The 230,686-nt window shown below is 43.3% G+C and carries 187 protein-coding genes, 1 tRNA gene, 1 pseudogene and 1 riboswitch (2 of these 190 cut by a window edge); of the genes and pseudogenes, 79 read left to right on the forward strand and 110 right to left on the reverse strand.

Translation table 11 applies throughout. From position 1 onward, the window contains the following. On the forward strand, positions 1-305 hold the 3' portion of the coding sequence (locus FKX85_RS10860; protein ID WP_141614754.1) for a DUF5687 family protein. Its footprint begins 1,165 nt before the window's first position; only the last 305 of its 1,470 coding nucleotides appear in the window; its start codon lies off the left edge, out of view; the stop codon is at positions 303-305. Between the two features lie 5 nt (positions 306-310). Next, positions 311-1,030: an ABC transporter ATP-binding protein gene (locus tag FKX85_RS10865; protein ID WP_141614755.1), complete on the forward strand. Its 720-nt coding sequence runs from the start codon at positions 311-313 to the stop codon at positions 1,028-1,030. A 182-nt stretch (positions 1,031-1,212) separates the two neighbouring features. Here the strand turns inward: FKX85_RS10865 and FKX85_RS10870 are convergent, their stop codons facing one another. Next, on the reverse strand, positions 1,213-3,267 hold the full coding sequence (locus FKX85_RS10870) for a S9 family peptidase (RefSeq protein WP_141614756.1): 2,055 nt from the start codon (positions 3,265-3,267) through the stop codon (positions 1,213-1,215). A 697-nt stretch (positions 3,268-3,964) separates the two neighbouring features. Between FKX85_RS10870 and mscL the strand changes: the two genes are divergently transcribed. Next, complete coding sequence (mscL, locus tag FKX85_RS10875; RefSeq protein ID WP_141614757.1) at positions 3,965-4,381, forward strand: large-conductance mechanosensitive channel protein MscL; 417 nt, start codon at positions 3,965-3,967, stop codon at positions 4,379-4,381. Between the two features lie 161 nt (positions 4,382-4,542). Here the strand turns inward: mscL and FKX85_RS10880 are convergent, their stop codons facing one another. From FKX85_RS10880 to FKX85_RS10890, 3 genes are all read right to left on the reverse strand, one after another. Next, entirely contained in the window at positions 4,543-6,621 is a 2,079-nt protein-coding gene (locus tag FKX85_RS10880; protein WP_141614758.1) for a ComEA family DNA-binding protein, read from the reverse strand. After that, positions 6,618-7,445 carry a PorV/PorQ family protein gene (locus FKX85_RS10885; RefSeq protein ID WP_141614759.1) on the reverse strand — a complete coding sequence of 276 codons (828 nt, stop codon included), beginning with the start codon at positions 7,443-7,445 and terminating at the stop codon, positions 6,618-6,620. The genes FKX85_RS10880 and FKX85_RS10885 overlap by 4 nt, the downstream gene beginning before the upstream one ends. Before the next feature lie 78 nt (positions 7,446-7,523). Beyond that, entirely contained in the window at positions 7,524-9,008 is a 1,485-nt protein-coding gene (locus FKX85_RS10890; RefSeq protein ID WP_141614760.1) for a BamA/TamA family outer membrane protein, read from the reverse strand. A gap of 53 nt (positions 9,009-9,061) precedes the next feature. On the opposite strand from FKX85_RS10890, the gene yidD reads away from it, so the two are divergent. Continuing rightward, on the forward strand, positions 9,062-9,283 hold the full coding sequence (gene yidD, locus FKX85_RS10895; RefSeq protein WP_141614761.1) for a membrane protein insertion efficiency factor YidD: 222 nt from the start codon (positions 9,062-9,064) through the stop codon (positions 9,281-9,283). On the opposite strand, the gene FKX85_RS10900 is transcribed toward yidD, so the two are convergent. The 5 genes from FKX85_RS10900 to FKX85_RS10920 form a co-directional block, all read right to left on the reverse strand. Then, complete coding sequence (locus FKX85_RS10900) at positions 9,280-10,383, reverse strand: prolipoprotein diacylglyceryl transferase (RefSeq protein ID WP_141614762.1); 1,104 nt, start codon at positions 10,381-10,383, stop codon at positions 9,280-9,282. The two genes, yidD and FKX85_RS10900, sit on opposite strands and share 4 nt — an antisense overlap. A 32-nt stretch (positions 10,384-10,415) precedes the next feature. After that, on the reverse strand, positions 10,416-12,269 hold the full coding sequence (gene nadE / locus FKX85_RS10905) for an NAD(+) synthase (protein ID WP_141614763.1): 1,854 nt from the start codon (positions 12,267-12,269) through the stop codon (positions 10,416-10,418). A gap of 89 nt (positions 12,270-12,358) precedes the next feature. Then, positions 12,359-13,102 carry a ribonuclease III gene (rnc, locus tag FKX85_RS10910; RefSeq protein ID WP_141614764.1) on the reverse strand — a complete coding sequence of 248 codons (744 nt, stop codon included), beginning with the start codon at positions 13,100-13,102 and terminating at the stop codon, positions 12,359-12,361. A gap of 7 nt (positions 13,103-13,109) precedes the next feature. After that, the gene (gene fabF, locus FKX85_RS10915) at positions 13,110-14,363 is read right to left on the reverse strand and encodes a beta-ketoacyl-ACP synthase II (protein WP_141614765.1); all 1,254 of its coding nucleotides are present in this window, start codon (positions 14,361-14,363) and stop codon (positions 13,110-13,112) included. Between the two features lie 22 nt (positions 14,364-14,385). Continuing rightward, positions 14,386-14,622 (reverse strand): acyl carrier protein, encoded by a 237-nt coding sequence (locus tag FKX85_RS10920; protein ID WP_010855324.1) that lies wholly within the window; start codon positions 14,620-14,622, stop codon positions 14,386-14,388. A gap of 151 nt (positions 14,623-14,773) precedes the next feature. On the opposite strand from FKX85_RS10920, the gene FKX85_RS10925 reads away from it, so the two are divergent. The 4 genes from FKX85_RS10925 to FKX85_RS10940 all read left to right on the forward strand — a co-directional run bounded on the left by FKX85_RS10925 (position 14,774) and on the right by FKX85_RS10940 (position 18,857). Next, the gene (locus FKX85_RS10925) at positions 14,774-15,202 is read left to right on the forward strand and encodes an IPExxxVDY family protein (protein ID WP_141614766.1); all 429 of its coding nucleotides are present in this window, start codon (positions 14,774-14,776) and stop codon (positions 15,200-15,202) included. 19 nt (positions 15,203-15,221) lie between these two features. Continuing rightward, positions 15,222-16,658 (forward strand): pyruvate kinase, encoded by a 1,437-nt coding sequence (gene pyk / locus FKX85_RS10930; RefSeq protein ID WP_141614767.1) that lies wholly within the window; start codon positions 15,222-15,224, stop codon positions 16,656-16,658. 248 nt (positions 16,659-16,906) lie between these two features. Further along, complete coding sequence (locus FKX85_RS10935) at positions 16,907-18,451, forward strand: hypothetical protein (protein WP_141614768.1); 1,545 nt, start codon at positions 16,907-16,909, stop codon at positions 18,449-18,451. After that, positions 18,393-18,857: a hypothetical protein gene (locus FKX85_RS10940; protein ID WP_141614769.1), complete on the forward strand. Its 465-nt coding sequence runs from the start codon at positions 18,393-18,395 to the stop codon at positions 18,855-18,857. The genes FKX85_RS10935 and FKX85_RS10940 overlap by 59 nt, the downstream gene beginning before the upstream one ends. A gap of 314 nt (positions 18,858-19,171) precedes the next feature. Here FKX85_RS10940 and FKX85_RS10945 read toward each other — a convergent pair whose 3' ends face one another. The 5 genes from FKX85_RS10945 to FKX85_RS10965 form a co-directional block, all read right to left on the reverse strand. Continuing rightward, a complete protein-coding gene (locus tag FKX85_RS10945; RefSeq protein ID WP_141614770.1) occupies positions 19,172-20,740 on the reverse strand; it encodes an NFACT RNA binding domain-containing protein in 1,569 nt (522 codons plus the stop codon). Between the two features lie 2 nt (positions 20,741-20,742). Then, complete coding sequence (locus FKX85_RS10950) at positions 20,743-21,504, reverse strand: MBL fold metallo-hydrolase (protein ID WP_141614771.1); 762 nt, start codon at positions 21,502-21,504, stop codon at positions 20,743-20,745. 111 nt (positions 21,505-21,615) lie between these two features. Then, on the reverse strand, positions 21,616-21,894 hold the full coding sequence (locus FKX85_RS10955; RefSeq protein WP_141614772.1) for a hypothetical protein: 279 nt from the start codon (positions 21,892-21,894) through the stop codon (positions 21,616-21,618). A 20-nt stretch (positions 21,895-21,914) separates the two neighbouring features. Beyond that, the gene (locus FKX85_RS10960; RefSeq protein ID WP_141614773.1) at positions 21,915-22,298 is read right to left on the reverse strand and encodes a response regulator; all 384 of its coding nucleotides are present in this window, start codon (positions 22,296-22,298) and stop codon (positions 21,915-21,917) included. 2 nt (positions 22,299-22,300) lie between these two features. Next, the gene (locus tag FKX85_RS10965; protein ID WP_141614774.1) at positions 22,301-23,047 is read right to left on the reverse strand and encodes an Hpt domain-containing response regulator; all 747 of its coding nucleotides are present in this window, start codon (positions 23,045-23,047) and stop codon (positions 22,301-22,303) included. 51 nt (positions 23,048-23,098) lie between these two features. On the opposite strand from FKX85_RS10965, the gene miaA reads away from it, so the two are divergent. After that, positions 23,099-24,016 carry a tRNA (adenosine(37)-N6)-dimethylallyltransferase MiaA gene (miaA, locus tag FKX85_RS10970; RefSeq protein ID WP_141614775.1) on the forward strand — a complete coding sequence of 306 codons (918 nt, stop codon included), beginning with the start codon at positions 23,099-23,101 and terminating at the stop codon, positions 24,014-24,016. On the opposite strand, the gene FKX85_RS10975 is transcribed toward miaA, so the two are convergent. Both FKX85_RS10975 and pfkA (FKX85_RS10980) read right to left on the reverse strand, forming a co-directional pair. Next, positions 24,001-24,333 (reverse strand): hypothetical protein, encoded by a 333-nt coding sequence (locus FKX85_RS10975; RefSeq protein ID WP_141614776.1) that lies wholly within the window; start codon positions 24,331-24,333, stop codon positions 24,001-24,003. The two genes, miaA and FKX85_RS10975, sit on opposite strands and share 16 nt — an antisense overlap. A 2-nt stretch (positions 24,334-24,335) precedes the next feature. Next, positions 24,336-25,310 carry a 6-phosphofructokinase gene (gene pfkA, locus FKX85_RS10980; RefSeq protein WP_141614777.1) on the reverse strand — a complete coding sequence of 325 codons (975 nt, stop codon included), beginning with the start codon at positions 25,308-25,310 and terminating at the stop codon, positions 24,336-24,338. 332 nt (positions 25,311-25,642) lie between these two features. Here pfkA (FKX85_RS10980) and FKX85_RS10985 point away from each other — a divergent pair, with 332 nt between their 5' ends. The 6 genes from FKX85_RS10985 to FKX85_RS11010 all read left to right on the forward strand — a co-directional run bounded on the left by FKX85_RS10985 (position 25,643) and on the right by FKX85_RS11010 (position 35,543). After that, positions 25,643-28,732 (forward strand): T9SS type B sorting domain-containing protein, encoded by a 3,090-nt coding sequence (locus tag FKX85_RS10985; RefSeq protein WP_141614778.1) that lies wholly within the window; start codon positions 25,643-25,645, stop codon positions 28,730-28,732. A 32-nt stretch (positions 28,733-28,764) separates the two neighbouring features. Continuing rightward, positions 28,765-29,709 (forward strand): PorP/SprF family type IX secretion system membrane protein, encoded by a 945-nt coding sequence (locus FKX85_RS10990; protein WP_141614779.1) that lies wholly within the window; start codon positions 28,765-28,767, stop codon positions 29,707-29,709. A 215-nt stretch (positions 29,710-29,924) separates the two neighbouring features. Then, positions 29,925-30,965 (forward strand): NAD-dependent epimerase, encoded by a 1,041-nt coding sequence (locus FKX85_RS10995; protein ID WP_141614780.1) that lies wholly within the window; start codon positions 29,925-29,927, stop codon positions 30,963-30,965. Between the two features lie 103 nt (positions 30,966-31,068). Further along, positions 31,069-32,115, forward strand: coding sequence for a dTDP-glucose 4,6-dehydratase (gene rfbB / locus FKX85_RS11000; RefSeq protein WP_141614781.1), 1,047 nt, complete (start codon positions 31,069-31,071; stop codon positions 32,113-32,115). A gap of 179 nt (positions 32,116-32,294) precedes the next feature. Continuing rightward, a complete protein-coding gene (locus FKX85_RS11005) occupies positions 32,295-33,098 on the forward strand; it encodes a polysaccharide biosynthesis/export family protein (protein ID WP_141614782.1) in 804 nt (267 codons plus the stop codon). Between the two features lie 3 nt (positions 33,099-33,101). After that, entirely contained in the window at positions 33,102-35,543 is a 2,442-nt protein-coding gene (locus tag FKX85_RS11010) for a GumC family protein (protein ID WP_141614783.1), read from the forward strand. Between the two features lie 5 nt (positions 35,544-35,548). Here FKX85_RS11010 and pabB read toward each other — a convergent pair whose 3' ends face one another. Then, positions 35,549-36,790 carry an aminodeoxychorismate synthase component I gene (gene pabB, locus FKX85_RS11015; protein ID WP_141614784.1) on the reverse strand — a complete coding sequence of 414 codons (1,242 nt, stop codon included), beginning with the start codon at positions 36,788-36,790 and terminating at the stop codon, positions 35,549-35,551. Between the two features lie 80 nt (positions 36,791-36,870). Then, positions 36,871-37,593 (reverse strand): YceI family protein, encoded by a 723-nt coding sequence (locus tag FKX85_RS11020; protein WP_141614785.1) that lies wholly within the window; start codon positions 37,591-37,593, stop codon positions 36,871-36,873. A 147-nt stretch (positions 37,594-37,740) separates the two neighbouring features. Here FKX85_RS11020 and FKX85_RS11025 point away from each other — a divergent pair, with 147 nt between their 5' ends. After that, entirely contained in the window at positions 37,741-38,253 is a 513-nt protein-coding gene (locus tag FKX85_RS11025) for a gamma carbonic anhydrase family protein (protein WP_141614786.1), read from the forward strand. Between the two features lie 112 nt (positions 38,254-38,365). On the opposite strand, the gene FKX85_RS11030 is transcribed toward FKX85_RS11025, so the two are convergent. From FKX85_RS11030 to FKX85_RS11040, 3 genes are all read right to left on the reverse strand, one after another. Beyond that, the gene (locus tag FKX85_RS11030; RefSeq protein ID WP_141614787.1) at positions 38,366-39,406 is read right to left on the reverse strand and encodes a cytochrome d ubiquinol oxidase subunit II; all 1,041 of its coding nucleotides are present in this window, start codon (positions 39,404-39,406) and stop codon (positions 38,366-38,368) included. 3 nt (positions 39,407-39,409) lie between these two features. Beyond that, positions 39,410-40,735 (reverse strand): cytochrome ubiquinol oxidase subunit I, encoded by a 1,326-nt coding sequence (locus tag FKX85_RS11035; protein WP_141614788.1) that lies wholly within the window; start codon positions 40,733-40,735, stop codon positions 39,410-39,412. 133 nt (positions 40,736-40,868) lie between these two features. After that, positions 40,869-41,948 (reverse strand): AMP-binding protein, encoded by a 1,080-nt coding sequence (locus tag FKX85_RS11040; RefSeq protein ID WP_141614789.1) that lies wholly within the window; start codon positions 41,946-41,948, stop codon positions 40,869-40,871. 212 nt (positions 41,949-42,160) lie between these two features. Between FKX85_RS11040 and FKX85_RS11045 the strand changes: the two genes are divergently transcribed. From FKX85_RS11045 to FKX85_RS11065, 5 genes are all read left to right on the forward strand, one after another. Continuing rightward, the gene (locus tag FKX85_RS11045; RefSeq protein ID WP_141614790.1) at positions 42,161-42,994 is read left to right on the forward strand and encodes a 1,4-dihydroxy-2-naphthoyl-CoA synthase; all 834 of its coding nucleotides are present in this window, start codon (positions 42,161-42,163) and stop codon (positions 42,992-42,994) included. 71 nt (positions 42,995-43,065) lie between these two features. Continuing rightward, positions 43,066-44,358, forward strand: a complete 1,293-nt coding sequence (locus tag FKX85_RS11050) for a serine hydrolase domain-containing protein (RefSeq protein ID WP_141614791.1) — start codon at positions 43,066-43,068, stop codon at positions 44,356-44,358. A gap of 86 nt (positions 44,359-44,444) precedes the next feature. Then, positions 44,445-45,059: a Uma2 family endonuclease gene (locus FKX85_RS11055; protein WP_141614792.1), complete on the forward strand. Its 615-nt coding sequence runs from the start codon at positions 44,445-44,447 to the stop codon at positions 45,057-45,059. A gap of 7 nt (positions 45,060-45,066) precedes the next feature. Next, positions 45,067-45,693: a Uma2 family endonuclease gene (locus FKX85_RS11060; RefSeq protein WP_141614793.1), complete on the forward strand. Its 627-nt coding sequence runs from the start codon at positions 45,067-45,069 to the stop codon at positions 45,691-45,693. Between the two features lie 7 nt (positions 45,694-45,700). Further along, the gene (locus tag FKX85_RS11065; protein WP_141614794.1) at positions 45,701-46,327 is read left to right on the forward strand and encodes a Uma2 family endonuclease; all 627 of its coding nucleotides are present in this window, start codon (positions 45,701-45,703) and stop codon (positions 46,325-46,327) included. Between the two features lies 1 nt (position 46,328). Here the strand turns inward: FKX85_RS11065 and menD are convergent, their stop codons facing one another. The 3 genes from menD to FKX85_RS11080 are packed head-to-tail and all read right to left on the reverse strand — an operon-like array spanning position 46,329 to position 49,653. Continuing rightward, positions 46,329-48,017 carry a 2-succinyl-5-enolpyruvyl-6-hydroxy-3-cyclohexene-1-carboxylic-acid synthase gene (gene menD / locus FKX85_RS11070; RefSeq protein WP_141614795.1) on the reverse strand — a complete coding sequence of 563 codons (1,689 nt, stop codon included), beginning with the start codon at positions 48,015-48,017 and terminating at the stop codon, positions 46,329-46,331. Positions 48,018-48,025: 8 nt separating this feature from the next. Further along, positions 48,026-49,231, reverse strand: a complete 1,206-nt coding sequence (locus tag FKX85_RS11075; RefSeq protein ID WP_229239828.1) for a chorismate-binding protein — start codon at positions 49,229-49,231, stop codon at positions 48,026-48,028. Further along, the gene (locus FKX85_RS11080; RefSeq protein ID WP_141614796.1) at positions 49,228-49,653 is read right to left on the reverse strand and encodes a hotdog fold thioesterase; all 426 of its coding nucleotides are present in this window, start codon (positions 49,651-49,653) and stop codon (positions 49,228-49,230) included. The genes FKX85_RS11075 and FKX85_RS11080 overlap by 4 nt, the downstream gene beginning before the upstream one ends. A 158-nt stretch (positions 49,654-49,811) precedes the next feature. Between FKX85_RS11080 and FKX85_RS11085 the strand changes: the two genes are divergently transcribed. Next, complete coding sequence (locus tag FKX85_RS11085; RefSeq protein ID WP_141614797.1) at positions 49,812-50,444, forward strand: histidine phosphatase family protein; 633 nt, start codon at positions 49,812-49,814, stop codon at positions 50,442-50,444. Here FKX85_RS11085 and FKX85_RS11090 read toward each other — a convergent pair. The 3 genes from FKX85_RS11090 to FKX85_RS11100 all read right to left on the reverse strand — a co-directional run bounded on the left by FKX85_RS11090 (position 50,425) and on the right by FKX85_RS11100 (position 52,911). Next, positions 50,425-50,847, reverse strand: a complete 423-nt coding sequence (locus FKX85_RS11090; protein ID WP_141614798.1) for a hypothetical protein — start codon at positions 50,845-50,847, stop codon at positions 50,425-50,427. The two genes, FKX85_RS11085 and FKX85_RS11090, sit on opposite strands and share 20 nt — an antisense overlap. Positions 50,848-51,030: 183 nt before the next feature. Next, the gene (locus FKX85_RS11095) at positions 51,031-51,807 is read right to left on the reverse strand and encodes a zinc ribbon domain-containing protein (RefSeq protein ID WP_141614799.1); all 777 of its coding nucleotides are present in this window, start codon (positions 51,805-51,807) and stop codon (positions 51,031-51,033) included. Between the two features lie 3 nt (positions 51,808-51,810). Continuing rightward, positions 51,811-52,911 carry a Nif3-like dinuclear metal center hexameric protein gene (locus FKX85_RS11100; RefSeq protein ID WP_141614800.1) on the reverse strand — a complete coding sequence of 367 codons (1,101 nt, stop codon included), beginning with the start codon at positions 52,909-52,911 and terminating at the stop codon, positions 51,811-51,813. 44 nt (positions 52,912-52,955) lie between these two features. Here FKX85_RS11100 and lpxK point away from each other — a divergent pair, with 44 nt between their 5' ends. The 4 genes from lpxK to FKX85_RS11120 all read left to right on the forward strand — a co-directional run bounded on the left by lpxK (position 52,956) and on the right by FKX85_RS11120 (position 58,123). Next, positions 52,956-54,023, forward strand: coding sequence for a tetraacyldisaccharide 4'-kinase (gene lpxK, locus FKX85_RS11105; protein WP_141614801.1), 1,068 nt, complete (start codon positions 52,956-52,958; stop codon positions 54,021-54,023). Next, positions 54,013-55,926, forward strand: coding sequence for a putative porin (locus FKX85_RS11110; protein WP_229239585.1), 1,914 nt, complete (start codon positions 54,013-54,015; stop codon positions 55,924-55,926). Before lpxK ends, FKX85_RS11110 begins: the two co-directional genes overlap by 11 nt. Before the next feature lie 142 nt (positions 55,927-56,068). Next, positions 56,069-56,680, forward strand: a complete 612-nt coding sequence (miaE, locus tag FKX85_RS11115; RefSeq protein ID WP_210416841.1) for a tRNA-(ms[2]io[6]A)-hydroxylase — start codon at positions 56,069-56,071, stop codon at positions 56,678-56,680. A gap of 198 nt (positions 56,681-56,878) precedes the next feature. Beyond that, positions 56,879-58,123 (forward strand): ABC transporter permease, encoded by a 1,245-nt coding sequence (locus FKX85_RS11120; RefSeq protein WP_141614802.1) that lies wholly within the window; start codon positions 56,879-56,881, stop codon positions 58,121-58,123. Positions 58,124-58,126: 3 nt separating this feature from the next. Here the strand turns inward: FKX85_RS11120 and FKX85_RS11125 are convergent, their stop codons facing one another. Beyond that, positions 58,127-58,480 carry a DUF805 domain-containing protein gene (locus FKX85_RS11125; protein ID WP_141614803.1) on the reverse strand — a complete coding sequence of 118 codons (354 nt, stop codon included), beginning with the start codon at positions 58,478-58,480 and terminating at the stop codon, positions 58,127-58,129. Between the two features lie 176 nt (positions 58,481-58,656). Next, positions 58,657-59,976 carry a tRNA (N(6)-L-threonylcarbamoyladenosine(37)-C(2))-methylthiotransferase MtaB gene (gene mtaB / locus FKX85_RS11130; protein WP_141614804.1) on the reverse strand — a complete coding sequence of 440 codons (1,320 nt, stop codon included), beginning with the start codon at positions 59,974-59,976 and terminating at the stop codon, positions 58,657-58,659. Between the two features lie 237 nt (positions 59,977-60,213). Here mtaB and FKX85_RS11135 point away from each other — a divergent pair, with 237 nt between their 5' ends. Beyond that, on the forward strand, positions 60,214-62,376 hold the full coding sequence (locus FKX85_RS11135) for a glutamine synthetase III family protein (RefSeq protein ID WP_229239587.1): 2,163 nt from the start codon (positions 60,214-60,216) through the stop codon (positions 62,374-62,376). Between the two features lie 51 nt (positions 62,377-62,427). Here the strand turns inward: FKX85_RS11135 and FKX85_RS11140 are convergent, their stop codons facing one another. Further along, positions 62,428-63,189, reverse strand: coding sequence for a creatininase family protein (locus tag FKX85_RS11140; RefSeq protein ID WP_141616770.1), 762 nt, complete (start codon positions 63,187-63,189; stop codon positions 62,428-62,430). A gap of 333 nt (positions 63,190-63,522) precedes the next feature. Between FKX85_RS11140 and FKX85_RS11145 the strand changes: the two genes are divergently transcribed. Together FKX85_RS11145 and rfbA are read left to right on the forward strand one after the other, a co-directional pair. Then, the gene (locus tag FKX85_RS11145) at positions 63,523-64,962 is read left to right on the forward strand and encodes an alpha-L-fucosidase (protein ID WP_141614805.1); all 1,440 of its coding nucleotides are present in this window, start codon (positions 63,523-63,525) and stop codon (positions 64,960-64,962) included. Positions 64,963-65,140: 178 nt separating this feature from the next. Further along, positions 65,141-65,998, forward strand: a complete 858-nt coding sequence (gene rfbA, locus FKX85_RS11150) for a glucose-1-phosphate thymidylyltransferase RfbA (protein WP_141614806.1) — start codon at positions 65,141-65,143, stop codon at positions 65,996-65,998. Positions 65,999-66,031: 33 nt separating this feature from the next. Here rfbA and FKX85_RS11155 read toward each other — a convergent pair whose 3' ends face one another. Next, positions 66,032-66,760 carry a DUF6089 family protein gene (locus FKX85_RS11155; protein ID WP_141614807.1) on the reverse strand — a complete coding sequence of 243 codons (729 nt, stop codon included), beginning with the start codon at positions 66,758-66,760 and terminating at the stop codon, positions 66,032-66,034. A gap of 793 nt (positions 66,761-67,553) precedes the next feature. On the opposite strand from FKX85_RS11155, the gene gloA2 reads away from it, so the two are divergent. Continuing rightward, complete coding sequence (gene gloA2 / locus FKX85_RS11160; RefSeq protein WP_141614808.1) at positions 67,554-67,943, forward strand: SMU1112c/YaeR family gloxylase I-like metalloprotein; 390 nt, start codon at positions 67,554-67,556, stop codon at positions 67,941-67,943. On the opposite strand, the gene corA is transcribed toward gloA2, so the two are convergent. The 4 genes from corA to FKX85_RS11180 form a co-directional block, all read right to left on the reverse strand. Next, positions 67,940-68,962 (reverse strand): magnesium/cobalt transporter CorA, encoded by a 1,023-nt coding sequence (gene corA, locus FKX85_RS11165; protein ID WP_141614809.1) that lies wholly within the window; start codon positions 68,960-68,962, stop codon positions 67,940-67,942. The two genes, gloA2 and corA, sit on opposite strands and share 4 nt — an antisense overlap. Continuing rightward, positions 68,946-69,341 carry a response regulator gene (locus FKX85_RS11170; protein ID WP_141614810.1) on the reverse strand — a complete coding sequence of 132 codons (396 nt, stop codon included), beginning with the start codon at positions 69,339-69,341 and terminating at the stop codon, positions 68,946-68,948. The genes corA and FKX85_RS11170 overlap by 17 nt, the downstream gene beginning before the upstream one ends. Before the next feature lie 200 nt (positions 69,342-69,541). Continuing rightward, entirely contained in the window at positions 69,542-71,173 is a 1,632-nt protein-coding gene (gene groL, locus FKX85_RS11175) for a chaperonin GroEL (RefSeq protein WP_141614811.1), read from the reverse strand. 50 nt (positions 71,174-71,223) lie between these two features. Further along, positions 71,224-71,502, reverse strand: coding sequence for a co-chaperone GroES (locus tag FKX85_RS11180; protein WP_141614812.1), 279 nt, complete (start codon positions 71,500-71,502; stop codon positions 71,224-71,226). 218 nt (positions 71,503-71,720) lie between these two features. On the opposite strand from FKX85_RS11180, the gene FKX85_RS11185 reads away from it, so the two are divergent. After that, positions 71,721-72,428 carry a hypothetical protein gene (locus FKX85_RS11185; RefSeq protein ID WP_141614813.1) on the forward strand — a complete coding sequence of 236 codons (708 nt, stop codon included), beginning with the start codon at positions 71,721-71,723 and terminating at the stop codon, positions 72,426-72,428. 168 nt (positions 72,429-72,596) lie between these two features. Here FKX85_RS11185 and FKX85_RS11190 read toward each other — a convergent pair whose 3' ends face one another. The 9 genes from FKX85_RS11190 to miaB form a co-directional block, all read right to left on the reverse strand. Then, complete coding sequence (locus FKX85_RS11190; protein ID WP_141614814.1) at positions 72,597-73,169, reverse strand: hypothetical protein; 573 nt, start codon at positions 73,167-73,169, stop codon at positions 72,597-72,599. Between the two features lie 122 nt (positions 73,170-73,291). Beyond that, positions 73,292-73,657: a hypothetical protein gene (locus FKX85_RS11195; RefSeq protein WP_141614815.1), complete on the reverse strand. Its 366-nt coding sequence runs from the start codon at positions 73,655-73,657 to the stop codon at positions 73,292-73,294. A 6-nt stretch (positions 73,658-73,663) separates the two neighbouring features. Beyond that, positions 73,664-74,449 carry a hypothetical protein gene (locus tag FKX85_RS11200; RefSeq protein WP_141614816.1) on the reverse strand — a complete coding sequence of 262 codons (786 nt, stop codon included), beginning with the start codon at positions 74,447-74,449 and terminating at the stop codon, positions 73,664-73,666. Between the two features lie 317 nt (positions 74,450-74,766). Beyond that, positions 74,767-75,738, reverse strand: coding sequence for a sterol desaturase family protein (locus tag FKX85_RS11205; RefSeq protein WP_141614817.1), 972 nt, complete (start codon positions 75,736-75,738; stop codon positions 74,767-74,769). Between the two features lie 173 nt (positions 75,739-75,911). Beyond that, entirely contained in the window at positions 75,912-76,286 is a 375-nt protein-coding gene (secG, locus tag FKX85_RS11210; protein ID WP_141614818.1) for a preprotein translocase subunit SecG, read from the reverse strand. A gap of 13 nt (positions 76,287-76,299) precedes the next feature. Beyond that, positions 76,300-77,139 carry a hypothetical protein gene (locus FKX85_RS11215; protein WP_141614819.1) on the reverse strand — a complete coding sequence of 280 codons (840 nt, stop codon included), beginning with the start codon at positions 77,137-77,139 and terminating at the stop codon, positions 76,300-76,302. Positions 77,140-77,179: 40 nt separating this feature from the next. Continuing rightward, positions 77,180-77,716: an LptE family protein gene (locus tag FKX85_RS11220; protein ID WP_141614820.1), complete on the reverse strand. Its 537-nt coding sequence runs from the start codon at positions 77,714-77,716 to the stop codon at positions 77,180-77,182. Then, positions 77,709-79,010 carry a sigma-54 interaction domain-containing protein gene (locus FKX85_RS11225; RefSeq protein WP_141614821.1) on the reverse strand — a complete coding sequence of 434 codons (1,302 nt, stop codon included), beginning with the start codon at positions 79,008-79,010 and terminating at the stop codon, positions 77,709-77,711. Before FKX85_RS11225 ends, FKX85_RS11220 begins: the two co-directional genes overlap by 8 nt. Before the next feature lie 22 nt (positions 79,011-79,032). After that, positions 79,033-80,493 (reverse strand): tRNA (N6-isopentenyl adenosine(37)-C2)-methylthiotransferase MiaB, encoded by a 1,461-nt coding sequence (gene miaB / locus FKX85_RS11230; RefSeq protein ID WP_141614822.1) that lies wholly within the window; start codon positions 80,491-80,493, stop codon positions 79,033-79,035. 291 nt (positions 80,494-80,784) lie between these two features. Here miaB and FKX85_RS11235 point away from each other — a divergent pair, with 291 nt between their 5' ends. Together FKX85_RS11235 and tamL are read left to right on the forward strand one after the other, a co-directional pair. Continuing rightward, on the forward strand, positions 80,785-85,836 hold the full coding sequence (locus tag FKX85_RS11235; protein ID WP_141614823.1) for a translocation/assembly module TamB domain-containing protein: 5,052 nt from the start codon (positions 80,785-80,787) through the stop codon (positions 85,834-85,836). After that, the gene (tamL, locus tag FKX85_RS11240) at positions 85,836-88,139 is read left to right on the forward strand and encodes a translocation and assembly module lipoprotein TamL (protein ID WP_168196247.1); all 2,304 of its coding nucleotides are present in this window, start codon (positions 85,836-85,838) and stop codon (positions 88,137-88,139) included. Before FKX85_RS11235 ends, tamL begins: the two co-directional genes overlap by 1 nt. Before the next feature lie 140 nt (positions 88,140-88,279). Here tamL and pfkA (FKX85_RS11245) read toward each other — a convergent pair whose 3' ends face one another. The 5 genes from pfkA (FKX85_RS11245) to FKX85_RS11265 form a co-directional block, all read right to left on the reverse strand. After that, positions 88,280-89,266: a 6-phosphofructokinase gene (gene pfkA / locus FKX85_RS11245; protein ID WP_141614824.1), complete on the reverse strand. Its 987-nt coding sequence runs from the start codon at positions 89,264-89,266 to the stop codon at positions 88,280-88,282. After that, positions 89,256-89,642, reverse strand: a complete 387-nt coding sequence (locus FKX85_RS11250) for a methylglyoxal synthase (RefSeq protein WP_141614825.1) — start codon at positions 89,640-89,642, stop codon at positions 89,256-89,258. Before FKX85_RS11250 ends, pfkA (FKX85_RS11245) begins: the two co-directional genes overlap by 11 nt. A gap of 164 nt (positions 89,643-89,806) precedes the next feature. Beyond that, a complete protein-coding gene (gene priA, locus FKX85_RS11255) occupies positions 89,807-92,329 on the reverse strand; it encodes a replication restart helicase PriA (RefSeq protein ID WP_141614826.1) in 2,523 nt (840 codons plus the stop codon). A gap of 5 nt (positions 92,330-92,334) precedes the next feature. After that, positions 92,335-94,371 (reverse strand): thioredoxin domain-containing protein, encoded by a 2,037-nt coding sequence (locus FKX85_RS11260; protein ID WP_141614827.1) that lies wholly within the window; start codon positions 94,369-94,371, stop codon positions 92,335-92,337. A 15-nt stretch (positions 94,372-94,386) separates the two neighbouring features. After that, positions 94,387-95,367 carry a GSCFA domain-containing protein gene (locus FKX85_RS11265; RefSeq protein WP_141614828.1) on the reverse strand — a complete coding sequence of 327 codons (981 nt, stop codon included), beginning with the start codon at positions 95,365-95,367 and terminating at the stop codon, positions 94,387-94,389. Between the two features lie 194 nt (positions 95,368-95,561). Between FKX85_RS11265 and FKX85_RS11270 the strand changes: the two genes are divergently transcribed. Then, on the forward strand, positions 95,562-95,810 hold the full coding sequence (locus tag FKX85_RS11270) for a hypothetical protein (RefSeq protein WP_141614829.1): 249 nt from the start codon (positions 95,562-95,564) through the stop codon (positions 95,808-95,810). Between the two features lie 234 nt (positions 95,811-96,044). On the opposite strand, the gene rplI is transcribed toward FKX85_RS11270, so the two are convergent. The 4 genes from rplI to FKX85_RS11290 form a co-directional block, all read right to left on the reverse strand. Then, entirely contained in the window at positions 96,045-96,488 is a 444-nt protein-coding gene (gene rplI / locus FKX85_RS11275; RefSeq protein WP_141614830.1) for a 50S ribosomal protein L9, read from the reverse strand. A 45-nt stretch (positions 96,489-96,533) separates the two neighbouring features. Continuing rightward, complete coding sequence (rpsR, locus tag FKX85_RS11280) at positions 96,534-96,785, reverse strand: 30S ribosomal protein S18 (protein ID WP_015266191.1); 252 nt, start codon at positions 96,783-96,785, stop codon at positions 96,534-96,536. Beyond that, the gene (rpsF, locus tag FKX85_RS11285; protein WP_141614831.1) at positions 96,782-97,153 is read right to left on the reverse strand and encodes a 30S ribosomal protein S6; all 372 of its coding nucleotides are present in this window, start codon (positions 97,151-97,153) and stop codon (positions 96,782-96,784) included. The genes rpsR and rpsF overlap by 4 nt, the downstream gene beginning before the upstream one ends. A 340-nt stretch (positions 97,154-97,493) precedes the next feature. Further along, on the reverse strand, positions 97,494-98,414 hold the full coding sequence (locus FKX85_RS11290; RefSeq protein ID WP_141614832.1) for a coiled-coil domain-containing protein: 921 nt from the start codon (positions 98,412-98,414) through the stop codon (positions 97,494-97,496). A 42-nt stretch (positions 98,415-98,456) separates the two neighbouring features. Here FKX85_RS11290 and FKX85_RS11295 point away from each other — a divergent pair, with 42 nt between their 5' ends. Beyond that, on the forward strand, positions 98,457-99,056 hold the full coding sequence (locus FKX85_RS11295) for a methyltransferase (protein ID WP_141614833.1): 600 nt from the start codon (positions 98,457-98,459) through the stop codon (positions 99,054-99,056). Here the strand turns inward: FKX85_RS11295 and FKX85_RS11300 are convergent. Next, positions 99,050-99,826 (reverse strand): O-methyltransferase, encoded by a 777-nt coding sequence (locus FKX85_RS11300; RefSeq protein WP_141614834.1) that lies wholly within the window; start codon positions 99,824-99,826, stop codon positions 99,050-99,052. The two genes, FKX85_RS11295 and FKX85_RS11300, sit on opposite strands and share 7 nt — an antisense overlap. Further along, complete coding sequence (gene apaG / locus FKX85_RS11305) at positions 99,826-100,212, reverse strand: Co2+/Mg2+ efflux protein ApaG (protein WP_141614835.1); 387 nt, start codon at positions 100,210-100,212, stop codon at positions 99,826-99,828. The genes FKX85_RS11300 and apaG overlap by 1 nt, the downstream gene beginning before the upstream one ends. A gap of 71 nt (positions 100,213-100,283) precedes the next feature. Between apaG and ung the strand changes: the two genes are divergently transcribed. Further along, positions 100,284-100,946 (forward strand): uracil-DNA glycosylase, encoded by a 663-nt coding sequence (gene ung, locus FKX85_RS11310; protein WP_141614836.1) that lies wholly within the window; start codon positions 100,284-100,286, stop codon positions 100,944-100,946. Positions 100,947-101,069: 123 nt separating this feature from the next. Here ung and lepB read toward each other — a convergent pair whose 3' ends face one another. From lepB to FKX85_RS21450, 8 genes are all read right to left on the reverse strand, one after another. Further along, the gene (lepB, locus tag FKX85_RS11315) at positions 101,070-102,140 is read right to left on the reverse strand and encodes a signal peptidase I (protein ID WP_141614837.1); all 1,071 of its coding nucleotides are present in this window, start codon (positions 102,138-102,140) and stop codon (positions 101,070-101,072) included. A gap of 18 nt (positions 102,141-102,158) precedes the next feature. After that, positions 102,159-102,881, reverse strand: coding sequence for a 4-hydroxy-tetrahydrodipicolinate reductase (gene dapB, locus FKX85_RS11320; protein WP_141614838.1), 723 nt, complete (start codon positions 102,879-102,881; stop codon positions 102,159-102,161). A gap of 5 nt (positions 102,882-102,886) precedes the next feature. Next, positions 102,887-103,396 carry a DUF5683 domain-containing protein gene (locus tag FKX85_RS11325; protein ID WP_394345016.1) on the reverse strand — a complete coding sequence of 170 codons (510 nt, stop codon included), beginning with the start codon at positions 103,394-103,396 and terminating at the stop codon, positions 102,887-102,889. Between the two features lie 124 nt (positions 103,397-103,520). Next, positions 103,521-104,450 carry a ParB/RepB/Spo0J family partition protein gene (locus FKX85_RS11330; protein ID WP_141614839.1) on the reverse strand — a complete coding sequence of 310 codons (930 nt, stop codon included), beginning with the start codon at positions 104,448-104,450 and terminating at the stop codon, positions 103,521-103,523. 15 nt (positions 104,451-104,465) lie between these two features. After that, positions 104,466-105,245, reverse strand: coding sequence for a ParA family protein (locus tag FKX85_RS11335; RefSeq protein WP_141614840.1), 780 nt, complete (start codon positions 105,243-105,245; stop codon positions 104,466-104,468). Between the two features lie 384 nt (positions 105,246-105,629). After that, positions 105,630-107,426 carry a membrane protein insertase YidC gene (yidC, locus tag FKX85_RS11340; protein ID WP_141614841.1) on the reverse strand — a complete coding sequence of 599 codons (1,797 nt, stop codon included), beginning with the start codon at positions 107,424-107,426 and terminating at the stop codon, positions 105,630-105,632. 58 nt (positions 107,427-107,484) lie between these two features. Beyond that, positions 107,485-109,107 carry a CTP synthase gene (locus tag FKX85_RS11345; protein ID WP_141614842.1) on the reverse strand — a complete coding sequence of 541 codons (1,623 nt, stop codon included), beginning with the start codon at positions 109,105-109,107 and terminating at the stop codon, positions 107,485-107,487. Between the two features lie 242 nt (positions 109,108-109,349). Continuing rightward, the gene (locus FKX85_RS21450) at positions 109,350-109,493 is read right to left on the reverse strand and encodes a hypothetical protein (protein WP_168196248.1); all 144 of its coding nucleotides are present in this window, start codon (positions 109,491-109,493) and stop codon (positions 109,350-109,352) included. Between the two features lie 191 nt (positions 109,494-109,684). Between FKX85_RS21450 and FKX85_RS11350 the strand changes: the two genes are divergently transcribed. Genes FKX85_RS11350 through FKX85_RS11360 form a run of 3 tightly spaced genes read left to right on the forward strand, consistent with a single transcriptional unit; the run spans position 109,685 to position 112,298 of the window. Further along, positions 109,685-110,152: a hypothetical protein gene (locus FKX85_RS11350; protein WP_141614843.1), complete on the forward strand. Its 468-nt coding sequence runs from the start codon at positions 109,685-109,687 to the stop codon at positions 110,150-110,152. After that, positions 110,149-111,579 (forward strand): CCA tRNA nucleotidyltransferase, encoded by a 1,431-nt coding sequence (locus FKX85_RS11355; RefSeq protein WP_141614844.1) that lies wholly within the window; start codon positions 110,149-110,151, stop codon positions 111,577-111,579. The genes FKX85_RS11350 and FKX85_RS11355 overlap by 4 nt, the downstream gene beginning before the upstream one ends. 11 nt (positions 111,580-111,590) lie before the next feature. After that, positions 111,591-112,298 carry a tetratricopeptide repeat protein gene (locus FKX85_RS11360; protein WP_141614845.1) on the forward strand — a complete coding sequence of 236 codons (708 nt, stop codon included), beginning with the start codon at positions 111,591-111,593 and terminating at the stop codon, positions 112,296-112,298. 488 nt (positions 112,299-112,786) lie between these two features. Here the strand turns inward: FKX85_RS11360 and FKX85_RS11365 are convergent, their stop codons facing one another. Continuing rightward, on the reverse strand, positions 112,787-114,244 hold the full coding sequence (locus FKX85_RS11365) for a S41 family peptidase (RefSeq protein WP_141614846.1): 1,458 nt from the start codon (positions 114,242-114,244) through the stop codon (positions 112,787-112,789). A 490-nt stretch (positions 114,245-114,734) separates the two neighbouring features. Here FKX85_RS11365 and FKX85_RS11370 point away from each other — a divergent pair, with 490 nt between their 5' ends. Continuing rightward, positions 114,735-115,865: a glycosyltransferase family 4 protein gene (locus FKX85_RS11370; RefSeq protein WP_141614847.1), complete on the forward strand. Its 1,131-nt coding sequence runs from the start codon at positions 114,735-114,737 to the stop codon at positions 115,863-115,865. Between the two features lie 252 nt (positions 115,866-116,117). Here the strand turns inward: FKX85_RS11370 and dinB are convergent, their stop codons facing one another. Continuing rightward, positions 116,118-117,314 carry a DNA polymerase IV gene (gene dinB, locus FKX85_RS11375; RefSeq protein WP_141614848.1) on the reverse strand — a complete coding sequence of 399 codons (1,197 nt, stop codon included), beginning with the start codon at positions 117,312-117,314 and terminating at the stop codon, positions 116,118-116,120. 138 nt (positions 117,315-117,452) lie between these two features. Between dinB and FKX85_RS11380 the strand changes: the two genes are divergently transcribed. The 3 genes from FKX85_RS11380 (at position 117,453) to FKX85_RS11390 (ending at position 118,566) form a co-directional block, all read left to right on the forward strand. Further along, a complete protein-coding gene (locus FKX85_RS11380) occupies positions 117,453-117,914 on the forward strand; it encodes a GNAT family N-acetyltransferase (RefSeq protein WP_141614849.1) in 462 nt (153 codons plus the stop codon). Further along, positions 117,914-118,366 carry a GNAT family N-acetyltransferase gene (locus tag FKX85_RS11385; RefSeq protein ID WP_141614850.1) on the forward strand — a complete coding sequence of 151 codons (453 nt, stop codon included), beginning with the start codon at positions 117,914-117,916 and terminating at the stop codon, positions 118,364-118,366. The genes FKX85_RS11380 and FKX85_RS11385 overlap by 1 nt, the downstream gene beginning before the upstream one ends. 117 nt (positions 118,367-118,483) lie before the next feature. Further along, positions 118,484-118,566: transfer RNA gene (locus FKX85_RS11390), tRNA-Leu, on the forward strand. A gap of 310 nt (positions 118,567-118,876) precedes the next feature. On the opposite strand, the gene FKX85_RS11395 is transcribed toward FKX85_RS11390, so the two are convergent. The 6 genes from FKX85_RS11395 to FKX85_RS11420 all read right to left on the reverse strand — a co-directional run bounded on the left by FKX85_RS11395 (position 118,877) and on the right by FKX85_RS11420 (position 124,431). Then, a complete protein-coding gene (locus FKX85_RS11395; protein ID WP_141614851.1) occupies positions 118,877-119,968 on the reverse strand; it encodes a hypothetical protein in 1,092 nt (363 codons plus the stop codon). Positions 119,969-120,183: 215 nt separating this feature from the next. Beyond that, positions 120,184-120,918 carry a M949_RS01915 family surface polysaccharide biosynthesis protein gene (locus FKX85_RS11400; protein WP_141614852.1) on the reverse strand — a complete coding sequence of 245 codons (735 nt, stop codon included), beginning with the start codon at positions 120,916-120,918 and terminating at the stop codon, positions 120,184-120,186. A gap of 448 nt (positions 120,919-121,366) precedes the next feature. Beyond that, entirely contained in the window at positions 121,367-122,080 is a 714-nt protein-coding gene (locus FKX85_RS11405; RefSeq protein WP_141614853.1) for a hypothetical protein, read from the reverse strand. A 94-nt stretch (positions 122,081-122,174) separates the two neighbouring features. Then, positions 122,175-122,873 carry a DUF3592 domain-containing protein gene (locus FKX85_RS11410; protein ID WP_141614854.1) on the reverse strand — a complete coding sequence of 233 codons (699 nt, stop codon included), beginning with the start codon at positions 122,871-122,873 and terminating at the stop codon, positions 122,175-122,177. Positions 122,874-122,949: 76 nt separating this feature from the next. Continuing rightward, positions 122,950-124,083 carry a hypothetical protein gene (locus tag FKX85_RS11415; RefSeq protein ID WP_141614855.1) on the reverse strand — a complete coding sequence of 378 codons (1,134 nt, stop codon included), beginning with the start codon at positions 124,081-124,083 and terminating at the stop codon, positions 122,950-122,952. 21 nt (positions 124,084-124,104) lie between these two features. Then, positions 124,105-124,431, reverse strand: coding sequence for a DUF4870 domain-containing protein (locus FKX85_RS11420; protein WP_141614856.1), 327 nt, complete (start codon positions 124,429-124,431; stop codon positions 124,105-124,107). 184 nt (positions 124,432-124,615) lie between these two features. Here FKX85_RS11420 and FKX85_RS11425 point away from each other — a divergent pair, with 184 nt between their 5' ends. From FKX85_RS11425 to FKX85_RS11490, 14 genes are all read left to right on the forward strand, one after another. Further along, the gene (locus tag FKX85_RS11425; protein ID WP_168196249.1) at positions 124,616-126,499 is read left to right on the forward strand and encodes a transcriptional regulator; all 1,884 of its coding nucleotides are present in this window, start codon (positions 124,616-124,618) and stop codon (positions 126,497-126,499) included. Positions 126,500-126,613: 114 nt separating this feature from the next. Continuing rightward, positions 126,614-127,234, forward strand: a complete 621-nt coding sequence (locus FKX85_RS11430) for a zinc-ribbon domain-containing protein (protein WP_141614858.1) — start codon at positions 126,614-126,616, stop codon at positions 127,232-127,234. Between the two features lie 353 nt (positions 127,235-127,587). After that, a complete protein-coding gene (locus FKX85_RS11435; protein WP_210416842.1) occupies positions 127,588-129,990 on the forward strand; it encodes a glycoside hydrolase family 3 N-terminal domain-containing protein in 2,403 nt (800 codons plus the stop codon). A gap of 8 nt (positions 129,991-129,998) precedes the next feature. After that, positions 129,999-130,622 (forward strand): RNA polymerase sigma factor, encoded by a 624-nt coding sequence (locus FKX85_RS11440; RefSeq protein WP_141614859.1) that lies wholly within the window; start codon positions 129,999-130,001, stop codon positions 130,620-130,622. A gap of 390 nt (positions 130,623-131,012) precedes the next feature. Further along, positions 131,013-132,059 (forward strand): FecR family protein, encoded by a 1,047-nt coding sequence (locus FKX85_RS11445; RefSeq protein ID WP_141614860.1) that lies wholly within the window; start codon positions 131,013-131,015, stop codon positions 132,057-132,059. 157 nt (positions 132,060-132,216) lie between these two features. Next, positions 132,217-135,555 carry a TonB-dependent receptor gene (locus FKX85_RS11450; RefSeq protein ID WP_210416843.1) on the forward strand — a complete coding sequence of 1,113 codons (3,339 nt, stop codon included), beginning with the start codon at positions 132,217-132,219 and terminating at the stop codon, positions 135,553-135,555. 13 nt (positions 135,556-135,568) lie between these two features. Then, a complete protein-coding gene (locus FKX85_RS11455; protein WP_141614861.1) occupies positions 135,569-137,143 on the forward strand; it encodes a RagB/SusD family nutrient uptake outer membrane protein in 1,575 nt (524 codons plus the stop codon). 66 nt (positions 137,144-137,209) lie between these two features. Next, entirely contained in the window at positions 137,210-139,504 is a 2,295-nt protein-coding gene (locus FKX85_RS11460) for a family 20 glycosylhydrolase (protein WP_141614862.1), read from the forward strand. Between the two features lie 2 nt (positions 139,505-139,506). Then, positions 139,507-141,747: a GH92 family glycosyl hydrolase gene (locus FKX85_RS11465; protein WP_168196251.1), complete on the forward strand. Its 2,241-nt coding sequence runs from the start codon at positions 139,507-139,509 to the stop codon at positions 141,745-141,747. 786 nt (positions 141,748-142,533) lie between these two features. Then, positions 142,534-142,827 carry an IS66 family insertion sequence element accessory protein TnpA gene (tnpA, locus tag FKX85_RS11470; RefSeq protein ID WP_141614863.1) on the forward strand — a complete coding sequence of 98 codons (294 nt, stop codon included), beginning with the start codon at positions 142,534-142,536 and terminating at the stop codon, positions 142,825-142,827. An 8-nt stretch (positions 142,828-142,835) separates the two neighbouring features. Then, entirely contained in the window at positions 142,836-143,174 is a 339-nt protein-coding gene (gene tnpB, locus FKX85_RS11475; RefSeq protein ID WP_168196252.1) for an IS66 family insertion sequence element accessory protein TnpB, read from the forward strand. Between the two features lie 76 nt (positions 143,175-143,250). Next, positions 143,251-144,750, forward strand: coding sequence for an IS66 family transposase (gene tnpC / locus FKX85_RS11480; protein ID WP_141614865.1), 1,500 nt, complete (start codon positions 143,251-143,253; stop codon positions 144,748-144,750). 357 nt (positions 144,751-145,107) lie between these two features. Further along, positions 145,108-148,230 (forward strand): SusC/RagA family TonB-linked outer membrane protein, encoded by a 3,123-nt coding sequence (locus tag FKX85_RS11485; RefSeq protein ID WP_141614866.1) that lies wholly within the window; start codon positions 145,108-145,110, stop codon positions 148,228-148,230. A gap of 46 nt (positions 148,231-148,276) precedes the next feature. Then, a complete protein-coding gene (locus FKX85_RS11490) occupies positions 148,277-149,866 on the forward strand; it encodes a RagB/SusD family nutrient uptake outer membrane protein (protein WP_229239589.1) in 1,590 nt (529 codons plus the stop codon). Between the two features lie 103 nt (positions 149,867-149,969). Here FKX85_RS11490 and FKX85_RS11495 read toward each other — a convergent pair whose 3' ends face one another. The 9 genes from FKX85_RS11495 to FKX85_RS11535 form a co-directional block, all read right to left on the reverse strand. Further along, positions 149,970-150,491 (reverse strand): hypothetical protein, encoded by a 522-nt coding sequence (locus FKX85_RS11495; RefSeq protein ID WP_141614868.1) that lies wholly within the window; start codon positions 150,489-150,491, stop codon positions 149,970-149,972. A 679-nt stretch (positions 150,492-151,170) separates the two neighbouring features. Then, the gene (locus FKX85_RS11500) at positions 151,171-151,569 is read right to left on the reverse strand and encodes a PIN domain-containing protein (RefSeq protein WP_141614869.1); all 399 of its coding nucleotides are present in this window, start codon (positions 151,567-151,569) and stop codon (positions 151,171-151,173) included. Further along, positions 151,566-151,772, reverse strand: coding sequence for a DUF2191 domain-containing protein (locus FKX85_RS11505; RefSeq protein ID WP_141614870.1), 207 nt, complete (start codon positions 151,770-151,772; stop codon positions 151,566-151,568). Before FKX85_RS11505 ends, FKX85_RS11500 begins: the two co-directional genes overlap by 4 nt. Before the next feature lie 129 nt (positions 151,773-151,901). Further along, entirely contained in the window at positions 151,902-152,501 is a 600-nt protein-coding gene (locus tag FKX85_RS11510) for a ribonuclease HII (protein WP_141616776.1), read from the reverse strand. After that, entirely contained in the window at positions 152,476-155,148 is a 2,673-nt protein-coding gene (locus FKX85_RS11515) for an MGH1-like glycoside hydrolase domain-containing protein (RefSeq protein WP_141614871.1), read from the reverse strand. The genes FKX85_RS11510 and FKX85_RS11515 overlap by 26 nt, the downstream gene beginning before the upstream one ends. 154 nt (positions 155,149-155,302) lie before the next feature. Beyond that, positions 155,303-156,436 carry a glycosyltransferase family protein gene (locus tag FKX85_RS11520; protein WP_141614872.1) on the reverse strand — a complete coding sequence of 378 codons (1,134 nt, stop codon included), beginning with the start codon at positions 156,434-156,436 and terminating at the stop codon, positions 155,303-155,305. Between the two features lie 2 nt (positions 156,437-156,438). Further along, positions 156,439-157,296, reverse strand: a complete 858-nt coding sequence (locus FKX85_RS11525; RefSeq protein ID WP_141614873.1) for a UDP-2,3-diacylglucosamine diphosphatase — start codon at positions 157,294-157,296, stop codon at positions 156,439-156,441. Positions 157,297-157,544: 248 nt separating this feature from the next. Then, complete coding sequence (locus FKX85_RS11530) at positions 157,545-158,888, reverse strand: sensor histidine kinase (RefSeq protein ID WP_141614874.1); 1,344 nt, start codon at positions 158,886-158,888, stop codon at positions 157,545-157,547. Next, positions 158,878-160,260 (reverse strand): sigma-54-dependent transcriptional regulator, encoded by a 1,383-nt coding sequence (locus tag FKX85_RS11535; protein WP_141614875.1) that lies wholly within the window; start codon positions 160,258-160,260, stop codon positions 158,878-158,880. Before FKX85_RS11535 ends, FKX85_RS11530 begins: the two co-directional genes overlap by 11 nt. A 228-nt stretch (positions 160,261-160,488) precedes the next feature. On the opposite strand from FKX85_RS11535, the gene FKX85_RS11540 reads away from it, so the two are divergent. Further along, positions 160,489-160,917 (forward strand): FKBP-type peptidyl-prolyl cis-trans isomerase, encoded by a 429-nt coding sequence (locus tag FKX85_RS11540; RefSeq protein ID WP_141614876.1) that lies wholly within the window; start codon positions 160,489-160,491, stop codon positions 160,915-160,917. A gap of 788 nt (positions 160,918-161,705) precedes the next feature. On the opposite strand, the gene FKX85_RS21660 is transcribed toward FKX85_RS11540, so the two are convergent. From FKX85_RS21660 to rsfS, 5 genes and pseudogenes are all read right to left on the reverse strand, one after another. Further along, positions 161,706-161,891, reverse strand: a complete 186-nt coding sequence (locus tag FKX85_RS21660) for a hypothetical protein (protein WP_229239591.1) — start codon at positions 161,889-161,891, stop codon at positions 161,706-161,708. A gap of 448 nt (positions 161,892-162,339) precedes the next feature. Further along, entirely contained in the window at positions 162,340-163,167 is an 828-nt protein-coding gene (locus tag FKX85_RS11550) for a hypothetical protein (protein WP_141614877.1), read from the reverse strand. Beyond that, a pseudogene (locus tag FKX85_RS11555) lies at positions 163,164-163,929 on the reverse strand (UDP-2,3-diacylglucosamine diphosphatase). The gene FKX85_RS11550 and the pseudogene FKX85_RS11555 overlap by 4 nt, the downstream one beginning before the upstream one ends. A 245-nt stretch (positions 163,930-164,174) precedes the next feature. Next, positions 164,175-166,235 (reverse strand): ATP-dependent zinc metalloprotease FtsH, encoded by a 2,061-nt coding sequence (ftsH, locus tag FKX85_RS11560; protein ID WP_141614878.1) that lies wholly within the window; start codon positions 166,233-166,235, stop codon positions 164,175-164,177. Between the two features lie 63 nt (positions 166,236-166,298). Then, positions 166,299-166,646 (reverse strand): ribosome silencing factor, encoded by a 348-nt coding sequence (rsfS, locus tag FKX85_RS11565; protein WP_141614879.1) that lies wholly within the window; start codon positions 166,644-166,646, stop codon positions 166,299-166,301. Between the two features lie 88 nt (positions 166,647-166,734). Between rsfS and FKX85_RS11570 the strand changes: the two genes are divergently transcribed. From FKX85_RS11570 to FKX85_RS11580, 3 genes are all read left to right on the forward strand, one after another. Further along, the gene (locus FKX85_RS11570; RefSeq protein ID WP_141614880.1) at positions 166,735-167,493 is read left to right on the forward strand and encodes a biotin--[acetyl-CoA-carboxylase] ligase; all 759 of its coding nucleotides are present in this window, start codon (positions 166,735-166,737) and stop codon (positions 167,491-167,493) included. A gap of 76 nt (positions 167,494-167,569) precedes the next feature. Then, complete coding sequence (ahcY, locus tag FKX85_RS11575; protein WP_141614881.1) at positions 167,570-168,886, forward strand: adenosylhomocysteinase; 1,317 nt, start codon at positions 167,570-167,572, stop codon at positions 168,884-168,886. A gap of 520 nt (positions 168,887-169,406) precedes the next feature. After that, complete coding sequence (locus FKX85_RS11580) at positions 169,407-170,285, forward strand: SDR family oxidoreductase (protein ID WP_141614882.1); 879 nt, start codon at positions 169,407-169,409, stop codon at positions 170,283-170,285. A 20-nt stretch (positions 170,286-170,305) separates the two neighbouring features. On the opposite strand, the gene FKX85_RS11585 is transcribed toward FKX85_RS11580, so the two are convergent. Beyond that, on the reverse strand, positions 170,306-170,836 hold the full coding sequence (locus tag FKX85_RS11585; protein WP_141614883.1) for a hypothetical protein: 531 nt from the start codon (positions 170,834-170,836) through the stop codon (positions 170,306-170,308). A gap of 89 nt (positions 170,837-170,925) precedes the next feature. Then, on the reverse strand, positions 170,926-171,114 hold the full coding sequence (locus FKX85_RS11590; RefSeq protein ID WP_141614884.1) for a CPXCG motif-containing cysteine-rich protein: 189 nt from the start codon (positions 171,112-171,114) through the stop codon (positions 170,926-170,928). Positions 171,115-171,288: 174 nt separating this feature from the next. Here FKX85_RS11590 and FKX85_RS11595 point away from each other — a divergent pair, with 174 nt between their 5' ends. The 6 genes from FKX85_RS11595 (at position 171,289) to FKX85_RS11620 (ending at position 181,458) form a co-directional block, all read left to right on the forward strand. Beyond that, on the forward strand, positions 171,289-171,675 hold the full coding sequence (locus tag FKX85_RS11595) for an HYC_CC_PP family protein (RefSeq protein ID WP_141614885.1): 387 nt from the start codon (positions 171,289-171,291) through the stop codon (positions 171,673-171,675). A gap of 117 nt (positions 171,676-171,792) precedes the next feature. Next, entirely contained in the window at positions 171,793-175,578 is a 3,786-nt protein-coding gene (locus FKX85_RS11600; RefSeq protein ID WP_141614886.1) for an efflux RND transporter permease subunit, read from the forward strand. Positions 175,579-175,583: 5 nt separating this feature from the next. After that, positions 175,584-176,912, forward strand: coding sequence for a TolC family protein (locus tag FKX85_RS11605; RefSeq protein WP_141614887.1), 1,329 nt, complete (start codon positions 175,584-175,586; stop codon positions 176,910-176,912). Between the two features lie 5 nt (positions 176,913-176,917). Further along, positions 176,918-178,663 carry an efflux RND transporter periplasmic adaptor subunit gene (locus FKX85_RS11610; RefSeq protein WP_168196253.1) on the forward strand — a complete coding sequence of 582 codons (1,746 nt, stop codon included), beginning with the start codon at positions 176,918-176,920 and terminating at the stop codon, positions 178,661-178,663. A 33-nt stretch (positions 178,664-178,696) separates the two neighbouring features. Then, positions 178,697-179,233: a DUF3347 domain-containing protein gene (locus FKX85_RS11615; protein WP_168196254.1), complete on the forward strand. Its 537-nt coding sequence runs from the start codon at positions 178,697-178,699 to the stop codon at positions 179,231-179,233. A gap of 224 nt (positions 179,234-179,457) precedes the next feature. Beyond that, entirely contained in the window at positions 179,458-181,458 is a 2,001-nt protein-coding gene (locus tag FKX85_RS11620; protein ID WP_141614890.1) for a copper-translocating P-type ATPase, read from the forward strand. On the opposite strand, the gene FKX85_RS11625 is transcribed toward FKX85_RS11620, so the two are convergent. Next, the gene (locus tag FKX85_RS11625; RefSeq protein ID WP_141614891.1) at positions 181,459-182,754 is read right to left on the reverse strand and encodes an acetyl-CoA hydrolase/transferase family protein; all 1,296 of its coding nucleotides are present in this window, start codon (positions 182,752-182,754) and stop codon (positions 181,459-181,461) included. It lies immediately after the preceding gene. Between the two features lie 392 nt (positions 182,755-183,146). On the opposite strand from FKX85_RS11625, the gene FKX85_RS11630 reads away from it, so the two are divergent. The 7 genes from FKX85_RS11630 to FKX85_RS11660 all read left to right on the forward strand — a co-directional run bounded on the left by FKX85_RS11630 (position 183,147) and on the right by FKX85_RS11660 (position 196,528). After that, entirely contained in the window at positions 183,147-186,521 is a 3,375-nt protein-coding gene (locus tag FKX85_RS11630) for a methylmalonyl-CoA mutase family protein (protein WP_141614892.1), read from the forward strand. Positions 186,522-186,576: 55 nt separating this feature from the next. Next, entirely contained in the window at positions 186,577-186,990 is a 414-nt protein-coding gene (locus FKX85_RS11635; protein WP_141614893.1) for an OsmC family protein, read from the forward strand. Beyond that, positions 186,987-187,226, forward strand: a complete 240-nt coding sequence (locus tag FKX85_RS11640) for a hypothetical protein (protein ID WP_141614894.1) — start codon at positions 186,987-186,989, stop codon at positions 187,224-187,226. The genes FKX85_RS11635 and FKX85_RS11640 overlap by 4 nt, the downstream gene beginning before the upstream one ends. A 27-nt stretch (positions 187,227-187,253) precedes the next feature. Next, complete coding sequence (locus tag FKX85_RS11645) at positions 187,254-188,264, forward strand: cache domain-containing protein (RefSeq protein ID WP_141614895.1); 1,011 nt, start codon at positions 187,254-187,256, stop codon at positions 188,262-188,264. A 152-nt stretch (positions 188,265-188,416) separates the two neighbouring features. Beyond that, positions 188,417-191,143, forward strand: coding sequence for a PAS domain-containing hybrid sensor histidine kinase/response regulator (locus tag FKX85_RS11650; RefSeq protein ID WP_229239599.1), 2,727 nt, complete (start codon positions 188,417-188,419; stop codon positions 191,141-191,143). Between the two features lie 658 nt (positions 191,144-191,801). Next, positions 191,802-194,912, forward strand: a complete 3,111-nt coding sequence (locus FKX85_RS11655) for a SusC/RagA family TonB-linked outer membrane protein (RefSeq protein WP_141614897.1) — start codon at positions 191,802-191,804, stop codon at positions 194,910-194,912. 8 nt (positions 194,913-194,920) lie between these two features. Beyond that, on the forward strand, positions 194,921-196,528 hold the full coding sequence (locus FKX85_RS11660; RefSeq protein ID WP_317130625.1) for a RagB/SusD family nutrient uptake outer membrane protein: 1,608 nt from the start codon (positions 194,921-194,923) through the stop codon (positions 196,526-196,528). Between the two features lie 97 nt (positions 196,529-196,625). On the opposite strand, the gene FKX85_RS11665 is transcribed toward FKX85_RS11660, so the two are convergent. From FKX85_RS11665 to FKX85_RS11690, 6 genes are all read right to left on the reverse strand, one after another. After that, positions 196,626-197,906, reverse strand: coding sequence for a dihydrolipoamide acetyltransferase family protein (locus FKX85_RS11665; RefSeq protein ID WP_141614898.1), 1,281 nt, complete (start codon positions 197,904-197,906; stop codon positions 196,626-196,628). 85 nt (positions 197,907-197,991) lie between these two features. After that, on the reverse strand, positions 197,992-199,248 hold the full coding sequence (locus tag FKX85_RS11670; protein WP_141614899.1) for a competence/damage-inducible protein A: 1,257 nt from the start codon (positions 199,246-199,248) through the stop codon (positions 197,992-197,994). Then, the gene (locus tag FKX85_RS11675) at positions 199,245-199,778 is read right to left on the reverse strand and encodes a dihydrofolate reductase (RefSeq protein WP_210416845.1); all 534 of its coding nucleotides are present in this window, start codon (positions 199,776-199,778) and stop codon (positions 199,245-199,247) included. Before FKX85_RS11675 ends, FKX85_RS11670 begins: the two co-directional genes overlap by 4 nt. Positions 199,779-199,937: 159 nt before the next feature. Beyond that, entirely contained in the window at positions 199,938-200,876 is a 939-nt protein-coding gene (locus FKX85_RS11680) for a DUF4412 domain-containing protein (protein WP_141614900.1), read from the reverse strand. Between the two features lie 173 nt (positions 200,877-201,049). After that, positions 201,050-201,970, reverse strand: coding sequence for a methionyl-tRNA formyltransferase (fmt, locus tag FKX85_RS11685; RefSeq protein WP_141614901.1), 921 nt, complete (start codon positions 201,968-201,970; stop codon positions 201,050-201,052). Between the two features lie 71 nt (positions 201,971-202,041). Then, positions 202,042-203,253 carry an exo-beta-N-acetylmuramidase NamZ family protein gene (locus tag FKX85_RS11690; protein WP_141614902.1) on the reverse strand — a complete coding sequence of 404 codons (1,212 nt, stop codon included), beginning with the start codon at positions 203,251-203,253 and terminating at the stop codon, positions 202,042-202,044. A gap of 40 nt (positions 203,254-203,293) precedes the next feature. On the opposite strand from FKX85_RS11690, the gene FKX85_RS11695 reads away from it, so the two are divergent. Continuing rightward, a complete protein-coding gene (locus FKX85_RS11695; RefSeq protein ID WP_141614903.1) occupies positions 203,294-204,514 on the forward strand; it encodes an ABC transporter permease in 1,221 nt (406 codons plus the stop codon). 374 nt (positions 204,515-204,888) lie between these two features. Here the strand turns inward: FKX85_RS11695 and FKX85_RS11700 are convergent, their stop codons facing one another. Both FKX85_RS11700 and FKX85_RS11705 read right to left on the reverse strand, forming a co-directional pair. Continuing rightward, a complete protein-coding gene (locus tag FKX85_RS11700) occupies positions 204,889-205,668 on the reverse strand; it encodes a polyprenol monophosphomannose synthase (protein WP_141614904.1) in 780 nt (259 codons plus the stop codon). 308 nt (positions 205,669-205,976) lie between these two features. After that, on the reverse strand, positions 205,977-206,762 hold the full coding sequence (locus FKX85_RS11705; RefSeq protein ID WP_141614905.1) for a tetratricopeptide repeat protein: 786 nt from the start codon (positions 206,760-206,762) through the stop codon (positions 205,977-205,979). A gap of 154 nt (positions 206,763-206,916) precedes the next feature. Between FKX85_RS11705 and FKX85_RS11710 the strand changes: the two genes are divergently transcribed. Beyond that, complete coding sequence (locus FKX85_RS11710; RefSeq protein ID WP_141614906.1) at positions 206,917-207,339, forward strand: heavy-metal-associated domain-containing protein; 423 nt, start codon at positions 206,917-206,919, stop codon at positions 207,337-207,339. A 26-nt stretch (positions 207,340-207,365) separates the two neighbouring features. Then, the gene (locus FKX85_RS11715) at positions 207,366-208,424 is read left to right on the forward strand and encodes a globin family protein (RefSeq protein WP_141614907.1); all 1,059 of its coding nucleotides are present in this window, start codon (positions 207,366-207,368) and stop codon (positions 208,422-208,424) included. Positions 208,425-208,517: 93 nt separating this feature from the next. Here FKX85_RS11715 and hisB read toward each other — a convergent pair whose 3' ends face one another. The 11 genes from hisB to FKX85_RS11770 form a co-directional block, all read right to left on the reverse strand. After that, positions 208,518-209,615 carry a bifunctional histidinol-phosphatase/imidazoleglycerol-phosphate dehydratase HisB gene (gene hisB / locus FKX85_RS11720; protein ID WP_141614908.1) on the reverse strand — a complete coding sequence of 366 codons (1,098 nt, stop codon included), beginning with the start codon at positions 209,613-209,615 and terminating at the stop codon, positions 208,518-208,520. A gap of 87 nt (positions 209,616-209,702) precedes the next feature. Further along, entirely contained in the window at positions 209,703-210,767 is a 1,065-nt protein-coding gene (gene hisC / locus FKX85_RS11725) for a histidinol-phosphate transaminase (protein ID WP_141614909.1), read from the reverse strand. Between the two features lie 2 nt (positions 210,768-210,769). Continuing rightward, on the reverse strand, positions 210,770-212,062 hold the full coding sequence (gene hisD / locus FKX85_RS11730; protein ID WP_141614910.1) for a histidinol dehydrogenase: 1,293 nt from the start codon (positions 212,060-212,062) through the stop codon (positions 210,770-210,772). Positions 212,063-212,086: 24 nt separating this feature from the next. Then, on the reverse strand, positions 212,087-212,947 hold the full coding sequence (gene hisG / locus FKX85_RS11735; RefSeq protein WP_141614911.1) for an ATP phosphoribosyltransferase: 861 nt from the start codon (positions 212,945-212,947) through the stop codon (positions 212,087-212,089). A 277-nt stretch (positions 212,948-213,224) separates the two neighbouring features. Further along, positions 213,225-214,466 (reverse strand): glutamyl-tRNA reductase, encoded by a 1,242-nt coding sequence (gene hemA / locus FKX85_RS11740; RefSeq protein ID WP_141614912.1) that lies wholly within the window; start codon positions 214,464-214,466, stop codon positions 213,225-213,227. 894 nt (positions 214,467-215,360) lie between these two features. After that, positions 215,361-215,717, reverse strand: a complete 357-nt coding sequence (locus FKX85_RS11745; RefSeq protein ID WP_141614913.1) for a translation initiation factor — start codon at positions 215,715-215,717, stop codon at positions 215,361-215,363. 5 nt (positions 215,718-215,722) lie between these two features. Further along, a complete protein-coding gene (locus FKX85_RS11750; protein WP_141614914.1) occupies positions 215,723-216,571 on the reverse strand; it encodes a universal stress protein in 849 nt (282 codons plus the stop codon). A gap of 357 nt (positions 216,572-216,928) precedes the next feature. Continuing rightward, positions 216,929-217,843 (reverse strand): 1,4-dihydroxy-2-naphthoate polyprenyltransferase, encoded by a 915-nt coding sequence (locus tag FKX85_RS11755; protein ID WP_141614915.1) that lies wholly within the window; start codon positions 217,841-217,843, stop codon positions 216,929-216,931. A 248-nt stretch (positions 217,844-218,091) separates the two neighbouring features. Continuing rightward, positions 218,092-218,688 (reverse strand): glutathione peroxidase, encoded by a 597-nt coding sequence (locus tag FKX85_RS11760; protein ID WP_141614916.1) that lies wholly within the window; start codon positions 218,686-218,688, stop codon positions 218,092-218,094. A gap of 2 nt (positions 218,689-218,690) precedes the next feature. Further along, positions 218,691-220,481: an arginine--tRNA ligase gene (gene argS, locus FKX85_RS11765; protein WP_141614917.1), complete on the reverse strand. Its 1,791-nt coding sequence runs from the start codon at positions 220,479-220,481 to the stop codon at positions 218,691-218,693. 269 nt (positions 220,482-220,750) lie between these two features. Continuing rightward, positions 220,751-221,701, reverse strand: a complete 951-nt coding sequence (locus FKX85_RS11770; protein ID WP_210416846.1) for an arginase — start codon at positions 221,699-221,701, stop codon at positions 220,751-220,753. Positions 221,702-222,180: 479 nt separating this feature from the next. Continuing rightward, positions 222,181-222,293: riboswitch (SAM riboswitch) on the forward strand. A gap of 124 nt (positions 222,294-222,417) precedes the next feature. Between FKX85_RS11770 and FKX85_RS11775 the strand changes: the two genes are divergently transcribed. Then, positions 222,418-222,909 (forward strand): hypothetical protein, encoded by a 492-nt coding sequence (locus FKX85_RS11775; protein ID WP_141614919.1) that lies wholly within the window; start codon positions 222,418-222,420, stop codon positions 222,907-222,909. 909 nt (positions 222,910-223,818) lie between these two features. On the opposite strand, the gene FKX85_RS11780 is transcribed toward FKX85_RS11775, so the two are convergent. The 3 genes from FKX85_RS11780 to FKX85_RS11790 form a co-directional block, all read right to left on the reverse strand. Beyond that, positions 223,819-225,279, reverse strand: a complete 1,461-nt coding sequence (locus FKX85_RS11780) for an efflux transporter outer membrane subunit (protein WP_141614920.1) — start codon at positions 225,277-225,279, stop codon at positions 223,819-223,821. Positions 225,280-225,281: 2 nt separating this feature from the next. Next, entirely contained in the window at positions 225,282-228,458 is a 3,177-nt protein-coding gene (locus tag FKX85_RS11785; protein WP_141614921.1) for an efflux RND transporter permease subunit, read from the reverse strand. 137 nt (positions 228,459-228,595) lie between these two features. Next, entirely contained in the window at positions 228,596-229,741 is a 1,146-nt protein-coding gene (locus tag FKX85_RS11790; protein ID WP_229239601.1) for an efflux RND transporter periplasmic adaptor subunit, read from the reverse strand. 806 nt (positions 229,742-230,547) lie between these two features. On the opposite strand from FKX85_RS11790, the gene FKX85_RS11795 reads away from it, so the two are divergent. Continuing rightward, a protein-coding gene (locus FKX85_RS11795) for an arginine decarboxylase (RefSeq protein ID WP_141614923.1) crosses the window boundary here: on the forward strand, positions 230,548-230,686 show its 5' end (the start). Its footprint extends 1,250 nt past the window's final position; 139 of the gene's 1,389 nt are visible here — the first part of the coding sequence; the start codon lies at positions 230,548-230,550; its stop codon lies beyond the right edge, outside the window.

The raw sequence follows: 230,686 nt of genomic DNA on the forward strand, positions 1-230,686 counted from the left end.
ACATGGTCCTGTGGGGGGGTGTTTATGTGAGAACTCCCATTGACCTTTCCAGCAATAGGGGAGCCTTGGGCAGTTCCCAGGCCTTTAATGCCAAAACGTTACTGTTGACCATTCCCAAATTGCTCGTTCCGATGATTTTATATGTGATCGGACACGTTATTAAAGGCCCTTATCTGGGCTATTTGTTGGTGGTGGTATCGGCCGTCCTTGGGTTTGCATTCAAGGAAAAGGTGTTCAATTTGATTGAGAAAAATTATAAAACAGAGAAGTACAAGACCTTGGCTGCTTACAAGCAAAAAAGCTAGTGATTATGATAAAAATAGAAAATCTATCTAAAAAATATGCAGAAGATCCTGTGCTGGATATTGATGCTATGGAGATTCCTTCTGGGGAGATTTTTGGCCTCGTGGGAAACAATGGTGCTGGAAAGACCACCCTCTTCAGTTTACTGCTGGACCTCATTATGCCGAGTAATGGAAAAGTATTGAACAATGGCGTCCAAGTGAATGTCAGCGAAGACTGGAAGCCCTTTACCGCTGCGTTTATCGATGAGAGTTTTTTGATCGGGTACCTGACGCCTGAAGAATATTTTTATTTCATCGGAGAGTTGCGTGGGATGAACAAACAGGATGTCAGCGAGTTTCTGGTGCCTTTTGAAGATTTCTTTCATGGAGAAATCCTTGGAGGGAAAAAATACCTTCGGGACCTGTCTAAGGGGAACCAAAAGAAAGTGGGCATCGTCGCTTCATTTTTGGGCCATCCCAAAGTGATTATCCTTGACGAGCCCTTTGCCAATTTAGATCCCACTACCCAAATTCGACTCAAAAAGATCATTGCCCAATACAAGGACGATGCAGAAGTGACTTTGTTGATCAGTAGTCATGATTTGCTGCACGTGACAGAAGTCTGCCAGCGCATTGTAGTACTGGACAAAGGCAAGGTGGTGCGCGATACCAAAACATCCAATGCTACCCTTAAGGAATTGGAAGGGTTCTTTGCTGAAGAGATCCAGTCTACTGAAGGAGAGTAGGGGAGGCGGTGATCGGTCATCAGGGCGAATGACACATGTATGTCAATTACCAATGACTTAACCAACTCAACTACCTCCCCCGATCACGAAATCTGCAAAATCTTCCCACTGATTCCTGACTTTCATGTATGTCAGAAAGCGTGAATATGGGGATCTAAACTGTGATCATGTACGCAGCAATTTTATGCTTTCGCTGCCAGGTCTATCAAAAAGGCATAGTCCATGGCAGTTTCTTTTAAGGCATGAAACCTTCCTGAAGCACCGCCGTGTCCTGCGTCCATATTGGTGTAGAGTAAGAGTAGGTTTTTGTCCGTTTTTTTATCCCTTAGCTTGGCCACCCATTTGGTAGGTTCCCAGTATTGCACTTGGCTGTCATGTAGTCCGGAAGTGACCAAAAGGTGGGGGTAATCCTTGCTTTCCACATTGTCATAAGGTGAATAAGCAAGCATGTAATCATAATACTCTTTGTTTTTGGGATTGCCCCATTCGTCAAATTCCCCGGTAGTCAGTGGAATACTTTCATCCAGCATGGTCGTTACCACATCCACAAATGGTACAGCGGCGATGACGCCTTTGTACAGGTCAGGTCGCATATTAATGACCGTGCCCATCAGCATTCCTCCGGCACTACCGCCCATGGCGAAAAGTTTCCCAGAAGAGGTGTATCTTTCGTTGAGCAGGTATTCGGAGCAGGCGATAAAGTCCGTGAAGGTATTCTGCTTTTTGAGCATTTTTCCATCATCATACCAGTGCCTTCCCATTTCCTGTCCACCACGAATATGGGCTATAGCAAAGACGAAGCCCCTGTCAAGAAGGCTTAGACGGTTGGAGCTGAACACGGCATCGGTGCTGAATCCATAGGAGCCATAAGCATACTGTAGCAATGGATTGGAGCCATCCTTTTTGAAAGTGGCAGTTTTGTAAACCAGTGAAATAGGGACTTCTGTGCCATCTGGAGCAATGGCCCAGGTTCTTTCTGATTGGTACTGGGATGGATCGTAGCCTCCCTGTACTTCCTGCTGTTTCAAAAGTTCTTTTTCCTGGCTTTCCATATCATAGTCATAAGTGGAAGAAGGAGTCGTCAGGGAGTTATAGCCAAATCGTAAGGTAGTGGTGTCAAATTGGGGATTATAACCCAGCCAAGCGGTATAGGTGGGGTCGTCAAAGGTGATATAATGATTTCCCGTGCCATCCCACGGTATAATTTGAATTTTTGTCAGCCCGTTTGTGCGTTCTTCGAGTACCAAGTACTGTCCGAATACCTCAAAACCTTCCAATAATGTATCCTTCCGGTGGGGAACAATGTCCCTCCAATGATCCTTGTTCGGGCTCGTGATTGGGGTTTTGACCAATTTGTAATTGCTGGCTTTTTGATGGTTAGTAAGGATCAGGAAGTGATCTTCAAAGTGTTCCACGCTGTATTCTAGGTCACGCTCCCGTTCTTGTATAAGCTGGAAGGAAGAAGTAGGTTGATGGGCGTTTAAGTAGCGGACTTCTGAAGAAATGCTGCTTTCGCTGACGATAAAGATAAAATCTTTGGACTTGGATTTGGCGACATGGCAGGTGAATGTTTCATCGGTTTCCTCATAGACTAAAATATCCTTTTCCTGTGGCGTTCCCAGTGTATGTTGGTAAACCTGAAAAGCCCGTAGCGTGTTGGGGTCTTGTTTGGAGTAAAAGAGGGTTTTGTTGTCATTGGCCCAGGCCATGTTGCCGGTTACCTCGGTGATTTCATCTGTTAGGACGGTTTCTGTGCTGAGATCCTTCACCTTGATGGTGTATATTCTTCTGCCTATATTATCTTCGGCGTGGGCAAGCAATTGTTGATCATGGGAAAGGGAAACAGCATTGACGCTGAAGTATTCGTGTCCTTGGGCTATTTGGTTGACATCCAGGAGAATTTCTTCGTTGTTTTGCAGCGAATCTTTTTTTCGACAAAAAACAGGGTATTCCCCTCCTTTTACAAATTTGGTGTAATAAAAGTAACCATCTCTAAAGTAGGGGACACTTTCGTCATCCTCCTTGATGCGGTTTTTCATCTCTACAAAAAGTTCTTCCTGAAGTGATTCCGTATGTGCTAAACTGGCTTTTAAAAAACCATTTTCCTCATTAAGGTATTGAATGACCTCAGGGTTTTCCCTGTCATTCATCCAGTAATAGGGGTCAATTCGCGTATGGTTATGGTAGGTGATTTCCTGTATTTTAATGGGAGCCTTGGGAGCTTCTACTGTTTTCATAGGTAATGTCTCGCTTTCATAATGAACTCCAGCAAATTTACAGCTTGCAAAAAAGGAAACCTACCGATCCCTTAAATTGATTGAATGAATGGCAGGTGAATTTTTGATGGATAACGTGAAGTTACGATCATGAGTAGCTAATGTGGACCTTTGATTTAGTCCATTAGTGGAGAGAATGATGAAAGGGTATTTAAAAAGGGCTCTATATGGAATACTGTGGGTAAATTATTCACGGGATTGTCCAACTTGTGCGGAAAGAGCAGGGAAATAGTTTTGTTCCTACGGCACAAAGCCCCCTGGAGGCATCCTGATCTTACCAGGCTTAAATGCCCATCGGCATTGGCCAGGACTCCCTCCTCACGGTTATAGCCGACAGAAATGTCAGCAAGGATGCTCCGTTAGGAGCATTAGCTTGGTAACAGAAATTGGAGACAGCATCCTAACAGTGCCGTAGGTACTGACCATAGGTAAGGAAAACCTATGATTATCGACTGTATCAGGAGCATGGACACCCAAATTCATCCGTCCACGCGATGCTTCGATCTCCAGAGCCCGCTACCGCTCAGTTTACCCATAGTAAATCATATAGAACCTTAAAAAGCGGGATTTATGGATGAAATAAAAGTGAAATTATATATCATTATTATCTATAATTGACTGAATAAATTATATTTATGATGTTTAAAAATAATTCAATATGGGATTCGTTCAAGAGTTTAAAAAGTTTGCCCTTAAGGGAAATGTGGTTGACCTTGCAGTAGCGGTCATCATCGGAGGGGCATTTGGTAAAATTGTCACTTCTCTGGTCAATGACGTGGTCATGCCACCGATTGGGTTGGCACTGGGTGGGACCAATTTCAAGGAACTGATGGTCGTCCTTAAGGAACCTTCTGTGACTGCTGATGGAGTGGAAGTTGCGGCAGTTGCGATCAAGTATGGTGCGTTTATCAATACCATTGTGGACTTTCTGATTATTGCTTTTGTGATCTTCATGGCCATTCGCACTATGAACAAGCTCAAAAAGAAAGAAGAAGCAAAGCCAACTCCTCCTCCAGCCCCTTCAAAAGAGGAATTACTGCTTACCGAAATCAGGGATATCCTGAAGGAAAAATAGGGGTGAAATTCCTGCAATGAATTGTGATCACGCTGCCTTAGAAGAAACAGCAGCGTGATTTATTTTCCCATGTGAGCAATTTTCCTCCATGTATCTTGACGCTTTCAGCGGAGTCATAATTAATTAAATTGGTTACGCTAGGCTTTTTTGTTCCTGTAAATCTACCGGTTAAACTGGTAGCGAACTTGGAACGTCAACTCGCTGAGGTGAGTGCCTTTTACCTCTTGAAGCCCACTGCTGATGGTGCTTCGGTCGGTATAACTGGTCCTGGCCCAACGGAGCCAAAAACTTAATTTCCTGATTGGCTTAAATTGGGCAAGCAGGTAGTAGCGCATCCCCTGGCCATAGTAACTGGGTATAGAAAATGCCCAAAGCACATTTTTTTCATATACATACTGGCGGTTATCATAATCGTCTGTGTCAAAAAGAGCTATCCTGCCGCTCCATTTCCATTTTTTATAGGCAAAATTCAAGTCCTGGACGATGGTATAGCCCTTGGTGATTTCTTGATGGTAGTCGAAGGTGCTCATCTGTACCCTGGAACGTAAGGAGAATTGTTCACTAATATCTATATCGAGGTTCAGCAGGTAATTGTGCTTCCTTCCTGTTTGGATTTTGTAGGTGGCCAGGTCATTTTCATATGCGGTGACGTTACGGTCTTTTACTTCTTCCCGTATTTGAAAATATAGCTCCATTGATTTTTTTGGACGATAACTGATGCGCTGAAGCCACTCATGGCCAGATGAAGGAGAGTATAAGCGGTATCTCATCCACGGGAATTTGAATTGATCGTAATATCCGTTCCATTGAAGTTGCTTGGTGGGGTGATAGCTTAAGCCCAGGTAGATGCCTTTTTCATTGATTGGTCGTGAGCCTTCACCAAAGGCATTGCCATAGAAACTGTGAAAGTTGCGGTCATAGTTTCTGACGTGCAGCACCAAGTCCAATTGCTTGCTGAGGCTGCTCATGATTCCCGCTACATAGGCGACACCTTTACTCTTCGATAAGGCTGTTTCTCCAAAGAAGAAATGGTTTTGGTAATTATAGGAAAAATATGCACTGTGGAGAAGGTTGGCTTGGCCCCGGAACTCAAATCCGTTGTAATTGCGAAAATCCCTGATATATGGCAGTTCAAACCGTGTCATTAAACTGTTGATGCCAATTTGTAGATTTCGGTCTTCGGACGAATAGTTGATATTGATGCCAACATCTTTTTCGTTGGCAGAAGCCTTTCTGTTTATTTCGGATGCAGTCCTGTGATAGCCATTTGATGGGAGGGAGGTTATGCGGTAAGGTACCGCAGTGGAGTCTATATTGGCATCTCTGGCAGCCGAAGAAACCATGATGGATCCTTCAAACCGTCCTTTTTGGTAGGTGGCAGAAATGCCTCTGAAGAATCCTGACTCCATAGAGGAGGTATAAGGTTTGATGCCGGTGGAACTTCTTCGCGTCGTGGTAATGGTCTCTGCACCTTTTCCTACCGAAAAGCCTGCACCGAAGACCAGGCCTTGGCCGTATTGGGCTTGGTAATCTCCCACGGTGATTTGCTTCCATGGCCCTTTGTCATAAAGAGTGAAGTGGTAGCTTAGAAAATTGAAACCATATCTTCGTGAACTTGGATCCCAAGTAAACGATTCTCCAGCATCTCTGTCCATGGTAATGCCAAAACTAAAATCCCCACTGTGCTGGCTTCTTATCCTGAGATATTGCGTGCCGGGAGGTCCTTGATACCTGCTGGTGAGTGAGCCGTTTTTCAGTGTATCCGGCGGAATGAAGCCTTTTCGCTTTTCCAAATAAATACGATGCCTGTAAATCAAGTAGGCTGTTTTTTCGCTTATGATCCTTTTCGGAAGTTTATGGGAATACTTTTCGGTGGTTTTCTCCAAGGTGACAAAAGGAATAAGTTTTCTGATCGTATCCAAGTCAAACGTTGGAATGGCCTGTAGCTCGTAGATAGACAGGAATTGGCCATAGATTCGACGGTATTTGAAAAAATTGCTCACTTGTAGCGGTGTAAGTATGTAAATAGACTGTAAATCGTCTGGAGAGCAGCGGTTAAGGTCAATAGGGTTTAGGTAGCGCTGTAGAAGGTTTTCATACAGCTGTTCATAATCCAGGTCTTCCTCCTGAAGCGAAAAAAGCTCTTCAGCAAATGCCTCAATATCAAATTCAGTCTGGGCATTTACTCTTTCGCAGCAGAGAAGGATCACGGCTAAAAGTATAATGCGACATGTTTTCATGGCGATACAAATGTATAATTCATGGAAAAATGGTGCGTGAACCCTAGTTGGTTGTTTTGGGCGACCGCATAGTCGAATCGAAAATGTTTCGGGTTGAACCCGATGCCAAAATGAAGGTTGGATGGATTGGTGCGAATGCCACATCGCGCCCAGAAGCGATTGATAAAGTTATATTCTAATCCTACTTTGGCAATTGCGGGTAATAAAATATCTTTTTCCGCTTCCATACTGATGAGCAGTTTTCCTGAAGGCTGAAAGGAAAGCCCTGTTTTTACAATGGTCGGCAGATAGTCCTGGGAATCACGGCTCAGTTGGCTTCTGGTAAAATTGTAGACATGTGCTCCAAAGATTAGCTGTGGGCCAAGTGCCGCAGTACCGCCAAATTCCAGTACCGGAGCCCCATTTCTTCCATATCCTGCGATGTTTGTCTGGAGGTAGGTGGCCTTGATGCCAAAACTGGCGATTCCCATTTGATTGGCATAACCGACTCCTGCTGCCTGCTGATTAAATAATTCGCCACCATAATGAGATAGGCCAATTCCAAAGTTGCCTTTTTTTGTGGAAATGACCGCTCCTGCACCTAAAGTGGTCAGTTCATCGAGTCCCAATCGGTGGTCATAGCCTACGACGGCTGTAGTGGCTGATATTCTCCCCATCGCGCCGGGATTGTTAAAGATGCTCCAGGCATCCGTTAAGGTCACATGAGCATTGGCCATTCCGTAACTTCGAGCGCCTTTCGAAAAGATCTCCGTGCCATTCTGTCCATAGCTGTAATATGGTACTATAAGGATTAAATACGAAAAAACCTTTAAAACAAACTTCATAATAGTGAAAATAAACAGTTAAAAAATGTGTTTAAATTAATCTATGAAAAATCCTGAAAAAATAAAAATATCCTCCGTTTAAAGCGGAGCCTTAATATTGATGAAGAAACTGCCTACTTGTTGGCTATTTATAGAGTATTCAAATCTGAATACCTGATCGTAAAAAGTGACCAAGTCTAGCCCAAGGCCATAGCCATAGAGGTATGTATTGGTAAGCGCGGCATTTTCAGGGATGTGGTTACGGTCGTTTACGTAGCCATGGTCAAAATTGGCACTGAGGTAAGCCCTGATCGGGAAGGTGCTAAATTCCTCGATAGGGATCAGTTTAGAGATATCATAAGCCACATCCAGCAGTTTATACCTAAAGCTATTTTTGTGAATGATGGTTTGTTGACCTTCGATCACGTTGATTTCATATCCTCTTATAAAGTCCGGTGAATAACCAATACCGCGGACCAAGGTATAGGGTTGGCTGGAGCTGAGGTAGCTGGATGCCGAAATACCCGTTACCAGGTGCGTCTTATCACTAAATCTAAAATACTTATTGGCAATCAGTGCAATCTCGGTTTCATTGACATCATCGTTGGTAAAGAGACCATATCTCGTCACTCCTACATTGATAAGTTCACCTTGTGTGGCATAGGCGATATTATCTCTGCGGTCGTGCTTAAAGTTATAAGAGGCATAGAAATATTTCTGCCGCGTACTGTCATTGAGAAAATAATTAGGGTTTTGGGTCAATACATCCTCATGGATTTTGGTATTACTATAGCCAAGGGTGAGGTAGTTGAAATTATAGAAATTACCCCGATAGGTGTACTGCACCGTGGCTCCTAGATTTTTCCTTAATATGTCCTCTTCCTCATTGGTGTAAAAGACTTGCTTATTATAAGCGGATTTGACGGCGATAGTCTTATTGGTGTTGTAATTGATCCGAAGAGCAAGACCATGTTCTTGGTCTTTATCGATATAAGGAATGCTGTACACCAGGTCAAAAGCCTGAGTAAAGCCCAGCTGACCCATTACTCTTAGTTTTTCGTTACGGCCTCCGACATTATTATGGTTTAGTTTTAAGCCATAATTGACACGGGAAAGATCCCTGTTTTGATTGATCCACCATTCTGAGAAATTTCGGTCAGCGAGATCAAAAATAATACTTGGAATAACATACCAGCGCTCTTTTACCGAAACCAGCAGCTCAACTTCTTCATCCTCTACGAATAGCGGAGTGATTTCTACGGATGTAAAAAGCTGCAAATTATAAATTCGCTGTTGATCTGTCTTGACCATGGCCAAGAACTCCTCCCAATCATACTCCACACCGGGAGCAACATCCATTTCTCGGAGAATGATGTTTTTTCTAGTCTTTTCATTGCCTATGATAAACACATTGTGGACCGTTACTTTCTCTGGAGCTTTTAAGGTATTGACCGCTTGGGAGGTGGTGTCCTCGTTTTGTGCCAAACCACTTGGGCAGTGGGCCAATACCGAACCAATAAGGCATAAAAGTAATAATGTGCTTTTTAGGTATCTTTGCGGTATGGATAAACGAATTTGTTTCACGTAGTGGAACTATGTTTTATGTTTTGGCCTTTTACTCTCAAATGAACTAAATCTTGAAAACTATTTTAAGAAAAATAGCGATTTTTCCAGTGTTGCTTTATCAGTACTTGATCTCGCCAATGTTTCCAGGAGCTTGTAGGTATACGCCCACTTGTAGCCAATATACGAAAGAGGCAATTCTCAAACACGGCATAATCAAAGGAGGATGGCTGGGGATCAAACGCATTGCCAGCTGCCATCCATGGGGAGGCCATGGTCATGACCCCGTTCCTTAATTATGTTTGGCCGGATTGCCTGTTTTCAGGGCCCTTATAACGAGAATAATGCCTCCCAAAACCAATGGAATACTCAGTGTCTGGCCCATATTTAGGGAGAGGTTCTCTTCGAAGTCTACTTGATTTTCTTTAAAGAATTCCCAAACGAACCGCATTCCAAAGACTGTAATTAGAAACAATCCCAGCAGCAGGCCATCAGGGAGCCGCTCTTTGTATTTATTCCAAAGGAGATAGAGGATCAAGAAAATGATGAAGTAGGAAATGGACTCGTAGATTTGTGTCGGGTGTTTGGTAAGTCCAAAGGTACGGATAGTGGCCAAGTAGTGGTCACCTTCATCTTTCAGGTCGTAATCCAAGGGCGTGTCTGCAGGCTCAGCCATGTATTTTTCAGAACTATTAAACTTGGTCAGGACGTATTTGACATCATTTTCCAAGGTTCTCCTTAAGTCAGCTTCCTGGTAATTCCCTTTTTTTATTTCGATGTCAATATTTACAGGGACGTGACCGTTCCCTTGTAGTTCTCCATTGCGGTCATCTGGTTTATAGGCAGAAACATGCTCCACAGGGACGTTGAGGGTCCCCAAGATTTCTTCTGTGCTATGGGCATAGACAAAGCCATTGTCGGTTTCGGTAGGCTTGCCGCCTATTTCTGAATTCATGAGGTTCCCAAATCTGATCAGCGCCCCCGTCATGGCCACTACGATGACAATTCTGTCCACTACCCAAAGGTAGCGCTGCTTCGGTGTATTGCGAACGTAGAGCCAGAGAGCTATCAAAATGGCTATGGCAGCACCATGGCTGGCAAGTCCACCTTCCCAGACCTTTAGGATTTCGATAGGATTGCTGAGGTATTTTTCGGGTTCATAAAACAAGACATGCCCTAAACGAGCACCTATGATGGTAGCCACGACCATATAGATGGTCAATTTATCTACTAATCGTTCGTCATGGCCTTCTTTTTTAAAGAGGTAGATGACGATTTGCTGGGAAATGATAAAGCCAAGGGCAAATAAAAGGCTGTACCACCTGATCCGATCAAAACCTGGAAAAACAGCTGGGTTAGGGCTCCAGACTACGTAATCTAAAATAATGCTGATCATTGGTCTAGTTAGTTTCTGCTAAGATAGTTTTATTATTCATCTATTTGATCCAATTCATATAATTCTTCTGTGAAGCCTCCAGACAATATCGGAAACCTGCACCAGGTTTTCGGATCCACGTTAAAGTCATCCAGGTGGAAGGATGGTGCCAAGCGTTCCCGCTTCCACTGGTTCCTGGACCACAGACGGAAGAATTTATGGATGTATTTTTTTAGTTGAACGGGAGAAATGTCCAGTTCTTGTTTCAAGATCAGGTAAATATCGGCAGGTTTTCGTCTGTCACGAATGGCGAGTCGTTCGATTTCCACGATCACAGGATAGGGCATGAGGTCCTGCTCATCTGTTTGATGCTGTTCCCGGGGCCTTAGTTCTGCTGTGGGTTGTAGGGAATTGACTTTTTGAAGACCAGTGTACCCCAATGACTTCTCGGCCCATTGTAACCACTGTAGGATAAACTCCTTGTCCACTGCGGCAATGGGAGAGATGCTACCGCTGGTATCACCATCCATTGTGGCATAACCCACATCTCCTTCGCTCCTGTTGGAGGTCGCGAGGAGGAGAGCGTTGTTCAGGTTAGCGAGCATCCAGATTACCGGAGCCCTGACCCTGGCTTGGATGTTTTGGAGGGCAATGTCATCATGGTCCCATGTGAGCTGACGACCGATGGCTTTTTCTATCTTCTGTGTATAGGAACTTACTTCCTCTGAAATCTTCCAATCATAAAAGGTGGCGCCTAGGCTTTCTGCCAGGCTACGTGCACTGGCCAAGGTATCCTCTGAGGAATTTTCTGAGCCTTGATAGGCGGTGGTGAGGATTTTTTTGACTACTCCTTTTAGTGGGGCTTCCGAAGGGATTTCATGTTTTAAACGGGCTCTTTCTAAGAAGGCGTCCAAGCCCAGTTCAGAGAAACCCCGATTGACCATTTCGGCCACTAGTGTCGCTATGGAGGAGGAATCGGCACCGCCGGATAGCGAAAGGACAAAGCCTGTGCTCCTGCTTTTTCGCATGTAATCAAACAGTGCCAAGCAAACTGCTGCGGTGAATTCCTCATTTTTGTTATGCACCGATTTGATCGCTTCCAAAGACTTGGCATCTTTTGAAAATTCGAACCCGCGAACTTGATAAGGCCGGAAGGAAAGGAGCGGGTTTTTAAGGAGGAGTTTACCATCTTTGGCGGCGAGTATTTCACCATCAAAGATCATTCTACCGGCTTCATTTCCCAAAAGGTTCACATAAAAGTATGTGGCGTTCAGTGCTATGCTACTTTCAGTGACCAGCTCTTCCCTGTGGGCACTTTTACCCATGGCAAAATGACTGGCACTGGGATTAAATATCAAATTTACCTGCCGGTCCTTTAGGCGATACCCTGGGCGTAGATCTCCCCGCCAGGCATCTTCACATATCTCAAAACCATAGGTGATTCCTTTTTTGTCAAAGACAATGTCACCAAAGGGGATACTTTCACCAAAAAAATCCAGCGTCGTTATCTTTCCAGCTGTCCAAGAGCTAAACCAACGAAACTCATAATGAACCCCATCGATAGCTAGAAATTGCTTGGCCATGACCCCCAGTACCTTTTCGGCCTCTAACACAGCGGTGCAGTTATAGAGTATCTCCCCGATCCGAACAGGCAGCCCTATACAGATGGTAATATCTTTGGTGTAAGGAAGCAGCCTTTTAAGTTGTTCCAGTGATTTTTCCGGATACCATTTGCTCAAAAACAAGTCCTCACTGCCATAGCCTGTAATGGCCAGCTCGGGAAAGCACAGTAACTCAATGCCTTGTGATTTGGCTTCTTCGATGGCATTGGTGATATTTTTAAGGTTGCCTTCCCAGTCTAATGGGGTTTGGTTGACGGTGGCTCCACCTATTTTCAAGATCGACATATAGCAAGGTAAATTTGAAGTTGACTTTCTCCATGTTTGGAAGGAAAGGTCGTTCAAAACCAATTAACATAAGTGGCAAATATAGGGTTCTATAAGGCCAATTTTAGTTTTTCGCAGGCATTTTTTGCAGCTTCTTGTTCTGCTTTCTTTTTTGTGGAGCCTGTTCCTTCTGTGAAAATCTCGTCTTCGATCTTCAGTTCGATCGTAAATTCCTTGAATCGCTGTGTTCCAGTGACAGATTTCAGGAAAAATTCGACTTCTTTATTTTCCCGTTGCGACCATTCAATGATCTTGCTTTTGAAGTTGGTGACAGTGGTGATGATATTATCCAAATCGAAATAGGGGGACAGGATTTTGGTGAGGATAAAGTGTCGGCAAAAAATGTACCCCCGATCAAGGTACACTGCTCCCACCAGTGCTTCCAACGTGTCACCATAGATTGATTTGTGAGAATAAAGTCCTTTGCCCGAAAGGTCTGATTCGACTATATTGGACAAACCTATTTTTTGTCCCACCCGATTGAGTGATTCTCTGTTGACGATCCGTGAGCGCGTTTCTGTCAGGAAGCCTTCGTCCCTGTAGGGGAACTTGATGAAAAGATGTTCTGCCACGACTGCTCCCAGTACAGCATCTCCAAGAAATTCGAGACGTTCGTTAGAAGCTTTTACACCATGCTTGATCTCTTCTGCAGCAGAAGAGTGGCGCACGGCGAGCTTGAACAATGACAAATTTAAAGGCTTGCTGCCTACCATTAACTTGATGGCAGCAGCAAGCCTTTTATCTTTTTTGTTATACAGTAGTTCGTGTAATCTGAGTTTTCGAAATATTTTCAAGGTCGGTTTACTCAGTTAATTTTTTGAAAATGACAGATGCATTGTGCCCGCCAAATCCAAAGGTATTACTCAAAGCTACATTTACTTCCCTCTCCTGAGCCTTGTTGAAAGTCAAGTTCAGCTTTTCATCAAACGCTTCGTCTTTGGTGAAGTGGTTGATGGTCGGCGGTACCAGGTTATGATTGATGGCCATGATGGAGGCGATTGCCTCAATGGCACCTGCGGCCCCTAGAAGGTGGCCTGTCATTGATTTGGTACTGCTGATGTTAAGATCGTAAGCATGTTCGCCAAAAACGCGTTGTATGGCTTTGATTTCGCTTACATCACCCAATGGAGTGGATGTACCGTGTACATTGATGTAATCTACCTCTTCCGGTTTTATCCCAGCATCTTCCAGCGCGAATTTCATTACATTTCCGGCTCCGACTCCTTCCGGATGCGGGGCAGTAATGTGGTGGGCGTCCGCAGACATACCACTTCCGATGATTTCGGCATAGATTTTTGCTCCACGTGCTTTGGCGTGTTCGTATTCTTCCAGGATAATGGCTCCTGCTCCTTCTCCAAGGACAAAACCATCACGGTCTTTGTCAAATGGACGGGAGGCTGTTTCTGGAGCATCATTTCTCTGAGAAAGTGCTTTCAGCGCATTGAACCCTCCTACACCGGCTTCTGTGACTGCTGCTTCCGAACCTCCCGAGACAAAGACGTTGGCCTTGCCCAGTCGGATGTAGTTATAAGCATCGATCAGCGCATTGGTGCCTGAGGCACATGCTGAAACGGTCACGAAATTTGGTCCTTGGAGTCCATATTTCATGGAAATAAATCCTGCGCTGATATCAGCGATCATTTTGGGAATAAAGAACGGATTAAAGCGAGGTGTTCCATCACCTGTAGCAAAACTGGCTACTTCGTCCTGAAAAGTCTTCAAGCCACCAATTCCAGATCCCCAAATCACACCGGCCTTGCTAAGGTCTATCTTGTCAAGGTCCAGTCCAGAATCCTTCATGGCTTCCTCAGATGCAATAACAGCATACTGAGTGAAAGGATCCATTTTCCGGGCTTCTTTCCTATCAATAAATTGCTCGATGTCGAGGTTTTTGACCTCGCAAGCAAATTGAGTCTTGAATTGTGAGGCGTCGAATCTAGTAATAGGAGCAGCACCACTCACACCATTAGCAAGTCCCTTCCAATATTCCGGAACGGTATTGCCTAATGGCGTAAGGGCGCCTAAACCTGTTACTACAACTCTTTTTAAATTCATAAATGAATTTTGAGTAGTTAAATTATTTTACGTTTGCTTCCAGGTAGCTTACTGCTTGACCTACAGTGCCGATTTGCTCGGCTTGGTCATCTGGAATAGAAATGTTGAATTCTTTTTCGAATTCCATGATAAGCTCAACCGTATCCAAAGAGTCAGCGCCAAGATCATTAGTGAAGCTTGCTTCAGGAGTTACTTCAGATTCTTCTACGCCTAACTTATCCACGATAATGGCTTTTACTTTTTGTGCAATTTCAGACATTTTGTGATTAGTTTAGTTAAAACACTTCGCAAAGAAATATATTTAATACCTTAATGTCAAAAAAAACCGTTAACTAAATTTAAGATATTCCGATGAAACATTGAAGTTGAGCAATAATTTTTAATTTTGTTGTTCTAAAAATCCTTCCTTCATGAGGAAAACAAAACTCCAGGTAGAGCACGATTATGAATTTGATCTTTTGGGTCTGGTAGCTCCTTTAAAGGACTATAAGATGGCCTGGGTGGTGAATAGTTCCCTGGGTATCAGGATGATAAAAATTGGCGATTTTGAATTGGATTTCTTAAATCAGCCCGGACTCATAATTTCTCGGTACATATTGGAAAAAGATCATGGCTATATTCAGTTATTAAAGAACCGTTCTTTTTCAGATTCGGGACAAACGCTGTATCTTGTGCCGGAATTAAAGATTATGGATTATTTTCTCCTACTTCAGGATTTCACCCAGGAGACTGACCTTAATCACTGTATTGGTCAGCTGTCTCAAAGCAACTATGTGCAAAACGTGGTGAAACTGGATGTGGCCAAGCTGAAGTCAAAAGAGAACCTATTAACCTATTAAATATTATAATATACAAACAATGAACTTACCCATCGCGAATAAGAAAACCAAGATTTTGGCTACTGTTGGGCCTGCTTCAAACAACGAAGAGACGCTTAAAGAGCTGGTAAAGGCCGGCGTGAATGTGTTCAGGCTGAATTTTTCCCATGGTAACCATGAAGGGCATGCCGAAGTTATCCAAATGATCCGTAAGATCAACAAGGATTATGGATTGAATGTAGGGATCTTGCAGGATTTGCAAGGCCCTAAGATCAGAGTAGGTGAAGTGGAAAATAACGGTGTGGAGATCAAAGAGGGTGATCCGATTACCATTACCAATGAAGCAGTAGTAGGAACCTCATCTTTAGTAAGTACCGTTTACCAAAACCTCCCGGGGGATGTAGTTCCTGGTGACAGAATCCTGATTGACGATGGAAACCTTGAGGTGTCCGTGAACAGTACGGATGGAAAGAATGTAAACTGTACAGTGATACATGGTGGAATCTTGAAATCCAGAAAAGGCATCAATCTTCCCAATACCAAAGTAAGTGCTCCCTCCCTGACAGAAAAGGATATTGAGGACTTGGCCTTTGGGCTGGAGAAAGAAGTGGACTGGATTGCACTTTCTTTTGTCCGTTCTGCTGAAGATATCATTGATCTCAAGAAGAGGATCGATGCCAAAGGCAAGGCGTGTAAAATCGTTGCAAAAATAGAGAAGCCAGAGGCACTGGACAATATTGATGAAATTATCGAAGTCACTGACGGCGTGATGGTGGCCCGTGGTGACCTTGGTGTAGAAGTGCCAATGGAAATGGTGCCACTGTGGCAAAAAAGAATAGTAGAAAAATGTAAACAAGCCAGTAAACCTGTAATCATCGCTACGCAGATGCTGGAAAGCATGATCCAAAATCCACGTCCTACCCGTGCTGAAACCAATGACGTGGCAAATGCTGTGCTCGATGGTGCTGATGCAGTGATGCTTTCTGCCGAGACGGCTTCAGGTGCTTACCCTATTCATGCCGTAGAAGCGATGACCAAGGTGATCCAGTACGTAGAGAACAATTCCGATGTCTATCATTACCTCTATGACATCCCGGAGAAAAGTGATTATTTCGTAAGCAATAATGTCATCATGATGGCTTCTGGCCTGTCCAAAAACGTCAATGCAAAGGCTATCGTCGGAATCACAGCTTCTGGATTTACCGCTTTTAGGATCGCTTCCCACAGACCATTTGCCAAAAACTTTGTGTTTACGCACAATAAGACGCTGATCACCCAGCTTAGCTTGGTGTGGGGCGTGACGGCTTATTTCTTCGAAGGAAAGCAAGTGTCCACTGATGATACCATTACATTTATCCAAGATACCCTGAAGGAAAGTGGGCATCTGAAAGTGGGCGATATCATGATCAATACCGCAAGCATGCCGCTACAGGACAAAGGCAAAACTAATATGCTAAAAATCCACATGGTGGAATAGGCAATCTTTTTCGTGAAAATTCATTCAAAGGCACCTTGAGCAATCAGGGTGCTTTTTTGCTGGGTAAATCATGTGTTTTTGGCCAAATTTAGTCGTTTTTTGCTCTAGCATTCAAATCTGGGAGGATATATCTTTGCTTATAACTCTATGACTGTCATTGAGTTGTTTTGTTAACTGTTTAACCTTTACTTTTATGAAAATTTTATCCCCCCCCTATTTCAAGGCTTGGCCTTCCTTTGATGCTGGCCATGCTTACGCTGATATACGGCTGTCAGCCGGAAGAGTCTCCGGTGCCTGCCCCTGTCATAACAGAGGGCACTGGAAAGGAACAGATGATCAGATTGGGTGATCAGCTGAAAAACCCCTATTCGGTGGAAAACATGGCCAAGGCCTACCAAAACCTTGTGAAGAATGATCCTTCCGGTGGTATAGCCGGGGAGAAGATCAATATTGCCGCCACACATCTGTATATAAAGTTCAAACCCGCCAATGAGGATGAGCTGTCCTCCCTGAAGCGGGATTCGAGCTTGGTGCTATATGAATATCCCCTGGATTATGAAATCGAGGAAGGAGGGGGCTATTACCATGATCCTGAAGTGCCACTGGGAGTACCTACTTACCAGTATGTTTCGTTGCCCATCGATAAGGCGATTCCCGGAGGGGTGGAGCACGAAGTGCTGGCAGAGCTCTTTATCCCTGATGAGAGCGGGGACACTGGTGCTGCCAATGGACGGATAGCATCGGAAGGTGCCGTCCAGCTGCTGGTGGACGAAGCCCTGAGGATAACGGGGAACCTTGATAAAGAACCATCCCCTGCCAATGGCCGTTTGATGGGTAAGTGGAGGCCGGCGGGCCGGATACGTGTCTGGGACGATTCCAAATACCCCAATGGCTGGCGGGCTGTAGAAGGAGCAGAGGTAAGGGCCAGGAGATGGTTTACCACACACAAGGGGATTACCAATTATAGTGGATATTATTCCTGCAATGGGACATTTAGGAAGAAGGCCAATTACAGTATTGATTGGGAGCGGTACCATTTTAAGTTACGGGAAGGCTGGCTGGACGGAGCCGGCATCAATGGCCCCAAGCAGGAGGGCAACTGGAACGTGGACATCAGGGGTGACAAACACGAGTTTCACGCACGGGTGTTTATGGCGGCTTACCATTATTACTATAAGGATATCAAGGGACTGAGAAGACCGCCCGAAAACGGAGCCTTCAAAACGCAGCTAAAGATCAGGTGCTACTATGAGGATAATGGAAATAAAAACGGCAACCATAATGCAGGGAGAAGATTCCTGGGACTGGGAAGCGCAATAAAGATCTATAATCCGCAGAACGAAATGAAGGATATCTACGGTACGACCATCCACGAGCTGGCCCATGCCTCCCACTGGAAGATGGGCGGCGACTTTTACGATAATGCGGAGGATATTGTGGCAGAGTCCTGGGCCAGGGGAGTGCAATGGGAGCTGACGAGAATGGTATGGACTGGATATATACCAAAAGTATATGCCCGTTTAAATTATACGGGAATCGTGCAGGACATGATCGATGGATATGGAACGAAAACGACATATGCCTGGTGGGATTATAGTAAGAAAGATTGGGGGAAGCCTAGAATAGAAAAATCTTATTTTGATCAAGTTTCAGGCTATACCATCCGTCAGCTGGAAGATGCCTTGGCGGTTTCGCATACTTGGGAAATATGGAAGAAAACAATAAAAAACGACTATGAAAACACTACGGAAGAGTACCTGTACGCTACTTTCAGTTATTGGAATACTAAGTAGCCAGCTATTGTCATCCTGTGGGAGAGAAATGGTAGATGGAGTACACTATGAGGAATATTATTTTGTAAATGAGTCTGATTATGAGATAACTATTGATGCATTTTATGAGTTATATGAGGCAGAAGATGTCCATCAAACTTTTAGTTTGCCTAAGGGCGGTAATGTTGTTCAAGAGATAGAACTTTTTTTTGGAAGCGATCCTGTTATTGCCTATTCAGATTCCGTTTCGGTGGTGTTTGACGGCATCCGGGAAGCGGGTTTTTCCCACTTGAATATAGATTCTCCTTTTAATCTTCTAAATCCTGCCAATTCTACGTTTGAAGAAATAGCCCATAACCGTGACCGGTACACCTATGTGTTCACAAATGAGGATTATGAAAACGCGGTGCCCATAGATAAAGATTGATCATTCGTCGTGTTTTCAAAGTGAGGTGAGTGATCAGGGGTTCCACTTTTAAAAAATAGTTGTTGTATAAATCACGGTTTCTAAGTTGTTGTCATCCCGACATGGGGAGGACAAGCTGGTGGATATCGGGGGACAAAGCGATTGTTAGAATGGCGTAGCTAGCGGAAGATGCAGTCTTTCATCTAAAAACGATTTCTCTGGGCGAGTGATGAAATCAAGGGTAGTATTTATATTATCCATCAGCTGTCAGGCACACAGGCGATAGCCTTGGGGATATGGATAAAATCTCAAATCTATCGTCTCATATCTAAAACCTAAGGAGAGACTGGTCCTTTTGGTGCTACCATAAGTACTTTTTCCTGATCGACCATGACGGCACCGGCTGGAGAACCTTTTACCTTTCTGACGTATTTGCAAGGGGTGTAGATCACCGCAGCAAGGGATTCGTTTTTGCTTTTGGAATAGTAGGCGGCTAATTCTGCCGCTCTTTCCAGGGTTGTTTGTGGAATGCTTTGGCCCGATTTAAACTTGATGATGACGTGGGATCCTGCTACATCCTTGGCATGGAGCCACATGTCGTCCTTCCAGCTGTAATACCTTAGTATTTGGTCATTCACCTTAGCGGATTTCCCTACTAAAATTTCAAATCCATCGATTTCAAAACGCTTGAATGGGAGGTTGGTTTGGTCTTCTTTGGATTTGGCAGATAGTTGGTGGGTTTTGGAAAACTCCCTCAGTGCTTTGAAATTGTCAATAGTAGTCAGCTCTTCCAGCAAAGCCTCCAGTTGAAGGAAATACTCCTCTTTTTCTGATAGGTTTTTTTGTAGCTGTTGTACTTCTATTTTTCTGTTTTTGGATTTTCGATAGAGGTTTTCGGCATGCTTTTGTGGTGTTACACCTTTTTTTAGTCGAATGGAGATTTCCTTGTTTTGATAGAAATCAAATAAGGTGGCCGTTTCTGTTCCTTGGGGGATTTGGTGAAGGTTTGCCATGATAATATCGGCTATTTGGCTGGGAGGGGCACTGTTTTGAAGCTCGGTTAATTTTTTGGCGGTCTTTCCAAGGTATGCCTCTGTCCTTTTTTTCTGGTCTTCCAGCTGCTTGGTCAGGAGGCCTTTTTCTCTTTCGAAGGCTTGGTGGACCACAGCATATTGGAAGTATTCATTGCAGGCTTCGAGAGGATTTGCTGATGTGAAAATAGGGGCGGAGACAGGGAGCAAGGTAAGCTGGTATTCATAGTCTTCTTTGGCAATGCTAAAAAGTGGTGCGTTTAGCATATCTATCATCTCCTGCATCAACTGCCATTTTGTAGTGAGTTCAGCTTCTATGTAACCATGGGATTTAAGCCATTGGCGAGGAATCTTGCCTAGCGTAGGGAGGAAAGTGGATGCTTTTCCATTTTGCTTTAAAAACTCATCATAAGACAGGTCAAGGTGTTTTTCCAATTCCTCTAAGGTGATATTCTTGTCTTCTTTTAGTTCATTTCTGAAAAGAGCAATTGGTTTCTGTTCTTTGCTTTTATCAAATAGGAGGATGTTACTGCGGTTTCCGTGAAGTTTAAATAGCAAGGTCTTGTTGGATTTGAAATCGATCCTGAATGCCCTTTCAAAAGACAGTACACGAACACATACCACCTGGTCTCCAATGAGGGCCGGGAATAAGTCCACGCTGTTTTTTTTGCTGCGCTTGTAGTCCTTTGGGAGGCATAAGCAGGTGTTTGATGGACTGAGATTTGCTCGTATGTAGTGTGAGTGCTCATCATCAGCAAATCCCAAAACCAGTTCATCGCGGTGCTGTGAGAAACACGTGATGAGTTCCAGTCCATTCAAAATATCGTCTACCTCTGGGCAGAGGAATTTCAAGAAATGGTAGTTAAGATGCATGGTTATAGGCTGATGGTAAGGCCGTCATAGGCCAAGAATACATTGTCAGGTAATTTGCTTTCCACGTTTTGTTGGGAACCAAGCTTGTGGCTGATGTGGGTGAGATAGGCTTTTTCAGGTTTTATGGTGTCAATGAGCTCCAGTGCTTCGGAAAGGGTAAGGTGGGAAAGATGTTCTTTTATTTGAAGGGCGTTTAGCACCAACACTTTCGTTCCCCTTACTTTTTCCAGTTCTTTTTCCTCAATGTGTTTTGCATCGGTGATGTAGGTGAAATCTTTTATCCTATAGCCAAAGACAGGCAGTTTATAATGCATTACCAAAATAGGCGTAAATGTCGTTCCAAGCACTTGAAAAGGTTCGTTACTGATTTCATGGGTGACCACCTGTGGGACTCCTGGGTATTTTTTAGGAGTGAAGACATAGGAGAATTCCCGTTGGAGCTGATTTAGGACAGCAGGAGTGCCATAGAGGGGCATGTCTTTCATCTGCATAAAATTAAACGGTCTGATATCATCCATGCCAGCGGTGTGGTCTTTGTGCTCGTGGGTATAGATGATGGCATCTAATTTACGGATACCTTCACGAAGCATTTGAGCCCTGAAGTCGGGGCCTGTATCGACTACGAAACTATTGTTGTCTACTTTTAGGTGGATGGAGCTTCTTAGCCTTTTGTCCCTGAAATCGATGGAACTGCACGTTTCGCATGTACAACCGATTACTGGGATTCCTTGTGATGTTCCTGTTCCTAGAAAAGTAACTTTCATTTGTTTTTCGTTGTTCTTATATCTACAGTTTTCTTGTGCTGTAAAAGAGAAGAGGAGGTGATCATAAACACAGGAGGCTAGGTGCTCCCAGGTACAGGTGGAGTTTGATGATCAGAGCTTCAGTTCGGTTTGCTGTAGCTCGGTATAGAAGTCTTGGTTCTTTTTGTTTTTAAATTCCTTAGGATTAAAATCAAGCTCTTTCAGGATATCTATTAGGGTGTTTATCTTCCCTTCTAACGTGTAATATTTATTGATTATTACGACTTTGGTGTCTTTTAAGATACAATAGCCTGACTTGAAGTTCCCTTTTTCATACCGAAGCATATAATCCGATTCAGCAAAAAGGCTTTCTATTTTGTCCAAATAATTTTTTGTGTACTTTATTGCCATCAGGAAAATCCAATAAGGGGTTATTTTGGTCCAAGGTGTTTTTTGACCGTGGATAACAGGAGGTCGTAGTCCAGTGGCTTTTGAAGGTAGTCATTGAGTCCGGCCTGTTTGAAATCCTCCATGGAGTAATTTTTATAATTGCCTGTGATGGCTATGACGGGAATAGCAGCTTTTTTAGGGTCATTGAGTGCCCTGATGGCCTTGGTACATTCGATACCGTCCATTTGAGGCATATTTATATCCATAAGGATTAAATCATAATCTGCCTCTGCCAGTTTATCCAGAACTTGTTTACCATTTTTGACTGCGGTAATTTCGTAATTTTCAAACAGCAGAACGTTTTTAGTCAGGTTGATGATCACCGAACTATCTTCAGCTACTAAAACTTTTTTGTTCTCGCTCATTTTTAAGATAGGTTGTTTAATTCTTTCAAATGCGATTTGAATACCTTGAGTTGATCTTGTAACGTTAAATAATCTTCAATAATACCATTATATTCTGAGTCTTTTAATTTTTGTTCCAAAATACTGGAGTGCTTAAACAATATCCTTGCTCCTAAGGTACCAGAGTTTCCTTTTAATATATGAAGTTTTTCGGCAATTTCTGAATAATTCCCCTGATCAATTAACAATTTGATTTCATCCAAGAGTGTCTGGCCTTCATCAAAAAAGTCTTCATACACTGTTTTGATGTCTTCACTTGTATTGTATTTTTTTAGTTGGTCGTATACTTTTTGGTCAAGTATATCTTGTTCGTTACTTGACGGATGATCAGAAGGGTTCAAGGATTTTTTGTGTAAGTGATTGCTGATGCTTTCCAGAAGGTCCTTTGGTTTTACGGGTTTATCGATAAAGTCGTCAAAACCTGCCGATAAAAAATAGTCACGGTCTGTTTGGTCAGAATAGGCCGATATGGCAATGACCGGGGCAGCGGTAAGTCCTTCGGATTTAATGATTTTTAGTGCTGTGATGCCATCCATTACGGGCATTTGGATATCCATTAGGATAAGGTCAAACCTTTCACATTTTATTTTATCAATAGCATCCTGGCCATTTTCTGCGGATGAAAACGGGAAATTGTGACAGATGATGTTTTCAAAAACTTTTCTGTTCAGATTGTTGTCGTCTACTATTAATATCCTTTTGTTTTCCATGACCTAATCCTCTAATTTTGGGCCATTGGTTCCCTTAATTTATGTGATGGTTTGTTGATAAAAAATAATAAATATCTTCTTGTGGTAGCTGGTCCTACAGCAGTAGGAAAAACTGATTTGTGCATAAAACTAGCTAAAAAATTTAAAACCGCTATTATATCTTCTGATAGTCGGCAATTTTATAAAGAAACGGACATTGGCACAGCTAAACCCTCCGCTGCTGAAATGCAGGATGTTCCTCATTATTTTGTAAATAACTTGTCCATTCACGATGATTATGATGTAAGGAAGTTTGAAAAAGATGCCCTGTTGGTTTTAAATAATTTATTTGAAATGCATAATGTGGTCATCATGACGGGAGGCTCAGGGCTCTATATAGATGCCGTTTGTAATGGATTCGATGAGATTCCAGCTATCGATCCAAGTATTAGAAAATCCCTTAATCAATTGTATCAGGAAAAAGGAATCACTGCTTTGCAGGAAAAGCTCGCGGAATTGGATTCAGATTATTATAAGCAGGTGGATGTCAATAATCCGCAGCGTTTGATCAGGGGCTGCGAGGTGACTATGGGGACAGGGAAGCCTTTTAGTAGCTATCGCAAAAAAGAAAAGGTCAGAAGGCCCTTTCAGGTGATCAAAGTGGGGCTGCAGCGAGAGCGGCAAGAACTCTATCACCGTATTAATCTGCGGATGGATCAGATGATTGCAGCAGGATTGTTTGAAGAAGCAGCAGGATTGTATCCGCAGCGTTACTTAAATGCCTTGCAAACGGTCGGGTATTCTGAAATATTTGGCTATTTGGATGGGGAGTATGATAAAGAAGAAGCTGAAAGATTGCTCAAAAGGAACTCCAGAAGGTATGCCAAAAGACAGATGACTTGGTTCAGAAGAGATGAGGAAATACAGTGGTTTTCCCCTGATGAGTATGAAAGAGTGGAGGCCTATGTGGAGGATCAAATGACCCGTTGACCAGTAAGTTTGGCCACCAGGCTATAGGGCTTAGTCTGGACCAATTCATTGTATTGGTGTTTGAGTAGTTTGATTTGGCCAAGTTGGCGCTTGAAGGTTTGGGCATCAGGATGGCCGGTGACGAGAAGGGATTGAATGTCTCTTTCCAGTACCGTAATATCCCCAGTTTTATCAAGGGGTTCCGCTACAAGTTTTTGCTGAAGCCCTAGCAGAGCAGCTTTATATTGTTCCTTTTTTTGGTTGATGCTATAACTGACCACCATGCCAAAGAGCAATATAAAGCCTGCTAAGGTGAGTAATATTGGAATAAACCCCATGTTTAGATACTTAAGATTTCGATAAGTTTTAGGGTGTCTCTATTTAAGGGTTTGTTTTTGGTGATACAGTCTTCAAAGCTGGTGTAGGCCACTTCGTCATGGATGATACCGGCCATGCAATTGGCTTTACCGCTCATAAGGCCTTCCACTGCAGCCATGCCGCACCTACTTGCGAGCATCCTGTCTTTTCCGGTAGGGCTTCCTCCTCGCTGGATGTGTCCAAGCGTAGTGACTTTGAAGTCTTTCGTGTCGTCATCGATGATGTTTTTGACCTTCTCCATGATTTCAGCAGCACTGCCTTCTTCATCACCTTCGGCCACTACGATGACGCTGGACGTTTTGGTTTTACGAGAGCCTTTAAGTTTCTCTACTACTTCATGAAGGGTGGTTTTGGTTTCTGGTACCATTACCATTTCCGCTCCACCTCCAAGGCCACACTCTACGGCGATGTAACCGCTGTCCCTACCCATCACTTCGATAAAAAAGATACGGTCGTGCGCTGCAGCAGTATCCCTGATTTTATCGATTGCTTCCAAGGCAGTATTAATGGCCGTGTCAAATCCGATGGTAAAGTCAGTGCCATAAATATCATTATCTATCGTGCCAGGGCATCCAATAGTAGGAATTCCATATTCCTCATAAAACATCTTGGCTCCGGTAAAAGTACCGTCTCCACCTATGGCGACAAGCCCTTCGATCCCGTGTTTTTGTAATTGTTCGTAGGCTAGTTTCCGACCTTCTTTGGTGCGGAATTTTTCACTACGGGCTGATTTAAGGATGGTACCTCCACGCTGGACAATATTGCTTACAGCATGGGATTCCATTTTTTTAATCTCGCCATTGATCATGCCATCGTAGCCGTACATAATTCCGTACATTTCCATTCCATGGAAAATCCCGGTACGGACCACAGCCCTGATGCAAGCATTCATGCCAGGCGCATCTCCTCCCGAGGTTAATACAGCAATTTTCTTCATCGGTTTAATTATAGGTTTTAATAGTGAGCCAAAATTAAGCATTAATGAATGGAATAGTAATTAAATGGATAAATCTTTTAGCGTGAACGCTATCCTTTGCATGAGATTTAGGCAAAGGTTGTGTTTGAATTAAACTGGTTAAAAATACGATTTTTTGGTCATTTTTTTTGAGATATCAAATGCTTTATTATATTTGCTTTTAACCAACATAGTAAAATTTTATTTCATATTTTTTAAATTCATATAAATATAGTTTTGTGTCTTTGAGCCCTATTTATATGGATTTTGTAAAAAATATTAGCTGCGTTAATTGAGACCAGACACGAGAACATATGATAAGAACACTACTCTTTTGCATTATTGGGGTAATGCTATATGGTATTGCCTACCCTTTTTCTGGGGGGGCTGATCCCGGAGCTGCACCAGTAATTAACACTACTCCAGGTTTTACGGAATTTGAGCCTGGCGAAGGCGCTGTCACTATTGATGGAGAAGTTTCGGTGACAGATGAGGACTCGCCAAAAGCCGCTAAGGCAATGGTGAAGCTGACCAATCTTCCGGATGGAGGCAATGAATTTATTACCATTGCCCCTGATGTGGTGGACTTGGCCAATGATAGTGGCCTCACGGTAAATTATAATTTTACCAATGGGGAGCTGACCATTACCGGCGAGGCGGATTTTTCCCTGTACCAACGGATTTTTAGGGAACTGACCTATAACAATGTATCACGCTTTCCTGATACGGAAGACAGGGTGGTGTCGTATACCGTTTTTGATACAGAAGGTAACCAAAGTGGGCAACAATCCAGGATTATTAAGATCAAAAATGTGCCTGCTGTCATTACCGAACTAACACCGGTGACAGACGGGCTTTATGGTATTGGTGATGAGGTATCAATTGTCCTCTCCTTTAATAGACCCGTATGGGTAAATGACGGTGTGCCTGAATTAACCATGCAGATAGGGGATGAGGCCGTACCTGTTATCTATACCTCCGGCTCTGGATCAAATGAGCTGGTCTTTAGCTACACCGTGAAGGAGGGGGACCTGGATGATGATGGAGTGGCTTTTACAGGTGAAGTGAATGTGACAGGAGCCAGTATCATGGACAGTGAGGGCGAACCAGCGGATCTTACTTTTGACCAGTTTCCCAATACTTCAGGTATCCTGGTGGACGGTATCCGTCCAGTGGTTTCACAAGTGACTTTGCCGGAAGATGGTACATATTCTGTCTGTGGGGCTAATAATATCTTGGAGTTTTCCCTGACCATGAGTGAGCCGGTGACGGTAAAAGCCTCTGCAGTTTTACAAATTGTGCTGGATTCAGGTGAAATATCGGTAACCTTGGACACCGAGAAGAGCAGCTCTGAAGAATTGGTGTTTTCATACGAAATAGTTTCAGGTAATGTGGACGAGGACGGTATTGTGGTAACCACATTACAGTTGGAGGAAGAAGGGATCCTGGACCAGGCAGGGAATAGTTTGGTGGATTTTAGCATGGACAATGCGGAGATCCCAACACAGAACAATATCATCATTGATGGAACGGCGCCATCACCTCCCCTGGTAACAGGGATCAATCCTGATACAGGATCTTCTGATGGCGACCAAATTACAAATACATCATCCATCACCATCCTGGGGACAGCTGAACCCAACCTAGCAGTCAATCTCCTCGCCAATGATGAAAAAGTAGGCGAAGTGACTGCAGATGAGAACGGGGCATGGACGTTTGATGCAACTGACCTGGCCTGGGAGGAAGGGCGATATGAGCTTTCTGCCGTCGCGGTAGATGGCGCTTGCAATGCCAGTGAGTCAAGCAGCAAACTGATGCTAACAATAGACCTAAATGGCCCGGCAATCACTACCGTCAATCGGGAAATTAGTTTAGGGGAGAATGGAGAAGCATCGATAGCAGCAAGTGCATTGGTGGAGACTGTTAGTGATAATTTCTCTTTATCAGATGAAATTGTACTTGCCCTGGATACCGATGTGTTTACCTGTGAAAACTTGGGCGAAAATGAAGTGAACGTTATGGCCACGGACATAGCAGGTAATGTGACTGAGACATTGGCCTTGGTGACGGTGACTCATAGTGAGGCACTTTCATTTGTGGTGGAGGACGTGGAGGTTTCCTTGGATGAAAATGGAGAAGCTGAAGTTTCCCATGCTGATTTGGTGACAGGGATCAGCGGAACTTGTTTGCGTATGGATGACTTCAATTTTGAATTGAGCAGGTCAAGCTTTGACTGTTCAGATTTGGGAGATGTTAGTGTGGATATTTTGGTAACTGGAGAGCAGGGATTTACAGAGACGTTGACCGCATCTATAAAAATAACGGATGACACTGCGCCCCTCATCACTGGAACGGAAGAAAATATTGACATCTATGTAGATGAAACCGGCGAGTATGTATTAGGGGATTACCTAGAGGTGTTGAGTATTTCCGATAACTGTACAGTGGCTTTGCAGGTCCAGCTTCCAGCTGAAGGTACGGTACTCAGTGGGTATGAGGCTCCCCATCCTGTGAAAATCACAGCAGTCGATCAGGCAGGAAATGAAACTGAGTATGAATTCACTATTACGCTAAAAAGCAATATCATCGCTTCACTGATTGATCCTGAAATACTGACGGTGAGTTGGGGGACAGCCCTGGAAGACCTGCCACTACCGACACAGGTAGAAGCGGTACTGGTTTCGGGAGCTACGGCGATGGTTGAGGTGGTTTGGGATATTCAACATTACGACGAGATGACCCCCGGGATTTATCAAAATGCCGGTGCCCTGAATTTGGGAGACAACTATAGCTACGACGGTGACCAACAGCCCAATCTGACTATTATGGTAAATGAGAAGTCGCTGCCGGAAGATATATTGCTAAGTAATGATGAGTTTTCCGTAGAGGATGACCCTAACGCTCCACTGGGCATATTGACTACAGTCGATGTGGACGATGATCAGCACACTTATGCCCTCACCGGCGAATATGAGGATGAGCAGTATTTTTACATTTTGGGGGATAGATTGTTTTGGACACCAGCAGGGATGCCAGATGGCCAGCAGGAATTTACCATTACGGTCATCAGTACGGACAGGATAGGAAATAGCATTTCCAAGACATTCACGATTACACGATCAAAACCAAACTTAGATGATCTAAATATCAGTAATGTATTCAGCCCAAATGGAGATGACATCAATGACGACTGGGGAGTGCCTTCATTAAAGTTTTATGGGGATGTCAAGCTAATGATTTTTGAGCGAGGTGGTAAGATGGTTTTTGTATCCTATGATCCAGGAGAACGATGGGATGGCAGATATGAAGGAAGTGACTTGCCTGTCGGAGCATACTATTATGTGATCGAATTGGGAGATGAGCGACAGAAGCGACGTGGGGTGTTAAACCTTATCAGAAACTAATTCCAATAGTGGTTACTATGAAAAGCAACAACATGAAAAAGCTCATATTTATATTCCTATTCGTAGCCATGGTTTTGACCCAAGGATACGGACAGAGCAGAAAGTATTTCAGTTATTTTAGTTCCCTTCAGAGCTACTATAGCCCCGCGTTAGTTGGACTGGAAGGAAGTAGTGCCAGGAGTATTGTCAGAAATCAATGGGGTGGCATTGACGGTGCTCCCAAGACGGTTTATGGAAGCGTGGAGGGTGATTTTGCACATTTGGGAGGAAATGATAGTGTGCCGTCCATAGGGCGGAATGCCATAGGACTTTCTATCATGTATGATAAGCACGGTGCCTTTACAGAGACAGAACTGGTGCTCAATTATTCCAATCGAATTAGGTTGTCGGAAAAACACCATTTAGGCTTGGGGATAGGTGTCAAGTATCAAAATACCGAGCTGGATGGAATGTCGTTAACTCCAGAACAGTCTGATGACCCTTCACTCTCCAGGTATTTGGGGGGCTTTGCAGAAATGAAGTTTTTGGACTTTAACTTTGGTCTGGCCTTGAGGCATAAGCAATACTATATTGGGTATGCAGTTCAAAATATCGCTGCAGGGAAAATTTCATCGGGGGATGAGTTTTACATCGATCGCCCCATGAGTCATAATGTCCAAGCGGGATACAGGGGGCAAGCGAGTGAGAATATTGGCTTGGTCGGAAATGTGCTTTATCGTATACAGGAAGATTTGCCTTATAACGCTGAGTTCAATGTGAAAGCACTGTTTGTGGATCGTGTCTGGTTGGGCGTAGGGCACCGGGTAGATTATTCGACTGGATTGCAAGCAGGATTTTTGATGAATCGCGTCAGTGTAGGGTACAGTTATGAGATGGCTACACAGCGGCAATCGAGAATGTACGGAAGCACACATGAGTTTATGGCATCTATTAGGCTCTTTGATCACTATGGGAAAGGAATTTTCGGTATTTGGTAATACCTGTATTTTTAATCAAACAAAAAAAACGCTCCAATGTCAGAGCGTTTTTTTTATATTCGCATATTAAAAGGGTGCAAATGTATTAGAAAGCGCTTGATGTAAAAAGCATTTATTTTAATGTTTAATGCTTTTTATTATATTTGTTTTAATGTTTGGACAAGTGATTTGAAGAAATGTTCCATTTGGAGCCTAAAAGATAAAGGAAAGAGAATATGAGATTTTTAGTAACTGGAGTTGCTGGATTTATTGGGCATGGCTTATCAAAAAAACTTTTGCAGGAAGGGCACCAGGTAGTTGGTATTGATAGCCTTAATGACTACTATGATGTAAATCTCAAATTGGCCAGGCTAAAGGACCTACAAATAGATGTGTCCAATATCAGTGAGCACCAAAAAGTAGCTTCTACGGATAATAGATGCTTTGAGTTTGTGAAGATGAAGCTTGAAGATGGTGTGGAAATGATGGCACTTTTCGAGGCAGAGCAGTTCGATATTGTGGTTAACTTAGCTGCACAAGCTGGAGTAAGATACAGCTTGGAAAACCCGAGAGCTTATGTGGATGCCAATATTGTAGGTTTTTTGAATTTACTGGAAGCATGTAGGCATCACCCAGTAAAGCATTTGGTTTATGCTTCGTCCAGTTCTGTGTATGGTACCAATGAGAAGATGCCCTTCTCCACTTCAGATAATGTGGATCACCCAGTTAGTTTGTATGCAGCTTCAAAAAAGTCCAATGAATTGATGGCGCACACATATAGCCATCTGTATGGTGTCCCGACGACTGGACTGCGATTTTTTACGGTCTATGGCCCATGGGGGAGGCCGGATATGGCCTTGTTTATTTTTACAAAAGCCATCCTTGAAGGTAAACCATTGAAGGTTTTTAACTATGGTAAGATGAAGCGTGATTTCACTTACGTGGACGACATCGTGGAAGGCGTTTACCGTACCTCCTTGGTTCCGCCTGCGGGAAATCGGACAGCTGAAAATGATGGACTTTCCAATGCCCCTTACAGGCTGTTCAATATTGGGAATTCCAAATCGGTGAATCTTATGGATTTTATCCAGGCCATAGAAAAAGCTACCGAAAAGGAAGCGGTACTGGAAATGCTTCCGATGCAGCCAGGGGATGTTCCTGCTACATATGCTGATGTTTCAGCCCTTTCTGAGGTGACCGGCTATAAGCCCAATACACGTGTGGAGGATGGGGTGACTAATTTTGTGAAATGGTATAGGGATTATTACCAAGTATAGTGAAGAGTGTTATGGTATTGTTTTTGGTTGTTGTAAATTTGTTACTGGGTTAGCCCTGTAATAAAGTAGCTAACCTTATGTTAAAAGCACATACCTACATTCCATGCAGAAATCAATTTTAATTACCGGTGGAGCTGGCTTTATTGGAAGTCATGTCGTTAAACTATTTGCCACTAAATATCCCGATTATACTATCGTAAATCTAGATAGCCTGACGTATGCAGGAAATCTGGAAAACCTAAAAGAAGTAGAAGGAAAGGACAATTATCACTTTGAGAAGGTTGATTTACTGGATGAAAAAGGGCTGGAAGAGGTATTTGGAAAATACCAAATTACCGATGTGATCCATTTGGCTGCAGAATCACATGTGGACAGGTCTATCTCAGATCCATTGGCATTTGTAAAGACCAATGTCATTGGTACGGTGAACTTGCTGAATGCCGCCAAGTCTGCCTGGGAGGAATTGGACGGACATTTGTTTTACCATGTGTCCACTGACGAAGTTTATGGATCACTGGATGATGGGGGATTTTTCTTGGAAACCACTCCTTATGATCCCCAATCACCTTATTCTGCTTCTAAGGCATCTTCTGATCATTTTGTCAGGGCGTATACCAATACCTACGGCATGAAGACTGTCATCAGTAATTGTTCTAACAATTACGGTCCCAACCAGTTTCCGGAAAAATTGATCCCACTTTGCATCAACAATATCAAGAACAAAAAATCCCTGCCTGTATATGGGAAAGGTGAAAATGTAAGAGACTGGCTCTATGTGGAAGATCACGCGGCAGCTATTGATATTATCTTTCATCAGGGAAGATCAGGCGAAACCTACAATATAGGTGGATGGAATGAATGGAAAAACATTGATATCGTAACACTCCTTTGTGAGATAATGGATAGAAAACTTGGTAATGAAAAAGGAACATCTGCTCAGCTGATCTCTTTTGTGAAAGACCGGGCAGGCCATGATTTGAGGTATGCTATAGATGCCAGTAAACTGGAAAAGGAATTGGGATGGAAGCCTTCTCTGCAATTTGAAGAGGGAATAGAAAAAACGGTGGATTGGTACCTGTCCAATGAAACGTGGCTGAAAAGTGTAACCTCTGGAGATTATCAGAATTACTATGATAAGCATTATGAATAATAATTTTTTTAAGTAGAGATTGATAAAAAGGATGGTTGAATATGTTGTTCGACCATCCTTTTTTGTTGATGCTGTTTGCGTCGGTTCATATATGATATATGCATTTTCATAACTTGGATATTTGAGTATATTTGGTATAACATAGTAGACTAACCAATATAGTACAATCCTAGTTTTGAATGAATAAATTGCTATTTGCTATACCTATAGCACTGTTAATGATTTCGTGCGTAAGTAATAAACGTCTTAATTATTTACAGAATTTACCTGAGAACGAACCAATTGATCTGGATGAATTTATTCCATACGCAGCGGTGGATTATGAGTATATTCTTCAGCCTTTTGATATTGTGGATATTGATTTTGCTTCTTCCGATGAAGAGCTGACCAAGGTGTTTGAATATCAAGGGGCACGGAATACCCGCGGATCTGGTGGTGGAAATAACGGTGGAGACCCTTATTATTTTACAGGATATTCCATTGACAAGGACGGAGCGGTGAGGATTCCGAAACTTGGTAGGATCACGATTGCAGGACTTTCGGAGGAAGAGGCACGTGCAAAAATCGAAACGGAAATCAATCAGTATTTTAAGGAAGAGGTTTATGTGAGGTTGAGAATTGGGGGGATAAGGTTTACCACCATCGGAGAATTCAATAGTTCGGGTACCAAGGTAATCTATAAAAATAGGGCCACTATATTCGATGCCATCGCTTTGGCTGGCGAAAGTGATATCCTTGCCAAGAAAAATGAACTGTTTCTAATCAGGCAATACGATGGAGGAACCAAAATCCACCAGATCAACCTTAACGATCGGGCATTATTAGCCTCGCCGTATTATTTTATCCAGCCCAATGATATTCTCTATCTACAGCCGATGTCCATTAGGCAGGTAGGTGATGCCAATAACCTTGCCACCACCTTACAGCTCGCTATTGGTCTAGTGACGGCAGTGTTATTCTTTGTTGCCTTAACGAAAAACTAGTGTATGAGAGAAGCATTTGACATACCGAAGTTTGAGGACGACGATAAGCCGGTAGATATAAAGTATTACTTAATAAAGTACTTTCGGTTTTGGCCAATATACCTGATGAGCATTATTGTTGCTTTGGCCGGGATGTTCATGTACCATCGGTACACGGTAGAGCAATATGAAGTCAAGGGCAGTATGCTTATCAATGCTGCTCCCAGCCCTGAAGTGCGTATATTGGATCGTTCGAATATTTTCGAAAATCCAGGGACTTTGGAGAATGATATGTTGGTCTTTACTTCCAAAAATCTGGCGGCGAAAGCACTGGAGAAAGTGCATTTCGATGTGAGTTATTTTGCTTGTACCACCATTAAGGAGATTGAACTGTACCAAAAATCTCCTATTATGGTAGAAGTGGACTGGGACCACGTACAGCAAGAGCATGGCCTGATCAATCTAACCGTGGTGGGCGAAGAAGAGTTTACGTTAAGCATCGCTGATCAAGGCCTTTTTAATCACTTTTCCACCAAAACCTCCATACCAAAAGATGCCGACATCTTGGGTAAAACTTATCGATTTGGAGAAGTGATTGAGTCTTCAAGAACCAAATTCGTAGTGAAGAAGGAAAAGTCAATGGAGGTAGGGGAAAAGCTTTCGTTTATCATTCATAATCCCTCTTCCCTGGCGGATTATTACTCCAATGCCATTTCTGTGCGCCCCCAAAACAATTATGGATCGGTTCTTCAGGTGACCTTGCGCACCAAAGTCGTGGAAAAAGGCAGGGATTATGTAAATGCCCTCATGAATGCCTACATGGAGCATGACCTGGAAAAGAAGAACCAAATAGCAGAAAATACCCTTCAGTTCATAGAGGACCAGATGTATGTGGTAGAAGATTCCCTGAAATTGGCAGAAAGGAGAATGCTTGATTTTAAAGTGGACAACAAGATGTTGGATGTGGATTCCGAATATGGCGGGGTGCTGACCAAGATCCAAGCACTTGAGGAACGACACCAGGAAATGGATTTTGAGCTGGAATACTATAAATCACTGGAAACGTATCTCAGTGAAAAAAAAGGTGATTACAGCGAAACCGTGGCACCATCCATGATGGGAATTACAGATGCCAGCCTAAACAACATGACACAGCAGCTGATGACACTTTCCATGGAAAGAAAAAGTATGCTTTCTGTTGTGAATGAAAACCATCCCGATGTCAAAAAACTGGATGAGCAAGTAGGACGATTAAGGGAAAACATCTTTGAAAATATCAAGAACCTGGTCGCAAATACGGAAAAGAAGCAGCAAGAAGCCGAGAAAAAACTGGCAGCTTATGATCGGGAGTTTTCCAAGCTCCCGAAAGCGGAGTCCAATTATGCCAATATCTTCAGGGAATTTAAGCTGAGGGAAAATCTCTATAATTACCTGTTGGAAAAGCAGGCAGAAGTCGGTATAGCCAAAGCTTCCAATGTGTCTGATATTTCGGTGGTGGATTATGCAAAACGGGGAAGCTTGATATTTCCGAAGAAGCTCAATAATTATGGCATGGCACTGGTGTTGGGACTTGTTTTGCCTTTAGGTTTCATCTTGTTGTATGATTTTGTGAATGACAAAATACTTGATCAGATTCAACTGAAAAACGCCATCAGGATGCCTTTGCTAGGTACCATTGGTTATAGTGATAAAAAGACAAATATGCTGGTCGCGGAGCATCCAAAATCCATTGCCTCGGAGTCTTTCAGGTCACTTCGATCTGCGCTCTTTTACATTGCCAGTGATAAGAAGTGTAAAAGAATCTTGGTCACTTCCAGCGTTTCCGGTGAGGGGAAAACTTTTGTCAGTTTAAACTTGGCCGCGGCCATGGCCCTGAGTGGAAAAAAAACCTGCGTATTGGGAATGGACCTGCGAAAACCACGAATTGCCCAATATGTAGGGATAAGTAACAAAAGTGGACTTTCTTCCTACCTGGTGGGAAGGTCCTCAAAAGCGGAAATTGTCCATCAAACCGAGCATGAAAATCTCTATTTTATACCTTCTGGACCTGTTCCGCCAAATCCTTCGGAGCTTTTATTGAAACCGCAGCTGCGGGAGCTGATGGCCTCATTGGAAAAGGAATTTGAGGTGGTGATCCTGGATACGCCTCCTTTGGCCCTCGTGTCGGAGACAAAAGACCTATTGCGGTTTTCGGATGTGAATTTGTATATCGTCAGGCAGGATTATACTCGTAAAAAGTACCTCCTTATGATAAATGACTTATATGATAATGACCAAGTCGATAATTTTTACGGAGTCTTCAATGCCGTGAAGGCAAGTGGAAATGATTTTGGTGGTTATAATTACGGTTATGGCTACAATTATTCATTTATTAAAAAAGGATACTATTCGGGATACTATGAAGAAGAACCTGCTTCTGTACCAAAGGGCTGGTTTGCTCGAATGTTGGATCGGTTTAGAGGTTGAGATATTTAAGTGCTCAAGATTTCATGGATAGCACTGGCTTTGAGCAGACATTCTTCATATTCGTATGCTGGGTCTGCATCATAAGTGATGGCGCTTCCTGCGGCGAAAAAGAGGTGCTTGGCTTTGGTGTCTATGATGATACTCCTGATGATGACACTGAAGTCTATATTCCCTTCTTCATCCATATAGCCAATGGTGCCGGAAAACCATCCCCTTTTAAAGTTTTCGTATCGTTCGATCAGTTCCATGCATTTGATTTTGGGAGCACCGGTCATGCTGCCCATCGGAAAAGAAGCAGCTATGATCTCTGCAAAAGATAGGCGTGGGCGGAGGGTAGCAGAAACCGTGGAGATCATTTGATAGACCTGCCGAAAAGGGTAAATGCCGAAAAGTTCATCTACAGTCACCGTACCCGTTTGGGCAATTCTCGCCAAGTCATTTCGCATCAGGTCCACGATCATCAGGTTTTCTGCCCGTTCTTTTTCACTTTGACGTAGCGTTTCTTTCAGCACTTGGTCTTCATCGGGGGTTTGGCCTCTTCGAATGGTTCCTTTGATGGGCTGGGCAATGAGCTTGTTTCCCTGTTTCTTGATAAACCGTTCGGGGGAGGCTCCCACCAAATACTGGTCTTTACATTTGAAAAAGCTGGCAAAAGGCATTGGAGATTTCTCCTGTAATTCCAAAAACACCTGGACAGGACTTATCGATTGCACGGATGCTTCAAAAGCGATGCAGTAGTTCATCTCATAGATGTCCCCCTCACGGATATGATCTTGGATGTTCCTGACGTTTTGGATGTATTCGTTTCTACTGGTTTTTACATGGATAGGAGAAATGTTTTTTGGGACAGTCTCAGGTTGGAAAGCACCAATTTCTTCAAATAGCCTCTGTGGTTCAGCATATTTGATCTCAAGTGTTTCTTTGTGAAAAAAAATGGTCAGCTCCGGAAGAAAAAAGCACGCTTCGGGGCAGCTTACCAGTGATGGGTTTTGGCTTTTTAGCCTTTCGAATTTATTTTTGAGATCATAGCTTAGGATTCCAGCTTTGGGGCCAGCATAGGATTCCAAGTCATTCCAGGGAATGGTTTTTTGGCCGGCATAAAGCACATGGGGAAAGCCCTGGCCTGGATATGGGATGCTATTGGGGTGGTGATAACTGGTGTAGTCGAAATGTTGAACGGCCCAGTGTATGGCTTTTTCGATCCAGTCCTTCTTTAGTGGAAATTCCCCGGTAATTGCGTCCATCATATCCCAAAATTAAGGGAAAGGGTATAAAAAAAGAGGAATTTGACCAAATTCCTCTTTTTATTAATTATTGTTGAATTCAATTAGTTTGCCTTGATGTCAAAACCAACATTGACCGTGTTGTAGATGAACTTGTCTTTTGCTTTATCCGTAACAGAGCTTTCATCACCATAGGTCAGGCCCCAGTCTGTTCTGTTGATGTTAAAACCAGCTTTCGCTGAGATGATGCCGTCATTAATGCTGACTGCAGCAGGGAACTTGATGTTTTTGGTAGTTCCTCTCATGGTCAGGTTACCACTGATCCAATGCGTAGGATTTTCTACCATTTGCTCGCTGAGGCTGTTAGGAGTGAAGTCAGATTTAAACTCTTCCTTATCTTCAATGTTAGCATCAGCTGTAAATGGTGCTACGCCGGTGATTTCAAAAGTCGCCGTAGGATGATTGGCAGCATCAAAGAAATCGGGTGATTGCAAATGTCCGTGAAGTTTGCCATAATCTTCAGAACCTTCTTCCATATCGCCGATCTCAAGAGCCGCAATATCAAAAGTGAAAGTACCGCTGGTAATGGCATCTCCTTCGATGGAAATCTCTCCTTCGGTCACCGGGATGGTCCCGAAGTGCTTGCCCGCAGGCTTATAACCTGTCCAAGAAACTGCACTGGCTGCTGGGTCTACAGAGAGTGTTTTACCAGTCACTTCAGCTACTTCCTGTGCTTCTGAGGTTTCTACAGTTTCGCTCTTTTGGCCGCAAGCCACCATCAGCAGTGCGCTTGCTAGAAATAGGCCGGTAGTTTTGATTAATTTCATAACTGTTTGGTCTTAAATTGTTGAGTGTATTAGATGTATATACATGTAAATTTAAAGTTAGAAAAAAAGGTTCACATTGTCATGAAAAAAACTAGATTTGATGGTTAAATGTTTATGGATAGATAGAAATTTACTTAAAATAATTATATGGCACTAGTGAAGAAGGTAAATGGTAAGGCTCCGCAGTTTGGAGATAAATGCTGGTTGGCGGATAATGCCACAGTGGTGGGCGATGTCAGGATGGGTGACGGCTGCACGGTATGGTTCAATGCAGTGGTGAGAGGAGATGTGCACGAAATAGTAATCGGGAACCATACCAATATCCAGGACGGGGCCATTATTCATTGTACTTATCAAAAGGCCGGAACCTATATAGGAAATAACGTGTCTATTGCGCACAATGCCATCGTACACGGTTGTATGGTTCATGATAATGTCCTGATCGGCATGGGTGCAGTGGTCATGGACAATGCTGTCGTGCACAGTGGTGCCGTGATCGCGGCAGGTGCCATAGTACTGGCGGGAACAGTGGTGGAAGCCAATAGTATTTATGCAGGAATTCCTGCAAAAAAAGTCAAAGATACAGGGGAGGAAATGCTTTCCGTGATCAAACGGACTGCGGAAAACTATCCGAAATATGCTTCCTGGTATGAACAGTAAGGGATTTGATATATAGTTTTCGGTGGCTTAGCATGAGCCAGAGGCCCAACTTTAGTATCTTCTTAGTAAAACTGACGGGATGATGTTAGAAATGAAAAGAAGTAAATAACAATCAAGGACTGTTGTCATAATGTTTTGTTGATTTTTTGACCGAAACCGGTTGTTTCTGAAAGCTGTAAATCAAATAAAACAAGGCTGGCAAAATAAACAGGCTGCCGATCAGCAAGGCCATGGCCAGGGCGAAAATGGTACTTTCACCAGCAGCGGCATTTTCGAGACTGATTGTGCTGTTTTTGAGAATGATAAAATCGGGATGTTGGCTGGCCATCAGCGTAATCAGGATCATGGTGATCTGAAAGCCTACGAGTACCCGGGGCCAATATACTTTTTTCAGCCGCAATAGCATCCATGTTACCGGAAGGGACAAGGTCGCCAAGACCAATGCAGCCAATCCCACAGGGTGGTTGATCAGCTCTGTAAACAGCCGGATGCCTTCCCATTCCCCGACCAAGAATACCAAGCCTCCAGTAATCACGGTAAGGATATTCATGCGAAAGGCCTTTTTCCGGAACAGATCCCTGTCTTCGTCGTTGTTGGCTTCTCCGATCAGGAACACCGCCGCCAGAAACCCGCAGATCACTACTGTGAAGAGCCCCACAGACAGTGGAAACCATCCCAGCCAAGGGCGGATATAGGCAGAAACGAAGTCTGTAGCGTCAGGATCAATTCTTCCAGAGATGGCCGTGCCCGCTAGAATCCCAAGGAAAAACGGCGTCATAAAAGAGGAGTAAACGAAAATCAGGTTGTAGATTTTTTGAAAATGATCCTTGACAGCATCATAATGTCTAAAGATAAATGCTGTGCCACGAGCGATGATCCCAATCAGCAGCAATGAAAGAGGAATGTGCAGGTAAACGGAGGCCAAGGTATATATTTCAGGGAAGCCCACAAATAAAATGACAATGGTAATGATCAGCCACATGTGATTGGCTTCCCAAATGGGGCCGATGGCCTGATAAGTAAGCAGGCGGGTACGTTCCTTCAGAGATCCTCCAGAGAAAAGCTCGATGATCCCCGCACCGAAATCCGCCCCACCAAAGAGGAGGTAAAATAAGATAGATAGGTATAAAAAGGCGATGACTACATACAGCATAGCTTAAGCATTTGAGGGTAACGATAAATCTTGGTTTTTATCCAGGTTTTTGATCTGCCGGATCAGAAGCAATGTTACGATCCCCGCAAGCGAAATGTAAATAACTGTGTAAAGCAAAAAGGAATACACAATGCCCGGCATAGGTGTGACGGCATCTTTGGTTTTCATGATGCCATAGAGTATCCAAGGCTGTCTTCCTACTTCTGTGACAAACCAGCCCGCTTCTACCGCAATAAACCCTAATGGGGTAAGCAAGGCAATTAAGCCCAAAAATTTATGGGAATATATGTACTTCTTGTTTTTCCAAAGCCCATAAAGCCAGAAGATTCCCGTAATCATCAGTACCATGCCGCAGCCGACCATGATCTGGAAAGCAAAGTGGGTAACGGTGACAGGGGGCTGCTCGTCTTTGGGAATTTGGTCAAGACCAGTAACTTCAGCATTAAAATCCCCATGAGCCAAAAAACTCAATGCTCCCGGGATCTTGATAGCATAACTGACGGTTTGGTTTTCTTCGTCAGGAATGCCGCCGATGATCAGGGAAGCAGCTTCTTCTGTCTCAAAGTGGGCTTCCATTGCCGCAAGTTTGGCAGGTTGTCTTTTTGCTACATCCTTGGCAGAAAGGTCTCCACTGAGGGGCTGTAAGATGGCTGCCACAGCACCTAAAGTGAGCGAAATCTTCAAGGCTGCTTTATGAATATGGATGTTTTTACCTTTGGTCATCATCCAGGCGTGGATGCCGGCCACAGCAAAGCAAGTGGCCACAAAGGCCGCCAGGATCATGTGCAGCGCTTGTGTAAACCATGCATCATTAAACATGGCCGCGATCGGGTCGATATTAAGATATTCTCCATTGACATAGTCAAAGCCCGCGGGGGAATTCATCCAGGCATTGGCGGCTACCACCAAGATGCCTGAGGCGAGTCCGCTGACGCCTACCACCACTCCAGTGAACCAGTGAAACCAGGGCTGGAATTTTTCCCAGCCATACAGAAAGAATCCCAGGGCGATAGCCTCAATAAAAAAAGCTGTGCCTTCCAGCGAAAAAGGCATTCCGAAGATAGGTCCGGCATGCTTCATGAATTCTGGCCAGAGCAACCCAAGCTCAAAGGAAAGCATGGTACCCGATACGGCCCCTGTTACAAAAAAGATGGCCACGCCCTTGCTCCAGGCCTTGGTGAGGGTCTTGTATTTTTCTTTTCCGGATTTGAGGTATTTATAGTGGGAGATGGCCATCAAGAAGGGCATGATCATGCCAATGCAGGCAAAGATGATGTGAAAACCCAGTGATAACGCCATTTGAGACCGTGCGGCCAATAGATCATCCATATGTAATAAGGTTAAAAATTGTTAAAAACCCTGTATCTACTTACGGGGTTTTTTACCCCAAAGTTGACCTGGTGAAGGTAATGAAAAGTTAGTTGAAAAGGGTTTTTAGTAGGTTTTTTTGAAAGAAACCGCCTTATTTTAATGCGATGGTAAGGGTGCCGCTTCTTTTGATTTTACCAGAGGGGGTTTCGATGAAATTTTCTAAATAGTAAATTCTTTTTGGCCGCTCATATTTACCTACGATTTCGGCAATTTTATTCGATAACTGACGATCGGAAGGTTCCTTTACACGAGGAGTTTCAATCAATAATACCACCTCTTCTCCCCATTTGTGACTGGGAGCCCCTGCTATAAAGAAACGTTTCCCTGGGAAATAAGCTTCGATGACCGGAGCAATCTGTGCTTCTAGATTTTCAGGCTGTATTTTTACACCGCCGGAGTTGATGGTAAAGTCAGCCCGCCCTTTCCAAATGAAGGACTTGGATTCTGGGATGGTTACGATATCATTTGTTATTAGGGATGTTTTGGCCATTGGAGCATCAATGACCAGTCTGGAATCATTTGTGGTCGAAATGCACACTCCCGGGAGCGTTTGATAGGTGAGCGGAGGATGGCCTGTTATGTTTGCTAAGGCTATATGCGAAACGGTCTCCGTCATACCATAGGTTTGGTAGGCATTGCACCTTAATCGGGAAATTTCCTTTTGGAGCTTTTGTGAAAGGGGAGCTCCTCCTATGATGAGGTGCTGGATGCTGTTTAGCTTTTCTTTATCGGCAGCGCTAAGAAGGCTGTTTTCGACCTGGGCAGGCACCATCGCTACAAAATCAAATGCATCCAGCATATCAAAACTGGCCAACGGGGTTCCTGAGGGTTCTTCCAGGTAAATGTGGCTGTCCCATTCCAGTCCTCTTACGAGCATCATCTTGCCCGCAATCATGGCCGTGTTTAAGCAACAAAGCAGATTGGCTTGCGGTTTTATTCCAAAGAATTTACCAGTGGCTGCCGCACTTATTTCCATTTGTTGTCGATTGATGTCGATGACCTTGGGCATTCCGGTAGAGCCAGAGGTGTTCAGCTGGAAGTTTTCTTCACCATTTAGCCAGGCTCGACAGAAAGCCAATGATCGGTCGAAGTAGGCAGCACAGGCAGGCCAATTTCCATTTTTGATTTCCATGAAGGTGACAGAAGATGTTCCAATTATGATTTTGCCCATGACCTTTCTTGATTTTTACAAAAATAATCAATTAAAACAGGACTGGCTATACTGCCATTGGAAGGTGTGATAAGAAAGCGGTAAAGTTTGATTTGTCTTTCTTAGCACCTTCAAATTCACGCAATAGCTGGTTTTGTCCATTTTTATATGCTTAATCGGCCAGTTGCTGTTATCTTGCATAGATATTTCTTTCAGCAATAAACAATAAAAATATGGAGTGGAAAATAGTAAAAGAATTTAAGGATATCACGTATAAAAAATGTGGAGGTGTGGCCAGGATAGCTTTTAACCGTCCAGAAGTAAGGAATGCTTTTCGCCCCCAAACTACCAGTGAGCTTTTTGAGGCATTTTTGGATGCCCGTGAGGATACTTCCATCGGAGTGGTGTTGTTGTCAGCAGAAGGCCCTTCTCCAAAGGACGGTGTGTATTCTTTTTGCAGCGGAGGCGATCAGAAAGCAAGGGGGCATCAAGGCTATGTGGGTGATGACGGCATGCACCGTCTAAATATCCTCGAAGTGCAGCGTCTGATTCGTTTTATGCCAAAAGTGGTGATTGCAGTAGTACCAGGCTGGGCTGTCGGTGGAGGCCATAGCTTACATGTGATATGCGACCTGACCTTGGCCAGCAAGGAACACGCTATTTTCAAGCAGACCGATGCCGATGTGACCAGTTTTGATGGTGGATATGGCTCGGCTTATTTGGCCAAAATGGTAGGGCAAAAGCGGGCAAGGGAAATATTTTTCCTTGGTAGGAATTATTCAGCCCAAGAGGCGTATGAAATGGGAATGGTCAATGCGGTTGTTCCCCATGATGAATTGGAGGATACAGCTTATCAATGGGCCCAGGAAATCCTGGAAAAATCTCCAACATCTATCAAAATGCTGAAGTTTGCCTTTAATCTCACCGACGACGGTATGGTGGGGCAGCAGGTGTTTGCCGGAGAGGCTACCCGTTTGACATACATGACAGAAGAGGCCCAGGAGGGGAGAAATGCGTTTTTAGAAAAGAGAAAGCCCAATTTTAAAGACATCAAGTGGATCCCTTAGAAGGAAGAATGTTCAATGTCTGCTATTCATCGTTGACAGCAGACTTTAATTTAGCCTAACCATAAAATACCATGAAAAGAATCTTAAGTGCCGTAGCCTTTTGGATGGCTGCGACCAGTGCGTTCAGTCAGACTCCTACAAGCCAGTCGTCCCAACCTTTGGCGGAAGCAGGTCCTACTAGTGTTGGGATGTCGGCAGAGCGTTTGGATAGGATATCGAGAATGCTGGAAGCTGAGGTGGATGCAGGGAACATTCCCGGAGCGGTCGCTTTGGTGGCCAAAGACGGTAAAATCGTTCTACATGAGGCTTTTGGTATGGCCGATAATACTGAAGGTACGATCATGCAGAAAAATGCGATTTTCCGAATTGCCTCCCAGACCAAGGCCATTACTTCCACGGCTGTGATGATGCTCTGGGAAGAAGGCAGGTTCAGGTTGGATGATCCCATTTCCAAGTACATTCCCGAGTTTAAAAATCCTCATGTGTTAAGGGATTTTAAATATTCAGATACGACGTATACTACCGTGCCGTCAGAGAAGGAGATTACGATCCGCCATTTACTTACACATACTTCTGGCTTGGGCTATGGAGTGATCGATAGAGATGAACGGATGAAGATGATTTACCAAAAAGCTGGAGTAACAGATCTTTTTACCACTAAGCCTATCACTATCGGTGAAAGCGTAAAGAAGTTAGCAAAACTTCCCCTGCATTTTAATCCAGGAGAGCAATATTCCTATAGTGAGGGATTGGATGTGTTGGGATACTTGGTGGAGGTGATATCTGGGCAGCCATTTGATGAATACCTGAAGGAGCATATTTTTGATCCATTGGGGATGGAGGATACGTGGTTTTATCTTCCCGATGGTAAGGCTGATAGACTGGTGACGGTACAGCAAAAAGTGGATGGGAAATGGCAACAATTTCCAGTTACCTTTTATGATACCGAATACCCTAAGAAAGGAACAAAAACATTCTTCTCCGGTGGAGCAGGGTTAAGCAGTACTGCTAAGGACTATGCCACTTTCCTTCAAATGTACCTCAATGACGGTGAATTAAACGGGGTAAGGCTCCTCAGCCGCACTACTGTCAGAAGTATTATGGGCAACCATACAGGAGAGCTGTTTGGTGGAGAAAATCAGTATTACGGCTTGGCTTTTGGAGTGGTGACCGCTGAGGGAGAGTTGTATGGAGGAATGGGAAGTGAAGGTACCTTTGACTGGGGTGGTTATTTTAATACACAGTATTTTGCAGATCCCAAGGAGCAGGTAATCGGTGTCCTTATGAAACAAACACAAGGGCGGATAGATGATCAGACCGGCTGGAAGTTTCGGCAAATGGTAGGTGCCGCAATAGATGATTGATGGTCAGTGAAATGTGATAATGACGGCTGCCTTGGTGACGAGGTGGCTTTTTTTGTGATGTGACTGATTTTTTAGTAAATTTCTATATGGATACTTCTGAAAAAGATAAGAATAAAGCCACTGAGCCTGATATAGAATACGGCCATTATTCCTATGCGGATTACCTGACCTGGCAGATGGAGGAGATGGTGGAGCTGATCAAGGGCAAGGTGTTCAAGAAAGCCGCAGCTGCTCCCCGTCGGATTCACCAGAAGGTTGTTGTGGAGTTGGTGTCCGTGTTCCATGATTTTTTGAAGGGAGGCATTTGTGAGGTATATTCTGCGCCATTTGATGTACGGTTTCCTCAGCATTCTAAAGCAGATAAGGATGTATATTCTGTTGTCCAGCCTGATTTGTGTGTAATCTGTGATCCAAATAAGCTGGATGACCGAGGATGTATCGGAGCACCGGATTTGGTAGTGGAGATACTTTCGCCAGGCAATAACCGGTTGGAGCTCCAAAACAAATATGAGGTTTATGAAGAAGGAGGTGTGAAGGAATATTGGATCATCCATCCTGATGAGCAGACCCTATTGGTCTACACATTGGTAAAAGGAAAGTACGTACCTTCCCAGCTGATGACCAGTGGAGACATGGTACGGTCCAAAGCCGTTGATGGATTTGAACTGGATTTGGAGGATTTCTTTTCAGAAATAAAGTAGCCAAAGGATGACAAATGATTTAGGGACATCAGAAAAAGATAAGAGTAAAGTCACTGAGCCTGATATCGAGTACGGCCATTATTCCTATGCGGATTACCTGACCTGGCAGATGGAGGAGATGGTGGAGCTGATCAAGGGCAAGGTGTTCAAGAAAGCCGCAGCTGCCCCCCGTCGGATTCACCAGAAGGTTTCAAATGAGTTGGCGTATTTACTGACTGACTATTTAAAAAGACATAATTGCGAAGTGTACTCAGCACCGTTTGATGTGCGGTTTCCTCAGCAGTCCAAGGCGGATAAGGATATTTACACAGTGGTGCAGCCTGACATCTCTATTGTTTGTGATCCCGAGAAGCTGGATGATCGAGGTTGTATCGGAGCACCGGATTTGGTAGTGGAGATACTTTCACCAGGCAATAACCGGTTGGAGCTCCAAAACAAATATGAGGTTTATGAAGAAGGAGGCGTGAAGGAATATTGGATCATCCATCCTGATGAGCAGACCTTATTGGTCTACACATTGGTAAAGGGAAAGTACGTACCCTCCCAGCTGATGACCAGTGGAGACATGGTACGACCCAAAGCCGTTGATGGATTTGAACTGGATTTGGAGGATTTCTTTTCAGAAATAAAGTAGCCAAAGGATGACAAATGATTTAGGAACATCAGAAAAAGATAAGAGTAAAGTCACTGAGCCTGATATCGAGTACGGCCATTATTCCTATGCGGATTACCTGACCTGGCAGATGGAGGAGATGGTGGAGCTGATCAAGGGAAAGGTGTTCAAGAAAGCTGCTGCTGCCCCTCGCCGAATTCACCAGAAGGTTGCGGTGGAGTTGACAAAACGATGGGCGGTATTTTTGGAAGGAGAAATCTGCGAGGTATATTCAGCACCGTTTGATGTGCGGTTTCCTCAGCAGTCCAAGGCGGATAAGGATATTTACACAGTGGTGCAGCCTGACATCTCTATTATTTGTGATCCCGAGAAGCTGGATGATCGAGGTTGTATCGGAGCACCGGATTTGGTAGTGGAGATACTTTCACCAGGCAATAACCGGTTGGAGCTCCAAAACAAATATGAGGTTTATGAAGAAGGAGGCGTGAAGGAATATTGGATCATCCATCCTGATGAGCAGACCTTATTGGTCTACACATTGGTAAAAGGAAAGTACGTACCCTCCCAGCTGATGACCAGTGGAGACATAGTACGGCCCAAAGCCGTTGATGGATTTGAGCTGGATTTGGAGGATTTCTTTTCCAGAATTAAATAATTCACTTTTCTACATCCATAAATCCTTTTAGGGCAGACTTTACTTTGCTGAGAATGGCGGCGTTTTTGGTGCTATCGGAAAATACTTCAATGATTTTTGGTCTGATGGAAGGGGCATAAAAACCCAATAGCCCATCGTTCAGCTCTTTTTCTGTTTTGACAGCAGTATAGTCAAATTCAAAATCCTTGGCCAAGTTTTCTGCATTTAGCGACTGAGTGGTTTCAAAAAACTCCTTCAGTTCAGGCTGTTGGCTTGGGCCTTTTATGATTCGGAATATACCGCCAGCGTGATTGTTGAGAAGGATGATCCGGAGGTTATTAGTGGTGTAATTGTTCCAAAAAGCATTTCTGTCGTAAAAAAACGCCATGTCACCAGTAATCAGTGTGACAAATTCTTTAGTGGTAAAGGTACATCCCACTGCTGTAGAGTTAGATCCATCGATTCCACTTGTGCCCCTGTTGCAGATTATTTCTTGGGGCCTTGCTCCCAAAAAGTTCACATAGCGTACCGCCATACTGTTGGCCAGGTGAAGTTTCGATTGTTGAGGCAGCTGTTGAAGGACTCGGTAAATTGCTTTCCACTCGCCAAAATCCCCCTGCTCCATAACGTTTTGAATAGCCTTTTCCATTCGCTTATCGGCATGGTACCAGCGATGATGAAAGGCTTCATCTATTTTATGCGTTGATTGGACTAAAAGCTCAAGGGTGTCTTTAACTGAAGAAGGGATGATTTTGACCAGTCCCTGATAAGTGTCCGGTGAATAGCCTGCGGGTTGGATATGCCAATGTTCAGCACCTGAACTCCTGAGAAAATTCTTTAGCGGTTTTGAGATAATGGATTTGCCAAAACTGATGATCAGATCCGGGGAGAAGGCAGCATGGTCTACTGCGGGTAATATTTGATCGTGATGGGTGATGGTATTCCCCGCCTGCATATTGGAAATCGTGTCACTGATGACTACTGCTTTTTGTTGGCTGGCCAGTTGATTGAGTAAGCCGAGTATGCTCTGATCAGGTGCTTGCTGCCCTGGGATGATGACAATCCTGTGGAATCTTTCCAGTTCATTTTTTAATTTAACGACCGACTCACTACTCAGTTTGGTACAGGTATCTAGTTTGTTTACAATAGGAATGGGACGGTTAAAGTCAAATTCCTCTAGGTCTTCGGGATAGAAAGGTTCCCTAATAGGGATATTGATGTGAACTGGTCCTTCAGGAAAATTAGAAGCAATATTTATAGCTTCATTGCCTATTCTATGGGCATGCCAAACAATATCAGTATGTCCAAAATGATCAGGGAAATCAAAAGATTGCTTGATATGCCGTCCATAAATGTTTTGTTGTCGGATAGTTTGTCCGTCCCATTGGTCGATCCACTCAGGTGGACGGTCAGCGGTGATGACAACTAGGGGGATTTGCTGAAAGTAAGCTTCCGCAACGGCAGGGGCATAGTTTAGCGCCGCTGTTCCACTTGAACAAACCAAGACCACGGGTTTTTTAAGCTGCTGGGCCATGCCAAGTGCTACGAATGCAGCTGAACGCTCATCAGAAATGCTTCGACAATGAATGTCGGGGTGTCTAGCAAATGCCAGGGTCAAAGGTGCGCATCGCGAACCAGGAGAAAGAATGACGTTTTTTACATCTTTTCTGGCGCATATGGCCACTAGGTCGATAATTGGCTGGATGATCAAGTTGGTGTCTATTGAATGAATTTTCCGATAATGTCACATTTTAACGTCGTCTCTTCCCATTCTTTTTCCGGGACGGAATCAGCCGTTACGCCAGCTCCAGCGTAAAGGAGCACATCCTCATTGATAAGCTGAGCAGTTCTTAAGTTGACGTAGATGGCTGTTCGGTTTTCGATATTCACCGGTCCGATAAAACCAGCAAAGAAACATCGATCAAATGATTCATGTTCTAAAATAAATTTCATGGAGTCCTCCCGTGGAGTACCGCACACCGCTGAAGTGGGATGCAGAAGTTTTAACATTACTGATCCGAGTTGTGGAAAGTTGGTGGCTTCCATGTTTACCCTAAAGTCTGACCTCAGGTGTAAAAGATTGCCAGCTTTTACCGTTTTGGGACCATTTTCTTCATACTCCCGCAGGCGGATTTTTTTAAAATTGTTGACAATGTATCGGCTGACCATGGCCTGCTCTTCAATCTCTTTTTGCTTCCAAGCAGCATTCCTTACAGGGTCTTCTCCTTCTGCCTTTTGTGTTCCGGCGAGGGCCATGGTATGGAAGTATAGGCCTTCTGTCTTGATAAGTATTTCAGGGGTGGCACCCAGCCATGTACCCACGTTGGGGATATGAAAGAAGTTGACAAAAGCGTCCGGATATCGCTGACATAGCTCCAGAAAGGTCTTTGTAAGGTCAAAATTGTCCTTGAGGTGAACTTTTTGAATCCGTGCAGGGACTACTTTGGATAATTTACCATCTTGAATCGCTTTAATCCCCTTCTCCACAAATTCAATAAAACTGGATTTCGAAGTAGAGGAAAACTGGAAACTGTTTTTTTCAGGTTGTGCTTTTCGCAACAGTTGGTTTACTTGCCCTTTTATTTCAGTAGGAGACCGCTTTGCTTTTTTATAGAGTTCGTCTTCGGCCTCCGTCATGGGCGTATCTATATCGAATTTGAAATAATCTGAAGCTTCGAGAAAAAAAGCTTTTTGATCTTCTTGGTCAGCAAAGGGATGCGCGATAAAACCTTGCGGAAGGATATCCAGCTCAAGGTTTACCCGTTTTATTTCCTTGGTTTGGTCTAGAATAAGCTGTACACTGTTTGATTTAGGAGCCCTCCAAATGGCAATTTGGAAACCTCCCTCTAAGGCAGAGCAAAGCCACCTGTCCAGTACTTCTTCCTGTGTGATGAGATGAGTATCTGCGGTTGGTGTATTCATCATGATTTTTTATCCAGCACAGCCATCGTAATCCGACTGATACAGGCTAATTTGTCTTCTTCTGTAATGACTTTTATTTCCCAAACATGTGTTTTTTTTCCAATATGAATTGGAGTGGCAATGCCTGTGACCAACCCTGATCGAACAGCCTTGATGTGGTTGGCATTAATATCGAGGCCTACACAATATTGTTTTTCTGGATCCACGCAGCATGACGATGCCACGCTTCCCAAGGTCTCTGCCAATACCACACTGGCTCCACCATGTAACAAACCAAAGGGCTGTTTTGTTCTATGATCAACTGGCATGGTGGCTTCTATGAAATCATCACCGATTTTAGTGAAAATAATCCCTAAATGCTCTAACATGTTACCTTTGCCAAACTGATTCAAGATATCAAGGCTGAGGTTTTTGGGAAATATCATGTATTTTGAAATAAAAACGTTTTCTTTGAATTGAAATTATGACCTTTTTAGATTTCGAGGAAATGCGAAAAAGGTGATTCCCAAAGAATAGGTCTTGTGATGAGCCCAGCTGACCGGAAAAACCATTCTTAAGAAATCAATAACAAAAATACAGAATCTTGAGTACTAAAAAAATATACCTTGTCCGCCATGGGCAGACCGACTATAATCTTCAGGGAGTGGTGCAGGGAAGTGGTATTGATGCTCCTATTAATGAAACGGGTAAAAAGCAAGCAGAAGCTTTTTATGAAGCGCATAAGCATATCAAGTTTGATAAGATTTATTATACTGGATTGCAACGCACCCGGCAATCCATCGAGAAATTCTTGAACAATGGGGTTCCTAATGAATCGCTACCTGACCTGAATGAAATCAGCTGGGGTAAATACGAAGGCGTTCCGATGAGTAAAGATGAGCATTCTTACTATCAGGGGATGCTTGAAAAATGGTCGGATGGAGAATTGGATTTTTCGATCGAAGGAGGGGAATCACCAAATATGGTTTTTGCCAGGTTAAAAAGAGGCCTGGATCACATTTTGTCCCAAGAAGGGGAAACCATTTTGATCTGTATGCATGGGAGGGCCATGCGAGTGATGCTAAGTTTAATGTTGGACTACGACCTGCGGTTTATGGATGTTTTCGATCATCATAATCTTGGTTACTATGAATTGACCGTAAAAAGTAACGGGAGATTTGTCTTAGATCGCTATAACAACGTGAAGCATTTAAAGGCTAAAGGATTGATTGGATAACCTTTCCAGCCTTTTTATCCTCTTTTCCTACTTCTTGATCATTGAAGGAGATCATTAATTCCTGGAAATTTTCCTTTGATTCACTAAGGTCGATAATCCTGAAGGCTACTTCTTGAAGGGGCTTCCACGTAGTGTTGTTGATTTGTACCAGTCTTTTTCCGATTTGGCATTTATCAAAATCACAGTTGGGAACATTGATGTATATGACAGCATCGGAATTACCGGAGTAGGTCTTGGTTTTATAATCTTCCATAAAGCTGAGTTCTATATACTCAGCACTGGATTTAAGTTCTTTTAATTCCTTCTTGCTAAAGATTACAACGAATGTTTTGTCTTCTGGGTTTTTACAGAAACCTACCGATACTAAAAGGGTGAATAGCGGTACAAATATTAAATGCTTCATTCAGGTAATATATAAAAATATTTCTCCGCATTCAAGGGGTATTGTTACATATCGGAAAAAATAATTTTAAGGGAATTGACGGGATGACTCCACAGCTGCAAAACTTGTTTTGTATCTGATTGTTTAGTGGTTTGGGAAAAAGTGATGATATAAAAAAAAAAGCCCGGAAAACCGGGCTTTAAATTATTTTTTAGCTCTAGAGCTTCTTTTTTTCTTTGGAAGTGTTTCGTCTTCGATTTCATCGGCTACATCTGCCAGAATTCTCCCACAGTGCTCACAGACAATGAGTTTTTTCTTTTCTCTAATGTCCGCTTGACGTTGGGGAGGAACGATATTAAAACAGCCACCACATGCACCTCTTTTCACTTCTACTACAGCCAGCCCGTTTTTGGCATTGGCCCTGATCTTCTTGTAGGATTTAATAAGGCGGTCTTCGATTTTCTTGGTAGCTTTTTCCCTTTCGGTTTTCAGCTTGCTCTCTTCAGATTCACTTTCGGAGACGATTGTATCCAATTCTTCTTTTTTGGTGTCCAGATCCTTTTTACGATCCTTTAAGATTTCCTGAAGATCATCCAAGTCTCTTTTTTTACCTTCTATCTTTATCTCAGCTTCTCCAATTTTCTTTTTGGAAACCTGGATTTCAAGGTCCTGTAATTCCAGTTCCTTGGTGATGGCGTCATACTCACGGTTGTTTCTGACGTTCATCTGCTGATCCTGATATTTCTTGATGAGTTTTTCAGAGTCCTTGATAGCTTCTTTGTGCTTCTTGATTTCATTCTCAAGGGCCACGATGTCATTGTTGAATTTCTCTAACCTTGTTTCGTAGCCTGCTATTTCGTCCTCTAAATCTTGAACTTCTTCTGGAAGGGCTCCCCGAATTTTAAAAATAGCATCTAAGCGGGAGTCTAATTTCTGAAGATTATAAATGGCATCAAGTTTCTGTGCGACTGTACTTTCCATGTACTATACGTAAGTTATGGGATTCGTAATGACTTTTGTCAAATAGAGTGCAATATTACTAAAATTTTGTGACAATATCTCTAATAATAAATCTTTTGTGTAGATTTCACTTTCGTAATGCCCAATATCGGATATAACTAATTGATTGTCAGCATCAAAGAATTCATGGTATTTTATGTCAGCCGTGATGAAAATATCAGCCTTGGCGCTTTTTGCAGCACCCAGTAAAAATATGCCCGCTCCACCACAGATGGCGACATGTTTTATGGGGCGATCCAAAAGTGGAGTGTGCTTGATGACGTTAAGGTTCATGGCACTTTTGAGGTGCTGGAGAAAGGTGCTTTCTGCCATAGGGGATTCCAGTTCACCAACCATCCCTGAGCCGACTTCTTGGTGTTCATTTTCTGTTTGTTGTAAGTAATAGGCGACCTCTTCATAGGGATGACATTCTTTAAGGGCACGGATGATTTTTCCTTGCAGATAGGCAGGGAAGATAACTTCTATCCTGTTTTCATTGACTTCTTCTGTAGCTCCCTTTTTTCCGATGGTAGGGTTGGCCTGGTCTGAAGGGAGGAAGGTTCCTGTCCCTTCTACTCTGAAACTGCAATTACTGTACTCTCCAATGGCTCCTGCGCCAGCTTGATAGAGTCCTTGGAGTACAAGCGGTGTGTCCGCTACGGGGACAAAAGCCGTAAGTTTCATTAAAATACCCTTTTTGGGAGCGAGAATTTTGGTGTTTACCAATCCTATTTTGTCGGCAATTCGCTTGTTTACTCCGGTATGGACATTGTCCAGATTGGTATGGATGGCATAAATGGCGATGTTATTTTTGATGGCTTTGATGACTGTTCTTTCTACGTAATTTTTACCAGTAAGGCTTTTGAGTCCTTTAAAAACAATGGGGTGGTGAGCGACGATCATGTTACACTTTAGGTCGATGGCTTCTTGGACCACGTCCTCGGTGACATCCAAGCTGCAGAGTATCCCCGTAACCTCATCAGAGGCATTCCCGGTGATCAATTGGGCATTGTCATAAGATTCCTGATAGGCCGGTGGAGCGATGCTTTCCAAGTAGGAGACTACGTCACTAATCAAATTAACCATATATTTGTATTTACCGTTTGATCAAAAGTATAAAAAAATAAGCAATGCGCCCTTATCATCTTTTATTGTATCCTTTTTCATTTTTATACGATGGGATTACCCGTCTAAGGAACAGGATGTTTGATCGGGGGGTCAAGAAAAGTGTGGTCTTCCGGATTCCTACTGTCGTGGTGGGAAACTTGTCCATGGGAGGGACTGGCAAGACACCAATGGTGGAGTTCTTGATCAGGGCCTTTAAGGATAATTATGCAGTGGCGACGCTGAGCAGAGGGTATGGCCGCAAAACAGCGGGGTATCTTTTGGCGGACCAAAGCTCCGGACCAGCGGAAATAGGAGATGAACCTTTTCAGATATATAGCAAGTTTGGCAGTGAGATTTCAGTGGCAGTAGGAGAGCAGCGCGCTGAGGCTATCCCGCAGATCATCGCAGGGTGTCCTGAAACTGAATTGGTTATTTTAGATGATGCTTTTCAGCATCGATACGTTAAAGGGGATTTCAACTTGTTGCTTACTACGTTTCAGCGTCCTTTTTTTACGGATCACGTGGTGCCTATGGGTATGCTAAGAGAAAACAGAAGCGGGGCAAATCGTGCCCATGCTGTGGTGGTAACCAAGTGTCCGGAAAATCTAGATGAAGCTACGAAGTTTCAGTTTGTACAAAAAATCTTGGGTTATGCCCCAAAGGACTGTCCTGTGTTTTTTGCTGGCCTTGAGTATGGCCAACCTTATAATATTAGAAGTAATAAGGAGGAGCCAATTCAGGAGGTGATTTTGCTCAGTGGCATTGCCAATAATAGCTTGTTGCAGAAAAAGGTGGGGGAAACCTATGAGCTGTTGGAAACACTGGAGTACAGTGATCATCATCATTATACGGAGCGGGATATGGGAAAAATTTCGGAGCGGTTTAACATACATAAGGATAAATCCCCCGTCCTCCTTACCACAGAGAAAGACGCTGTCAAACTTAAAGCGGATAAATTGCTTAGATATTTACAGGAAATTCCGATTTTTGCGTTACCTGTTCAGGTGAAAATGGAAGAGGAAGAAAAAAACACCTTGTTAGAACATGTAACCAAGGCCATAAGAAATAAAGGTTATCAACGTGAAGTTTAAGTACCTATTTGTTTTATTTATATCGATCTTATGTTTTAATCAACTTGCTTTCGCCCAAACGCGTACGAGGGAAGGTGGTGAAAACCAGGAAGAAGGAAAAGAACCACAGCGAGGAGGATTGATCGATGATTCGACCAAAATGGTCTATGGTCCTACCACGACCCTGTATTTTCAAGAGAAAAACCTTAGGTTTAACAAGATGGAGAAAACGCCCCTCGATACGGGATTGACGGGATTTCATAATTTTGAACCGGTTTTTCATAGTGGGCATAAGTATCAGGGGTTAGCTAATATTGGAAGTGCCGCCAAGCCGGTTTATTATACGCTGCCGGGTTTGATAGGTGCGACGTCTGGTTTTAGTGTTTATGATCTGTATTATCATTCACCGGACAGCATGCTGTATTTTGATACCAAGTCTCCATACACCAAGTTGGAGGCTTTTTTTGGAGGGGGAAACCGAAATATGCTAAATGTGGCCTTTGCCCGGAATGTGAATCCGAGATGGAATATCGGCTTTAACTTTAATACGATAAAGGCCCGAAAAACACTGAATCCCAATGCACGTGACGATAATATGGTGGAGCAAACTTCCTACTCCCTCCATACAAACTATCGGTCCAAGGATGAAAAGTATTTCCTGCTGGCCAACTTTTCCAGGATGCACCATAATGTGTTTGAAAGTGGTGGGATTATTCCTGAAACGGTGGATTCGACCTCCCTTTATTTTACGTACGAGGATTCGAAAGTGTGGCTGAGTAACAGTGAGGCCACTGATATTAGACAGGATTATCACCTGTATCATCAATATAATATCTTGGAAGAATGGCAGGTATATCATGTCTTTGATAAGAAGAAGCAGGGACTATCGTTTTTTTCTGATTTGACTACGAATGACTCTGTCTACTTTAACTATTTTGGTCTGCCCAGGATGATAAATGAAGACAGTACGTATAATTATCACCATTTCTCTGAAGTAAGAAATGAAGCTGGGTTCAAAGGAGACTTTGGGCCGGTCTATTATAATGCCTTCGTAAAGTTTAGGACTGGAACGTTTTCCAGCCCTAATTTTGAGAGTGATTATAAGTTCAATGAAGTTTATATCGGAGGCGCCCTTCGAGGGGAAATAAACGATCAGTGGTCTTTTGAAGCGGATGGGGAATATTTGATCCCTAGTGGATACAGGATCAACGGTTATTTCCATTCGCCATTCTTGGATGTGAGTTATACAAAAGCATCCTATAAGCCCACGGCCATGCAGGAAATGTATCGTGGAAACCACTATTCCTGGACCAATAGTTTCTCCAATATCGGGGTCGATCAAATCAAAGGCGTGATCAAAGCCGATTTTACCAAGATTTCCGTAAGGCCCAGTCTTACTATTAATCGGGTGAACAATTACGTGTACTTTGATGAAAACCAAGAAGCAACCCAAGCGGATGGGGGTGCATTTATGGTCATTCCGGGGGTTACCGCGGATTTTACCTTCTGGGAAAAGCTGAGGTGGCAGAGTGAAGTGATTTATACTGCTATTACAGGCGATGCTGCAGATGTATTCAGAATTCCAGATTTATATGCTCGTAGTAGGCTGTTTTTTGACGGCCCCATGTTTGATGAGCATTTGTATATCCAATTTGGAATAGAGGGAAGGTATAAGAGTAGTTATAATGCAGAGGCTTATATGCCGGCCACCCAGCAGTTTTATTTGCAAAACGAGTTTGATGTCTATGCCTATCCAGTCCTGGATGCTTTTGTGGACTTACGGATAAACAGGACAAGGGTACTGTTTAGGTATAATCACCTGAACGGTGGTTTTATGCAGCGGCAAGGTTACTTTGTGACCCCTTATTATACTGGGCTAAAAGGATCCCTGGATTTGGGAATCAGTTGGTATTTCTTTGATTAGTAAAGGCTGAGAGAATATAAAGTTCTAAAGGTGTTAATGTTGAATGGGCCAATTACCAAAACATTCGTTCGTTATTGATCAAAAATAAATAATCAATACTACATACTAGGTTCCAGATACAACATACCAAATACTAAACGAAATGAGTTGGGAAGAAAGTACAAAAAACAAAATGCTAAATCTCCAGCTGCCCACTGATCCCAGGTGGGTGGATATAGCATCGATGAATTTGGAAGACATTCTGGTAGACCATGCTTATTGCGAGCAAAAAGCTGCGTCATCCTGTATTTCGTTGATCGTACGCTATCCAAACCTGGATAGGTTGGTGGATGTGCTTACTCCAGTGGTAGCGGAGGAATGGGCGCATTTTGAAAGGGTGATGGAGCAGATCAGAAAGCGTGGGTTTCAGTTTGAAAAACCTCGGAAGGATATGTATGTGGTCAAGCTTAGTGAATTTATTCAGAAAGGTGGCAGTAAAAGGGCGCAGTTGACAGAGCTTCTTCTGATGAACGCACTGATAGAAGCCCGAAGCTGTGAGCGCTTCAAGTTGCTCTGGAAAAACATAGAAGATGAGGAGTTACAGCAGTTTTATTATGAACTGATGGTCTCTGAGGCGGGACATTATGTGAATTTTATTGACTTGGCCAAGCACTACCATGACCCAGAGGAAGTGGATAAGCGATGGAAGCAATGGCTTGCCCATGAAGCCAAAGTGCTAAAAGAGCTCGAAATACGACCAGATCGGATGCATTGATCAGTGGGGAATAGGAGTAGCGTTTTTGTGCTGTGGTTGGATTAATATTCTGGAAGGAAGGTTGGGCCCAGGCGCTGTCAAGTATTTAGGGCGCGGGCGATATTTTTATTCAGCTATTATTGCCATTGGTTTATTTTATTGATAATATAAGGCTGATTTTTAGTTAAAAAACGGGATTTGTTCTAAAACGAACACTTTATGGAATTGCTCGAGAATATTAAAGAGGCACTGAGGTCAATTAAGTCCAATAGGTTAAGGACCATTTTAACAGGACTGATCATCGCTATTGGCATCACTGCACTGGTAGGGATGCTGACGGCTATTGATGGGATGAAAGCACAGATTGAAGAGAGTTTCAGTGGCTTGGGAGCTAATAATTTCGATGTACGTTCTAAAAACACATCAGGACAACGGGTGACCCGGTCTGGTGTGACCGAGAAGCAGTTTAAGCCTGTGAGTTATAAGGATGCGCTGGACTTTAAAACTGCTTATACTGCCCGCGGAATGGCCACAGTCTCCACTCGAGTAAGTGGATCTGCAGAGATAAAGCGTGGTTCCGACATTACTAATCCCAATGTCAGGATAATTGGCGTGGACGAAAATTATGTCCTGATCAATGGCCAAAATATTAAAGAGGGAAGAAATTTCAGTAACGTCGAAATTGAGTACGGAAATAATGTGTGCCTGATAGGCAGTGAAATCGTGGAATTACTTTTCGAGAGCCATGAAGATCCTGTAGGAGCGCATGTTTCATTTTTTGGCAATCGGTATTCGATCGTCGGGGTTTTGGAAGAGCAGGGATCCGTAGGGAATGATTCGGGGGTGGACCGCACGATTTTGATTCCTGTGGAAAATGCTTCACGCCTTGATCAGACAGGTGGTTTTTGGTATACGATCACCATTTCTACTGCAGATCCTACCAAAATGGATTATGAAATGGGACAAGCAACTGGGCTAATGCGGAAAGTCCGTGAAGATAGGGTAGGGGAGTTGGATTCTTTCGAAGTGGTCAAATCCAATAATGTAGGAGAAAGCTTGGAAGAAGTGGCGGGTTATTTGAGGATAGGTGGCTTTGGGATCGGATTTATCACGCTGCTGGGAGCTTCAGTGGGGTTGATGAACATTATGCTGGTTTCAGTGACAGAAAGAACCCGCGAGATCGGCATTCGAAAAGCTCTGGGTGCTACCCCTAAAAGGATCCGTCAGCAGTTTTTGATTGAAGCCATCGTCATTTGTGTATTCGGGGGGATTTTTGGAGTGCTCATAGGAATGGGCATAGGGAATATTGTGGCCAATTTTGTGGGGCCAGGAGGCTTTTTAGTCCCTTGGCTTTGGATGCTGCTGGCGTTTATGATTTGTATTTTGGTAGGTTTGGTATCCGGGGTAATTCCTGCCATCAAGGCGAGCAAGCTTGATCCTATCGAAGCACTCCGATATGAATAATGACTAAACAACATCTGTTTTTCTTGGGTCTGGCCCAAATTTATTTGGCCCACTGTGTCCAGCTTTAATGGCCAGGTAAACAAAACCAATTAGGTTGACAGGAGGTGGAATGAGCAGGTATAGCGCATACTTCCAATCCATCCCAATGTCATGAAGTCGTTTGATCGCCTGCACCAAAAGCAAAACAATAGTGGTGATAAGCAGAATGCCAAAAACAGCAAAGGTGAGCCAGTTTTCGGCCTTAATGGATTCATAGATCAACATAATGCACAGGAGGTTGATGAAATAGAATAGTACAAACATTACCAGGTACTTTCTCCTTGTAATTCTCCCTGTAGGTTCAAGAATGGTTTTCATGGCTAGTTGGGTTACGGTCTATTTTAATATAGCGTAAAAAATGGAGAATTGTTTAAAATAGCCAGTAAAAAGTAAATACTTAGCTATAATTAGGCAATCCGTCATTGCTTCTACCCATGATTATCATCCTGAGAAGTGGTGATAAAGAACGAATGATGTGACTGTTTTATGTAATGTTAATGTTGTTCATAAACAATTTCAGGTTCCACCACGTCTACAGTTCCTTTTTCATTGATGTCCCAGAGGGTGACTTTTTTGATTTCATTGATTAGCAGTGGATCGTATTTAGCGGCTACTCGTATGTAGTTTTCTGTAAATCCATGCATCATGCCATTATCAATGTCCTCTTCAAACAACACATCGAAAGTGCCTTTCAGATTTTCTTCGTAAAATTTCCTCCTTTTTTTCTCTGAAAGTATCCGCAGCATTTTGGAACGTTGATTTCGGACTTTCATTGGGACGACATCCTCCATTTCTGTAGCCCTGGTATTTGGTCTTTCAGAATAGGTGAATACATGAAGGTAAGATATTGGTAGTTCGTTTAGGAAATTATAGGTTTCAAGGAAAAGCTCATCAGTTTCACCGGGGAAACCTACGATGACATCAACACCGATACAGCAGTGCGGCATTAGTGATTTTATTTTGGTAACCCTGTCCACATAAAGTTCACGAAGATATCTCCTTCCCATCTTTCTCAGGATGGTATTGCTGCCTGATTGGAGTGGGATGTGGAAATGAGGTACAAAACGCTTTGAACGGGAAGCATATTCTATGATCTCGTTAGTAAGCAGGTTAGGCTCAATGGATGAAATTCGAAACCTGTCAATTCCCTCAATTTCGTCCAGCTTTTGGACAAGGTCAACGAATTTTTCTTTTCGTTTGCCTCCTTGTATTCCGAAGTCTCCGATATTGACCCCTGTCAGTACCACTTCCTTTACATCAGTGGAGGCAATTTCCTTGGCCGATTGCAGGATATTTTCGATACTGTCACTGCGACTTTTGCCTCTTGCAAGGGGAATGGTGCAGAATGCACAGCCATAATTGCAGCCATCTTGGACTTTCAGGAAGGTACGGGTGCGGTCATGCATGGAGTAGGCATTGTTAAATGCGGTGGCTTCTTGAATTTCCGAAGCAAGGACTTTGGTCTCCTGTTCTTTGGCAAATCCATCAAGGAGTTCGATCAACCTGAACTTTTCGGCAGCTCCCAGAACAGCGTCTACTCCCTTTATTTCCGAGATTTCTTGGGGCTTCAGCTGGGCGTAGCATCCAATAATGGTTACATAGGAGTTTGGAGAGATCTTTTTGGCCTCTTTGACGATCTTTTTACATTTTTTGTCAGCATTCTCTGTCACCGAACAGGTGTTGATAATGAAAATGTCCGGAGTGTCCTCAAACCCGACCTTTTTATAGCCTTTTTCTTCAAATTGTCGACTAATGGTGGAAGTTTCAGAATAGTTTAGCTTGCAACCCAATGTATAAAATGCTACCTTTTTCACAGCGATCCCCTTATTTTGATGTATTGATTTGCAAATTTAAGGATATTCTTCCAGTTTTCAATTTTGTGTTAATAATGAGGAATTTACGCTGATTTACGTGTATTTGTGTGGATTTGTATCTTTTTTGGTCGAATTAATGCCTTTTTATTAAAGATTGGTGTAAAAAAATACGATTTTTCTTTTTATTTCAGATTTTTGCTTATCTTCGCTACTGTTTTTAAACCACATTATTGAAACATGGCAACTTTACGACAACAATCATTAATGATGGTGCAATCAAGAGAAAATGTAGCTTTTGAAGCACCTTCAAGTAAAATTTCCGATTACTTTGGTTCCGAAGTGTTCGGATTATCCAAAATGAAAGACGCTTTGGCTCCTTCAGTCTATAAAAAAGTGAGCGAAGCGATCGAAAAGGGATCAAAAATCGACACCTCCAGCGCAGAAGAAGTAGCTACTGCGGCGAAAGCATGGGCGCTATCTAAAGAGGTGACCCACTACACTCACTGGTTCCAGCCGCTAACTGGTTCTACAGCTGAAAAACACGATACGTTCTTTGATGCGCACGCAAAGATCGAAAGATTTAAGGGTTCAGCATTGGTACAGCAAGAACCAGATGCTTCCTCCTTTCCTAATGGTGGTATAAGAACAACATTTGAAGCAAGAGGATATACTGCATGGGATCCGAGTTCTCCAATGTTCATCTTTGAGAACACACTATGCATTCCTACGATCTTTGTCTCCTATACTGGAGAAGCATTGGATTACAAAACACCTTTATTGAAGTCTGTTGAGGCCATTAGTGCAGCCGCTACTCCTATCTGTCAATTGTTTGACAGAAGTGTGAAGAAGGTGAATCCATCGCTAGGTGTAGAGCAAGAGTACTTTGTAATCGACAAAGCACTTTATGCTTCTAGACCTGACTTGGTGATGGCCGGAAGGACGGTATTTGGCCACAATCCTGCCAGAGGCCAGCAGTTGGACGATCACTACTTTGGTTCTATCCCGAGTAGAGTGAAGGCTTTCATGAAGCATTTCGAAATCGAAGCCTTGAAATTGGGTATTCCTGTTTCTACTCGTCACAATGAAGTGGCCCCTGGTCAGTTTGAGGTGGCTCCGGTATTTGAAGAAATCAATAAAGCCACAGACCACAACCAGCTGTTGATGGACCTGATGGATAAAGTAGCAGATCAGCACCACTTGAAAGTGTTGTTCCATGAGAAGCCATTTGCTGGACTAAACGGTAGTGGTAAGCACAATAACTGGTCGTTGATCACTGATACTGGTGTAAACTTGTTCCAGCCGAGCAACTCTGCCAGAGAGAACCTTCAGTTCTTGACGTTCTTGATCGCTACAGTTAAGGCGGTTCATGATCACGCTGATATCTTGAGAGCGAGCATCGCTTCTGCAGGTAATGACTTCCGTCTAGGTGCAAACGAAGCACCTCCTGCAATTATTTCCGTATTCCTTGGGTCTACCCTTTCTACGGTACTGGATGAGCTTGAGAAAAACGGTAATATCAAGATCGAAAAAGGTGATAACATGTACATGAAACTGGGCATCAGCAAGATTCCTGAGATCATTCTGGATAACACCGACAGAAACAGAACTTCTCCATTCGCTTTCACGGGTAACAAGTTTGAATTTAGAGCAGTAGGATCTTCTTCAAACGTAGCAGGACCAATGACCGCCTTGAATGTGATCGCTGCAGATACCCTTAGGTTAATGTACAAAGACATCCAGGCAGAAATCGAAGCTGGAAAGGAAAAGAAAATCGCTATCGTTAATGTATTGAGAAAATACATCAAGGAAACCAAGAAAATAAGATTCGAAGGAGACGGTTACTCTGAAGAATGGGAAAAAGAGGCGAAGAAAAGAGGCCTTTCCAACTTGAAGAGTACTCCTTTTGCGCTTGATGTATTGTTAGCAAAAGCAACTTCTGAGGTGTATGAGCGGCACAGTGTGATGAATGTCACTGAACTGCATGCAAGACACGAGATCCGTCTTGAGAATTATATCATGAAGGTGCAGATCGAGTCAAGGGTAATGGGAGATCTTGCCCTAAACCATGTGATTCCTACTGCTATCCAGTATCAAACCAAACTGATAGAAAATGCCAATGGACTTAAGAGCCTTGGATTGGATTCCAAAGCCGCCATTGATACCATCAATGAGATAAGCAAGCATATCGAGGCAATCAAGGAAAATGTTTCTGCGATGATCGATGCAAGAAGAAGATTGAATAAAGAAGAGGACATCGCTAAGAGAGCCAAAGGCTACAGCACAGATGTAAAAGATGCCTTCTTTGAAAAAATCAGGTATTCTGTAGATAAACTGGAGCTTTTTGTGGACGACGAGTTCTGGCCACTAGTGAAATACAGAGAAATGTTGTTCTTGAGATAATCAAGATTCGACAAAAATCAATTGAAAGCCGGGGTCTATTCCCGGCTTTTATTATTTGTAGGGATCGTACTGGTTCAGTTCAGCCAGTTCAATGAAAAGTTTGCTGATTTTTTCGGTAAGGTCTTTGAAGTAGCGCTCGCCTTTTTCCGATGAAGCCTTTTTGGGATTCCCAATGCCGGTGTCTTTGGTGACCCTGGACCATTTTCGCTCCGACCAAGCCCAGCCTTCCCTGATGCCTTCCACCAAGGACTCGCGTTCTTCTCCTTCCCCTGCTTCCTCAAGTGACCGGACCAGATGGGGCTGCAAGTGCATGATTAAGCTCGTTTCCATTTCGTCTGCATGATCACCATCCATCTCGAAATACTTTTTCTTGTCCAATGCCCTGAACCAATTACAGCTAGAGAAAAACATGTCTGGGTATTTCAACCCCAGCTCCCTGAGGATTGTTTTAAAGTCATTTCCTCCATGGCTGTTTAGAATGAGCAGTTTTCTGACCTTTTGTCGATGGAGTACTTCTACTAAGTCGTTTATAATGGCCAGCTGGGTGCTGGGATTGAGGTTCATGTCCAGAAAGATATCCGCCTGTCCAGTATTGACACCGAAGGGTATGGTGGGTAGTACGGTGATTTGCGCTCCTGCTTCATAAGCTAGACGCCCTGCTTCTGCAGCAATGGCCTCGGCTTCGTAATTATCGGTGCCGTAAGGTAAGTGGTAGTTGTGCGCTTCTGTAGCTCCCCAAGGAAGAATGGCTAAGTCGATATTAGCATGTTTCAGGTCTTTCCAGTTGGACTCAGCAAGGATATAAGGTCTCATCATAGTATCATTATGGTTTAGTGTTAATTGATTAATCTCAATTCATATTTGGGCAATTCTGATAGGGTACGCCAAGTACGGAAGGCTATCAGGTTATTAAATAGAAAGCTAAATGATGCTTTCCTAAACCATGTTAATAATATAATAAATTTCACTTGTTTTTATAGTCTGGAACACCTGCTTTTTTACATAAAGCAGGTGAAATGATAGGGGTTTGTATCTGTAAATGTTTGATAAATGATTAAATCTTTTTTAAAATTTTTGATTATAGATTATAAGTTGTACTTTTATTTCTGAAAATATACAAGCGTTATATTCTTAATCCGGCATAAAATGAGAAGAAAAATACTGAGACTATTGGGTGTATTGGCCGTGTTCGGCGCAGCTCACGGAGCAATGGCGCAACATGACAATCTACACCGTCAGTCCAGTGTTTATGAAGCTCCGAAGGACCCTGAGGTTATTGCCAAGCTTGACAAGTGGAAAGATCTAAAGTTTGGAATGATCATCCACTGGGGAGTGTATGCTGTTCCGGGCATGATCGAATCTTGGGCACTTTGTTCTGAGGATTGGATCAATAGGGACAGTACCGTTTCATACCATGATTTTAAGGAATGGTATTGGAGCCTTAAAGATGAATTTAATCCGGTGGATTTCGATCCTGACCAATGGGCAGATGCGGCAGATGCTGCAGGAATGAAGTATTTGGTGTTTACGACCAAGCATCATGATGGCTTTAATATGTTTGATACGCAGCAGACAGATTATAAGATCACAAATGGCCCTTTCAAAGACCACCCTAAAGCAAACGTGGCCAAATACGTTTTTGAAGCATTTCGTAGAAAGGACTTTATGATCGGTGCATATTTTTCGAAACCTGACTGGCATTCCCAGTATTACTGGTGGGATAAATATGCTACTGCCGATAGAAATAACAATTACGATATTCGCAAAAACGAATGGAGATGGAATAAATTCAAGGAATACACCTATAATCAAATCAGTGAGCTGATGCATGATTATGGGAGCGTGGATATTCTTTGGCTTGATGGGGGCTGGGTAAGGCCTTTGGAGACGGTAAATGATGAAGTGCGTGCATGGGGAGCAAGAATTCCTGAATGGAGTCAGGATATCAATATGCCCAAAATCGCTAAGATGGCCCGAGGAGCCCAGCCTGGGATTCTCATGGTGGACAGAACCGTTCATGGTCCGTATGAAAATTATCAGACTCCAGAGCAAAGTATTCCTGAAGGACAGTTAGATGTGCCATGGGAATCGTGTATGACTCTAGGCCATGCGTGGGGCTATCATGAACACCAAAATTATAAGTCAGTCAATCAGGTGGTACACACCCTCGTGGAAGTAGTGGCGAAGGGAGGAAGTCTTTTGCTCGGCGTAGGGCCTTCACCGAAAGGAATGCTTCCTGATGAGGATGTCAGGCGTTTGAGAGGAATAGGAGAGTGGTTGGATGTGAATGGGGCAGCTATCTATGGTACTAGAACGGTGGACTATTATCAGGATGACAATGTGTATTTCACTCAGGATAAACAAGGTAAGAAGTATGCGATTATGCTGATAGAGGAAGGGATGGAGATTCCAAATACGGTCTCTTGGTCATCAGAACAAGATGTAAATGGTAAGAAGGTAACACTGCTGGAAGGAAATCAATCATTGCGGATAGCGAAGACTGCTGGCCAAGTGGTGGTGACCATTCCGGCAAAAGTCAGAAATAACATTAAACAAAAAGACGCTATCGTCTTTGCATTTCGATAGGTATAAAATATTTATTAGGGTCAAAGCCTGGGGGGAAGGATTCCCTTCGGGCTTTTTTTGTAGATTGATTTATGAATGGCATGCTTTCTTTGGCTTATTTTTTGTCATGTCAATGGATGGGCTCGTAATTGCAAGTTTCAAGCCTTATCTTCGTAAATAAAAAAGAACGACTTTTACTATGAAAGGTATTATTTTAGCCGGTGGTTCCGGGACACGACTATATCCATTGACCATCGCTGTAAGTAAGCAGCTGATGCCTGTTTATGATAAGCCGATGATCTATTATCCCTTGTCTGTATTGATGATGGCTGGTATCAGGGAAATACTGATTATTACCACACCAGAGGATGTGGATGCTTTTAAGAAATTGTTGGGAGATGGTTCTCACTTGGGGTGCGAATTTTCATTTGCAATTCAGCCAAAGCCAGAGGGACTGGCACAAGCATTTGTGATAGGTGAGGAGTTTATAGGGGACGATAAGGTAGCCTTGATCCTTGGGGATAATATATTTTATGGTTCTGGTCTTCAGGAGACATTGTTGAAACATACCGACCCAGAGGGTGGGGTGGTATTTGCTTACCATGTTAATGATCCGCAGCGTTATGGGGTAGTGGAGTTTGATAAGGACAAGAAAGCCATCAGCATCGAAGAAAAGCCCCAATCTCCGAAATCCAATTTTGCTGTCCCGGGGTTGTATTTTTATGATAATCGCGTGGTGGAGATAGCCAAACAGATTAAGCCCAGCGCGCGAGGTGAATTGGAAATTACCGATGTCAATAATGTTTACTTGAAGGAAGGTAACCTGAGTGTGGGAATTCTTAGCAGGGGGACGGCGTGGCTGGATACCGGTACGCATCAATCTCTACAGCAGGCTGGTCAGTTTGTGGAAGTAATAGAGGAGCGTCAAGGGCTTAAGATTGGCTGCGTCGAAGAAGTAGCCTATCACAAGGGCTATATCAATAAGCAACAATTGCTGGAGCAAGCTGAAAAACTTGGTAAGAGTGGATACGGGACTTACCTTAAAGGGATTATTTAGGAACTTTTTAAAAGGAGTTAAAGGAGTTTGAGTTTATTTATCAAACCATTTATCCCAGAATGGAAATGGGGAAAGGTAGCGCTTTACGAAAAACTGCCCCTGCATTAGCATATCATTGGCCTGGTTACTTCCGGCATTTCCATCAAGTTCATCGGACAGTGTGGCAAAAAGACTGGCCTCAAAACCAACGTCCCAATTGGAACCAAAAGCAACGCTTCCTCCCAGCCTTACCGGTATGTATAATGCGGTAGGGGTTGTTTTAATAATGGTGACCTCTGTTTGATCAGGATAGGCGTAGGCCTGCTGTTCCGGAATTGCGATAAAACCAAGCCCAACTCCTGCGTATCCATTTACCCGGAAGCGTTCGATATGGGTTTCGAAAGGGAGAAAATAAAATTCAGGCATGAAATCAACATAAATGGCATCACCGGTAAAGGCGTAAGCCTTGTTTTCTTCCCCCCATTCGAAGGCTCTTTCTGCCAAGTATTCCATATTACTACTGACATGCTGATAGCCTGCAGAAAGCCTTAAGTTTATTCGACGATTGATTTTTTTTGCTGCGGACAATGTTACGGAACCAAAGATCGGGAAATCTAATTTTCTATAGGGTCCCCCATTGTCAGAGTACATGGATGCCGGTCCTCCTGCTAATGTCAATGTATATACCCTGGGGATACGTTCTTTATAGAAATTCTGCGCAGACAAGGTGCCTGGAATGATGAGAAAAAAGAGGGAGGTGATAAGTAAGTATCTAGCAGCCATGCGATGAAGGGTTGGGTTTGGGGAAGTTAGCAAATTTTAGATTGACATTTAGGTCAAACAAGTATTGTACCAAATTAAGCACGGGTAGTATTTATAAATACCAGTTATATACTAAAAATTACGTAATAGGCCATGAGGAAATTTTCCTCACTTAGTGGAAAGTGTACTATGGAAAGTAGGGGCATACCAAGTGATTTTAGTGGTTAAGTGTTATTGAACTAGGCAATAAAGCACCTTCTTTGTTGACGTTTTATTTATTATGAGTCTCCACAATCATACACGTAGCCAAGCATAATTGAATAAATTGTGTTTCCGTCCTTTTATTCAGGTGTAAAATTGCTTTCAATAGGTCTATGAATGCTACGCATTTCCCTTGATGAAAAGGACGGAAAATCCAGTCCGGTGGTGATACCTTTAAATTGGGGAGGACAAGTTTTCCAGTGAGGAAAATACGTTACCCAATTTAATTTAAGAAAACTGCTCCGGCCTGAAAATGAATGGATCTCGCTGTTCCACGACGCGAGCTAATTCATTTTCTTAACGGCCTGCTCATTTTTCTTAAACCGGTCTCACCAAGGGACTTCCTTAATTTTCGAAATCGCATTTTGTAATGGTACCACTACGTGTAAAATTACCGATAGTCATTTTATTTATTTCATTATCCTATTATCAATGATTTTTTGGTAGAAGTTAATGTAAGTATATTTATTGTTAGATCATTTCCGTAAATTTTATTCCGGAAATATGAAAGGGCCGATGATAAAACATTGCGGTATATTTTGCTAATTAGCTTATGGGATTTATAAGAGGTGTTCATCACATTGCCATTATTTGTTCAGATTATAAACGTTCTAAAGCGTTTTATACGGAAGTATTGGGGTTGACAGTGCTCAGGGAGGTTTACAGGGAAGAGCGACAGTCTTATAAGCTTGATCTTTGTGTCGAAGGGCGATATGTCATTGAGCTCTTTTCTTTTCCGAAGCCACCTCCAAGGGTGAGTTTGCCAGAAGCATGTGGGTTACGGCATTTGGCATTTGAGGTGGAGGATTTAGTGTCAGCTGTAGGGGAGCTGGAGTCAAATCATGTGGTGGTAGAGGCAATAAGGATGGATGAATTTACTGGTAAGCGATTCGCCTTTTTCCAAGATCCAGATGGGTTGCCCATAGAACTATATGAAGGCTAGAACCACTTTTTTCGTTTAAAATACCTGATCATAAACAATGTGATAAGAATAAAAATCACCCATAGAACGGGGTAGCTATATTTCCATTCCAGTTCTGGCATTACCTGAAAGTTCATGCCGTAAATGCCTGCGATAAATGTCAATGGTATAAATATAGTCGAAATGACTGTTAGGGTTTTCATGACTTCATTTTGCTTGATGCTGAGCTGTGTCATGTAAAGTTCTGCCAAACTGCTCATGGTTTCCCGCTGAAGCTCCAATCCTTCCAGGATTTCTATGGTGTGCTCGTAAATATCATTAATATAGGTGAGGTTTTTTCGCTTTATCAGCGGGTGCTCTGATTTTCTCCAAAGGGAGATCAATTCACGCATTGGCCAGATATTGTTTCTGATTTTCCGGAGCGTCTTTCGGTGATGGTGAATGGTGTTTAGGTTTACATTGGATTTGTTCTGTAAGATCTGGTCATCATATTTTTCCACGGTATCACTGATTAATTCCTGTATGCCAAAATATTCATCTATGATGGCATCCACCAATACATATGTAAAATAATCAGAGCCCAACTTTCGCATTTTTCCTTTAGGGTTTTCCAGCCTGACTCGTATATTATCAAAAATATCCTGGGGTGTTTCTTGAAATGAAAGGATATAGTTTTGCCCAAAAAGGATGCTTATTTGTTCTGTTTGAATTTCAGAAATGCTGTTTTTCGAATAAAGCATTTTGACCAGCACAAAGATGTGATCATCAAACTCTTCGATTTTTGGCCTTTGAGAGGTATTGGTAATATCTTCTATGACCAGGGGGTGGATGGACAGAAGTTCTGAAATCTTTAAAATGAGATCCTCATCTTGGATGGAACTGATGTTTAACCAGAATTTTAGATCTTTCCTTTCCAGAAATGGCTTTAATTCCTCAAGATCCTGAATGAGGTGTTTTTCGAAATGTTGCTCTCCAAAAGAGTAAAGTTCCAGGATAGGCTTGGACATAAACGAATCGGCTTTTTCACTCGTTTTTGACATACTCAGGTAGTATTTCAAATAGCTTCTGGTTGGTCAAAGGTTTCTCAATAAACCCTTTTACCACTTCAAAGGTTCTTGATTTTTTGCGATCCTGATAATCAATGGAGCTTGATAGCATGAGTATGATATCTTCTCGTTCAGGGCAGAGCAACTCGTATTGTTCTAGGAAGTCCCACCCATTCATTACTGGCATATTTATATCCAGAAAGATAAGTAGTCTCTTTTCATTGTCCAACTCCCCGATTTTTTCAAGAGCATCTTTAGCTTCCAAAAACTCCGCGATCTCGTCACATAAATTGAGCCTCCCTAGTAATCTCTTGTTAATCAAGTTGTTGATTGGGTCGTCATCTATTAAAACAATTGAATCAAATGCGAGCATCAATCGTGTCTTAAAATTTATAAATTCCATTTTTCCAATTAAAAGTAAGATACGGATATATTTTAAGTTTCAAAAAATAATTTATGCCCTGATTTTTCTGTTTTCCTAGTGGATATTTACCGATTTAGTATGCTGGTAAACGAAAAAGAGGACATGATCCATGTCCTCTTAATATTGTTTTTTCATGAAAATGGTCCGGCTTACATCATGCCGCCCATTCCGCCACCGCCCATAGGAGGTGCTGGCTGACCGCCTTCTTCCTTCACATCAGCTACCACACACTCAGTAGTAAGCAGTAGGGCTGCGATGGAAGCAGCGTTCTCAAGTGCTAGACGGGTAACTTTTGTCGGGTCGATTACTCCAGCTGCAAACAGGTCTTCAAACTTGTCGGTTCTGGCGTTATAACCGAAGTTACCGGTTCCTTCTTTGATCTTATTGATTACCACTGATCCTTCAGCGCCTGCATTGGCGACGATGGCTCTTAGTGGAGATTCGATGGCTTGTCTGATGATGTTGATACCAGTGTCTTGGTCATCATTTTCACCTTTTAGTCCTTCCAGTGCAGAAGTTGTTCTGATCAGGGCTACTCCACCACCGACTACTACACCTTCCTGTACAGCAGCTCTGGTAGCGTGAAGGGCATCATCTACACGGTCTTTCTTCTCTTTCATTTCCACTTCAGTAGCCGCACCGATGTATAGGATTGCTACACCACCAGAAAGCTTGGCAAGTCTTTCTTGCAGTTTCTCTCTGTCGTAGTCGGAAGTGGTTTTTTCGATCTGTGTTTTGATTTCAGAGATTCTGGCTTCGATGGCAGGTTTTTCTCCGGCACCGTTTACGATAGTGGTGTTATCCTTATCGATGTTTACTTTTTCTGCAGTACCTAGGTACTCGATAGAAGCATTTTCCAGTTTGTAACCTCTCTCTTCAGAGATCACGGTACCACCTGTAAGGATGGCGATATCTTCCAGCATCGCTTTTCTTCTGTCGCCGAAACCTGGCGCTTTTACAGCCGCTACTTTCAGTGCACCCCTGATTTTGTTTACTACCAAGGTAGCAAGGGCTTCCCCGTCCACATCTTCTGCGATGATCAGAAGTGGCTTGCCTGATTGGGCTACTGGCTCAAGTACAGGAAGCAATTCTTTCATGGAAGAGATTTTCTTATCGTAGATAAGAATGTATGGATTCTCCAGTTCAGCTTCCATTTTCTCCGTGTTGGTAGTGAAGTAAGGAGAAAGGTAACCTCTGTCAAACTGCATGCCTTCTACAGTTCTTACTTCAGTTTCAGTACCTTTTGCTTCTTCTACGGTGATCACACCGTCTTTGCCTACTTTGTCCATCGCGTCAGCGATCATATTGCCTATTTCCTCATCGTTATTGGCAGAGATCGTACCTACTTGGGCGATTTCTTTAGAGGTAGAGATAGGTTTAGATGTAGCTTTCAGCTCAGCTACTACAGCAGCTACGGCCTTGTCAATGCCTCTTTTGAGATCCATTGGGTTAGCACCAGCTGCCACGTTTTTGATACCTACATTGAAGATAGATTGGGTCAAAACAGTAGCGGTAGTAGTACCGTCACCTGCATTGTCAGCAGTTTTGGAAGCTACTTCTTTCACGAGCTGGGCGCCCATGTTTTCGATAGGCTCTTCCAATTCGATTTCTTTTGCTACAGAGACACCATCTTTTGTGATCGTAGGTGCACCGAATTTCTTGTCGATGATTACATTACGACCTTTTGGGCCTAATGTTACTTTTACTGCTTCAGCAAGAGCGTCTACGCCTTTTTTCAGCCGTTCTCTTGCATCGGTATCGAAAAATAATTCCTTTGCCATTTTGTTGATTTTTTAGATTTTCTTGTTTAATAAACGATAAAAGCGAGTGATTAGAGAATCGCGAAAATGTCTGCTTCTCTCATGATCAAATAATCAGCACCTTCTACTGAAAGTTCTGTACCGGCATATTTGCCGTACAATACAGTGTCTCCCACTTTAACAGTAAGTGGTTCATCTTTTTTACCATTGCCTACAGCTACGACAGTACCTTTTTGGGGTTTCTCTTTGGCAGTGTCAGGGATGTAAAGTCCGGAAGCTGTTTTTTCTTCAGCAGCAGCAGGTTCTACCAGAACTCTGTCTGCAAGTGGTTTGATGTTCACTTTTGACATAATAGTATTGATTTTATAAAGTTTGGTTCATTGATTCCTATTCCTTTCTATCATTTCTTGTGCCAATGGATACGAAGCGTTTTTCTATGACATAAAGTCTTAAATCTTGCTTCATTTGGGAGGTTTCACCATGGCCAATGTGAAGTACATGACAATTTTGCTTTTTGGAATTGTCATTTTTGTCAGTTTTTTGTTAAATTCTAATAAAAAACATGCCTATGAAAAAGCTATCGGATAATTGGATTGCGGAAGGTTGGATAGATTTTGAGTATAAGAAATACCTGCTGCTGGCTTACTTAAAGGAGGTGGAAAGGCATTTCGGAAATGTCAAACTTTATCCTCCCTTGGCCGATCTGATCAATCACTACCGTAAGTTGGAGGAACTGGAGCAAAACAAGGACGGGCTCCGCAATTCATTTCCGCAGCGAGTGGTGGGGATAGACTTTAGAAATGCCAAACTGCAGCGGGAACATGTGACAGGTGAGGGAGAGGTGATGAAGGCGCTCGACGAAATTATTGCGTTTTCACTGCCAAAGATCAAGGGGCAGATCGAGCAGGGAAAAGGTATCTATGATTATATCGAAGAAAACCTGGAAGTGGAGCCAGTGGGCCTCTCACCACTGTACCAAAGAGAAGGCTATGTGTTTATTACCCTGGAAAAATCAGCGGATGTGTTTATTTACGGCTATCAAATGAAACTGTTCGAAAACAGCTTTGAAAAATACCGGGGTATTGCTTTTTCCTTTCTTAAAAAAGAGACCAAAACCCTTGCCCATACCTATGAACAGATCAAGCTGGATCTGGTCAGGTCCAATCAGCAGTTGCCCAATTCAGCCACCTGGCGGGTCCAAAGTAGTAATGTGGTGCCACTTGAGGAAAGTTTACTGCCGGTGAGCAAGCGGATGCTGCTCAGGATGATTGCTTGATGGGAGGGGGATTCCTCTTGTCATCCTGACGGTAGGAAGGATCTTTATCCAATCGCTTTAATTTATAGAGGAATCTCTCAGGCTCCACCGATTTGCAGAGATATGAGGGGGTAAAAACAACCGCTTACTTTGATAAGTAGGATTAGCCAAATGGCATTGTATTCTGGATTAAAACACACGGCTAATGCCGATCCTGCTGTATAGGTTGACGGGGAGATCTTTAGTTCTTCGGTCAAAGGGGATGCCGTAAAGGGCGTCCAGACTGAGTTTTAGCTTTGGGGATAGCTGCTTTTTCAGTTCCAGTCCGAGTGGCCATCCCAAGGTGGTATTGTCTTGCACACGAAAATTTGACTTATAGTTTAAGGAGCCATCTTCATTGTAAGATATATGGTAGATGTCAAAGTCCACGAAATTTTCGTCCCGGATCAATATGCCCGAGAAGGCCCTGAGTTCAAAGCCTTTTAGCGAAACTACCCTGAACTTGGCCAGTAGCCTAAGGTAATTTACATTGTAGCCTTTAAATGAAAAATCACTAACTTCATCAATAGATAAACTTCGGATATGTTCATCCACTTTGGTGGAGACATCGTGGCCTTCGGCAAACATAAAGGATTTGTCAAAGTAATCAGGAAAGTCATTTTGCTTCCCAAAGCCCAGGTCAATCCCGATGGATAGTATGGGTAGCTGCTCTATATTTCTTTCATAATTGAATTCGATATTGTATCCCCCAGTCTGCGGCACCGTCCATGCCTACAACACCGGTTTTCATCCCGATTTCGTGTGATTGGGCTATTGACACTTGGATCAGTGTCAATAGCATTAGTAGTGATAAGATATATTTCATTATTATTCTTTTTTGGATGTTACTCCCTTATTTCCGGTACTAGATAAAAGGAAAAGCCATTGAAATGATAGATTTGCCGCCCCTCTCTTGTTCCATATCCACCATCAGATGCGTTTTCTCCCAGCGCAGTGCATCTATCAAAATTCTGATTGAAGAGCATGAAGGCATGCATTTCAGTGCTCAAAGAAAAAACAACGTCAGCATCCCTGGTGAAATCTCCATTGGTATCGATCGAAATTTTATCCGTGTAATTAATATTGCCTTTCCCATCATTGCGGGCTGCAACAATGATTCTTAAGTCTGATTGGCCTTTCTTCCAGTTATGTTTTAGGAAAGACATACCGGAACTGACCCACTTTTTCTTTTTGACATTGTATCTGCTCACCTTAAATCATATATCATCACCCCAAGGCTCCTCTATCTTTGGGTTGGAATTTACAAAACCATTGCTGTTTATGGAGTAGTCCCCTGTTATTGCCCAAAGAAAAAGCCTATTGGAGTTGGGCCAGTTTCTGGTGTTATTGTGCAGACGGAATTTTGGTATGTTTATTCTAACAGTAGCATCTTCAGGGACTTTTCTACAGTCAATATCCCTATAGGTGGAAGAATAATCCGGGCTTTCGAAGGTGCTGCCATAATATTCAGGTTCATCAAACTTACCAAACACCACGGTAGGGTTATCATAGGCATAATTGTCATCTGCGGTAATATATTCTACTCGCTGGTTGATGCCTGCTGTTCCTTGTTTTTGGCCTAGGGATTCGAATTTGCCGTTTTCGTTTATTCTAAATTTAACAGCAGGGGTCTCTCCACTCCAATTGGGATTCTTCTTTTGGGCTTCGATTTCCATTTCTTTGGTCCACCAGGAAACGGTCAGTTCTTTTAGTGTATCCGGATCAAAACTTTCAGCAAGATAAGGAGCGATTACCCCAATGTCATATTGGTTGATAAAAGCTTTCAAACTGTCCACATTGATGGACTGTTCATTGGTTGTTCTGCTGTTTGCGGCATTTCCATAAAAAGCCCTTACGATGGCCGACTGCTTTCGACTAACAGGATCGGTTTGTTCTTCAAAGAGTCTGCGGAGGTTATATTGTATTTCTCCGGCATTCCCTTTCAGTTCGGCAAAACCGAAAAGTTCCTCTCTGGCCGCAGGATCCTTGAATACTTCTCCCATGTAAAGGGACAGCTCTTTGAGCTGCTTTTCATATTCTTGGCCGTTTGATTGGATAGCAGTTATTTCGCCCCTCCATTTTTCTTTTCGATTTCTTCCTGTCCGTTATCCTGACAGGAGATCATAGCAGTAGTTACGATTATGATTAATGAGAAAAAGTAAATGGTGAATTTTTCATAGTAGAAGAGTTTAAAGATAATCTGTTTTTTTTCTTCTAAAATGGTTTACCTCTTCTGATTTTCCTAAAAATCAGCTACGCAGATATACGCAACATGGTTTTTGTCATAAAAAAAGCCCGGCGATTGCCGGGCTTGGGAGATTTAATTTTCTTTTTGGAGAAGTGAGGGTTCCTTTTCTGTCAGTATGGGAGCCGGCTGTGCAGAATTTATTTTCTGAACATTTTCTTCTCTTTCCTTTTTTCTCAATTCTCGGTTTTTGATAATTTCGTCCCCGGGCTTGCCGAAGAGGATTTTAAATGCCTCCTGCTTGTTTTCGGCCTGCTTGAGGTCTTTGACGATATCATACCACTCGTGGAATACCAAGGTGACAGGGTTATAGCTATTTACGGGTTTGGTAATCCCATAGTTTGGCCGCTCGGCTTCTGCCATAAAAGTCCCGAATATCCTGTCCCAGATGATCAGTGTGGATCCGTAGTTTTTGTCCAGGTAATGCTCGTCACTGGCATGGTGTACACGGTGGTGGGACGGTGTAGTGAAGATATACTCTATTGGCGCAGGAAGTTTTTTGATGTATTCCGTATGGATCCAGAACTGGTACAAGACCGCAATCTGGTGACAGATGAAGAATACAAATGGATCGAAGCCGATCATCACTACTGGAATAAAGAAAATGAACTTGATATGCTGCGTCCAGCTCAGTCGGAAAGAAACCGAGAAATTATATTTTTCTGAATTATGGTGTGTCACGTGTGTAGCCCACCAAAAGCGCTGCTCATGCGCCACACGGTGTGCCCAATACCTGGCAAAGTCAATGGCAATAAAACAAGGTATAAATGACCACCAAGTAGGTGGGATTTTCCAAGGAACAATGTTCCAAAAGAAAAGTACAGCAGAAAACAACACGACTTTGATCAAGGCACTAATCCCGACATTGATCAGCCCTATGGATGAGGCCGCCAAGAAGTCCTTACCGTCGTATGAGTCCCTGTTTTTGTATAAACTCAATCCCCATTCTGCGAAAACCAGTGCAAACATTACTGGAGCTGCCCATAGGATAATGTTTGGCCATTCTGTGGCACCTATATCCTCAAGGGTTTTATAGTTCTCAAACATAAAATCGATGTTATAAGTTATTAAAATTTTGGAATCAAACTAAAAGGTAAGGCTAAAAACGCGGTTTAACAAATCAATAGCGTGATATTAACATTTGTTTACAATCTCCTAATTTCCCAAAAAAAAAGCCCAGTCAATGACTGGACTTTGTGAGATTTGAGTTTTAGCTTCGATTATTGTGCGCTGTCCGATGGTGCAGTTAATTCTTCTGTACCTTGCTCTTCTGAGGGAAGGATGCTTTCCTCTTCTCCGAACGATGGAGCGACCATTTGCTCCTTGGCACTTTCTATATTCGGAGAGGAAAATTCAGTGGATCCTCCAGCATTGTTTTCCAGAAAAGCTGAAGTCCCCAATGAGAGCACCAGTATGGAAATGGACAATACCCATGTGGCTTTTTCAAGGATGTTACCGGTTTTGGTAACGCCCATGATTTGGGAAGCCCCACCACCAAAAGCAGCACCAACACCACCTTTGGAGTCTTGACCAAGGATTACCAATACTAAGATAACCGCCAAAACAATGACGATGCTGATAAGTAAAGTATACATATGCTAAATGAAGTTAATCTTTTAATTCTTTTATTAAGTTCGCAAAATAAGCTTTTTTATTCGGAAACTTCAAGCTTAATTTCTGATAAATATCGATTGCCTTGTCTTTTTTTCCCTGTTTGGTCAATAGCTTGGCGTATGATTCCGAAAGTAATTTGTCGGACAGCTGCGTACTGTTTTTGGAGAGGTCTGTGTTTTTGCCTGTGTTTTCTATTTCCTTGATCGTGGCCAGCTTGATCTCTTTTTTGCTGAAGGCTTTGATAATATCAAGTTGCTCTTGCTTTTTGGCGTCTTTGATGAGTTTTTTTTCTTTTTTTCTGATGGTTTCGATCAGGTCATCGTTCTTCGGAGTCTTTTTCTTGGACGTCTTTTTTGAGCTTGGAGAAGCTTGTTGGTCGGTTTTAGGCTCTTTTTCAGCTTCTACATGGCGTAATTTGTTGAGGTTTTCCTCCAGCTTTCGCAGCACTTCTGCTCGGTCTGATCCAGAAGACTGGTGCTTTTCCTCCGTTTTGTCCGGATTACTGGTTGCAGAAGGAATGGGTTTCTCTGGTGCTCCTGCTTTTGGAGGAGGTGGAACCTTTGTCTGAGTGGTTTTAGATGTCGAGGATGCCGCAAAATGGATATCTTCTTCGATCAAGGTTTTGAGCCATGCCCTGTCTGGGCTTTGGACAGCTGCCCAGTGTAGGAGTTCCTGTGATTTGCCCTTGGAGATTTTCCTTTCGTATTTGGCTGCCAGTACTTTGGGAACCAAAAAATACGGAAATGTTTCGTGGAGCTTCAGCAGTGACCTGAAATCTTCCTTCTCCAGAGAGTTGCTCTTTTTGATGATATTTAAAAACTGGGCTGCGTTCACAAGTCAGGTATTTTTGGTTGGTTATCCAATTTAAAGAAAATTACCAATTTGCCACAGTAGAGGTGAAAATATCCTGAATGATGTTTTCAAATATAATGTCGATCAGGTCCGTTTCTACTGCGAGTACTGAGGTGCTTCGGGGGTCATAGTCCTGATAGAAAGAGTAGGTCTTTTTACTGTCCTGCTCTTCATCGCTGAGGTTGATATAGTTGACTTCCACAGCGATGGTCAGGCGCATTTGGCCAGCCCGATCAGGTTGGTTGGGATCTGTGGTAGAGACGGTGGCCTGGGGAGTGAGGGAGTATCGGGTGATGGCTCCTTCAAACTGCAGGTCCCCGTTGGTTTGGACCAGCTCCAATTGTGTGTTTCGCTGAAAATAATCCTTTATTGATTCGGTGAAGTTTTGCCCCATATTGGCTGGGCCTCCACCGGAGTCATTAAAGAAATTGGCCACAGAGAATGTCTGGGTTAGATTATAGTCTAAGTTGGTGCCGGTAAAACTGTATTCCACTTTACAGCCCCATAGCAGCATCAGTGGACAGAGCACCATGAGAAACATGAGCTTAGGTTTACTCATTGATATCATATTGTTTGATTTTTCGGTAAAGGGTACGCTCAGAAATGCCCAGGTCCTGCGCCGCATATTTCCGTTTGTTATTGTGCTTTCTAAGGGCTTTTATGATCAACTCTTTTTCTTTTTTCTCGATGGATAGTGAGTTATCATCCTCTTCGTGAATGATGTCTTCGATTTCATCATCATATTCCTCAGTACGTGAGTGCTGATTGGAGATTTTTCCTGACTCCAGTACGATAGGCATAGCGGAAGGACTCGGCTCCTTGGAAGGGGTATCTTCAAAAGATACTGAAGTGTCCATGTCTTCAAACAACGAATGGTGTTTTTTGATGATGTTTTGGTTGATACCGCCAGACTGATAAGTGTCAAGGACCAGTTTTTTGAGCTCGGTCATGTCCTTTTTCATGTCAAAGAGGACTTTGTACAGGATTTCCCTTTCGGAAAAATCAGAAGATGACTCGCCTTCTTTTCCTCCTCGCGTGTAGGGAGCTGGCAAATTGGACTCTGTGGTGGGAAGGTATTTGGCCAGTGTGATGGCATTGACATCCCTGTCCTCTTCCAGTAGCGATATTTGTTCGGCTAGGTTTTTCAATTGCCTGATATTGCCCTTAAAAGGAAATTTTTTAAGTAGCTCCCTGGCTTCCCCATCCAGTGAAATAGGTTTTACTTTGTATTTTTCACTAAAATCAGTTGTAAACTTCCTGAAAAGCAGGCTGATGTCATCGCCTCTTTCCCGAAGAGGAGGGACAAAGATGGGAACGGTGTTTAAGCGGTAATAAAGGTCTTCTCTGAATTTACCCTTTTCTACTGCTTGGATAAGGTTCACGTTAGTGGCAGCAATGACACGGACATCGGTCTTTTGGACTTTGGAGGATCCTACTTTTATAAACTCTCCATTTTCGAGTACCCGAAGGAGCCGGGCTTGGGTGCCCAGTGGCATTTCACCGATTTCATCCAAAAATAGCGAGCCGCCATCAGTGACTTCGAAATATCCCTTTCGCGCTTCATGCGCTCCAGTGAAGGAGCCTTTCTCATGTCCGAACAACTCCGAGTCTATAGTGCCTTCCGGGATGGCACCACAGTTTATGGCAATGAATTTTCCGTGCTTCCGAGTGCTGATAGAATGGATGATCTTGGAAAAGGACTCTTTACCACTTCCACTTTCTCCAGTGATCAGTACGGTCATCTCCGTAGGGGCAGCCTGCATGGCTACCCTGATGGCGTGATTGAGCAGCGGGCTGTTGCCGATTATTCCAAAACGCTGTTTTATAGATAGTACTTCCGCGTCTGTTATCATAGATTTCAGGGGCTTTAGTGGGTTAGGACAGGACTTCGCCAAATAGGGTGGCAGCGGTACAGTCCACTATTTTTACACGGACGTAATCTCCTTTTTGGTGGTTCCCTTTTGGGAAAATAACCACCTTGTTGGCAGAATTTCTGCCTTTTAGCTGCTCTTCAGAGCGCTTGGATGTGCCTTCTACCAATACTTCTTGGATTTGCCCCAGATCAAGTTTGTTCCTTTCCATGGAATGTTGGGACTGCCTGGCGATGATTTCCTGAAGCCTACGTTTTTTAGTCTCCAAAGGAATGTCATCTTTATACTTTTTGGCAGCGAGTGTCCCAGGTCGTTCTGAATAGAAGAACATATAGGAAAAATCGTACTTCACGATATCCATTAAGCTCAAGGTCTCTTGATGTTCTTCTTCGGTTTCTGAGCAGAATCCTGCGATCATATCAGAAGAAATACCACATTCCTGTCCCAGGATTTCACGGATCTTGGACACTCTTTCGAGGTACCATTCACGGTCGTAGGTCCTGTTCATCAGGTCAAGCACACGGCTATTGCCACTTTGGGCAGGGAGGTGGATGTATTTACAGATGTTGTCGTACTTTTTCATGGTGTACAATACCTCATCTGTGATGTCTTTTGGATGGGAAGTGGAGAATCTTACGCGCAGTGTAGGAGCCACTTTGGCCACCATTTCCAGAAGGTTGGCAAAGTTGATCACCTCACTGACTTCCTCTTTCTGTTTGTTGAGGCGGGCCTTGTTGTTTTCTTCCGGTGACCATTTGTAGCTGTCCACATTTTGGCCTAAGAGTGTGACTTCTTTATAGCCTTGGTCGAAAAGCTCTTGTGCCTCATATACGATGGAGTGCGGATCTCGGCTTCTTTCCCTGCCCCGTGTGAAAGGTACCACACAAAAAGAGCACATATTGTCACAGCCCCTCATGATGGAAATAAAGGCACTTACCCCATTGGTGTTTAGCCTTACTGGAGAGATATCGGCATAGGTTTCTTCGCGTGAAAGGAAGGTGTTGACGCCTTTGTCTCCCTCTTCGGCTACTTTCACTAGGTTAGGAAGGTCTCTGTATGCATCAGGGCCTACCACCACATCTACTAGCTTTTCTTCTTCAAGTAGCTTCTCTTTCAACCGCTCTGCCATACAGCCTAGCACTCCAATGGTTAGGGATGGTTTTTCTCTTTTTATGGTATTGAACTGCGTAAGTCGCTTTCTTACGGTCAGTTCTGCTTTTTCTCTGATGGAGCAGGTGTTGAGGAAAATGACATCTGCCTGTTCGAAGTTTGATGTCGTATCGAAACCATTCTTTTTCATAATGGATGCGACGATCTCACTGTCAGAAAAATTCATCTGACAACCATAACTCTCAATGTAGAGCTTCTTTTGCTTTCCTGTATTCTCCTCTTCTGTGGTTTTAAACTCACATGCCTGCGCCTCTTCAGCTGGAAGAATGTCGATATCCTTGATAATGTTCTCCATATCTCACGTTCAATCAATTTGAGATGCGAAATTAATAAAATACCGACAAAATGACAGGTTTTTGCTCGTTAATCTTTTATTAGTACACAGATTTAAAAATTGGGTTAGTGGACATGATGGAAATGATTGATGGAGCGGGTTTTAGCGTTAATTTTTCAGGAATATTTTTGGTTTAGCATGAAAATTGGTTTATTCTTCTAAGCAAGTTGTTTTTGCAATTAACACGAAAACATTTTTCATTAAAGTAGACTTTTACTTATTATCTTTACTAAGAGAACTAAACAGACACAATTGAATAAACTAAAAAAGGTACTTTATAAATTTTTCAAGGTATTTAAGGTAATACTATTGGTATTGCTGGTACTTATTGTGGGTGCTTTGCTCTTTATCCGGAGTCCATGGGGCCAAGACATCATTGTAGGGAAGGCCATCAGCTACGTAAAGGGTAAAACCAACACAGAGATGGACATTGAAAAGCTTTATGTTACTTTTTCGGGAAATTTATTTTTGGAAGGACTTTACCTCGAAGACCAAAAAGGAGATACGCTTCTTTATTCGGGAGCATTGGAGACCGGTGTTGAAATTTGGCCGTTGCTCCAAGATGGTGCTATTCACATATCCAAATTGGAATGGAATCAGCTCACCGCCAATGTGATTCGTGATGGAGAAAGCGGGAAATTTAATTTTGATTTTTTGATGGAGGCATTTGCTTCCGGTGATAGTACGACCGCTGCAGCGCCGGATACTGCCCAAACATCCCCGGAAATGCCACAGGTGGATTTAGGGCCAGTGGATTTAAGGGATTTTAATATTACGTACCAAGATGGAGTGATGGGGATAGACTCCAAGGTCAATTTAGGAGAAATCCACTTGGACATGAAACGGATTGATCTAGATAAGATGGCTTTTTATATCCAGGATTTTCAGTTTAGAAATACCTCCGCGAGCTATACACAAACCAAGCCTTTTCCTCCCTCAGCGGAAGATACGACAGCAGCCTCACCCATGCCAGTGATAATCATCGATCATTTTTTGGTAGAAAATGTTCAAGCGATGTATGAATCCATACCGGATGAAATGAAAGCCCAAGTGGATTTAGGCAAGTTTCTAGTGGAGCTGCCTGAAGCGGACCTCACTACCCAGAAAGTGCATCTAAAAAGGATGGAATTAACCGATTCCAATATCAACCTTAAAATGCCACGGGCCACTTCATCCGACAATGAAACTGAGACAACCACGAGCGAGTCTGCCCCCTTCCAGTGGCCAGACTGGATAGTAGATGTTAATGCCATTGCACTGGAAAGAAACCAGTTTGATGTTACTTTTGGTGATGAAAAGGTGACACCAGGAGCATTTAACCCTGAAGCAATTTCCATTTCAGATTTTCACTTTCTCGCTTCTCAGATTTACCTAAAAGAGGGCGGTGCAGGAATTTCATTGGACCGTTTTGACTTTAAAGAGGCCAGCGGATTTCAATTACAGGAATTTGGGTTTAAAGCAGCCGTATCAGATACGGAAGTGTCCATTGAGGATTTGGGCATAACCACTGGAAACAGTGCGCTGGGAGGTGGTATGACCTTGACCTACCAGTCTATGGATGAGCTGATCAATTATCCCGATAGGTCTAATTTTGATGTGCAACTTCCTAAAATAAAACTCAATGGAAAGGATGCCTTTTATTTTGCTCCTGATTTGCGCAAAGACACTATTTTCAAAGAGGTGAATAAAAAGAACCTTACCGGCAAACTACAAGTCGAAGGGAGCTTGACCAATATGAGGGTCAATAAAACGCAGTTGAATTGGGGCAAAACTACCCAAGTGTCTGTAGATGGAATCCTGAAGCAGGTGATGGATACCGAAAAGCTCCAGGTGGACTTGAAAACGGTCCGTTTCAATACAACCAGGAAAGATTTGTTGGCGTTTTTAGATGAAGCGGACTATGGTGTACGGTTTCCGGACCGGATTACTTTAAACAGCTCCGTGAAAGGAATGCTGAATGACCTCGTGGCCCACGCATCCGTCGAGACGACGGATGGAAATCTTTTTGCCGATGCCAAATACATGGACAGAGAGCAGCTGATTTTTGATGCCCAAGTGAAGGGAGAGCAGTTACTGATGGAAAAAATACTTCCCGGCCAAGGGCTGGGAACATTGACTTTTGAAATTGATGCTTCGGGCAGTGGAAGTACTATGGAAGAACTTGATGCTAACTTAACCAGTGCTTTTGAGGAATTGTCTTATAATGGCTATGATTTTTCCGGACTTTCGCTGGATGGCCAGTTGACCGATGGAGAAGGTGAGGTCAATGCATCTTTTACGGATGAAAACCTGGACATGGCACTTAAGGTGGGGTTATTGTTGGATTCGGTGGATGCGAAATATACAGCGGACCTAAATCTCAAAGGAGCCAATCTCAGAAATTTAGGAGTGACGGCAAAGAACATTCGTGCTCGTTTGAAGTTGATGGCCGAATTTCAGGGCAATCCAGAGCACTTCGATGTGACCACCAAGATGAGCGAAGGCTTGGTGGTGTACGATGATCGTTCATATCCACTTGGGGAGCTGGATATCCAAGCTGCTGTCCGACCGGACAGTACGAGTGTGGATATTCACAGCATGATGCTGAATGGGTATCTGCGGTCAAATTCCTCTCCTGCGCAGATCTCAGCAGGAATGCAGCGCCACTTTGAAGGGTACTTTAAAGACTCATTGCAAGGAGACAGTAGTTCTGTGGATACTTCCTTTCAGGAACCCGTCAATTTGGATTTACAGATGGCGTTTAAGCGGGCACCGGTACTGGATCAGGTGTTTTTAGAAGGCCTGGAACAGATGGATTCCGTGGATATCAATGTCAACTTCCGTGAACATGAAAAACAGCTCCAGGCCAGTATAAGTTTGCCTCGTGTCCGATATAATGAAATGATGCTGGACAGCCTTTTGGTGGATGTGGACGGAGATGGAACAGAAATGAAACTGGATGTGGGATTTGAGGGGTTGACGGTATCTCCGCTGGCCATGGGCAGAACTTCCTTTAAGGGCAATTTCAGTGGTCAAAATCTATATATGAATTTCGAGTCTTACGATGAAGAAGAGTTGCTGTATTTTGTGGATTCCGAATTGGATTTCAAGGGAGATACTATGCATTTGCATGTCGTTCCAGAAGGCTTGGTGCTAAACAGACAGCAGTGGGAGGTGCCCGCATCTAACCAGGTTTCCTATGCTGATAACGCATTGAGGTTTTCGGATTTTAGTTTTACGTATGAAGGTCAGCACCTCACCTTTAGCAATGGTTTAAATCAACAAGTAGCTGAGCAGGTAGGCGTTACTTTTGATGATTTTCGACTTGGAACCATCATGAGTTTGCTAAACCCAGACCAGTTACTACTAGGAGGTGAGCTAAACGGGGATTTTGTGGTTGAAAATCCATTTGGAGCCACTGGGATCGTCGCGGACATGGACATTACAGATATGAAGGCCATGGATGTAGAACTCGGGAACCTTGCCCTGAGGGCAAAGTCCGAAGATACCAAGTTATACGATTTTAACCTTGCGCTAAAAGACCGTGAGATTGATTTGGATATTGTGGGCGATTACCAAGCCAGGGAAGAAGGGGCGGATTTGAACCTTAAAATGGATTTAAATGAGCTACAGCTGAAAGTGCTCGAAAAGCTCATGCCTGATCAGTTTGGAGAGGCCACTGGAAATCTGCAAGGAAACTTGGCCGTAGATGGCACTACGACAGCTCCCCAATACGAGGGAGCGTTTAATTTTGAGTCTGCCTCGCTGGTGGTGAAAATGCTGAACTCAAAATTCACATTGCCCACCCAGCCGTTACGTGTCGATGATCAAGGAGTGTACTTTGACCAATATAGCTTCAAGGATGCCGATGGAAATAGCTTTACCCTGAATGGAGAAGTGGGCACAGAAGATATGACCAACCCGGTGTTTGATCTAAAGCTGGCCGCGCAAAACTTCCAGGTGCTCAATTCTACCCGTGAAGATAATGACCTATTTTACGGAAAAGCCAATATCAATGCTGATGTCAGCATCACTGGAGATATGAATCTTCCAGTCGTAAAGGCAGATTTAAAGGTGAATGAAGGAACGGACTTGACTTTTGTCATTCCAGAGACACAGCTGGAAGTGGTCGAGCGAGAAGGAGTGGTGCTCATAGTGGATAGAGATAATCCCAACGATATCCTGACGAAGCGGGAGATGGAAAATCCAGAGGCTGCTTTTACAGGATTGGAAATTGCAGCGCTGCTGAAGGTAGATCCAAATGCGGTTTTCAGGGTGATTGTAGATGAGCGTTCGGGAGATAACCTGATGATTGCAGGAGAGGCCGACCTGAACCTGAATATCGAGCCCAATGGTAAAATGAACCTGTCAGGTATCTATGAGCTTTCCAAAGGACATTATGAGATGAGCCTCTACAACTTGGTCTCCCGAAAATTCAATATCGTCGAAGGGAGTTCCATTACCTGGAAGGGAGATCCCATGGATGCCGATATGGATATTACTGCTTCATATGATGTGAAAACTTCAGCGAGTGACCTTATGGCCACCCAAACTTCGGGCGTGAGTTCGGAGGTCTCTACACAATATCAAGAACGATTGCCCTTTATTGTTTATTTGAATGTAGAAGGGGAGTTGATGCGTCCGCAGATATTTTTCCAATTGGACATGCCCGAAGATGAACAAGGCGCCTTAGGTGGAAATGTTTATTCCAAGATTCAGCAAGTCAATGAGGAAGAAGGGGAATTGAACCGTCAGGTGTTTTCTTTGATGGTCCTTCAGAAATTCATGCCGGCCACAGGAGGAGACGGCACTGGAGGAGGTACTGCAGGGTTGGCGAGATCCAGTGTCAGTCAAATGCTTTCTAGCCAGTTAAATGCCCTGTCCAGTAATGTGCTGGGCAATTCTGGTTTTGAGCTAAATTTTGACTTGGACAGCTATGAGGGGTATCAGGGTGCACAGACCCAGTTAAATGTGAGCGCACAAAAAAGGCTTTTTGATGATCGATTGATAGTCCAGGTGGGGAGTGAGATGGAACTGGAAAGCTCCGGTCAAGATACTCAAAATGACGGTGCTGTATTTGGAAATGTGAACATCGAGTACTTACTCACTGAAAACGGTAGGTACCGCCTGAGGGGATTTAGGAAAAATGAATTTGAAAGCATCATCGATGGACAAGTGATCGTCACGGGAGTGGCCTTCATTCTGAACAGGGAATTCAACAAATTCAAGAATTTTTGGAAAAGCGAGGAAAGGATACAGCGCGAAAGTGAAGAAGAAACCAAGCAACCTGAAGCTGTAGAGGGTAAAAATAAAGAGGAACAATAATGAGTAGATTCTTTCAATACCGGCTGTTTTTTTTGATGATGATCCTTAGCTCGTGCGGGGTCACCAGATATATTCCAGAGGATGAACAACTCTACACTGGCTCATCCCTTAAAATCACGACGGAGGACAAGGAGAATGTAAATGATAAGACCCTTGAAGTGATACAAAGCCGGCTGCACGAGATGATCCGTCCAGAGCCGAACAGTAAGTTTTTGGGGATGCGAATTGGGCTGTGGGCACACTATAAAGGCACTCAAGAAAAACCAGGGTTTTTCAACCGTTTTATGAACAAGAAATTCGGTCAAGAGCCTGTTTATTTTAGCCAAGTGAACGCATCCAAGACAGAGGAGTTATTGCTGAACAGATTGGAAAACAATGGCTTTTTTTATGCTTCTGCAAATAGTGAGACCACCGGAAAGGGAAAGTTTTTAGGGATGGCTTATGAAGTGGAGGTCAGCCGGCCTTACCGTCTGGAAGAGTTCACCTTGGAGGGAGACAGTTTAAGTATCCAAAAAGAGATAAATGAAATCCTGAAGGAAACGAAACTGACAAAGGATGCCAGGTTTGAGTTACAGGCCTTTAAAGACGAGCGGGCACGTATAGATGAAGCGTTGAAGTTGAAGGGGTTTTATAATTTCAATGGAGATTACTTGATTTTTGAGGCGGATACCAATAACTATGAAGAAAGGAAATTTGACTTGTTTTTACGGCTAAAAGCAGGTGTGCCCGAAAAGGCCATTGTGCCTTATACCGTAAATGATATCCGTGTTTATCCCAATTATTCGGTGGAGGAAAAGACAAGTGCCCAGGATACCACGGTCATCGAAGAAATTGCTTTTATCCAAGATGTGGAAACATTCAGACCGGAATTGCTGGAAAGGTACATTCTGATAAAAAAAGGACAAAGATACAGTTCGGAGCAGTCCAGGTATACCTCAAACAGGCTTTCGGCCATTGGGAATTACAGGTATGTGAATTTGCGGTATGAGGAAGTGGATTCTGTAACATTGGATGATGGAGGGAAGCTCGATGCCAATATTTATCTTTCTCCGCTAAAGAAAAGGTCAGTAAGAGCGGAGCTACAAGGTATTTCAAAGTCCAATAATTTTATTGGGCCTTCTGTTTTGCTGACCTATCGAAACAGGAACCTGTTTAAGGGGGGCGAAACGTTGAATATTTCGGCGAGCTTTGGCTACGAAACACAGATAGCCGGAGGAGACCGAACGGGCTTGAGTACTTATGATATAGGGCTGAGCAGCGATTTGATTTTTCCTCGGGTGATCTTTCCCACGCAAATCCAGGACAGATTCAGGTATTCTGTGCCCAAAACCAAAGTTAGCTTAGGAGTGCAATCTATCAATCGGATTGGGCTTTACAGGCTAAACAATGTCTCCACTAGTTACGGGTACTATTGGAATGCGAATAGGTTTGTTTATCATGAGATAAACCCGATCAGCTTAAGTATTGTGAGCCTGTCGGATGTGACACCCGATTTTCAGCAGATTCTGGATGACAATCCTTTTTTGGCCAAGAGTTTTGAGCAGCAGTTTATCGCTGGGCTTAATTATACGTTTAATTATAACCAACTGGGAGATAAGTTCAGGACTCATAAGATCTTCACAGGGTTTTCGCTGGATATGGCCGGTAACTTGATTGGGGCGTTTGATGGAAAAAGTACTGTGGAAGAGCCTAACAAGATTTTTGGAATGGAATACGCCCAGTATGTTCGTGGAGACCTGGACTTTCGTTATCACTTGCAGTTAGGAGAGGACCAGGTTTTGGCGACGCGGTTATTTGGTGGAGTAGGTGTTCCCTATGGGAATTCCATCTCCTTGCCTTATGTAAAGCAATATTCCGCTGGTGGCCCCAATAGTGTTAGGGCTTTTAGGATTCGTTCATTAGGCCCGGGCTCCTATCGACCAGATTCTATCAATAATCAATCTTATTTCGAGCAGACGGGTGATATTCGGCTAGAAGGAAATATTGAGTACCGATTTCCGATCGTTCCTTACCTGAAAGGGGCGCTATTTGTCGATGCTGGTAACGTGTGGTTGATGAATGAGAACGAGGCATTGCCTGGAGGTAAGTTTACAGGCTCTTGGGCAAGCGAACTCGGCGTAGGGACCGGGATTGGATTAAGAATAGATATTGAGTTTTTTGTGATCAGGTTTGATTTTGCTTCTCCGTTACGAAAACCTTGGCTACCAGAGGGAGAGCGATGGCAGAAAGAGTTTAAACCATTTGACCGAGATTGGAGGAGGGAAAATTTTATCTTTAACTTTGCGATAGGGTATCCGTTCTAGTTATGGGTAGGATTGTAGAATTGTTTGATCGTAAAATTGAAGTTGTGCTTGGCTCTACTCATAAGCTTATCCCTATTTCATATCGCCGCGTCACAGAACATTTCCTTTTACAGTTTGACAATTCTACAATCCTACAATACTTAGGTAGATAGGATTTTTGCTACACGGAAGTCTTCTTCATCCACTTCCTTATCGTCTACTATTGCCCTTTTTATGGGGGTGTAAACGACCTTGTTATTGATGACGCCAGCCATCACATCACATTTCCCTTGCATCAGGCCTTCTACGGCAGATACGCCCAGTTTACTGGCAAGTACCCGATCGTAGGACGTTGGAGAGCCACCACGTTGGAGGTGGCCAAGGATGGTTACTTTAATGTCGTAATTGGGCAGGTATTTCTTTACTTTTTTGGAAATTTCCATTGCGCCCCCGCTTTTACCGCCTTCAGCCACGATGACCACATTGGCTTGCTTTTTGGCCTTTGCACGGGTGTTTAGGCGGTCTATCAATGCTTCCACAGGCATTTTTTTCTCAGGAATCAGTGTTGCCGCTGCAGCACTGCCAATACCTGCATTGATGGCGATAAAACCAGAATCACGTCCCATTACTTCTACAAAGAAAAGTCTGTCATGAGACGTGGCAGTATCCCTGATTTTATCGATGGACTCGATGGCTGTGTTACAAGCCGTGTCGAAACCAATGGTATTGTCAGTGCCAGAGAGATCATTGTCAATCGTTCCCGGCAAGCCAATAGCAGGAATGCCAAATTCCTTATAAAATAGGTGAGCACCTGTCAGGGAACCGTCTCCGCCGATGACCACTAGTCCATTGATACCGTGTTTTTGGAGGTTATCGTAAGCTTTTTTTCTTCCTTCGGGTGTTCTGAATTCAGCGCAGCGGGCGGATTTGAGGAAAGTACCTCCCCGCTCCAGTACATAGGCAATGTCAGAACTGTCCAGTTGTCGGATGTCATTTTGGATCATTCCTTCATATCCTCTATAGATCCCGTAAACTTCTATGTTATAATAGAAGGCACAACGGACTACTGCACGAATGGCTGCGTTCATTCCCGGTGCGTCACCTCCAGAGGTCAGTACACCGATTTTAGTTATTGCTTTACTTTCCATTGTGTAAATCGGTGGTTATTTGTTTGAACATTAGTTTTGCAGAGGCCAGGTTGGTGGCCAGGGGAATATTGTGTACATCACAGATTCGCATCAGCATTTGTACATCTGGTTCGTGGGGATGTTTGTCCAGTGGGTCTCTGAAAAATATGACCAGATCGAGCTTTTTTTCAGCTGCCATAGCTGCTATTTGGGCATCACCACCATAAGGGCCTGACATCAGTTTTTCGACCTCAAAACCAGCTCGTTCGATGTGAGAGCCAGTCGTTCCAGTGGCAAATAAGCGAATGTCAGCTCCTAGAAGCCGGTCTTTGAAACCACTTAGAAAGTGTACCATGTCAGCTTTTTTTCCGTCATGGGCAATTAAAGCTATTCTCATTATCGTTTGTTTAATAGGTTGATGGCCTAAAGTTATGAAAAATATAAGATTTTGTTCAAGGTTTGTTTTGGTAAGATGAGTATTGAAGGTTTAGTGGCCATAACATTTTTTGAAATGTCAATTTTGTGTTTAAGACAGTTTAATGATATAATGCCATTGACCTATCAATAGGGATCGACGTCCACTACAAAACGGACCGATTTGAATTCTTTTTGGGTATTGAGATCAAAGATGATCTTCCCCATTTCATGTTTGAAAATAGCGGGGGTGTTGCCGGCTTTGTCCAGCTTTACATAGATGTCAAATAGATATTGGTTTTTGATTTTTCCTATCAAGGCTCTTTCAGGTCCCAAGATGATTTTTTTTATGGCGATTTCTTTGAGCAGGTTGGTCAGGTGACGGGAAGCTTTTTCAGCGATTTTGGATTCCTTGTGCCGGGCGGTGATTTTAATGTTTTTGACGAATGGGGGATAGAAGAACCGCTTTCTTTCTGCCATTTCAGTAAGGTAAAATTCCGGGTAATTTCCTTGAATGACTTTTTCAAAGACCACATTGTCTGGCCTTCTGGTCTGTACGATAACATTTCCCCTGCGATTTCGCCTGCCAGCCCGGCCGGCCACTTGGGTGATTTGCTGGAAGGCCCGTTCTCCTGACCGGAAATCCGGAAAGTAAAGGATCCGATCAGCGTCTACAATTCCCACCACCGTAACCCGGTCGAAGTCCAGCCCTTTGGTGATCATCTGGGTGCCCACCAAAATGTCTAAATTTCCCGAGGAAAATTCATCAAAGATACGTTGATAAGCGTATTTGCTCCTCGTGGTATCCAGGTCCATTCTTCCTATCCTGGCTTCAGGAAACAGCAGGGATAGGCTTTCTTCCAGCCGTTCCGTGCCGATGCCCACTGTCGTCAACTTATGGCTCCCACAAGCAGGGCAGGCACGGGGTACTTTTTCTTTAAATCCGCAGTAATGGCAGCGCATTTCTTCGCTGTACTGGTGATAGGTGAGGTTGACATCACAGTGCTCACAATCAGGAATCCACCCACACTCTTCGCAGGACATATAAGGTGCATAGCCACGCCTGTTCTGAAAGATCAAGATCTGTTCTTGCCGATCCAATGCTTCTTGGATTTTTTCTCTCATGATCCGTGTAAAGTCCAGCTTGAGCAGGTTTTTCTTCTTGTCGACCAGGATGTCCGCTATATGGAATTCCGGTAACTGTGCTTCCCCGAAGCGTTTGTTTAGGTGGACGTACCCGTATTTTTGTGTTCGGGCATTGTAGAAGGATTCGTAGGAAGGAGTGGCACTTCCTAGGAGGGTCTTGGACTGGTGGAGCCAAGACAGCATGATGGCTGCATCTCGAGCCTGAAATCGCGGTGCGGGATCGAATTGCTTATAGGAAGGCTCATGCTCCTCATCGATAATGATCATCCCCAGACTGTCAAAAGGTAGAAAAATGGCTGACCTGACGCCCACCACGAAGGAAAACCGTCCACTCAGCACTCCTTGCCAGACTTCCACGCGTTCATTGTCGGAATGTTTGGAATGGTAAATGCCCATCTCACTGCCAAAGACTTTCTGGAGCCGGCCGACGATCTGTGTGGTCAGGGCGATTTCGGGCAGCAGCAGCAAAACTTGAGAGCCACTGTCAAGCACTTCCCTGATCAGGTGGATGTATATCTCTGTTTTGCCACTTCCCGTGATCCCGTGAAGGAGCACGGTTTGCTTTTGGCCAAATTGTTCTTTGATGCTGGATAAACCTTCTTGTTGGAAGTCTGCTAGATGGATCTCACGATCATCAGTGGGGAGGTCGTCAAACCTGCTGACGATCACTTTAAACTCTTCTAAAATCTCTTTTTTAATGAGTGTTTTGAGGGAACTGGGACTAAGCCCTGCGTCCGTAATGACTTTTTTCTCAAGCCCTTTTTCATTCTTTTCAGGGGAATGAAAAACAGGGACTTCCTGAAGATATTTCAGTAGGATTTCCTCTTGCTTGGTGCTTTTGCTCAGCTTCTCAAATAATGCTTCCAGGGCTTTTTTGGAAGTGGCGTAGGGTGCTTTGAGCTTTATCCTGTTTTCTACTTTTGGTACGTATTTTTCTTTGACCTGCTCATATACCAATACCGCTTCCTTGATGACCAGGCTTTTGATGATCAGATAACTGGATTTGATGCCCAGTAACTTCCCACAGTCTTCATAAGTGAGTTCTGCATTTTTCTCCAAAGCATCCAGGATGATTTGTTCTCGGTCATCTATCGGAAACTCAGAAGTCTCCGGGTCAAATTTCGGGTTTAATTGGACTTTACTTTCACTGCTCAGTTTTAGGCCTGAAGGGAGTGCCGCATTCATGACTTCTCCGATCTGACAACAGTAATATTCAGCCATCCAAAACCAAAATTTGATTTGCAGGGGATTAACGACTGGTTGATCATCCAGCACTTCTAATATTGCCTTGGTCTGATAATCTTTAGGTGGTTTTTGATGGACTTTTCCTATGACTCCCGTGAGGACTTTTTTTCGTCCAAATTGCACGATCACCCGATGCCCAATGCCGATGGATTTTTCCATTGACCTAGGGACGCGATAGGTGAACATCCGGGGAATGGGTACAGGAAGGATCACATCAGCAAAAGTAGATGGATCGGTGGTTTCGTCATGCGGTATACTATCTCCAAAAAGGTCTTCCAAGGTAATCAGTTGAGTTTTGGGAATTGGTCAATTGCTTCTGCTACCGTCGCAACAGGGCGAAGGCAGGTTTTGTCAAAACAAACGTAAATTAACGCATTTCCATTTTGATCTGCTACTTTATCCGCTAAAAGGGGTACGTCTTTTGTTTTGGTTTCTGATACAGCGATTACTTTTAGGGCAGGAGTAGCTTGTTGTATTTCCAATGCGAGGGACTTGGCACCCCGACCTACGATGGCTACTTCCGGGGTGCCCAGAAATTCCGATAGATAGAGATTTGCCCATTGGCTAAGGAATGCCGGATCCGAAAGTAACAATGTGCGCATCAGCCCCAGTAATTGCTGCGCCAGTTTGAGGTAATGGTCCTCGTGATAATACCTGCCCAGCTGATGGAGGTTGTTGGCCATCAGGGCGTTCGATGAAGGGATCACATTGTCAAAGATCTCCTTTTTATTTGCAATGAGTGTCTCGGAATCCGGGTTGTTGAAATAGAAAAGGCCATCCTCCTCATCGTAGAAATGTTCCAGTACAAATTCCGTTAGGCTCTTGGCTTTATGAAGCCAATGACTATCGCCAGTTAGTGGATAAAGATGGATAAATCCCTGTATGACTGCGGCATAGTCTTCCAGGAATGCCGGTGTGTATGCTTTTCCGCCTTTGTAGGAGCGGTAGAGTTGATTGCCTTGAAGCATGTGTTCCGCTATAAAAGCCCCGTTTTTGATGGCCAGGGATTTTGCCAGCGGGTTAGTTGTGGCCCAATACGCTTGAGCCAATCCTGCTAGGGTCAGGCCGTTCCAACCGGAAATGACCTTGTCATCCAGGCCAGGAGGTGTGCGAAGGTTTCGAATTTTAAGCAGCCTTTCCTTGGTCTGTCGTATCTTTTTTGACAATTGATCCATAGAGAAGCCGTACTTTTGGGCGATTTCTGCATAAGGGCTGGTCTGGAACAGGATATTGAGACCTTTTTCCCAGTTCCCTTTTACAGTGATGTTGTAACAATCATAAAACCAAGCATCGTCATCGTCGAGTATACTTTCCAGCTCATCGTAGGTCCAAGTGTAAAACTTGCCCTCTTCTCCTTCACTATCGGCGTCCAGGGCAGCGTAAAAACCTCCTTCTTCCTGATGCATTTCTGTCTGGAGCCATTGAATGGTCTCGTTTATTTTTTCCTTATATAATGCTTCACCGGTGAGCTGAAAAGCTTTGGCGTAAAGTGACAGCAACTGGCCATTGTCGTAGAGCATTTTTTCGAAGTGGGGAGCAAACCACTCACCATCCACTGAGTACCGGGAAAAACCCCCTCTGAGGTGATCGTAGATGCCGCCCATGCCCATTTTGCTTAGAGTAAAGAGTACATTGTCTTTTAATGCAGCGTCTCCTTTTAAGGTGGCATAACGCAGTACAAAATCCCAAACGGCTGGCATGGGGAATTTTGGAGAGCGGTTAAATCCGCCCCATTGAGAATCCATTTGACTGGCTATTTTTTGTGCCATATGGGTGAGGTCTTCGGAGGTTAGCTTGCTGCTATCATCAGAGAGGCGGTATTTTTCCCTTTCTTTTAGCTTGATACTGTTCCCAAATCCCTCAGCACTTTTTGCTAATTCATCAAAATGTTTTTCATAAGCCTCTGCGATATTTTGAAGCAGTCCTTTCCAGTTGGCATTGGGGAAGTAGGTACCACCATAAAATGGCTTTTGGTTAGGCATTAGAAAGACATTGAGCGGCCATCCTCCTTGCAGCCCCATAGATTGGACTGCATCCATGTAGATGTTGTCGAGATCAGGACGCTCCTCTCGATCGATTTTGATGCACACAAAGTGCTCGTTCATGATCGCGGCAGTCGCTTCATCCTCAAAGCTCTCATGCTCCATTACATGGCACCAGTGGCAGGCAGAGTAGCCTATGGAGACGATGATGGGCTTGTTTTCCTGCTTTGCCTTATCCAGTGGTTCTGGTCCCCAAGGGTACCACTGGACAGGGTTATAGGCATGCTGGAGCAAGTAAGGGCTTTGGCTGTAAATGAGCTGATTGGCTTTCTGGGACATGGAAATGTGGGTTTGTTAAAAAGATAAAAGCTGGTCATTTACCTGCTTGATCTCTTTGGTGAAATCAAATTCAGCGGGCATTTGTTCCATTTTTCTTAGAAGATTTTGAAGGAATTTTTGGTGCGCTGCACTGGATGGGTTAAATGGCCTGTGTGCCAAGGCCTTTTTGATGTCCATGATGTTTTCGGCTTGTTTCCGGGCTGCGGGGGAAAGGTAGCTATGGGAGAATTTCTCCCAGATATATACCTCCGCTTGTGTGGATGGATGGATGAGGTCGTCTTTATAAAAACGATAATCCCTGAGTTCGTCCATCATGATTTCATAGCTGGGAAAATAACAAAGGTTTTCATGCACATTGACCAGTTCGTCACAGGCTACCCTTAAGATGGATTTGCTGAGTTGATTTTCGGGAATGCCATCCTTGGTATGCCGCACCGGACTGACGGTCAATACAATGTTTAGATCAGGGTTCATTTCTTTTAACCTATGGTGAGTTCTGGAAAAGGCCTTTTTTATTTCATCCACGCTAAGTGTCTTTTTTTTGAATTCCTTAGCTGGCTGCTTATGACAGTTGGATACGATCATGCCAGACGACCGGTGCTCATAGACATTAGCGGTGCCAAAAGTAATGACGAGCAAAGATGCGGTGGATAACATTTCTTTCGTAACGCGACATTGTGCTTCCAAGAAGCTTTTTAGTTCGTCTTTAGTGTTTCCAGAGATGGATGAATGACAAGAATAATGCAAGTGTCTGGCGTCATGTTCCAAAAAAAGTGCCTCAGGAAAGTTTGGTTCTCCCAGAGCGATATCGATGAGCTGGAGTAGTGACAAGGGATTAAATAGTGTGCCAAAAGGATTGTCCAGTACCTTGAATTTCCGCTCCTTTAGTTTTTGTCCAATGACTGTGGAAAAGCATGACCCAATAGTCATCACCGAAGATGAATGATCTATCGGGCAGGGATGAAATGGAATGTCAAAATTGGTTTGTAACTGCATAGAACGAAATTAGCGAAATTGTGCCAATGATCGAGCAATAGGTCGTTGATCAGTGAAGTTTTATGTGTATGTTTATAAAAAGTTATTTTTGTTATTGATTTAGTGAAAATAAATTAGGTTCGTTGATAGTTTGTTTTCAGAAGGCTATTTTTAGTGAATAAAAGGAAGAGATTTTTAAACAAACCATATTGACCATGAAAACACTTACTTTAGAGAAAACCGTAGAAGCAACCGTTGAAAAATTGCAAAGGCTTAAAATCCAAGATCAACTGATAGCAGAGCTACAGTGGTGTTTGGGGAGTTTTCGAAACGATCAGAATCCTGCTGGGCTGATTGAGAAGAGTTCCGTAGCACTGGAAGCCCTGAGAGCTGAAAAGGAAAGGAACAGTAGGGCCGTTTCCAAGAAGCTGATCGAAGACTTGGAGAAGGTCGCTTCGGCCTGATTTATTTGAAGTGGTAAAAAAAGCTGATTTTACGCATTGCTACCAAAAATAAGAATACTCAGCGAATTGCTTTGTTTCGGGCAATAATCGGTATATAAAATCCGTGTAATCCGTGAATTTTCTTCCCAAGGAGCTTGATTGATTTCCAGTACTATTCCGGATAATCAAAAAAAACAGGGCTATCCGCCTAAGGAGGATAGCCCTAAATATTGATCTCTAAATCGAAATGCAGGCTTATTCAGCTACTACTTCGAATTTAACCTCAGTTTTTACTTCTCTGTGAAGATCTACTTCAGCTACATATTCACCGGCACCGGTTACAGGCGTGCTGATAGCGATTTTCTTTCTATCTACTTCCACCCCTTTTTCTGCAAGGGAATCGGAGATTTGAAGGGTAGTTACTTTACCGAAGATTTTTCCTGAGTCGCCGATTTTGGCTTTGATTTCCAGTTTGATACCTTCGATCTTGGCCGCTAGCTCTTCAGCTGCAGTTTTGATTTTTTCTGCTTTGTGAGCTGCCTGCTTGATGTTTTCTTCAAGGATTCTCTTGTTAGAAACTGTGGCCAATACCGCAAAACCTTGAGGGATAAGGTAATTTCTTCCGTATCCTGGTTTTACAGTAACTAGATCATTCTTATAGCCAAGTCCTTTTATGTCTGTTTTTAAGATAACGTCCATTGTAGTTGTCTAAATTTATTAAGTATTGAATAGAACAGGGCCGGATTATTTCAATCCGTCAGTTACATAAGGTAACAAGGCCAAATGTCTGGCTTTTTTAATGGCGTTGGCCACTTTTCTCTGGTATTTCGCAGAGTTTCCTGTAAGTCTTCTAGGAAGGATTTTACCTTGCTCATTTACAAACTTCAATAAGAAGTTAGGGTCTTTGTAATCAATGTACTTGATGCCCATTTTCTTGAATCGGCAGTACTTCTTCTTATTTTGTTCTCTGTTGATTGGTTCGTTCTTAAGTGTCATTTTGCAGCCTCCTCTTTAGTTTCAGTTTTTTTGTTGAATTCACCTTTTCTTCTTCTCTCGGCATAGGCAATAGCATGCTTATCCAATACAGTAGTCAAGAAACGCATTACTTTTTCGTCCCTTCTGATCTCGATTTCAAACTTCTTGATCAAAGTAGGCAAGCTTTTGAATTCTACCATTACGTAGAAACCAGTGCTTTTCTTCTCGATTGGATAGGCCATCTTCTTAAGACCCCAATTTTCAACATTAATAATTTCTGCTCCCTCTTCTTTTAACAAGTTCACGAACTTGTCAACGGTATCCTTCATCTGAACATCAGACAAAACGGGAGTTAAAATGAATACCGTTTCGTAATTTCTTTGGAACATTTTAATTATTGTTTTTAGTAATTATTAAACAGATCGCAAAATTAAAGGTTTATTTTAATTTATCAAAGTCCAATGCGCTAAATTGATGGGTTAATGCATATTTCTGGTTCAATGCCGTTTAGATAAAAGCAGACAGTGACAAAGCTAATGATTGAAAAGATCCTTTCCCCATCTGTCGGGATCAGGGTAGCCTGCCTGCATGACTATCGGGGACATACGTTAACTAAACGGCGTTAATTTCGAGTTAAAGTAAGGAGTTGTCCCTCAAAAAAAATCACCTGCTGACAATAATGCCTGCAGGTGACGTTCAAAATTAAAATATGTCAAACGCAATGCTCGGTTATTTTATTTCAAAGGACTCGTTGCCAATATTGAAACCTTCACTGTATATTTTTACTTCGTAGATTCCTTCTGGATAGTCTGTTTCTTTTTGATAAAGGTAGATGAGGCTCTTTTTCGAATTGTCATATAAGATGGCCTGCTTTGCCGTGTAGAATTCCTCACGGCCATCAATGCTGAATGTGCCAGAGCCTTTAGCAATGTCGAAAATCACTTGGTTGTTTGGGGCGACGACTTGTACGAAAATATCCCTGGATCCTGGCTCCGCGACATTGTTTTCGGTCAAATCGAATGATATTTTTAGCTTTTCTAAATGCCGATTACGAAAAGAACCTTCTCGCTCTTTGCCTCTTGAATTGACTGCTGCTACCGAAATGTTCTCCGCATGAAGCTTCTGGGCAATATTTACCTTTTCTTCCAACTTGTCCTGTTTTAGGTTTAGCTGTACGATGGAATCTTCAATTTCAGCCTTTGAGGTTTTTAGATCTTGGTTTTCTGTAAAAAGCTGTTGGTTTACCTGTTTTAGTTTTTCGATTTCGGTGTCCTTTTCCACAAGCACGCCAGAAAAACCATCTATTTTTTTGTTCAGTTCATTGATTTCAGCAGCACTTCTGTTGCGATCAGTATTTCGCTCAGCTAGTAATTGCTCCTTAAGCACGACTAGTGAGTCTACATTGCCGCCCAGCTTTTTGATTTCGTTGATTCGCAGGTCCAATTGATAGGCCATGCTGTCAATACGGAGGTTGAGATCATTATTTTCTTCCGATAAAATGAGGATTTCTTCCGTCTTTTGTGATTTATCTACACTGTCAAAGTACAGTTTTATGCCACTGAAAATAACCAAGAGAAGTAAAACAATGATCAGGATGTTTTTCCCCTTTCCATTTCTTGATGATTTTTCTTCAGGTATATTAGTGCTCATATGTATTGTGTATTAGTCGGTTAGTGCAAACAAAATTCAATTATGTATCCTTCACTTGACGAAAACTATTGGCTTAGCAGGTACCAGCAAAATCAAATTGGCTGGGATGCCGGTGAAGTAACCATTCCCCTAAAGCAATATTTAGACCAATTTCACGATTATGGAGTAGAGATTTTGATTCCGGGTGCAGGAAATGCGCATGAAGCAGCGTATGCTTTCCAAAAAGGCTTTCAGCATGTCCATGTCTTGGATATCGCCGACGAACCGCTCAATAGATTCCAACATCGATATCCGCAGTTTCCAACGGCCCATTTGCACCATGAAAACTTTTTTGATCACCGGGGTCAATATGACCTTATTTTGGAGCAAACGTTCTTTTGTGCTTTATGTCCAAATCTACGAAATGATTACGTCAAAAAAATGGCGCAGCTCTTAAAGCCTGATGGAATGCTGGTAGGGCTACTTTTTGATGTGCAGTTTGGACGGAATGAGCCTCCTTTTGGAGGTACCAAAGAAGAATATGTTAATGTGTTTTCGAATGCACTTGAAATTCTGAAATTGGAGCCATGCTACAATTCCATTGGTCCACGAAGAGGTAAGGAGCTTTTTTTGATGGCCAAAAGACCGTCAGGTCATCAGTAGTGCAAGATGTGGTGTTGTTTTATTATTCCGGGAGTAAAAAACAGAATGCCACATTCATAGAAGTCCATGCTCATGGTAACGGCCGAGTGTGTTTTGAGCTCCTTCCAGGCTTTTTCCATTTCCTTGGAGCGATGAATGTCACCCACAGCCACGATGCTGTCTTTTTTCAGAAAAGGAAGTAATGTTTCCCAGAATTGTATGGTCGCCGGGTAATTATGATGGGCATCGATCAATACAAAATCCACTGAGGAGATTCCTTGGAGAAAGACAGGCAAGGTTTCCTGTATCCTGCCTGCTATCAAGTGGATGTTGGTGTATCCTGAAAAAGTGGTCTTGGCGACTTGCGCCAATTCCTCAGCACCTTCAAAGGTATTGACCTCTCCTTTGGTGGATTGAGCTAGGTAAGATGTGGTAAGGCCCACGCATGTGCCTAATTCTACCACCACCCGAGCTTGAGTAAGTGAACAAAAGTACTGATAAAGCAATGAGAATTTTGGCTTGCTGGAGCTGTGTCTGGTGATGGACGAAATTTTTCTGACGGGATTTTTTATATACAGCGATCCAGTACCATGGTCCTGAATGGTTATTTTGGTAAGAGTGGAGAGAAGTTTTTTTCGCTTGGATTCCAGTGTGGGTGATCTTTGGGTTTTAGCAAATTCCTTGAGTCCTTCGTAAACTTGATAGGCAAAAGGCGCTTGCAGCGAGTGGCGGTCTACTTTCGATAGAAAATAGCGGATGTAAGCAAAAAAAGGATAGATTTGATCAAACACTAGTTGTGGAAGATGTCTGCGATGAGTTGAAATTCAGGGATGGTTACGATGATGGTTTTACCATCTTGGATACGCTCCATATAATAATTGCCTTTCATTTTGCCTTTGCCAGAGTTTAGGTTACATCCCGAAACATACTGGTGGGCATAGCCTGGTTCTAAGATGGGTTGTTGGCCCACGACGCCGTCCCCTTCGATGATCCGTGACTTTTGGCCTGCATCAGAAACCTCCCACCGTCTTCGCAAGAGCTGAATGGTGCTGGGGCTATTATTTTCGATGGTGACTTTATAAGTGAAGACATAGTGATGCTGATGCGGACTGGAGTACTCCGATTGGTAAGTCGCCTCTACACTTACTTTGATGCCTTCTGTAATAGCAGTTACCATTATATTTTTTCTAAAGGGATTTTTGTTCGAAATTAAGGGTTTATTGTGAATTCTCAAGAGAAATAGTCTAAATGAACGTTAAAATAGCTTCTTCCTGGAAAGAGAAATTATCTGAAGAGCTTGAAAAGCCCTATTTTGAATCTTTGGCGGCATTTGTGAAAAATGAATACCGGCAAAAACAGGTGTATCCTGGAGGGGGTGAAATCTTCAATGCATTTGACAAATGCCCTTTTGACAAAGTGAAGGTGGTCATACTGGGGCAAGATCCTTATCACGGCCCTGGACAGGCCCATGGCCTTTCCTTTTCTGTCCGCGAAGGGGTGCCGTTTCCACCTTCTTTGCTGAATATTTTCAAGGAATTAAAGCAGGACCTGAATATCGATATTCCTTCCCATGGGAATTTGGAGCGGTGGGCAGCGCAAGGAGTGCTGTTGCTCAATGCCACCCTTACCGTGGAAGCCCATAAGGCAGGATCACATCAAAAGAAAGGATGGGAGGAATTTACCGATGCGGTGATCCAAAAGCTGGATGAAGAAAGGGAAGGATTGGTGTTTTTGCTTTGGGGTGCGTATGCACGTAAAAAGGCCGCTTTTATTTCTGACGAAAATCATCTCAAGCTACACGCTCCCCATCCAAGCCCCCTTTCTGCACATAGAGGGTTTCTAGGTTGCGGGCATTTTAGCAAAGCCAATGATTACTTGAGGCAGAGAGGGCAGGAGGAGATCAAGTGGTGAAAGAGAGGTGAGGTTTTGGAGGTGGTTATTGGTTACCAGATGCTATATACTACATATCAAAAAAGGCGGTGAAGCTATCATTGCTTCCCGCCTTTTTTAAATCGCTCTAGTTTACCTGAATGTCTAATGAATGCCCTTAAAGAACCTATCCCAGCGGATCTTACTGAACATGCTTTTGTGTTTATCGAGGGACAGCCATAGGAACCAGGCCTTGCCCACGATATGGTCTTCAGGGACAAATCCCCAAAACCTGGAGTCAAGGGAGTCGTGCCTGTTATCACCCATCATAAAATAGTAGTTTTGTTTGAAGGTGTAAGTGTCTTGCTTTTTACCGTCAATGAAGAGCTGGTTAGCTTCTATTTGAAGATTTTCGATACCTTCATAGTGGCGGATGGTAAAGGCATATCGACGAACATTGTCTTCAGTCAAGTCGATCGTCCAACCTTCTGCGGGAACGGTAAGTGGTCCAAAGTTATCCCTGTTCCAGCCGTAATAAGCGCCATCAGGGTGGATTTCAGGATCACCGTTTCCTTCTTCATAAACCCTGATTTTTATTTCCTTGATGACTGGTGATTCTGCCAGTTTTTTGGCGATGGCAGGTGTGGTAAATACCACATATAAGCCGTTATAGGGGTGGAATGAGTCCTGATTGATGTCAAATTTTTCAAAAAACTCAGCGTTCAGCATCCTGTTAGGGACCACATCATAGGAGAACTGCATTTCTTCAGGGTTTTCTGCAGGAGAACCATTAACGATGAGCTGCGCGTCCTGGATTTCGATGACATCACCAGGGGTGCCTACTGACCGTTTGATATAGTTGGTTTTTAGATCCACGGGATATTCGAATTCATCCGGGTAGTTAAAAACCACTACGTCGTTTCTTTCCACACTGCTAAAACCAGGTAGCCTGTAATAAGGCAGCTGGACCGCATCAGAGTAAGAAGGAATATCAGTTCCCCAAATCTTTTGATGGGTAAGTGGTACCTGTAGCAGTGTTTGCGGTGTTCTGGTGCCGTAATGCATTTTGCTCACGAAGAGAAAGTCACCTACAAGCAGGGACTTTTCCATGGAAGCAGTAGGGATGGTAAACGGTTCTAAAAATAACCATCGAATCAAGCTGGCAGCAATGACTGCGAAAACCAACGCGTCCAGCCACTCCCGGACTGGTCCTTTTTTCTTTTTTTCTGAACTCATGTTTTTAGCAATGGTTTATTAAAAGGTAAGGTAGTCATCCATGGATAACACACCTTTTTTATCTTTGATCCACTCAGCTACCAAAACTGCGCCAAGCGCGAAACCCTTTCTACTGTGGGCCGTGTGCTTGATCTCAATATCGTCGATTTCTGATCGGTAGGTGACAATATGCGTCCCTGGAGCAGGGTCGATTCTTTTGGCGGTGATGGCAAGGCTACGTTCGTTATCGGACACATCTTTGTCCAGATCCCAACGCTTTACCCTGTCCACTCTGTCGATGATCGATTCGGCCAAAGTGATGGCCGTACCACTAGGAGCATCCTTTTTCTCAGTGTGGTGAATCTCTTCCATCCTGACGCTGTAGTCTGGCTGCTCATTCATGATTTTGGCAAGGAAACTGTTCACTTTGAAAAGGATGTTTACCCCGATGCTGTAATTTGAAGCATAAAAAAACGCCCCGCCGTTGGAGAGGGTAAGTCGTTCGATTTCTGGTTTTTTGTCAAGCCATCCTGTGGTGCCGCAGACCACAGGGATATTATGCTTGATCGCCCATGAAAGGTTCTTTACCGCCGCATCTGGCTGACTGAATTCGATAGCTGCATCCACTTTGCTGGCGTCAAGGGCTTCTAGCTCCTGGACATTGCTTTCGTCAATTTTCGCAGCAATCGTATGGCCTCTTTCTTCGGCAATTTGCGAAATGATCTTGCCCATTTTGCCATAGCCTAAAATCAATATGTTCATTTCGGTTATTTAAATTGTATTTTAAATGATAATCCAATAGCGTTTCTACTTGCATAGGTAGGTTCTACGGATGGTTCTAATTTAAAGGTGAGGTCATTGGAGACGTCAAATCCCGATAAATGGGCATCCACAAGGGCATCCACAATATTCAGGGCATAAATGGCCGTAAAAACCAAGTAACAAGCATCCCTGTTGCGACGCCAGTAATCGACATTCCTGATCAGCCCATCTTCGTTCAGGTTAGGGAAAATATTATCAGTGCTCTCGTCATCGTCCCTGTAAATGGTCAATGCTTCTTTGAAAATCTGATACCTTCTGTTATTAAACTCCACAAAGTAAGCAGTAGTAATGATTCCACCATAGATAATTGGAACTTTCCACATCTTCTCATTATAAACCTGCCCAGCACCGGGAAGGATGGCGGAGAGAAGGGCTGCTTTTTTTGGGTTTTTGATATTGCCCTTGTTAATATTGATCTCAACCTGCTCGGTGGAATCATGTGCAATAGCCCTCACTTCCTGTCCAAAAACGGTGTTTTGGAAAAGGAGGAATAAAACAAAAACAGCAATAGTTTTAACATGAAAAACTATTGCTTTGATGTTTTGATCAGTAATATGCCTGAGGGCAGTACAGTGCACGCTAAATAATCTCTAGAATTTCTAAAATGCGATTCAGGTCATCGGTAGACCCAAACGGGATTTTTATCTCCCCTTTGTCTTTGTGGTCCATTTTAAGGCTGACCTTGGTGCCCAAGTGCGAGGCAAGCTTTTGCTGGAGTTTACCGAGTTCATATTTCTTTACGGGATCCAGGTCTGGCTTGTTAGAAATGGTTTTTTCTTCTTCACCATCCTCGTGGAGTGCCTTTACCAGTGCTTCTACCTTTCTGACACTAAGTTCTTCCTCCAGGGTCTTACGGTAAATGGCCAGCTGCTTGTCCACATCTTCCACGTTGATCAGTGCCCTTGCATGGCCCATGGAGATTTTTTTATCCCTGATACCGGCTTGGATATCTGGTGGAAGTTTCAGCAGTCGAAGGTAGTTGTTTACAGTGGTCCTGTTTTTTCCCACGCGGTCTCCAAGCTGTTCTTGCTTGAGCTCACATTCGGAAAGCAAGCGTTGGTAAGAATGTGCAATTTCCAGGGCATTGAGGTTCTCCCGTTGGATGTTCTCGATCAGTGCCATTTCCAGCATTTGCTGGTCATTTGCTGTCCTGACATAAGCAGGAACCTTGGTCAGCCCAGCTAGTTTTGAAGCTTGGAAGCGTCTTTCTCCTGAGATGAGCTGATACTCATTTTCGGCTAGTTTCCTTACCGTAATGGGCTGAATAATGCCTTGCACTGTAATGGAGTCTGCAAGCTCCTGTAACGCTTCCTTGTCAAAGTGTGTTCTTGGCTGATAGGGGTTTACTTGGATTTCATCCAGTGGTATCTCATGAATTCCCGCCTCTGGGCTCATCTGCTCTTGGTGTTCATCCTTGGTCTCTTTATTTGGAGAATCCTGCAACAAAGCCCCCAAACCTCTTCCCAGTGCCTTTTTCTTATTTGCTGTGGGTTTTTTATGATCAGCCATAATCGTTTTAAAATATTAGTTCATTTTCACCAATCCATTACGCTCTGCTATTTCGTTGGCAAGGTTTAGGTAGGAAAGGGCACCCTTACCTTCAGCATCAAAAGCAATTGCAGGAAGCCCAAAACTAGGTGATTCCCCCAACTTAACGTTTCTAGGAATGATTGTTTCAAATACCATGTTTTTAAAGTGCATTTGCACTTCTTCCACCACTTGGTTTGATAGTCGAAGACGTACATCATACATGGTCAGCAATATTCCTTCAATTTCCAAATCGGTGTTTAGCCTGGTCTGGATAATTTTTATAGTATTTAGTAGCTTGCCCAATCCTTCCAAGGCAAAATATTCGCATTGTACTGGAATGATAACGGAATTGGCAGCTGTAAGGGCATTGATTGTGATCAGACCAAGTGAAGGAGAACAGTCAATGATGATGAAATCGTACTGGTCCTTTAATGGCTCGACTACTTCACGCATTTTTTCTTCCCTGTTTTCGATATTGATCATTTCTACTTCTGCACCCACCAAGTCAATATGGGAAGGGACCAATTCTAGGTGTTCGATTTCGGTCTTGATGACAATCGAGGAAATGTCCACACCATCTACCATGCATTCGTAGATGCTGTTTTCGATTTTCTTAGGATCTTGTCCCAATCCGGAAGTGGTGTTGGCCTGAGGATCGGCGTCAATGACCAGCGTTTTAAATTCCAGCACCGCCAGACTGGCAGCAAGGTTCATTGCGGTGGTCGTTTTGCCCACTCCTCCTTTTTGATTGGCGATAGCTACGATTTTTCCCATTGGTGTCAAGTAGTGATTTAAGGTCAATATTAAGCATAAACATTTCGAATACAGCGAGATTTACATTTTTTAAGAATTCCTATGCGGTGTGTTTGTGCTCAGATGAGCACGGAATTCTTTTCCTTTTATTCAAAACACTTATTGTCTTGCTGTTTAAGTACCATGTCGCTACATCTCTTCCAAAATGTTAATTTCACGCAACACAAAGATATAAGTTTAATCCTTACATGAAATAGTTTGTTTTCCACATTGGGGTGTGGATAGCTTTAACTTTTTGATTTATAACGGACTATAACTGAAAACCATCATAAAAAGTCACCAGAATGATTTAAAAAAAGGTGGCTTATAAAGGCCACCTTTTTCAATTATAATGCAGATTGTCGTTTATTTTTTCTTTTTGTTTGACTCAGCGGCTTTCATCGCATCTTCCAGTCTTTGCTGGAACTTTGACTTCTTCTTGTTGACGTTTTTCTTTTTGTTTTTCTCGATTTTCTCACGGATTTTACCATCATCCACAAAGCGCTTGATAAGAGCTTGCTGGCCAAAGGTCACCATGTTGGAAACAAAATAGTAGAAACTCAAGGCCGCCGGATAGGAGTTCAGGACAAACATAAAGGTTACCGGCATGATGTAACCAAGGTTTTTCATTGGTCCCTGTGCTGCTGTCAGTTGATTGTTAAATCGTGTGTAAACGATTTGGGAAACGGTCATCAACAGGGTAAACAAGCTGACGTGACTTCCATAAAAAGGAATGGTAAACGGCAGGCTTACGATCGAATCATATGTGGACAAGTCATGGGCCCATAGGAAGCTTTCTTGTCGTAGTTCGATGGAATTAGGGAAGAAAAAGAACATGGCAAACAAGAAAGGCATCTGCAAAATCATTGGCAGACAGCCGCTGATAGGACTTACCCCAAGTTGGCCGAAAAGCTTCATTTGCTCTTGCTGCTGCTTGGTAGGGTCATCTGGGTATTTTTCTTTCAGCTCATCAATCTCCGGCTTGATTACCCGCATCTTGGCCATGCCAATATATGACTTGTAAGTCAATGGAAACAAGAACAGTTTGATGATAAATACAATCAGGATAATGATGACACCGTAATTGCTGATGACTTTTTCCAGGTAATGGAAGAGGTTTACGATGATGTACTTGTTTACCCAGCTCACAAAGAAGTAGCCCATGTCCACATTTTTCTCAAAATCTGGCGTGACTTTCTTCAGTATCTTGTAGTTGTTCGGGCCAAAATAATAACTGTTGCTCGCCTGTCCATTTTCCAATGGGAAGGAAAGGGTCGCGGTCATGTTTTTCACAGACATCGTGTCCGTAGGGATAGTCTGCTCTAAGTTCACATTCGTGAATTGATTTGGCGAGATGATACCAGCCGTGAAAAACCGCTGCTTAAAGGCCACCCATTTGATTGGTTCACTAGGTTGTTCAGCGTCTTCATCAGAGGAAGCGCTCAAGTAATCATAATCTCCCTCAGTAGTATAAAAGTTGACGTAGGTTTTACGTCTGGATTCACTAATGTCAGCTTCCTGCTTCTTGAGATTGTCCTCCCAGCGAACAGTAATGTTTTGGTCAGAAAGGCTGCTGAGCCCGTTGGTTGTGATTTTTTGATCGATCACATATTGGCCATCAGGAAGGGTGTAAGTTCTGGTGATGATTCCAGAAGCTGTTTCAGCCTTAAAAGTCACTTGCTGGGCAGAGGTTTCATCTACCGTTACTGTGCTTTTTTCTCCAGCAAAATAAAACTGATTAAGGCTCATAGGGCCTTTGTTCGTCTGGATTTGGTAGTCGATCGAGGCGCTTTGTTCATCCATTAATATTAATGGTTGCTTGGCCCAGGTCTTATAATTTTTTAACTCAGCACTTTTGATTTCACCGCCTTTGGATGAAAAGGTGATTTTGACCAATTCGTTTTCAAGTACTAAAAATTCTTCTTTTCCATCTACCAGGGTAGAGAATTCACCAAACTGCTGTTGGTTTTGGAGGTTTTTAACACTGTCAGGAATCTCTGGTGTGGAGGGTGCAGCAGTTTGCTTCGAAGCACTATCCTCTTGGACTTCAGTGGAAGTAGTGCTTTGCTCATCTGTAACCGGCTCTGGTGAACTGAAGAAGAATGAGTAAATCAGAAGCACGGCTGCGAATAGGATTAGACCTGTCGCTTGATTTCTATCCATAATTATTTAATTCTGAAAATCACCAAAGGACCGTATGAGCCCTTTGATGTATCTTGCTTTAGTTATTGTTCTTTTTATTGTCCAATGTGGCTTGGATAAACCGTACGAAAAGTGGATGCGGATTTAGCACCGTACTTTTATACTCGGGATGAAACTGAGTACCCACAAACCATGGATGGTCTTTAAGCTCTACAATCTCTACCAAGCCACTTTCAGGATTGATACCTGTCGGTACCAATCCGTTTTCCTTGTATTGTTTTAGGTAGTCGTTATTAAATTCGTAACGATGCCTGTGTCTTTCCTGTATTTTGGCTTTGCCATAGGCGGCGCTCACCTTGGTGCCCTTGGTAAGCTCACAAGGGTAAGAACCCAGTCGCATAGTGCCGCCCATTTGTTCTACGTTTTTTTGTTCTTCCATCAGTGAGATCACCGGGTGCGGTGTTTCTGGATTCATTTCTATGGAGTTGGCATCAGTCAGGCCAAGTACGTTTCTGGCAAATTCTATTACTGCTACTTGCATACCAAGGCAAATACCGAAGAAAGGTATTTTTTTGGTACGAGCAAATTTAACAGTTTCCATCTTACCTTCAAGTCCCCGTTCACCAAAACCGGGTGCTACCAGGATGCCGTCCAGTTCAGCCAGCTTTTTGGCTACGTTTTCCTTTCCTATTTCTTCTGAAGAGATCAGGGAAAGGTTGACTTTGGTCTCGCAGGCTGCTCCTCCATGTATAAATGACTCGATGATGGATTTGTAGGCATCAGGCAAGGAAATGTATTTTCCTACCAAGCCGATATTGACTTCTTGTGTGGGGTTTTTCAGCCTTCCTAGAAACTCCTTCCAAAGCTCCAGCTTGGTATCGGATTTTGAAGGGAGCTTCAATTTGGTCATTACCCTTTCGTCCAGCTTTTCCTTCTTCATATGAAGTGGTACATCATAGATGGTTTCAGCATCCATGGCTTCGATGACACAGTTTAGCTGTACGTTACAGAAGAGCGCAAGTTTTTTCTTCACATCGAGCGGAAGATGGTGTTCAGAGCGGCATACAAGGATGTCAGGCTGTATACCTGCTTCCAGCAATTGTTTTACCGAGTGTTGGGTAGGTTTGGTTTTGAGCTCTTTGGCAGCAGAAAGGTATGGGATGAGGGTAAGGTGTATTACGAGGAAATTATTCGGCCCGAGGTCCCATCTTGCCTGCCTTACGGCTTCAATAAACGGTAGTGACTCGATATCCCCCACACAGCCCCCGATCTCTGTGATGACCACATCGTAGTTTCCTTCTTCGCCGAGCTTATAAAAACTGTTTTTGATTTCATCAGTGATGTGCGGAATCACCTGTACTGTTTTTCCTAAAAACTCTCCCTTACGTTCCTTGGTGATAACATTGTTGTAAATTCTACCAGTGGTGACGTTATTGTTCTGAGAGGTGTTGGTGTTCAGGAACCGCTCGTAATGACCTAGGTCCAAGTCTGTTTCCGCGCCGTCCTCGGTGACGAAACACTCACCGTGTTCGTAAGGGTTGAGCGTACCTGGATCGATGTTCAGGTAAGGATCAAATTTTTGGATGGTAACCTTAAATCCTCTGGACTGTAGTAGCTTGGCCAGAGATGCAGCAATGATTCCTTTGCCTAATGAAGAAGTAACTCCCCCTGTAATAAAGATGTACTTAGTGGGTGACGCCATAAGAATGTTATAATGTTTTGTTTGAATTCCTATGGGGCTCAAAATTAAATAAAATTATTGACTTGAGGGAGGAGGATTGGATTAAAATTTTGTTTTCCCCTCGGAAAAGCCCCATAGGCGTACTGATACACATTTTATACGAACGATGGATAAAATAGTGTTTGATAATTAGGTGGTTAGACATCAAAAGAGGCCATCTACCGAAGTAGATGGCCTCTTTATGATATGCACCAGTGGCACTATTATTTAGAGAACTCTTTTTTGAGTTCTTCCACATCCACATTTTTGATTACAGGCTTTGCGTTAAGCTGTTTGATCTTGATTACGCGGGTAACCTGTCTCTGCCTGTTTCTTCTAGCTTTTCTTTTTAATGTAGTAACTGCCATATCTTTTCGAATTTTTGTTCTGATCCAAATTGAAGTGCAAAGATAGGTAAAATATTTGTATCTTCATTGAAATGTTTTGGAAAAATGTTGTGTGCTGTTTTTCTGGCACCATTGCTCATGTAAATGCAAAAAAAATACGGACTACTTCATAAAGTATTTTAATTTTGGCGTTCAATAAAACAAAAAAAGGAATGGAAGTAAAAACCATTGTTGATGAACTGAGGGAAAAGGGCCGAGTCTGTGTATTGGATGGCAGTGGTAAGCCGGTAGAATTGATCGTTCCAGAACATTTTCAAGATAAAGACGATTCACAGGCCATTTTTCTGCTTGTGGATTTGTTCCAGATAAGGGCTTTGGCGGGGCAATTTTCTGAAATTGCCCTTGATATTATTGAATTTGCTACCAAACCCACTGTCTATACCTCTTGGGCCAGTGATTTATTGAAGAAGGGGCCTATTCATGTGGAAAAGGTGAAATTCAGTATTTTGAAGAAAGGTTTTTGGAACAATATCGTCTTCAGCTTCAGCAGACCACTGGTGGTTCAGCATGGAAAGAAGGAAGAGGCCATCGGGTCCGTGTCCGAGAAATTCCCCTTATTCCAGGGTGAGGTAAAAAAGCTGTTTTTGAGCGCAGAAGGAGATGTAAAAATAGGTGAATGAACTTAACGAAAGAAATAGCACATCTTGAGGTCATCAAAAGAGTGGGGGAGTGTGCGGATGAGTTGAACTTAGAAGCCTATGTGGTAGGGGGATTTGTAAGGGACCTGTTGTTAAAAAGAGTGAAAATATCAGCAAAGGACATCGATTTTGTCTGCGTAGGTAGTGGAATTGCACTAGCCAAAAAGGTAGCGGAGTCTTTTGAAGAGCATGTTCCACTGTCGGTGTTCAAGAATTTTGGCACGGCCATGATCAAGCTGGATGACTGGGAATTAGAGTTTGTGGGAGCAAGGAAAGAATCCTACCGCCATGATTCGCGAAAACCCATCGTGGAAGACGGGACGCTCCAAGAGGATCAGGAACGCCGGGATTTCACGATCAATGCCATGGCCATATCCATCAATGAGGCCAAATATGGCGAGTTGGTCGATCCTTTCGATGGGGTAAGGGATCTGAAAAGAAAACTGATCCGGACACCACTGGATCCTGATACGACCTTTTCTGATGATCCCTTGAGAATGCTTCGTGCGGTACGTTTTGCCGCACAGCTGGATTTTGATATCGATCCATCTACATTCGATGGTCTCATTCGGAACGCCGAGCGGCTCAATATCATATCCGGCGAGCGGATCATCGATGAACTAAATAAAATCATCCTTTCGGATACCCCTAGTTATGGATTTAAGCTGTTGTTTGTCAGTAAATTGCTGCATCAGTTTTTTCCTGAAATGGTGGACTTACAAGGAGTGGATTCCGTAGGGGATAAGTCCCATAAGGACAATTTTTACCACACCCTTCAGGTACTGGACAATGTCAGCACCGCCACAGATGACCTATGGCTGAGATGGGCAGCCATTATGCACGATATTGCAAAGCCAGCCACCAAACGATTCAATAAGAAAGTAGGATGGACTTTTCATGGTCATGAGGATAAAGGGGCTCGAATGACCCCGAAAATTTTCAGAAAGCTGAAATTACCCATGGACGAGCGCATGAAATATGTGCAGAAATTAGTAAGATTGCATTTGCGCCCTATAGCTCTTGTCAATGATAAGGTGACAGACTCTGCAATAAGGAGATTGCTGTATGAGGCTGGGGATGACGTGGATGACCTGATGAAGCTATGCAGGGCAGATGTGACATCCAAAAACCCCAATCGCGTAAAGCGCTTTCTGGCCAATTTTGACAAAGTCGAACTGAAAATCCAGGAAGTAGAGGAAAAAGACCATGTCAGGAATTTCCAACCTCCTGTATCTGGAGAGGAAATTATGGAAATATTTGGGCTTTCCCCATCAAAAGTGGTAGGGGAGCTAAAGGAAGAAATAAAAGAAGCTATATTAGAAGGCCAAATTGAAAACAATAAGGAACAGGCTATACGGTTAATGTATAGATTGGCCAAGTCTAAAGGTATTACCAAAAAGGAAAATTAGTAAGTAAGCGTATGAATAAGTTTAAAATCGCAGCCTTAGCGCTGTTCATGATTTGTTTGGGCGTACAAGCCCAGGATACTACTACCACTGCAGTGAAAGATAGCAGCAAAGCAATAGAAGCACAGGGAGCTTTGCGGATTTATCAGATGGCTTTGCGCTATAATGATCCCTCGGTGGCCAAGAACAAACTCTATGAGTTGGTTGTCAAAAATCCTGAAAATCCACGGTATGCAGAATTGCTGGCTTCATTGTATTATGAAATGGAGCAGTTTAGCTCAGCGGCTTTAGTGGCGCTTGATATTTTGAAAGTCGATGACCAAAATATTTCCGCACTGGAAGTTGCGGCGTATTCATTGGAGCAATTGGGCGCGCTGGACAGGGCATTGCCTCATTTTGAGTCTCTACATTTGTTGTCAGGTGATATGTTCAGCTTATATAAGACGGCTTATCTGCAGTATTCTCTTAAGAAATATGATGAGGCACTGAATTCTGTGGATATGCTAGTGAAGAACAGTAAATCCGAAGAGCAAAAACTGACATTCCCGTTGGAGGATAATTCCACACAGGACATAAGCATGAAAGCTGCCGCGCTCAATCTAAAAGGCTTGGTGTACAAAGATCAGGGAGCCGCTTCTGAGGCCAAAACAGCTTTCGAAGCAGCCTTGGCCAATGCTCCGGATTTTGCGATAGCAAAGAAAAACCTCAGCGACCTGAACTGATAGAGGGATTGAGAAGAAAAACAAAGTAAAAAAGCCACTCCTTGACGGGAGTGGCTTTTTCATTTCTGTGTATTCTTAAAATAAAAACCTCAGTTTGATTTAAAAATCGTCACTGCGAAGCGTGAGAAGGGAGTTTGAGGGTGTGAAGGAGCTGTGGCAGCTCGCCCCGATACTATCGGGGACGTTGTCTAATACTAATTACAGGCGTCCGATCAAATTTCAAATATGATAAAAACTGTCTTTAAATAGAAATTGGAGGGTTTTATTCCAATCCCTAAAATGACCCTCATCCCCTTTAAGGGATTTAGGGGTGAAAACAGTTGCTTTTTTTCAATTTGACGATTGTTTTCTCGGGAGCCAGTAAATACTAATTACGAAACTCAGGTTAAAATGTACTGAAATTATCTTTCCCCAGAAATATTGCTTGATCCAACAAAAGCCATGATGGTCGATCATTATGGCTTTTGTCATTAAGTGCCAAAACGATCTTAATTAAAATCTGGTGTCGATTCGATCATTCGTCCAAACCTAAATTGGTGCCGAATACTATTGTCCACTTTGAGTGATTGGACCGTTGATTTTCTTGATGTCCTTCCGCTTGATGTGCCCATGATCGCATCGATAGCATCACTAAACATGATTTCATTTATATCGCCAAGTTGTAATAGGTTAAAATTATTCGCAAATTCATCAGAAGCGATGTCAGGAGTGAATCCTGTGGTGTAATCTGATTCATCATTTTTATTGAAGCTCCTGGAAATGATAGGCAATAGGCCATATTCATTGTCTTCATTTTCGGTGTCCTGGATAGTGATAGAGCCTACGTTTTTTCCATAAGTGGTTCCCCCTATGATCACCACATCCATATAAGGTCTCAAACCATTAATGATCAATTCACTGGAAGAGGCTGTAGCACTTGATGTAAGCACATACAATTTGCCAGAAGCAAGCTGGTTACCGATATTCTGTGTTTTGTTGACGAACCTGATATTGAAATATTCCGGGCCATATTCCTGTTGGAAATAGGCTTGGACGAGATCATTGTATTTGGTGTAATAAAACAAATCCCCTTCGGATATTCCCTGACCGATCAGGCTGGCCAGGTGGACGGCACTGGAAGTGTATCCGCCACCGTTATATCGTAAGTCAAGGACCAATTCTTCTACTCCTTTGGTCTTGAATTCCGTAAAAATTTCTTCGAGCTGTCGGTCATAAACGCCATAGCGAATGTCTTCAGACGTCAACTCTTCACCAGGTGCAAAGAAGTTATAGACGAGGTAACCTATCTTTTTATTGTCAATGGTGTATACACTGTCGAGCAGAATTGGGTTCTCTGCTAGTTCTACCACGGATAAGGATACGGGGTCTTCCCCAAGTATTTCAAACTGGCCACTGTCTTTATTTAGTCTTCTTATATCCAGCGTATGGGCTTCTCCAATGCTTTGTAATAAAGATGAATAGTTGCCGACGGTTATTTGTACACCGTTTATTTCGAAAAACCGATCATTCCTTTTTAGGCCTGCTTGATCAGCTGGACTATCTTTTTTTACATAGGTGATGATGGCGTAGACATCATTGGAACCAGAGACTTGAGCCAGTTGGATTTCATAGCCTGCTTCCTTCTGTACCCCTTCCAGTAATTTGACTAAATCTTCATAATTGGGGTAGATGACAGAAAAACGGTCTTGATTTACGAGTAAGGCATCGAAATAACTTTCAGGTTCTGAATCAATAGCAATGGGATCATTCATTGTGTCTGTCCAAAGATAAACCTCTTCCATTACTGCTTGTATCCATTCGTTAATGGCGATATTAGGGTTTTCGACATCATCGTCATCATCGGCCGGCTTGGGGTTTGGTTCCATCTCACGATCAGAACAAGAAATGGTAAAACTGGCGATGAATGCTAGGGCAATTAGCCAGCGATAAGGAGTAAATATTTTCATAAACACTATTTTTTAAAACCTGTTTTTCAAGACAAAGCTTCAACTTTACCTCAATATAAGACATATAAAGATACTATAACACAGCATACTTAAATAAATCTGCAGTTTTTATCGTAAAGAACTAGGTGTTGTTATAGCAAGAATGAAGAAATATTATAGGCTTAATGGAAGTATAAATTACCTAATAGGAATGAGTATGGCAAAAATACCCCAAAAAGGGTATTGTATTAACTGCGAAGTGGTGATAACTTTGTAAAGAATAAAAGGAATAAACTACTTTAAAATGTGTGTAATCCGAATATTTTCGGAGAAAATCTACTATATGTAGAATGTTTGTGTAAAACTTCTACATTTTGCGATAAATAAAATGGGGTATAACCCGTTTTGGTTGCAGAATAAAGATTTTTTATGAAATGGCACAGTAGTTGGCGGAAAGATAAAAATTGTCCCACGAAAAGAACATACCTTCATTAAACCAAGTGCTTTTAATATGTTTCAATTCTCTACCATACTCATCGCTTTTTTTATAGGATTGATAGTCACCCCAGTCATTATCAAAGTAATCAAAAGAACAGACATTCTGGATGTACCTGGTGGCAGGAAAATCCATAAGGAAGCGATCCCTTCCATGGGAGGTATTGGGATTGTGATTGCTTTATTGATAGGCTTAATTATTACCATGGATTGGCAGCAATGGGCAGAGGCTCGTTTTTTAATGATGGGTATTGGAGTGATGTTTTTAATTGGTATTCGGGATGATTTGGTTGAATTGACGGCAATACAAAAACTATTGGGACAGCTCTTGGCGATCAGTTTGGTAGTGGTGATGGGGGATATAAGAGTGAGTAGTTTTTATGGTTTTCTGGGAATAGAGGAGTTGCCCGTTTGGATCAGCTATTCACTGACGATCTTTACCATAATCGGACTTACCAATGCCTTCAATTTGGTGGATGGATTGGATGGCCTTGCAGGAACGTTGAGCCTGATCTCCTTTTTGTTTTTGGGAGGGTGGTTTCTTGCTGCAGGATTCCCTACGTACGGAATGATCGCTTTGGCGTGTTCTGGAGGTATTTTAGCGTTTATGGTGTATAACTGGCATCCTGCCAAAATATTCATGGGAGATACGGGATCGCTGACACTTGGTTTTGTGTTGGCAGTGCTAAGCGTGTTTTTTGTGGAAGCTAATGGCCAAATCCTTTCATCATCGCATTTCATGCGATTTGAAGCTCCCATTACTGCGGGATTGGCCTTGGTGTTGGTTTCGTGTTTTGACACTTTGAGGGTAATGGTCAAACGTGTGAGAAGAGGAAAACCGCCGATGGCTGCAGACAAGTCCCATGTACATCATTTTTTGTTAAGGTCGGGGTTGCGTCATGATCAAGTGGCTTTAGTGCTCGGAGGAATTAAACTCGCTTTTTTGTGTTTGGTCGTAAGCACATCACGTTTCTCGGATAATATACTGTTGCCAGCTGTGTTGGGAACGGTAGTTGTGCTTTGTCTGACATTGGACGCGGTGACCCTGCGCAAGGTTAAAAGAATCGCGCGTCAATCACCAGGGAGATTGACCACATCAGGTAATGAACAGCAAAAAAGGCAAGAGCTAAAAGAAGAGCCAGCCTAACAGACGCTTTTTAGCTGTATAGGAGCGATGTTTTCGAAGTTTTATTCTTTATAACGTAATACGGCGTTTGATTTTCAAGCGGTAAATAATTGGTCTGCCGATGCTCTAATGCAGTGGTGGGAAATTGGCCTTTAGCTGCTCGTTAAATCGGAATGTAGATCCGATCAAGAAACTGTTTTAATAAAAGATGCTTTTGCCTGGCATATGACTGAAAACACATGCTATGGATGTTTCCTAGGATAGGAGGGCTATTTATAGTCCCGCTCCATTAAAAGGGTTGAAACTTCGTCGTCCCACATTCATGCCGACAGCCCTGCAGACAGTCTTTTCTCCATATTTCACATTGATGCGGTCCAGTGCTTGGTAAAGTTTGATACTGTCCTCTGTGTCATCAAAGAGATTGATCTGATAGTGGCCATGCACCAAGGCACTAAACCTGACACCGATAAGACGGATCAGCATACGGCGATTGTACAGTTTTCTGAAGAGATCTTTGACCACGGGGAGTAGCGTGTGGTCCGCCGCTGTGTAAGGGATACGCTGCTGCATGGTATGGGTGTCAAAGTCGGAGTAGCGGATTTTGACACTTACGCAGCAAGTGAGCTGGTTGTGTTTGCGGAGCTTGGTGGCGAGCTGTTCGGTCATGGCTACCAAAGTGGCCTCCAGCATGTGGACATCGATAGTGTCTTGACTGAAGGTGTTTTCGGTAGAGATGGATTTGGCTTCCGAATAGGGCACGACGAGGCTTTTGTCGATGCCGTTGGCTTTATTCCAGAGCAGTCGGCCATTTTTTCCAAAAGCACTTTCCAGGAGTTCTTGTGGCATGGTTTGTAGTGTTTGGATTTTTTTTACGCCCATGCCATAAAGGCTGTGGGCGGTTTTTTCGCCAATCATGGGGATCTTTCTTACTGAAAGTGGGGCTAAAAATGGTTTTTCCGTTCCATAGGGGATTTCTCTTTCATTGTTGGGTTTTGCTTCACCAGTGGCTACTTTGGATACGGTTTTGTTTTCGGAAAGTCCCAGGGAAATGGGAAGACCGGATTCTTTAATGATTTTTTGACGCAGTTCATGAGCCATTTTAAAACAGCCAAAAAAACGGTCCATTCCTGAATAATCAATATAAAACTCGTCAATAGAGGATTTTTCGAACAAGGGAACGTTTTCTCGGATAATTTCCGTGATCTCATGGGATTTTTGGCTGTACCGCTCACTGTCTCCCCTGATGATCAGAGCTTCTGGACACAGCTGTCTTGCGGTACGCATGGGCATGGCGGAGTGGATGCCAAACACCCGCGCCTCGTAGCTACAAGAAGCAACTACCCCCCGGTCTCCGGTGCCGCCAATGAGGATAGGCCTCCCTTTCAATCTGTCGTCATAGAGACGCTCGACAGATACAAAGAAAGAATCCAGGTCCATATGGACAATACTTCGCTGATTAGCAGTGATCATATTGTAAATTTAATAAACAAATTTACGTTTGTTAAATAAACAGTTAAAAATAAATTTTAATCCAAATATTGATGCAACTAATCATCGGTTTTAGACGTTGGAGAGGTGTGATTTATCCATTATTTTTAGATTTTATTTATGGAAGCTATACGTATCATTCCTTTTCAGCCATCATTACAGCCCTACTTTGAATCGATCAATAAGGCTTGGATCAGTGAGCATTTTGCTATAGAACCGATTGACCGAGAGGTGTTGGAGCGTCCTCAGGAGAATTTGTTGGATAAAGGCGGAGCCGTGATTTTTGCGGTGATGGAAGAGGAAATTGTGGGCACGGTGGCTTTAAAGAAGCATGCAGCGGGAGTCTATGAAATGACCAAAATGAGGGTGGTTCCCGCAGCTCAGGGCAAGGGGGTAGGTTGGGCCTTGGCACTGGCGATCTTGGAAGTTGCCAGGGGAATGGGAGGCCGCAAGGTGGTGCTTTACAGTAGTAAAAAACTCACGCCTGCGATTAACATGTACCGAAAGATGGGGTTTCAGGAAGTGGTGCCGGAGGCCGGTAAATATGTCCGGTGTGATATTAAAATGGAAATAGACCTTTGATGAAGCAGCAGGAGAAACTAGAAATTGTGATTCGGGGAGGCACTATAGCCGAAGTCCTTTCCTTGAGCCTGGCCATACCGGAGTTTGGGCAGCCTTATGGTGATGAGGCTTATGCCGAGCGACTGAAGAGCAATCCCCATTTGATTTTAGTGGCTGAATATGGAGGGAAATTGGTAGGGTTTAAGGTAGGGTATGCCACGGATGACAAGACGTTTTATTCCTGGATGGGAGGAGTTCTGCCTGCTTTTCGGCGTAATGGGATCGCTGGGATTTTGGCGGAAGTACAGACAGATTGGGCAAAGAAATCCGGATATGAAAAGCTGGTGTTCAAAACAAGGAACGTTCATAGTGACATGATCCGGTTTGGGCTCAAGAGAGGCTTTATCATCACTGAACTGATAAAAAGGGACAGACCGGAAGATCACAGGATCATCATGGAGAAAAAAATATAACGGAAATCATCCTGATTATCAGTGCCAGAGAGAAAGAGACATGGTTTATATCGAATAAATGTAGATAGATCATTTGGAGTGAAAGGGATATCTTTCTACTTTTGCAAACCTGATCCTGCGCACGTGGTGAAACTGGTAGACACGCCATCTTGAGGGGGTGGTGCTCTATGGGCGTGGAGGTTCGAATCCTCTCGTGCGCACTAAAAGGCCTTTCGGTATTTCCGAAAGGCCTTTTTTAATAGTAAGTAGCAGGATGTTGGTATTGAGTAAGGACCAAGTAATATTTCTGGGGGATGAGAGATTTCCAGGTGACTATGGTAAGCATATTTCTCTTTAATTTAGCAATAGGAATGCGTGCTCCAGCATAAAAAATCAGCGCAAATCTTATTAATCTGCGCCATCTGCGTGCTATCGGAACCGACCATAATCCCCCCAGCCTTTTCAATTGACCCTTAAGTAATTCTTTGATTCCCTTAGACTTCACAGTGCACAGGATCCGGTTAGTCTTTTCTATTTGTTCTTGATTTCGATGATTTTGGAATTCCTTTCGACTTCTAACCAAGTTAAAGAATATTCCTGTTCATAAAGGGCTTTATATTTAGTAACGTTATCTTTATAGCCTTCGAGTCCGATCTCACCCTTATCTACATCTAAATGGGGCTGAGTACTTTGCTTTACCAACGCTTTCATTTTAGCAATAAGTAGAGGACGATTTCTGTCCTCTTCACTCATACAATCGGAATAATCTAATGCTAACAGTTTTTCTGCATTGTCCTTATCGGCCATAAGGTATGCTGTAAAACTGTAATACATATAGTCTTTGATATATATTGTTTTTTTATTCGGTGTTTTAAGGTCATTGCCCGCTTTATCGAGTAAGTAGGCATTTGACATGCTGCTTTTTGCGATAGAAACTTCGAAGTCTGTAATGGTGCCTGCCTTATCCCGAATGCAGCGTTCGATTTTTTCACCCCATTGCCTATCGAAAAGAGACTCACTTTCCATTATCCACTTGTCGTGCTTAATACCATTTACGGTAATTATACGTTCATATCCGGCACTGTCTTTTCCTCTTGTAACGGGCACGGCAATACAGGGAAAATAAACTCTGAAACGGAATGCCCGGTTATCGGGAACAAATGCTGATTGGTAGGTGATGAAAATATTGTTTTGGTCTGCTATGGAATCCTGTTTTTCCTGAATTCTTTTTTTAACACCTTGTATTCTTTGTGATTTCACAGGAACAGCATGGTCGGCCAAATTGCCTATTGCAAAATGTGTAAACACACCGCCTGATTTTTGTGTTACCAGTTTATTGTCTTTAAAAAGTATTACACCAAAACTTCTATCTCCTTCTCCGGGTAGATAATTGGCCAAACTTATATTTACTATTAATTTATCCCGGTTTTCCTTTAGGGCTTCTTCGTCCAAAACCATAAACTCGCCGAATTCTTTGTGTTTGATATAAAGCGCATATTTCCCATTGGAAAAATCCATATCAGCTAACAATGCCCCGGAGGAAATATCTTTTTTTGCAGACTGGTTGAAGTTACAGGCAGAAAAACTAAAGAGAAGGGTCAAGGCTTTTAGTGCGTTTTTCATATCGTTTTTTTTATATTTAATTCGCAGCCATGTTCTGGTTCTGTTTTCCCGTTCGGGGTCAAAATACAAGCGTTGTATAGCAGTTCCATAACGATTTTTCTTCGTCAATGATAACACGGTGGGCTTTGCCCTTAAATGCATCTTGTTTGCGATTCCAAATTTCTCCAAGTCGATTTCTGTCCCATTTTCACCTGCTTTGTTTCATTGCTGATTTTTCAATATAACCTGTCATCCTCACATTTATGTGCATCCCAACGTGCCATTAAAAAATGAAGGAGCTTAGGGTTTTTGTCTAAGTTGTCGCTTTGGGTATATGTACCACCATACGATTGTTCTCCTCGGCAAAACATCGTTTCACCTGCCAGGGCATATTGTGTATCTCCTTCATACATGATTATATTCATTATTCCTGGATCCATACCTCCCCGGCAGATAATGACATACGGTATACTGATTTCCGAAATTCCATCTTTATCTACATCGGTAATGGTTGTTGCTCCCGGGATAAAACCTGTAAACCAGTCTACACCATAGCATTCGTTGTAATCATACATGCGCCAGACCTTTGTGAAATGCTGTTCGTCTTTTTGCTTTTGAAAATGATAGGCATACAGTTCTGATTTGTCCTGAATCATATAATCGGTAGAATCCTCATCATAATATTCTTTCCAGTTAAAATGGCCGGTCACGGACTGTATGAGTATGTGTTCATTCTTTTCGTCGTTCCATTGCAAGGCTTCTACGACGGTTCCCCGAAAATCAAGATATTTCGGGATTTCATCATAACTGATGGTATCGATCGTAAATTGCCCGCCAGAATGGGCTTCGTCCCAGATACCCAGCCAAACATCAGGTTCAAGATTTGTGATTTTTTTTTGTGGTGCATCGACCTGACCAAAGGCTGTGTATACAAGAAGACATAGCGATAGCGTGAAAAACTGTTTTTTCATTTTTTCTTATTTTGATTACTGGCGTCCGACTAAATTTCAAATATGATCAAAAACTGTCTTTAAATAGAAATTTGAGGGTTTTTATTCCAATCCCTAAAATGCCCCCATCCCCTAAAGGGGAGCTTTAGAAAGTCCCCTTTAGGGGTGTGAACAGTTGATTTTTTTAATTTGACGATTGTTTTCTCGGACGCCAGTATATTTTAATCAAATAAATTGCCGTCAATATCGCTTACTTTTATCAATTTTCTTGTTGCCGCCATCTTGGTAGATTTCCGTTACTTATTTGGCAAGCCGTTTCGGTATGGGCAAAATCTTGAAGTATTGTGTTACTTCGGGGGTTGGGGCAAGGTATTATGCTCCAATGTCGATTTTTCTATTTTTGTACCATATCTACAGATTCGTATATATCAATATACTGGGTGCACCAGTTTCTGGCTATACATCATTTTTATTCGTTTTTCTTTTCAGAAAATGAAATCTCTATAAGCCCGTCCCCAGAGGCAAATGATTTATGGTAAGCTCCCAGTTCCTTTGCTTTGACTGCCATACTTTCCTTTTCAAAACCGTTGCTGTTTAGCTGTTCTTTCGGCTTGGCAGTATCACTCATTTCTACGCTTTTGGCAATGTAATAGGTGCCGTTTTCGACTTTTACCACTTTAAACCAGCCAAATCCTCCTTCACTTCCTATAAAGTTGCCTTTTTCTTTATATACCCTGTACTTTCCAAAGTAAACATCGCCTTCTGATACAGTAGCTTTTACGGCCATTTCCTGTTGATGTTTTTTTGCTTTGGCCGGTGCCTGTATGCCTTCATAAACCAGATAACCCAACGTGCCAAATGCCAGTAAGAGGAATAACCAACCGACAATGGTTATTTTAAAGATTCCTTTTTGCGGTGGTATTTTCCCCAGCTCCTGTTGGGCGAAGGCTTTCATTTCATTGGTCCACTTTCTGTTTGGAATACGTATTCCATGCGCTGCCCGGTTGCTGGCAGGTGTTTCTAAGTATTGGGGATAGACCTTTTTATTCCTTGTTATAGAAAACACCGTTCTACCCTCTCGCTGAAATAAGTTGAGCACCATTGGGCCGCCAGCGCTTTTGGGGTTTTCCAAATGGTTGGCATCTATTTGTCTAATACTGATTTCTTCTATTCTGATCCACATAAGTTGCTGTTTTTTTCAGTTATTCATCATGATTATGAAATCTCATTTTGGAATGCGGTTGAAGTTGGTCTGGATGATGCTCATCTTTGTTTTTTCACCCTCCATACTTCGGCAAAAAAGAAACATCCATATAATATTTTTTCGGATTGTCCCAACCAATAAACACCTTGATGTTTTTTTGATCGATAAATTGGGAAGGGTCAAACCACAGGCTATTGCTTTTAAAAACATGGACCTCCGATGTGGTAGGATCCTGCCATTGGGACAGAATACGAAATGGATGTCTGCCATTTACCGTAAGTGAAGTATCAAGGATCACACCTTGAAAGGCAGTGTCTATGGAGTTTCCATTGCGCCTTAACCATTTATCGGTGTTGCTCTTGCGCTTTACAGAAAATATAATACCGCCACCGACAAGGAAAAATACCATGCCGATACCACCAACAATGACAACCATGCCCCAAAGAGAAAAGAAGCCTTCTATCTTCGCTTCATTCGGGTTGGATTCAGGATATAATACGGTTACGTTTTCTCCCTTGCTATAAGCAGGAGGACTACTGGCCGTGGATGAGTGGAATATGACATTATTTCCTCCTTTGTCCTCAAACTGTATTACCGGTCGGTATAGGGTCGTGCCATCTGAATAGCTGGATTGAAAGGCTATAACTGTCCCATCTGTTTTCATCGCTTCATCCAGCCAATCGTTGGTGCTTTGGTAACTCATGAAAGCAACGACGAGCAATGCCATCCCTATCGTGGCGAAGACTACAGAAATAATTTTTATTGTTCCCATTATTCTTTCTTTTATGCATTGATCTGAAAAGGATAGAGGAAATAAATCTTCTCAGTGGATTTCTGCAAGTGTAAGTTTATAGATGCTTGCGAATCTTTATGTTTTTTAATATGCCATGGACGTGGGTCTTTGCTACTTGGTCGGTTTTGGGGTATCCATAATTAATTTCCAGGTACTTGCCGGGGCCATAATAGGCGAAAGCCTTTCCTTCTATCGTTTCTCTATCTTGCTGCTCTTCATAGTACACCGTTTGTCCGTTTTTTTGATAGGAAAGCAGCTGTTTATGTTCAGTAATAAACGCTTTTTGGTCAAGCGCTGTCTCTTTCAAAACTGTAAACAGTGCTACTTTGCCATTTGGCGCTTCATAACTGAAGTAATAATCGCCTTTAACGATCTTTCCGGCAAGCTGGAAAGGAGTGTCCTTGACTTTGAGATAGACCTTATTCAATGTCGATTCCTTATCCATGTAGATTCCCATAAAAAGATTTTTCCAAAACGTATCCCGTGTGCCTTTAGCCTTCAGCTGCTGTTCCGATGCATTCTTCCACTCCGGGATATGGAGCTCCAGCTTTTCATTGACTGCCTTTAATTTGGCCAAGGTGGCTACTGTATCAGTAGAATTAAGTGGTACAGCCACTTCAAAAACCAGTTTGCCTTTTTGATAAAATCCAAGGAGATAGCGCTTGTCCAATGTCTGCGCCCAATAGAGGCCGGTTTTGTAATAAGCCGTTTGAGCAAAGACCTGTGTTTCCAATAAGCTGGCGCTATAGGTTGTGACGGCACTTATTCCATCAAAGACCGGATTCCCCATTTCACTATAATGATAATCCAGAAAAACTTCTTCGTGATCATACAGTAATGTAGCGTTTACAAAAAGATCTCCCCATTGTGGGTCTTGGTACAAAACGGTTTCTTGCTGGTAAATAGGGTTGTCGGAATGGTTATAGAAATTTTCCAGCTCCCCAACGGCACTTTTATAGCGTGCCATAAAAGGGAAAACCTGTTTTGCATTGGTAAGTACTGTCCTGTCTTTGTCCGTTTGGGCGAGCTCATTGGAAAAGGGGGCTTGACGGAGCCATTTACCAAGATCTTTTCCGGTCAGCTGGACGATTTCTTCTTCCCAGACAAACTCCCTGCTTCCCTCAGTGTTACACCCCGCCAATACCGCCCATAACAGGAGTAGATATAAAATGGTTGTTCCTGGCCGCATAGTAGGTTTGTTAGATGATCCTTAAAAATTAAACTTGCCTTCAAAAAATTTTCCAATCAAAGGTACCGGGTTACGGGCTTCATTGGCAGCGGCGATAATGCCAAAGATGAGTAAAACAAGTGGGACTATTCCCACAAAGGAAAGGATGCCGCCCAGGGAAGGGACTACGCTAATGATGATTCCAAGTGCAATATTTAGGATAACGGCAAAAATGAACACCCCTAAACCCTGTTCAAGATGATAGGAAGCCAGTTTGCTTTTTTCGGTAGTTCCCTTATGTTGAAAATAAGCGACGATCCATCCGATAATGGTAATGTACGATACGATTGAGATAGTTTTAGCATTCATAAAGAAATGATTTTAAGGTTTTTGATTGATTAATAACTTCTGAAGCAAAGGTAGAGGGGGAAGCAAGTGGAAGCAATTTTTACGCACATATACCGCGACTACATGGTGTATGATAAGCGTCTACAAAGCGTCTACTAAAACCTTGTTTTTGGTTATAAGTGATGAATTGTCCTATCTTTATTACATGAAAAGAATAATATTCACCAGTTTTTTTATCTTTTTTACGGTGTTGCTTTGGTCAGAAGGTATGCAGGCCCAATCTGTAAAAATCGACTCATTGAAAGCAATCATGGTCAGCTCCGGAGTTGCAAATGGAGATCGTATAGAAGCCATGGAGCAGTTGTCCCGGATTTTGATAGCCCAAAACGAATTGGATGAGGCGCTGGAGATTACCAGAGAAGCACAGCAGCTCAGCCATAGGGAAGAAGACGGGAAGTACGGTGCGTTGGTCCAGTCGACCTTAAGTTATCTGTATGCCCAACAAGACAGCCTCAGACTTGCTTTTCAGGCTTTGGACAGTGCCGAATGGTATGTCGACCGTACGACGGATAAAGCCATAAAAGGCCGTATCATGCACCGGAGAGGCTGGTTGGAATATATCGTGGAAAATACAGATAAAGCTTATCAAAGTATGCTGGAGGCGCTTCGTTTGTTGGAGGGGGAGGATACCTATGTTTACCAAAGCAATATTTACCACTTTCTAGCCGCAATATATGCCCATTGGAAGAAGCCGGAAAAGCAGCTGTATTATACCCGGCTTTGTCTGAATGCTGCCCTGAAAAGCAATGATCCGGACGCCATTACCAATGCTTACCTTAGCATGGGAAGCAGTACGCTCAACCGCTTTCGAAAAGATCAGTCCAGGAAAGAACTGCTGGATTCTTCCGCATATTTCAATAAACTGGTCATCAAGCTGACGGATTCCCTTCAGCAGCGCCTTGTCGTAAAGAGCACCGGGGGAATTGCCGCCTTGAATATGGCGAATCTCTATTTGGAATTTTATCCGGCCTCTTATCAAGACAGCGCCAAAGTTTACCTCAAAAGGGCCCTTTCTATCGGGAAAGCAACCAATCATCCTGAAATCATAGGAAACAGTTATGGGATATTAAGTGAATTTGCCCTGAGGGAAGGTGATTATGGGCGGGCTGATAACCTTTTGCAGATGGCATTGAGAGAGATATCGGCCAGTCCCAAGAGCGGTACATTGATCAAGTCCCGTATCAGCAATGCTCTGGCCAGGGTGGCTGAAAAAAAAGGAAACCATAAGCAAGCGCTGGACTATTACAAACAATATGTGCAGTTTGACAAAGCCTTGTTTGATGAGGAAAAACTTGCCATTACGCAAAAACTCGAAGCCCAGTTCCAATCAGAAAAACGGGAACTGGCCCTTTCGGCAGCTATGCAGGAAGCTGCCTTTACCAAACAGCTGAACCGCTTTTATATTTTGCTGATCATTGCCGGGGCAATCGCTTTGTTTTTCTTGTTCCGCTCTTATCATTTCAGGCTGAAAACTTCCCAACAACGGCAACTGCTGCTTACTGGCCAAAAACACGAAGCGGAGCTTCAGGCCAGCCTTAAGGCCGAGGAGACCGCCAGATTACAGACAGAACGCGAGTTAATGCAGGAACGTTTGGACAGACTTGAGAAGGAACTCCTTGCCGGTACTTTGCAAGTGGAAGAAAAAAATGCTCTCCTTCAAAATCTCCGTGAAAAGCTCAATACCCTGGACGGTAATGATCCGCTACACCGGCAAATCAACCGCTTGATTTCGGAAAATCATCAAATAGACAAAGGCTATGACGAAATTAAGGTGGAATTTGCTGAAATACGGCCTGAGTTTATTGCCGGACTTCAGCAAAAAGCAGAAAACAAATTGACCCGGCTCGATTTGAAATACTGCGCCTATATATTAATGGGATTGACCAATAAGGAGGTAGCTTCTAAGCTGAATGTAGCACCCAAAAGTATTCGAATGGCACATTATAGGATCAAACAGAAACTGAAACTTGAAAAGGAGGAAAACCTCGATCGGTTTATCAGAGAATTAGGAGAAAAATCAGTATTGTAGGTGCATTGTAGATGCTCTAATGCCTGCCCTGTAGTCGATTTGTGACGGGGATTTTTACCTTAATAAAAGATTCCTGTTTTAATTTTGGCTTTATAAACTAACCTTATAACAGCTATGATTATTTTCGGAACAGGCACTTCCCATTTAGGCGCAAAGAGAGTCAGCGGTACATGTTCCCACTGTGGAACAAACCATCAAATGATCCTGCACATTTATCAACGTTATTTTGATGTTTTTTGGATACCGGTTTTCCCCGTAGGCAAAACCGGGGTATGTGAATGTCAACACTGTAAATATACGTTACGGAAAGGAGAAATGCCCGAAACCCTCCGCCAGGAATATCAAGAAGCCAAAGCCCAATTCAGAACACCTTTCTGGAGTTTTGCGGGACTGGTCATCGTGGCCGGATTGATGATCTTTGCCGGGATTATGGGAGCCCAGGATAGCAAGCAGGAAGCGGCTTTTATCCAAAATCCACAAAAAGGGGATGTATATGAAGTGAAATTGTCTCCAAACCAATACACGCTTTTCAAGGTGGTGGATGTACACGGTAATACGGCTTCCCTGCAAAGGCATGCTTACGAGACTGATAAAGTCACAGCAATGGGGAAACTAAAGGAAATGGGAGATACGGCTTATTTCCAGGGAGTAGAAAAACTTACTAAAGTGGAACTTTTGGAAATGTATGAACGTGGGAAAATCATTGATATCGATAGGCTGGTAAAGGGAGATTAGGCTGGATGGTCAGGAAGGAAAATGATAACCAAAAAGCGTTAACTAAATTTAGGATATGACACACCTTAGCATCTTGTCATGGCTCCAAGGAGATATTGCCTGATCCCATATTCACCGAGCGTGTTGTTGTGTTTAGGTTAATTAATCGTTTTAGCGAGATGATGTATCATTGGGATATTAAATAATGATCTTTTGAATACTTTGTATTGGTGCTAGTCAATTTTCGTTTAGCTGTGTTTGTTTGAGTTGTGTTAATATTTTTAATTTTATGGTTTTACTTTTTTAAAAAAATAACTAAATAGAACGCTCGTTATCAAGTCACCCCCCTGCAAATAATTAAATCACCATTATTTATGTTTAGATCTTTTAGCATGTCATCGTTTAAGAAATCCCAGGTCTTGCTGTTTTTATGGCTGGGAGCAATCTTTTGTGCTTTTGGACAGGATAATAAAGGCACACCGCTGTATAAGCAGTCAGCCGCCCCCACGGCACAACGCGTGGAAGACTTGCTAGGCAGGATGACACTGGAGGAAAAAGTGGGACAGCTTTCTACCTTACTCGGATGGAAGATGTACGAAAAAGAGGGAGAACATGTAGCCGTCAGTAAGGCCTTCGAAGAAGCGGTTCAGCAACGGCATATCGGCATGCTGTGGGCTACTTTACGCGCTGATCCCTGGACACAAAAGACCTTGACGACTGGATTGAATCCCAAACAAGCCGCTGAGGCAACCAATGCGATGCAGCGTTATGTAATGGAGCATACGCGCTTGGGCATTCCCATGATGTTGGCCGAAGAATGTCCCCATGGGCACATGGCCATTGGGACTACTGTTTTTCCTACTTCCATTGGACAGGCTAGTACGTGGAACCCAGATTTGATCCAAGAGATGGCTGCGGCAATTGCGTTAGAGGCAAGGCTGCAAGGCGGACATATTGGTTATGGCCCGGTGCTGGACCTGGCCAGGGAGCCAAGGTGGTCACGGGTGGAAGAAACCTATGGGGAAGATCCATATGTCAATAGCCAAATGGGGATCGCTATGGTGAGGGGATTCCAGGGAGAAGATATAGCTTCCGGCAAAAATGTGATTTCCACGCTGAAGCATTTTACAGCCTACGGCGTGCCTGAAGGAGGGCATAATGGCACCAGTGTGAGTGTAGGCCAACGTGAATTGCACGAGAGTTATTTGCCTCCGTTCAAAGCGGCTGTAGAAGCAGGAGCTCTATCAGTAATGACCGCATATAATTCCATCGATGGCATTCCCTGTACTTCGAATGGGTATTTATTAAATCATGTTTTAAGAGATGAGTGGGGGTTTGATGGTTTTGTGGTTTCTGATTTGGGAAGTATCAGTGGTCTTAAAGGCAGTCACCATGTAGCGGCTACCTCAGAGGAGGCCGCCAGTCTAGCGATCAATGCCGGGGTGGACTCGGATTTGGGCGGTTATGGTTTTGATAAGTATTTATTGGAAGCAGTAAAATCCGGAGAGGTTTCACAAGAAGTTTTGGATGTAGCGGTAAAAAGAGTGTTGAAGATGAAATTTGATATGGGGCTGTTTGAAAATCCCTATGTCGATCCTGCTAAAGCGGCCAAGCAAGTGCGTTCCCGTAATCATGTGGCCCTGGCCAGAAAGGTGTCACGTGAGGGTGTGGTACTCTTAAAGAACAAGGACCATGTTTTGCCCCTAAGTAAATCCCTGAAAAGCATAGCCGTGATAGGTCCTAATGCAAATAATACTTACAACCAGCTGGGAGACTATACTGCTCCCCAGCCGGATGAAAATGTGGTAACCGTATTGGAGGGGATTCAGGCAAAGGTAAGTAAGGATGTTCAGGTCAATTATATCAAAGGCTGCGCTATTCGTGATACCACCCAAAGCCAAATAGCTGAAGCAGCTTCGCTGGCGGCGCAGTCTGATGTGGCCGTAGTGGTTCTGGGTGGATCGAGTGCGAGGGACTTTGACACGGAATATGAAGAAACGGCTGCGGCCAAGGTGAATGAAGCAGCAGAAGGGGAGTTGATCAGCGATATGGAGAGCGGAGAAGGGTTTGACCGTATGACCTTGGATTTGCTGGGAGACCAGCTTAAGCTTTTGGAAGCTGTACAAAAAACAGGCACTCCTGTGGTGCTGGTATTGATCAAAGGCCGCCCACTCAATCTAAACTGGGCTGCTGATAATGTTCCCGCTATTCTGGATGCTTGGTATCCAGGCCAAGAGGGCGGAAGCGCCATTGCTGATGTGCTTTTTGGGGATTACAATCCCTCTGGAAGGTTGACCATTTCAGTGCCAAGGTCCGTTGGGCAATTGCCAGTGTTTTATAATTATAGAAATCCCAAGCGACATGATTATGTGGAAGGAAGTGCTGAACCATTATATGCATTTGGCCATGGCTTGAGCTATGCGGATTTTGAATATGCTCACCTGAAAATCGCTGCATCTGGAAATGCCCGATCTCCTGAGGTAGCAGTGCATTTTGAAGTAAAAAACATCAGTAATGTCGATGGCGAGGAAGTGGTGCAATTGTATGTAAAGGATTTGGCAAGCAGCACGGTAAGACCACTTATGGCATTGAGAGGGTTTGAAAAGGTAATGGTTCCGGCCGGGGAGTCAAGGGAAATCCAGTTTACCTTGAATGAAGAGGATCTGCAAGTTATGGGGCAGGAAAAGAGCTGGTTAGTGGAGCCAGGGAACTTTCAGGTATTGGTCGGGCGTTCATCCGGGGATATCCGGCTGGAAGGAAATTTCGTATTGGAGTAATTTGTTCGATGGGGGTAAGCAAGAATTTTAATGTTTGGTCAGACCGGGAACTTTGGGAATCCATCGCTTCGGGGGATCAGCTTGCCTTTTCGCATTTGTATGAAAAATCTGCCAATGCCCTTTTTGGCTATGGTCATAAGTTCTGTAATGATAAACGTTTGATAGAAGATGTGATCCAGGATGTCTTCGTTATATTGTGGGAAAAGCGACAGCAGCTAACCATCAACCGTTCCATTAAATTTTACCTTTTTCGCATCTTCAGGAGAGAAATGATGCACAGGTTGCAGGGTACAAAATATATTCGCCAGGGGCTGGACAATTTTTCGGAAGAGTCCTCATGGGAAGTGTCCATTCAGGAATTGCTCATCCAGCGTCAGATGTCCATCGATTCGGACAGACATGTCCGTGAATCCCTCAAGGTACTCACCAAGCGACAGCGAGAAGCTATTTACTTGAGGTATATTGAAGGACTCAGCTACGAGGAGATTTCTTCATTAATGGATGTAAAAGTGCCTTATCTTTATAATGTGGTCTTAAAGGGGTTAAAATCCCTAAAGGAATATTTTGTAACCAATGGCATCGTGAATATCCCCAGTCTTATACTGCTGTTGCTTTTTTGGAAAAGAGATTGAGGAAATTAGGGGTCAAGTGAAAAAGGTGAGGGGCTTAGGGTTGGTTCCGATAGCACGCAGATGGGGCAGATCAATAAGATTTGCGCTGATTTTTTTATGCTGGAGCACGCATTCCTATTACTAAATTAAAGCGAAATTTACCAAAGTCACCTATAAATCTCTCATCCCCCAGAAATATTGCATGGTCCAAAATTAGAGGTTTAGTGACCATCGTCAAGTTGAAGAGATCAAATCACTATGACACAGCGTGTTTGGGCGCTACACATGAGTAGCATTATCTATCAATAGCTCCCGTGCAAAAGTCAAGGTTAAAAAAACATTATTTTTTTTTTATGAAAACAGTGAGATCGTAATTTTTTAGCCCTCTATATAAATAAAGCACAAAAGCTGTTGGGGAAAAAATATCAAGATATCGCTGATTTTTTAGAAGATCACACCTTTCGAGACTGGGTAATGCATGAAGGTAGTGTGTACCGTCAGAAGTGGGAGGCTTTTCTGGCAGATCATCCAGAGATGAAACCAGAAGTCGAAATGGCAAGGACGGTGATATTGGAGCTGTCACGAGATCAGATGGGCTGGGACAAAAAAGGAAAGGCAAGCACTAAAAAGGCCGTTCTGACAAGAATCAACGCCCCATCCACTCGACCCAAGCAAACCATTTCTCCGAAAAGGATGAGCAGCTTTACTTGGACTAAAGTGGCCGTGGTGGCAATTTTATTGCTAGGAGTAGGCGCAGTGGCGTGGTTTGGCCAGCAGGCAAGCATCCCCACTAAAGTAGCGCAAGAACCTGAATGGGTCGTTAGGGTTAATCATGCAGGCCAAAAATCCATTGTACACCTTCCAGATGGGAGTAAAGTGGTCTTAAATGCTTCCAGTACCATTCGTTATCGTCAGGATTTCGGAAAGATGGATAGGGGATTGCACTTGGCAGGAGAGGCATTTTTTGAGGTGAAAAAGGACACAAACAAACCATTCAAGGTGATTACGGGAGCAATAACCACCACTGCCCTGGGTACCTCTTTCAGTATTACGGCATTTGAGGATTCGTACCCGTCAATCAAACTGGCTACAGGGGTCGTGGAGATAAATCAGCAAAGCAAAGAAAAGGATGGTCGGCTTAGGCTTGTCCCTGGCGAAGAAGCTTTTATGACAGCAGATAATGTTCTGGAAAAGCGACAGTTTGATCCTTCCATTGCATTTCTGTGGAAGGACGGGATCCTGTATTTTAATAGGACTCCTTTTAGCGAGGTAATAGAGACACTCGAGCGTTGGTATGCGGTGGATATTGCTGTTCACCATCTCCCTGGTGAAACACAGCCGCTGGTCTCGGGCAGATTTGATAATGACCATTTGGACAATGTGCTCACCAGTATTGGGTATAGTCTCCGGTTCTCTCACGAGATAGATCAGAAAAAAGTAACGATAGATTTTCAATAACCCTAAAAAGATGCCAATGACAAAAATTTGATTGTTACGATAAGAGCCAATGAAGGAAACCTCCATTGGCTCGGTGGGATGAATAGTGTTTTGGCGGACGACTACTCATCCTCAATGTTTTAAGCAAACCATTTATGTACCTAAAACAATTCAATTTATGAAAAATATATTACATGGTCTTATTATGATCGGAAAATACTATTTGTATGGATTTGTGCTGCAGCTGCTGTTTTTGAACCTGCTGCATGCCATGCCTACAAAAGCCCAGGGATCATTGGACATGCAGAAGGTCATAGTGAGCCTTCAAGTGGAAAATGAACCCCTATCAAGTGTGTTTCGCCACGTAGAGGAACAGTCAGAATTCGTTTTCGTCTATGATGACCAGCTGGAAGCGGCTGTCGGAAACGTAAGCCTTCAGGTAGGCAATAAAACCCTGGAAGAAGCCCTCTATCAGTTGGCAGCAGAAAATGGGCTTTCTTTCAAACAGGTAAACAATCGCATTAGTGTCAAGAAAAATTCTCCGGAGCAACCAGCAGTATTGGAAGTGGTGCGTGAGGATAAAGTGACAGGTACTGTGCTGGATGATACCGGCTACCCTCTTCCCGGAGCTACGGTTTTGGTAAAAGGTACGACCAATGGTACGGTGACCAATTTGGATGGGAAGTATGAAATCAATGTAAACGAGGGTGATGTGATCGTCTTTTCGTTTGTTGGTTTTGCCAGCCAGGAAGTCCCCTATACAGGCCAAACCAAAATCGATATCACCATGGCTGCTGATGAAACCGCTCTAGATGAGGTGGTAGTGGTAGGTTATGGTACCCAGAAAAAGGTGAATCTTACCGGTGCAGTATCGGCAGTGGACAGTGAAGAGGTGTCGAGGAAGCCTGTGGGGCAAGTGTCCTCAGCACTTCAAGGTGTGGCTCCGGGCTTGACCGTAACCCAAAGAAGCGGCCAGCCTGGTGCAGATCAAGGAACCATACGTATTCGTGGTATTGGCACCTTGAGCAGTAATGACCCCTTGGTGCTGGTGGATGGTGTCCAGTATGACATCAATGATGTGGATGCCAATGATATAGCGTCCATTTCAGTTCTAAAGGATGCGGCAGCGGCCTCTATTTACGGTGTACGTGCCGCCAATGGAGTGGTGCTGATTACGACCAAAAGAGGAAAAGACGGCAAGCCAAAGGTTAACTACAATAATTATTTTGGTGTCCAAGAGCCTACACGGATGAGCGAGTTTGTCGGGGCGCAGGATTTTATGAGATTGGCTAATACCATGTACACCAATTCGGGAGCAGGTGCTATTTACTCGGATGATCAAATTGCTGCATACAATGACCCCAACAGGGATCGATTGGCTTATCCTGATAATTACTGGTTGGACAAGGTGCTGACGGGATCAGGCTTTCAGCAAAGCCATAGTTTGGCGATTTCCGGTGGGAGCGAAAATGTCAATTATCGTTTTTCTACCAATTATTTTGACCAACAAGGGTTGATTGAAAACATGAACTTTGACCGATTGACGGTGCGTTTGAACACCGATATCAAAGTTTCCGAGAAAGTAAACTTCAATGCGGACATCTCCGCTAATATCTCTGACCGGGAAGAACCGCAAGGAGTTTCCGGTTCGGCCTGGTACCAGTTTGGACAAGCGGCCATTATCAATCCCATCACCCCTGATCGATATGCCAATGGCGAATGGGCAGTGATCCGTGGAGGCCAAAATCCACTAAGACTACAAGAAGAAGGGGGGATTTATGGTTATAAGGAAAACTTATTTACCGGTAATTTTCAGGCAGATTATGAAATCATTGAAGGGTTAAAGCTGACTGGAAAGGCATCCATTAACTACCGTTCGGATTATACCAGTCTTCATGATAAGGGGCTGGACTATTTTCCACCGGAAGGCTCTACAGTGACCATTGGCCGTAACGAGATTACCAAGCAATCTACCGATTATTGGTTCCGGAACTTCCAAGGGTTGGTCAATTATACCAAAAACTTTGGAGAGGACCATAGTCTTCACGTCCTGGGCGGTATTTCCAGTTTGACCCAGACCAATGATATCTTGAGCGGTTACCGCGTAAACCTGGCCACTGGAGATTTGGAACAGATCGATGCCGGAGCCGAGAGCGGTCAGGAAACTTCCGGTACAGCGGATGAGTATGCTTTACTTTCCTTCTTTGGCCGGGTAAATTACGCGTTTAAGGACAAATATTTATTGGAAGCCAATATCCGCCGTGATGGCTCCAGCCGTTTTGCCAATGGGCAGAAGTGGGGCGTGTTCCCTTCATTTTCTGTCGGCTGGAGGATTTCTCAGGAGTCTTTTATGAAAGATATTTCCTTTATCGATGACCTGAAGCTAAGAGGTTCTTGGGGGGTGCTGGGAAATGACAATATCGGGGGCAATTATCCTTACCAGACCAGTTACAACCTAAACAGTTATCCTTTTGGAGCAGATAGACAGCTGTATCCAACAGCCGGTTTGTCCAGGTATCCCAATGATATCTTGAGCTGGGAGACTACCAAGATGGCCGATGTGGGATTTGACCTGTCCATCTTGGAAGGGAAGTTCGATTTTACCTTTGACTATTATGTAAAAAACACGGAAGATATTCTGTACACTCTCCCCATTCCAGGCACCGTAGGCCTTCCTGCTCCTTCTCAGAATGTGGGGAGCATGCGAAACAAAGGCTGGGAGTTTACTGCCAACTACCATGGCCAAGCAGGAAATGACTTTACCTTTGACATCGGTGCCAATATCGCTGATGTAAAGAATGAGGTGACTTATTTTGGTGATGCCGATTACCTCACTACAGACAATAACGATATCACCACCGCTTACCGTGTAGGATATCCCCTTGGGGCTTTTTACGGTTATATTGCTGACGGGATCTTCCAGTCTGCCGATGAAGTGGCCAATAATCCTTCCCAGCCAGGTTCTCCCGCAGCCGGAGACCTGAATTACCGAGATGTAAATGGAGATGGTGTGGTCAATGCCGATGACAGGGTGTATTTGGGAAGTGATATCCCAAGGTATACCTATGGCCTGAACCTCAGCGCAAATTACAAGCAGTTTAGTTTGACAGCCTTCTTCCAGGGCGTAGCCAAAGTGGACATCAACACACTGGTGCTGATGCGCGCGCCGACCAGTACAGATGGGAACTTCCGTCCTGATCATTTGGACAGTTGGACACCTGAAAATACAGGTGCATCCTTCCCTAGGCTTACCACTTCGGAGAGGAATTATCAATCCTCCAGCTACTGGGTAGAGAGCGGTGCTTATGTGCGACTGAAAACCCTGCAACTGAACTATAATCTGCCTTCAAGCTTTCTTGATGCAGCCAAGATTTCCAGGGCAAGACTTTTTGTGACCGGGCAAAACCTATTTACACTATCAGGACTGGCCAGTGACATTGATCCGGAAGCACCGAATGATAACCGTTATTATCCGCAGGTGAAGACCTATACCGTCGGTTTAAGTGTTGAATTTTAAGCAGTAGAGACCTATGAAAATATACATAACAGCATTATTATTTGCCACGTTGCTACTAGGTACTTCATGTAGTGACTTCTTGGACAGACAGCCATTGGATGAGGTGTCCAGTGGGAATTATTGGGCGACCCCGGATGATGGGGTAAAGGCAGTGAACAACTGCTATAGATATCTCGGCGACAGCTGGTACAGGATTTTCCTTTCTGCTGCCACAGATGATAGCTACTCTTGGAGTAATTGGCCCGCGGATGTTCAGTTTGTGGGCAATGGCAGTGCTACCAGTAGCCAGAGTTATTTCAGCCACTTCTGGACCCAGCATTACAATACTATTGCTGCAGCCAATAACGTCCTGGACAATATCGATGAGATTCCATCGATGGACGAGGATTTGCGAGAACGGCTTAAAGCAGAAGCCAAGGTCATCCGTGCCTATGCTTATCAGCAATTGGTAGGGTATTTTGGCGACGTGCCTTTGGTGACTTATATCCAGCCCATTGAGGAGTTCAACGTTTCCAGAACCCCTAAGGAAGAAGTGGTGGATTTTATCGTGCAGGAATTGGAAGCAGCCAGTGAAGTTTTGCCGGAAAGCTATTCCGGAGATGATGTGGGCAGGGTAACCAAGGGAGCAGCCTTGGCTTTGGAAGCCAGGACACTGCTGTATGCTGAGCGATGGGCTGAAGCGGCACAAGCTGCTACAGCGGTGATGGAGCTGAATTATACCATTGATGAGGACTATCTGAGTCTTTTTGACGGCACCAACACTGACAGCCCTGAAATTATCTTGGCTGCGCAATATATCAAAAACACTTATCCTACCGCCAGTGCCACGTGGCTGGGAGCGCCTTCATTGGGCGGATGGGGGCAAGTGATACCGCTGAACAGTTTGGTGGAGACCTACGAATGTACCGATGGTTTGCCTATTGATGAATCTCCACTCTATGATGCTGAAAATCCTTATGAGAATCGGGATCCACGATTGGGAATGACAATCATCCTACCAGGTACTGTAGTCAATGGTGTTACCATCGATGTCACCCAACCCAACTCCATTGACCGTTTGGGACAAAACAATGCATCCTATTCCGGTTACTATTATAGAAAAGGTGTGCCTGCTGATATTGAAGGTAACTGGGACAGCAACTCCTACAATGATGAAGTATTGATCCGATATGCAGAAGTCTTGCTGATCTATGCGGAAGCAAAGACACAGTTGGGAGAGATCGATCAGTCTGTTTATGATGCCATCAACGAGATCAGGGGACGTGTAGGTGTAGAGATGTCTGCTGTGACATCATCCACCGCTCCTTCGCAGGATGCACTGATGGAGGTGATCATGAGAGAGAGAAGGGTGGAATTTGCGCTGGAAGAACACCGATTATTTGATATCAGAAGATGGGAGATCGCAGAAGAGGTAATGCCGGGAACGGCATTGGGAATCTTCAATGATTTTGATGAGAGCCGTGGTGATTTTGGTGAGCATGTTCGTGTGGAAGAGCGCCAATTTGACCCGGAAAGGGATTACCTATGGGCCATCCCGGTAAATGAAATAGAAATCAATCCTAATTTGGAGCAAAATCCCAATTGGTAATTGGCGAAAAGGGTTTGTTGCTGTAAATTGCAATAAACCCTTTTTATTTTAGTATCGATAAATGACATGATAAAAAAAATTAATTTACTTTGGGGGCTTTTGCTGGTATGTTTTGGCTCTTTTGCACAGTCTTCCATGGCTGTTAATGAAAAATTTCCAATAATTCCGTTTCCTGTACATTTGGAAGCAGGGCAGGGTGACTTTGAATTGAATGCTTCCACTGCGGTAGTGGTGAAAGGGGGCAAGTTAGACCTATCCAATGAAGTGGTGTTTCTCAGAGAACTTATAGCAGCCCAGAACCTGGAAGCCAATGCTGTCCAAGAAGGAGAAATAGTATTGGCCTATTCGGATGAGCTGGATCATGGAGAAGGATACCGTTTGGAAATCACGCCAGCACAATTGATGATACAAGCAAACACCAATGCAGGGTTCTTTATGGGAATCCAGACCTTGGGGCAATTGTTTCCTGTTCGGCTGCAAGATGCTTCTCCTGGGCAAATATCCCTTCCAGCGGTAAGGATAGAGGATGCTCCGAAGTATAACTGGAGAGGGATGCACATTGATGTAGCCCGTCATTTTTTTACCAAGGAATACATCAAGAAATTTATCGATCGGCTTTCGCGATATCACTTCAACAAGCTGCACATGCACTTGACAGATGACCAAGGCTGGCGACTGGAGATCAAGCAGCTTCCTAAGCTTACAGAAGTAGGTGCTTGGAGAACATTTAACAAGCATGACTCCATCTGCTGGGAACGTGCCAAAACTAATCCGGATATGGAGATCGATTCCTGGAATATCAAGGAAGTGGATGGTAAGGAAGTATATGGTGGTTTTTATACCCAGGAAGATATAAAGGAAATCATCGCCTATGCAGCAGCTCGACATATAGAGGTGATTCCTGAAATAGACATGCCCGGCCATATGAGTGCTGCGGTAAGAGCATATCCTTATTTGACCGGAGACCAAAAAACAGACTGGGGCGAGTTGTTCAGCAGTCCGCTAAACCCATGTCAGGAAAGTACCTATGCGTTTGCCGAAACAGTGCTGGATGAAGTAATGGCCTTGTTTCCGAGTGAATATGTTCATATCGGAGCAGATGAGGTGGATAGGGAGTTTTGGGAAACCTCTATGTGCAGGCAGTGGATGGAAGATAATGGCATCGAAGATGTGGATAAACTACAGAGTTTCTTTGTTAACCATATGGAAGCTTATGTAAAGTCCAAAGGCAAGCAGCTCATTGTTTGGGATGATGCTTTGGCCGGTGGAATTAGCGCTACAGCTCATGTAATGTATTGGCGAAGTTGGGTAAAAGATGCTCCTTTTCAAGCCGTAGAAAACGGTAATGAGGTCATTATGAGTCCCGTAGGTGGAGGCCTTTATTTTGACTATGCACCTGATAAAAGCTCGCTGCGCAAGGTATATACCGTGGATATAGTCCCTGAGGGATTTACAGCTGCCCAAGCCGACCAGGTGATCGGTGGCCAGGCCAATATATGGACAGAGTATATTCCTTCTGAAGCACGCGCAGATTATATGTATATGCCGAGGATGACGGCTTTGGCAGAGCGTGTGTGGTCTGATCCCCATGATTTTGAAGGATATTTAACGCGTCTTAATGCACATTACGCTTGGATGCAGCAGCAGGAGATCAATTATCGTTTACCCGATTTGAGCGGTATTGCTGACATGAACATGTTTGTAGGGAAGGGGGCCCTTGATGTTTCCGCACCAGTAGACTTCCTGACGATCCATTATACCAGTGACGGCTCCGAGCCCCAAATGGACGATCCACTACTGGACAAGCCGCTAAGAGTGAAAAAGGATACGGATTTTAAAGTAGCGGCTTTTGGTCCTTCAGGAAATCGAGGGGATGTGTATGAGGTGCCGTTTAAGAAAACCACATATCTGAAGGGTGGGAGAGTGAAAAATGCGCAGCAGGGACTGCAGGTGGCTTTTCATAAAGGGACCTTTAAACAGACGGCCTTAATGGAGGGGCATGAAGCAGATGCTATGCGTGAGATTGATGAGTTGGAGATTCCCAAGGATTTGGGCACGGGGTCTTTTGGAATGGAGTTTACAGGTTATATCCATATTCCAGAGAAGGGAATTTATGACTTTATCCTGACCAGTGACGATGGCAGTAAACTGTACATCGGTGATCGGGTAGTGGTGGACAATGACGGCTTTCACTCTACCAGGGAAGTAAGCGGGCAAGTGGCCCTTAAAGCAGGCTATCATCCATTTAAATTGGATTTCATCGAAGGAGGTGGAGGCTATACACTCATTTTGGAATATATCGATAAGGATGGAGAGAGAAAGCCAGTTCCTGCTGATTGGTTTAGTATAGAAAGTAAATGAATATGATGAATACTAAGAAATGGATGCACATAGCGATGGTATTTTCCATGACTTACGCCGTGTTTGGATGTGATAAAGAAGAAGGGTATAAACCGGAAACTATTGCTGAGGCTAATCTTGTGCAATTCGTGAATCCCTATATCGGATCAGGAGGTCATGGCCATGTTTTTGTCGGAGCCAATGTGCCATTTGGCGGAGTTCAGCTGGGGCCTGTAAACCTCACGGAAGGGTGGGACTGGTGTTCTGGGTACCATTATTCTGATTCGACCATCATAGGTTTTGCTCATACCCATCTTAGTGGAACCGGCATAGGAGACCTGGGGGATGTTTTGGTTATGCCCATCGTGGGAGATGTGAAAGTGGCCAAAGGCAAACCCGCGCAACCTGAGACTGGTTACTTCTCCTATTTTGATCATGAAAATGAAACGGCAGAGGCGGGTTATTATGGTGTCAAGCTGGACCGATACGATGTCTTTGCAGAATTGACCGCTACTGAGCGAGCCGGTTTTCACCAATATACTTTTCCTGAAAGCAAGGAGTCGAAGTTGTTGTTTAACCTGAAGCAAGGTATAGGCTGGGACGTGCCGACGAAGACCCATATTGAACTGGTGAATGATACCACATTGACGGGGTATCGTTTTTCCAAAGGCTGGGCGAAGGATCAAAAGATATATTTTGCTGCCAAACTGTCCAAGCCAGTGGTTTCATTTGAGGTTTTTGATGAAAATCAACCGAAAGAAGGAAAATCCCTTACAGGGAGACAAGTAAAAGCGCTATTGGGGTTTACTACCTCTGCTGATGAAAAGGTCCTGCTGAAAGTGGGGATATCTCCAGTTAGCGTAGACAATGCCTTGGAAAACCTAAATCAGGAAATTTCCAATTGGGATTTTGATAAGGCAGTGGCAGAAGCCAAAGCCAAGTGGAATCATGAACTGAACAAAATTCAGGTGGAAATGGATGAAGGGGTGGAGATGACAAAATTCTATACAGCTCTGTATCACACCATGATCGCTCCATCGGTTTTCAATGACATCAATGGAGATTATGCGGGTGCCGATGGAAAAGTACGTAATGATACCTCATTTACCAATTTGACGACTTTTTCACTTTGGGATATTTATAGGGGATGCAGTCCACTTTATACCATTTTTCAGCAAGATAGAATGGGGGATATAGTACAGTCTATGCTGAAGATTTATGAGCAGCAGGGCAAGCTTCCCGTTTGGCATTTGGTGGGCAATGAAACCAATACCATGCCCGGTTACAGTGCTGTGCCCATCGTGGTGGATGCCTATCTCAAAGGAATCCCAATGGACGAGGAATTGGCTTACGAAGCTGTAAAAGCGTCGGCCATGCGTGACGACTTAGGACTGGACAAGGTCAAAGAACTTGGTTACATCCCCGCTGATGGTGAAGTGGAAAGTGTATCCAAGGGGCTGGAGTATGCCTTATCAGATTGGTGCATAGCACAGATGGCTAAGGAGCTGGGTAGGCAAGATGACTATGAGTATTATGCCAAAAGAGGGCAAAATTATCGTAATTACTTTGATCCCAAGGTAGGATTTATGAGAGGAAGAATTGGTAAGCATGAGTGGAGGGAGCCTTTCAGCCCGTTTACTTCCATTCACATGAAAGGGGATTTTACAGAAGGTAATGCATGGCAATACACTTGGCTAGTGCCGCAGGATGTCAATGGATTGATCGATCTCCTTGGCGGCAAAGAGGCATTTGTTTCCAAACTGGATTCACTCTTCATCGTGGATGGGGACATGGGAGATGAAGCTTCCAATGACATCACAGGGCTGATAGGGCAGTATGCCCAAGGGAATGAACCGAGCCACCATGTTACTTATATGTATGGTTATGTGGATCAATCGTATAAGACCGCAGAAAAGGTGCGCCATATCCTGAAAGACTTATATGCCAACGCCCCTGATGGCCTGAGTGGAAATGAGGATGTCGGTCAAATGTCCGCTTGGTTGGTACTTTCTTCGTTGGGCTTCTATCCAGTGGAGCCAGCAGGAGGAAAATATGTTTGGGGCAGCCCAACTGTAAACAACGCTGTCATTCGCATGGACAACGGGAAAACGCTACAGCTTACCGTTAACAACAATTCATCAAACAATATCTATATTCAGAAAGTGACCTTTAATGGTCAGCCTTACAGTAAACAATTCCTTATGCACAAGGATATACTGAAGGGAGGGGAATTGGTAGTAGAGATGGGGGATTCCAAGAAATAAGCACGTTAGCTTATTGGAAAGCCAATAAAGACAGGTGGTTAGGGGTACCACCTGTCTTTTTTTTCTATGATTTCAATCAGGAGCTATACCTGTTTAGCTATAATGAATATAAAAGTGTTTAGCGTAGATGCCAATGCATCATTCAGTCTGAAGCTACTGCTATCGATTGCTCAAAAATGAATTAAGGATTGATTTTCTAAACATGTTTAGAAGAAATTAATTTTTGCTTTAAATGACTAATTTATTGGGTTTGGTTTTTATTGAGTTAGCTCGTTTTTTCTTGGTTCTATATGATTTACTTTGGGTAAGAATATTTGCCTTTTAACCTGAGTTCGACCATAAAACCGATATCAATCCGTCATTGCGACAACCGGAGGGAGGAAGCAATTTAGTATTCTTAAGACGGGACTGCTGCGTTCCCGATATCGGGACAGGCTATACTTCCTCGCAGTGACGGGAAAGGACTAGGAAAAGGCCGTGGCAACTCGCCACGGCTCCTTCCCGCAAATCACATCCTACGTCCTGTTTGGCACCAAACAAGCCTGCCTTTGGCACCAGACAGGCCTGCCTTTGGCATCAGACAGGCTCGCAGTGACGGTTTTTAAACTTAGGTTAAAAAGTATCATGAATTTTAGCCGCTTTCATGAATATTGCTTGATCCAAAATACTGCCCTGCATATTTACCCAAAGTATTCCATTTAGAGCCTTTTTCTTTGAGTGGTTAATAAGTATCCATCCGAGCAAGTCCATATTTCCTATCATGTTGCAAAGTGTTAATGTTGCAGGATGAAAAGTTTAAGCAGAGAAGATTACTACGTACTGTATGAGGAATGGAAATCCTCGGGACAGACAAAGGCCAAGTTTGCAGAATCACGGGACCTTTCGCGCAGCACCTTTTATTATTGGGCCAGGAAGATTGGACGGATGGAGGTATCTCCGGGACACGTTGGCTTTGACCTACTGGAGATATCCCCGCGGACTGGCCAAAATCCTGCGGCAAGGATATGTTATCCTTCGGGGGTCGTTTTGGAGTTTTATGGCCTGCCTGATCCAGCGATACTCAGGCAGCTGACCGAGTAATGCTGGCCTTGTCCAACTCGGTCCGGTATTTTCTTTACGGTCAGCCGACCGACATGCGCTTTGGGATCAACTCGCTGGCCGGCCTGGTGCAAAATGAACTTGGGTTTGATCCGATGAACGGGGACATCTTCATCTTCATAGGCAAGCGGTCCAACCAGGTGCGGCTTCTCCAATGGGACAGGGACGGTTTTGCCCTGTATATCAAAAAGCTGGAACAGGGCACTTTTGAGCGGCCCAAGCTTGCGGGAAACATGATCTCGGGCGGTCAGCTGACCCTGCTCTTACAGGGGGTAATGCTCGATTCGGTGAGCTACAGAAGGCGCTATGACAGCTCAAAAAGGGGGTAAAAAAACAATTGTTTTTGACGTAAAAAAACAGCTCCTACATAGCTGTATAGCCACTTTTTTAGCTTATTTTTACGCTATGGAAAACAAGGGAACCGACTACAAAAAACTGTATGAAGAAGCCTTGTTGACCGTGTCCGAAAAAGAAGACGCCATCGCCGACCTACAGTCGGAACTGGACAAACTCCGCAGGTATATTTTTGGCACCAAAAGCGAGAAACGGACGGGCAGTACCGACCAGAACCAGCTGGGGATTTTTGAACTGGGCACCACCAAAGCAGTACAGGAGGAGCTCTCAGAATCGGTATCCGTGCAGGAACAGAAGCCTGCACCGAAGAAAAGGGCCAAGGGTACGGGCCGTATGAGCCTTCCCGAAGAACTTGAAAGAGAAGAGATCGTGATCGAACCGGCCGAATCTACCGAAGGCTGTGTGAGGATCGGTGAGGAGATTACCGAGGTATTGGAGGTTGTTCCTGCCTGTTTCTATGTAAAGCGGTATATACGCCCAAAATATGCCAGGCCAAACGGTGAAGGGATCATCATCGGCACCTTGCCGGACAGGGTAATTGAAAAAGGTATACCTTCCGAATCGGTAATCGCCCAGCTTACTGTCGACAAATATGTCTACGGGATGCCCCTGCACAGGCAGATTGACAAGTACAGTAAAATGGGCGTACGGATACCTGCCTCAAGCGCCTCAGACTGGGTAATGAGAGGTTGGGAACAGCTCAGGCCTCTCTGGGAGCTACTCAGTCTGGTGGTCATCAGTCAAAAGTACCTCCAAGTCGATGAGACCCCGATAAAAGTCCTGGACAGGGACCATAAAAACGGTATCCATAAAGGATACATGTGGCTATACCATGCCCCGGTGGACAGATTGGTGCTCTTTGATTACAGAAAGGGAAGGGACAGATCCGGTCCCAAAGAAATGCTTACTGATTTTAAGGGTATCATCCAGACCGATGGGTGGAAAGTCTATGATTCTCTCTATGGGAACCATCCTGATATCCATTTGACTTTCTGTATGGCCCATGCGCGAAGGTACTTTGTCGATGCGGTCAAGGATTATGCCGAGCAGGCAAACCATGTTCTGGATGAGATACAGCAGCTCTATGCACTCGAACAACGGATGAGGGAAGAAGCCCTGGACTGGGAGGGGCGGACGCGGGAAAGGAAAATCCATGCCGTGCCCGTACTGGAAAGACTTGGGAAGTGGTTGGAGGAAAACCAATACAGGTACAGGCCGGGAAGCCCGCTGGGCAAGGCTATAGACTATGCCCGCTCCAGGTGGGCGGGGTTAAGTGCCTATACGCTTCACGGACAGATGGAGCTGGATAATAATCTTGTGGAAAATGCTGTCCGGCCCTTGGCAATCGGCAGAAAAGCCTTCCTTTTTGCCGGATCGCACCAAGCCGCAGAGATGACCGCAGCCATGTATTCCTTTATGGCCAGCTGCAAAAAGAACAATGTTAACGAGTTTGAATGGCTCAAAGATGTCTTTGAAAGAATACAAAGCCATAAACAAAAAGACCTTTATCAGCTCCTCCCTTCCAACTGGAAGCAGTACCGACCTAAATAAAAAACTTAAATATTCCTAGCTTGACCTATATGGGTTGATCGGATGGATACGTTAATAAAAGATCCGTATCGATTTTTTTAGAAAGGTTTTGGATAGATGGTGGTATGTTTTTCAGCTAAAGAAGTATCGGTGGTACATGTTTTTGTAAACACCTTAAGGTATTTTTAGGAGGAATTATGCTACCATATCATTAAAATATGTGCTTGTAATTTAAAAAGCAGCAAAAATTGACGGTGAAAAAGTAAAAAAACACTTGGTTGTTTTGGATAGCTCCTATTTACTGCCTATAATGCAATCGATTGCGCGCGCAATCGATTGCATTTAACCTTTTTTATAACAATAAACCTCTTAAAAAAAATGGCACAAAGTGTACCAAGAAAGCCACTTCCCAAGTGGCTGGTCGAGATGACCATTCAATCAATGAGATGGGGGCTGGTATTCCTTTTGGGATTAGGCTTATCCATTACAAGTTTTGCACAAGAAGTGATCACTGGGACGGTGGTTGCATCCGATGAAGGAGAGCCTATACCCGGAGCTTCTGTCCTGCTAAAAGGAACCACTACTGGAACCACCACCGATTTTGATGGTAATTACAGCATCTCTGTTCCTGACGGAGAAGCCGTTTTGGTCTTTTCATTTATTGGGTATGAAAAGCAGGAAATCACTGTCGGAAATCGATCTAAGATCGACATTGAGTTAGTGTCCAGCTTAACAGATTTGGAATCTGTGGTCGTGGTAGGTTATGGAACCATGAAAAAATCAGACGTGACAGGAGCCATTGCCGGCGTGGACAGTGACCTGATCACTGAGCGGGGGACTACCAGCCCTGTACAGGCTCTCCAAGGAAGTGTAGCTGGTGTCCAGGTAAGCAATAGCACCGGTCGATTGGGGGATGGCTTTAACATGACGATCAGAGGTAATAACTCCCTGGAAGGTTCCGAACCATTATATGTGGTTGATGGGGTCGTGACTAATAATATCGACTTTTTGAATCCCAATGATATTGCAAAAATAGAAGTGCTGAAAGATGCTTCATCAGCTGCTATTTATGGTTCAAGGGCTGCTGGCGGTGTAGTGATCGTAGAGACCAAAGGCGGGACAGATATCCCTGATGCAACCACCTTTTCCTTTGATACTTTCTATGGGGTAAAAACTCCTGCTAGGCTACCTGAAATGATGAGTCTGGAGCAGTGGAGGGATTATCATATGTCGGCATATCTGGGTACGACCACGAACAGGCCTGACATGACACCAGAAGAATATGAAGATGTCGTATTAGGGCCAAACAATCCAGTTTTGGCAGAACGGTTTAATAATTTGGACGGTTTTGACTGGTATGATGCAGTGCTCAGGAACGGTATGCAGACCAACAATCACTTGACCATTTCCCATAGAAGTGGGGCGTCTACCTATAATATAGGTGTCGGTTACCAAAAAGAAACGGGTACCCTTGAACAAGAAAGCTTGGACAAGTACACGTTTAACATGAATATCAACCAGCACATCAACGACAAATTTATGGCTGGAGCAAATATGGCCCTGTCGCATGGAACCAATCAGCGTGGTAGCGGTAATGCTATGCAGGAAGCTTTTAGGCTAAATCCATTTTTGAGTCCATATGCCATTGATGAAAATGGTGATGAAATAGTAGGAGAGTTATTCCCCCAACCGGGTAAGTTGACTTTTCCAAACGGAGACTGGGCCGCCAACAAAACCAGTACCTACAATCCCCTATTGGAAATTGCTAATTCCAGTGATGATACCAGAAGCCTAAGAGGGGTTGGTAATGCCTATTTGCAGTACGATCCATTGGATTGGTTGAGTTTGAAATCCACCTTCTCTGTTGGCTTTAATAACAATAGAAGAGGACGCTTTTGGGGAGCACAGACCAACACAGGGATCAATAATGGGAACCTGCCTTCTTCTGAAGTCAGTTATTATAACAACATGAACACTACCTGGGACAATCAGTTGAATATTAACAAGTCCGTTAACGACCACACCTTTAACTTTTTAGCCCTTCAAAGTATCTTTGTGGACCGGACAGAAACTGCGAATATGTCGTCTACCCAGCAGCCTTTTGAAACCGAATTTTATAATGTAGGGTCTGGTTTACAAGAGACTTATAACCTTGGAAACTATTTTAGTAAGAGCCAGTTGGCGTCATTTGCCCTTAGGCTGAATTATTCCTATTTGGATAAGTACCTGGTGACCGTTTCCAATAGGTGGGATGGATCATCTTTGCTATCAGAGGGGAATAAATGGCAGGCTTTCCCTTCTGTAGCCCTTGGGTGGAGATTAAACAAGGAGGCCTTTTTGGCCAATTCGTCCACTGTTTCCGACTTGAAGCTTAGATTGGGATATGGCACCGTAGGGAACAATAATGTAGGCCCCTATAGAACAGTGAATGCCTTGACCAACCAAACGTATTATGATTTTAACGGAACCGCCGCAAACGGTTGGACGCAAAATTCCATTGCCAACAAAGCGCTGACCTGGGAAAAAACCAAGGAAATTAACATAGGGGTGGATTTTGGATTTATTATGAATCGTATTACCGGTAGTGTGGATTATTATAATCGCCTTTCTGACAATTTGTTAGTGACCCAAAAGCTCCCTTTGGAGATTGGTTTCAGCGATATTGCTTCCAATGCCGCTTCAGTGCGGAACAAAGGGGTGGAAGTGATGCTGAATACCATTAATGTGGAAAACAGCATGGTGACGTGGTCCACTACATTTACGTTTACCAAAAACACCAATTCCATCGAATCCCTGTACGGACAATCAGAAGTGGATGATGTAGGAAATGGCTGGTTTATAGGAGAGTCAATAGATGCCCACTACAATTTTATCTATGACGGAGTTTGGCAAGCAGGTGAAGATGCTGCTGCCTTTAACCAAACCGAAGGCCAGGCCAAAGCCAGGGATGTAAACAATGATGGGGCAATTAATCCCAATGATGATCGTGTAATCCTTGGTTCATCCAATCCTTCCTGGACGGGAGGTATTATTTCCAATTTACAAGTAGGGAATTTTGATATGAATTTTTCAGTAGCTACACAGCAAGGTGTATTGGCCTACAGTGATTTCCATAGCAATTTCACCAACGTAGGGGATAGAGGACGCCAAAAATTGGCCATACCTAGTTGGTATGTTCCTGAAAATACTAAAGGAATTCCTGCTCAGGTATCCAATGAATACCCTCAGCCAAGAAATGAGGGGCAATATTGGGGTAGCGGAATGGCCTACTATAAAGATGCTTCCTTTGTGAAGATCAATAATATCGGAGTAGGCTATACCCTTCCGGAGACACTGCTTAGTCGGGCCAGCCTTAAGAAGGTGCGGGTTTATGTCAATGTACTAAATCCCTTCACGTTTACGGACTATGATGGATGGGATCCTGAGTGGGCACAGGCCAGCTTGGGAATAGGACGTGTAAGTACGATCACGACGCAGTTTGGTTTGAGTGTTAAGTTTTAATCTGAAGAATTGAAGAACAATGAAGAAGATAAATTCAATTTTCGCAATGATCTTTCTGCTAGCAGCTACAGGCTGCGCAGAATTTCTGGAAGAAGATAATAAGTCCAATGTGATCGCAGAGGATTTTTATGAAACTGCCGAGGGCTATGAAGCCTTGATCAATGCCAATTATTCGGCACTTCGTGATATTTATGGGGATGATCCATGGATGTTTGTATGTGGTACAGATCTTTACCAGGAAGGAAGGGACCGCCCTCCGCAGGGACTCAGTAAGTATTTTGAACTAAACAGTTCCTCATCGGGAGTGGATTTCCTGTACGTAAATTGTTATAAAGCCATTCAGTTGGCCAATTCAGCCATTCATTATGCCGATATCACCGAGCAGACAGGTGTTACCACCCAGTATTTGGGAGAAGCCAGGTTTTTAAGGGCCAATGCCTATTTTCTATTGGTTCAGTCATATGGCGGTGTCGGTATGATCACCGAATATGTAGATGAGCCTATTTTGCAGTTTGATCGATCCAGTGCGGAAGAGGTGTATACCTTCATTATTTCAGAATTGGAGGGTGCTATGGGTCAAGTGTCTTCGGGATCTTATGATGGACATGTAAACCAGCGGGCCGTAGAAAACCTACTGGCCAAAGTGCATCTGACCAGGGGCTATGAGGATTTTGGAACTGCTGATGATTTCTCCAAAGCAGCTGCTTATGCCGATAATGTGATCAACGGCCAAGACCTTAACCTTACCTCTGAGGAACTGTGGCTGCCAGATAATGACATGAATGAGGAGGTGATTTTCTCGGTACAATGGAGTGCCGGATCGATCAGTGCTGATCCTACTGGAATTGGCAATAAGCAGCAAAGCTATTTTGGGCCCTATATGGGAGGTTCTGAAGTAGCTGGTGACGCACCATATAAAAGCTATACTACGTTACCTAACCGATTTGCCCTCGATCTTTATGAAGAGGGAGATGAACGGTGGTATTCTACCTTTATGACTGAAGTGTTTGTAAGGTACTATGATTACTTTGATGTAGATGATCACAGTTCCCTGATGGTGGAGGATTTCTACGAGCCCAGATGGTTTACGGCCCAGGACAGCATCGATTATGTCAATGCTCATCCGGGCGTCGAATACCATTCCTACGGCACGACCGACCCAAATGGTGGAGCCATTTCCCTGGACCGGGCTACCATGATCGTCAAAAAGTTTGATGATCCTAATTCCCTGTTTGGTGGAGCGACCAGTACACGGGACTTTATCGTGTCCAGATTGGGGGAAACGTATTTAGTGGCTGCTGAGGCTTATCTGCAAGCAGGCGATCCATCCACAGGATTAGATCGACTTAATGTGGTCAGGGAAAGAGCTGGAGTGGCTGACGCTGCCCTTGGTGAATTTAATATCGACTATATTTTGGATGAAAGGGCCAGAGAGCTGTTGGGAGAGTACCACAGGTGGTTTGACCTGAAGAGAACGGGTAAATTGGTAGAAAGAGCTTCTGCTCACAATAGCTGGATTACTCCTTCTAATTTTGAAGGAACAAACGGTAATCTGAAAATATTGAGGCCAATTCCGCAAAATGCCATAGACCTTAATCAAAACAAGGATTTTCCTCAAAACCCTGCTTATGAGTAAGGAGATCGAAAGGACTTGCCATTACCGGTTTTTAGAAAACGGTAAAACGGATATATGAAAAGAGGTCGGCCATTAATGGCCGACCTCTTTCTTTATCGTCCTCCTAACGGTACCTAATTCCAAAATTAAAAGGGGAAAGTTTTGATTGTTGGGTGAGTAGTATGCCAGACTTGAAGTAAATACCCAGTTCTTCCGAAAATTTGAAATTAAGTCCCATGTTCAATTCCCCCAATGCAGTTCCGCTGCCATTATTATACTGGTTCCACAAGTGACTATGCCCTAATTTTAAATTCAAGATAGGGCTCAATTTTGAGGTTAAAAACACGTACTCAAAATCCCTAAAAACGAATATTCCTTTAATGCCTTCAAAATTCAAGTACCCTAAACCAGTATATGGTTTCTCACGATAGCTTATACCATTTGTCAGACGGAATGCCAGACTGTTCTTGTCTTTCAGATAGTATCCCATCCAGCTAGGACCAGGGTCTACATTAATGGTGTTGTTCTTGAAACTCATATATCCTGTTTCTACTTTGAAGAAATAGTTTACTTGACAATATCCTGTAGCATAAGTTAAAAGTAGCAATGTAGCAGTGGCGAATAGACAGATGGCAGATCTCTTCATAAAAAGAATGAGCAGTGAATAAACCAAAAAGATAAATTGATCCTATAATATGATTATACGCTTTTCTGCCAGTTTGAGAATATTCAGCAAACTGCCTTATATCAATTAATGATTGACATAAAAAAAATCGTGGAAATCCGTGGACTTTCTTCTAATGAATTTGATTACTTGCACAATTCAGTATAATCACATCCTATAATCTACTGTTTTGGCAGCCAAAAAGGAATGATAAGAAATTACTATCGTCCGACTAAATTTCAAATATGATCAAAAACTGTCTTTAAACAGAAATTGGAGGGTTTTTATTCCAATCCCTAAAATAATCCCCATCCCCTAAAGGGGAGCTTTAGAAAGTCACCTTTAGGGGATTTAGGGATCAAAACAGTTGATTTTTTTAATTTGACGATTGTTTTCTCGGACTCCAGTAATAAAAAATACCTAAATAACTTTCTTATGGATTTAAGGATGGTGAGAAATATATTTATAACATTGTTGACACTAAACATCAGGTTATGCTGGAGCTTAGCCTCAGTACTGATATGTGTTGAGCTCTCTACTCAATAAAATGAGCATGCACGTTTAACGGGTAATATCCTTTTGGGTTAAATAATAATTATAGGCAAAGTCCAACCAAAATCCTAGTCTCTTTGTGACTAGAAAAAGGAAAATTGCCAGCAGGTCACCCAAAATATTGATCAGTACTGAAAATCATATCATACCCGACAAATCTTCTGATCTTTTCGTCCAAGGTCCATATTTTCAGGTTGTATGTTTTGGCGCATAGGATAATGATCGAATCGATAAGCCCTACTCCATATTGGACCAACTTATTTTCTTGGGAGTAAATACCCGCGCCGAAGGTCAATCCCGGATAATCCAGGAGTTTCATATTGCTAAAAAATTCCGTGATGAAGTTGACTTCTTTTTCATGCTTGGCTCCTTGCGCCAGCTCCGCAAAAATAACTTCAAGGCTAAAGGCATTGCCTTCTTCAATGAGTTGGAGCCCTGGTTTGATGAAATCCGGATTGCCCCGGAAATATTCGATCCAAACCGATGTGTCTACCAGGACCCCGTTCATTTGCGGTTTTGTTCACGCAGATGATCTGCACCATAGGAAAATTCCAAAGGCTCATTCACAAGCTGCGAAGAGAGATGTTGAATTTTACGCTTGGAGAGGTAATCTTTAATGGCTACTTTAAGTCCCTCAGTGATGGTCTTTGCCCCAGTTTCTTTGATCAGTTCTTCGATCATTCCATCTTCGATAATGGCGGTAATTTTCATAATTGTACTATTTAATTCATGAAAATATACGATTCACTATCGTATGATCCAATATTTTGATTCGTTTTATCTTGTTAACTGGTTCTTTTTTAGTTGGTTACGGTGGTTTTTAGAGGCTGGTTGGTACTATTAAAATCCGATTTCCAGTTGGTCGGGAAGGAGTTTGAAGGATTTGCGGTGCAGTGGGGTAGGACCTAGCTTTTGGATCCCTGCGCGATGCTGTTTGGTAGGATAGCCCACGTTTTTCTCCCAGCCATATCCCGGAAACTCTTTGGCATGGGCTGTCATTAGTTGGTCACGATGGACTTTGGCCAATATGGATGCAGCCGCTATGCTGGCATATTTTCCATCCCCTTTTACGATACAGTCAAATGGGGTTTTGAGCTCGCTCTTGAAGCGGTTTCCATCAATTAATAAATGCTCAGGCTCGACAGCAAGTGCCTGTATAGACCTGGTCATGGCCAAAAATGAAGCGTTTAGGATATTGATTTCATCGATTTCTTGCACAGATGATTCGGCCACCGCCCATGCGATGGCCTTCTCCTTGATTTCATTTACTAGGTTTTCCCTATTGGTTTTGCTGAGCTTTTTGGAATCATTGATGAGGGCGTGGGCAAAGTCATTGGGCAGAATCACGGCAGCAGCCACTACAGGTCCGCATAGGCAGCCTCTGCCTACTTCATCACACCCTGCTTCCAATCGATCAGCTTCTAAATAAGGTGACAGCATCATCGATTACTTTTTCTTCTCTTGGGTAATATTTGTGGATCATTTCTGCCACCAGGCCAGTCCATCCGGTTTGGTGGGAGGCACCGAGGCCTTTCCCGTTGTCACCATGAAAATACTCATAGAACAGTAGGTGATCTCTAAAGTGAGGGTCGTTTTGCATCTTTTCGTTATCCCCAAAAACCGGTCTTTTACCTTCTTTGTTTCGCATGAAAATTTTAATGTTTCGCAATGAAAGTTCTTTGGCTATGATGTCCAGTGTGACAAATCGGCCAGATCCAGTTGGGTATTCGATAGGAAAATCTCCACCATAGTAATAATTGAATTTCTTTAAGGATTCCATAATCAGCCAGTTGATGGGGAACCATATTGGGCCTCGCCAATTGGAATTACCGCCAAACATGCGTGTATTGGACTCTCCGGGAGTGTATTCCACGGTGTGTTTTTCCCCGTTCAGCTTCATGGAATAAGGATGGTCTTTATGGTATTTGGATACAGAGCGAATCCCATAATCAGAGAGAAACTCTTCTGAATCCAATAACTTTTTGAGCAAGCTCTTCATGCGATGACCTCTCAGGAGGGAGAACAGGTGTCTTTTGTCTTTGCCGGGCTCGATCCAGTTAGAGACCAGTGATGCCAGTTTTGGTTTTTCTTTGAGGAAGAAATCCAGTCGTTTTTTGAATTCAGTAAGGTTCTCATACATTTCTTCCTTAATGGGCTCGACAGCAAAAAGAGGGATGATTCCCACAATAGACTTTACCTTCATCCGCATGGGAGCCGTGTCATCGATGTGCAGCACATCATAAAAGAAATTGTCCTCATCATCCCACAGACTGATGTTTTCGCCGGAAATATTGTTCATAGCACCGGCGATATAAAGGAAGTGTTCCAGGAATTTGGTAGCGGTATATTGATAGACTTTGTTGAATTCACATAGGTCCAGCGAAATCCTCAAAAGATTAAGCGAAAACATGGCCATCCAGGAAGTGGCGTCAGCTTGCTCCAGCCGGCCACCAAATTTATCAACATGGCTTCGGTCAAATAGGCTGACATTATCCAGTCCCAAAAAACCTCCCTCAAAGATGTTTTGCCCATCGCTGTCTTTTTGGTTTACCCACCAGGTGAAGTTGAGCATCAACTTGTGCATGGCCCGTTCCAAAAATTCCTGATCGCCTTTGCCACCGTTCATTTTCTTGTCCATTTGGTAGACGCGGTGCACTGCATAAGCGTGGATCGGTGGGTTCACATCGTTAAAATTCCACTCGTATGCTGGGATTTGGCCATTGGGGTGCATGTACCATTCGCTTAGCAGCAAAAGGAGTTGTTCTTTGGCAAATTCCGCATCAAGCCTCGCCAATGGGATGCAATGGAATGCCAAATCCCAGGCGGCATACCAAGGGTATTCCCACTTGTCCGGCATGGAGATAATATCGTAATTTTGAAGGTGTCGCCAGTTATTGTTTCTGCCCTTTTTACGTTCTGATGGAGGCATGTAGCGCCCAGGGTCTCCTTCCAGCCAGCGTTCCACATTATAGTAATAGAACTGTTTTCCCCACATCATTCCTGCGTAAGCCTGCCGTTGGATACTGCGGAGCTCCTCATCTGTAACATGTCCTTGGAGGTCGAGGTAAAACTCATCTGTTTCCTGTAGACGCTTTTCAATGATGCTATCACAATCCTTGATATCTACAACAGTATTTTTATGGGCCATGCGAAAGGCCACTGTATGCGAGTTTCCAGCAGGAATCGTGATTTTATAAACTGCTGCAGCTTTGGTGCCGAAATGTGCGGGATTTAGGTGGTCCGTTTCACCATATACAACAAAGTCATTGATGGCATCCTTCAGGAATTCCTTTTGGTTTTCAATGTCGTATACCTTTTTCCTATTGGTTTCGTTGTCACAAAACAAGAGCTCAGGCTCCCCATCGAAATGGAAATGGTAGTTGCCCAATTTTTGATTGGAGGCAAGAATCCTATTGCTGCCACTCTTACTCAGTTTAGGTAAAAATGGCTCGTGTCCCGTGAACCAGGTTTTTCGGAACCAGATGGTGGGCATTACCCATATTTCGGCATCTTCCTTACCCCTGTTATGAATGGTGGCTTTGGCTACGATATCTTCGTTGTCTTCTTTCGCATACTCCATAAAAATGTCGAAGTAGGCATCGTCGTCAAAAGTCCCCGTATCTATAAGTTCATATTCGGGGTCATGTTTGCCTCTTTTGGCATTTACATCCACGAGTTCTTGGTAGGGAAATTCTTGCTGAGGATACTTGTAAAGCATCTTCATATAACTGTGAGTAGGCGTGGCGTCTAAATAATAGTAGAGCTCTTTTACATCTTCGCCATGGTTTCCTTGGTTTCCAGTGAGGCCAAAGAGCCTTTCTTTGATCATGGGGTCTTTGCCGTTCCAAAAGGCCCATGCCATGCATAGCTTTTGCTTGTTGTCACTGAACCCACCGATACCTTCTTCTCCCCAACGATAAGCCTTGCTACGGGCATTTTCGTGGGTTACATTTTCCCAGGCAGCACCATCAGGACTATAATCTTCCCTAACAGTTCCCCATTGCCTTTCCGTAAGGTAAGGCCCCCACTTTTTCCAATGCTTTATTCTGTCGGTGTCTTCTTTAAGTCTTGTTCTCTCTATATTCATAGATTCATCTTCAAAGCTAAAACCCGAATTTACGAGTTTTATTAAAAACTATATCTGTGGAGTGGTTAAGCTTTTACGAAGAAAATGAATTTTTTATAAAAATCGATTTCCATTTATTTGGCCGAAATGAATGAGGTGAAATACAGCCACTGATTCAGACGTTTGCCGAGTGTTTTGGAAACGTTACAGGCGAATTATGCTGCCAGTTATTTTGGGATGATAAAATTTCCGTTAGCTTTTTTCCCAATTCCTTTTCCCAATCTACAAAATTGGAAGGGGTATTGTTGGCAGTTTTTAAAAAAATATCAAATTTTTTGAAATCAAACTCGTTATGTGTGATTCCTGCATGGGCAGCCATGGCGTCGAGTGCATTGCATGCTTGCTCATACTGTCCTGACACCGGCACCATCATGACGGGTTTGCCGAAGTACATGGCTTCGCAGATGGATTCAAATCCCGCTGTACTGAGCAATCCCCGACAAGCGGCCATTTTCTCTAGATAGAGTTGGTCATCGATCTGGTGAAACGTAAGATTGTGCGTTGGGAAATAGGGAGAGGGCATGTTCTTTTTGTCCCAGAAAGCCTCAATTTTAATATCAGGATGTTTTTTGCTGAATGCTATAACCTCTTCCGCATAGCCTGAATTCACCATATAGGTAAGGATAAAATCACCTGATGATGGCTGTAGCTGCTTTAACTGTGGACGAAGAAGGGGAGGGAGTACCATCATATTACTTTGTGATGATGGCGGTAGGTTTCGGAAAGATAGGGCTAGGTACTTCTGTGCACCAAGGGCGGTAACCTTGGTGTTAAGCTTAAACAGTGCTTTTTGGAGGGGCGCATCAGGGGCAAAAGGAAAATCAGGATGCATTATAAGGTACTGGTGGCCGATCGTCCAAAAAGAGGCCTTTGGGCGGTAAATGAAATTATATATGCCAGCCAAGAGGTCGTAAAAATTAAGGATGATGTCTGGTTTACTGGTTTTGACCACTTGGTCAATCAGCCTTAAACTGCCTGAAAATCGTCCCATCCTAAAAAGATTATGCTGAATGGTCTTGCCAATATTGATGGATTTTTCTTTTTTGTCAGCCACAAAGTTGGGACTTTCAAATTGGACTAGCTTCGTTTTCAGGCCTTTCCTCACAAAATCGGGAAGGGCTCGACGGCTGCTTTTACCGATCAGTACTTCAGATACTGTGTGGCCTTGACTGGTCAGCATTTCAAATAATGCCAGTGCCTGCGTCATGTGCCCACGACCTTCACCCTGTACGATAAAGATAAACTTCATGATCAAAAACGGAATGGCGGCAGTTCCAGATCGTCGTTGGGCTTCTGGAAGGATACCGCAGCATAGGATTCTTTTTCGTGTATTGGAATGATTTTGCTGTCATCCACACTGCCTTTTGCAAAATCAATCTCATTGTAATAGATCAGTTGCCAGTTGCCTTCATAGTCCTCTGCCAGGGCACTCATCGTTTCCACCCAATCACCGGAATTAAGGTATTCGATTCCGTCGATGATTCTGGATTCGGCTTTGTGGATGTGGCCACAGATGATCCCATCACAGCCTTTTGTTTTGGCCATGATCGCCAGTTCTTTTTCGTATTTGTCTATATATGAAACGGCTGATTTTACCTTGCCCTTCACGTATTGGGATAATGAATAGTAGGGAAGGCCTTTTTTTCTTCTGTAATGGTTGATTTGACGGTTTAGCCAGAGTAAAAAGGTGTAGCCAATATCACCCAGATAGGCTATCCAGCGGAGATTTGTGGTAATGCTGTCAAAAACATCCCCATGAAGGATATAGTATTTTTTTCCGCAAGATTCGTACATCATGTCCTTCTGGATGGACAGGTTTCCGACTTTCAAAGGTAAAATCTGATCAAGAAAATCATCATGATTTCCCCTGAGATAGTATACCTTTGTGTTATCGTTATCGATCATCTTAAGAATTCTGTTAAAGAAACGAGTGTGCTTTCGCTTCCATACCCCGGATTTCTTAAGCTGCCAACCGTCTATGATATCACCATTTAAGATGAGATTTTCACAGCGGTATTTTTTAAGAAACCGAACGACCTCTTTAGCTTTGGATCCCTTTGTCCCCAAATGGATATCCGAAATAACGATAGTTTTGAATTGTGTCTTCAATAGCTTACTTGTTTTGGAAGCAAGGTATAAAGTAGGAATTAATTGATGATGAATGACTTATTATTAAAATGCGATGTTTTTAGAGAGGGTTGTATTTTCTTGTGAAATAAATGTTACCTAAATGTTAAAAACCTAGTTTACAGTAGGTTTGGTGATGTAGGTGTGGCTGAGAGTGGTTAGTGATATGATTTTACCAAGGGAGAGGAGTTAGGTTAAGGATTGTTTACCAAGCGTTGATATATCCCGTTTTAGGCGTTAAAGATGAGCTTAAAAGTCGTTCCATTGCCAACGGTCGATTTTACTTGGATATTCCCCTTATGTCTCCTCATGATTTGCTTGGAGAGACTTAGGCCGATACCCGAACCTTTCTTTTTGGTCGTGAAGAATGGAATGAAAATCTTGTTGAGGGCCTCTTCTTCGATTCCCTTTCCGGAATCAGATATTTCGATGATAATCTTTCCTGCTTCATCAATGAAAGCATGTAGGCTGATATTTTTGATTTCAGCTTCTTCTACAGCATGAATGGCGTTTTGTATGATATTGATCAGCACTTGTTCGATGAGTGAGCTGTCAGCAAAAAGCAGCAAGTCTTTGGGCTCAATTCTCTTTTCACAGCGAATATTGTGCAGCTCGATCTGGTGATGGAAGAGAACGGCCAACTGGTCAAACAACTCTTGGAGGCTAATGGCAGAAAACTTGGGCACGGGGATGTGGGCGAGGCTTCGGAAGTCACTTACAAAGTCAATTAATCCTTCACTGCGCTTTTCGATGGTTGAGATTCCCATCAGGTAATCTTCAACCTCTGCCACAGGTACAGCTTGGTCTTTTTCCACCTGGGACTGAATGTCACTTTTTATGGTGGATGCCAAAGACGAAATGGGTGCAATGCTGTTCATGATCTCATGGGTGAGTACACGTACCAGGTTTTGCCAGGCTTCCATTTCTTTTTCTTCCAGTTCACTTTGGATGTTTTGGAGGGACACCAGCTTGAATTTTACCCCCCGCAGTACAAGTTCAATGACATAGACGGACAGCTGCATGATCCCATCCTGGTGAGCGATTTTGATCAGCTCACTCCCTCCAGTCCTAAGGGTCTGAATAGCATTATGAAGTTCTTTGTTGACTTGGTCGATTTCCTGGATATTGCCCAGGTGGTCGATATTGAGCATGCGCTTGGCAGCGGTATTGAGTATCTGAATTCTGCCATCTTCCTCAAAGGTGATCAGCCCAATGCTCAAGTGCTGGAATACGGATCTAAAGTACTGGTAATTGGCTTCTTTTTCGGCTTGGTCTTCTTTTAATTTGGCCAGAATGGCATTGAACTCGATATGGAGATCATCGGTTTCGGTACCGTCAAATTTCACCGGGTAGACGGTAGAATAGTTGTTTTGCTTAATATTATCAAGGAATTGGCGTACTTTCTTAAAGCTGCTCTCGGCGTAGTTGACCAGGAAAATCAGTTGTGCAATGACGAGAATGATAAACAGTGATGTGACAAACACCCCAGCACTGTTTAGGATCGCGTAAGAAAGTATAAAGAGCGTCAAGGTGAGCAATGCCACCCTGCCGAGTAAACCAATTTTATAATCCATATTTTTCCAATCTTCTGTACAGGGATGCCCTGGTCAGTCCGAGTTCTTTAGCTGCTTTGGAGATGTTTCCTCCATTTTTATCGATGGCTTTTTGAATCACATTTTTTTCGACTTCGTCCAGGTTTAAGGTGCCATTGCTTTTTACTTTTTCTGCCGTTGGTTTGGATGAAAGGAAAAAGAAATCCCTGCTGTCCAGTTCATTGCCTTCCGCCATGATGATGGCCCTTTCTATGGCATGTTGAAGTTCACGGATATTGCCCGGCCAGCTGTAGTTTTGGAGCAGTTGGATGGCGGCAGATTTGAACCCTGTGAAATCCTTGCGATATTTTTTTGCATAGATTTTCAGGAAATGGTTGGCCAATAAGGGAATATCATCATGCCTTTCCCGAAGGGGGGGGAGAAATATCTCTACAGTATTGACCCGGTATAGTAAATCCTGACGGAAGGTATTTTCCATTACCATATCATGGACTTTCATGTTGGTAGCACTGATCAGCCTGATATCTACAGGAATGGATTTATTGGTGCCAATACGGGTAACTTCTCTCTTTTGGAGGACGGTAAGGAGCTTGGACTGGAGCGGCATGCTGAGATTGCCGATCTCATCAAGGAACAACGTTCCCTTGTCAGCCACTTCGAAACGACCTGCACGGTCTTCTTTGGCGTCGGTAAAGGCTCCTCTTTTATGACCAAAGAGCTCACTTTCAAATAAGGTCTCCGTAATGGCTCCCATATCTACCCCCACAAATATCTCGTCTCTTCTGAGTGACCGGTCATGGATCGCCCTGGCGATAAGTTCCTTTCCTGTACCATTTTCTCCCAAAATCAATACATTGGCATCTGTCTGGGCCACTTTATCGATGATGGAGAAAATATTTTTCATGGAAGAACTCTGCCCAATGATCTCCGAAAAGGGCTTTTTCATATCCGCTTGGAGCTGCCGGGATTTTTGGGAGATGTTGTCCACTTGGTCGTAGCTCTCCTTCAGTCTGCTGGCAGCACTTAGCGTGGCCAATAGTTTTTCGTTTTGCCATGGCTTGAGAATGAAGTCCGTAGCCCCTTCCTTGAGTGCCTGGACGGCCATTTCCACATCCCCAAAGGCCGTGATAAGGATGACCACAGCCTTTGGGTCAATTTCTTTGATTTGCTTGAGCCAATGGAATCCTTCTTTTCCTGAGGTGGTATCCTCTGTGAAATTCATGTCCAGAAGGATTACGTCGTAATTATTGTTATTGACTAAAAAGGGAATCCTTCGAGGATCTTTTTCTATGGTGACTTCTTTCGCATATTTTTTTAACAGCATCTTTGCTGCAAATAGGAGATCTTCATTATCATCAACGATCAATATTTTGCCTAAGCTAGTGTCTTCCATTGGAGTGTATATTTTTGTTTTGCAATATGCCTTGGCTTTTGCTGAAATGGTGCCATCTTTATAAATGCCTAATTTAGCGAAATTAAATAGGTTTTTGGATTTTTTGATGTACGAAAATGAACAAAAATAGATCGTTTTTGAACGGTTTTTAAATCAACCCAGTGATTCTTTTTTATCCCTTCTAAAAAGTATTACCTTTAGCGTTATTCACAAAAAAAGAAATAATAAATGTCTGTAGCAACTAAAGGAAGTACCGTAAAAGTACATTACACTGGTAAGTTAAAAGACGGAACAGTATTCGACTCTTCAGAAAACAGAGAGCCACTTCAGTTTACATTAGGCGATGGAAATATGATCAAAGGTTTTGATACTGCTGTTAGCGGAATGGAAGTGGGACAGGATAAGAGCATCACCATCCCATGTGCTGAAGCTTATGGTGACAAAAGAGATGATATGATGATCGATGTGCCTGCGGAGCAAGTGCCTGCAGACATTAAGCCGGAAGTGGGTATGGATCTTTCTATCCAGAACCAACAAGGTCAGCCTGTACCTGTAAAAGTGATACATGTTGATGAGCAAAAGATCACTTTGGATGCCAATCACCCATTAGCAGGTGAAGATTTGGTGTTTGATATCAAATTGGTAGAAGTAGACTAAGAAAGCGATTTCTTAAGATTAAAAATTGAAAGCCCGGTTTATCCGGGCTTTTTTTTGGTTCTTTTTTGACCTGAAGCTAAAAAGGGACCAAGCAATATTTCTGGGAAATGAGAGATTTCCACGTGGTTTTTGTAAGCATATTTCTCTTTAATTTAGCAATAGGAATTGAGTGCTCCAGCATAAAAAAAATCAGCGCAAATCTTATTAATCTGCACCATCTGCGTGCTATCGAAACCGATCCTAATCCCCCAACTTTTTCACTTGACCCCGAAAAAGGAAGGTTCTATATGATTTACTATGGGTAAACTGAGCGCTAGCGGGCTATGGAGATCGAAGCATCGCGTGGACGGATGAATTTGGGTGCCCATGCTCCTGATGCAGTCGATAATGATATATATTTTCCTTGCCAATGGTCAGTACCTACGGCACTGTTAGGATGCTGTATCCAATTTCTGTTACCAAGCTGATGCTCTTAACGGAGCATCCCTGCTTACACTTCTGTCGGCTAAAATAGTGAGAAGGGAGTCCTGGCCAATGCCGCTGGGCATTTAAGCCTGGTATAATCAGGTTGCCTTGAGAGGGCTTTGTGCGGTAGGAGCAAAACTATTCCCCTGATCTATCCGCACAAGTGGGACAGTCCCGTGGATAATTTACCCACAGTAAATCATTTAGAAACAAAAAACATAGTCCTATCCCTAACTTTTCTACTTTATCCGTGTTGATATTTTATTTACCTTTCTAAGGTGCTGTCGCTCTTATGGTCAGAAGGAGTGCTGGAACTGGCGACATCAGGCTTTTTGACACCTTGAGGATTGGCATAGATGCTTTTCGTTTTGTTGTATTTGGAGTTTTCCTACCTCTACTACAAACAATTCGCTGCTGATGTGCGAAAAATCATAGGTCTTCTGCTTACCATCTTTGGGTTTTATCGTATCCTCCATGATCAAGTTTCCGATGATATCAAATATCTTCACAGAGGTATTGTTCTGAACATCATCTTGCAGGATAATCTTGAATTTTTTTGATCCTGTAGACTTTAGGTTGAAGTCTACATCGGGCTTGTTCAGGTTTTTTGGGAAAAGTAATATTGTTTTTCCGATTTCTTGAGGAAATTTTGGGCATAAAATTCCCTGACCGTACCAGATAATACCAGTAGTGCCGTGGTCAGAAAAATGATATGTAAAATCTTACTTGGTAAATGTTTTCTCATCGGGTCGCAAAATTGCAAAAATCAAACCAGATTTCGAATCAAAATCGGGTTTTTTATTGAAAATATTCTAAAAAATCTAGTAATTCTAATGAAAGTATTTAAGATTTAACCGTATATGTAGGTAAAAACGCGGATAATAGTTTGTTTTATGCCAATAGTGATGCTTTTTCCAATGTGTTAAATCTGGTTAAAATTGTGGACTTTGGGGGCAATTACTCCGATGCGAACAAACTGTTAGGAATTTTGTAGGTTACGATCAGTTTTTTTGTGTAAAAGCTCAACATGTTTTTCCCGACCGCTATGGCAGGTGATTTAAATGGAGCCTTCACACGCTTTGATTTTCCTGATAAATAATCAGTGATGACGAGATTTTCGTCCTCCATATGTAAAAGAAAATTATCATGAAAGGCGAGCTTATGGTTGGTGAGAATGGGTAGAAAGCCTAAATAGTTACTTTGATTGTCCAACAGGTATATGCCCTTTCCCTTTGCATTAATGAAGACGATATTTTTATGTTCTACAATCTCTTCTACAGTCCATTCTCCATCGGTGATGATCAGGTTAAGTGGTTGGTCCTGGAGGATGGTATTCCTTTGGTAATCCCATTGGAGAAGATGGTAATTTGTCTCATCAAAAAGCCAAACTTTAAGGTTATTGCCCAATGTAGCTGCTCGGATATTCCCAAATGCGGGTGCACTCAGTCTGGTGGAGTAGAGGGGACTCAAAAAACGATCAAGTATTTCAATTCGTTGAAGATCGCGTGAAAAGGTGAAAATATTGACAGTTTTAGTAGCTTCAAACTGCTGGAGGGTACTTTGATAAGCGGGAGAGTAATAGTTAGTGGAATCAGCAGTAAAGTTGTATCGGACGGTGATGTTCCCTTTTTGGTCGGAATAGAAGAGGTTGTCTTTGTTGTCAAAATCTACCAATCCAATGGAGGAAAGTGAGTCCGAAAAGATCTTTTCCCATTTGATTCCTTGTCCTTGGGAAACATGTAAGACCGATAGTGTCAGCAAAAGAAAAATCAACGGGAATTTCATTTTTCAAAAACTGATAGTACAAATTTTTCTCCATCAAATACTCCATAGGTGTATTGGCTTACCCATTCACCGAGGTTAAAGTACATTGAATGCTCACCGACTTCCAATGAGAGTGGGAGGTGTCGATGCCCGAACACGTAGTAGTCAAAATGCATCTTTTTTTCCACATCCTTGCAATATTGCCATAGCCACTCATCATCCCCCTTGAAGGTGTCCTCATTTTTGGCTTGATTGCTGATACGGCTGCTTCCAGACCACTTTTTAGCGATTTTGACACCAATGTCAGGGTGAAGCCATTTAAAGAGCCCTTGGCAAAATTTATTGGTAAATACTTTCTTGAGGAGTTTTGTAGTGTTTATCTCCTGGGCCTAGGCCGTCTCCATGTCCTACCAGTATCTTTTTATGGTTGATTTCCAGTGTGATGGGATTGTGGTAGACAGGGATGTCCAGTTCTTTGGTAAAATAATCCTTCATCCAGAGGTCGTGGTTGCCTGTGAAGAAAATCACTGGAATGCCCTTTTCCCTGAGCTGTGCAATTTTGCTGATAAACTTGATAAAGCCTTTCGGGATAACTGTTTCATATTCAAACCAAAAGTCAAATATATCCCCCACCAAAAAGATTGCAGCAGCTTCATCCTCAATTTGGCTAAGCCAGCGGATGATCCTTTCTTCTCTTATTTTACTGGTTTGCAGGTCAGGTGCCCCAAGATGAAAATCAGAAGCGAAAAATACCTTTCTATGGGATGTTAAGTGAATGTTCATGAATTTCTTAAGGCGTTCCAAAGGGATGTGCTGATGTTAAACTTGTTTTGCAATTCCTAAACCAGCTATGGTAATCCTATTGGTTGTTTGGTTGAAAACAGATGATTTATCAAAATTAACAATCTTTTGAGATAAGCAAAACGAAGGGAGAAAAGGTGGTGTTGTTTGATGGACGATAAATATAAAAGGCTTCCCTCCAGTTTTGGGGGAGAAGCCTTTTGTGTAAGCGGAGATTTTTATGGATACTAGTCCTTTTTCTCACTGAGGCTTTCCTCTACATCAGAGGAGTCATCTCCGGAGACCTTGGATGAGTCGTCTGCAGTGTTTTCTGCCTTACTGTCATCTGTCTTATCAGTCTTTTTAGTAAAGGCTTCATAAGTAGTTTCCTTATCAAAAGGACGCTTACCGATGAGGTTTTCCAAGTCGGACTGGAAAATGATCTCTTTTTCAAGTAATTCCTGTGCTAGTTTTTCCAGTTCTGGCTTTCGCTGGTTGAGAAGTTGCTTGGTTCTATCATAGGCGGCAGTAATGAGTTTTCTTACCTCTTCGTCTATGGTCTCAGCGGTAGCTTCAGAATATGGCTTATCAAACTTGTATTCGCTTCCTTTGCTGTCATAGAAAGACACATTTCCGATTTTGTCGTTCATGCCGTAAATGGAAACGATACTATAGGCCATTTTTGTCACTCTCTCCAAGTCGCTAAGTGCCCCGGTGGATATTTTACTAAATATGATTTCTTCAGCTGCACGGCCACCAAGTGTCATGCACATTTCGTCGATCAACTGCTCTGTTTGGTAGAGGAATTGTTCTTTTGGAAGGTATTGGGCGTAGCCTAGGGCTGCGATTCCTCTCGGTACGATGCTCACCTTTACCAATGGGTCTGCGTGCTCTAGGAACCATCCGGCTACGGCATGGCCCGCTTCGTGGTAAGCCACGATTTTCTTTTCCTCTGGGGATATGATTTTGTTTTTCTTTTCAAGACCTCCGATGACACGGTCCACGGCATCCTGGAAGTCTTCCATATCCACTGCTGCTTTGTTTCTACGGGCAGCGATCAGTGCTGCCTCATTACATACATTGGCTATTTCAGCTCCCGCAAAACCTGGTGTTTGGGCCGCCAGCTTTTTGGGATCAATGTCCGAATTGGTCTTGATAGGGGCCAAGTGGACCTTGAAAATGGCTTCTCTCCCTACTATGTCCGGTTTGTCAATGCTGATCTGACGATCAAATCGTCCAGGTCTAAGTAATGCACTGTCCAGTACATCGGGACGGTTAGTGGCTGCCAAAACAATGACACCGGTATCGGTACCGAATCCATCCATTTCTACCAAAAGGGAGTTCAGGGTGTTTTCACGTTCGTCATTGGAACCTGGCATTTGGCCTTTTCCACGTGATCGGCCGATGGCATCGATTTCATCGATAAAGATGATACAAGGTGCTTTTTCTTTGGCTTGCTTAAAGAGGTCACGGACCCTTGCTGCTCCTACGCCTACGAACATTTCTACGAAATCAGAACCTGATAATGTGAAGAATGGAACGCCTGCTTCACCGGCTACGGCTTTTGCCAAGAGGGTCTTACCGGTACCGGGAGGGCCTACTAAAAGGGCTCCCTTGGGGATCTTACCACCTAACTTGGTGAACTTGGATGGGTTTTTCAGAAATTCCACGATTTCCTGTACTTCCTCTTTGGCCTCATCCAAGCCTGCCACATTGCCAAAGGTGATTTTAACCTTGTTTTCAGCGTCAAATAGCTGGGCCTTGGATTTTCCAACGTTGAAAATCTGACCGCCTGGTCCACTCGGGCCAGCCATTCTTCTCATCATGATCCAGAAGAGGAAGAACACCAGCAGCAAGAACCCAAAACTGCCAAACCAATTGCCCCAGCTTTCTTCAGCGTGGGCCTCATAGCCGATTTGATCCTCTTCCGGAAGCTTGGCTTCCAGTGCCTCAAATTTCTCGATAAACTTGTCCACAGACGGTACCGTTACCTTGTAATGCGGTCCCGTGGGATTGAAGAAAGGATTTTGGGATTCCAGTTCGTCCTTGTATCGTTGGTTTTGTAATGCTCCTTCTTTGAGGGTGACCTCCACATAGTTTTGATTGTAGATCACCTCTACTTTTTTAACATCGTTACTAAGTACCATCTCCTCAAACCTCATCTGCGTGGTTTCGATCATGGCACTGCGCTGGTTAAACCAGGTAATGCCGATCAGCACAATGACCGCAGTGACAATCAGCCACAGTTGGAAATTGGGTTTTTGGGGAGGTTTGGGAATGAACTTTTTATTTTTGTTTTTATCACTCATCGTTTAATAATTAATTCAATGACTTTAGGTACAACGAATTGAAAAAATGAAAGTTTACGAGACTTAATTTATTTCGGTGATTTTAGCATCACCCCATAGTTCTTCAAGTCCGTAAAAATCTCTTTTATCATTTAAGAAAATATGTGCTACCACGTCAATAAAGTCTACCAAGACCCATTGATTGGTGCTTTTTCCTTCATTTCTCCACGGTTTTTCTTTATGGGATTTGTAAACTTCTTCTTCTACGGCATCAGAGATTGCCTCGATCTGTTTGTCAGATGAGCCAGAACAAATCACAAAAAAATCAGAAACAGAATTATTAATTTCCCGCAAATCCATCACCACAATATCGGAAGCTTTTTTATCTTCCATTCCTTTTACGATTATTTTACTCAGCTCTTCTGCTGTCATACTTTTTGTTTGTAATTTTACTTTTCATTTAAGCGTTACAATAAAAGGTTAAATATCCTTATTGTAAGACAAAATAACTAATTATTTTATGCATAAAATCCTTGCCAATACTGTTTTTCTCGGTAAAGATATCATTTACATGACAGAGTGTCATTCTACCAATGAAATTGCAGCCGATATGATCAAAGAGGGCACCGCTAAAGAAGGCAGCATTATCCTTACCGATAACCAAACCAAAGGCAGAGGACAAAGGGGAAACAGATGGTATAGTGAGCCAGGCAAAAACCTGACTTTTTCACTGGTCTTGGCACCTGTATTTTTGTCAGCATCGGCCCAGTTTGATTTGAACAGGTTGGTTTCAAATGCCGTCAAAGATGCCTTGATCAAGTATACAGAAGGAATAAAGGTGAAATGGCCCAATGATATAGTCCATGTAGGTCATGGCAAGCTTGGAGGCATCCTGATAGAAAACAGCCTGACACAGTCTCGCATTCAAACCTCGGTGGTCGGAATCGGTCTGAACCTGAACCAGCTGGATTTTGCTTTTCCTGGACCAACCTCCTTAGCCGTTTTGTCAGGTCGTCAGGTAGATAAATGGGACTTACTGAATGATGTCCTTGTGGAGATAGAAAAACGCTATATCCAGGTAAAGAAAGGAGAAGTTGATAGGTTGAGAGAAGATTATTGGCAGGATCTCTACCGCCGTGAAGAATGGGCCGCCTACGAGGATGATGGAGGTATTTATGAAGGAATGATTACCGGAATTACAACAGAAGGGAAGTTGATCATCAAGAAAAGGGGCGGAAATGAAAACCAATATGCATTTAAGGAGGTTAAATTTCTGTAAGCGAGGTAATATTTCATAATGTCTACAGGATTGAGTAAATTTGTGAGCTGAAAATTTTGATAAAAATCATAACTACATGTCAGAAACTAAATCAAAGTACGTCAAGTATAAAGTAAAAGATATTTCTTTGGCCGATTGGGGACGCAAAGAAATCAGATTGGCTGAAGCAGAGATGCCAGGTTTGATGGCATTGAGAGCCGAATATGGAGCATCCAAGCCTCTGCAAGGTGCCAGAATAGCAGGATGTCTCCATATGACCATCCAGACTGCGGTATTGATAGAGACATTGGTGGAACTTGGGGCTGAGGTGACTTGGTCTTCCTGTAATATTTTCTCCACGCAGGACCATGCCGCTGCGGCTATTGCTGCTGCTGGCATCCCCGTATATGCTTGGAAGGGAATGAACGAAGAGGAATTTGATTGGTGCATCGAGCAAACTTTATTCTTTGGAGAGGACAAGCAGCCGTTGAACATGATCCTGGATGACGGCGGGGATTTGACCAATATGGTATTGGACAAGTATCCTGAATTGGTCCAAGGAATCAAAGGAGTGTCTGAAGAAACCACAACCGGTGTGCACAGACTTTATGAGCGGATGAAAAACGGTACCCTTCCAATGCCGGCTATTAACGTTAACGATTCGGTGACCAAATCCAAGTTTGACAACAAATACGGCTGTAAGGAATCCTTGGTGGATGCCATCAGAAGAGCTACCGATGTGATGCTTGCTGGAAAAGTAGCTGTAGTGGCTGGATATGGTGACGTAGGAAAAGGTTCTGCGGCTTCATTGAGAGGAGCAGGTGCCAGGGTGATTGTATCGGAAATAGATCCTATCTGTGCTTTGCAAGCGTCTATGGACGGTTTTGAAGTGAAGAAAATGATAAATGCTGCTGCTGAAGCAGACATCGTGGTGACGGCTACTGGTAATAAGGACATCATCACGGGGGAACATTTTAAAGTAATGAAGGACAAAACCATCGTTTGTAACATTGGACACTTTGACAATGAGATAGACGTGGCTTGGCTAAACGAAAACTTCGGTGACACCAAAGACGAAATCAAGCCTCAGGTGGACCTTTATAATGTCAATGGCAATGACATCATCCTATTGGCAGAAGGAAGACTTGTGAACTTGGGCTGTGCCACTGGGCACCCGTCTTTTGTAATGTCCAATTCATTTACGAATCAGACCTTGGCACAAATGGAACTTTGGAGTAATACCGATCAGTATGGGAACAAAGTATATGTGCTTCCCAAGCACCTTGACGAAAAGGTGGCGGCCTTGCACCTAGCTAAACTTAGCGTGGAACTGGATGAACTTACAGAGGACCAGGCTAAATACATTGGTGTGGAAGTAGCCGGGCCATATAAGCCTGATTATTACCGATATTAATCTGACAAATACATAAACGTTAAAAAGGCCACTTTCGAGTGGCTTTTTTTATGCCGAAGGGTTCCTTCGTTATTATGGACCAAGCAATATTTCTGGGGGATGAGAGATTTCCAGATGGCTATGGTAAGCATATTTCTCTTTAATTTAGCAATAGGAATGTGTACCCTATTAACCTGAATTCGATTAAAAATCAGTATAAATCCGTCATATGAATGCAGAGCAACGGAGTGAAGCAATCTCGTTTTCTTAATATGGGATTGCCACGTTCCCGATAGCTCGGGACAGGCTATACTTCCTCGCTATGACGGTATTTTAAATTGAGCTCAGATTATTATAAAAAATCAGCGTAAATCTTATTTATCTGCATCATCTGCGGCTATCGGAACCAACCCTAATCCCCCAACTTTTTCACTTGACACATTATTGTCAGGAAGAGTTTACCCAAGTTTGATGGAGCATTTGATCAGAATGAAGCTACAATTATTTATATTGAGCCTATCACTGCAAAATTTCAAACGCTATGTCATATCTAAACGGAATGCTCAAATCAGATGCCCTGGAAGGAAAAAATATCCTGATCACTGGTGGAGGTACCGGCCTTGGAAGGTCCATGGGCAAATACTTTTTAGAGCTTGGTGCCAATTTGATCATTACCAGTAGAAAGCTGGATGTACTGAAAAAGACAGCTGGTGAGCTAGAGGCTGAAGTGGGCCGAGGCAGGGTGATTCCGCTTGCCTGTGATGTAAGAGCCGTGGATCAGGTGGAAGCCATGTTTGAAAGTGCGGTGAATCAGCTGGGACATGTTGATGTGGTGGTAAACAATGCCGCGGGAAATTTTATCAGTCCTACCGAGCGACTTTCAGCCAATGCATTTCATACGGTCATCGACATAGTCCTTAAGGGATCGGTGAATATGACCATGACAGCCGGTAAGCATTGGATTGATAAGAACCAACCAGGAACATTTTTGAATATTGTCACCACTTATGCCTGGACAGGCTCTGGATACGTGGTTCCCAGTGCCACCGCAAAAGCGGGTGTACTAGCGATGACCCGTTCGTTGGCAGTGGAATGGGCCAAATATCGCCTCCGTTTCAATGCCATCGCACCTGGTCCGTTTCCCACAGAGGGTGCGTGGAGTCGTTTGTTACCGGGGGAGTTGGCAGATAAATTTGACCCTGCCAAGAGGATTCCGCTGAAACGGGTAGGGAAACATCAGGAACTTGCCAATTTGGCGGCTTATTTGGTGTCGGATTTTTCCGCGTATGTGAATGGAGAGGTGATTACCATTGATGGTGGTGAATGGTTAAACGGAGCAGGGCAGTTCAGCCATTTGGATCAGATCCCAGAAAAGCTGTGGGACCAAATGGAGACAATGCGGAAAGGAAATAGTGGATAGCAGTTCTTTATAAGGAAAATTTACTCGGATGATTTGCTGGCCACAAACTCCTTGGAGCTATCAAAGTGAAGGCCCAAGGTATAATCCCAAGTGGGAAGGTAGTTGTGGATATTTTTGGGGTCAAGCCCGGAGGTTTCGATAAAATACCATTTCCCACTGGCTTCATCTGATACTGCTATCAAGGTGATTTGGCTAATGATTTCTCCTTTTGGAACGTGGATTTTTGATTTTACGGGGACCAAGGCATGGACTTCCCCAGAAGTATGTGTGACCTTCAGCGGTTCGCCGACTTCAAAGCTCTTTATTTTCATACCCCTTATCTTCAAAAGGTCATAAGCATCCGTCAAAGCTTTCTTTAGCCCTTCCTTTCCCCCGGATTTTTTGAGCACCAAAGGATAGGTGTATTTAATGATGGTTTCATAATCACCTTCCATATTGGCCTGTGCAAATTCCTCAGCGGCCTTTTGGATTCCCAATGTGGCCTTTTGTTGAGCAAATAAAGGAGATGATATACAAAGAAAAACGATGGATAGGGTTAATATTCTGATCATAAGAGTTTTAGCTTAGGTAGGGCAAATGTATAACCAGAATATTGAAAATGCAAGATTGCTAAAAATAAGGAGTTTTTAGTTGTTGTTCATTACTGTTCTAAGGGGTTCGCTGAAAAATAGGTAATATTATCACCCTTTGTTTCAAAATGCACTTCAATTGGTCTACAGCAGACTTCACAATCCTCGATGTACTTTTGGGGACTGACACTCAAGTCCAAAATCATGGAAATTTGAGAAAGACAATGAGGGCAGGTAAAATGATGTTCTACGGTCAACATGGTAAGGGCTGGAGTGTTGAATTGCTAAATTATACAATGTAAAACAGTTAGCTAACTAAGTTTTGAAGGCACTATTGAGGATTCGCACCTCTTTGCCTGTTTAAAATTTACAAAAATTATATAACTTTATAGCAATAAGGTTATCTATCTTTGTAGTGAGCTTATAAAGTAATTATGCGAAAACTTGTCCAAATAGCGCTGCTGATGATTTATTTCTGCTTCAATGCGGGAATGAGTTATTCCATGCATTATTGCGGAGAAGAATTGGCTCATATCAATCTTTTTGCAGAGGATAAGAACTGTTGTCCTGATGGAGAAGAGATGCCCGGGTGCTGTGACGATGTGCCTAATACTGACCTTCAGAATTCCGACCAAAATCTTGCTAAACTCGTGGATATGCATTTTTATAATGCTTCCTTATTGCCATTGCCTGACTTGATGTCAGAAATTTTGGTTCTTTTAGCGCAACAAATTGAAAATTATCCTAAAATCTGTCTCAAAAGTGTAGGGCCACCGTCGCTGGTTCCCATACATATCAAACATCAAACTTTTTTGATTTAGCCATTTTTACTGGCCGCTTTCTGGCCTGGCCGGAAATGCAATGCCTGCCCATTGCCTGTTCCGTGATATTCCTTCCTGTTTTATTATAATCATCTTTTAGCATTTAAGTTTTAAGTTATGCTCAATGCTGTTATTAAATTCTTCCTGGAAAATAAGCTGGTTACTGTGCTCTTGCTAGTCGTTTTGGTGGCTTGGGGATTGGTAGTAGTGCCATTCCAGTGGAATACACCTTTTCTTCCCAGTGATCCCGTCCCAGTGGATGCAATACCGGATCTAGGGGAAAACCAACAAATCGTATTTACCGAGTGGATGGGGCAATCACCACAAGATATCGAGGATCAGGTCACTTATCCATTGACGACTTCGTTACTTGGTTTGCCAGGAGTGAAGTCCATCCGGTCTACTTCTATGTTTGGGTTGTCCAGTATCTACATCATCTTTGATGATGATATCGAATATTACTGGAGCCGCTCCAGGATATTGGAAAAATTGAATTCATTAGCTTCCAATTTGTTGCCGGCTGGTGTTCAACCAAAGCTTGGTCCTGACGCTACGGCGTTGGGACAGGTGTATTGGTACACACTGGAGGGCCGGGATCAAGAAGGCAAACCAGCTGGAGGATGGGACCTGCATGAACTGAGGTCTATCCAAGATTACTATGTGCGCTACGGCTTGGCCGGCGTGGAAGGAGTGGCCGAGGTGGCATCTGTAGGCGGCATGGAAAAGGAATATCAAGTCGATTTGGATCCTGAAGCCATGAAGGTCAATGGTGTATCCATGATGGATGTGCGGGAGGCACTGCAATCGACCAATCAATCAATTGGAGCCAATACCTTGGAGATCAACAAAGTAGAATATTACGTGCGTGCACTTGGCTTTGTGGAAAATATCCAGGAGATAGAGGAGACGGTGGTAAAAGCTGCCGACAATGTGCCATTACGCATCAAAGATATAGCAAAGGTAACCATCGGTCCCGCGGATCGCGCGATGAAGGGAATCTTGGACAAGAGTGGGGCGGAGGCAGTGGGAGGAGTCGTTGTCGCCAGGTATGGTGATAATCCGATGGAAGTCATTAAAAATGTCAAAGCTAAGATTGAGGCCATTAGTGCAGGATTGCCTGAGAAAAAATTAGAAGACGGTAGTATTTCGAAAGTGACCATCGTGCCCTTTTACGATAGATCTAACCTTATCTTGGAAACACTGGCCACGCTTAATGATGCCATCTTCCTACAGATTTTGATGACCATAGTGGTGGTCATGGTGATGGTGTATAATTTACGGGCTTCGCTGTTGATTTCAGCCATTTTGCCCTTGGCGGTGCTCACCTGTTTTATTTTTATGAAATATGCTGGGGTAGATGCCAATATTGTCGCCCTTTCGGGAATTGCCATTGCCATAGGTACCATGGTGGACCTAGGGATCATCCTCAATGAAAATATCCTTCGGCACATGGATGAGGCACCTGGAGATCAATCCCTGATGAGCACTGTTTACAATGCAACCAAGGAAGTGGCCACGGCCATATTGACAGCAGTGGCCACCACGATCGTCAGCTTTTTACCTGTGTTCACCTTGCAAGCAGCCGAAGGAAAGCTTTTTGGGCCGCTGGCATATACCAAAACCTTCGCCTTATTATCAGCCTTGTTGTTTACGCTGTTGGTTATGCCGGCATTTGCCCATTGGATATTCGGCATTCAGGGAAAAGGTCATTTCTGGAAAAAATGGGGCAATATGGCCTTGGTGCTGTTGGGTGCTTTGGGCTTTTTCTGGTTGCCGTTGGCAGGAATGGTCTTAATGGGCATTGGAATCAATAACCTCTTGTTCTTTTATAAGTCCAATTCCTATAAAAAATACCATACACCGGTATTGATAGCGATTGCCGTGCTCGCCGTGTCATGGTTGCTCGCTACTGCTTGGGCTCCATTGGGAGCGAGTGTGGCCCGCTTTACGAATTTTCTGTTTGTGCTGCTTATCGTGGGGATTATCCTCGGGATATTTGGACTTTTTATTCGGTATTATGAGCATATTCTGAACTGGTGCCTGGCCAATAAGGGCAAATTCCTGATGATACCTGCATTGATGGTTTTTGTGGGGCTCAATAGTTGGATTGGCTTTGCAGGATTATTTGGTTGGGCGGCTGATGGATTTGACCGGGTGGGGTGGAATATCCGAACCACTGCTGTTTACAGCAGTATGGTGCATACCTTCCCTGGTATGGGCGAAGAATTTATGCCTGCGCTAGATGAGGGGTCGTTTCTGCTCATGCCGACATCCATGCCCCATTCCGGTGTGGAAGCCAATAAAAAGATTCTGCAGCAACTGGACATGCTGGTGACCAGCATTCCGGAAGTTTCCTCTGTGGTGGGAAAGGCCGGCCGGGCAGAGACACCGCTGGATCCAGCCCCCATGTCCATGTTTGAGAATGTGATTCTCTACAAACCTGAATTTAAGGTAGATGAAAATGGCCGAAAACGTAGGTTTGCTGTGAATGAGAAAGGTGAGTTTTTGAAGGATGAGGAGGGGCAATTGATCCCTGATGATCATGGAGAATATTACAGGCAATGGAGAAACCATATCAAAAGTCCTGATGATATCTGGAACGAGATTACCAAAGCGGCCAAGTTACCGGGCGTAACTTCGGCACCTAAGTTACAGCCCATCGAAACCCGTTTGCTGATGCTTCAGACCGGAATGCGGGCACCTATAGGCTTAAAAGTGTATGGGCCGGATTTAGAGACCATTGCTGATTTTAGTATCCAGCTTGAGAAGTACCTCAAAGAAGTGCCCGGTGTAAAGCCGGCAGCTGTCTTTGCTGACCGCTCTTTGGGAAAGCCCTACTTGGAAATTGATTTGGACAGGCGGGCCATTGCACGTTATGGTTTGCAGGTGAAGGATGTGCAGGAAACCATATCGGCAGCACTGGGAGGCGTGAAGTTGACGACCACTGTGGAAGGAAGGGAGCGCTTTGCCATCCGGGCCAGGTATGCCCGGGATTTCAGACAAAGCCCGGAAGCGATAGAAAATTTGCTGTTAAGTGGTTCTTCGGGCGTTCAGGTTCCCTTGAAGGAAATGGCAGAAATCCAATACAGACAAGGTCCAATGATGATTCGTAGTGAAGATTCATTTTTGGTAGGGTATGTATTGCTGGATAAGCAACCGAATGTAGCAGAAGTTACTGTGGTAGAGAATGCCCAAGATTACCTTCAGGGAAAGATTGATAGCGGAGAACTGAAGGTGCCTGGTGGAGTGAGCTATCAGTTTTCAGGATCCTATGAAAATCAGGTCAGGGCGGAGAAGAGGCTGTCCATTGTGATTCCACTGTGTCTGATGGTGATCTTTCTGATCCTTTACTTCCAGTTTAGGTCGGTGCCGGTTACGCTGTTCATATTTTCAGCCATATCCATGGCTTTTGCCGGGGCTTTTATCATGCTTTGGCTATATGGGCAGCCGTGGTTTATGGATTTTGAGGTGCTGGGCAGTTCCATGCGATCACTTTTCCAAATGAAAACCTATAACATGAGTGTAGCGGTTTGGGTAGGGTTTATTGCCTTGTTTGGGATTGCTACGGATGATGGCGTGGTGATGGCCACTTACCTGAAGCAGCGATTTGCTGCCAACCGTACCGAAACGGTCCAGGAAGTTAGGCATGCGGTGAAAGAAGCAGGGATGAGAAGGATAAGGCCTTGTCTGATGACTTCCGCTACCACGCTGCTAGCACTCTTGCCGGTGTTGACATCCAGCGGGAGAGGTTCGGACATTATGATTCCGATGGCCATTCCTTCCTTTGGTGGTATGGTAGTGGCCTTGGTTTCACTGTTTATTGTCCCTGTTTTATACAGCTGGTGGGAAGAGAGAAAATTGGTGCAAAATAGCACTATTCAACATGATAATCCGGTAAAATAAATCATATGAAAAGGGTAAAGATAAAAGATTTCAATATTGACACCTGCAGGAAATTACCTGTTATGATATTGGTGTCAGCCATGATGTGTTTATCATCACTGGCCAATGGCCAAAATTTAGCGGACTATTTAAAGATAGCAGCGGAAAACCATCCAGGGCTACAGGCGGCGTATAGTCGTTATACGGCCAGTTTGGAGCGAATTCCCCAAGTGGGGAGTTTGCCGGATCCTGAATTGAGTTTTGGGGTTTATCTGCAGGACATGGCTACACTGATGGGTAATCAAAGGTTCAATACTACATTAATGCAGCGGTTTCCGTGGTTTGGCACGCTCCAAGCTGGGAAGGACGAGGCCAGTTTAATGGCAAAAGCCAATTTCCAGGAATTTGAAACAGAAAAATACGCTTTGTTTTATGAAGTCAAGACGGACTATTATCAACTCTATTTACTTCACCATCATGTGATGATCGCCAATAAAAACCTCCAACTACTGCAGCGTATGGAGGAATTGTCCCTGAACAAGTTTAAGGGAGGTATTCCTGGCAAAGCAGGGAAAATGACCGATGTGCTTCGGATCCAAAGTGAGACAAAAGTACTGGAAGCGCGCATTGCGGCATTGGAGGACGCACTTGCTGTCGCCCAGGTGAAGTTTAACCTATTACTAAACAGGCCTGAGAATGAACCTGTCAATATGGACGCTTCTTTTTGGGGTGAGGAATTGTTGCTGGGCAAGGAAGTGGTGCTGGACAGTATTTTGACCGCAAACCCCCAGGTGAAGAAACTGGAATGGGAAGGACAGGCTTATCGGAAAAAAGGGGAAGCTGCTCGATTAAAGGGTCTCCCAAGCTTTGGAGTGGGACTAAATTACATGATAAACAGTCCTCGTCAGCCTGCAGGAGCAATAGACAGCCCTATGGGATATACTCCCGGAGGAATGGGCCATAATATGATCATGCCGATGGTTTCGGTTTCGGTACCGATTTTTCGTAGGAAATATAAAAGTGCACAGCGCGAGTCAGCATATTACCGGGAAGCTTCAGTATTGGCAAAGGAGGATTTAACCAATGCGCTAAAATCTTCTTGGGAAGAACAATATCGCCTGATCCGGGAAGCAAAGAGAAATGTAAAGCTATATGAAGAACAAGTGGTGTTGCTTCGAAAAACGCTGGATTTGATGATTGCCGATTATAGTAGTGCCGAGGGGAGTTTTGAGGAGCTGCTCACTGTACAGCGACAACTGCTGGATTTTGAAATGAAGACGGCCGAAGAGACGTTTAAGAAGCTCCAGGCTTTTGCAAAATTAGAATCATTAATGGCCAAAGGAATATCACTATGAAATTTATGAGAATAAGAAAACAACTTATATTTATTGTCCTTGGTGCCTTTGTGGCAGGCGGGATTATTGGTTGGGCATTGTCATCAAATGAGCCTGAGGCTGGGGAATCCATTGAGCATGACCATAGCGGTGAATCGGTTTACACCTGTTCCATGCACCCGCAGATCAAGCAAGAAGAGCCTGGAAGTTGTCCCATTTGTGGGATGGATTTGGTGCCACTTTCCAACCTATCGGACAACAATAATACCAATCCCTATGTGATGACCATGACACCTGAAGCGGTGGCCTTGGCCAATATAGCGACTTCTGCCGTGAAGGCAGGGGGAACGGCTGGAAATGGATTGTCGCTCAGTGGGGCAATAGAAGCGGATGAAAGGAATGTAAAGGCCGTTTCCGCGAATTTTGATGGCAGAGTAGATGATTTATTTGTGGCCTTTACAGGACAGGAAGTGAAGCAAGGTCAGCGATTGGCCCGTATTTATTCACCGGCTTTGATCGCAGCCCATCGAGAGCTGGTAGAAGCCAAAAAGTCAAAGGAAATCAGTCCAAGACTCTATGAAGCCGCCAAGCAAAAATTGAAGCAGTGGCAATTGACGGATGCCCAGATCACCAAAATGGAAAAAGAAGAAAATTATCAGCCGCATTTTGATATTTACGCGACGACCTCTGGTGTGGTGACCGAAAGGAAAGTGGCGTCCGGTGATTACGTGAGCCGAGGGCAAGTGCTTTTTGAAATCACCAACTTGAACAAAGTGTGGGTCATGCTCGATGCCTATGAGCACAATGTAAGCCAGATCGATACCGGAGACGAAATCAGATTTACCGTAAATGCTTTGCCGAGTGAAGAATTCACCGCCAAGGTAACCTTTATCGATCCGGTTATTTCCCAGGACAGCAGAAGTGCAAAGGTAAGGGCAGAAGTGCGCAATGCGGCAGGGAAGCTCAAACCTGGAATGTTTGTCACGGCGACTGTTGAAGTGGATCAAGGGGAAGCTACTGGGGTTCTTGTACCGAAGTCATCGATCCTGTGGACGGGAAAGCGATCTGTCGTCTATCGGCAAGTCGGAAGTGACGAGAAGCCGGCTTTTGAGATGGTCCAGGTGGAACTAGGACCAGCAGTAGGTGATAGGCAACAAATCATGACTGGACTTTCCTTGGGTGACCGGATTGTCACCAATGGTGTTTTTGCAGTGGACGGGGCGGCACAATTGAGCGGTAAATACAGTATGATGGCCCATCCTGAAAAACAACATTTTCAGGTTTCCGATCGCTTTGGAAGTGTTCTTGAAGAAATAATAGTAGCTTATTTGAACGTTAAAAACCAATTGGTCAATGATGAATCTGGACAGCCCGCCGCAGGTGACCTGCATCGATTCTTGACCCTTGGAATGGAAGATGGGCTCAAAGAAGACGCCTCAGAGCAATGGGAAGAAAGTAGAAAAGCCTTGGAAAAGACTGCTTTAGCGATGAACCAAACTGCAGACCTAGAGAAGCAGCGAGCACTAATGGTGATACTTTCCAATGAAATGATTACGCTGCTAGATGCTTTTGGGACCCAGGGGATAGGGCTTTATAAGGATTATTGTCCTATGGCTAAAAATGACCAAGGGGCATATTGGCTCAGTGAGTTTAAGGAGATAAAAAATCCTTATTTTGGCTCTGATATGCTTTCATGTGGTGAAATAAAAGGTGAATATCAACAGCAAAATACTCATCAACAAAACGGCCGGAATTCCGGTCATCAACATTAAGTACAACAATTAAAAACAATAACGATGAAAAAAATGAAATTATCAGTATCGACATTAGTACTGGCTGTACTTTTGGTAGCCAGCTGCAATTCAAAAAAGCAAGAAGAAACCCATCAGCATGATCATGCCATGGAAGCGGCAGAAGAAATGGTTTCACCCGCTGAAAATGGAGAGGCATTAGCGTTTAAGAATGAGGAAAGTGACAAGGTCTTTCATCACTACCTTGCCATAAAAAATGCTCTGGTGGAAGGAGATGCGGAGACCGCCAGCGAAGGCGCCAAGATGTTATTGGCGGTAGATGGATTTAAGGGACAGGAAGCCGCCAAAAAGATAGAAGATGCTTCGGATATTGCCGTTCAGCGGGACGCTTTTGTAGCCTTAAGTGCTTCAGTAGAACAGTTGGTAGCTTCCCAGGTGTCATCTGGAGCAGTCTATAAGCAATATTGCCCCATGGCCTTTGAAGGTAAAGGAGGATATTGGTTATCAGATCAGGAAGCGATCAGAAACCCATACTATGGGGATAAAATGCTGACTTGTGGTCGCGTGGACAAAGTTATGGGTGAGCTTTAAGCTCACCCGATTTTTCCTTAAGACTGGTTTCAATGCCGTTTAGTTAACGTATGTCCCCGATAGTTATGCGGGGCAGGTTATCCTGATCCCGACAGATGGGGAAAGGATCTTTTCAATCAATGTATGTTGTATGAGAGAGATTCCCTCGCCGCGGCGAGATGGCAGCTTTGTCACTGTCTGCTCTTGTCTATACGGTATTAATTTCGGGTTAAAATCAACTGACAATGGAACATCAACATCACAATAATCATACAGAGGAAGGTCATGGTGATCATGGTGGGCATCATGGGCACATGCTACAGGATTTTAAAAGGAGGTTTTGGCTATCCATGATTTTAACCTTGCCTGTGCTGCTTCTTTCGAAGATGATACAAGGGTGGGTTGGATTTGAATTTACTTTCCCTGGAGATAATTACGTGCTTTTTGGATTGGCTACTGCGATATATTTTTATGGAGGATGGCCATTCCTGAAAGGACTGAAGGAAGAGATCCAACATGGAAAACCCGCCATGATGACATTAATTGCCCTGGCCATTACGGTAGCCTATGGGTATAGCTCAGCGGTGGTGTTTGGATTGGAGGGCAAAGGCTTTTTCTGGGAACTTGCCACCCTTATCGATTTGATGCTTTTGGGGCACTGGATCGAGATGAAGTCTGTGATGAATGCCTCGGGTGCATTGGACGAATTGGCCAAGCTCATGCCTTCTACTGCCCACAAACTTAAAGAGGATGGCGAAACAGAAGAGGTGAAGATTGCTGATTTAAAGAAAGGTGACCGTGTCCTGATCAAGCCTGGGGAGAAAATTCCAGCGGATGGAGTGGTCTTTGATGGAAGCAGCTATGTAAATGAGGCCATGCTGACAGGAGAATCCAAGCCTGTTAAGAAAGGAAAAGATGATGAGGTGGTAGGAGGAGCGATCAATGAGCAGGGATCCTTGCAGCTGGAAGTGAGAAATATTGGGGAAGAAGCCTATCTTTCCCGGGTAATTGATATGGTGAAATCCGCTCAGGATACCAAATCAAAAACCCAAAATTTGGCAGATAAGGCTGCAGGTTGGCTGTTTTATATTTCTTTGGCTGCAGGAGTGATGACGTTGGTCGTTTGGTTGATGTTGGATAAGGAATTCGATTTTGCCCTGGAGAGGATGGTGACGGTAATGATCATTGCCTGTCCACATGCCTTGGGATTGGCGATACCGTTAGTGACGGCTATTTCCACTTCGTTAGCTGCCAAAAATGGCTTGTTGATCCGTAACAGGACAGCTTTTGAGCGATCGAGAAATGTGACCATGGTGATCTTTGATAAGACAGGTACATTGACTGCGGGGGATTTTGGGGTGAAGACCTATAAGAGCTTCTTGGAAGATTTTACTGATGAGGATGTCCTCAAGCTAACGGCGGCGGTGGAGCATAGGTCGGAGCATCCCATCGCCACTGGTATCATGAAAAAGGTGAAGGAAAAAGAACTTGATTTCCCGGAGGCCAAAGATTATGAAAATATTACCGGTGAAGGAGTCAAGGCCTCTGTGGACGGCCGACAGATAATGATCGTCAGTCCTGGATATCTAAAAAATCACGAGCTGGAAGTTCCCTCTGAAATCAAAGAGGAGGGCGTGGAAACCTTGGTGTTTTTGTTGGTAGATGATAGCGTGGCCGGTTACTTAAAATTGGCAGATAAAGTGCGTGATTCTTCCCAAAAAGCCGTTTCGGCCCTTCAGAAAGAGGGGATCAAGGTCATTATGGCCACAGGTGATAATGAAGCAGCTGCAAAAGCGGTAAGTGATGAGTTGGGGCTGGATGGCTATCATGCCGAGGTCCTGCCAGAGGACAAACAAAGTATCGTCCAGTCAGCTCAAAATGAAGGGGAGGTCGTCGTGATGACCGGGGATGGTGTGAATGATGCACCAGCCCTGGCTCAGGCAGACATTGGTGTAGCCATCGGTTCGGGAACAGATGTGGCAGCTGAGACAGCTGATATTGTTTTGGTAAACAGTGATCCGACAGACCTTTCCTCTTTGATAGTCTTTGGCAAGGCCACGTATCAGAAGATGGTCCAGAACTTGTTTTGGGCCACAGCTTATAATGCCATCGCACTCCCGCTGGCCACAGGTTTTATTCCCAAGCTGATGATCAGCCCGGCTTTGGGAGCTGTTTTGATGAGCCTGAGCACTATAGTGGTAGCGATCAATGCCCAATTGCTGAAGAAGAAGTTTAAGAAGGGCTGATCACGAAGTGGGATGGTTTTCCGACCCAAACCGTTCAATGATAGATTTTTCGATTTCCTCACGGTGTTCCGGTGCAGCGATATTCATTAGGGCTACGGCTCTTTGGCGAAGGTTTTTTCCATAGAGGTACGCCACGCCATGCTCAGTTACCACATAGTGCATGTGCGCCCTGGTAGTGACTACTCCAGCGCCTTGGCGAAGGAACGGAACGATTTTGGAGGTGCCTTTTTTGGTGGTGGAAGAAAGAGCCATGATGGGTTTTCCACCTTCAGAAAGAGCTGCTCCGCGCATAAAATCCATTTGGCCGCCTACTCCCGAATAATGATAGGTACCGATCGAGTCCGCACACACCTGACCGGTCAAATCCATCTCGAGACAGGAATTGATGGAAATCACCTTTGGGTTCCTTCTGATCACTGCTGTGTCATTGACATAGGCAGTTTCATGAAAAGACAGGATGGGGTTGTCATTGATACGGTCATATAGTGCCTTATTGCCTACGGCAAAGGATGTGACGACTTTTCCGGGATGCTTTGCCTTGTATTTATTGGTGAGGGCACCACTATCCATCAGTCCCATGATGCCATTGGAAAACATCTCGGTGTGTACCCCAAGGTCTTTGTGGTGGTGCAGTGTATCTAAAACAGCATCAGGAATGGCTCCTATTCCCATCTGAAGGGTAGAGCCATCTTCAATGAGCTCGGCAATATGATGACCTATTTTTAGTTCGTTTTCTCCGATTTTACTTGAGTAATCCACTTCAGGTAGGGGATCATTGGATTCCACTACATGATCAAATTTGCTCAGATGGATCATTCCATCGCCATGAGTTCGGGGCATATGTGGATTGATCTGGGCGATGACCACTTTAGCGGTTTCCACGGCGGGCTTGGCTACATCCACAGATGTGCCCAGCGTACAATATCCATGAATATCAGGAGGGGATACATTGACAATGGCCACGTCAATGGGAAGGATATTCCGTCTGAATAGTATTCCTATCTCGCTTAGAAAAATCGGAACGTAACCGCCATGGCTGGAATTGACCGCATCCCGGACATTGGCCGACACAAAAAGCGAATTAATATAAAAGCTCTTTTGGTAGGGCTCTTCGGTCAGTGGCATTTCCCCTAAAGTGGTAATGGAAACAATTTCCACGTTCTTTAGCTCATGGTGGCGTTGGGCCAGTGCGTTGAGAAGAGTGGACGGGGTAGCGGCACTTCCATGGACAAATACCCGGTCATTACTTTTGATTACTTTTACCGCTTCTTCTGCAATGGAAAACGAAATATTCATATACGTTGGAATTTTGCTAAAAATAGATTTCTATTAAAGTTACTAATTGACTTTTCCTTTACCCAAGATTAATATAATAATATGTTTATTTTTTTGATCTTTATCATGTCAAAAGATGGTGTTAGCTCCTTTTTAATGAGTATCCATCAATTAGGCTCTTGATGAAAATGATCAATGTGTTTAAAACCATTTATATATTGGAATTTACTTTAATTTGGTAATTGGTATTTGTTCTGAAATGGCGTGTGCGGATAGTTAATCTGCTCTAAAATAAGTTGGGTAAAATCACTATATTCGCATATGGTAAAATATGAAAACTTTCCCTGTTGAAGTTTTATTTTACATCTGTAATCAATCACTAGACATCGTAGAAAAAATTTCGGATTACTTTTATGACCCAAAAGGTAAAAGCTTACAAACCCAAGTGCCATGTCAGGATAGTTACTGCAGCCTCTCTTTTTGATGGTCATGATGCAGCGATTAACATTATGAGAAGGATTATTCAGTCGGCTGGCTGCGAGGTGATCCATTTGGGACATAATCGATCCGTCCAGGAAATCGTTTCATGTGCTATCCAAGAAGATGTCCAGGCGATAGCGATAACGTCCTATCAGGGAGGACACACTGAATTTTTCAAATACATGTACGACCTTCTCCAAGAAAAGGGAGCGGGGCACATCAAGATTTTTGGCGGGGGCGGAGGGACCATACTTCCAGCGGAAATCAGCGAACTCCAAGAGTATGGTATCTCTAGGATTTATTCTCCGGATGATGGACGATCCATGGGGCTTCAAGGAATGATCAACGACCTCGTGGAGCAATCGGATTTCCCTTTAGGTGATGAATTAAATGAAGAGACCTTGCCGGATATAAACAGTCCACAAGTAATCGCCCGCTGGATATCGGCGGCCGAGAATTTTTCTGATATCTACCATTCGATGCTTGAAAAGCAAGGTGTTGCAGGCAAGGGCAAGTCCGTTCCAGTATTGGGAATAACGGGTACAGGAGGTGCCGGAAAATCATCCTTAGTGGATGAGTTGGCCAGAAGGTTTCTTGCGGATTTTGAGGATAAGCATTTGGCAATCATTTCAGTAGATCCCTCCAAACGGAAGACAGGAGGGGCACTGCTAGGGGACCGGATTAGAATGAATGCGATCAATGATCCCAGGATTTATATGCGTTCACTGGCTACACGTCAGGCGAATTTGTCCCTATCTAAACATGTAAAAGATGCGGTGGACATCGTAAAGATGGCCGGGTACGATCTTGTGATTTTGGAAACTTCAGGCATCGGCCAATCCGATACCGAAGTGGCCGATCATGCGGATCTTTCCTTGTATGTGATGACACCAGAATATGGAGCGGCCTCCCAGTTGGAAAAGATTGACATGCTGGACTTTGCTGATTTGATCGCTTTAAACAAGTTTGACAAAAGAGGTGCGCATGATGCACTGCGGGATGTGAAAAAGCAGTTTGTTCGGAATCACGGATTATGGGATGCGAAGGACGATGAACTACCGGTAATAGGGACCATTGCGTCGCAGTTTAACGATCCGGGCATGAATAAGCTCTATCGTGAGCTGATAAACAGGCTTGCTACAGTTGGTTCCAATGAATTCACCCCGTCAGCGACCCTGTCAACGGAGGAGTCAGAAAAGATATTTATTATTCCGCCTTCCAGGACGAGGTACCTGTCCGAAATAGTAGAAGAAAACCAACGCTTCGAAAAGTGGGTGGTGGAACAAAAGGAAGTAGCCAATCGACTATATGGTATAAAAAAGGCCCTGCAAACGCTGGAGGAAGAGGGAGCTGATTCCGTATTAGTGGAAGGGTTGGAAACCACTTATGCTGCCATTTCCACAAAACTGGACCCTGTAAATCAGCAGTGGCTTGAAGCTTGGGCCGATCAAGTGGAAAGTTACCAAAAGGATCAATTTACATTCTCGGTGCGGGGAAAAGCGATACACATAAAGACCTATTCCAACTCTCTTTCAGGAACCAGGATTCCAAAAGTGGCCCTTCCCAAGTATGAAGCTTGGGGAGACTTGCTCCAATGGAAATTTAAGGAAAATGTACCCGGCAAGTTTCCCTTTACGGCCGGGGTGTTCCCTTTTAAGCGGGAAGGAGAAGACCCCACGCGGATGTTTGCCGGTGAAGGTGGACCTGAGCGCACCAATAAACGCTTTCATTACGTCTCAAAGGGTATGCCTGCAAAAAGGCTGTCGACGGCATTTGATTCGGTGACCCTTTACGGCGAGGACCCTGGTGACCGGCCGGATATCTACGGGAAAATAGGAAATTCCGGAGTGAATATATGCTGCCTGGATGATATGAAAAAGCTATATTCCGGTTTTGATCTGGCAGATCCACGGACATCAGTGTCCATGACCATTAATGGTCCAGCGGCGACGATGACGGCTTTTTTTATGAATACGGCGATTGATCAGCAATGTGAGCGGTACATCCATGAAAATGGGCTGTTGGAGAAAGTGAATGCCCAAATAGATGCAATATATAGTGAAAGAGGCGTGGAGCGACCTACCTACCAAAGTGATATTCCCGAAGGACACGATGGCCTAGGGCTGTTGCTTTTGGGGGTGACCGGGGACCAAGTGTTGCCGGCAGAAGTTTACGGGGCCATAAAAGCAGCTACGCTGACAAAAGTCAGGGGGACCGTACAAGCGGACATTTTGAAAGAAGACCAGGCGCAAAACACGTGCATTTTTTCTACGGAATTTTCGTTACGTTTGATGGGAGATGTGCAGCAGTATTTTATTGAAAAGGGAGTTCGGAATTTTTATTCTGTTTCTATCTCCGGCTATCACATCGCTGAGGCAGGTGCCAATCCCATCACCCAGCTGGCGCTGACCCTTTCCAACGGATTTACCTATGTCGAGTATTATGTGTCCAGGGGGATGGATGTAAATGCGTTTGCACCTAATTTGTCCTTTTTCTTTTCCAATGGGATTGACCCGGAGTATGCAGTGATCGGAAGGGTTGCACGCAGAATTTGGGCAAAAGCCATGAAGCTAAAGTATGGCGCCAACGAGCGCTCCCAGATGCTGAAGTATCATATCCAGACGTCCGGCAGGTCTTTGCATGCCCAGGAAATTGACTTTAATGATATCCGGACGACCCTTCAGGCCCTTTATGCCATTTATGATAATTGTAATTCACTGCATACCAATGCTTACGATGAAGCCATCACGACTCCTACTGAGGCCTCTGTGAGGAGGGCGATGGCCATACAATTGATTATAAATAAAGAGTTAGGGCTGTCCAAGAATGAGAATCCCCTTCAGGGGGCGTTTATTATTGAAGAGCTTACCGATTTGGTGGAGGAAGCTGTTTACACAGAATTTGAGCGGATTACCGAGCGTGGTGGTGTACTGGGAGCCATGGAGACCATGTACCAGAGAGGAAAAATCCAACAAGAAAGCCTTCACTATGAGACCTTAAAGCACGCTGGTGTGTATCCAATAATAGGAGTGAATACCTTTCTTTCTTCAGCTGGATCTCCTACGGTAACGCCAGGAGAGGTGATCCGTGCAAGCAAAGAAGAAAAAGAAATTCAGATCAAAGAGCTCGAAAATTTGCATAAGAAATATAAAACACGATCTACTGGACTGTTGAATGATTTAAAGCAGGCTGCTGTTGATAATGAAAACGTGTTTTCACAGCTTATGGAAGCTGCAAAGCATTGTTCGCTGGGACAAATTACGCATGCACTCTATGAAGTAGGAGGACAGTACAGAAGAAATATGTAAAAGAATAAGTTAAGGAATTGTAAAAAGAATCATATTATAAACAATCGATTAAAAAATGGCTAAGAGAAATGTGACGGTTACGATGAAGGCGGACTACGAGTATGAAGCAGTAAATCCGCAAGGCAACAAGGTTAAGATAGATATGTATGATCCTGAGAAAAAGCAACATCAGTCACCAATGGATTTGGTTTTGTCAGCAGTGGCCAGCTGTGCATCAGTGGATGCTGTCTTGATGATGAAAAAGAAGAGAAAAACAGTGGAAGATTTTAAGGTAGAGACAGAGGGGGATAGAAACGATGGAATTCCTGCCTTTTATAAATCCATTCATATGAAGTTTATCCTTACTTCGCCTGATGCCACAGCGGATGAGTTTGCGAAAGTGGTGAAATTGTCAGTGGATAAATATTGCTCAGTTTCAGCTTCCCTGAGTGCTGATATTACCTATAGCTCGGAAGTAGTCAAGCCATGAGAGTGCTGAAGGAATTTACAAAAAAGGACATCCGGATCTCTGTTTTTTCCTGGAACGGTAAATACCTGATCAAATATGAACAGGGAATGATAGAGCAGACCTATAAGGTCAGCGAGTTGGATGTACTTGAAGAAAAAGATTTGGAAGTCTTTTTTGAAGAGGTTTTTTTGGATGAAATCAATAAAAGATTTGAAGAGATGCACCAATCTCTTAGGAATCAGACCGAAAATATTTAAATTTACCGTGTATTTACATATTCGTAGATGAAATATGCTTATTTTGTTTTTGTTGGCCTGATATTACTCTTTTCCAATGGCTGTAGGGATGAGGTAGGGTCGGTATATCCTGCTGAATTTACGGAGCTGGATTCTATCATTAAGGTGATGGAGTCGGATCTTAGTCCATTGGAGGCGCAGATCAAAGAATTGTCCTCTATGACAGAGTATCTCTTTGTCCATCAGGACAGGTATGCTGCGATGGCTTCTAGCGACGAGTATAAAATCTCCGACGCAGGTACAATTTATAGAGAAACAGCTGATAAATCCGAAAGTAGCGTGTATGTTTCATCTATCTTCCAGAGTAAGGAAGAGGTATTTCATCAGATTTATTTCACGGAAGCATTGGATTCGGCCTTTAGGACGGTTTATGCGGACTCACCATTGGTAGCGCAGGTTTACCTTAATACCCGACTTCAGCTGTGCAGAATTTACCCATCGCTTGATGCATTACAGATGTTTGATAAAGACGCAGACCTTACGACCTTTAATTTCTATTATATGGCAGATGAGGTGCGAAATCCCGAGAGAAGGAGTAAATGGGTAGAGGATATTTATGTGGATCCAGCGGGACGAGGATGGATACTTTCCTTGATTCACCCCGTCTATCACCAGGGAGAGTTGGAGGGAGTAGTGGGCTTTGATATTACGATAAATGATATTATTCAGCGGTTTTTAAAAAAAAATAACAAGAAACTGTTAATTATAGATGGAGCCGGTAATATCGTAGCCGGAACCAATGATGCCATCGAAGTACTAAACTTGCCTCCTTTAAGAAATCATACATATGTTCAGACAATCAATTCAGATAATTTCCGCAAAGAAGATTACAACTTGTTTAAATCCAAGAGCAAGGAGGTAAGGAAGATGGTGGCGAAATTTTTACTGGAGAAAGATAATATCTACAAAATGGAGGGTGATTATGCGAAACAGAAATATTCCATTTATTGTAGGCAAATGAATTTACTAAACTGGTATGTGTTGGAAGTGAAAAGCTGACAAATTAAAGATTCATGAGGAGTAAGGATAATTTTAAACGATTTCATGTATTGACATTAATGTCAGTTGCATCGATTATTCTAATTTTCTCATTAGGGTATCTTTTTTATAACACCCTGTCAAAGAATTTGTTGGGCAGTAGTCGGCAGTTTTTGGGAAAGCAAGTAGAAATAGCTTCCAATGAAGTGCAGCGAAGGTTTAATACTCTTTACGAGGATCTGACCTATTACACAGCTAGTTTGGAAGGCTTTTATGATGTTTCCAATAAAGAAAAAGTGCGATCTTCCCGAACACGTCAATTATTGAACTCGTATGGGGACTTGGTTGATACCCTGTTTGTGAAAGTAGATGATAAAACTTGGGCATATTACCTTAGGGATAATAACTACTTCGAAAAAGTTCAGATTGAAGAGGACCGGACCTTCAGTGATCCCAGAAGGTTTATTAAAGTCAAGTCCGACCTAGATCCCATCATGGTTATTGCAGCGGTTAATTTGGATGGGTTTCTGGATCATTACACTTCTAATCACTATTTGGGTGAGGGGGGATATAAATTTTATCTCTATGGCGAAAATGCTTATCCATTAGGTGAAAAAGACCGTTCTTCTGGACTATCCCTCTCGCCAAACCTATGGGGGGAAATGCAAAATGAATATCTGGGGGGATTGAGAGGTGTTTATGAAGGGGATATCATTAGGATCGCAGAGGATGGAGAAAAGGAACGACTGAAGACTATCGTTGCCCAGTACCCGTTTAGTTTATTTCCGCTTGAAGGTAAGTTTGCGATAGTGTTTGCCCAAGACCAGAAAATCATTATTTCTCGCCTGTATAATACTTATTTTCTCCTTTTTGCGGGGCTCTTTGCCTTACTGATACTGGTGATATACCTATTGATCAAACATGGGATAAGTATAGATGACAAACACGTAGAACTCGAAAAGAAGTCGCTGGAAATTAATAGGCTCTTTGAACAGCAAACCATGCTTTTGCAAGAGACAAATGGCTTTGTATATTATCATGATGCTTCAGGTAAAGTCAATAATGTCAGCGAAAATGTCACTAGTGTATTGGGCTTTACCGTAGAAGAGTTTTTGGAGAACAATAAGAGCCAGATCGTCGATCGAGATCTGGAAAAGCTTCAGGAAAAGGCGAGAAAAGCCATCGATTCAAGGAATGATTATTTGAGTTTTGAGGTGAGTTTCGTTAAGAAGGACGGTACCATCATCAGAGCTAAGAATTTTGAGCGACTATTTTATGACCAAGAGGGGCAGTTCCTTAGTAGTGTAGGGATTTGTACAGATATAACAGAAAAATACCTAGCAGAGAGAGAACTTATCAAAAGTGAAAATAGACTGCGATCGGTATTGAACAGCTTGCCCGACATTATTTTTATCTATGATAATCAGGGCGTTTACCTCGATTATTATGTTCAGGAGACAGATATGCTTATTGGAGCTCCTGAGTTATCACTTGGAAGACATATTAAAGATATTATTCCGCCGCCGTATGGTGAAAAAATGGAGAATGCCCTAATAAGGGCTTCAAAGACCAGTAAGGTGCAGACCGAGCAAATGACGCTTGACCTGCCTTCTGGTAAAAAGTTTTTGGAAATTAGATTTTTTAAACTTGACGATGAAAGAATGATATCTGTAGGTCGTGATGTGACGGAACAGAAGTTATGGGAGAAGGGCTTGAAAGAAGCCATGGAAGTCGCAGAAGGAGCCAATAGAGCGAAATCAGAATTTTTGGCCAGCATGAGCCATGAAATCAGGACACCGATGAATGGCTTGTTAGGTATGATTGGCCTGTTAGAGTATACAACATTGGACGAAGAGCAGGAAAGCATCGTTAAAGTGATCAAGGACTCGGGAGAATCCCTATTGGTGATTATAAAGGATATTTTAGATTATTCAAAAATCGAAGAGGGCAAGTTAGAGTTGGAGCTTTCGAACTCTAAGTTTAGAGAGGAACTAAATAAAGTGATCAATATATTTTCTGGAATGGTAGTAGGTAAGGAGCTTTCTCTGAACCTGAATATTTCTCCGATAATTCCGCAATGGCTGATCCTGGACAATGAAAAGCTCAGTCAAATTCTATTCAATATCATCGGAAATGCCGTGAAGTTTACACCAAAGGGTGGTGATGTGAGTATTAAAGTGTCGGGCGAACCTATTCTGGACAAGAATTTCATGCTTTATTTTAATGTGAAAGATACAGGTGTAGGAATACCAAAATCAAAAATCGATCAGCTTATCAATCCATTTACTCAAGCGGGGAGGGGGACTGCTGAAGAAAAAAGCGGCAGTGGATTGGGCTTGGCTATTGCCAATAAGCTTATCGAGCTTATGGGGGGAAGCCTTCAGATAGAAAGTGAAGTGGGGAAGGGGTCCGAATTTTCCTTCACGATTTTTTCAAGGATCTCAGACAGTGAAGAAATCGTTGGCCAAGATGAGTATGAAAAGTATGCGAGGGAAGAATACAAGCTCTCCCATATTTCAGACAAATTTCCCAAGGAGATATTACTTGCCGAGGACAATGATATCAATCTCAAGTTTATGAAGCTATTGATGAAGCAGTTGGGCTATTCGGTAGATGCTGTAAGTACAGGGGAGGAAGCTGTAAAGGCCGTCAGGCAGAAGCGGTACGATATGATTTTTATGGATTATCAGATGCCTGTTATGGACGGTTTGGAGGCTTCTAGGGAAATCAAGAAAATGAAAGAAGGGAAGTCTGTGCGGATCATCGGACTCTCTGCGAATGTATTCAAGGAAGACATCGAGAGGGCATTTGAAGCAGGAATGGACGATTACCTTACCAAGCCCATAAAGATCCAGGACGTAGTGATGAAAATAAAGGAAAGTTCGGGGATGAATGTGTAATTATATATTGTTGATTGCCGGGCTTCCTATTGCATCATATACAGTGTGTCCGGATGTTGCGTATAGCATCCATTTTTTACGCGGTTAGGACTACAGTTACACGTGGCGCAAATTTTCTAATGTATATTATGGGTTTAATTCTACCGAAAGAACAATGAAATAAAAATTTACAATGTTTCTTTATGTTTTTTTTCGTAAACGTAAGTTTTACTACAGATTATAGTCATTCCTAAAAAGTGATTTTTTTACTAGAGTCCGAGAAAATAATCGTCAAATTGAAAAAATCAACTGTTTTCACCCCTAAAATCCCTAAAGAGGACTTTCTAAAGCCCCCTTTTAGGGAATGGGGGTCGTTTTAGGGATTGGAATAAAACCTTCAAATTTCTATTAATAGACAGTTTTTGATCATATTTGAAATTTAGTCGAAAGCCAGTATTTTTTTTCCACAAAAAAAACTCAAATAACCGTAATGAATAAATTATTATTCTTTGTTTTTGTTAAATTTTTATAAAATAAAGGGGTATAAAAAGTGATTTTTAGTGGTGGTGATTACCTAAAAACTTTCATTTTTACTTAATTTCCTATTTAATGAAAGAAAAATTGTTTCGAATAAGTTTGATTCCTTATCTTAAAAAATAAACCAAAAAATAATTCGATTATGACGAGACTTTTACTACTCATTTTAATGGGGATTTTGCCGTTAATATCATTTGGGCAAAGTCTAAAGATTACAGGAGAGGTTACGGACAGTGATACTGGGGAACCTCTTGTGGGAGCTACCGTGTTAGTAAGTGGCAGTTCTAAAGGAACCGTTACTGATCCTGACGGAAACTATGTTTTAAATAATATAAGTAAGGGGGATGTGCTGAAATTCAGTTACCTGGGCTATTTGTCAAAAAATATCAAGGTTGAAAACCAGACAAATATTTCCGTGAGTTTATTACAGGATGAAGAGCTGATGGAGGAGGTGATCGTGGTGGGTTACGGTACCCAGAAAAGGGAGAACTTGACAGGTGCTGTTTCCACTGTCGGCAAGGAAAAAATTGCCAATAGGCCGATCACCAATTTGGCGACCGGTTTACAGGGGGTTACCCCAGGATTGACCATTACCCGGACAAATGGGGAGCCGGGAAATGAAGGTATCAATATTCAGATCAGAGGGGTAACCTCTGCCAATGGAAGTGTGGATCCACTAGTGGTCATCGACGGAATCAGTACCAGTATTGACGCCTTGACGAGAATTAATCCGAATGACGTAGAGGATATTACCGTGCTAAAGGATGCAGCAGCAGCGGCAATTTACGGATCCCAGTCATCCGGGGGGGTAATCCTAGTTACGACCAAGTCCGGGACTTCCGGGAAGATGAAGATTGACGCGTCCGTATTGTATTCGTTAAAGAGACCGATCAATATGCCAAAAAGAATGACACTTTTGGAGGAGGCAACATTTGTGAATTTGGCAAGGACAAATGCTGGTGGCGGTACGCCTTATTCAGAAAGGGATCTGGAAAATATCCGTAACAATGTACCGTACGATTATAACGATTCCGATGGTAGGGAGCACCTGATGGAGTTTTATAACCAAACTCCTTATGAAGATGATTTAATGTATCGGTATGCTCCGTCGCAGACCTATAACGTAGCTTTAAGTGGTGGTACGGAAAAACTGAACTATTATCTGTCCGGTGGTCTGCTCAATGAGGAAGGGATGCTGAAAATCGGCAATGATGAATCAAAGCGGTATAATGCACGGCTTAATCTCCGGTCAAAAATAAACGAAAAGGTTTCCCTGACTGGAAACATTGCATACACTAACAAGTTTACCAATGCCCCTGGGGATAACTTAAGCGGTAATTATAATACCATCTATTATTTGACAAGGGCAAGGTTACGAAATCCTCTCTATACTCCGAGCGGTAATTACATGCACAGGGTGGTAGCAGACTTAAGGGAAGGAGGATTCCAGAATAGCAAGGAGAACAGGCTGGATGCAAATGCGACGTTGACCATCAAGGATTTGGTAAAAGGACTGACTTTAAGGGCTGTGGTCGGCGGACAGTACCGGGTGGATAATGATGTGAATTTTCGAAGATTTGTACAAAGGTATAGTACTTACGCGGATGGAACGGACTACGAAAATGGGAATATCAACTCCCCCAACTCATATTATGAGCGTGCTGAAACCCGCAAAAGGGCCAATATCCAATACCTAGCAGATTACGTATTGAAAATTTCCGATAAACATAATATTACGGCTTTGGCGGGTTATGAATTTCAGGATTATCAGTACGAAGGTTTCTGGGCATCTGCCTCCAACTTATTTAATAATGATATTGCCGGACTGAATCATAGTGAACAGGAAAACAGGGATAATGGCCAGGGCTATAATGCTTTTGCCTTTCAGTCTGTCTTCGGAAAAGTAAACTACACCTTTGACCGCCGATATGTGATCGAGGGGACCTACCGATATGACGAGAGCTCGAAATTAGCACCGGGTTATCAGGGGCAGGATTTCGGAGCTATCTCTGCTGCCTGGAATGTACACCGTGAAAGTTGGTTTGAAGGCTTGTCCCATGTGATTTCTGATTTGAAGTTAAGGGCTTCATGGGGTCGTCTTGGGGGAGCTTTGGGAAGCAATTTCCCTAATTTTTCCTGGGCGAATACGATTAACAGAGGAAGTGGGTTAGTGCTGGGAGCCACCGATAACCCCTATTATTATCAATCGGCAATTCCTTCTAGTACCATTACTTGGGAAAATATAGAGACTACCAACTTCGGGCTGGACATCGGCATGTTCGATAATAAGTTGACCTTCACAGGGGAATATTTTACAAAGTGGAATAAAAACATGTCTACGACAGTACCTGTACCAGAAATATTGGGCGTCTCCCCACCTGATAAGAATATTGGTGAACTAAAAGTGTGGGGTTGGGAAATGGAGCTTGCATACCGAAACAGTTTTGGTAGTGATTTCAATTTGAATATTGGGTTTAATCTGTCAGATACCCAGAATGAACTGGTGAAATTTGAAAGAAACACATCGGTTTCCGAAGGTAGGGTTGGGCTCTTAGAAGGACATCCTTTAAATACGTTTTGGGGATATAAGACCAATGGGTATTATTCCTCCGAAGAGGAACTGAACAATGCCGTTTCACTCGACGGAAGCAATAAGAATATCGATCTTGGCGATGTGAAGTATGTTGACTTGAACGGAGACGGTGAGATCAGCCAGGGGGAAGGAACACTGGAAGACCATGGTGACCTGAACTATATCGGTACTGACGCTACCAGATTTTCCTTTGGGCTGAATATAGGAGCTGAATATAAAAACTTTGATTTCATCGCTTTTTTTCAAGGTGTGGGTAGACGACATTTTCAACCTAACTATACCAATTTGGCACCACTGACGCGGTCTTGGATCATGCCCATGGATATCCATAATGATTACTGGACACCGGAAAACCAGGACGCGTTATTCCCCCGGCCATATTATCAGGCTACTCATAACTACCAAGCGTCGGATAAATGGATTTTTGATGCAAAGTACGTGCGTTTGAAAAACATACAGATTGGGTATACACTTCCCAAGGCATTGACAGAAAAGCTGTCCATGGATAGGGTAAGGGTTTTCTTCTCAGGACAGGATTTATTGACGTTTACCAATATGAAAGGTCTCGAAAAGGTATATGATCCTGAAAGTAGAAATGGTAGAATCAGTGATTATCCCTACTTCGGGACAGCAAGTATAGGGCTAAACATAAACTTTTAATGGAGCAGATGATGAAAAAAAATAATTTATATATAATAGCAATATTGATAATAAGTGGTCTTGTGGGTTGCGAAATCCACCGGTCTCCGGAGTTGAGTATAACCGATGACACTTATTGGAAAACAGAAAATGATCTCAAGTTGGCGGCAAATTACTTTTATAGGTTTTTGCCTGGCCATAACTACGATGAAAACTGGTCTGACAATTCTTATGGACAAAGTGCCAATAATATTTCAGATGGTTCCCGGTCTGCGCCAAGTTCTGATAGCGACTATAACAATGCCTATTCATTGGTCAGGGCAGCGAATAAATTGATTGAAAAATCCACGGAACTGGAGGGGGTATTAGATGACGAGGCGATAGAAAGGTATCAGGCGGAAGCCTATTTTTTCAGGGCATGGGCCTATTTTGATCTCGTGAAAAAGTACGGAAATATCCAATTGGTCACGAAAACCTTGAATGATGCTTCCCCTGAGTTATATGAACCGGCGGTGGATAGAAGTGTTGTTTTTGACCTGATCTATTCCGATTTGGACTTCGCTGCCGAGCACTTGCCTTCTCCTGAGGATATCAGTGATGCCGATTATGGACGGGTGGGGAACACCACGGCTTGGGGGCTAAAGGCCAGGGCTGCCCTATTTGAAGGAACAAGAGCCAAATTCCATAATTATGGAGATGCGTCAAAGCATTTGACCATAGCTAGAGATGCTTCCCTGAAAGTGATCGAATCCGGACAACATCAATTGTTTCAGGATTATGCCACAATGTTACGTCCGGAGGGAGAAGGACCGGGTAATACCGAAAATATGTTGGTAAGGCTTTATGGTATTAGCTATGACAATAGGGTCTCTACACATACTTTTGCCAGAAATATTGAACAACATGAGGTAGGCCCTACTATAAGCTTGGTTGAAAGTTATGTAATGAACGATGGCCTGCCGATTGACAAATCGCCCTTGTATGAAAAGCCAAACAGCTCTGAAGATCATTTTAAGAACAGGGACAAACGGCTTCACGGGACAGTCTTCAAAAAAGGAGACAGGTTTACAACTGCTACTCCTGAGTATAAAACCGGCAGTTCGCAACATGGAGGGTTTACCTTTAAGAAATATTTTAGTTATGAAGACTGGGATATTAACAGTGGAATATTGGATAGAAATATCATGAGGTATGGTGAGATATTGTTGATCTATGCTGAAGCTACATATGAGTTGAATAGTTCCATCTCTGATGATGATCTGGACAAATCGATCAATTTGTTACGTGACCGTGCAGGAATAGAAAAGCTGAGCAATGGCTTTGTTACCTCCAATGGTTTGGACATGCGTGCAGAGATTCGTAGAGAACGAAGGGTGGAACTCGCCCAGGAAGGCTTTCGCTATTGGGACCTGATACGATGGAAAACAGCCGAAGAAATAATGCCTAAAGAAGTTTTGGGGAATTATTTTTTTGAGGAATACGGTGAGAAGGATTTGATGACGAATGAAGATAACCTCATTATCCTACAAAGTGCGGAAAGACGTACATTTAATCCTGAGAAACATTATTTGTGGCCTTTACCCCTTAATGAGATAGCTAAAAGTGAAGGAGCCCTTGAGCAAAATCCAAAATGGTAACATGAAAGTAACTGTATGTCTGGGCCGCTAAGGCTATGAGGTCAAAAAAAGCGGCATACTGAAAGAGCGGCTGTCCTGATGGGCAGCCGCTGCTTTTTTATAACTTCGTGTTAAGGTCAAATGCTTCAAGGTATTCCGCTACCCTTTTCACGAACATACCACCCAGTGAACCGTCCACTACACGGTGGTCATAGGAGTGGGACAAGAACATCTTATGCCTGATGGCAATCACATCTCCAGTAGGCGTCTCCAATACAGCAGGTTTTTTGGTGATGGCACCTATCGCCAAAATGGCTACTTGCGGCTGCATGATGATAGGGGTGCCCATCAGGTTACCAAAAGAGCCTACATTAGAGATGGTATAGGTACCACCTGAAAGCTCATCTGCTGTGAGCTTGTTGATCCGAGCTCTTCCTGCCAGGTCATTGATCTTTTTGGAAAGACCAGTGAGATTTAGTTCATTGGCTTTTTTGATAACAGGAACGATGAGATTTCCACTTGGGAGAGCTACTGCCACCCCGATGTTTATGTCCTTTTTCTTAATGATCCGATCACCATCCACAGATATATTGATCATGGGGAAATCCTGAATAGCTTTGGATACTGCCTCTACAAAGAAGGGGGTAAAGGTAAGAGGTTCACCCATTTTCTTTTTATATTCTTCCTTGATCCTGTTTCTCCAAAGCACAATATTCGTAACATCCGCTTCTACGAATGAAGTAACGTGCGGCGATATACGTTTGGATTCCAGCATTCTTTCAGCGATCATCTTACGCATCCTGTCCATTTCAATGATCTCGTCACCTGCGGCGATACTAGGGGCTGATTTAGGTAAAGATGCAGATGAAGCGGTGGGTCTGGATTTCAGATAGTTGATCATGTCGTTTTTGGTGACCCTGCCGTCTTTCCCAGTGCCGGGAATTATCGCCAATTCTGCTTTATTAATTCCTTCTTCCTTGGCGATGCTGAGCACCAAGGGCGAATAGAAGCGTTTATCTTCACTGGCTTTTTCTGTTACTGGGCTTACAATAGAAGCAGTTTGTGTTGGAGCTGCGGACAATAATGCTTCCTTTTGGTTACTTGTATCGGTTTTTTCTTCTTTCTTCGGTTCGGTCGTGGCAGCGTCTTCTTCTGCACCTTCTGTTTCTATCAGGGCAATAGGAGCCCCCACTGCAACTACATCACCTTCTTTGGCAAGGATTTTTTTCAATACGCCTACATGAGAAGAAGGGACTTCCGTATCCACCTTGTCCGTAGCGACTTCCAGCACTGACTCGTCTTCTTCGATGGTTTCACCTTCTTTTTTTAACCATGTCAAGATTGTGCCCTCAATAATACTCTCACCCATTTTGGGCATTATCATTTCTACAGTTGCCATGTGATATCTATTTAATTGGGTCTATTTATTGATTTTAAAATTATATTTTAATTCCTTAATCACAAAATAGGTTGATCCAAATTATTTAATCGTTTTGGTTTTTAATGACTTTTCGCAGCAAGTTTAAAATAGCCAGTGCCGAATATTGGATATTAAGGGACCGGTCATGAGCCAATTGCAGCTTTTTTGTTTTTACGCCATCTTGGTTCGCTACAGCTATCCATACGGTTCCGACGGGCTTTTCGGGGCTGCCACCTCCTGGGCCAGCTATTCCACTGCTGGCAAGTCCATAATCTGCTTTAAACTTTTCCCGGACCATATTTGCCATCTCGATGACTGTTTCTTCACTAACAGCTCCTTGGGCAGATAGTGTTTGTCCTTTTACCCCAAGCAGATCAGTTTTGAATTGATTATGGTAGGGGATCATGGCTCCATTAAAATAATTGCTGCTGCCAGGGATAGCAGTGACCAAATGGGAAATATAGCCACCTGTGCAGCTTTCAGCAATGGCCACGGTCTTTCCAGCCATTTTCAGGGCCTTGCCAATTGCCTCTGCAATTGTTTCCTGATCATAACCGTAAATATAGTTTTTTATTAGTGGTTTTACCTTTTCGATTTGTTCATTTACTTCATCTTGGAGCTGATTTATATCATCACCAAATGCCGTGAGCCTAAGTTTTACCTCCCCAAGTGAGGGCAGATAGGCCAGCTTGATATGTTCGGGAAGGTGGTCTTCCCATTCAGTGATCATATCTGAAAGCCAGCTTTCACCGATTCCAGCTGTTTTGATCACTTTGTGGTAAATGACCGGTAGCGTAAATAGTGTTTTGATTTTTGGTAAGACAAAATTCTCCATGAGATATTGCATCTCATACGGTACACCAGGCATCGACATCCATACACAATTGTTTTCTTCAAACCACATCCCTGGGGCTGTCCCCCGTTCATTTTTCACGTAATGACAGTTGGAAGGAAGATGGCCTTGAAGCTTGTTCAAAGGTGTCAGTTCACGTCCTCTTTTCTCAAAAAACGTTTTTACGTCTTCTATGGCTTGAGGAAAAGGTTCAATAGGACAGTTGAAAAACCTGGCCATGAGCGGTTTGGTCAGGTCATCTTTTGTGGGACCCAGTCCACCAGTGATCAGAATGATATTGGCGCGATTTTGCGCACTTTCGAAGGCATGGAGGATGTCCCGTTCATTATCGCCCACAGTGGTCTTTCTCACTACCCTTACACCGATTTGGTCCAGCTCTTTACTGATCCAGTGACTGTTAGTGTCCATGATCTGCCCGTAAAGCAGTTCATCACCTATGGCGATTATCTCTGCCGTAATTTGTTTCATGCGTTTGTCGGATTGACTTTTTGATAAGTAACAAAGGTGTAGTCAAATTGGTTTTTTTCATCCTTTTCGTGAAACTCTTCGAATGTCTTTTTCCAGTTTTCTGGGGAAAATTCCGGGAAATAGGTGTCCCCCTCAGGAGTACAGCTCACCTCGGTAATGATCATCTCGTCCACATAGGGAAGGGCTTGTTTGTAGATTTCCGCTCCACCGATCACAAACGCTTTTTCCTGGCCACTTTCTTTTACTACTGCAATAGCTTTTTCCAGGCTATTTACGACAAAATGTCCTTCAGGAACTCGATATTCTTTATTTCTGGTAACTACCACAGATGTTCTGTTGGGAAGGGGCTTCCCCATGGATTCATAGGTCTTTCTGCCCATGATCATGTAGTGGCCGGTGGTATGTTGCTTAAAATGACGGAGGTCAGCAGAAAGGCGCCAGATGAGTTGATTGTCCTTTCCGATTACATTATTGGTAGCTCTTGCTACGATGATGGATAGTATCAATGCCTTTGAATTTTTGGATTGCACAAGATACCAAGGTTTTTTGAAGCATTAAAAAAGGAGCTTTAAAAAGTTTGCTCCAAAAGTTTGAGCTCAGATTATCTGAAAATGTATTGTTAGGGATGGGTAAAAGATAGGATAGAGAAAAAGATACTTATAACTGCCACAGCATCAAAATGGAAGAGGCTATTGCCCCTTCATCGCATTGGTGTATTCGTCCATTTCGAAGTCAGATTTTTCAGTTGTGTTTATTTCTGTGATTGTCATATGAGTAATGCTCTTGTCTTCTCTGGATGCATAGTGGATTTCCAGGACATCTCCATCCGGAAGTTGGTCGTAGTAGCCCTGGTATTTTTGTTTTACCTTTTTGGAGAAGAGAAAGTTGTTTTTTGACCAATAAGAAGCATAGCCTTCGATAGGTTCAGTGCTTACCCAATAGTCTGCAACATAATCTTCGTTCTCACTGTGGTATTCTTCGCATAGGTATCCAAGGATGTTTTTGGTGTTACCGGTTTTCGTGATATTAAATTCTTCCGAATTGATTTCGTTATTTATGCTGTCCATTTCCTTATCGCCAGTATTTTCCATCATTTTGGTCCAATCCATCCCGTAGGCCATATAATTTTTTTCGCCTTTTTCGTTTTCCATCAGCAGTACGGACGCATTGTTTTTGTGGTCAAAAATCATCACTGTCTTCTCGGCTTCTTTGTCTTGGTTCTCCATCTCTATTCCCCAAAAATCAGTGTTGCCACTTAGAAAAGATCGGAACGTAACAGGTTCGATAGCTTTACCTTTTTCGTCAGTACCGGTGATTTCCATATCTGTGTAGCCAGTAAAGTGATAGCTGTCCTCTGTCGCTGCATTCATGTCAATACTGCTCATCACTTTGCTGTAATCGTAATCACCACCCTCATAATCCGAAGAGGGGCCGAAAATTTGTTCTAAGTACTTGTCGGTCTGTTTCCGAGCAGCATTTTCGACTTCGTTGGAAACGCGACGCTCTACGGCATTTTCTACCCCTTCCTGGGCGGCTTTTTTGAGTTTTTTTAAAAACTGTGCATGCGAAGGCACCGGTAAAAGAAAGATAGCTGAAAGAACAGCTAAAAGTAAGTTGTCAGTTCTCATAGTTAAATAGGTTATACAACCAATTAAATTACCCAATTTTTTGGTCACTTTCCATTGGGGAAAGGTGTAAAGGGGGTTAGAACTATCAGAAGGGCTTTGTCAATGAGTAAATGAAAAAGCAGACCATGATGTATAGCCTGCTAGGGAAGTTTGGGAAATGGTTTTGCTTGAGCTTATAGCTTGTTGCCTCTTAAAAACTCATCTATTTTCATTCTCTTTTTTCCTTGTAATTGGAGTTCGGTAATGGAGAGCGCGCCATCGCCTGTCTGAAAGTGAAGGAAATTCTTATTGTCTGTTTCGTATGCTCCTGGGGCTTTTCCTGAAAGGGAGCTGATAGGCTCAGAAGTGTAGATTTTGCAGAGTTTGTCTTGCAGTGTAGTCCATGCGGCGGGATAGGGAGAAAGACCCCTTATCAGGTTATGGATAGATTTCGCGCTTTTGCTCCAGTCTATCTCACCCGTTTCTTTAAATATTTTGGGCGCATGGTGAAGTGCCTTCTTTTCATCTTGCACAGTCGTGTTGACTTCACCACTGTCAATTTCCTCGATAGTTTTTAATACCAGCATTGCTCCATTTTTCATGAGTTTTTCGTAGAGCGTACCGATATTGTCCTCAGGTAGGATGGTTTCTTTTTCCTGAAAAATGATGCTTCCGGTATCAATTTCATGTTTGAGGAAAAATGTGGTGACTCCTGTCTCTTCTTCTCCATTGATGATGGCCCAGTTGATGGGCGCAGCCCCCCTGTAATTGGGGAGAAGTGAAGCGTGAAGGTTAAAAGTGCCTCTGGGAGGCATGTCCCAGACCGCTTCCGGCAGCATGCGAAAAGCGACAACTACTTGGATATCGGCCTTGTAACCTGCCAACTCCTCCAGGAACGCTGGTGATTTAAGATTGGTAGGCTGCAGTACGGGAATATTATGTTTGGTGGCAGCTTCTTTTACGGGTGAAGGAATGAGTTTTTGACCTCTTCCCTTGGGCTTGTCGGGAGCAGTGATGACGGCCACTACATTCCAGCCGTTTTCTACCAGGATTTCCAAGGACGGTACTGCAAAATCGGGTGTGCCCATGTAAATGATACGAAGATCTTTATTCATACTTGATAGTTGTACTGTTGAATTGTTAGGTAGTAGCCGGATTTAAGGTGTTACCAATGAAGATTGATTTATTATTTATATAGTAAGTACTTTTCTCTCATGGCTCTATAGATTTTCAGTTTGTCCTGCCATCCGGCCTTGATTTCTTTTTCAGATTTTCCTGCGAGGATGTCCTTTCGCAGCTGGTCAGTTCCTGCGAGTTTATCAAAGAAATTATTGAAAAACTGCTGGCCACCACCGGACTTTTGGTACATCTCCAAAAGGTATTTTAGGGTAAATTGGTGTGAAAGGGGCGTTTCCCTCAGGTCAGCGCCATAGCAGGTTTTTCCTTCATGGGGAGGGTGCTTGCTCATGCCATTGATGCTTTCAGGTGTAAAGGTGAATTCCCCATATTTTGAAGCTGGTGCTCCATAAACCTGGAAAGGAAAATAGGTGCCTCTTCCCACACTGATGTCCGTTCCTTCAAAGAAGCATAACGAAGGATACAGACGGATCGAGACGTCATTAGGGAGATTTGGTGAGGGCTTGATGGGAAGTGAGTAATGTTGGCTATGATCCCAATTGGCCACGGGAATCACGGTGATGTCGGCTTTGACTTGTTTTTTTAACCAACCTTCCCCATTGATCATCTGCGCAAGCTCGCCCACTGTAAGACCATGTACCACTGGAATAGGATGCATTCCCACAAAGCTCTTATATGCCGGATCCAGTACAGGTCCGTCGATATAATCTCCATTTGGATTGGGGCGGTCTAGGATAATCATCGGTTTTCCTTGTTCGGCACATGCTTCCATTACATAGTGCATAGTGCTGATATAGGTATAAAAACGCAGGCCCACATCTTGAAAATCAAAGATTAGGATATCGATGTCCATCAGGGCTTCCTCAGAAGGTTTCTTATTGGAGCCATAAAGGGAGACCAATGGTATTCCCGTTTCCTTGTCAGTATCATTTTTGATGACTTCGCCAGCGTCGGCATTTCCCCTGAACCCATGTTCTGGCACAAAAATCTTTTGGACTGCGATGTCATTTTCAAGTAAGAAATCGACCAAATGCTGATTGCCTTTTTGGGTGAGAACACTCGTTTGATTAGCGACAAGCCCTACTTTTTTGTCCTTCAGAAGCGGAAGGTACTTTTCTGGCTGGTCTGCTCCCGGCAGAATGGGGGCGAGTATACGGTGCCCAGTGGCTACCTCTTTTGCCAAAAGTGAACCGGAAATATTCCAGCTTCCCAAAAAGGTAGGGAAAAATATCAGGAGAAGTATTAATTTTAGCTGCTTCATATTAATTTGCATTTGAATCTTAACAAAATAAAACACTTCATTGAACCTTTCCTACTTCATTGCCAAAAGAATTAGTTTTAAAAGGACAGGCGGTTTTACAGGAACCATACACCAGATAGCCGTTGCGAGTATTGCTATCGGCTTGTCCATTTTAATTATAGCATTTTTGATCTTAGGCGGCTTTAAGCAAGTGGTTTCTGATAAGGTGTTTTCCTTTACGGGGCATTACCAAGTGCATAAGTTTACCTCACATAATGCCTATGAGAATTTTCCCAGTAGTAAGGGTAGCCAATTTTATACCAATTATAAGAATTACGGCTATATCCGGCATATTCAGGAATATGCTTATAAGCCCGGATTGCTGAAAGGAGAGGAGGAGGTTCAGGGTGTTGTTCTGAAAGGGGTCAGCGAGACATTTGATCAGAAAGCATTTTCTACTTCCATGGTAGCGGGACGTTTTATCCTATTTGAAGAAAAGGGGAATGCTTCCAATGAAGTGGTTTTGAGCAGAAATATAGCCGATAAACTTATGCTGACGGTGGGGGATAAAGTGGTTATGTACTTTGTTCAGGATCCTCCGCGGTACCGGAGGTTTGACATTGTGGGTATTTATGAAACTTATCTGGAGGATTTTGACGATAAAATGATCATTGGTGATATTCAGACCATCCGAAATCTAAATGGCTGGGAGGATGACCAAGTAGGTGGTTTTGAGGTGTTTCTTAAAGATCCAAGGCAGATCGACAACAAAGAGGAAGCGCTTTACGAAGTCATCGATTATGATCTCAAAGTCGATAAGGTCACGACCATGTTTATCCAGATTTTTGACTGGCTGAAGTTACTGAATAATAATGTGTATGTTTTTTTAGGCCTGATCCTCTTTGTAGCAGCGTTTAATATGATTGCGATTTTATTTATTTTGATCATGGAGCGGACGCAGATGATAGGCTTGCTCAAGGCCATTGGGAGTACCAATCGGCAAATCAGAAAGATATTTGTATGGAATGGTGTGCGAATCATCGGTAGGGGTATGCTGATCGGTAACTTTATTGGACTTGGGGTGGCTTGGCTGCAAGATATAACCCAACTAATCTCCCTTGATCCAGCCAATTATTACATGAGCTATGTGCCTATTCAGTGGAATTGGCCTATTGTCATTGGACTTAATGTGCTCATCCTTTTGGTGACCACTTTGGTGCTCTTTATACCTGCGATGGTGATCAGTAATGTCCGGCCCATTAAAGCCATCAGGTTTGATTAGGGAAGAAAAAGAAATGCTACATCTAATATTTATCAGAAGGCACCTACATTTTTAGGCGGTGAGCAGAGGAGTTATTAAAAATTACTGGCGTCCGACTAAATTTCAAATATGATCAAAAACTGTCTTTAAATAGAAATTTGAGGGCTTTTATTCCAATCCCTAAAACGACCCCCATTCCCTAAAAGGGAGCTTTAGAAAGTCCCCTTTAGGGAATTTAGGGGTGAAAACAGTTGATTTTTTTCAATTTGACGATTGTTTTCTCGGACTCCAGTAATTAAAAATCAAGTGTCAACAGACAGGGGGATTTTGTCATGTCCCGAGTTTAGTTGATACTTTGTCTTTGTTCTTTTACCTATCCTGATACTGGCATCTTGCTACTTCGTATTTTGTACTTTATACTTTGTACTTTCCGTAGCATCAGCCCTTTTATAGGGATCAAAGAGGCTTTTTAGCTTCATATAAATTACACCCATGACAGCTTCTCTGAAAATATTGGTAGACATTTTGGATGTTCCCTTTGTTCTGTCAGTAAAAATGATAGGGATTTCGACGATTTTATAGCCCAGTTTCCAAGCTGTAAACTTCATCTCGATTTGGAAAGCATAGCCGGCAAATTTTATTTTGTTCAATTTTATACCTTCCAGTACACTTCTATGATAACATTTGAATCCCGCTGTACTGTCTTTGATAGGAAGTCCGGTGATGAACTGCACATAGACACTGGCAAAATAGGACATCAATACCCTTCCTATAGGCCAGTTGACAACATTGACTCCTTTGATGTACCGTGATCCGATAGCCATGTCATTTCCCTGATCGGCACAGGCTTCGTAAAGTCGGGCCAGATCTTTGGGATTATGGGAAAAGTCAGCATCCATCTCAAAGATGTAATCATAGCCATTGGCCAAAGCGTATTTAAATCCTTCGATATAAGCCGTTCCCAATCCCAATTTTCCTGTCCTTTCGATCAGGTGAATGCGGTTAGGGTAGGATACTTTGGCTGCTTTAACAAGACCAGCTGTGCCGTCTGGAGAGTTGTCATCTATGATCAAGACCTCAAACTGTCCAGGTAATTCCATGACAGTATAGAGAATGTCCTGGACATTTTCCTTTTCGTTGTAGGTCGGGATGATGACGAGTTTGCTATGATTCATAATTTAAGTCCCAAAAATAGGACTTAAAGCGGGTTTTCGTATAGTAATTGAAAAAAAAATACCTCTCTTTTGTTATAGTATCCAATGTTGTAAGAACGTTTGGCTTGATCTTGTTTTGTGTGTAGTGCTAATCCTCTTTGTCAAATTAAGCGTTTGATGCAAACAGGTCCCTCGTCCGCCGTGGCGGATGACAGGTGTTTTGTAATCTCGCTGTGGCGAAGGAAACGTTGCAATTAACCTGAACCTGACAAAGCGGGCCTAAAAATATCAAATCTCTGAACAGAAAAAAAAAGGCTAAATTCTCGAAATTACTGACACAATTCCAGTTTTTCTTGGGCATACTTGCTGCCATTTTTGGCTGCTTGCTGCAGATCAAGGCAAGCTTGGCCTGGGTTAGAATCCATGGTACAAACAGCTCGTCGGGCCAACGCTTCATAATGATCAGGTTTCTTTTCCAGGACGTAATCAAAATCCTCCTTGGCCCATTGAATATTGCCCATGCGCATATAGGCAAAACCGCGGTTATAATAAGCCTTTAGGTTGTCTTTAGCGTACATGATGTACATGTTAAACTGGGCAGCGGTGGACATGGGGTCCCCCAGATTGGCTTGGACAATGCCTCTGTAAAAATAAATGGAAGCATTTTTTCCGTCGATTTCCTTGGCAGACTTCAGGAATTCGTCTGCCGAGCGATAATTTTCATTTTTCATCATGGCACGGCTTAGAAGGATCAATAAGTCCACATTTTCAGGGTCTTCCTTCGCAGCCAGTAGTAGGTTCATTTCAGCCTGCTTGTATTCCTTCTGCTCCCAATAGATCTTCCCGATGCCGGCATGGGCTTTTCCGTCTCGGGGCTTTAGTTGGAGGATTCGCTTATAATCTGTCAATGCTTCATCATATTCCTCCAGCGCTTCATGGCTCATGGCACGGAGCTGCAGCGCTTCGACGTTGGCCATCTTCATAAATAATACCCAGTTCAGCTCAGAAATGGCATCATTGAACTGTTGGTTTTCAAAATGCCTTCTTGCTTGGTTGAAGTCACCACCGCAAGAGCAAAATGTCAAAATACAAATGGAAGCAAGTAAAAGTCTCATATTAAATAGTTTAGCAATAAAACTAATTAAATAGTTTTATTTAGTCAATACCCAATGCCATTCTTTATCAAAGTTTTTTTGTGATTTCTGGAAGTATGCTCAATCCAATCACGGCAGGTCCTGCGTATATTTTTCCAAACAACAATAAAGAGCCATGATCAAAAAAATTATTATCGGTGCTGGCGTAGTGGTCCTGCTGCTGATCGCCACATTGGCCGTTCACATTTATATGGTGACCAGCAGTCGTCCTGACGGACCAAACTGGGCCATGAGCCAGATAGACTTTAATGAGGACTTGGATTCTTTAAAATCTGAGAAAATAAAGACGGATTTTTTAGAAATCGAAGGTATGCGGGATGCCCGCATCAACACCAAATCGGATTTTATCATCTTACTCTACGATCGAAAGCAACATAATCCGCACGATCTGGTCAAGCAGGTAAATACTGGCTATGGGTTACAAGCCTCACTTTTCCAGCCAAGCGAAGACCAACTGGCCGCCAGCTGTCCTGCGATCAACAAAAATTCATTGACCTACAAACTGGGAAGCTATTTCGAGCAAGTATTTACAAACTAATTATTTCACATAAACCTTTAGAAAACATGAAAAGACTCAATCAATTTTCAGTAATGCTACTGCTCATGACAGCAGTGGTTTTCTGGTCTTGCAACGATAAAGATGACATGGACCAGATCAAAGAGACAGATGATTCATTTTACGCCACAAAGCTGGGCGGCGAAATGAAAGTGGCTGATCCTTCCAATCAAGGCCAAATGATCGAACAAGGATACCTTAACTTAAGAACGATCGTAACGGGAACGGTATTGAAGATCGCCTCAGAAGATAAATATGCTGAGCTTCGGCCATATTTTAATGTATTATTGGCCGAAGTGGGAGCTGAAGATATGTCTGGATTCAATGCATTGGTGAAGGATTTTACCGACCTATTGGCAGAATCTACTGGTGCAAAGAACTTTACATATTCCGGAATGAGCATGGTTGATGCGCACAATCCAGCGGCCAATGATCGCATGAATGGCATGATCGATAACGAGGATTTTGACCTGTTTGTGGAAGCCGTGGTAGAAGTCGCGACAGATGCTGGCTTTGGTGAGCAGGAGATCCTAGGACCGGTAGGTCAGCTGTTGGAAGGCACTAGAGATGCCATCGTGCAGCGGGAGGACGGCACCATGATCGACCTTTATACCCGGCTTGGTGGTACTGTGATGGTAGAAGATGGAGATGGAAATATGGAGGAAGCGGGTTACCTTCCGCTAAAAGCCGTAGTAACAGAGACGGTACTTTTAGTGGCCAGTGATCCTGAGTTTGCTGAATTGAAGCCTTATTTCCCTGTGTTGCTGGCTGAAGTAGGGGCAGGAGATATGTCTGGCTTTAATACTTTGGTAGAAAACTTCAGTGATCTGCTAGCACAATCCATTGGTTCTACTAACTATGTATATGAAGGAATGAACATGGTGGATGCCCACAACCCTGATGTTAACTCAAGGATGACAGGCAAGATCACCTCTGCGGATTATGACTTGTTTATCCAGGCAGTGGTAAAAGCAGCTACGAACAAAGGCGTGCCTGAATCTGTTATCGGAGAATTCGGGGCATTGCTCACCAGTGAAGGGCTGAAAGGCGCGATTGTCCAAGGATAATAATAGCGTTGTGAAGGTAATTTGACTAAGTTGCTTGATTACAGTAAAAAAGGCTTTCCAGTTGGGGAAAGCCTTTTTTGTTGACCCTATGCTTTACAGCACACCTTTGGTGCTGGGGAGTTGGTTAAGCGCAGCGATATCCCTTTTTACAGCCATCTTGATGGCACGTGCCAAGCCTTTGAAAATGGCTTCTATTTTATGGTGCTCATTGTTTCCTTCAGCTTTGATGTTCAGGTTGCATTTGGCCGTGTCACTGAAGGATTTGAAGAAATGGTAAAACATTTCCGTAGGCATATCACCTATTTTTTCCCTATTGAACTCGGCTTCCCACATCATCCAAGGTCTTCCGCCGAAGTCGATTGCTACTTGGGCAAGCACATCATCCATTGGCAGTAAGAAGCCATAACGGTAAATGCCCTTTTTATCGCCTAATGCCTTGAGATAGGCTTCACCCAGTGCCAATGCCGTATCTTCAATGGTGTGATGCTCGTCGATGTGCAGGTCGCCGTTGACCTTGATTTCCAGGTCTGTGCCACCATGTTTGCCCAGTTGTTCGAGCATATGGTCAAAGAAGGGCAAACCGGTATCAATAACACATTTTCCTGATCCGTCCAAGTTGACTGTGATCTTGATTTGGGTTTCTGAAGTACTTCTTTCTACAGTCCCTTTACGGGCAGGAAGTCGTAAAAATTCATAGATCTCATCCCAGGAAGTGGTGCTTAAGGCAGCTCCTTCAGCAGCTTCCTCACCAATGAAGATGGCTTGGGTGCCGAGGTTTTTGGCCAGTTGAACATCGGTTTTGCGATCTCCGATTACGAAAGAATGGGCTAGGTCATAGTCTCCTTCCATGTATTGGGTAAGGAGTCCTGTCCTTGGTTTTCGAGTGGGCGCATTTTCATGCTCAAAGGTCTTGTCAATGTGGATAGCTGTAAAAATGATGCCTTCTTGCTCCAACGTTTTGAGCATTTTATATTGGGCAGGCCAGAAGGTGTTCTCTGGGAATGAATCTGTACCCAAACCATCTTGGTTGGTCACCATCACCAGTTCAAAATCAGTTTCCTCGGCGATCTTTCTAAGGTTGGAAATTGCCTTGGGGTAGAATTCCAATTTTTCCAAACTGTCTACCTGATAATCTACCGGTGGTTCCTTGATGATGGTTCCGTCACGATCTATAAAGAGTACTTTTTTCATGGTTGTAATGTTGTATAATGATTAAAAGGAGGCTGTCCCGCCACTCCAAAAGGGCTACGACAAACTCATATGAGACAGGCTCGCTTTTTAGTTAGCATTTACGTTAAGGAAATGGGATAACGCTTTGATGAGCCGATCATTCTCTTCTCTGGTGCCCACTGAGATTCTCAGGCATTGCTCACAAAGGATGACCTTGGAACGATCACGGACAATGACCTTATTTCCAATCAGGTAGTCATATGCTTCCCTGGCAGCCGGAACTTCCACTAACAGGAAATTGGCATGTGTAGGATAGATTTTTTTTACACCATTCATTTTTGTCAATGCATCATGCAGGTAGTCACGCTCCTCAAGGATATCTTTCACCATCCTTTGCATTTTGGAGGTGTCATCAAGTGCTTCCAGGACTGTTTCCTGGGTCAGTCCACTGATATTGTACGGAGGTTTGATCTTGTTGAGGATCCTGATGATTTCTACCGATGCAAAGGCCATTCCCAATCGAAGGGCTGCCAATCCCCATGCTTTGGAAAAGGTCTGCATGACCAAAAGGTTGAGGTGATGGGCCAGTTCTTGCGTGAAGCTCGGTTCATCACTAAAGTCAATGTACGCTTCGTCCACGACGATCAGACCGTCAAATCCTTCGATGATTTTAAAGATGTCTTCCCGCTTGGCTTTGTTGCCGCTAGGGTTGTTGGGAGAGCAGATGAAGATGATCTTGGTGTGCTCATCCACTGCTTCTAAGATCGCATCAGGACGAAGCTGGAAATCCTCTGAAAGATTGACCCGTTTGATGGCGATATCATTGATGTCGGCGCTCACCTCGTACATGCCGTAAGTAGGGGGCAAGATGATAATATTGTCCTTTCCTGGGCGGCAAAATGCGCGCATTAGCAGGTCGATGGCTTCGTCACTGCCGTTGCCGATGAAAATCTGCTCAGAAGGAACTTGCTTGATTGTGCTGATTTTTTCCTTTAGTGCATGTTGGTACGGGTCAGGATAGCGATTATAACTTCCCGTTGTGATGGACCCAAAAGGGTTTTCATTGGCATCCAAGAATACCCCTTCCTTGCCAGTATATTCATCCCTTGCTGAAGAATAAGGTTTCAGCTGCGCAATGTGCGGTCGAAGCAGTTTGTTCAGGTCAAAGGCCATGCTTATTGATTGTCTTTAATGTATTTTAAACGAATGGAAACGGCGTTTTTGTGAGCATCCAGCAGCTCATTTCCGGCCATTACTTCTATGGTAGGCCCTAGTTTTTGAAGACCATTCTCGGTGATTTTTTGATAGGTGATTTTTTTGACAAAGCTGTCTAGCGAAACACCACTGTAATTTCTGGCAAAACCGTAGGTAGGCAGCGTGTGATTCGTGCCAGAAGCATAATCACCCGCTGATTCAGGTGTGAAGTTGCCAATGAACACAGAACCGGCATTGACGATTTTTGCCACTACTTCATCTTCATTGTCCACATTGATGATGAGGTGTTCAGGAGCATACTCGTTGATCAGCGCTATGGCCTTTTCTTGATTTTCCATCACCACGGCCACGCTATTTTCCAACGCTTTTTTGGCGATGTCTTTTCTGGGAAGTTTGGCTAGCTGCTTATCGACTTCTTTCAGTGCTTTTTTGGCGACTTTTGATGCCGTGGCGACCAATACCACTTGACTGTCTACTCCGTGCTCAGCTTGAGACAGCAGGTCAGCAGCCACAAACGAGGGTATCGCCGATTCGTCGGCATATACCAGGACTTCTGAAGGCCCCGCAGGCATGTCGATCGCAATGCCTTTTTTAGTGGCCAGTTGCTTAGCGGCCGTGACATATTGGTTGCCAGGGCCAAAAATTTTGGCCACCTGTGGAACCGATTCTGTGCCATAAGTCAGGGCGGCGATGGCTTGGGCTCCGCCAGCCTTGACGATTTTGTCGATGCCTATCAGATTGGCGGTATATAGAATGGCCGGATGGATTTTTCCCTCCTTGTTAGGTGGGGTACAAAGGACTATTTGTTCACATCCCGCAATATTGGCAGGGATACCCAGCATCAGCACGGTAGAGAATAAAGGCGCAGTTCCCCCGGGGATATAAAGTCCTACTTTTTGGATGGGGACACTTCTGCGCATGCAGGTGACGCCGTCCATGACTTCCATGCTCAGGTCTTCTGTTTTCTGTGCCTGATGGAATTTTTCAATATTTACCTTGGCTTGTTGAATGGCAGATTTTAATGCTTCATCCACCAGTTCATAGGCTTCATTGATCTCGTCACGCGTGACCAGAAGATTATTGATTTCTACATGGTCATACTCCAAAGCGAACTTCTTGAGCGCTTTATCACCTTGACGGCTGACTTTGCGCATGATTGGCTTGACGATTTTTTGGATATCCTTCATCTTTTGAACCGGCCGGGCCAGTTCTTTTTGCCATTCGTTTTGGGTGGGATTGGTTATGATTCTCATCTGGAACGTGTCTTTGGGGAGCAATTAAAGTACCATTTTTTCTATGGGTACCACCAAGATGCCTTCGGCTCCGGCAGCCCTCAGTTCTTCGATATTTTCCCAGAACTGATCTTCACTTAGTACTGAGTGCACAGAAGACCAACCTTCCTGTGCCAGCGGCAAAATGGTAGGGCTACGCATGCCAGGGATTAGGGAGATGATTTTGTCCAAGGATTTATTGGGCGCATTGAGCAATACATATTTGTTGCTTTTTCCTGTCTGCACAGCATTTATGCGGAAAAGTAGCTTTTCTACGATGGCCATCTTTTCCTGGTTCAAGCCTTTGTGGCTGATCAGCACCGCTTCGGATTTGAAGATTTCTTCGACTTCCTTGAGGCCGTTCATCATCAGGGTAGATCCAGAGCTGACGATATCGCAGATACCCTCTGCCAAGCCTATGCTTGGGGCGATCTCCACCGATCCGCTGATTTCGTGGATTTCAGCATTGATATTGTTGGCTTTTAGGTAATCACCAAGGATTTTTGTGTAGCTGGTGGCGATGTTCTTCCCTTCAAAATAGGATAGCCCTTGGTACTCCTGACCCTTTGGGATGGCCAAGGACAGGCGACATTTGGAGAAGCCCAGTTTTTTGAGCACATCGACGCTTTTGTCTTTTTCTACCAGTTCGTTTTCTCCCACGATTCCTAGATCTGCCACTCCGTCGGCTACATAGCCAGGGATGTCATCATCCCGGAGATAGAGAAACTCGATTGGGAAATTGGTAGAAGTGGATTTTAACTTACCTGTACCATTATAGAATTTGATACCACATTCCTTGATGAGGCTTAATGAATCTTCACTTAAGCGACCGCTTTTTTGGACGGCTATGCGAATAATATTTTCCATGAAATAAAGATACGAATATGAATAGTTCTTTTAAGAAATTCCGTGAATCAATCGGGCTGCAAGATGGCTTGCGTACAGCCTCTGGGGCGATATGTAAATAGTATTCCTCCTTAGGAGGAATGATGGAAATGATGAACAGTCGCAGTCGGACAAACTGTAAAAAATGGCATAGCGATGATATTTGGTTTGCTGCTGTTCATGATGTTGTTACAAAATTAAGCAGCTATCGCTATTATCCAAAAAATGATAAAGTTTTTTCCGAAAAATTAATGATTCCTTAAAGAAAAGTCTGATTGATCAAGGAATTATAAACTTTCCGTTCATTTTCGTTTTTAATGGACTTTAAGGTCACCACGGTCTTCTTGATGATTTTTTGGATCATGGCATCCATGACCTGCTCGTAGGTACAGGAAGAGGCTTCGCTCATCAGGCGTTGATAGCGGTCCATTTCTTCGGCTTTGATGGTTTGCAGAGCGGCCTTCATCGAACGGATGGCTTCCAGGTTTTTATTGTCGTTTTGCCATTGGACAAATTCTTCCAGATAAATATCCAAAATGTTTCTTACATCTTGTATGCTGGCCTTTTTTTGCTCCAGCGCCGTCTGAGTGACCTTGCCGATGTCATCCATATCATAGAGCATGATGCCCGGTACACTGGCCACATCAGGGGCGATGCTCCTTGGCATAGAAATATCCACTAAGATTTTGAATAGCACATCACTGGTGTCAAAGTCACTTTTTTGTAAAATCGGAGCGGTAACTGAAGGGGAAGAAATGATGATGTCAAACTGGTACATTTTACGCCTTAAGTGATCCAAAGGAAAATAGCTCAATTCTGTTTTGAATTTTTCATTGAATTGGGTCACTTTTTCTTCCGTTCGATTGAAGATCGTAAGTTCGGTATGGCCTTTTGAGCAAAGGTGTTTGCATACGTTCTGCCCCATCTCTCCAAAACCTACAATAGCTATCTGAGTGGATTTAAACATACTTCGGTATTCCTCAATCATATCCACGGCTGCATAGGATGCAGAGCTAATGCCTGTACGAAATCCAGTTTGGCTGGATATTTTTTTATTTGCGCTGAAGATTACTTGCATCAGGCGATGGATGTAAGTACCGGCTGTCTGCGCTTTATCGGCTAATTGATAGGCTTGTTTGATTTGTGAGCGGATTTGGGCATCTCCCAGGATTTGGGACTCCAGGCCCGCCGAAACTTCGAATAAATAGCGTAAAACCGTTACTTCGTCATGCTCTTGGGAAAATGCGCGTAATGCGATATCAATGTTCTGCAGTTTGACCTGACATAAACAATAAAGAAGGTCATAAGCACCGCTTTTATCCCCAAAACAGACTATTTCGGTTCTGTTACAAGTAGAGATAGCCAGTACTTCTTCTACTGACGTTACCTGTTTGGCTTTGTCTAGAAATAGACTCACTTCATTCTGGTTTAGCGCAAAACGCTCTCTAACGGCAATGTCAGTGGTCTTGTGGGATAAGCTTAAAAGTCTGAACTGAATCATAATGTCTCTTTCTGATTTGAACCGAAAGCACATTGCTTCCTTCCATTATCGTTGTTTGAAATATGTACGCTGTAAAAAGGAGCTTTGGATTTTCCGGATGGAGAAAAACAGTTATTTGGAATCTTTTTAAATAATGGCGAGTGGTAACAGTTTTATTTGACCGAGCCCAAATGTTGGTGGGGCCTAAACTTTCACATACATAAGCATGGATAGCAACCCATGGTAAAATAGCCGAATCAACAGCTTAAGCCTATTATGCCCTATGTTCCTCAGTTCGACTATGAAATTAGCGTTAAACCGTCATACGACAACCGAAGGGAAGAAGCAATCTCGTATTCTTAAAACGGAACGGGACTGCCGCGTTCTCGGTAGCTATCGGGATAGTCTATACTTCCTCGCAGTGACGGGAAAGCATCGGAAAAGGGCTCGAAATAGTCTGTCCCAATACTTTTGGGGACGTTAAAGCCGTTTTTCATCAAATTATATTAATCGAACTGAGGTTAATAGGAATGCGTGCTCCAGCATGAAAAAATCAGCGCAAATCTTATTAATCTGCGCCATCTGCGTACTATCGGAACCAATCCTAATCCCTCCAACTTTTCCGCTTGATCCATTTTTCACTCACCGAATGCACAGAAATGAAGTAGTATCTTGTTCTTACTGTGGAAGGTTGAGCTTATGAAGGGAACATTCTAGAGGATTCAGTTTCTGAAAAAAAAATAAGGATATAGTAATCCAGTTGGGACACTTGTCTCGTAGATGTTAGAAAGAGATTAAACAAAAAATGAACGGTGGTTGTTTAAGATTTTACGCATTTCTTCATTTGCGTCGAATTTAGTTTGTGGTTCAATTTTTTAAAATGGAAAGGAGCGGTTTTATAAACCACTCCTTTTTTTATCCACCTGACTTTTTGGCTTTATAATTATGCTGATGGAGAATGTCGAGGACTTTGTCCCGATGGTCACCTTGGATCAGGATTTCGCCGTCTTTAGCGCTTCCCCCCACACCACATTTGCTTTTTAAGGTTTTTCCAAGTTCCTTCAAATCTTCTTCAGATCCACTGAAACCTGCAATTAACGTCACCTGCTTGCCGCCTCTGGCTTTTTTATCCAGCATGACTTTAAGGTTTTGTTGCTGTGGAGGAAGGGTTTCAGTTTCTTCTCCCCCCAGATGGTCAAATTCAAACTCATCACTGGTAGAGTAAACCACTCCATCCCGTTTTTTCCAGTTGTTGCTTTTTTTTCTTCCCATAATCGTTACTTCATCTTCATGGTCCACACGGGCCTTTTGGCGTGGTTGACCACATCTTCTGCAATGCTGCCACTGAGAAGATGCATAAACCCTGTCCTGCCGTGAGTGGCCATGGCTATCATGTCAATATTGTTTTCTTCGGAATATTGGATGATGCCATCTTCTTCCGAATCACTGTTGTAAATCTCAAAGGTAACATTCTCCAAATGGTTTTTGGCTATGAAATCCTTGATTTTGGCTTTGCTGTCTTTTGAGTTTTCGAAACTATTGGGAGTGTTGATTTTTACAAGATGAAGCGCTGCTCCCAACGTTTCTTGCAGCTTCTTCAGTTGGCCGAAAGTCTTTTTGTTTTCATCCCCGAAATCGCTCGCAAAAAGGATGTTTTTTATTGATGAAGGGTGTATTTTACTCTTGATGGTGACCACAGGACATTCGGCATGGCGGACGACTTTTTCCGTGTTAGAGCCTATCAGCAGCTCTTCCAGACCGCTGGTGCCTTTGGAGCCCATGACGATGAGGTCTGCTTTGATTTCACCTATTTCATTGGATATGCCGGCATACGGATTTCCAAAGGTGATTTTGGTGCTGAATTTATAAGGTACGTCTTTCAGCTTTTCTTCAATTGCATTTACCTGTTGTTTCCTTTTTTCTACTAACTCAACCATAAAAACTTGCTGCATTTCATCTCCTCCCAATCCTACCTCCCCTGTCGTGTTGAAATTTTGTCCCGTAGGGATTTCGATGACATGGAGTAGTTTTAGGTGTCCTTGGGTGAGGGCAGCCAGCTCTTTTGCAAAATCAAAGGCATTCTCTGCTTCTTCGGAAAAGTCATAAGGTACTAGGATGGTTTTCATAGTTGTCGTTTTTGATTAAAGTGTTACAAAATCAAATTACAAAAAAGGCATAATTATAACCAGTTTATGTCTTGGTATTATAGTAAACGAAATTCATGCCGAATTGGGTGTGGAAAAGTAAATTTAAAGGGTGAAGGGGGGTTACAATACGGGAATTGATTTGGAGATATTCTGGGCAGTAATTCCCAGGACTTGCCGGAATACTCACGAGAAAGTCTCCGTTCTAGGGATCATCGACTGAAAAAAATGAAATGAATGTGGTTCTGACGGAAGATTCCTTGGTGACTTAATTAAGGGATTGGAATTATTGGTTTATTATCGGGATCTCGTTAGGGATATAATTCAGATGGGTTTTGTTCAAGAAAAGCTCACCAGCCCAACACCAAAAGCCAATACCCATAATAAGGTTGAAATGGCCATTTTCTTGAGGTAAGGATCCAATTCAGAAGATCTGGTTTTCCGCTGAACGTTTTTTCCGATATCGGCCATCAGTGGTAAGACCAACAGGGCGACCAAAGCACCAGGAGCATTTTCCAACCAGCTAAAAAGCAATAGGGAAACATTGCCCAAAATAATCAATGCCCAATTATAGCGTATAGCTGCTTTTCTTCCAATTCGGACAGGAACGGACTTTTTGCCTGCTTTTTGATCAGATTCGATGTCCCTGATATTATTGATATTCAATACCGCAGTACTGAAGAATCCCAGCGAAAGTGCTGGAAGGACCAAGGTGGATGAAAAATCCAAGCTGTGAAGAAAATACGTGCCCAAGACACCTACAAGGCCAAAAAATAAGAATACAGAAATGTCTCCCAATCCCATGTATCCATAAGGGTTGGATCCTGAAGTGTAATTGATCGCGGCAAAGATGGACAACAAGCCGATGCCTATAAAAGTAAAGAACAACAGCCAGCTCTCCAATGCTACATACAACAGCACGATACCGCACAGAAATGATGAAACGCCCAGTAAAATCATGGCATTTTTCATTTCCGAAGGTTGGATTATTCCAGATTGTACTGCTCTGACGGGGCCTTCTCTATCGTCACTGTCAGCACCGTGGACACTGTCACCATAGTCATTGGCGAGGTTGGATAGGATTTGTAGCAGCGTGGTAGTCAAAGCCGCGAGAACCGTTACTTCCCATCGGAAGGCTCCATGGAACCAAGCGATAAAGCTGGCCATTAAGATGCTGGCCAAGGCCAGTGGAAGGGTTCTCAATCGAATGGCATGTAGCCAAGCTTGTTTTTTACTGGTAAGCGTAATGTCCACGATTTTATGCGGTGAGTAGGGAAGGGTTAACAGTGATACAGACCTGCCGGATTTTTGTCCATGCCAATGTTCCTTTGGACGGTCAAACAGGCAGGTCTATACTCTTACATTAAATGGTAATGACTAATCCTGCTTTGTCAAATTAAGAAAGTACCTTAACGAGATTCCTTCCCGATACATCGGGACAGGCTATTCCGACGATGGAGGAATCTCTTAAAATAACCCGTAACATGACAAAGTAGGACTAATTATGATTCGATCAATTTGATGATTTCTTCGTCCATTGGATTGACAGCCGACTGGAAAAAGTGCTTCAGCTCACCGTTTTCATCGATGTAATACTTGCAGAAATTCCACGTTGGTTCCTGGTTGTTCCACCCATTTTGGGATTTATCAGAGAGCCATCTGTAAAGAGGGTGCTTGTCCACACCTTTTACAGATACCTTTTCAAACATCGGGAAGGTAACACCGTAGTTCCCAGTGCAGAATTTCTTGATTTCTTCATTGGAACCAGGCTCCTGTCCACCGAAGTTATTGGCAGGAAACCCAAGGATGACGATTTTGTCTCCGTATTCTTCGTTTAGTTTTTGGAGGTCTTCGTACTGCGGGGTGTAGCCGCATTTGGATGCGACATTGACCACAAGGACTTTTTGGCCTTTAAACTTGCTGAAATCTACTTCATTTCCATCAATGTCCTTTATGGTAAAGTCATAGAAGGTTTTTTTTGTCTGCATATCTTCTTGGTCAGGATCTTTTGCTTCAGCTACTCCGTTGGTTTCAGTGCTGGAACCAGAACTACATGATGCTAAAGCCACTATTGAGAGGATGAATATCAGTTTTCTCATAATTACATTTTTTCGGGTACTTGTATTCCTAATAACTTCATTCCAGAATGTAAAGTTCTGGCTACATGTGCGCTGAGCGCCACCCTGAAGCTGCGAACCTTCTCATCTGCTTCACTAAAGATAGGAAGTTCTGCATAAAAGCGGTTATATTCCTTCGCCAAATCAAACATATATTGCGCAATTATTGACGGGGACAGTTCCTCACCTGCCTGAGCAATTTTTTTCTCGTAATCATTCAGCAAGATGATCAGTTCTTTTTCTGCATTTTCCACTTGTTGCAAGCCTTCAAAACCTGCTGCTGAATAATCTACGCCAATTTGTTTGGCCTTGCGAAGGATACTGGCGATTCGTGCATGGGAATATTGGATGAATGGCCCTGTGTTACCTTGGAATTCGATGGATTCCTGCGGATTGAAGAGCATGCGTTTTTTAGGGTCTACTTTTAGTAGGAAGTATTTCAGTGCTCCTAAGCCCAACATTTCGTAGAGCGTTTTGGCCTGTTCTTCCGAGAAGCCTTCGATTTTGCCAAGTTCTTTGGTATGGCTTTCTGCGGTGTCCACCATTTCCTGGATCAGGTCATCGGCATCCACAACGGTTCCTTCACGCGACTTCATTTTGCCTGTAGGCAGATCTACCATGCCATAAGAAAGGTGATACAGCCCTTTTCCATATGGCCGACCCAGCTTTCTCATGATCTTAAAAAGAACATCAAAGTGATAATCCTGCTCGTTTCCTACCACATATACCGATTTGTTGATCTTGAAATTTTCGTATTTGAGGTCTGCCGTGCCCATGTCCTGTGTGATGTACACTGAAGTTCCGTCACCTCTCAGCACGAGCTTCTCATCCAGCCCTTCGTCCGTGAGGTCTGCCCACACGGAATTGTTGTCCTTTTTGAAGAAAACACCCTTTTTGAGGCCTTCTTCCACGATGTTTTTGCCTAGAAGGTAGGTGTCTGATTCGTAGTAAAACTTATCAAAACTCACCCCCATTTTCTTATACGTGGCGTCAAATCCTTCATACACCCAGCTGTTCATGGTTTTCCAGAGGCTGACCGTTTCTTCGTCACCTGCTTCCCATTTGCGAAGCATTTCTTGGGCTTCCAGCATAAGTGGAGCTTGTTTTTTTGCCTCGTCCTCTGAAAGTCCCTTTTCTGTCAGTACTTGGATTTCCTTTTTATAAGCTTTATCAAAAAGGACATAGTACTTTCCTGCCAGGTGGTCACCTTTTAGTGCACCGGATTCAGGTGTTTCCCCATTGCCAAAGTGGAGGTACGCTACCATGGATTTACAAATGTGGATTCCTCGATCGTTGACAAGGTTGGCTTTGATGACTTCATAGCCATTAGCCTTCAGGATTTCCGAAACGGAGAATCCAAGGAAATTATTCCTTAAGTGACCCAAATGAAGGGGCTTATTGGTATTGGGAGAGCTGAACTCCACCATTACCTTTTGGTTTTTTGGCGGCAACTGGCCAAGCTCCTTGTTTTGGTAGAGTGCTTGGAAAACAGCCATCCAAGATTGTTCGTTGACAGAAATGTTCAAGAAGCCTTTTACCACATTAAAAGCACTGACTGCCTCACAGTTTTCGACCAGGTACTGCCCGATTTTCTCACCACTATCTTCAGGTTTCATTCTGGTGAACTTCAGAAATGGAAAGAGCACGAAGGTATAATTGCCTTCAAATTCCTTGCGAGTAGGCTGTAAGGCCAGGGACTCTGGGGCTACCTGATGGTCAAAAGCTTGTGCAAATGCTTTACTGATGGCTTTTAGTATCTGTTCTTGAATCGTCATTCTTTTGTATTAATATTTTTACTTTTCGTGTCCCCTAAGAATTGGGGCAAACTCTGATTTTATCCCGATATACCGGGAACATTTTTTATTCACTATTCCTTGATTCTGATGTCCTGGATGAGTATCGGGCTATCGGGACGGGGCAGACTTCTATTTTTTTCTCTTGATTCGTCACGGCATTAGCGATAAGGTGATACCTCTGATTTGTATCTGAGAAAATCAATCTTATCAGCGTCATCCGCGTTCCATGGATATCCGACACCTCACTTTCAAAAGTTGCTGACCAAGGATTTGGTAGTGCATTCCAATACTTCAAAGGCGTTTTGGGCCATGATGTTTTCGGAATCCAACGTTGGGTTTACCTCCACGATTTCCCAACAGCAAACTCTCTTGTCTTTTATTAATTCCATGTTCAGTTTTAAGGCTTCATTCACCGTGAGTCCATCCGGAACAGGTGTGCCTGTACCAACGGAAATCGAACTGTCCATGCTGTCTACATCAAAGGAGATATAAATCTGCTCGCAGTCTTTCAGGATGGACAAGGCCTCTTCTGAAATTTTCACTATACCTTTTTCACGAACTTCTTTGGTGGTGAAATTTCGGATGCCATGCTTACTGATAAGCTTGTTTTCCGGTTCTTCTGTATCTCTGACAGCAATGTAGACGATATCTTCTGCCTTTATCTTTGGGAAGTCCCCTCCGATTTTTTTGATCTTTTCCCAGTATTCGATTTCTTCCGCTGAAGGCTCCTGCTGCTTGTTTTCCAGGTTGTCTTCTTGCAGGCACATGCCCAGTGGCATGCCGTGCATATTTCCTGATGGGCTGGTATAAGGACTGTGGATGTCAGCATGGGCATCGATCCAGATCACCCCAAGTCGCTTTTCAGGATTGGCGGCTTTGATTCCCATGATGGTTCCGGCAGCTGTGGAGTGATCTCCGGCCAGGACAATAGGAAACTTTTTTTCCAGACGAAGTACCTTTATGGTGTCATGGACATTGCTGAGTACTTCGTGTACCCCATCGATGTACCTGGCATGAGGATAGGGGTTGTTTTTCCAAAGGTAATTATTCGCGTCTGGCACATTGATGGGATCAAACCGGGTAAAGAAATCCGACTTTTTTCCCAAGCTGGCCACTTTTAGCGCATCAATTCCCAGGCTGGCACCCCTAGTGCCTGCGGCAAGTTCTGACCGTACTTCTACAAGCTTAATGTTTCTCATAATGGGTAAATCTCTAGTTCGTTATATTGGGCAAATCCAATCAATGAATTTATTGCCACAAAAGTAGTCAAAATTGTGCATTTATGGGAGAAGGGAGGTTCTAAAGGTTGTGAGGTTTTAAGGGAATGGGAAAGTTGAAGGAGGGTAAACATAGATGATATGGTGATGATTTCGTTCACCGAATGGAGGGGTATGTTGATTTCCTCATTCGTACACTTGGTTTTTAGCAATACCTGTATGTTAAAATGTTGGTTCTTTTTGTAACGATAAGATAGCTTGAAATGCTATTTTGCAGTGTGATAAAGCACTAAATTACAAAGGAATGAGGGATAGAGGGCGTTCACAATTGGGTAAAGAGCGGAAGGGTTAGGAGAGGAAAATAATATTCCCTACAAATTCTATAGGGAAATTAGTTTTTGTAAAAAAATGTCGTACCTTTGAAGCAGTTATTAGCGAAAAGCGGAGCAAGCTCAGTAGCTGATTTATAAAGAATAGGGGAGAGAACAGGCTCAAAGAACCTATAGCAACCTATCCCTCTCATAAAGAGAAAAGGTGCTAAATCCTGCCGAAATCATTTGAGGACCTATAAATGTAAAAGCCATGAGACTAACAATGCGAATGCAGAACTTGCTGAAAGAACCGAAAAGGTGTTGTTGCTGATCGCAACAAATCCGCAAAAAAAAAATTAACTAGTAACCATCTCAAATTAAGAAAACATGACAGCAATAGCTTCTAACTATAACATTTCCACCCAAAACAATAATATCTTCAGCTTTCAGTCAGTAAGTAGGAACAAAGACAAGGACCTGACTTCACTGAGTGCTTATGACTGGCTAGCACATAATGAATTTGTTCAATTGGAAGGCCAGGGATCTTTTGGTTTTCATAATTATGCTGATGCCAATAAAAAATTCCAAGCAATTTATTTTACCCTAAAAGGAGATATAGCAGCGCATTATGCTTTCTTTAGGGGTATTGTTTTGGCGGGTCAGCCCAAAGAGATTTATTTGGAAAACATCCATGAAAATAGAAGTTTCACACTGAAGTTTTACAAAAAGAATGAAGCAGTGGCCAAGCAATACCTAGAGAAAATTTTCAGAATTGTAAATGAAGAAATCAGGTTTAAGCAAGTACTGAGAAAAGTGCTGATCAATCAAGAGAAGCACCGTTTAGAAGAAAAGTTGCTCTTGAATGAACTGAGCAATTAAGATACAATAATAAGCCATCACTAATAACCATAAATAAAAGAACCCTTGATATAGCATCAAGGGTTCTTTTTTTGGCCAAAGAGAAATGCAGGATTAGGGGCAAGCAATATTTCTGGGAGAAGATAAATTCTTGATGTTTTTTTAGAATCCCCTTTCCCTGTTGATCATTGGAACAATGCTCTAGCGGTTGGAAATGGGTTTTAGCGGATCAAGCCATATTTTTGGGGGCGGGAGAAGATTTATATTCATTTGGTATGTCGCCACGAAGTCGCCAAGACACGAAGTGTTTTGTAGGCGGATTCTAAATTTCATGGAAAACAAACAGCTTTGGGTCTTAGAATCTTTGTGGCAAAAAAACAAAAAGGAAATCCTATTAAAATAAAGGGATTCATGCCCTCAACTTTTTCGCTTGCCTCATTTTTAGCACATTTTGAGACTAAGCAATATTTCTGGAAGATGAGAGATTTCCAGGTGGTTTTGGTAAGCATATTTCTCTTTAATTTAGCAATAGTAATGCGTGCTCCAGTATAAAAAAATCAGCGTAAATCTTATTAATCTGCATCATCTGCGTGCTATCGAAACTAACCCTAATCCCCCCAACTTTTCCGCTTGATCCGTTTTAGCGTGAATTTATGGGTGTTGGCCAGGTGATTGCTGCTAAAACCGTAATCATTTTATTCGGCTATTTACCGTGGCCGTTGTCCATGACTATGAATATGAAGAGGCTGCCTGATTCCGATGAGATCAGGCAGCCTCTTGGTTTGGAACCACTCTTCAATTCCAATTTTTTAAATAAAGAATCAGCGGAGATCTGCCCAACCTGTCCCGTCGGGGCGGATCAGCGTTACCTGCTTCCATATAAAATAGCGTCTGCCATGCCCATATTCCAATATTTCCGCTTGATCTGAGTTATTTCCAACCGCCTCCAAGGCTGCGGTACAGCTCGATATTGGCGATGGCCAATTGTGTTTTTAGCCTTACCAGTTCCATTTGGTTTTCCAGGGCATCTTCCTGTGCATTGATGATCTCCAAGTAACTGGCAAACCCACTTTGGAAGAGTAGAAAAGCGTCTTTTACACCTTTATTGGTGACTTGAAGCCTTTCTTCTACAATATCATGGGCTTCCTGAAGCTTTTCTATAGTCACAAGGGCATTGGATACTTCGCCGACTGCACCTACAATGGTTTCCTTAAAATCCAGTTGGGCGATTTCCCTTTTGTTGACCGCGATGAGGTGATTGGTTTTCAACTTGCGATTTTGGAAAATCGGTTGGAAAATAGCGCCGTTCAGCACGGCAAATCCAGCTCCCAAGGGGTCAAGAAAGTGCTCGATCTGATAAGAATTGAGACCGACCCCACCACTTATGGTCAGCGATGGATATTTCATGGCCTGCGTTACACCGACATTGGCATTACTGATAATCAAATTGTATTCAGACGCTGCGATGTCCGGTCTGTTCTGGATCAGTTCCAGTGGCACACCTGTTTGGTAAGTGCTGTCAAAGGTGATGTCCTCCAAGTGATGGACGAGGTCCAGCTCTCGGGGCGACCGTCCCAGCAACTCGTTGAGACGTGTTTCCTGGATGGCATAATCCCTTTCCAGATCAGGGATCAACGCTTTGGCACGTAGCATTTGTGATTCGGTCTGTTGCACGGCCAGGGAGGTTGTTTCTCCCGCATCATACTGTAGCTTAACGATTCGAAGTGTGTTTTTACTCAATTCGTAGTTCCGCTTGGAAACCGTTAGCTGTGATTTGAGCATGAGCATGTTTAGGTAAGTAGTCGCCACTTCTGAGACCAATGCCGTTTGTACAGCTTTTCTGAATTCCTGGGTTTTCATAAACGATGCCCGGGCAGCCTCTTTTTGCCACCGGAGCTTTCCCCAGATATCTATTTCCCAGCTGGCTTGCAGGGAGGAAACGTACTCCATCCGCTCGGTATACAACGAGGTAGGGATATCATCTCCGTGGTTCCTTCTTGCTCTATTGGAACCATAGTTATTATAATACTCTGAATAATATTCGCGGTTATATTTAAAAGGGGAAGCGCCTAGAGAAGGCAGGAAGTTAGCCTTGGACTGCTGCAGGTTCTGATAGCCAATGTCGATTTCCTTTGTCATTTTTTGCATGTCAAAGTTATTGGACAAGGCTGAATCGATCAGACCAACCAACATAGAGTCTTTGAAATAGGCTTTCCAATCGACCGATGCCATGGGCTTTTTGCCCGTCATCAAGCTGTCCCTGAGGCTGTCCGCTCCGTAGTATTGGTCAGGAAAATCTATTTCTGGCCTTTTATAGCTTTGCCCTACTTTACAACCAGCCATCGCTATTACGACCAGGGCAAGGGGCAATATGTTTTTTAGCGAATTCATAGTTATTCTTTTTCAATGGTTTCAATAAAGTACCTGTCTTGGATCTGCTGGAAAATATAGGCCAGTACAGGGATGAAAATTACCCCTAGACTGATGCCGAAAATCATCCCACCAGCTGTGCCGATACTTACTGATTTGGTTCCCTGTGCAGAGGAGCCTACCGAAAACATCAACGGTACCAAGCCCGCCGTAAAGGCAAAGGATGTCATCAAAATAGGACGGATTCGAAGGGCACAAGCCTCTATGACTGCGTCAGCTACGTTCAGCCCTTCTTTTCTCTTTTGTGATACAAACTCCACGATCAGGATAGCGTTTTTGGCCAATAAGCCTACCAGCATCACCAGCCCGACTTGCACGTAGATGTTATTTTCGATACCTGCAAGGTTGATAAATACAAACACACCCAGGATACCGGCTGGAAGGGAGAGGATCACCGCCATGGGCAACCAGAAACTCTCATATTGGGCCGCCAGGATGAAATAGATCAGGATGATACTGATGGCAAATATCATTGTGGTATTGGATCCTGATTTTTTTTCTTCCAAGCTCATTCCTGTCCATTCGAAGCCAAGGTTGGCGGGAAGTTTACTTTCGCTCAACTCCTCGATGACTCCCATGACATCCCCGGTACTGTATCCTTTGGCAGGGGTGATATTGATCCGTGCTGCACTATAAAGGTTGTATCTGAAGACTGTCTCGGGGCCATAGGTTTCTTCCAGTTTCACGAAGGTGTTGATCGGAACCATTTCACCTTGGCTGTTTTTGACCATGATCGAGTTAATGGCATCGGGCGTTTCCCTGTATTGGGTGTCGGATTGCATATAGACCATGTATTGGCGGGTAAAGCGGTTAAAGTCACCCACCCGGGTACGACCAAAGTTGGACTGGATCGTGAACATCATATCCTTTACGCTGACGCCCATGGCCTTGGCCTTTTCGTAGTCGATCTTGATTTTATATTGTGGAAAATTGGGATTGTAAGAAGTGAAGGCCTTTTCTATGGCTTCTTGCTTGGTGAGTTCATTGATAAACCCATTGATCAATTGCCCAAATTCCCCATAGTCACCATCCGAATAATCTTGAAGGACGATCTGTACCCCGTCAAAGTTGCCAAAGCCCTGTACGGTAGGACGTGGATAAATATTGATATTGGCTTCGCTGAGCACGCCGAGTTTTTGGGTGAGGTGCTTTACCACTTCACCGATTTCCCTTACATCGCCCCGCTTTCCGATTTCCCGTAATTTGATATATCCCAATCCCGTGGAGGAGCTCTCAGAATCATCCACAATATTATATCCTGACACGGTATTGACACTGGCTACGGCGGTCTCTTTACGAAGTAGGGAGTCTGCTTGCTTCAATATTTGATTAGTACGGTGAAGGGAGGATCCTTCCGGCATGGTGAGGGAAAATATCAGGAAGTTATCATCCTCTGTGGGAATAAATCCTTTGGGCGTGGTCGTGGCCATTAGAAAAGTCAATCCGGAAACCACTACCAAGCCTCCCATGGTCCACCATTTATGGCGAATGCACCATTTTACCACGGTGAGGTACTTCTCTGTAAACTTATCAAAAGCGCTGTCAAATTTTCGCAGCCCCTTATCACGAAGCGTTTTGGCGGTATTTGCTGCTCGGCTTTCACGAATCCGTTCTATAAGTGGAATGCGCTTTCGTTTTTTGTTAGGATCCTTTTCTTTAAGGATCATGGCACTGAGTACCGGTACCAGTGTAAGGGCATTTACCGCTGAAATCAGCACGGCAAAGATAATGGTATAAGCAAATTCCTGATAGAATACACCAACTGGCCCATCCAAGAATCCAACAGGTAGGAAAACCGCGGCAATTACAATGGTAATGGAAATGATTGCCCCTGTGATCTCTGACATCGCCACGACGACTGCGTCTTTGACTTTGAGACCTTCATCTTCCATTTTTTCATAGATCGCCTCGATGACGACGATGGCATCATCCACCACTATACCGATGGCCAATACGATAGAAAACATGCTGAGCACATTCATCGTGGCGCCTATCATATTGAGAAAGAAGAAAGTACCAATTAGTGAAACTGGGATCGAAATAGCTGTAATTAGGGTGGCGCGGGTATTTTGGAGGAAAATAAAAACCACCAAAAACACCAGCACAAAGGCTTCCATCAGTGTTTTTTGAACATGGTGCATGGACTCATCAATCTGGTCGCGCACACTGTAAGAAATTTTATATTCCATTCCCTCTGGGAAAGCCTTGGCCTGGTCTTCCAGTACTTTTCTTACGGCTTTATCGATCTCCACGGCATTGGCTCCTTGCTGCTGCACAATGTCAATGGTCACCGCAGACATGCCATCAAGCTTATTGTCACTGGCATAGTTGGATGCCCCAAATTCCAGTCTGGCGACATCCTTTAGCCGCAATTGGGTGCCATCATCTTCGGTTTTGATCACGAGGTTTTCGTATTCGTCGGGCTCACTGAAGCGTCCGGTGTGCTTCATTACGATTTCAAAAACTTCATCGGAATTTTCCCCGAATTTACCAGGGGCCGCTTCGAAACTTTGATCTCGTACTTGGTTGTAGACTTCCCTCGGAGTCAGGCCATAAAGGGCCATTTTTTCAGGGTTAAGCCATATCCGCATGGCATAATCCCTCGAGCGGAGGATCGATGCCTCTGCGATGCCACTTACCCTTTTCAGCTCCCGACGGATGTTCATCCTGGTATAGGCATTAAGAAAGGTCTCGTCATAGACTCCATCACTGTAAATTTGGATGGTCATCAGGGAGCCTTTGAGCCGTTTGAGCACGACGATCCCTGCTTCTCTTACTTCGGAAGGGATGGACTCCATGACTTGCGATATCCTGTTTTGGATTTCTACGGCTGCCACATTAGGGTCCGTCCCCGGCTCGAAGTACACAGTAGATCGGCCACGTCCAGAGTTGGTCGCTGTAGAGTTGATATAACTCATGTTTTCAGCACCGTTGATGGCTTCTTCTAAGGGAAGTAGTACGGATTTGGCTACTGTTTCTGCGTTGGCACCTGGGTAATATACCTGCACGCTGACACTGGGCGGTGCAATCTCCGGAAACCGCTCTACAGGTAGCTGGCTAATGCTCCCCGCTCCGGCCAGTATCAGGAGAATCGAAATTACCAAAGCCAGCACGGGCCTGTTAATTATATTTTTGATCATCTGCTTATGTCTTTGTCTTACAAAAAGGTGATGGTGAGATCTAAGGACATGGATATAGCTTTCCTATTTCCACGCGTGAATCAACTAAAGCTTACCATTTACGTCTGTGGTTAAACAATAAATTGGAAAGGCCTGCACTATTCGTCAGAGGAGAGTAGCTGGCCTTGCTGGAGTGGTTTTACTTTTACCCCATCCGTTAACTTATCCAGTCCGGAAGTTACAATGCGGTCATCAGGGGATAAGGAGCCATCACTGACGATGTATTTTTTCCCAGACCTTCCTTCTATTTTGATCTCTATGCGGTTTACGGTGTTGTCATCGTTTAAAGTGTAAACAAATTTTTTGTCATGAATTGAAGCGGTGGCTCCCTGCGGGATCAAAATGGCATCAGGGTAAATCTGTTCCATAAGGATTTTTCCCGTGTTTCCAGATCTTAAGAGGGTGTCAGGATTGGAAAAACGTGCACGTAGGGCAATGGACCCGGTAGAGCGGTTGATCTGACCAGAGTTGGCGTCAATCGTCCCTACTTTGTCATAAATGCTTCCATCTGCCAAAATCAGCTTTACATTAGGATTCAGTTTTTTGGAGTTCGAATCCTTTTTCATTCTTTCATAATATAGGTAGTCTGATTCACTCATGGAAAAATAGACATACACTTCATGGACGTTGGAAAGGGTCGTCAAAGGCTCTGAATCCGTTTTCTTGACCACGTTACCGATGGAGCGGGGAATTCTGCCCATAAACCCATTAACTGGAGCTTTGATGGTGGTAAAATCCAGGTTAATACGCATGTTGGCAGCTACGGCTTCTGCTTGTTCCAAGGAAGACTTCGCTACTTCATAATCTGCCAGCGTAGTTTGCATTCTTACTTCAGAGATCACCTCATTATCAATGAGGGGCTGTAAGCGATCGATCTCTGTTTGGGCCTTACGGAGTTTGGCTTTTTCCAATTCTACGTTGGCTTGAGCATTTTTGAGGTTTTCCATGTAGGGTTGGTTGTTGATTTTGAAAAGGGACTGACCTTTCTCTACAAAATCCCCTTCATCCACATAGATTTGTTCCAGAATACCATCCACCTGGGGGCGGATTTCGACATTTTCAACTCCTTCAATGGATCCAAGATACTGATAGGACCGTGCAGCCTTTTCTTCTTTTAGGCTGATTACAGGAAGGGGCAAACCCTCATCTACCTTTTTTTCTTCCTTGCACCCAAAAAATATAATACCTGCCATTAAAATCAATGGCAAAGGAAAATACTTGAAGTGAGTTTCTTTTAATAACATATTTTTAGACATATTTTTTCGTGCTTATCTTCTTGTTTGATTTTTTACATTGTTTTATTGTAATAATCGTACCATTAGGTTTTTGTTTGGTGTTTGGTTATAATTATTTGTTTTTCAATCGTTTACGTATGGATATTGTGGTTTGGGGCTGTGGAGGAAAAGTTGGTGGTTTGTGGAATTTATCCCCACATTTTTGATTGAAAAGCCTTATACCAAGGATTCTTAATTAATGTTAAAAAGGTTGCTGGGTCTTTAAATTTTGTGACAAATTTAAGGTTAAATTCCAATTGGATATTCAAATTTAAACAATTTTTATGTGTATTCACAATTTTGCACGTAACCCAATATGGTAAGGGTCATGTTATTTTGTTCAGGTGTAAAATTGCTTTCAAAAGTCCTTCATGAATACTTAGCATTTCTAATTGATGAAAAAGTAGGCAAAAAATCTAGGCTATAGAGCCTTCTTCAAATTGAGTGAATTTGGTGTTCTGATTACAATTTCGTTTGGCTCAATTTGATTCTGTGCCAGTTGCCGTGGGCTAAAAATGAGTGGATCTCGCTTGTCCACTGCGCGAGCTAACTCATTTTTTTACGCCCCCATCAACTGTCCCAATCCCGGTGGACCGGAACCAAAGGCCGAATAATGGATTACCGATGAATATTTCGTTTCTCTGAGGCTACATGCAAAGTTGCGGATAGTCATAATAATTTTTGTGATACTTCTAAAGTCAGGAGAATTGGATTTTGATTTCAGTAATTAATAATGCAATTTTCAGCCACGAAAGCTTTAAACCTTCAGTGCCCAAATGAACAAATACATTGATTTAATCCAACAAACTTTTGACTTCCCCACCAAGGAATTCAAGGTAGAAGATGATAAACTGTTTTTTAATGGTGTAAACCTGATGGAGATCATCGAAGAGTACGGTACACCACTAAAACTTA

This window comes from Echinicola soli, assembly GCF_006575665.1.
Lineage (GTDB): Bacteria > Bacteroidota > Bacteroidia > Cytophagales > Cyclobacteriaceae > Echinicola > Echinicola soli.

Bases quoted from the DNA above. Each gene is read 5' to 3' on its own strand.
- rsfS (WP_141614879.1), bottom strand. From the start codon at position 166,646: ATGACAGCAGAAGAGCTGAGTAAAATAATCGTAAAAGGAATGGAAGAT.
- argS (WP_141614917.1), bottom strand. From the start codon at position 220,481: ATGACGATTCAAGAACAGATACTAAAAGCCATCAGTAAAGCATTTGCA.
- FKX85_RS10935 (WP_141614768.1), top strand. From the start codon at position 16,907: ATGCTTACGCTGATATACGGCTGTCAGCCGGAAGAGTCTCCGGTGCCT.
- FKX85_RS11360 (WP_141614845.1), top strand. From the start codon at position 111,591: ATGAATAAGTTTAAAATCGCAGCCTTAGCGCTGTTCATGATTTGTTTG.
- FKX85_RS11550 (WP_141614877.1), bottom strand. From the start codon at position 163,167: ATGAAATTCCCGTTGATTTTTCTTTTGCTGACACTATCGGTCTTACAT.
- FKX85_RS11180 (WP_141614812.1), bottom strand. From the start codon at position 71,502: ATGTCAAAAGTGAACATCAAACCACTTGCAGACAGAGTTCTGGTAGAA.
- FKX85_RS11645 (WP_141614895.1), top strand. From the start codon at position 187,254: ATGAAATATGCTTATTTTGTTTTTGTTGGCCTGATATTACTCTTTTCC.
- groL (WP_141614811.1), bottom strand. From the start codon at position 71,173: ATGGCAAAGGAATTATTTTTCGATACCGATGCAAGAGAACGGCTGAAA.
- FKX85_RS11205 (WP_141614817.1), bottom strand. From the start codon at position 75,738: ATGTTTGAGAACTATAAAACCCTTGAGGATATAGGTGCCACAGAATGG.
- FKX85_RS11465 (WP_168196251.1), top strand. From the start codon at position 139,507: ATGATGAATACTAAGAAATGGATGCACATAGCGATGGTATTTTCCATG.
- FKX85_RS11580 (WP_141614882.1), top strand. From the start codon at position 169,407: ATGTCATATCTAAACGGAATGCTCAAATCAGATGCCCTGGAAGGAAAA.
- FKX85_RS11290 (WP_141614832.1), bottom strand. From the start codon at position 98,414: ATGAGCACTAATATACCTGAAGAAAAATCATCAAGAAATGGAAAGGGG.
- FKX85_RS11400 (WP_141614852.1), bottom strand. From the start codon at position 120,918: ATGAAAAAACAGTTTTTCACGCTATCGCTATGTCTTCTTGTATACACA.
- pyk (WP_141614767.1), top strand. From the start codon at position 15,222: ATGAACTTACCCATCGCGAATAAGAAAACCAAGATTTTGGCTACTGTT.
- FKX85_RS11120 (WP_141614802.1), top strand. From the start codon at position 56,879: ATGGAATTGCTCGAGAATATTAAAGAGGCACTGAGGTCAATTAAGTCC.
- yidC (WP_141614841.1), bottom strand. From the start codon at position 107,426: ATGGATAGAAATCAAGCGACAGGTCTAATCCTATTCGCAGCCGTGCTT.
- FKX85_RS21450 (WP_168196248.1), bottom strand. From the start codon at position 109,493: ATGGCAGTTACTACATTAAAAAGAAAAGCTAGAAGAAACAGGCAGAGA.
- tnpA (WP_141614863.1), top strand. From the start codon at position 142,534: ATGAAAAGTTTAAGCAGAGAAGATTACTACGTACTGTATGAGGAATGG.
- FKX85_RS10945 (WP_141614770.1), bottom strand. From the start codon at position 20,740: ATGCATCTTAACTACCATTTCTTGAAATTCCTCTGCCCAGAGGTAGAC.
- FKX85_RS11535 (WP_141614875.1), bottom strand. From the start codon at position 160,260: ATGGAAGACACTAGCTTAGGCAAAATATTGATCGTTGATGATAATGAA.
- fabF (WP_141614765.1), bottom strand. From the start codon at position 14,363: ATGAATTTAAAAAGAGTTGTAGTAACAGGTTTAGGCGCCCTTACGCCA.
- hemA (WP_141614912.1), bottom strand. From the start codon at position 214,466: ATGATTCAGTTCAGACTTTTAAGCTTATCCCACAAGACCACTGACATT.
- FKX85_RS11370 (WP_141614847.1), top strand. From the start codon at position 114,735: ATGTTTCAATTCTCTACCATACTCATCGCTTTTTTTATAGGATTGATA.
- FKX85_RS10965 (WP_141614774.1), bottom strand. From the start codon at position 23,047: ATGGAAAACAAAAGGATATTAATAGTAGACGACAACAATCTGAACAGA.
- FKX85_RS11435 (WP_210416842.1), top strand. From the start codon at position 127,588: ATGTTTAGATCTTTTAGCATGTCATCGTTTAAGAAATCCCAGGTCTTG.
- FKX85_RS11760 (WP_141614916.1), bottom strand. From the start codon at position 218,688: ATGAGAAAACTGATATTCATCCTCTCAATAGTGGCTTTAGCATCATGT.
- FKX85_RS11090 (WP_141614798.1), bottom strand. From the start codon at position 50,847: ATGAAGCATTTAATATTTGTACCGCTATTCACCCTTTTAGTATCGGTA.
- FKX85_RS11585 (WP_141614883.1), bottom strand. From the start codon at position 170,836: ATGATCAGAATATTAACCCTATCCATCGTTTTTCTTTGTATATCATCT.
- FKX85_RS11385 (WP_141614850.1), top strand. From the start codon at position 117,914: ATGAAGCAGCAGGAGAAACTAGAAATTGTGATTCGGGGAGGCACTATA.
- FKX85_RS11050 (WP_141614791.1), top strand. From the start codon at position 43,066: ATGAAAAGAATCTTAAGTGCCGTAGCCTTTTGGATGGCTGCGACCAGT.
- FKX85_RS11595 (WP_141614885.1), top strand. From the start codon at position 171,289: ATGCGAAAACTTGTCCAAATAGCGCTGCTGATGATTTATTTCTGCTTC.
- FKX85_RS11155 (WP_141614807.1), bottom strand. From the start codon at position 66,760: ATGGCTGCTAGATACTTACTTATCACCTCCCTCTTTTTTCTCATCATT.
- FKX85_RS11395 (WP_141614851.1), bottom strand. From the start codon at position 119,968: ATGAAAAACGCACTAAAAGCCTTGACCCTTCTCTTTAGTTTTTCTGCC.
- FKX85_RS11460 (WP_141614862.1), top strand. From the start codon at position 137,210: ATGATAAAAAAAATTAATTTACTTTGGGGGCTTTTGCTGGTATGTTTT.
- FKX85_RS11095 (WP_141614799.1), bottom strand. From the start codon at position 51,807: ATGGAAAGTACAGTCGCACAGAAACTTGATGCCATTTATAATCTTCAG.
- FKX85_RS11080 (WP_141614796.1), bottom strand. From the start codon at position 49,653: ATGATATTTCCCAAAAACCTCAGCCTTGATATCTTGAATCAGTTTGGC.
- FKX85_RS11005 (WP_141614782.1), top strand. From the start codon at position 32,295: ATGAATAAATTGCTATTTGCTATACCTATAGCACTGTTAATGATTTCG.
- FKX85_RS11530 (WP_141614874.1), bottom strand. From the start codon at position 158,888: ATGGATTATAAAATTGGTTTACTCGGCAGGGTGGCATTGCTCACCTTG.
- rfbA (WP_141614806.1), top strand. From the start codon at position 65,141: ATGAAAGGTATTATTTTAGCCGGTGGTTCCGGGACACGACTATATCCA.
- FKX85_RS10975 (WP_141614776.1), bottom strand. From the start codon at position 24,333: ATGGGGTTTATTCCAATATTACTCACCTTAGCAGGCTTTATATTGCTC.
- FKX85_RS10870 (WP_141614756.1), bottom strand. From the start codon at position 3,267: ATGAAAACAGTAGAAGCTCCCAAGGCTCCCATTAAAATACAGGAAATC.
- FKX85_RS11140 (WP_141616770.1), bottom strand. From the start codon at position 63,189: ATGAGACCTTATATCCTTGCTGAGTCCAACTGGAAAGACCTGAAACAT.
- FKX85_RS11490 (WP_229239589.1), top strand. From the start codon at position 148,277: ATGATCTTTCTGCTAGCAGCTACAGGCTGCGCAGAATTTCTGGAAGAA.
- FKX85_RS11345 (WP_141614842.1), bottom strand. From the start codon at position 109,107: ATGGCGTCACCCACTAAGTACATCTTTATTACAGGGGGAGTTACTTCT.
- FKX85_RS11605 (WP_141614887.1), top strand. From the start codon at position 175,584: ATGAAAAGGGTAAAGATAAAAGATTTCAATATTGACACCTGCAGGAAA.
- FKX85_RS10900 (WP_141614762.1), bottom strand. From the start codon at position 10,383: ATGATCAGCATTATTTTAGATTACGTAGTCTGGAGCCCTAACCCAGCT.
- FKX85_RS11455 (WP_141614861.1), top strand. From the start codon at position 135,569: ATGAAAATATACATAACAGCATTATTATTTGCCACGTTGCTACTAGGT.
- FKX85_RS11265 (WP_141614828.1), bottom strand. From the start codon at position 95,367: ATGCAGTTACAAACCAATTTTGACATTCCATTTCATCCCTGCCCGATA.
- FKX85_RS11600 (WP_141614886.1), top strand. From the start codon at position 171,793: ATGCTCAATGCTGTTATTAAATTCTTCCTGGAAAATAAGCTGGTTACT.
- FKX85_RS11350 (WP_141614843.1), top strand. From the start codon at position 109,685: ATGGAAGTAAAAACCATTGTTGATGAACTGAGGGAAAAGGGCCGAGTC.
- FKX85_RS10885 (WP_141614759.1), bottom strand. From the start codon at position 7,445: ATGAAGTTTGTTTTAAAGGTTTTTTCGTATTTAATCCTTATAGTACCA.
- hisG (WP_141614911.1), bottom strand. From the start codon at position 212,947: ATGGAAAATATTATTCGCATAGCCGTCCAAAAAAGCGGTCGCTTAAGT.
- FKX85_RS11430 (WP_141614858.1), top strand. From the start codon at position 126,614: ATGATTATTTTCGGAACAGGCACTTCCCATTTAGGCGCAAAGAGAGTC.
- FKX85_RS11420 (WP_141614856.1), bottom strand. From the start codon at position 124,431: ATGAATGCTAAAACTATCTCAATCGTATCGTACATTACCATTATCGGA.
- FKX85_RS11410 (WP_141614854.1), bottom strand. From the start codon at position 122,873: ATGGGAACAATAAAAATTATTTCTGTAGTCTTCGCCACGATAGGGATG.
- FKX85_RS11710 (WP_141614906.1), top strand. From the start codon at position 206,917: ATGATCAAAAAAATTATTATCGGTGCTGGCGTAGTGGTCCTGCTGCTG.
- rplI (WP_141614830.1), bottom strand. From the start codon at position 96,488: ATGGACGTTATCTTAAAAACAGACATAAAAGGACTTGGCTATAAGAAT.
- FKX85_RS11635 (WP_141614893.1), top strand. From the start codon at position 186,577: ATGGCTAAGAGAAATGTGACGGTTACGATGAAGGCGGACTACGAGTAT.
- ung (WP_141614836.1), top strand. From the start codon at position 100,284: ATGAACGTTAAAATAGCTTCTTCCTGGAAAGAGAAATTATCTGAAGAG.
- FKX85_RS11660 (WP_317130625.1), top strand. From the start codon at position 194,921: ATGATGAAAAAAAATAATTTATATATAATAGCAATATTGATAATAAGT.
- FKX85_RS10925 (WP_141614766.1), top strand. From the start codon at position 14,774: ATGAGGAAAACAAAACTCCAGGTAGAGCACGATTATGAATTTGATCTT.
- fmt (WP_141614901.1), bottom strand. From the start codon at position 201,970: ATGAATAAAGATCTTCGTATCATTTACATGGGCACACCCGATTTTGCA.
- FKX85_RS10985 (WP_141614778.1), top strand. From the start codon at position 25,643: ATGATAAGAACACTACTCTTTTGCATTATTGGGGTAATGCTATATGGT.
- FKX85_RS11540 (WP_141614876.1), top strand. From the start codon at position 160,489: ATGTCTGTAGCAACTAAAGGAAGTACCGTAAAAGTACATTACACTGGT.
- corA (WP_141614809.1), bottom strand. From the start codon at position 68,962: ATGTCAAAAACGAGTGAAAAAGCCGATTCGTTTATGTCCAAGCCTATC.
- FKX85_RS11415 (WP_141614855.1), bottom strand. From the start codon at position 124,083: ATGCGGCCAGGAACAACCATTTTATATCTACTCCTGTTATGGGCGGTA.
- FKX85_RS11630 (WP_141614892.1), top strand. From the start codon at position 183,147: ATGACCCAAAAGGTAAAAGCTTACAAACCCAAGTGCCATGTCAGGATA.
- FKX85_RS11450 (WP_210416843.1), top strand. From the start codon at position 132,217: ATGAAAAATATATTACATGGTCTTATTATGATCGGAAAATACTATTTG.
- FKX85_RS11060 (WP_141614793.1), top strand. From the start codon at position 45,067: ATGACAAATGATTTAGGGACATCAGAAAAAGATAAGAGTAAAGTCACT.
- FKX85_RS10995 (WP_141614780.1), top strand. From the start codon at position 29,925: ATGAGATTTTTAGTAACTGGAGTTGCTGGATTTATTGGGCATGGCTTA.
- pabB (WP_141614784.1), bottom strand. From the start codon at position 36,790: ATGATGGACGCAATTACCGGGGAATTTCCACTAAAGAAGGACTGGATC.
- FKX85_RS11270 (WP_141614829.1), top strand. From the start codon at position 95,562: ATGAAAACACTTACTTTAGAGAAAACCGTAGAAGCAACCGTTGAAAAA.
- FKX85_RS11135 (WP_229239587.1), top strand. From the start codon at position 60,214: ATGGCAACTTTACGACAACAATCATTAATGATGGTGCAATCAAGAGAA.
- FKX85_RS11030 (WP_141614787.1), bottom strand. From the start codon at position 39,406: ATGCTGTATGTAGTCATCGCCTTTTTATACCTATCTATCTTATTTTAC.
- FKX85_RS10880 (WP_141614758.1), bottom strand. From the start codon at position 6,621: ATGAAAACATGTCGCATTATACTTTTAGCCGTGATCCTTCTCTGCTGC.
- FKX85_RS11515 (WP_141614871.1), bottom strand. From the start codon at position 155,148: ATGAATATAGAGAGAACAAGACTTAAAGAAGACACCGACAGAATAAAG.
- FKX85_RS11040 (WP_141614789.1), bottom strand. From the start codon at position 41,948: ATGGGCAAAATCATAATTGGAACATCTTCTGTCACCTTCATGGAAATC.
- FKX85_RS11610 (WP_168196253.1), top strand. From the start codon at position 176,918: ATGAGAATAAGAAAACAACTTATATTTATTGTCCTTGGTGCCTTTGTG.
- FKX85_RS11045 (WP_141614790.1), top strand. From the start codon at position 42,161: ATGGAGTGGAAAATAGTAAAAGAATTTAAGGATATCACGTATAAAAAA.
- FKX85_RS11225 (WP_141614821.1), bottom strand. From the start codon at position 79,010: ATGATAACAGACGCGGAAGTACTATCTATAAAACAGCGTTTTGGAATA.
- FKX85_RS10950 (WP_141614771.1), bottom strand. From the start codon at position 21,504: ATGAAAGTTACTTTTCTAGGAACAGGAACATCACAAGGAATCCCAGTA.
- FKX85_RS11185 (WP_141614813.1), top strand. From the start codon at position 71,721: ATGAAAAAGCTATCGGATAATTGGATTGCGGAAGGTTGGATAGATTTT.
- FKX85_RS11335 (WP_141614840.1), bottom strand. From the start codon at position 105,245: ATGGGAAAAATCGTAGCTATCGCCAATCAAAAAGGAGGAGTGGGCAAA.
- pfkA (WP_141614777.1), bottom strand. From the start codon at position 25,310: ATGAAGAAAATTGCTGTATTAACCTCGGGAGGAGATGCGCCTGGCATG.
- FKX85_RS11775 (WP_141614919.1), top strand. From the start codon at position 222,418: ATGACAGCAATAGCTTCTAACTATAACATTTCCACCCAAAACAATAAT.
- FKX85_RS10960 (WP_141614773.1), bottom strand. From the start codon at position 22,298: ATGAGCGAGAACAAAAAAGTTTTAGTAGCTGAAGATAGTTCGGTGATC.
- FKX85_RS10920 (WP_010855324.1), bottom strand. From the start codon at position 14,622: ATGTCTGAAATTGCACAAAAAGTAAAAGCCATTATCGTGGATAAGTTA.
- rfbB (WP_141614781.1), top strand. From the start codon at position 31,069: ATGCAGAAATCAATTTTAATTACCGGTGGAGCTGGCTTTATTGGAAGT.
- FKX85_RS11590 (WP_141614884.1), bottom strand. From the start codon at position 171,114: ATGTTGACCGTAGAACATCATTTTACCTGCCCTCATTGTCTTTCTCAA.
- miaE (WP_210416841.1), top strand. From the start codon at position 56,069: ATGAGTTGGGAAGAAAGTACAAAAAACAAAATGCTAAATCTCCAGCTG.
- tamL (WP_168196247.1), top strand. From the start codon at position 85,836: ATGAGTAGATTCTTTCAATACCGGCTGTTTTTTTTGATGATGATCCTT.
- FKX85_RS11745 (WP_141614913.1), bottom strand. From the start codon at position 215,717: ATGGGAAGAAAAAAAAGCAACAACTGGAAAAAACGGGATGGAGTGGTT.
- FKX85_RS11570 (WP_141614880.1), top strand. From the start codon at position 166,735: ATGCATAAAATCCTTGCCAATACTGTTTTTCTCGGTAAAGATATCATT.
- FKX85_RS11655 (WP_141614897.1), top strand. From the start codon at position 191,802: ATGACGAGACTTTTACTACTCATTTTAATGGGGATTTTGCCGTTAATA.
- FKX85_RS11785 (WP_141614921.1), bottom strand. From the start codon at position 228,458: ATGATCAAAAATATAATTAACAGGCCCGTGCTGGCTTTGGTAATTTCG.
- FKX85_RS11100 (WP_141614800.1), bottom strand. From the start codon at position 52,911: ATGGTTAATTTGATTAGTGACGTAGTCTCCTACTTGGAAAGCATCGCT.
- FKX85_RS10990 (WP_141614779.1), top strand. From the start codon at position 28,765: ATGAAAAAGCTCATATTTATATTCCTATTCGTAGCCATGGTTTTGACC.
- FKX85_RS11700 (WP_141614904.1), bottom strand. From the start codon at position 205,668: ATGAATCATAGCAAACTCGTCATCATCCCGACCTACAACGAAAAGGAA.
- FKX85_RS11220 (WP_141614820.1), bottom strand. From the start codon at position 77,716: ATGAGTAAACCTAAGCTCATGTTTCTCATGGTGCTCTGTCCACTGATG.
- hisB (WP_141614908.1), bottom strand. From the start codon at position 209,615: ATGAAAAAAGTACTCTTTATAGATCGTGACGGAACCATCATCAAGGAA.
- lpxK (WP_141614801.1), top strand. From the start codon at position 52,956: ATGCGCCCTTATCATCTTTTATTGTATCCTTTTTCATTTTTATACGAT.
- FKX85_RS11750 (WP_141614914.1), bottom strand. From the start codon at position 216,571: ATGAAAACCATCCTAGTACCTTATGACTTTTCCGAAGAAGCAGAGAAT.
- dapB (WP_141614838.1), bottom strand. From the start codon at position 102,881: ATGAACATATTGATTTTAGGCTATGGCAAAATGGGCAAGATCATTTCG.
- apaG (WP_141614835.1), bottom strand. From the start codon at position 100,212: ATGGTAACTGCTATTACAGAAGGCATCAAAGTAAGTGTAGAGGCGACT.
- FKX85_RS11620 (WP_141614890.1), top strand. From the start codon at position 179,458: ATGGAACATCAACATCACAATAATCATACAGAGGAAGGTCATGGTGAT.
- FKX85_RS11025 (WP_141614786.1), top strand. From the start codon at position 37,741: ATGGCACTAGTGAAGAAGGTAAATGGTAAGGCTCCGCAGTTTGGAGAT.
- FKX85_RS11035 (WP_141614788.1), bottom strand. From the start codon at position 40,735: ATGGATGATCTATTGGCCGCACGGTCTCAAATGGCGTTATCACTGGGT.
- FKX85_RS11485 (WP_141614866.1), top strand. From the start codon at position 145,108: ATGGCACAAAGTGTACCAAGAAAGCCACTTCCCAAGTGGCTGGTCGAG.
- FKX85_RS11690 (WP_141614902.1), bottom strand. From the start codon at position 203,253: ATGAAGCAGCTAAAATTAATACTTCTCCTGATATTTTTCCCTACCTTT.
- rpsF (WP_141614831.1), bottom strand. From the start codon at position 97,153: ATGTTCCAAAGAAATTACGAAACGGTATTCATTTTAACTCCCGTTTTG.
- lepB (WP_141614837.1), bottom strand. From the start codon at position 102,140: ATGAGTTCAGAAAAAAAGAAAAAAGGACCAGTCCGGGAGTGGCTGGAC.
- FKX85_RS11145 (WP_141614805.1), top strand. From the start codon at position 63,523: ATGAGAAGAAAAATACTGAGACTATTGGGTGTATTGGCCGTGTTCGGC.
- FKX85_RS11010 (WP_141614783.1), top strand. From the start codon at position 33,102: ATGAGAGAAGCATTTGACATACCGAAGTTTGAGGACGACGATAAGCCG.
- dinB (WP_141614848.1), bottom strand. From the start codon at position 117,314: ATGATCACTGCTAATCAGCGAAGTATTGTCCATATGGACCTGGATTCT.
- FKX85_RS11055 (WP_141614792.1), top strand. From the start codon at position 44,445: ATGGATACTTCTGAAAAAGATAAGAATAAAGCCACTGAGCCTGATATA.
- tnpC (WP_141614865.1), top strand. From the start codon at position 143,251: ATGGAAAACAAGGGAACCGACTACAAAAAACTGTATGAAGAAGCCTTG.
- FKX85_RS11670 (WP_141614899.1), bottom strand. From the start codon at position 199,248: ATGAAACAAATTACGGCAGAGATAATCGCCATAGGTGATGAACTGCTT.
- FKX85_RS11250 (WP_141614825.1), bottom strand. From the start codon at position 89,642: ATGAGAATAGCTTTAATTGCCCATGACGGAAAAAAAGCTGACATGGTA.
- FKX85_RS11510 (WP_141616776.1), bottom strand. From the start codon at position 152,501: ATGCTGTCACCTTATTTAGAAGCTGATCGATTGGAAGCAGGGTGTGAT.
- FKX85_RS11170 (WP_141614810.1), bottom strand. From the start codon at position 69,341: ATGCTCGCATTTGATTCAATTGTTTTAATAGATGACGACCCAATCAAC.
- FKX85_RS11705 (WP_141614905.1), bottom strand. From the start codon at position 206,762: ATGAGACTTTTACTTGCTTCCATTTGTATTTTGACATTTTGCTCTTGC.
- FKX85_RS11625 (WP_141614891.1), bottom strand. From the start codon at position 182,754: ATGAATATTTCGTTTTCCATTGCAGAAGAAGCGGTAAAAGTAATCAAA.
- secG (WP_141614818.1), bottom strand. From the start codon at position 76,286: ATGTATACTTTACTTATCAGCATCGTCATTGTTTTGGCGGTTATCTTA.
- FKX85_RS11770 (WP_210416846.1), bottom strand. From the start codon at position 221,701: ATGAGAAACATTAAGCTTGTAGAAGTACGGTCAGAACTTGCCGCAGGC.
- FKX85_RS11425 (WP_168196249.1), top strand. From the start codon at position 124,616: ATGAAAAGAATAATATTCACCAGTTTTTTTATCTTTTTTACGGTGTTG.
- pfkA (WP_141614824.1), bottom strand. From the start codon at position 89,266: ATGGAAAGTAAAGCAATAACTAAAATCGGTGTACTGACCTCTGGAGGT.
- ftsH (WP_141614878.1), bottom strand. From the start codon at position 166,235: ATGAGTGATAAAAACAAAAATAAAAAGTTCATTCCCAAACCTCCCCAA.
- FKX85_RS11665 (WP_141614898.1), bottom strand. From the start codon at position 197,906: ATGGCAACTGTAGAAATGATAATGCCCAAAATGGGTGAGAGTATTATT.
- FKX85_RS11355 (WP_141614844.1), top strand. From the start codon at position 110,149: ATGAACTTAACGAAAGAAATAGCACATCTTGAGGTCATCAAAAGAGTG.
- FKX85_RS11715 (WP_141614907.1), top strand. From the start codon at position 207,366: ATGAAAAGACTCAATCAATTTTCAGTAATGCTACTGCTCATGACAGCA.
- nadE (WP_141614763.1), bottom strand. From the start codon at position 12,269: ATGTCGATCTTGAAAATAGGTGGAGCCACCGTCAACCAAACCCCATTA.
- FKX85_RS11640 (WP_141614894.1), top strand. From the start codon at position 186,987: ATGAGAGTGCTGAAGGAATTTACAAAAAAGGACATCCGGATCTCTGTT.
- FKX85_RS11405 (WP_141614853.1), bottom strand. From the start codon at position 122,080: ATGTGGATCAGAATAGAAGAAATCAGTATTAGACAAATAGATGCCAAC.
- FKX85_RS11065 (WP_141614794.1), top strand. From the start codon at position 45,701: ATGACAAATGATTTAGGAACATCAGAAAAAGATAAGAGTAAAGTCACT.
- FKX85_RS11780 (WP_141614920.1), bottom strand. From the start codon at position 225,279: ATGAATTCGCTAAAAAACATATTGCCCCTTGCCCTGGTCGTAATAGCG.
- gloA2 (WP_141614808.1), top strand. From the start codon at position 67,554: ATGGGATTTATAAGAGGTGTTCATCACATTGCCATTATTTGTTCAGAT.
- FKX85_RS11440 (WP_141614859.1), top strand. From the start codon at position 129,999: ATGGGGGTAAGCAAGAATTTTAATGTTTGGTCAGACCGGGAACTTTGG.
- FKX85_RS11075 (WP_229239828.1), bottom strand. From the start codon at position 49,231: ATGATGAATACACCAACCGCAGATACTCATCTCATCACACAGGAAGAA.
- FKX85_RS11295 (WP_141614833.1), top strand. From the start codon at position 98,457: ATGTATCCTTCACTTGACGAAAACTATTGGCTTAGCAGGTACCAGCAA.
- rpsR (WP_015266191.1), bottom strand. From the start codon at position 96,785: ATGACACTTAAGAACGAACCAATCAACAGAGAACAAAATAAGAAGAAG.
- FKX85_RS11200 (WP_141614816.1), bottom strand. From the start codon at position 74,449: ATGGGAGAAGTATTCAAGGATCCTGCGGCCAGAGAGGAACTTTTCGGT.
- FKX85_RS11260 (WP_141614827.1), bottom strand. From the start codon at position 94,371: ATGTCCCAGAAAGCCAATCAGCTCATTTACAGCCAAAGCCCTTACTTG.
- FKX85_RS11680 (WP_141614900.1), bottom strand. From the start codon at position 200,876: ATGAGAACTGACAACTTACTTTTAGCTGTTCTTTCAGCTATCTTTCTT.
- FKX85_RS11365 (WP_141614846.1), bottom strand. From the start codon at position 114,244: ATGAAAATATTTACTCCTTATCGCTGGCTAATTGCCCTAGCATTCATC.
- hisD (WP_141614910.1), bottom strand. From the start codon at position 212,062: ATGAGAATCATAACCAATCCCACCCAAAACGAATGGCAAAAAGAACTG.
- FKX85_RS10865 (WP_141614755.1), top strand. From the start codon at position 311: ATGATAAAAATAGAAAATCTATCTAAAAAATATGCAGAAGATCCTGTG.
- hisC (WP_141614909.1), bottom strand. From the start codon at position 210,767: ATGGCCTTTGACCTGAACAAACTGCTTCGACCGCACATTGCGCAGCTG.
- FKX85_RS11790 (WP_229239601.1), bottom strand. From the start codon at position 229,741: ATGTTATTAAAAGAAACTCACTTCAAGTATTTTCCTTTGCCATTGATT.
- mscL (WP_141614757.1), top strand. From the start codon at position 3,965: ATGGGATTCGTTCAAGAGTTTAAAAAGTTTGCCCTTAAGGGAAATGTG.
- FKX85_RS11020 (WP_141614785.1), bottom strand. From the start codon at position 37,593: ATGAAATTAATCAAAACTACCGGCCTATTTCTAGCAAGCGCACTGCTG.
- FKX85_RS11500 (WP_141614869.1), bottom strand. From the start codon at position 151,569: ATGAACGGGGTCCTGGTAGACACATCGGTTTGGATCGAATATTTCCGG.
- FKX85_RS11505 (WP_141614870.1), bottom strand. From the start codon at position 151,772: ATGAAAATTACCGCCATTATCGAAGATGGAATGATCGAAGAACTGATC.
- FKX85_RS11495 (WP_141614868.1), bottom strand. From the start codon at position 150,491: ATGAAGAGATCTGCCATCTGTCTATTCGCCACTGCTACATTGCTACTT.
- FKX85_RS10940 (WP_141614769.1), top strand. From the start codon at position 18,393: ATGAAAACACTACGGAAGAGTACCTGTACGCTACTTTCAGTTATTGGA.
- FKX85_RS11615 (WP_168196254.1), top strand. From the start codon at position 178,697: ATGAAATTATCAGTATCGACATTAGTACTGGCTGTACTTTTGGTAGCC.
- FKX85_RS11380 (WP_141614849.1), top strand. From the start codon at position 117,453: ATGGAAGCTATACGTATCATTCCTTTTCAGCCATCATTACAGCCCTAC.
- miaB (WP_141614822.1), bottom strand. From the start codon at position 80,493: ATGGAGAACATTATCAAGGATATCGACATTCTTCCAGCTGAAGAGGCG.
- FKX85_RS11520 (WP_141614872.1), bottom strand. From the start codon at position 156,436: ATGAAGTTTATCTTTATCGTACAGGGTGAAGGTCGTGGGCACATGACG.
- FKX85_RS11330 (WP_141614839.1), bottom strand. From the start codon at position 104,450: ATGGCTGATCATAAAAAACCCACAGCAAATAAGAAAAAGGCACTGGGA.
- FKX85_RS11125 (WP_141614803.1), bottom strand. From the start codon at position 58,480: ATGAAAACCATTCTTGAACCTACAGGGAGAATTACAAGGAGAAAGTAC.
- ahcY (WP_141614881.1), top strand. From the start codon at position 167,570: ATGTCAGAAACTAAATCAAAGTACGTCAAGTATAAAGTAAAAGATATT.
- FKX85_RS10955 (WP_141614772.1), bottom strand. From the start codon at position 21,894: ATGGCAATAAAGTACACAAAAAATTATTTGGACAAAATAGAAAGCCTT.